Below are 230,686 nucleotides of genomic sequence, written 5' to 3'. Positions count from 1 at the left end.
TGCAGCTTGGTAAATTCGCTCCACAGCGCTGCTCGCGCCGTCAGCATCGACAATATCGCATGCCCTGCAATCAGTTCGCGGATGCGCGCCTCGAAACGGCCTCGGCTGACTTCGCCGACCTTTAATCCATAGCCGCGCAGGATACCCCGGATGCTGAGCTCGACGTCGAGCAGCTTGGATTGCAGAAGCTTACGGCCAACCAGGAGAGCCCGAGTGTCCTGGGCCGGCGACGATTTGGCGTGGACCGGACGATACCACCCCATGCGGAGCAGTTGCGCGATCCCCGTGCATCCTTGCGGTCGGTCTTCACCGTCATCGCCGAAAGCGCCGCCTTCATATGCCGCGTTTCCAGCAAAACCACCTCATGACCCGCAGCAACGAGAGCCGCGTGTAGCCATTGGGACAACTGCCCCGCTTCAAGGCCGATGCGCTCTACCGGAAAGTCCAGTTGATCAAAATACCCGACCAGGCATTCAGGCTCGCTGCCTACCTTGACCTCGCGGACCAACTTGCCCGTCGCGTCGACCACGCACACGCTGCTCTCTTTCAGCGAGACGTCGATTCCTGCATAATACTCCACGGCTGTTCCTCTCATGATGCTTGAGGCCGAACGCTCGGACCTCGTTTCCAAACATCATCATTCTGAGGGACAGCCACCCAACTGGCTACTCATGAGACGCCGGCCCATTACGGCATCTAGGCAGATCCGCCTGCGGCAGGCGCCACGGCGCGTCCTTCTGCCGATAGCCCGATGAAGACCCGCAAATAACGGCGATGCCCGCAAAAGGAGCCCGCCGCCATTGACGGCCCTGATCAAGCAAAAAACTAGGCGGCCGGCCGATCTTGCTGGCCAACCGGCTGGAGATCGTGGAGATAGGCCACCGCACGCTGTGCATGCGCCGCAGCCTGGAAGATGGCCCGCTTGTCGCCGGCGAGGACCGATAGCCAGGACTGAAGGTAAGAGGCGTGATCCGGCCGAGGCTCCAGTTCGGGCGCGATCCCGAGATCGGCGCAGAGGAAGCAGCTTCCAAGCTCGGCGATCAATTCCTCGCGGGCTCTATCTGACCGCTCCTTGTGGTAACGGCTGAGGTCGCGATTCAGCCGATGCGATGCGCCAACCCAATGGGTGGCCTCATGACTTAATGTGGCATAGTAGCTTTCCGCATCCCTGAAGCTCTCAAAATGCGGCATCTGGATAAGATCGGCGGCGGGAGCAAAGAAGGCTTGGTTGCCGCCATGTCGGATCACCGCGCCGGTGTTGCGGAAGAAGCGATCGGCGTGCTCGATGCGCTCGACCGGATCAAGGAACGGGGCAGGGCGATGATCGAATTGTTCCGGAAGGCCACCGATCTGCTCGATATTGAAGACGGTATAAGCCTTCAGGAAGGGAATTTCGCGCTCGACCTCGTCGCCATTTCCGTCGGTTTCGGATTTGGTAAAGCGGCTCGCAAAGACCACCGTCGCGCCAGTCTCGCCCTTGCGGACGGCGGCTCCGAGTTCGAGAGCCTGCTTGAATGTCATCCACATCGGCGAGCCGTAACCGCGCGCGGTTCCCTCCGACCAGAGGAGGAGCACGTTCATCCCGGAATAGGGCTTCCCATTGTGACGCAGAGGTCGGGTGATGCGGCCATTCGCGTTCGCCGCATTCCACGGCTTCATCCACGGCCGAACACCATTGCTCAGGTCCTCGATGATCTTGTCGGTGATCCGTGTGTAGAGATCGGCACGTTGGCCGTCGTCTTTCCTGCTCATTCTCCAACCTCCATTTTTCAAGAGGCCGCGCCATCGCGACCCCGTCACGGCGGTCCAAAGGGCGGAGCGGCAAGGGGTGAGGGCACCGTGAGGCCGGAACGAAGGTGGAGGACGGCGAAGCCGTTGACCGAACCCCTCGCTTCGGCAGGACCAAAGGCCGGACGGGGTCGCGACCGGCCGGTCTGAGCCTCTCGGCATCGGAAACTTCAAGGAACGGTTTGATATCCGTGGACCGAAACTCGCCGGTCGTGGCGAGGTTCGGCAAGCCATGGAATTAGATGCAGGCATAAAGCAGGCAATCGCTGAGGTTTAAACGATGGCGGCCTTTTCTAAGCCGCTCCAACTTTGCGTCTCGATAGACTTCAAGGCGGGACCGAAGCCCGCCGAGGGTATGGCTCAGTCGAAAGCCGACATCTGCGTCTCGGCCGCCTTGCGGTCGAGCGAGTGGCCCGGGTTGTCGACCGGCCGGTCGAAGGGCTTCCAGACCTCGCCAATGATTTGCTTATAGGCTGCGATGGTGCCTTCGGCTGCCATTCGAAGAGCGTGTGCCTGTACCCCCATGTCGGCTGCGAACTCGCGCTTGCGCTGGGCGGCGCTGTCGTAGCCGACCGGACCGTCAAGGTCCTCATCGCGCGTGTCATTGGCGGCCTTGGCGGTGGCATCCCGTGCCTCGGTGACGGCGCGGGAGTAGAACTGGCCGGCTCCATGCGCGGAGCCGACGAAGGCGCCGACGATGCGTTGGAGATGGATCTGCATCGCCCGTTCTCCGAGCGCCTCGGAGAGGCTATCGGCGGTCTCGATGATCAGGCGCTCATGCAGTTCGCGGATGCCGTCGCTGTCGATGACCGCGATGCCGAAATTCTCGGCGAGTTTCAGCGCCTGGGCGGTGTCCGGGCAAGTGAGCCGGACCATTTCGAGGGTGGCGCCCTTTCGAAGTTGCGCGACGCGGGCGGATTGGCGGGATTGGGTTGCGGCCTTGGCCATGGGCTCTTCCTTTCATGGTTTTGCTCCCGAAGTGGTTCCGGCACTTGCCGGCTTGCCCTTCGGTGCGGTCAACGAGAACCGGTGGAAGACGGGCGTTTCAGGGTCCGGGCCCGGCAAGACGAGCAAAGCCGGGATGCGCGCAAGCAGGTCAAACTGACCTAGCGAGGCGCGCGGACCTGCTTTGCCGAGGACGCCGCAGTCCGGCCGCACCGCGGCGCGAAGCGGCCTTGAAACGAACGGACGCCGGTTCAGACCGCATCACAACCGAAGGGCAGCCGGCACGGGTCTGTTCCGAAGGATGCCATTGAATATGGCGCCCTTTAGTAGAGCCGCGGCCCCTCTCAGCTCGCCGCAAGCGAGTAACTGCTCGAGGGACTCTTACTGGGCCGACCCGGTTCACGCATAACCGTCATGAAGGCAATAGGGCAGTAACGAACGAGGGGCTGGCTCTGGACACGGGAGCGCCGTCCACCAGATCAGGCTTCTGATGCGTCGGTCCGGTGCTCGAGTCCGATTGTTCGCTGGGCCGCTTCGGCAAGCGATGGGACTGGAGCCAGGATGGACCATGGGAATTGCGAAGGCAACGCAACAGGCCACCATCATCATATGGCAGGCCGTCTCATCCAGACGCGGTTCAGGGTGCTCTTCCACCGCCGGCCGTGCTTTGCCGCATATGCCTGGAGCGCTGTCCTCCTCCGCAGTCAATGGCGGCAGTGTTTCGCGTTTGGACCGCGTCGCGTCGCTGTCAGAAAGATCGCAGTGGCCGTGGAAACGACGGATCCGGCCGTCGAGCCGGAGCGCAAAGAATACGCTCTTCACCGAGCCGGTCAGGAACTCGCGCATCGCAAACATCGAACCGCGGATCGAGAGTGGCGGCAGGATATCGAACATGGAGTCGTGTTCGGCTTCACCAATCTGAACCACTTGCCGACGTAGAACAAACGGCGCGTCATCCTCCAGCGGTTCGGGCGCTGGGCGTGATGGTCAAACATGCGGAACATCTGCTGGCGCACCGGGCGACGGCGTTGCGTCGGATCGGACCGACGGCAGCGCGCGCACGCCGCCGCCTCCCGCGCGTTTAGGCCGGCCGCTGGCCTTCCCCCGCAGCGTCGCTGCGGTAGCGGCTGGTCGAGGTCCGGTAGTACTGCGCGCGGATGGCCGCCATGGCGTCGACCAACGGTCCCCACGGCGCGGGAAAGCGTTCTTCCGCCATCACCCGGTGCAGCATGCGCGTATGGCCGGCCAGCTCGTCGTTGAGGAACTCCTCCACAGGCATAGCCGGATAGCGCTGCAGCAGCAGGATCGCCGCGTTGTCGGCTTCGCCGGCCGACCTGTCCTTGTCGCGTCCATGCAGATCGTTCTGAAGGCGCCCTATCGCGGAGATGAGCCGCAGGACCTGGCGAAACGCCGGACTCGCGCGCAAGGTCGCCATGTCCAGGCCCCACAGCAACGACAGGCAACAGAACACGTTCGCGTAGGCGATCGAATCGATGCCGTTGTGCAGGTACTCGGCGTAGGACCAGCGTTCCGCCCCTGCCGCCTGCGCGTGTCCGGCGCGCAGCGCCGCGCAGTAGCACCGGGTATCGTCGAGAAGCTGAGCATAGTCGCGACGATCGTAGGCGAGCGCAGCCAGCGAAGCGCGCAGCACAGCGCAGCCCTCGAATCCGGGGAGCGCGCACGGCACGCCCTGCCCGAGCGCCTGCTCCACCGCAGCGAGCTGCTCCGGCGCGATCAGGCCAAGGTCGTTGCAATCGTCGAGCCAGAACAGCAGCGCAAGTTCGCGATAGAACGCCACGATCAGCGTTTCGTCCTGCGGATCGCGGCCGGTGCGGGCGCTGGTGTCGCGCAGGCTCGGGTGGATGCGCTGCAGGATGTACTGGCCGCCCCTGACCGCTTCCACGGCATGCTCGTCGGCGAACCCGGTCAGGGAACGCCCCCACTCGAGCACCTGCTGCAGCGCGTGTTCGGTCTGGATCACGGCGCCGCTCCTGCTCCCTCGGCCAGGACGCGCCGCTCCCAACGAAGCGCCAGCCACAACCCGGCGAGTTCGGCCACGCGCACGACCCGGGTGGGGCAATACAGTTCCTTGCCGATCCACAGCGGCGTCTGCGGCAATGCATGCGCCGGATGGCGGGCGAGCATCCACTCCAGCGCACGCGCCACCGCCTGCGCGATGCGCGCGCGCCCTGTCGGCTCTTCGCTCCCGTCCATCACGTGCAACGCGAACAGCGCATAGGCGGTTTCCTCAAATGTGGACGCACGACCGGCGCCCCAGCCGCCGTCGTCGCGTTGCGCCTGCAGCAGCGCCGCCAGCGCGCGCTCGTCGCGCCACTGGGGCTTGCCTTGCGCCAGCGCAACGACCGCATGCGCGGTGGGATACAGCCACGAAACGTGCCATTTTTCGTTGTCCCATAGACCGTGCGGGTTGCGATTGGCCTCGACGTAGGCGCTGGTGCCGGCGGCGGGCTTTCCCAACAGTCGCAACGCATGCAGGGCATGGATGTTGGTCGACACCGAGGCATTGCGCTCGCCGGGGAAGGTGACGAACAGCCCGCCGATTTCGAACTGGCGCAACGCATCGACTGCCGGGTCGCGGCCTGCAAGGCGCAGGACGCACAACGCAACGGCGGTGTCGTCCGCATCGGCCGCGAAATGCAAGGCCGGGCCCAGACCGTGCACGCCCAGGCGGGCGTCGAGCTGCGCGACGATCACGCGCACCGCCTCGGCCAGCGCGGGATGCGCGAACAGCCCGGCCAGATGCAGGGTGTACAGTGACCAGCATGGCTCGAACACATTGATCGGCCACACGTTGGGAACGACACCTTCGATGCCGCTGCGCGTCGCCCGCGATGCCGCCTGCAGATACGCGTCGGCGCGCCCGACCTGCGGCGTGCTCCCCTGTGTCACGGCGTGTGCACGCCACGCGGCGGTGGCCGCCGGGCTGATGCCGATGCTGCCGTCGTCATCCGGGCATGCGGTGGTCGGCGACGTCCCCCAGGCTTCCCAGGAGTGCAGCAACGGATGGCCGCTCGGCAACGTCGCCACCGCCCCCAGCTTGACCAGGCGCGCTTGCCGCAATGGCAACAGCGCCGGGTGGCGCGGAAACGCCACGCCGCCCAGCAAGGATGCGGCCTCGCCGCAAAACTGCGGCAGGATCAGCTCCGCGCCGATCGGCGCGTTTTCCGGCACCGCATGCGCGTAGGGATCGGGCTGGCGCTGGAGGAACCGGGTTGCAGCCTGGACTGCGTCGGCAGCGCCGGGAAGAGGATCGGCACGCTGCAATGCCAGCAACGCCGCCCACGTGGGGGCATGGCGGAACAGCGGGAAGTCCGCGCTTCCCCATCCGCCATCGGCCTGTTGCTGCGCGATGAGCCACGCGTATGCGTCCTGCCGACCGGTGACGTTGCCGTGGAACTGCAGAGCTCGCGCAGTGTCGTAGACGGACGGACCGACGCTGCCGCCATCGCTCATCTCGCTCAGCAGGTGGCGCAATTCGGAAAGGGTCTGTTCGGACAGCGCGTTCACGCGGGATGTTCCTTCTGCAGACGGTTGACGAGAACCAGGATCGGTCGCCGCAGACTCGGACACAGTGCAGCATGCACCGCTGCCGCCGGCCGATCGCAGCGGCACAAGGGCTACTCCATGCGGACGGGCGCGCTCATGCGCATGGCGCGTGCTTGAATAGATACGCGTTTGCCCGCTGCAGGATCTGCGCCAACCGTTCGGCACGCGGGCCCAACGGGACGATGGCCTCCCCGGCGTCGCGCAACAGATCCCGCACGAACTGGCACGCTGCCTGCAGCCCCATGATCGACGCGCAGGTCGGCTTCTGCGCCGCCGCGTCCTTGCCGGGGGTCTTACCCAGCGTCGCGTTATCCGCTGTCGCGTCGAGAATGTCGTCGACCACCTGCAACGCCAGGCCGAAACAGGCGCTGTAGCGATCGAGCGCACAGTACAGCGCAGCGTGCGCGGCATCCTCCGCAATGGCGCATAGCGCGCCCATGCGAACGGACGCGCGCACTAGCGCTCCGGTCTTCATCCGGTGCATCGCCACGATCCTGTCCAGCTCGACGTGCTTTCCAACCAGCGACAGATCCATGGCCTGCCCGCCTGCGGCACCCTCGGCGGACACCGCCTGCGCCAGTTCGCGCACGAGCGCGATACGGGTGTCGCCCCGGGCATCCAGGCTCGCCAGGGTCAGGAAGGCGTGGGCCTGCAACGCATCGCCGACCAGGATTGCAGTGGCTTCGCCGAACTTGACGTGCACGGTCGGAAGGCCGCGGCGAAGCACGTCGTTGTCCATCGCGGGCAGGTCGTCGTGGACCAGGGTACAGGCGTGCATCATCTCGATGGCGGCCCCGACGTCGTGAAGCATGTGCGCCGGCGTATCGGCAAGTGCGCCGGCAGCCATACAGACCAAGGCACGCGTGCGCTTCCCGCCATGCAAGGTGGCGTAGCGCATAGCCGCCATCAGCTCGGTTTCACCGTCGTCTCCGGCGCAAAGAAGACGCGCCAGCGCCTGTTCTACCCGCTTTGCGCCATCCTGCATCCAGATATCCGGCAGCAGCTTCCCGGATGCGCCGCCCGCCTGCGCGCCCGATCCGCCAAGCGGGGAAGCGCCAGTTTGGTCGTCGTGTAGCGTGGAAACAGTCTGCATGTTGTTCATGTCCTTGTACGTGACAGGAGACGGCCGCGGCGAGCGGCGAGTATGTGATGCCAGCTCATGAGAATCCGATGCGGACTTTCATGGAGGGCTGTGCTGTCGGGTAATAGCGCCGGCCTTTTTCGGCGTCGCTCAGCAACCGCGGCCGCACCCCGGCCTTGTGCATGGTCAACGCCAAGGCGATGCTGAACTGCACCAATTCCAGCCATACTAGGTGGTAGCCGATGCAGACGTGTGGGCCGCTGCCGAACTGCAGCATGTCCACCGGCCCGATCGGCCCCGTGCGTTGCAGCCACCGCGCCAGGCGGAACTGATCAGGCGCTTCGTGCAGCAGCGCCGAGGTCGAGAAATGCAGCAGCGGGATGCCCAGACTGGTGCCCGCGGGAATGCGCCGCTGGCCGAGTTGTAATTCCTGCGTCGCGCGACGCGGTACGAGCGAGGACGCCGGATGCATGCGCAGCGTCTCGCGGAACAGCGCCTCGGCGACCGGACACTGCGCCAGGTCCGCGTGCCGGGTCGGCACCGCGCCCACGCGTTGCGCCTCCTCGACAAGGGCGTCCCACAGCTCAGGCTGCCGGGCCAGTTCGATCACGATCCAGGCCATAGTCGAGGCGGTGGTCTCATGACCGGCAAGCAGCAGCAAGCGGACGTTGGCCACCAGGACGTCATCGGAGAGCGCGTCTTCGCTGCGATCGAAGGCGCTCACCATGTCGTTGATCAACCCGGTGCGCGCGGAATGCGCGCGCGCGTCGCGGATGAACTGTCGCGACTGAGCGTCGATCCAGTCGCGGGCGGCGCGGCCGCGCCGCAAGGGCGTTCCGGGTAGGTCGACCGGGGGCGCGACGATCAACTGCAGCAGTTGCCGGTACTTGCGATGCCACTCCGGCAGGTCTTGGGCGGGGATGCCCATGAGATAAAAGGTGAGCTTGAGCATCAGGTCGCCGGTTTCGCGCAGGATAGTTATTTCACCGCGGTCGCGCCACGCCTGCACCCGAGCCCGGATGACGGGCGCGAACAGCTCGCCAATGCCGGCCTCGGTCAACCCCCTCGGCAGGAACGCCGCCTTTATCCCATCACGCGCCTGCCGGTGCGCGCTACCGTTCAAAGTGACCAACGTTCCGCCAAGGATTTCGGGCGCGATCTCTGCGATCAGTGTCGAGGACACGTCCTTGTGCCGGAGCAACGCGAGCGCATCCGGATCCAGGCATGTCATCAGTTGTCCGGCAGGGCCGAAGTCCAGCCAGAAGTGGCTGCCCAGCGTCCGTTCCGCGCGCCGCAGCAGGCGCGGCATGTCAGTAACGATGGCGGGAAGATGCCCGACCATGGGGAAGGCGCCGGGCATGACCGGGATGTCGTGCCGCAGCCGGTGCCGACGGTTCAGCGGGTTGAGCAGCATGTCCATTACCTCCCTGGCGCCGAGGCCGCGTCGGCGGTGTCACTGGCCGGCCGCGCGGCGCGGCTGTTGCCACCATCGGCGTATGTCGGCACATGCGTCAGCATGCCGCCGTCGATGCACACGACTTGGCCGGTGATGAACGCAGCATCGTCGGAGAGCAGGAAAGCCACCAGCGCGGCCACGTCCTCGGGGCGGCCGACGTGCGCCAGGAGCTGGTGCCGGCGCAGATGCCGTTGCATGCACTCGTCCAGCTTGGCGAGGAGACGTTCGGTCATGATAAGACCCGGCGCAACCGCGTTGCAGCGGATCTGCGCGTGACCGTACTGGGTGGCGAGCGAGGCCGACAGCATGTTCATCGCCGCCTTCGACGCGGCGTAGGAGGTCAGAGCGGTGTCACCGCTGAGCCCCTGGCACGACGACATGTTGACGATCGCGCCACCGCCACGGGCGATCATTCGCGGGATAGCCTGCCGGCAACAGAGCAGCGTGCCGCGCAGATTAGTCGCCATCGTCTCATCCCAAACCGCCAGGTCCAGGTCGAGGATTGCGCGGTCGCGCGGGGTTAGATGCATGGCGCTCGCGTTGTTCACCAGCAGGTCGACCCCGCCGAAGTGCCGCTCCGCCGTCTCGAACAGCGCTGCCACCGCCTGCGCATCGGCGATGTCCATGGCCAGGGTCAGCGCGTGGCCAGCTTCGGCCGCGATCTGCGCCGTGCAGGCGGTGGCCGCTGAGGCGTCGATGTCGGCCACCGCCACTCTGCCGCCCTCGCGCGCGATGGCGAGGGCGCATGCCTTGCCGATGCCGGCGCCAGCGCCGGTCACCACGGCCACCTTTCCCTCAAACCGTCCCATCGTGTCCTCCCGGATTATGGTGGTCTTTCGCGGCATGCCGCCCGACCTCTGCCGGAGAGGGCGCTGGGTCGACAATGGCTGGCTCGCCATAGCCAGCGTCGCTTTCGATGACCCGAATGGCGGCAACCGGGCACTGACTGGCCGCGAGCCGCACGGCGGCGTGCAGCGCCTCGGGGACCGTCGCCAGGCATACTTCGGCCACGCCGTCCGGTTCGCGCTGGCGAAAGGTGCCGGGCAGGGTCAGCACGCACTGCCAGGTGGTTCCGCATAAATCCTGGTCTATCACGACGCGCATCTCAGGCCTCTCCAAGCGCATTGAGCCGCACGGGCAGGGCGCGGAACGTCCTAAGGAACGCGGATGGCTCCCGGGTCGGCTTCTCGGCCAGTACGAGCGTGGGGAAGCGCGCCTCGATCCGCGGCAGGCTCTCAGCCAGCTGCACCCGGGCCAGTTGCGCGCCGAGACAGAAGTGGATGCCGTGGCCGAAGCTCAGCATGATCTTCCCGTCGGTCGACATGCCAGGACTGGTGCCGTAGAACCGTGCGGGATCGAAGCGGTCGGGATCGGCGAAGGCGTCCGGGTCGCGATTGCCGGCCGCGATCAGCACGCGCACGTCCGCATCCTTCGGGATCACCACGCCGCACAGTTCGATGTCGCGCTGCGCGATCCGCGGAATGGAGCTGAACATGGCGGGCGCGTCGCAGCGCAGGACTTCTTCGACGAATGCCTCGATTCCCATGGCGTCCCCCTGCAGCCAGTGCCGCTGTTCGGGATACGCCAGCATCGCCAGGACGGCATGGTCGATGGTCGCAGCAGTGGTAGTGAAGCCGCCCAGCAGCATGCCCCATAGCATGCTGATCAACTCCGCATCCGACAGCATGTCGGCGTCGTCGCCGTGTGCGCCGACGAGCATCGACACGATGTCCTGGCGGGGATCGGTGCGCTTGCGCTGTATGAGGTCGCCGAAGTAGGCCTTAACTTTGGCGCTGGCTGCGTCAGCCGCGGCGAGCTGGGAATCGCTGGCGTGAGGGCTCAGGCCTTCCAGGATGGCGCCGATGATGGCGGCGAGCCCGAACATGTCCTCCTGGGGCATGCCGAACAGTTCGGCAAAGACCAGCATTGGCAAGGCAAGCGCGAATTCGCGATGCAGGTCCACCGCCTCCCCGCGCTCCAGCGCGGGCGCGATGCCGTCCAGGCGCGCTGCGACGATGCGCGCGATGCTCGGCCGCAGGTTGTCGATCTCGCGCATGGTGAAATCACGGGAGATCAGCCGGCGCAGACGCGTATGCGTTGGAGGTTCCTTCATCGCTAAAGTGGATGCCAGCAAACTGAGCGACAAGCTGGTCGCCGCACGCGGGAAATAGCGCGCCAATTCGCCCGGCGCTGGTCCCCGAAACGCATCGCCCGTGGCCGTGAACGCCCAGTAGATGTCGGCGTGGCGGCTCAACAGAAAGAGGCCCGACGTCGCGCGATGCACCGGATCGTGCTCGCGCAACCACCGCATGAACGGATACGGGTCGTGGATGCACGCTGGCGACGCCAGTTCGGCGAAGGCGTCCCGGCATACTGCCGTTGTTTCTTTCACGTCCATCTTGGTTACCTGTTTGGTTGGCTGATCTGACCGGCGCGAGCGAGGCCGCCGGCCAAATTGCGGACAAGATCCCGACCCCCCCGGGCGTCCACGCATCACCAGAGCACCGGCATCTCTTCGAAGCCGCCAGTGATGATCTCCTTGCGCAACTTCAGTTCTTCGGGCGCCACTGCGAGGCGCAGCCCGGGAAAGCGCTGGAAGATCGAACCGAACACCGCCTTGAGTTCCAGCCTAGCCAGCGCCACGCCGATGCAGTTGTGCGGCCCGTAGGAGAACGCCAGGTGCGGCTTTCCGTCGCGTCCGATGTCGAAGATTTCCGGGTCGTCGAAATGGCGCGGATCGAACGACGTCGCCGGCAGGCCGACAAGCACCTTGCTCTCCGCGGGAATATGCACGCCCGCGATGGTCACGTCGGTCCTCGGATAGCGCATGATGCCGTCCCAGCCCGCGCCCGGCGGGTACATGCGCAGGATTTCCTCCACCGCCTTGTCCACCAGGGATGGATCGCCGACCAGGCGTTCGCGCTGTTGCGGATGGCGGAACATGGCCAGCAGGCCGAATTCGATCTGCGCGACGGTGCTCTCGTGCCCCGCCACCAGCATGCCCGCCGCGAGGCCGATCGCCTCTTCCTCGGTCGCTTCGCCCTGGTCGACCGCCGCGAGCAGATCCGTCAGCAGGTTGGCGCCCGGATCCTGGCGCTTGTCCCGCATCTTGCCGCGGATGTAGGCGCGCAGTTCTTCCCAGGCCAGGCGCGACGCACTGCGCGGGCCGCTTTCATGCTGGTGCGTCATCACCTCGTCGGACAGCCCGGCGAAAAAGGCGTGATCCTCGTAGAGCACGCCCATCAGCGCGCTGATGACCATGGCCGGAAGCGGAAAGGAGAGGTGGCGCCGCAGGTCGGCGGGCTGAGGCTGGGCCGCCAGCGTCTCGAACAACTGCGCGGCGATCGCCTCGACCTGCTGCGCGAGCAGTTCCACCCTGCGGTTGCTGAAGGCCGGCGCCACGATCGTGCGTAACCGGGCATGCTCCTCCCCCTCGTGCGAGACCAGCCACCCCGGCGAACCGAGAATCACCGAATCCGGGGTGAATGCCGCCGGCGGCATTCCCGCGGGCCGGAACGCCGCGTCGGACAGCACCGCCTTGGCCTCGTCGTAGCCTGTCACCCACCAGCCTTCGTGCCCGGACGGGAAGCGCACGCGGTGGATCGGACCGTTGGCGAGTAGCGCCAACATCTCGGGGGAGGGCTCGATGTGATCGACGCGCCACATCGGCAGGGTCGGCAAGGGTTGTTCGGACATGGTGACACTTCACTCTCTAAGCGATGGAAGGGCGGAAGGTGACCGGCAGGCGCTGTGGGCAGCGAATGACGTAAGACGGCATGTAGACGACGTCCTCCGCTGCGATGGTCAGGGCCAGATCCTCCAGCCGCACGAACGGCGCCGGGAATGCGGATCGCAATTCGAGGCGCGCCAGCGCCCAGACAGAAATGCGGCCCCTGGCCGAACGACAGGTGCGGGTTGTGCAGCGGGGTGACATCGAACCTGTCGGCATCGCCATAGATCGACTGACCGTAGGGATCGGTGAAGGAGATTCGACCGTACCCGCCACTGACGTGTCCGCCAATATAGCCTCCGGACCAGTCCCACACCGCCGGTGGCAGTTTCACTCCTGGCTCAAGGTCTGCCGCTTTGGTTGCACCGCTCGCGACAAGCGCAATAATTGTGGCTCCCAAAAGAAGAACTCTAGATCGCATCCAACACTTCCTTGCATTTTCTCGGTCCACAACCGAGCGCCAAGTCATTTCCACAGCAAACGGTCGGAACGGACCAGACGCGAACAGCGACGCGCGCCGTGTCCGTCCGGAAGACCATCGCACTGCGATTGGTGACGATGCCGTGAACAGAGCAAATCGCGTGCCGAAGTGAATTCGCAGGCTCAGCAGACACTTCGCAGCGGCGCGTAGTGTCAGGTTTCTGGCATTGAGTCTCAATGCCGACAAACGGCGCAGCAAGTGCCCGACAAAGGCCTGCTCTCGCGCTGAATGTGCGGGGCAGCAGATGATCGGCGGGTGTTGAATGCATCCTCTGGCGGTTCTGGACGGGCTCACCCTGGGCGGAAATCCCGGAGCGCTACGGTCCGCCGACCACCTGCTACAACGCTTCGTCCACTGGCGGAAGGCCGGTGTCTGGGACCGACTTCTTGAAGCGGTTTCCGAGGCTTACGATGGCGATATCGTCATGATCGACTCGACCTGTGTCCGCGTTCACCAGCACGCGGCCACGGGAAAATGAGGGGATGGAGACGATGGCGGCATGGGACGTCCCCCGGCGGGCTTACGAGCAAAATCCACGCGCTCGGCGACGCCGAAGGTCGCCCCGTCAGCCTCCGTCTGAGCGGCGGGCAAGTCGCCGACTGCACCGAGGCCGGCGCGTTGATGGACGAGCTCGGCGAAGGAGACATCCTGCTGGCCGACTAGGGCTACGACAGCAACGCGATCCGGGCCAAGGCGGCCGAGCGCAAGGCTTGGGCCAACATCCCGCCGAAGAGCAACAGGAAGGGGTCGTTCATCTTCTCGCGCTGGGTCTATCGGCAGCGTAACCTCGTGGAACGGTTCTTCAACAGGATCAAGCAGTTCCGGGGTGTCGCACCCCGAAACGACAAGCGCCCTGAAAACTATCTCGCAGCCGTAAAGCTCGTCGCCACGAAAATCTGGTGTCACAGCTTATGAGTCGACGGCGTAGCTAGCATTGTCCGAGATACGACAACGTTGGACATGCAAGACAGCGGGTTCGATCGGTTACGCTGTATCAAAAGAGTTTTGCCTTTGGCACGCATATTGCGTGGAGCCATTTGCAGATGCGCAATAGAGGGACGATAATTCTGCGGAGAATGTCGAAATGTCGGAAAAGTGCTTTCCGCTGGGGCCTGCATCCGATCCTTCTACTGTAGGACGTTTCAGATGCGGAAGAGTTAAGAGGCCGTACAGGAATAGTCGGGCCGAGCTGCACAGGAGCTCTTTACCGCGGTTAGCCGTGGAGGACGTCCGGTCGGCCGCGAGACGACTTCGGACCGCCGCTCAAGGAAAGGAAAGAATGACGGCCCGCAGGGAAGTGGGCGGGCCGACTTCTCCATCGGCTTGGGCGGCTGGTGGGGCCCGAGGACTTGAGCACATCCTTGTGATTGAAGATCTCGATGTGCGCGGTATTCGGCCCGTCAAACTCCTGTTCACAACGATGGCTGCCGCCTTGATGGCAACCACCGCTTTTGCTGCGGATCCGTTCCCCGCAGACCTCAGAGAAACGGCACTGGCTACCTTCAAGGCTTTGCCATCCACCACGCGGGCACTCGCCAACAACCCGATCACATCGGAGAAGATCGTCCTCGGCAAGGCACTGTTCTTCGATCCACGCGTCTCGGCGTCAGGCGTTTTTTCGTGCAACTCATGCCACAACCTGGCCACCGGGGGCGACGACAATCTTGAAACCTCGATCGGCCATGGTTGGCAGAAGGGACCGCGCAACGCGCCGACGGTACTGAACGCTGTCTTCAACATCGCGCAGTTCTGGGACGGTCGCGCCGAAGACCTGAAGGCTCAGGCCAAGGGACCGGTCCAAGCCGGTGTCGAAATGGCCAATACACCGGGTCAAGTCATTGCCACGCTCAGATCGATGCCGCAATATGTCGAATGGTTCAGTGCGGCTTTCGCGGGTGAAGCCGATCCGGTCACCTTCGACAACTTCGCCAAGGCAATCGAAGCCTTTGAGGCGACATTGGTCACGCCAGCCCCCTTCGATGCGTTCCTCAACGGTGATGACGCCGCCATGACTTCCGAACAGAAACAGGGCCTGACGCTTTTCATGGACAAAGGCTGCTCGTCCTGTCATTCCGGCATCAACGTTGGCGGGGAGGGCTATTACCCCTTCGGTCTTGTTAAAAGGCCCAGCACCGACGTTCTGCCGGAAAAAGACAAGGGCCGCTTTGCGGTCACCAATACATTCGACGATTTCTTTGTTTTCCGCGCGGCGCCGCTGCGCAACGTAGCACTCACCGCGCCATATTTTCATTCGGGCAAGGTTTGGGATCTGAAAAAGGCCATCGCCATCATGGGGACCGTCCAGCTCGGCGAAGAATTGAAGGAAGAAGAAGTCGAGCTGATCGTTGCCTTCCTTAACTCGCTGACTGGAAAGGTACCGGATGTCGCCTATCCCGTCTTGCCTGCCGAAACGACGGCAACACCTCGACCTGTGTCGCAGATATTAGGGAAATAAATGCTCGAGCTGGCTACGGAAGGTATCGGCGGATCATAACAAATGGACCTCGACTGCCCAGCGCTGACCCCAACTGGGATTGAAGTCCACCACAAACGTTTGACGGCGCGGAGCTTGTCAAACACCTCGTCCGCTGAAATTAACGGCGTCCCAAAATCCAACGCACTCGCTGCCAACAGACGGTCGAACGGGTCGCGATGCCCCCACGCAAGAGTCGGCCCTTTCAAACAAATCTCCGGCGCCCAGTGCGGCTACTCTGCCGCCTTGTTCTACCAGCAAGCTCGGCAAATGGTTGACGAATGGCTCCATCTCCGCCACTTGCCGATACGAACCTTCTGCCCGATCTCGAAGAAGCTGATCGGACTGACGAAAACGCTGTCGGCGTCCGTAATAGGCGGTTGCTTTGGCAGATAAACGCGAATCGCCGGTCAGCGTCCATGTCGAGCAATACAGCCGTCACGCTGCGCCTTCCCAAAGCGCCAATTCATCCTCACTCATAGGCTCGAAGAAATCTGGTCCATCTCCTGTGACCTTGCCTTTCAGTAGCCCGATGGTGAACCTGTTTTGCGCGATGGCAACGATCCGGGCAACAGGAGCCTTACCGTTGACGATGACAACTTCTTCGCCAGCCTTCGCCGCCTCAATAAGTGTGGACAGGTTCGTCTTGGCGTTATGAATTGTAACCTGCATGGAAACCTCGATTAGCTAAGTTAGCTATACTTACTGCTTCCATCTAAAATCCAGCCTCACTGGTGTAGCCGGGCAGAAGTGTACGCATGGCTCATCGCTGTCGTATTACAGTTTGCATTATTCGGGCTCTCTCCAGGTCACCTGGGACCGGTCCTAGCTTATGAAGACACGAACCGTTGGCAATAACGATTTGGCAATCTGGGTTACCGCGGGGGCCAGTACGCAGCAGCTTACGATAGGAATCTAAGCCTGCCGATCTCATACCACCGGCCAGTAGTTGAGACCAGGTCCTGAGAGCCTTCGATTTCCATGAGGCGGAGGTGATCGTTATGGTTGGCGGCGCGGTAAGGGAAGGCCGTGCGGGAGCTGAATCTCACGTTGGGCTGGTCCCCGGAGGTTCAGCTTTTCCAAGAGCGCTAAAACATCGGCTTGGATATTGAGGCATAAGCCAACATATCCGAGTATCAGTTCTCCCTCCGGAGCCGTTCCCAATTGGCGATTTCGTTCGCCGCAATAGCCCACGACAGTACCCTCCGCGCCGCGCTCTCGCAGGGTGCTCGCAAATGCTGTCCGACCGCACTCGCAACCCGCCTATGTGAGTTCTTCAGCGTTATGCTTGATCGCGATCCTGTTCGGGAACGACGCCGCAATTTGATCGATGGCCGTGACCACATCGATGAGCGGAATCCGGCAAAATTGGATCGCAGTCCGGCCTTCGGTGAGCATACGGTTCCTCGTAGGGCGGGGCGGTCAGTAGGTCACTGTTGGTAGGTCCTGCCGGGTCTCGATCGAGAAAGCTTCAAGAGTCATGGCAGCTACGCGAAGAGGCGCTCGTGGAAGATCTATCGGTGCGTTATCAACGGTGTAAATGAGAGTGAAGTACGAACCAGGTCGAACGGCATCGTGTCGCGGACCCGACAAATCGACAGTGGTCGCGGCGACGAGCGTCTTCTTAGAAAAGCGGGCAGGTGCAGGCGCTTGAACGGCATTTGGCAGCCAAGAAGCCCTCGCTGGTGGATAAACAAAAAAAGAGCGCGATCTGGGAAACCAGACCGCGCCAATCCGCACTGGTGTGCGGCAGTTGCCCTGGGAGGCATTATTCGGCTGGCTGGGCGAACGTCGCTTTGGTCTCAATCGGCGCTTCGCCTGCAAGCGCGGCGCAAAGTTGCGCCTGGTGGAGCTCGCCTTCCCACTTCGCCACGACCAGCGTCGCGACCGCATTACCGACAATATTGGTAATTGCGCGGCATTCGGACATGAAGCGGTCGATGCCGAGGATCAGCGCCATGCCGGCGACCGGCACGGACGGAACGACGGAGAGCGTCGCAGCGAGCGTGATGAAGCCTGCGCCGGTGATGCCGGCAGCACCCTTTGAACTCAGCATGGCGACGAGCAAGAGCAGGATCTGATTCCCGTAGGAAAGCGGCGTGTCGGTCGCCTGGGCGATGAAGAGCGCCGCCAGCGTCATATAGATGTTGGTGCCGTCGAGGTTGAAGGAATAGCCGGTCGGAATGACGAGGCCGACGACCGAACGCTTGCAGCCAGCCTTCTCCATCTTGTTCATGAGGCCCGGCAGTGCGGCTTCCGAGGACGAAGTGCCGAGAACGAGGAGCAGCTCCTCCTTGATGTAGCGGATGAGCGCCACGATCGAGAAGCCGTTGTAGCGCGCCACGGCGCCGAGTACGACGAAGATGAACAGGAACGAGGTGAGATAGAAGGTGCCGATCAGCATGGCGAGGTTGGCGATCGAGGCGACGCCGTATTTGCCGATGGTGAAGGCCATGGCGCCGAAGGCACCGATCGGAGCAGCCTTCATCAGGATCGCCACCAGCCGGAAGATCGGCAGCGTCAGCGCCTGCAGGAAATCGACAACCGGCTCGGCCTTCTTGCCGACGATGGCGAGCGAGATGCCGAAGAGCACCGAGATGAACAGCACCTGCAGGATGTCGCCCTCGGCAAAGGCGCCGATCAGCGTCGTCGGAATGACGTTCATCAGGAAGCCAGCGATCGACTGCTCATGCGCCTTTTCCGCATAGGTGCTGATTGTCTTGGCATCGAGTGAGGCCGGGTCGATATGCATCCCCGCACCCGGCTGGACGACATTGGCGACGATGAGGCCGATGACGAGCGCGAGGCTGGAGAAGGTCAGGAAGTAGATCATCGCCTTGCCGGCGACGCGGCCGACCTTGGCGAGATCGGTCATGCCGGCAATGCCGGTCGCGACCGTCAGGAAGATGACCGGCGCGATGATCATCTTGACGAGCTTGATGAAGGCGTCGCCGAGCGGCTTCAGCTGAGTGCCGAGCTCAGGATAGAAATGTCCGAGCAGGATACCCGCGGCGATCGCCGCCAGGACCTGGACATAGAGATGGCGGTAAAAGGGTGTCTTGCCGCAGACCTCCGCAGAATGTTCGATGATCATGATATCCTCCACGTGGGGCGCCCAGTCTGGCAACGCGCCGGGCCTCCCAGGCCGCCGTCCGAAGATCGACAGCCGCTGCTGCCTTGTAGAGATATCAAGCAATCAATGTGCCAACTGACCACGGTTCGCACAGCGGGTTGTAATAGCTGCGCTTTTCCTTCGAACGCTGGTGGCGTGCAACGCAAATCTGTCCGGATCCGCACAGATCGACTGTCGCTATACTGTCATGTTCAAACAACCTCCGGCCATGGACGGCCTTCTGAAGCAGCTCGCCAAAGGCCTCACGGCGCAACCGCAACTGATAAGACGTGCGCCGCTGCTTGCGCGATAGCCATAGGCCGGCGTCCGACATCCACTTGTAAAGCGTCTCGCGCGAAACCGTTCCAGCCGCCGGCGTTGGCGTGGGGGTGATGGCCCCAGATCGCATCCGTTCAAGGTCGGAGGAGATCGAAACTCATAGTAGATGAGGATCGCTTCGGCTTCGGACGGGCGGTCGACGACCAAGCGCCCCTTCAAATCGGTTACCTATGAGGCTATCTGCCATTACTGGTTGAAGGAAATCAACGCATCGAAGACGTCAGCCGGAAGCGACCAGTGGGATTTTGGCTGACTGGGCCGTTGCGCCGGTCGCATTCCAAGTCATCATCATCGCAAATCGAAGGCGATTTCTGTGTCAGGATTCATGCCGCTGAACAAATCGATCCTGCTCGGAGAATTTTCTTCCGAATGTACAAGGGCCATCGGTATAGCGGCTGAGGACAGCGCACTAAGCGATGCAATCGCTCGGATAGTTGAATGGCTTCAAAACGATGAGCTCGAAATTTCCGGAGTTTATGACCAACGGCTGAACGAGATGCCTTGCGATATCGGACCTACCTGAAACTGAAAGAATTGAAGGAAGAAGAAGGCGACCTGATCGTTGCCTTCCTTAACTCGCTGACCGGAAAGGTACCGGAGGTCGCCTATCCCGTCTTGCCTGCCGAAACGGCGGCAACACCTCAAAATAAACCGCCCGAGGTGGCTACGGAAGCTCGCAATCAACATTGATTGCGATCTTCACTGGAGACGAGATATCGCGAGCTCACCCAAAACGTTTTGCTGATCGGCGCGGGCGTTACCTACCGTTCTAGTCCGATGGAGTTTTCTGGAGCCTGGTCGAGGAGGTGCAATCCCCAAGTAAGAACTGCTTATTTCGAAGCTGCGGCCGCGGCTCGGTTTACCCCCTAGCAGATGAGAGGGCGCGCAGTCGCTATCGCGACGATACGTAGGCCTGGCGCGCGTCAGCGCTTGGGCAACACTCGGGTGGGTGACCTGAGCAATCGACAAGAAGCGCTCAACTTGATGAAGTCGAGGAAGCCGCTGTTCTTCATCTCTGTCATTCGGCGGCCTCACGACTTTGAGCGCGTGGTGAAAAAAGCATCCCGCCAACCCATTTGTAACCGGGGCTCTTTAGCCTCCGGAAGTACATGGCTGGATCTCGGTTGTATTTCTCGACGTCCTTTGCGTTTCCGAGAAGACGAATAAATGGCCTCACGATCGGAACGTTCTGGCGCTGCAGCGGCGAAAGACGCGCCGGCAACTGCGCCGGCATCTTGGATTGTTGAAGGATTATTGGACCGGCATCCGCCTTTTGACGGGCGCGCTCCAGTGCGTCCTTGCCGCCAAAGGAAGAGGGCTGTCAAGCGAGGCTGCGGCGGGCGGAGATCCGAAAAACACGTGCTCGTCCGTTAGCATTCTGATGTTCTGATACTTGATCCGTGCGGCAGCCAAGAAACGTCGGTCGCCGAGGTCTCGTTCGACATAATCGGTCTGGCCAAACGAGTAAAACTTCGTCGTGAGGTAGTGAACGAACCTGTAGACTGTCTCTTGGTCGTATGGCAGGCCAGCTTTGATCTTTGCTGCAGCCTCATCAATGGATTGAGCGGTGGATGCCAGTCCGTCGGACGCGTAGAACGCCTCACCGCATGCGACAACGGGTTTCCCGAAAGCGAGCGAGAGGAGGCCAACCCCAGAGTTCAGCAGCATGACTGAATGAGACAGATCAATTAGGTCGTGCACGTGGGCGTCATCGGGCGCGAACACCACGCCCGGAATCTTCGGGCGGTTCAGCTCCGCAGGGTGTTTCTTTACGACAACCGCCCATTGGGAAGGGTCGAGTTTTGCGGCCACCTCTGCCACCCATTTATAAAAATTCTCATATGGCCCGACTTCAGCCCCAAAGTATCTCGTCACCGTGTCGGTTGGGCGCTGCAGCGGCACGAACAGGACCCTTCGGTCCCGATGCCAAACGCATGCCGCCAATGCTCGGCAGACTTGGGGGCGCCGTTCTTCTCCAGGGTCTCGGCATTCGTTTTCAGCGACCGGATGTAGGAAATGACCTCTTCCCGCTCATCACTTGGCAGCGGAGAATCCCAGTTCTGAGGTAGCTGGAACTGTCGGCATTAAACCCGTTTGGATCGAAGAACCAAGAATGAGGCAGCGCGCCTCTGTCATGGACCCAATAGTGTATGTTGGCGCTACGCACTGCGTTGTAGAGGCTGAGCCTGTGTTCGTTTCCGTACGGATTTAGGAAGAAGACGTGGTTAAATTCCTCTGCCTCGATCGCATCCAGCAACGCATGTTCATCCGCGAAAACCGTCTCGTCGATGACTGAATATTGGCCGAGAAGGGGGAGGGCTTGTCGCAGCGTTTCCAGCGCCGTGGACGCGGGTCGGCATAGGACCAGGGTTTTTCGGAAGACAGCACGATCCGGAAGGGCATTCAACTGCTTTCCGGATTTGTCAAAATCCTTCATCATCTCGCCAAGGAGGGTGAAGTTCCGTTCCGTCTGCTTATAGCTAACGTTGCTGGCGGCTTGGTTGACGCTATTCACTGCGCGGCGAGGATGCCAGAGGTGAACCATGTAGATGCCACGGAATGCCACCTCATACGAGTAGAGCGAGAGATAGGCACGAAACCCGATGTAGTCGTGCATCTGGGAAAGACGGGGCTCGTCCCGCCGATTGATAGGTAGTGCAGCCGGTTCACGACGATGGTGGACCCTGAATGGGCCATAAACCAGATGAATTGCTTTTTCGCCGCGAATGATGTGGTAGTGGAAAAGGGAATCTGCGTCGTACGGTTCATTTGCCGCATGTATTCGGTGGTATTCTTCCACGCCCTCGACCGTTAGGAAGGCTATCGGGATAGCGAAAAAATCGTACGCGTTGACGTCGATCCTCCTGGCGCGAGCTTCTTTATGTATCTTCTCGTACATGTTCGGGCTGGCAAGGTCAAAGGCAATCAACATCGTTGAACATGATCACCGGAGATGTAGCATTTTGGGCGCCGACGTTTCGAGCAATACCAGCGCTGAACGGCTCGGCTTCTGAGTCAATGCGCACGTGTTTCGCGTGCTCGAATTGGTCTGTGAGGAACGACAATTCGGCGGCCCGCCTAGTGGGCTGCCGTAGTCAACGACGACGACCTCAAAGCGGTCGGATGGGGCGTTCCGGACGAGCTGTTCCAGCCTTGGCAGCCCTTCAAATAGCGTTTCATTCAAGCGCACTGGCACGATGATTGAAATTTTCATGTCCGCAAACCCGTTCCGTAAAATATGACAACCCGGCCGAGTCTCGAAAGTGCGTTGACTGCCCTACCTCGCATGATGCAGGAATTCCCCAACCGTTCGGGGAGTATTCTTATTGCATTTGCTTCATCCGTTCGCTGCGGCATGACGAGGTGTTAAGCGGAAAAACTGCATTTAGTCCTGCTTAGACGCAGGAAAACGAGCATGGTGGCGCCCGAAGGCATCGACGCAGCTTGACGCGGTTTTTTTTGGAGAATCTCCGCTAAGTGCATCATGCCGGTTATGCAGGGTAGGGGATCACATTCTCGCAAATGAGCTATGAACACTTCGGCCGGCGTTTTGTAGCCCGAGCACCTTCCTGGCAGCGAATTCGGCTGATGGGCGAGGTCGACAAGCTGTCGCTGGGTGATAGTGGAGGTCCGTATCGCCAGGCAGGAAGCGACGGATACGCTGGTTAGTGTCCTCGACCGCACCTTTTTGCCAGGGTGAGTTTGGGTCGCAGAACCAGCTCTTAAGCACCGATGCCATCTTCCAGAGGCCTGAACCCGGCGCACTCGGTCCCGCGGCCGAAGGTAAGCTTCGGCGGGCAAAAGACGGCAGAGATGATATGCATTGATGATCTGTCCATGATCGGGCAGGCGGAGACCTTCGTATCGCAGTCCTGACCGGCCATCTTGAGGGCCGTCATACGGTACTTCTCGACGGCTGCGTCCAGAAAGCTGGGCTGCCCCTGATTTGCGGCCCATTCGGCGACAATCCGATCTTCGCGGCTCTTCGGACGCTCAGGTCGTTGGAGGGATCGAGAGAATGAGAAAGCAAGTTGGCGCATCAGCCGGTGAGGTGAAGTCAGCATTAACTGTGTATTACAGTTGACAACCTATGCAATCTGCGTACTGTACTACACATGATTGAAGTCCGCCTGACAGTCACTTTTTCCCGATGGCTGGAAGATCTGAAAGACCGGCGCGCGCGTGACAGAGTTCTCGCCAGATTGCGTCGTTTCGAATTAGAAAACTTCGGAGATGTAAAGCCCGTGGGGAGCGGGGTAAGCGAGGCACGAATAGATTATGGGCCGGGTTATCGGCTGTATTTTGTGAGACAGGCTGATGTTATCGTGGTGATGCTGTGCGGTGGCGACAAAGCAAGACAGAAACGTGACATTGCGACGGCGAAGGCCATGGCGAAGGAGCTATAAGATGGCATTGGAAACAACGCGCTTCGATATTCAGAACTACATCAAAACCCACGAGGATCAGACTGGCTATCTCGACGCTGTTCTAGAGGATGGAGACCCTGCTCTTATTGCAGCGGCCATCGGCGATATTGCCCGCGCACGCGGCGCATCACAATTCGCGAAAGACAGCGGGCTCAGTCGTGAAACCATCTACAAGGTTTTTCGCCCAGGGGGAAATCCGACGCTCGATACGATCGCCAAAGCGGTGAAAGTGCTTGGCCTGCGGCTGTCGCTGGCACCGGCATCTAACTCCACCAAAGGCCCGATCTGACAAGTTGGATGTTTGGCGGCCGATGTGCGTCATCCTTGTGGACCGTTTCCAATCTCGTAGATCGCCCGCATATCCTGCATCGCGCAAACACCTTTGTAGGATGCGAATGGCGCAGCGTGCTGTCATGCGCCGTAAAGACTCCGACCGCTCATGGCTCGTCCCACATTGGGTCGTATGATGGTGTGACCTCCTCTTGGCGCCGAGCCCGTCTTCCAAAGCCCGAAAGCCGGCAAACTCGGTGCCTCGATCAAAGGTAAAACTGCGGCGTGCAGAGGACAGCAAGGGTGAGAAGGCCGTAATGATCTTGTCCATGATCGGACGCGAGTGCCGACTGCGGTTCTTGATCATTACGGTGTAGCGGCTCACGCGTTCAACAAGCGACGTCACATTGTAATGGCCGAGTTTGCGATCGAAGATCAGCAGATCGCCTTCCCAATGCCAGAGCTGCGACCGATCATCAATAAAATCAGATAGTTGAGAGATCCGGTGTTCAAACGGGATCAAGCCGTCACGGGGCTTGCGGGATCCGCGCGGCCGGCGTCTGCGTCGCCGTTCGGGCAGGTGTTCGTAGAGGCCGAGCGGATAGTCTTCCTTGCCATAGATGAAGCGATAGATCGTTTCGGGGCAAACGCGGATGACGCTGACACCGAGACAGACGGCCGGCGATCTGTTCCGGCGACCAATGCGCCTTCAACTGATCGATGACAAGCTGGCGCAGCGCTGGATGGCGTGTGAGCTTGCGCAGCCGTCGACGCCGCTCCTTGCTGATGTCGTCGGCAATGGTCCCGAAGTAACCGCTGTATTCGGGAAACTCGCGGTCGTGGAACGTGTTGCGCTTCAGTTCGCGGTAGATCGTCGAGCGGTGGCGCCCAAGCTGGCGAGCGATCTCACCAACCGGGCGTTCCTTCATCTGATAAAGACGCCGACGATCGGACAGGGTGAGCTGCAAATAGCAATGCGACATGCCAAAATCTCCAAAGTGAAGCCATTGAAATCATTGGCATGTCGCTGAAAAACCGGCCCTAGAACGGGCCAACTCGCCTGTAACTCATTGATCTGCCGTGCTGCGTTCCGATTCTGGAACAATGTTGGCCCATCGCTGAAGGCAAAATGAGCTACCAGTCATACACAAAAGAAAAGTCGGGCGGAGCCCAGCTGAAGGATTCGACTAAAGAATTCTGCGTCACATCGATGAAAGTTCGGCACGCCTATAAATAGAGGTCTTCCCGATCACGAGCGCCGGTCCGACCCCGATGGCATTCAAGCGGTTCCTTATTCTTGATATTCGCAACCTCCGTTCGCTGACCAGTCCCTCCATCGAGACGTACTTGCCGACGAAATCGCCACTGGGCGATCGAGTTGATGACCGGGACGATGTTCTCGGAGGCGCAGATGTCTTCGTTCCCCGGCTGCAGGCCGTTGAGGACGAAGATTTGTGCGTCCTGCGGCAGGGCCGGGCGGAGCTTCTTCGCCTCCACGAACTGGGCGATGAAGAAATGGCGGCAGCCGCCCGCATACACGGTCCTCGCCACCTGATCCGCTCCAAGCCCGTAGGCGTCTGCTTTGACTACCGCAGCCACGTGGCTAGGAGAAACCGTCCGGGACAGCTTCTCGTAGTTCCGCCCGAGCGCGGAGAGGTCGATCGTCAGGTAGCCCGACGCGCCTTCCACGCCAGCTTCGTCGACGTGCAGTTCTTCCAGCCGTACCGCTTCTCGACCCGGAACGTGCTGGCGACGAAGCCGAAGCGGAAGTAGGGGTACATCGCCTTGTCACCTTGCGCGACTATGCTTTCCGCGCCCGGTTCAAGCCCATCCTCCGTGGCCGGCCGATCAAAGCCCGCTATGCAGGTCTGACCCCCGTTCCGGGATTTCGCTTGAATGGCCCCTTCGACGGTGGCGTCGACGTGCGCGTCGTCGAAGACGAAGGTGCATATTTCCCGTGGGAAATCTCATTTAAGTTGCAGATAGCCGTTTACCTATCATGGTGACCGAATTTGCGATCTGCTAACACTATCTCAAATGGGGAGTTGGATTGCTTTGCAATGAGTGGCGACGCACATTTTTCGGTGAATACGCGGTTAACCCGGCTCTTGGGCGAGACTTACCGCTCCAGTGAGGCCGCACTTAAGGAACTGGTCGACAACGCCTGGGATGCTGACGCAAGAAACGTCTGGATCATATTGCCGTTGCCGATGACCAGCGAAGCGATCGTTGTCAGGGACGACGGCTCAGGCATGACTTCTCTCGAAATGCAGAACGAGTACTTGAACATCGCGAGTGACAAGCGCGCTCGCACTGGGGAGCGGACGCCTTCGATGAAGCGGAGGGTCAAGGGCCGCAAGGGCATTGGAAAGTTTGCGGGCCTGTCGCTTGCCAATCGGATGGATGTTACCGCCGTGGCGCGTGGACGCAGGTGCAGCCTGACCATTGACAAGATCGCTCTGACCGAAAACGAGAACGATCTCGAGTCCGTGCCGCTTCCTTTCATCGAAGAGGAAGCTGCCAGCGGTGAAATTGGGACAACGATCGTATTGTCGGATCTCGACAACCGCCTGAACTTTCCGACAGCCGATCGTTTCCGGGAAGTGCTGGTTCACGAGTACGGACGCGAAGAGAGTTTCAAAGTGTTCGTCAACGATGTTCAGTTGTCAGTCGAGGATGTCCCGGGTGTTTCCAAGCAGGTTGAAGAGGTGCTTGGCGAGAGCGGGGCTGTCCGACTGCATTTTACGATCGCAGACGGGAAAAAAGCTCCGGAATCCCCTGGTATTGTCCTAAAGGTCGCCGGAAAGGTGGTCGGAAGGCCCATGCTCTTCGGGTTGGACGATGACGAGGAAATTCCACTCAAGCTGTCGAAGCGCGTCTACGGCGAAGTCGAACTCGAGGGCAATGATCACTTCGTCACTGCGGATTGGGGCGGAGTGATCGAAAACAGCAAGGCATTTCAGGAAATCCAAGCCTACGTTCGGTCGATAGTGAAGCAGGAACTGCAGGAGACTCACGCCCGCGATATGAGCTTACAACTAGCTCGATTGAAGCGGCAGATCGATTTGCGGCTTCAGCAGCTTCCGGAGCACCGTCGGCGGTATGCGGAGGAGGCGTTGAGCCGCATACTCCGACGCTTCTACGGCGAAAGCGAGGATCGGATTTCGACGATCGCCGAAGTCGCATTGGATGCGATCGAGCACGATGCCTATTGGGCTGTGCTCGAGCGGATCAATACAACCAGCCGAGGTGACGTCGGCTCGTTCGCTGAAGCGCTCGAACAGTTTGGGCTTGTCGAACTTTCTGCAATGGCGGCCCAGGCGAAGAGAAGGTTGGAGTTTCTCGACTTCCTGGATGAACTCATCCAGAACGATGCGACGCTCGAACAAAACGTCCATAAAGCTCTCGAAACGAATCTTTGGGTGTTCGGCCGGCAGTTCGCCACCATGGCATCGAACGCAACGCTCAAGAGCATCATCGCCAGCTATGGCATACGAAATTCACAGGCGATCGTGCGTCGAAGCGCCCAGATCTCCTGCTGTAGCAGGATATTGGCGACAGCTACCTGATCATCGAATTCAAACGTCCCAACCATCCTATCACGCGCGATGATATTGCGCAGGCGGAGAAGTATCGGGATGACCTTTCGACTACGTTGACTTCAAAGAGTCCGCTCAGAATCATGATGGTGGGTCGGGGGAGATCGGATTCCATTGACGCACGTTACGTGCCCGACACGATCGCCATCAACTCGTACATCAGCCTTATCTCGGCAGCCCGGACAGAACTTAGCTGGTTGATGGCGTCGCTCTCGCGTTGATGCGGAGTTTGTGCAGCAGCCCTCGAATTGGCTTTCGACAGCATCTATGACCGTGTTAAGGTCGTACGGTGTTGCCTAGCAAATCGACCGATGCCCCGTCAGATGATGCCAATCGTTTCCGTCGCGTTGGCGAATCAATCTTTCTTGCAAAAGTTCAGGACGATGAACGGGGGCATCGCTGAGAACGGTTTTTTCCGTCGTTCCTTCGGAGGTCGATCCTACTTCATTTCCCGGGCGCAAATGAGACAGAGCGTCTGACGAATTGGGGGTATTACGTGTGCGACGCGATGCTCAATCGGTTCTATCTGTCGCCGCTTGCTCCATCGTTGGGGGGCCGCCTTTGATCGCTGGGACCGTGAAGCCGTCCTGGGCGGCAAGGGCCAGCAAGCGTCTGTTCGACTTCCTGTCTTTTTAAAGAGAAGTCGGTGGTGACGGCTAGTGTATCGCGTACGTTTAAGCTGATGGGGGTCACTCCTGGCAATATCAAAGAATACCGACTTATCTGCTGGACGAGCTACTTTCCGCCAATTCTCGAACTGACCTCATCGATCGGCCCGAAGCTATGGGATCGAGGCGGTCGACCTCGGCGAGGGGCCCATCTCGACCATTTCGCGATATCGTCCACATCGACGTCCGTGCCGAGCGTGACGTACTCGCACATCGTAGGTGATCCTGGACGAAATAGAGAGAATGTGATGTCAGATGCCATCAGACCTGCATTATCTGAGAGAACACCGCCTAGTCGAAACAGATCAACCCTGGCGGCCTACATACACACACATCACGTTAACGGCTATTGCTATTAAACACCGATTTGTCCATTCATTTCGGACGCCTGCTCCTCAGCCCGGAGTGCGCGAAACGGCCGGCGAATAGAGTTCGGTATTGACTTTGAAGGAATAGTATCATTTGATACTGACAGAAGGGGCTTTTGCCTTGGAGGGGGATTCGGATGTTGGACAGAACATACGTCGTATGCTTGCTGAGCGATGCGGGTCCAGAAGGACGAGAGTCGTCAATTTTTCGCCTGCACAACCTATCGACTGGCAAGCCGCGTCTCTCCGAGATCCTCGCGACCCTACGCAGTATTTCACTCAGGATTCAGCTTGGGAATTTATAGCGGAGTGTATACGCAGCGGCTGCGAGATTACAACGATCATCCTTGATAAACCGCCTGGAAAAAAGGGGTATGTCCTCAAGGTTGCAGGGCACCCTCCGGTGTCCCATATCTACATTAAGCTCCAACTAGATGAGTACAACGTGCGAGGCCGTAGTTTCCATGAAAGCTACATGTAACCGCCCCATCTGTTGTTTTTGGAAAGAGATCAAATGATACATCACTGCGACCTGTGTGGGTCTGACCAGGTCAGAGAGAAGCTCTTGGAAGAAAAGTTTCTCTATGGCTCAGGCGATGAACGGGTAACCCTGTCCGCAATGGTTCCCGTGTTTGAATGCGAAACGTGTGGCGACGCCTACACCGGTGAGGCGGCCGAGATTTCGCGTCATGCAGCCGTTTGCAATTACCTGGGACGCTTAACGCCTGCCGAGGTCAAGATGCTGCGGGAAGGGTATGGCCTGACGCAGGACAAGTTTGCCGATGTAAGTGGATTCGGCATCGCTTCCATCAAGCGATGGGAACTCGGCAATCAGATACAGAGCGAATCCGCAGATAATCTCCTGCGACTGTTGCGGATGCCGCGGAACTTCCTGCTTGTTCAGGAAATGAACAATGCGAAGCCCTTCGAACCTAAATTCAAGACGACAATATCGGAGCGTACGTTTCAGCAAGCGAAGGAGTTCCAACTGAGGCGTCCGGCCGAATCGAACAAAGCCGCCTAATGTTCACGATCACATTCTATTCGTATAAAGGTGGCGTTGGTCGCACCATGGGCCTCGTCAACGTCGCAGCCGAGCTCGCTCAACGCGGCCGGAAGGTGCTGATTGTCGATTTCGACCTGGAAGCTCCCGGTATCCCAAGCTTCAAACAGTTTTCGGCGAGCGACGGCCGGGTGGGAGTCGTGGACTACGTCACAAAGTACATTGACACGTCGGTTGCGCCCGATGTGTCGGACTTCATTGTGGAAACAAATCTCGAGACACCATCGGGGTCTGCGCCAGTATGGGTTATCCCGGCGGGAAAGCGCGATGAAAGCTACGGGCAGAAGCTTTCATCGATCGATTGGCAAGATCTTTACGAAAATCGGAGCGGTTACCTGCTCTTCGAGGACTTGAAGCAGCAGATCCAAGCCGACATTAGATGGTTCGATTATGTCTTGATCGACAGCAGGACCGGTCACACCGATGTCGGAGGTATATGCACGCGCCAGCTCGCGGACGCGATAACCTTCATGTTTTTTCCGAACAGTCAGAATATTTCCGGACTCAAAACTATCGTGAGTGAAATTCGATCCGATCGCCACGTTGGCTCGAAGCAGACAAAACTCCTGTTCTGCCCTTCGAATGTTCCGGATTTGGACGACGAAGACGGAATTCTCAAAGCGATGCTGGACGATGCCAGTCGAGAGCTGGGATACGAGAAGCCAAGCGCGACGATACGGCATTACAACAGCATGTCTCTCATCGATCAGAAGATATTCGTTATTGATCGGCCGAGGACGAAGTTGGCTGCGGAGTACCGCAGTTTGACGGAAGCGCTCGTTCAGTGGAATCTTGAAGATCGCGATGGAGCCGTTCTTGCGCTGCGGCGCATGACAAGGGAATTGCGTGCGCGATCACAAGGAGGATCAAGGGGCGCGGACGCTAGGCCTATACCGTTGAACGAGATTATCGGCCAACTTGAAAGTATCAGCTCGATCCACGGAAGCGACGGCGAGATCTGCTGGCTGATGGCTTCTCTTTATCATGAACTTGGCGACTTCGCTAACGAGATGGAAGCCCTCAGTGGCGCGATCAACGCGGGCGTCAACGTGCAAAAGGCGCACCTAAACCGCGCGTTCATTCTCCTCAGCCAGTCACGTCGCCAAGATGCTCAGGTCGACCTTCATGCGGTCATAGGCTCGCCGGTGACGGCACCGATCGAGTTGAGATCCGCGATCGAGGCTTTGAAAATAGTAGACCCGCATTGGATTGACGTCATAGAACGTTCTCCAATACTGGAAAAGCTTCTCCCAGAGGACGTGAGCATAATTTCGAACGCTCTTTTGACTGATGCAACGGCCGTCCCTGTTGCCCTGCGTATACTGGTGAAAGGGCATCGTGAAGCTGATGGCAATGAGGGAGTTAGAGCGGATCTTTGCTCCGATCTTGTTCTTGCCCTCATCTCGAGTGGGGAGTTTACGGAAGCCATGAAAACAATTGGCGACAGCAGGGCAAATGTCTTGAGGAGCGGGTCGATCCAAGACGTCTTCAACTATGCGATGGCTGAGTGGGGGCAAACCGGGTCCCCCTCGGATGAGCTATTCGACCATGTCTTGGGGTTAGGAATTGCGGACCCCGACCCGGAGGGAGCGAATTTCTACCAATGCCTGGCGTTGGCAAGCGCAATTACGAGAAGAGGCGAGGACGCGTTCGAGTATCTTGGCAAAGCGAAGGAGCTGGCCGTTCGCGGGCCGATTTTCAGTTGCTGGCGCTATCTCTACGGTGGCCGTCCCGAGATGCTCGTTGATTTAGACGCGATGGAAGAAGCATTCAAATCTGGAAATATTAAACCTCCAGTTTTCCAACGCAACGTCCATTGAGCGTATGAGATCAATTAGGCGAAAATTCAAAGGTTGCGCGTGTGAGTTCATGCCGAACTGCGACTTGCGCGTGTGATGCTAACCAACAAGCCGCATCTGCGCGAGCAGTTTCTTGCGGAATACTTCCGCAGGCGTTCGATAGCCGAGGCACTTTCGTGGTGTCGAGGTGAGCCGGTCGCAGATGTCCTTCAGGTCGCCATCGGTGATCGAAAGCCGATTTACCTCTCTCGAAAGCCATTTGCGAGCACGGCCATTGGTGTTCTCGACCGTGCCTTTCTGCCACGGCGACTGCGGGTCGCAGAACCATGTCTGCGTTCCTATGCCGGCCCGGAGATACGGCCATTCGCTGAATTCGGTGCCGCGGTCAAAGGTAATCGACCGGCCGGCGAGATGGGGAAGGGACTGCAGCGCCTGGATCAGCCCGTCCATGATCGGACGCGATTGGCGGTCGTTGTTGCGCAGGAAGACGGCAAACCGGCAGAGAGCTCCTTCGCCCGTACCATGTGGCCCGCTCGCAAAAGCTTGGCTCAAGAGGACGGTAGGTAATAAGCCTGTCGAATGCAGCGTCGTTGCCTATGGTCATGACGGAATCCCGCAGGCTCGTTGCACAGTGGATGGGCGCGATATTGCGGTCGAGATGCTTCGGGTCGGTTGGGCACGTGTCGCGTCCCCGCATTCCTACAACAGCCAATATCTGGCCTATCAGCAGCACGCGATGTCGGCCCTACGGCATGTGGGCTACTTACGTCCTGGACATGAACGAGTGGAGCCGAAAGGCGGTGGACAAGACGTTAGGCCGCCAGCCGATCGCTGACTTCAATCTCCTCGTAGAGCGCGAAAGGTCTCCGCGGTCTGCGCAGCGATGATCGCGTCGCGCTCGTCCTCGACTGTCCTGATCTGTTCGAGCAGAAGTTCCAGCCGATCCAGTTCCCGACCAATCTGCGCTCTCATATGCGTCGGCAAGGCACGCCCGTCGCCAGTCTGCAAGTCTTCCAACTGTTGCCGCCGATCCGTATTCATTGGCTCATAGTTGGTGATGCCTTGCGAGAACAGCAGCCCCTTTATGCGATTGACATGGGCGACCCGCTCGGCTGTTAGCGCCTTGCGCTCCCGGCCAATCCGTCGCCGGTCTTCCTCGTCAGGCGATGGTGCCCGTGCCATCGAGCACACGCGGGGCTCTCCTCTCTTATACGCCATCAGGACCCGAAGCAGCGCCTCGCCATCGATACGATCCGTCTTCACCCGCCGGTGGCGGCGTGATGTCGCGATCGACGCTGCATCCACAACATGACTTTCGATCCCCGCCTTCTCAAGCACGCGCTGGATCCAGAAGCCGTCGAGCCCGGCTTCCTGAATGGTGACGATAGGATAGTCATTCCTGGTTTTTGCCCGGCATCTCTCCCGCAACTTCGAAAGCAGACCAAACAATCCGGCGACGTCTCCTGCCCTCAAAGAGTGTTTCGACATCCTCTCACCGTTCCCCGGCGACAGCGACGTGATCAGCCAGGTCGAACGACTCAGCTCCAGTGAAACGAAGATTGCACCAAGGTTAGTGTGAATGGCGATCGCGGCTTTTTCGGTCTTAAACATCGGGGCCTCACAATAAGTGCGTTAAGTTACGGCCACTCATTCTGCAAAAACGTCGGCCGTCATGCACCCATGGGATCTCCTCCACTGTTGGTGACGTAACGCATCACCATCTTGGAACACTACGGTGCTGGCGGGAGGGGCATACAACCCATCAGTGCAAATCAACACGTCGATCCTCTGCCTCATCTCATGCGCACCTCAGGGACGTGAGACACGCGTTATCGGTTGACTGCGTGTGTGACCCAGGGTGGTGGCTCGCTCAATTGCGAGCACGGTCTGAGGGGCGTCTTTCCCATCATGAAGTGCGGCAATACGCCCGCCGAGGTCGTGGTCGGTTGCCGAAAGACGATGGTTCAGTCGAAGATAGTCCGTCCAGGTCGGCGTCCGAAACGTTTCGGTCCATAGAGTCGGGGTCAGCAGGTTGCGCTGAAGCGTCCAGTTCCTCGCACCCGCTTGGCTCTGGATGCGTCGCCGCTTGCGCATGCATTCGAGAAAGGCCTCGAGATTCTGCTCGGCTATGGCGTACTCAACCTTAACGACAATGGGACCGCTTCTCGGCTTCAAGTCAAGTGCAAGCGATGGCGGTTCAAAATCCGATTCCTCTTGCTCGGCTTCGTCCCACAACTCGATCGGCAACACGAATGCAGCAGCGGCCACCAGGAGCAGGACCACGGCAGCCCCCTCGAATGCCATGGTCAAGGAGTAGTTCTGCGCGACAGCGCCCCAGATCCAGCTGCCGGCAGCCATGCCGCCTGAGGCGAGGGTGTAGTAGATCGAGAGCGTCCGGCCGACGACCCATCGCGGGCTCGACAGCTGTATCGAGACGTCAATTCCGGTCCAGGTGAGGAGCCAGCCCGCGCCACCGATTGCCAATGCAAGGGCCGCAACGGGGATCGAAGCGGTGAGAGGAAGCAGAAAGCAGCATGCGGCACAGGCAACCGATGCAAGTGCGATGAGCCGGTCCTGAGAGGCGATCCGTCTCAGGTGGCTGGTGCTGAGACCAGCGGTAAAGGCACCCACACCGAAAGCAGCCAGGAGGGCGCCGTAAACGATCGGCCCGCCCGCCACATGATCCCGGACGATCAGGGGGAGCAGCGCGAGGATGGAAATGCTCGCCAATCCGAACAACGTCCCGCGCACGATTGCCGCCCTGATTTCCGAGGACATCGCCGCAAAGCGCAGCCCATCATAAATGGCGGTAGTTACGCGCTCGCGTGGCAGCGAGGACGAGCGCACGTGCCATATCGAGCGCGAGATAGCGGCAAGCGGTACCAGATCGCTCAGCGCCGCCAGGACGAAAGCGGCAAGGGGTCCGAAGAAAGCCAGGATGGCGCCGCCAATGGCAGGGCCTGTGCTTCGAACGATGTTATATCCGACCGACATTAGCGTGACCGCCGCCGGAATGTCACGCTTTTCCAGAATGTCACCGACCGAGGCGTGCCAGGCCGGGTCATTCAAGGCAAAGCCGCATCCGGCCAGGAAACCCAACCCCAGTATCAGCCATGGACCGACCAAGCCGAGGGCAACGGAGATCGCCAGTGTCAAGGAGGCCAAAGCGATCAGGAAGTGTCCGGCGAGCATCACGCCCCGTCGGCTAAAGCAGTCGGCAATGGCTCCGGCGAGGATAGATAGGAAGAAGGCGGGCAGCGTGGACGAGGCCTGCACGAGCGCCACCATCAGATCGGAGGCCGAGATTGTGGCCATCAGCCAACTAATCGCCGTTGTCTGGATGAGCCATCCGAGGCTGGAGATCTGCGTGGCCGTCCAAATCGCGCGGAACGCCCGGTTTCGGAGAGGAGTCAGGGTGGCCGAAACGGCCGAATGCGAATCTTCGCGCTGCATTTCTTGTGTCTCTCAAGCCCCCATCGCATTGCCTTAGAGGCAGCACCGCGGAAGTGCTCAGGCTACCGCCGGCGTAAATATTTGTCGAGTTGCCGTTGTAGAGCGGCCCGATCACCACAGAACTTTCATCCAGCGGCGATTAGAGCCTCGGCGGTTTTCGATACGCCACTTGGCGCGGTGGGAGCAACCGGCGGAAACGCGTAGCCTTCATCTTGCGCAGCGTTGGAGCCGGTTGCGGCGATGGTTCCGGCATAGCTTGCCGGGGTCCGATATCCGAGCGATGAGTGCGGCCGGGAATGGTTATAATCGTCCGCCCATTCGGCGATGGCGCTGCGGGCATGATCGAGACCGAAGAACAGCCTTTCGTTCAGCAGCTCGTCGCGCATCCGTCCGTTGAAGGACTCGATATAACCGTTCTGCATCGGCTTTCCCGGCGCGATGTAGTGCCACTCGACCTTATGCTCCTTCGACCAGGCAAGGATAGCGTTCGATGTGAACTCCGTGCCGTGGTCGGAGACGATCATGCTTGGTTTGCCGCGCCGCTCGAGAAGTGCCGTCAGTTCGCGAGCAACACGACGACCGGAGATCGAGGTGTCCGGCATCGCCGCTAGGCATTCGCGCGTGACGTCATCGGCGATGTTGAGCACGCGAAACCTTCTTCCGCAGGCGAACTGATCATGGACGAAATCCAATGACCAACGGGCATTGGCCTTCGCTTCGACCAGTATCGGCACACGCGTGCCGACGGCACGCCGTGTGGCCTTCTGCTTGCGCACCGACAGGCCTTCCTCGCGGTACAGCCGGTAGATGCGGTTGACGCCGGACGGCTCTCCCTCCCGCTTGAGCAGGACGAACAGCCGCCGATAGCCGAAACGCCGTCGCTCGTTGGCGAGGTCGCGCAGTCTTGCCCGCAGTTCGACCTCCGGCGGTCGGCAGGACCGATAGCGCACCATCTTCCGATCAGCGGATATGATCTGGCAGGCCCGCCGCTCCGAGAGGCCCATGACGGCCTTCAGATGCGCGATGGCTTCTCGCTTGGCGGCGGGCCCTACCATTAATGGGATGGTCCGCCTCGTCCTCCTGCCGCATCATGAGGCGGTCAAACCGAAGGAGGTTGCAATGCCAAAACGCAATGCGCCGCGCCCAGCGGCTGTCTACGGAATTGATATCGGCAAGAATATTTTCCACGTTGTCGGTCTCGGAAGCGATGGCTTGCCGGTCCAGAAGGTTCGTTTTCGACGCGACACGCTGCTGCAGTTCTTCGAGCGCGCCGCACCGACTATCGTTGGCATGGAGTCCTGCGCTGGCTCTCAATGGATCGCCCGGAAGATTCAGGCGCTCGGACATAAGGTGCGCTTGACCCCCGCGCAATTCGTGAAGCCCTACGTCAAGTCGAACAAGACCGACATCATCGATGCGGAGGCGATTGCTGAGGCAGCAACGTGGCCAACGATGCGGTTTGCTGCACTCAAGAGCGAGGAACAAGCCGATCTTCAGGCTTTGCACCGGGTGCGAGACCAGATGATCGGCACGCGAACGCGCCTGATCAATCAGATGCGGGCTTTTTGCCTCGAATACGGGATCGCGCTACGCCAAGGCGCGGGCTTGTTCAAGCTCGACCTGCCGCAGGCTCTCGAGGACCAATCAAACGACCTTTCGTCAGCGATCCGTAAGCTGCTCGCAGATCTGTTCACCGATCTACGCCAATTGGAACAATGCATTGGTGACGTCACACGCGAGATCGAAGTTATCGCTAGTCGAGAGGATGTGGCTCGACGGCTCATGACAATTCCCGGCATTGGAGCCTTGGGTGCAACCGCACTTCTGGCGGCGGTCGGCAGTGGACGGCAGTTCCAGAAAGCCCGCGACCTAGCTGCTTGGCTGGGCCTGGTGCCTCGCGAGTACTCGACCGGAGGCAAGCAGAAGCTTCTCGGCATCAGCAAGCGAGGAAATCGCTACGTTCGCAAACTGCTCGTACATGGCGCACGATCCTGCTTTCGTCATCTTGACCGACAAGAGATCGACTGGGGAGCTGGCTGGATGGCCTTCAGGCTCGGATGCACCCGAATAAAGCGGTCGTCGCACTTGCCGCTAAAATGGCCCGGATTGTCTGGGTCGTCCTGACCAGGCCCGGGGCACTCTACGAACGCAGAGACCCTGCATTCGCCTGATGCCCCTGGTTCGATTGCAAGGCTCGGGAATAGTGATGACGAAACAGTGGATCAACATGCCGTAAGCCCTGTGCAAAAAAGCGGGCTTCGTGCCCGAACCATTTATTGGGAACGGCGTGTGCGGATCTCATCATGGCCTGGCTGCAACCGCAGCCCACTCGCGAGAGGCCGGATACATTTATGCAACTGGAATCGTCATTTGCGATGTCGCGTACCCTTGCACGGACGCGGCGGACCATACATTTTTTGCAAGAAAGCTCGCGGAGTGCGGCGGCATCCAGCATCTGCTCGGCGAGCAGCTTCTTCAGCTTGGCGTTCTCCTCTTCGAGCGCCTTCAGGCGCTTCGCCTCGGAAACCTCCATGCCGCCGTATTAGGCTTTCCAGTTGTAAAATGTCGCTTCCGAAATCCCGTGCTTGCGGGAGAGGTCGGCCACCTTCGCGCCAGCCTCTTGCTCCTTCAGCACCGCAATAATCTGCTCTTCCGTAAATCTCTGCTTCTTCATGCGTCCGTCCTTTAATAGGCCGTCTCTCTTATGTTCGTTTGCAAGATCGTTAGCCGCGTTTTTTCCTTTCGACTTTGACGACGAAGCCCATGCGTGAAGCTGATGCACAAAGCAGGAGACAGGGCATTTAGACGACGGCTGGCATACTCTTATACGCGGGCTGGATACCGCATTTCCGTTTGTTCGTCTGGGGCTGCCTCTGTCTAATCTCGGGCTTGGAATTATCCGCCACATAGAGTCCGCGAGGGTTCCCCACCGGAGCCCTGCCTCCAACTTTGCACATCAGACAGATGATTTCTCGATAGCGCGGGTCCAATTTCCGCCGACGATCGCCTCTCTTTAAACCTTTGTCGCAGGAGCAATCTCCTGCCCAATCGCCCACAGGAACGCGGCCATTTCTCTGGCAATGGCGGTGACAGCGATGACTTTCGGCTTGCCTGCCGCCACCAACCTTCGATACCGCCCGCAAAGCCTTAGTTGCCCCTTCCAGGCAATCTCTCGGACGTTTCTCGGCAGGTCGTCCAGCCGCGCCTGGATCGTTGGGCTTACACGTGCAGGGAAGCGATATGTCCAGGCCCCTTCGATGAGTACCCTTCGAGCCCTTGCGTTGCCCGCCTTGGTGATCCCACCACGTTTGACCCTTTCGCCCGTTGAGTGTTCCGACGGCACGAGGCCCAGATACGCCATCAACTGACGAGGATTATCAAAGCGCCTGACATCACCGACTTCGACCACAAAGGTGACCGCTGTCATGAACGCGACGCCGCGCATCGCTTGATAGGCGGCCACAACCGGCGCCATCGACCAGGATGCCGCAGTTTCGACGACCAGTGTGGTCAGCCTGTCCAGACGCACGCCGGCATCCTCGATGGCTTGGCAATATTCCGCCAACAGGATTTGGTGGGCGGGATGATCGAAGGCCTGGCACGCAAGCCATCTTGTATGGGCGCGCGTCCATGGCTTGCGGCCGGTATAGATCCTGCCATGACGCAACAAGAAAGATTGAAGTTGCTGTCGCGCCTGCTTCAGCGCGTCGGTGGCAGCTTCGCGAGCCCGCACCAGATCGCGCATGGCCTCATGACCTTTGTCCGGAACCCAGACTGAGGTCAGCTCGCCCGCCCTGTGCAGACGTGCCAGACTTACGGCATCCCGGCGGTTTGTCTTCACCCGGTCGCCCACACGCTTGGGCACCAGGGATGGCGCGACCACCATACATTCATGCCCCAGTTCGATAATCTGACGGTAAAGACCGTAACCTGTGGGACCGGCCTCATAGCAGAAGTGAAGTTTGGTTCCGCGCTTGGAAAGCTTATTGACCATAGATGCGACCGATGCCGCCTCTGAAGAGATGTCGCCAAAAAACCGCACCTCGCCGTTGCGCTCTCCATTCGCAACCGCCACTGAAATCTTCAGCTTCGACGTATCCAAGCCGACGAAAACCACGCTATCTTCTTTCATGGTTCGCCCTCGCTAAGCTTGGGGCTCGGCTCCGGCCAATCCAGAGCAACCCCCGAATTCAGCTTACCGCGGGGGCGGGCCACGCTCACCCCGCGAACATACGGTCTAATCCAATCTGGGGGAAATTACCCGTGGCAGGTCACCTGTCGCTTAGCATCAGGCAATCTTGTAGAGACAAAATGGAACCAAGGTCGTTGCTATCGCGAAGTGCTCCGATATCCTCGTATAAGGTGGCGAGCGAGTCAGAATTCCAGATGTCCAGGAGAAAGCAATTCAAAGGGATTTGTCACGACATCCTCGGAACATTTGTCAGCCGGTACAATGATCTCGATGGGTATTGGGCTTTGGGCCAGTACGTCGCGTACCTCGAACGTCTCGGCGAACGTCAACTTCAGCTCAAGCTTGGGGATGCGACTGGCGTTCCTGACAATCGCGGCATCGCCGTCTCAGCAGAGTATTATCGGGGCGCAGTTCTTCGAATGATGAAGGCAAATGCGATGCCGCAGGCGTGGTTCGCGGATGCAACCATCAAGGTTTCCATTGTCGCCCCATCCAAGGCGGCTTGCGAAATTGAGATAGTTTTCTGACCTCGGCAGGGCGCAGGCAAAACCAGCTTGCCCTGCCGCGCCATCGTGCGCCATGACGACAGGTGGTTCGGCTTCAGCCCATAACGCTCCGCCACCTCGTTCACCGTTACACCAGGTCGCAAACTCTCCGACACGATCCGCGCATTGACCTCCTCCGGCCATTGCCGATGCCGCTCACCCACAGCCTTGGCGGTTGTGAGAACCTCCAACGTAGTCTCGATGGAGAAACTCGCTTGGTCGAGGCCTATGTCGCTCAGGTCCTGGTCAGACATTGAAGCCCGGCGACGTAGTGATCCTCGACAGTCCTCCAGCCACAAACGCCCAGCAGCAAGAGCGTTGGTCGAAGCGGCGGGCGCAACGATGGTCTTCCTGCCGCCCTCTAGCCCGACTTCAACCCCATCGAAAAGGCCTTCTCCAAGCTCAAGGCACATCTGAGGCGGCCGAGCGGACCGTGTCTGGTCTGTGCGACGTGATTGGCAAGCTTGTCGATCTCTTCGAGCCAACGAATGCAGAAAACTACTTCAATTTATGCGGATACGATCCAACATGAAAGGGAAACGCTTTAAAATTGAGCGCTGGGTTTACAACTCGCGCAAAATCCTGTGCGAATGACCCGCCGTGCTAGACGGGCCGTACTCAGGCGGTCAGGCGCCCATCAGCATGCCGAAGAGGTCGCGCGGTTCGTCGGGATCTGCAAGAAGATCAAGTTCCTCGTAAAATCCAGTCTCCGCAAGCTTGGAGCGCACGTAGCGCAGCGACGAGAAATCCTCAACGGCAAAGCCGACCGAATCGAAGAGGGTGATTTCCTGTTTGCTCGTGCGGCCGGCGCGCTTGCCTGCCATCACGGAGTACAGGTCGGTCACCGGGTGGTCGGCATCAAGCTGCTGAATTTCCCCTTCGATGCGAGTCTGCGGGGGAAACTCGACGAAGATCGAGGAACGCAGCAGGATGTTCTTGTGCAGTTCGGTCTTGCCCGGGCTATCACCGCCGACCGCGTTGATATGGACGCCTGGGCCGATCATATTGTCGGTCAGAATCGTGGCATACTGCTTGTCCGCCGTCACCGTCGTGATGATCTGTGAACCGAGGACGGCCTCTTCGGCGGAGTTGCAGATCGTCGCCTCGATGCCGGTGCCGCGAAGATTGCGCGCGCATTTCATGCTTGCCGAACACTGGATGTCGAAGAGGCGGACCTTCGTCACGCCTACGATCTCCTTGAAAGCCAGCGCCTGGAACTCGGATTGCGCGCCGTTGCCGATGACTGCCATGGTGTCCGCGCCCTTTGGCGCCAGATATTTGGCAGTTAGCGCCGACATGGCGGCCGTCCTGAGGGCAGTTAGGATCGTCATTTCCGAGAGCATAAGCGGATAACCCGTGCGCATGTCGGAAAGCAGCCCGAAGGCAGTGACCGTCTGGCAGCCGGATCGAGTGTTCTTTGGATGACCGCTGACATATTTGAAGCCGTAGACCTCCCCATCAGTCGTTGGCATCAGTTCGATTACACCTTCTTCACTATGGGCGGAAATGCGGGCAACCTTGTCGAATTGTTCCCAACGCAGGAAGTCTTTCTCGATTTCGGCGGCAAGTTCGTTCAGGAATGGGTTGACGCCTATTCGATGCACCAGCTTCTTCATGCTCTCGACGCTGACAAAGGGTACGACGTTCAGTTTTTCTTCCATGCTGCACCTTCGGAGTTTGGTTCAGAAGTTTCAGTGAGTTATTAGATGGCTCCTTCTTGCGAACGGTCTAGAATTTGCGAGCACATACACCAATAAGTCGATATCGTCATACCACGGGGACGAAGCATAGCTTGGGAGATGCTGTCCTCAGCGACGGATTGGAACAAAGTTGCACACCAGAAATCAAATCGCGGACGTGTTCCTGACCTAAGAGCCTGACTCCGAAAGACCTCAGCGATATCCGTATCTTGCGAGCCGCCGTGTGAGCATGCGGATATGGGCGATAGTGATCCATGCCTCAGCGGATGCGATCGTTTTCTCCCAATCCTTGGCCAGTCTGCCGCCTCGACGGTTGGGCAGGCCGCGCAGGACGGATTTGCGCGATGTCGTGAACGCGCTACTTTACATCGCGTCGATGGGTTGCCATGGCGGAAGGATTTTCCGCCGTTCACGACGCAGGCAGGTAATGCTCCATCAAGCCCCATTCCCGATCCGTCAGGTCGCTTGCATAGCGGCTCGCGCGTCGGGCATAGTCCCTGCGCGAGTGGCCCCGCAAACTCCAAGGTTCTATTTGGAGTATTCAGTACATGGTTTCAACTTCTGCTAAAAGCTACCAAACCTTGTCGCTTGACACCGGCAGAAACGGTGCCGGCCGAAGAGCCCTTCAGGCTAAATTGGCCGAGTGTGCTAATTCCGCAGGCAGCGCGAAGACGGCTCTGGCGGAGATGGGACGCCGGAGCTTTCAAAATTACCGGCAATCGAGCTTCGACCCTGCCGTTGTCGGGCAAATACTAACCGGTTTTCTTGCGCGTCGATCGCTTCCAATGCCGAGAGTTCGCCATGCTCCAGGCGACGAACAACATGATCGAGAGCCTCGAGGGCACGGGGCATCTTCAGCCCGACGAGATCATGGCGCCGTCCATCTGCTGTGCAACCTGCCGGATTTGCCTCAGAACGAACGACGGAACTTCGCTCTCGATACGAAGCTGATCTATCGTCGAAGACATCGCCCCATTCGAGAAAGCCGCGATTTTAGTTGAGGATCATTGCGCCACGTTCGTAGCGGGCGTTGACGAGTTGGAAGAGGGTGAAGATCCGATCCTTGTCGAGCGATGGCTGGAACTAGAAGTCGAAGCCAGCCAGCGTCTTAATCGTCGCAAGCCGCCCCATCCGCAGCGCGGTCTTAATGCGACTTCTCGCGCAGGGTCAGCTCCTCGGGAGAGCAGGATGCGAACCCGCGCTGTCAGGGCCGGATAGGTCTGCACGCGTTCGCGAAGATAGGCCGCAAACGGATCGATCACCGTCGCTCGCGGTCCATACACCGGAGCCTCCAGCCCGCGCTCTATGTACTTGCGCACCGTCTTGCGATCGATACCAGCCTGCCTGGCGACCGCTGACACCGACAGCCCTTGGCGATGTAGATCCAAGATCATCATCACGCCGGAAAAGTATTCGACCGTAAAATTTGACTTCCTTGATGCCAGTACCGGTTGCACCGGCAGGACCTACATCACCCGTCGGGCCCGATCGCGACGGCTCCGTTTGTCAGTAACAATTCAATCTGCATTCATTCCGGCGTTCCACGTTTCAAATACAGATGCATTTCGCTGCAAATCTCCCTGCCGCACGCTGTAAATGAATGACCTCCCGAGATCAAAGACGGCATCGCAGGGCCCGCCCGATATGAACTTTGCCGCCGATACGAACACAGCTCGCACTCTGAACTGGAAAAGGGTTCAACACACGGTGCAATGGAAAATGCGTAAATATGTCAACGTGGACGGTCAAAAATGAAGCAGGTTAACGACGATCTTACTGAAGGTCTAGCACGCGATATCGGCTACGTGCCGATGAAGGACGGAATACGAATTGCTTACACATCGTGGCGCCCGAAATCTGGCCGTTATCCAACCGTCTTTCTATACGATCCGTACGCGGCAAGTGCGTCACCTTTCAGTCTCGCTAAACCATTCCTCGAAGCTGGTTATGCTTTCGTCGGTGCAAACTTTCCCGCAACGGGTTGCTCGGAAGGTGTTGTCGATTGTTGGGTAGATGGGTTTGATCACAAAGTCGGACGTTATGGCGCCGAAGTGGTCGAATGGATAGCCGAGCAGTCCTGGAGTGACGGAAACGTCGGCATGATCGGCAATTCATCGTCCGGAACGCTTCAGTTCTGGGTCGCGGCAGAGCGGCCTCCGCACTTGAAGGCTATAGTCGCGAGCGGCGTCGAAGATGGGTACGAAGATTGCTTCTGCGTAGGTGGTATGCTGCAACTCCAGACAGCAGCCGGATGGGCGCTTGGCGCCGAATTCGTCACTCAAGCTAACGGAGCGGAGGACCGGATCAGAGCGGGTGATACTCAATGCGCGGCAATTCGTGGGAGCGACAGGCAGATTGTCAAGCATTCATTTTTCGACGAGGTGCGAAAGCACCCCTTGAAAGATGATTGGTGGGATTCCGCTTATTTGGCGCGCGATAAGGTCGCCGGTAAGGTCGCTATCCCCACCATGCTTATCGCAGCGTGGCAAGACACTTACGGCGGTGCGGCCAGAGAAAGTGCTCGAGTATTTACTCAGCTGTTGCCGAACGTAGACCATAAGAAACTTGTGCTGATGAACGGTGATCACTTGATCGGGCAGCCTGGGGCAGAAGAAGCCTACTGTCTCGTCGTTGACGAGAGGTTGAAATTTCTGGATCGTTGGGTAAAGGGGGTTCAGAACGGAATAGAACAGGAACCGCCAGTGACAGTTTATTGGGAGGTCTCTGAGCCGGATGGAGATCCAAAGAATTCGGTTGCTGGTTGGGTTACGAGACATAAGACTTGGCCGGAGCCAGCGGTTGAGCGTCGTACCTACTATCTCACACCAGATGCCATGGTTTCGCCTCAACCACCCAGGGATTACCCGAACGAGGGCTCGCGCGCGTATCTCTATCCGACGGGAACAGAACTCCACGGAAACAATCAGCAGTTCGCGATCCAGCCGTACAAGGAAGGTGTGTTGAACTACCGCACCGCCACAGCCATTTCGGATATGACGCTGTTGGGGAATCCGGAAATAACGCTGTATCTGAGTATAGACAATGGAGATGATGCCGACCTGCAAGTGACGTTGAAAGATGTCGACGTGAACGGCAACGTTCTTTTCCTGCAAACGGGCCTGTTGCGTGCTTCGCTCCGGTCGGTAGATGAGATGAGGACATATGCCGACGAAGTGGTTCACTCATGCCGCAAATTCGAAAAGCTCGTTTCGGGTAACATTTATGAGATACGAATGTCGTTGCTTGCGCCAATTGCTCATGTTGTCCGGCAAGGGCACAGCCTCGAGCTGACGGTTGGGGCACCCAATCCGATGCCGCTTCGCAATCTCGGCAGCATTCCTGTGGGCGCGCCGTCTATCAACAGGGTCTATCACTCGGAGAAATACCCCTCGAGGATTCTTCTTCCCGTTCTTCCGGGGGCGGTAGCCCGCGCGCCTACTCCCGACTTCGGTACATTGCGCGCTCAGCCTTGGCGGACAAGCACGGGATTCGTTCCCGGGGGGCTGCCGATCAGATAGTACCCGTCTCTCCCTTGCAATGCGGCTCCCATTCGGTTCAAGCAAGTCTGGAGTGGTGGACGCCTCCACATCATTACTCCATAGGAGTATGGTTTCGTTTCCGAACCACTGTGCGGTATCATTGGAATACTCAGTCGACCCAGGCCAAATTGGGAGTTGCCATTCCCTTGGCTATTGGAAAGTTGGGAGTGGCCAGCACGATCGAGGCGAAAAGTTTGCGTCAATTGGAGAGGAATTTTGGTGCCGCTGTTTCATGGGCCCCGCGATTTTGGTGGGTAACTGCTGGCTGATAAATCCACCCTTCAATAGGCAAGCAGACTGGCCAAAAGCCAGCAATGAGGGAGGAGGAAGGATGAATAAGTGGTCACTTAGTCGCCGCTCGATGGTCAAAACCATGCTCGTGGCATCGGGGTCGGCGTGGGCGATAAATTCCAGGGCTTTTGCTTCGCCCTGCGGGGACCATGTTGTGCGTATCGCTGGAATTGTCAGCCCTGATACGATGAACCCATTTGCCACATGGAGTTCGTATTGGCCAACGATCTTCACCTATGATTTTCTGGTGGGTGTAGATGCTCAGCGCCATTCCGACCGGAAAGGATTTGCCAAAGAGTGGTCCGTTGCCAAGGACAATGTTACGTGGACCTTCAAAATTTGGCCGGGCATGAAGTGGTCGGACGGGCAGCCTGCCACCGCTCAAGACGCTGCTTTCACCTATGATTATCTGCGCGGGTCTATCGGCAAACCCGACGAACTGAATGTCGGGTGGAACAACACTGAGGGCCTAGAACTTGTTGAGTCAATCACGGCTCTAGACGACGAGACCCTGCAAATCGTGACGAAGGTGCCGACCCGCTGGCCAATTGACAATTGGACAATGATCGTTCCCGAGCACATTTGGAAGGATATCAGTTACGCCGATGCGCGCAGCACCTTCCGAAACAGTGCACCTTTGGTGGGCACGGGACCTATGATTATCGCGGAGTTTCAACAGGGCCAGTTCGCGCGCATGACCCCCAATGAATACTACCGCACGGGACGGCCAGGCACGGAAGGCTTGATTTTCCGGTTCTTCAATACTGCCGATCCTATCGCACAGGGCCTTAAGAGTGGTGACCTCGACTATGGCTTCATGCTGACGGCCGCCCAGTGGGCGGACCTTGCGAAGAATCCGGAGATTGTAGTCGGTAAACAGCGCATTGAGCAGCGGAACTATTTGGCTTTCAATACCCTCTCTGGCAAAGGAGCGGGAAGCACGAAGGCCTTGCAGGATCCGGCGTTCCGCGACGCAATTGGTTACGCTATCGATCAAAAAACCATCGTTGATCGAGGAATGCGGGGAAATGCCGACCTTGGCGTGGGGCTGACAATGCCGATTGCCGCCAACTACTATTCGGATCTGGCGGATATCAGGCGCCATTTTGACCTGGCCGAGGCGAGCCGCCGGCTCGATGCGGCAGGATATCGAGACACAAACGGCGACGGCATTCGAGAGGATAAGGAGGGAAAAAGCTTCCAGCTCGAGCTAATTACTGGGCCCAGCTCGGGAACGGTTGAGATGCCAATTGCGGTCGTGCAATTTATCGCTGACTGGCTGGGGCAAGTGGGCATTCCTGTGTCTGTAACTCAACTCGACGACGGTGCCCTTGGCGCCCGCTACGCCGATCCGGCGAAGGGTGGTGGAGGATGGGATCTACTCGTTACGCAAAGCTGGCTGTCCCCTTCCCCTCACGATTTTCTGAGCTTGGGCAGCAGTAAGCTTATCGGTAGCCAAAATAGATCATACTGGACAAGCGAGAAATTTGACAAACTCTTGTCAGAGATTGATGTTACGGTTGCTCTCAAGAAGAGTCAGGCTCTCGTAGATGAAGCGGCCAGGCTTATTTATGCCGAAGCTCCCTATATTATACTGTGTTATCCATTCGCGCTTGACGCGCGCCGCAAGGATTGCTTCAGGGGCTGGGGGAAGCAAGACATCATGTCGATGTGGAGCTACTTCCCGTTTGATCGCTTGAGCACGATCTAAAATGACGGCTGCTAGACATGGAAGCCGAGCAAGCCACCGCGTTGGACATATCATCCTCAGAGCTGTTGTGACTCTTTTGATGGTGGCGAGTCTGAACTTTATCTTGTTCAGAGTCATCCCCGGAGATCCGGCCGGGCTTTTGCTCGGCGGGGCTCGCAGTGGCACGACCACAGAACAGATTGAGGCTCAGCGCCAGCGCTGGGGCCTTGACCGCCCGCTTATCCCTGATCAATTGTTGAATTATATATCGGCAACGGTCCAGGGCGACCTGGGCTATAGCTTCAAATTCAGGGGAAGGCGCGTGGGCGACCTCCTCTTGGAGCGGCTGCCTGCTACCATTGCTTTGGTGGGTGTGGCTCAGATAATTGCGATCATTTGCGGTGTCATGCTTGGCATCTACGCAGGCTGGCGCCGGGGAGGTGCTGTCGACAACGTCGCCACTGCCGCATCCCTGGCACTGTACTCGACACCTGCCTTTTGGCTCGGCATGCTCTTGGTGGTGATCTTCAGCACGGCATTAGGTTGGCTCCCGGGCTACGGTGTATATTCGCCTGGTGTAACCATCGGGTCCCTCGAGTGGTTATTCGATTACGCTCGGCATCTCATCCTACCAGTCTCCACAGTTGCCCTAGGACTTTTAGGTCAATACGTCCTCGTGGCGCGCGCTGCTATGAGTGACGTGGTAGCCGAGGACTACATGGTGACAGCCCGCGCAAAGGGACTCACCAGCGGCCAGATGCTGATGCGTCATGCTTTCCGCAATGCGATGCTGCCCGTTGCAACCTTGGTGACGCTCAATCTTGGCTATGTGGTGGCGGGCGCAATCACCGTTGAAACCGTATTCGCTTGGCCGGGAGTTGGTAGCCTCACAGTCGAGGCCCTGAACGCACGGGATTATCCGGTCCTTCAGGGGGTTTTTCTGTTACTCGGTGCGTCGATTGTTCTTGCTAACCTTGTCGCGGACTTAACCTACGGCATTCTCGACCCCAGGGTGAAACAATGACCCAAACTGTCACAACAAACGCTCGGAATGTGCGGTTGCGCGCGATTAAGGAGTTTATAGGCAGGCTCTTCGAGCGAGGCGGCGCTTGGGTCGGCGTAGCGACACTGACCTTCTTCCTCGTTTTGGCTGCGTCGCCCGGACCGCTTGTTGGTCCACTGGAGACGGCTGCCACAGCGACGGGCGACTTTCTCGCATCGCCCGACAGGCAGCATATTTTGGGAACCGACGAAATAGGACGAGATGTTCTTAATCTCGTAGTCCATGGCGCACGGATTTCTCTTACAATAGCTATGATAGCGACTGCAATTTGCCTCATCGTCGGCACTACGGTCGGTATTGCGTCGGGCTATTATGGCGGGAAGGTCGACGCTTGGCTGATGCGCCTGACGGACTTCTTTTTCGTCGTTCCGTCCTTCGTTCTGGCTCTGGTCATTGCACCCGTATTTGTGGAGGTCGTGGGCCGCGGTCGCGAAATCCTCGGCTTTCGTACCTCTCTATTCGTGGTCATTGCGGTGATCGGTTTAACCAGTTGGTCCTTTATCGCTCGTATCATCCGCAGCCAGACGCTGGCCCTTCGGGGACGTCCCTTCGTCGATCGGGCACGAGTGGTGGGTAGCAGTGATTTCAGCATTATGGTGCGGCACATCCTGCCCAACCTCTTGCCGCAGATCGCTGCTAACGGCGCACTCGTTGTTGCCAATGCGATCTCTATCGAGACCTCTCTTTCATTTATCGGGCTCGGCGATCCGCTACAGCCTTCCTGGGGCACTCTGCTTTCCTTGGCGCAACGCGCCGGCGCTGCCAGTGCTGGAGCCTGGTGGTATCTCGGCGCACCGGGTGTGTGCGTGCTCATTGTTTCACTTGGATTCGTCCTCTTGGGCAATGCGCTCGATGATACAATTAATCCCCGCCGGAGGACCATTCCATGAGTAAAAGTTCTCAGAATCCTACTGCCTCGCTGCTTTCAATTGACAATCTCTCCGTAGACTATGAGATGAAGGCCATCTCGCTGCGTGCCATCCATGACATAAGCTTTGATCTGCTGGCCGGACAAGCTGTAGCCCTCGTTGGGGAATCGGGTAGTGGCAAGACCACGACTGCGATGAGCATTGCAGGTCTGCTTTCGCCCAACGCGCGGGTCAACGGCGGCGAGGTACGCTACCGCGGTACGCGCTTGCCGATCAACGATGATGCAGCGATGCGCCCATACCGCTGGAGCGAAATCTCCGTTGTATTTCAAGGAGCGATGAACGCACTTAATCCCGTTCACCGAATTATTAAGCAGATCGCCGAGCCGTGCATGCTGAATGGCATGTCACGTGACGATGCGAGGGCAAGAGCAAGGGAACTCCTTGAACTAGTCGGTATCCCTGCGGATCGTGGTGCTTCCTATCCACACGAACTGTCTGGCGGCATGCGGCAAAGAGTGATGATCGCTATGGCGTTGGCCTGTAGCCCGTCAATAGTCATCGGTGACGAGCCGACTACGGCCCTTGATGTAATTAACCAAGCGCAGGTTCTCAAACTGCTAGTCGAATTGAGATCGAAGTTTAATCTCGCTCTCCTCTTGATCACACATGATCTGTCCGTGGTTGCGGAGACCTGTGATCGTGTCATGATCATGTATGCCGGACGGATCGTCGAGGACGGCACCGTCGCAGAGATATTTGCCGAACCTAAGCACCCCTACACTCGGCTCCTGATCGAATCGATTCCAAGCCCGGCAAAGGACAAAAGAATAATTCGGCCGATCCCGGGCGACCCTCCGACTTTGGTGAAGCGCCCTTCAGGCTGCCCATTTCATCCACGCTGTCCGTCTGCCATGTCAATTTGTATGATCGAAGATCCTCAACTTGAGAGGTGCGGCCAAGGACGGGTCGCCTGCCATCTTCACAGATCGTTGAGACAAGCAGACAAGGTTCCAGTTCATGCCTAACATCGCCGACATTCTGCGTTTAGAGAACCTGCAAGTCCGCTTTCCCCTACAGGGTGGATTGTTTGATGGTATCTTAGGACGACCAAGGGGCGGCGTACGTGCGATAGACGGAGTCGACCTGACCGTCGCTCGCGGTGAAATCGTTGCCCTCGTGGGTGAATCAGGTAGTGGCAAAACCACCATAGGCCGCGTCATCACCAAGCTCGTGCAGCCAACTGGCGGCAAGTTGCTTTTCGATGGTGATGATATGACAAGCGTGCGCGGCTTTTCGGCGCTACGTCCTTATCGGCATCGAGTGCAGATGATTTTCCAGGATGCCTATCAAGCGCTCAATCCACGACACACCGTGTTCGACGCGGTGGCAGAACCGTTGCGGTCGCTGCGGCTCGTCGAGAACAATGAGAAGCTCACCAAACGGGTGAGCGACGCTCTTTCGGCCGCTGGTTTGAACCCTCCCGAGGATTTCTTCGCACGATTTCCACACGAGCTGTCAGGCGGTCAGCGTCAGCGAGTCGTCGTAGCGGGGGCCCTTGTCGTCAAACCGGAACTCATTGTCGCGGACGAGCCCGTATCGATGCTGGATGTTTCGATCCGCGCACAAATCCTGCAGACTCTGATCGACCTGCGGGACCGACAAAATCTAGCGCTGCTGTTTATCACTCACGACCTGCCGCTCGCCTGGCTAATCGCCGATCGCATCGCCGTTATGTACCTCGGACGTGTGGTCGAGATCGGCAGTGCTGACGATATCACCTTGAACCCCCAGCATCCGTATACAGTAGCGCTCCGGAACGCCACGCCACAGGTTCGCGATACCGCAGATCGAGGTGCTATCCAAGCCCTGCGGGGGGAGATTCCCAGTGCGGCTCGGGTCCCGAAGGGCTGTCGGTTCCATCCGCGCTGCTCCCTCGCGTTCAACCGCTGCCGACAGCAGGAGCCGCCAGCAATCGAAATAGGACCGCAACACCGATCAGCCTGTTGGCTGGCGACATAATCGTGGTTTGAGGGCTTTTATGTCCGGCGGACGTGGGGCGCGCGCCGGAATAGATCTGATATGAGCGCGACGAACGCCCACGGTCCCCAGATGTTGGCAGTCGGGCTTTTCAGGGGGCTCGTTTAGAACTTCTGCTTTGCCCGCGCTTTGACACTTTGACATGAAGCAGCCGCGGAAAATGCCTCTTCGTAATGGTAAGCGGCGGTTTGATCCGGTCGAGGAAGAGCGCTTGATCGATGCATGCTTTGAGCCGGGGGTGTCGGTTGCAGGGTAAGCGGCAAGGGGACCCCGTCTGGCGTAGGGGGTTAGCGGTCGGATATCGATAGCGCACGTTGTGAGCCGAAGTGAGCTTCTATGTCTGCGCCTAGTTCTGGAACTAGAACCTTCCATATCGAGGTTGTCCTTGGCGACATTGTCGTGCGCGCCGGCGCAGATGTCGACGAGGCGCACTTGCAGCGGGTGATCCGGGCGGTCCGTTCGGCATGATCCCCTCCGGCGTGAAGGTGTTCCTCGCCAGTCATCCGGTGGACTTCCGCAAAGGCCCGGACAGCTTGCTGTCGCTGGTGCGGGATGCCGGCAATGATCCGTTCAACGGTGCGCTTTACGTCTTCCGGGCCAAACGGGCCCAACGACCGACATTCTGCATACGTTTCTCGCTTTTCGACGATTGCCTATCCTTGGCACCCGCTGTTCGGGAAGAAGGTGCAGGTCTCGCCGTTTAGACGCGGCAAGAGTTTGACCTGCATCTACACGAATGAGCGTCCGGATCTGTGCCGCGAATTGCCGAATTGGATGTTCGATCAAAGCTACTGCTCCACCATGGCGCTAGGGCTGCCTGAGATCAGCATCGCTGGCCTCAACGAACTGGCGGCCGCGCTGGCGTCGTTCGGCGCGACTCGCAAAGGAGGCGCAAGATCCCGTCCTTCAAAGAAGAAGGAGAAGGGTGATGCGAAGCAGGCGACATCAAAATCGCGATCAGCTCGTCCTGGAGCTGGAGCGCCAAAATCATCAGGTGCCGGTCAAGAACGTCAAGGGGTTGGTGGAGGCGTTGGCAGATCTTCTGCTGGAGGCATTGGAGGTAAACACAACGACGAAGACGGGAGGCGTAAATGAACACGAAGATCACGCCTGACCATCTGGGACGTGCGGCTGTGGTCTACGTCCGGCAGTCGATTATGACGCAGGTCACCAGTAATCTCGAAAGCCAGCGTCGGCAGTATGACCTTGCTGGAGCTGCCACAACGACCGGCTTTGCATCGGTGACCGTAATCGATGACGATCTTGGCCGTTCCGGTTCGGGCAGCATGGAGCGCCCTGGGTTCGAACGGCTTGTGGCACAGGTCTGCTCCGGCGATGTGGGTGCGGTCTATTGCATCGAGGCATCACGCTTGGCGCGCAATGGTAGGGACTGGCATCATCTGATCGACCTTTGCGCGCTTGCTGGTACGCTGGTCATCGATCCGGACGGCGCCTATGATCCGCGGCTTGTCAACGATCGTTTGCTGCTTGGATTGAAAGGCACGATGTCGGAGTACGAGCTTAGCTTGATGCGACAACGCGGCATCGCCGCCCGCGATTCCAAGGCCGGACGTGGGGAACTAAGGTTCATGCTGCCTCCGGGCTTGTGCTGGAGCGAGGTGGGCAAGATAGAGATTGATCCGGACGAACACGTAGCTGAGACGATCAGGCTTGTCTTTACCAAATTCCGGGAACTGGGAAGCGGACGACAGGTCTTTTTGGCGGTCGGCCGATATCAAGATGCCTGTCGTCCTGCGCAATGTCGACGTCTGCAAACTAGTCTGGAAAGCGCCAGCCTACCACAGCGTCATGCAGATCCTCCACAACCCACTCTATGCGGGCGCCTACGCCTTCGGAAGACGCGCGCAGCGAACGCGGATCGTCGATGGTCGCGCTCGCAAGGCCACTGGGGTGCGTAAACCCCGGGGCGAATGGAGCGTGCTGCTGCGCGATAATCATCAAGGTTACATCAGTTGGCGGGAGTATGAGGAGAACTACAAGCTCCTGACTGAGAACGCGCACATGAAGAAGAATTGCGATCGCAAATCAGCGCGTGGCGGCCGTGCTCTTTTGACGGGACTGATGCGATGCGGCCGCTGTGGCCGAATGATGCGCGTCTTTTACGGCAGTGCAAAAGGCAACGCCCATCGATATCAGTGCCGCGGCGATGATGCTCATGTGGGTGTCGGCCTTTGTATCGGCATTGGCGGCGTCAGGGTCGACCGCGCTGTCGCCCTCCAGATTCTGGAAGCGGTGTCGGATCGTGCCGTCGAAGCGGCAATATTCGCCTCCGATCAAGTCGAGCGGTCCCAAAGAGACATCATTGCGGCAATCGAGCGGGACCTCGAAGGCGCACGCTACGACGCCCTGCTGGCCAGTCGCAGGTATGAGCTTGTGGACCCAGCCAAGCGGCATGTCGCTCGTGAGTTGGAAGCGCGATGGAATGATGCGCTGGAGCGTGTGAAGGTGCTTGAGCAGAAGATCAAGGAATTGTCCGCCTTGTCAGCCGCACGCCCTGCCATCGATCGTGGCCGGCTCCTGCAACTCGCTCATGATCTGCCGACCGCATGGAATGCGACAGCTACAGATACTCGAACGAAACAGCGGCTTATCCATATCCTGGTTCAGGAGATCGTCTGCAATCTCGACAATGCGACCAACGAGGCCGTGCTATTAATCCATTGGACCGGTGGTCGTCATACTGAGGTCCGCGTCGCGCGCGTCAAGACCGGCAGATATCCGAGTGAGATGGCGCCGTCGGCAGTCGAGGCCCTGCGCAAACTGGGTGGACATGGCCAGATCGGGAACTTGCGGTGTCGCTCAATAGAATGCACTGCAAGACCGGTGATGGCGAGAGTTGGACGACCGTACGTGTCCGCGACATGCGCGAGCGCCTAGCAATTCCCGAATACGATGCCACCAAAGTGGACGTACCGATGATCAGCTTGATGAAAGCGGCGGAGAAACTCGGCATTTGTGTCGGATCGGCTAAGAGCCTGGTGCAGAGAGGAATTTTACCCGCAACGCAAATCCTTCCAGGCTCGCCGTGGATGGTTCCCGTCGAAGCATTATCCTCGGAAGCCGTCCGGATAGGGGTGCAGGGTGTCGTCGATCGACGCCCGAAGTTTTACGAGGATTATCAATATGATAAAGTTGTCCGATTGCCCGGACTCTAACAGAGGGATGCATTATGAAGCGCACTGTGCGGACAGAGTCAAGATCGTCTGGTGGGACGGCTCTGGCGTCTGCCTTTACGCCAAGCGGTTGGAAAAATCGCAGTTCTGCTGGCCGCGGATCGGCCATAATCGGATCCAGCTTAACCATGCTCAGCTTCTGACGCTCATCGATGGCATGGATTGGAAGCGGGTTCGGGCCGTGCCGGTCAAGCCGCCGGAGATTGTTGGGTAAAAGCCCTGCGGCGAAGTGAATCAGCAGCCTGAAAGGGCAGGAAAACCGGAGCAAAATGTGCTCTGTCGAAACGATGACGCCGCCCGATCTCAACCTCCCAGACGATGTTGACGCGCTGAAAGCCATGGTGCTTGCCATGGCCGAGAAGGCGGCGCGGGCCGATGCCCTGGAGAGCGAAATCGCTGATCTCAAGGCGCGCAATGCCGATGCCGATGAGCGCATCGAGCGGCTGACGCAGATCCTGAAGGCCTTCGATCGTGCCCGCTTCGGCCGCCGATCGGAAAAGCTCGGCTCCCCCACCACTGACGACGAGCAGCAGGCCTTTGTCTTCGAGGAGATCGAGACCGGCATCGCCGCGATCAAGGCACAGGTCAACAAAGGCCGCGAGCGCTCAGAAGGCAAACGTCCGCCGCGGCCGCGCAAGGGCTTCGCACCGCATCTGGAGCGGGTCGAAGTGGTCCTCGAGCCTGAAGATCTGCCGGAACATGTCGGCAAGCAGAAGGTGCTGATCGGCGAGGACGTGTCGGAGCGGCTGGATGTGGTGCCGGCGAAGTTCCGCGTCATCGCCGGCCGAAGTATGCCTCAAAAATGAGGACGGCGTCATCCAGGCATCGGCGTCGGCACACATCATCGAGGGCGGCATTCCGACGGAAGCGCTTCTGGCCCAGATCGCTGTCTCCAAATATGCCGATGGCCTGCCACTCTATCGGCAGGAGGCGATCTACGCCTGCGACAAGGTCGAGCTCGACCGCAAGCTGATGGCGCAATGGATGGGCAAGCTCGGGTTCGAGCTCGAGATCCTCTCCGACTACCTCTTTGATGAGATCAAGAAGGGGGAGCGGATCTTCGCCGACGAGCCACTTTGCCGACCCTCGCTCCTGGATCCGGATCGACAAAGACGGCCTGGCTTTGGGCCTATGCCAGGGATGACCGGACCTTCGGAGGCAGTGGTCCGCCGATGGTGGCCTATCGCTTCGAGGATAGTAGAGCCGGCGAGTGTGTCGCCCGGCATCTGAACCGCTACCGCGGCATTCTCCAAGTCGACGGCTATGCCGCTTACAACAAGCTGGTCCGCGCCGATCGCGGCCATGACGGCGTTTTGCTAGCAGGCTGCTGGGCACACAGTCGGCGGAAGTTCTACGAGCTTCATGCCAGCGAAAGCTCAAAGGTTGCAACGGCGACGGTGGAGAAGATGGCCACGCTCTGGCAGATCGAAGAGACCGTGCGCGGCCAAGGTCCCGATGCCCGTGCCGCGGCGCGCCAAGAGGCTTCTGCAGCAGTCGTCGCGGACCTCTTCGCCCTCTGGCAGCAAACCCTGCCGCGCATCTCCGGCAAATCGAAACTGGCCGAGGCGCTCCGCTATGCCATCTCGCGTCGCGCCATCTTCGAACGCTTCCTCACCGACGGCCGCATCGAACTCGACTCCAACATCGTCGAGCGAGCAAACGCAAGAACTCGCTCTTCGCCGGCAGCGACGGCGGCGGCAGGAGCTGGGCAACCATCGCCACGCTGGTGCAGACGGCAAAGATGAACAACGTCATCCGCTTGCCTGGCTCACCCAGACCCTCGAGCGCATCGCCAATGGCTGGCCGAGCAGCGAAATCGACGCACTCATGCCGTGGAACTACGCCGCCTGAACGGCCTCGCCTTGCCGCTTACGTTGCAGGGCTTGCGCTCGAGTACGGGGTGAACGCCAATCAGTTGCGCAACTGGATCAGGCTGCGTCCGCGCCGGCAGGCGGAGAACGCGTTGACCACTAATGCCTTGCGCGCCGTCGGCCTTTGTTCCGGTTGTTGAGGCCGCGCCGATTGCGCGACCGCCGGCTCCGTCGGCTCGGCCGACATCGCCACGGGTGCGGCTGAAGGCGTCGCTGCCGAACGGTGTACGGCTGAGCTTGAAGATGCGGATGCTCAGGTTCTGTGTAAGCGCGAATTTCCCGGCACCTTTTGCTGTTGAGTGCTCTGATGCATTAGATGTCCACCAAAATAGGTGGACACCTTGTGATGGAAGACGATGATCAGAAACTACGGGTAAGGCTTGTTGGTCGGGACGGGCGACGCCGTTACGACCCGGCATCGAAGGACCGTCCTGTCACGGCCTGCCTTGAGCCTGGAGTGTCGGTATCGAAGCTTGCGCTCGAACATGGGGTCAATGCGAACCTTCTTCGGAAGTGGATGAAGAAACGCACGGAGACCCAGTCCCTTCCGCCGTCCTCATCACCGGCGTTTATCCCGGTTCAGATTGAAAGCACTTCCGATCGGGCCTTGCTGCGACAGAGCAGCATGGCTGCGGTGGATGTGCCGGGGACTTGCGATGGAGTGCGTGGGTCAAAAGGGCTGCGCCTTTTTCCTCTCCAGCCAAGGTGAGCGCGTCACTGCCGAACGGCGTGAAGTTGACGCTAGAATGCTGTGATGTGGATGCATTGAGGGCGATCATGGGAGCACTGGGTCATGTTCAGACTGGGCGCTGACCTTCAGGTCTACCTGCATCGCGAACCGATCGACTTTCGGGCTGGTATCAACAGCCTTGCGGTTCTGGTCCAGGAGACGATGGCACTCGATCCGTTTGCTCCAGCGGTTTTTGCCTTCTGCAATCGCCATCGCGATCGGATGAAGCTCTTGTTCTTCGACCGATCGGGCTTTGTGCTGGTCCTGAAGCGGTTGACCGAGGACAAGTTCCGCTGGCCCCGGCGTCAGGAAACGGTGATGCGGCTGACGACGGAGCAATTGCACTGGATTCTCGACGGCATCGATATCGATGCGATGGTTCGCCATCCGGTGCGGCAATATCAGGTTGCTGGCTGACGGCGGCGAATTCTGCGGTTGACGCGGCGGTACGGTTCAGATTCAAAACTACGATGAATCGAACCGGCGAACCGACTGTTGAAGAGTTGATGGCGCGTATTGCTGCGCTGCAGGCGGAGAACCGTCAGCTCACAGAGCGCGTCGTCAAACTCGAGGAAGAGCTGGCGCTTGCACGACTGCATCGTTTTGCGCCGAAGAGTGAAAAGCAAATTGACCGCCTCTCCAATGAAGCTGAACAGGCCGCTGATGAGGACGCCGCCGACAACGAAGATGGCGATGTCGTTGCCCTGCCAGACACGGGCTTGCCGGCGACAGAAGGGGCGACGGGAAAGAAGCGCGGCCGCAAGGCCTTGCCGCAAAATCTGCCGCGCGAGCGCGTCGAGTATGACCTTCCCGACGATCAGAAGGCTTGTCCTTGCTGCCGCGGCCAAATGCACCGCATGGGCGAGACCGTTACCGAGCAACTTCATATCGAGGTGAAGGCTAAGGTCCTACAAAATGTGCGGTTCAAATATGCTTGCCGTCATTGCGACCGCACCGGGATCAACACGCCTGTTGTGACCGCGCCGATGCCGACGCAGCCCTTGCCGGGCAGCATCGCTACGGCCTCGACGCTGGCCTTTGCTCTTGTTCACAAATACGTCGACGGCACACCGCTCTACCGTCTGGCGCAGGCCTTCGAACGCGCCGGTGTTCCTGTCAGCCGAGGCGCTCTGGGTCACTGGGTGATCGGCTCGAGCGAGAAGCATCTGCATCGCATCTATGACGCACTGAAACTGCGGCTCAGATCACAGCCCCTCATTCATGGCGACGAGACGACGGTTCAGGTCCTGAAGGAAAGGATAGGGAGGCCACCAGCACATCGTATATGTGGGCATATCGGAGTGGCGAGGACAGTGACGAGCCGATCGTGCTTCTCGATTATCAGCCGGGCCGCGGCCAGATAGACCCGCAGGCCTTTCTCGCCGATTACCGCGGTATAGTGATAAGCGACGGCTATTCCGCCTGGCGCACACTGGAGGGCGCAACCCATATTGGATGCATGGCCATTCGAGGCGGCGCTTTGTCGATGCCCTCAAGGCGAGGAAGAAGGGCGGCGGTCCGCCGGAGCAGGCGCTCCGGTTCTTCGAACAGCTCTACCGGGTTGAAAGGCAGGCGCGGGACGAAAAACCGGACAGAGGCGAAACGCCAGATCAATGCATTCGCCGCTTCCGCCAGCAACATAGCATCCCCGTCCTGAACGCCCTCAAGGAATGGCTCGATAAAATCGCCCCGAAGGCCGGACAGCAAGCTTGGCTATGCCGTATCCTACACTCGGAACCAATGGGAATATCTGACGCGCTACGCCGAAGACGGCAGGATGCCGATCGACAACAACCTTCTCGAACGCGATATCAAAATCTTTGCCACTGGCAGAAAGAGTTGGCTGTTCAGCGACACCGTGGATGGAGCCAAGGCCAGTGCCGTAGTCTACAGCCTGATGCTGACCTGCCGCGCCTCGCGCGTCGAGCCGTTAGCCTGGTTGCGCCACGTCCTCACCGAATTGCCTCAGCGCGCCGACGACGCCGATACCACCGACCTGCTGCCCTTCAACTTCCCCAAAACTGCCACTGCCGCCTGATCCAGCGCTACGCTTTCCTAAATCAAACGCCGAAAGGCGGCGTCAACGTGCGGGGAAAATCGCGCTTACGGTTCTGTCGGCGATGATCGAAGCGTTGGGGCGTTGCGATGTTCCGGCTGGCTGATGATCTGCGCGTCTATCTCCACCGGGAGCCGATCGACTTTCGCGCCGGGATCAGTAGTCTTGCGATCCTGGTCGAGCAGTCTATTGGCCTCAATCCGTTTGAGCGCGCGGTGTTTGCCTTCTGCAATCGCCGCCGCACCTGGTTGCTGTTCTTCGATAGGTCGGGCTTTGTGCTGGTGTTGAAGGCGCTGACGGAAGACAAGTTCCGCTGGTGCGGCGGCAGGAGACGGTGGTGCCGCTCGATGCCGAGCAACTGCACTGGTTGCTCGACGGCATTGATCTCGACGCGATGGTGCGCCATCCGGTGCGGCAATATGAATTTGTCGGCTGAACTTTGCCGTTGACCTAAGGGAACGGCTCAGATTCAAGACTATAATGACTCGAGCCGGCACCCCTGATGCGGAATTGATGGCGCTTTTGGCTTTTGGCGGCTAATGCTGCCGAAATCGCCGCGCTGAAGGTCGAGAGGGAAGCCCTTGCGCAGCGCGTCTTCAAGCTTGAAGAAGAACTGGCTCTCGCGCAGTTGCATCGTTTTGCGCCGCGCAGCGAAAAGCATATGGATCGCCTCTTCAACGAAGCCGAGCAGAGCGCCCTTGAGGGGGATGAGGACAGCGACGACATCGATGAGGCCGATGCCGTTGATCATCCGCACACAGGACTGCCGGACACCGAAAAAAGCCGGAAGGCAAGAAACCCGGCCGCAGACCGCTGCCGGAGAACCTGCCGCGCCAGGGCGTCGAATATGACCTTGCCGACGACCAGAAGGTCTGTCCGTGCTGCAGCCACCCGCTGCATCGGATGGGCGAGCTCGTTACCAAGCAGCTTCACATCGAGGTGAAGGCCACGGTTCTGCAGAATGCCCGGGCCAAATATTCGTGCCGAAACTCGACCGCACCGGCATCAACACGCCTGTTGTCATCGCGCCGATGCCGAAGCAGCTGCCTTCCAGGCAGCATCGCCACCGCTTCGACGCTGGCCTTCGCGCTCGTTCATAAATATGTCGACGGCACGCCGCTCTATCGTTTGTCGCAGGTCTTTGAGCGCGCCGGGGTTCCGGTCAGTCGCGGCGCTTTGGACCAATGGGTGATCGGTTCGAGCGAGAAACACCTGTATCGTATCTATAATGTGCTGAAATCGCGACTCCAGTCCCAGACCGTCATCCATGGCGACGAGACCACGGTTCAGGTGCTGAAGGAAGCGGGCAAAGAAGCTACCAGCACGTCGTATATGTGTTGGGGTGGACGGCCCCCGAACGGCATCGAAACGTGCCAGAGTGAGTCGTTAAGATCTCAAACAAAGGGAGCCGTCCGTGGACAAGATTACTCGTATCGGCATCGATACGTCAAAGCATGTCTTTCAACTGCATGGCGTGAACGCCGCCGAGAAGCCGGTCTTGCGCAAGAAAATGCGCCGCAAGGAATCGATAGATTTCTTGACGACCTGCCCGCCAACCGTGATCGCCATCGAAGCTTGTGGCGGTTCCCATCACTGGGCTCGGCTGCTGACCTCGCTCGGGCATGAGGTGAAAATGATCGCGCCGCAGCTCGTGAAGCCTTACGTCAAGCGGAGTAAGAACGACGCCGCTGACGCTGAGGCGCTGTGCGAGGCGATGAGCCGTCCGACGATGCGGTTTGTGCCGGTCAAGACGGTCGATGAGCAAGCGGCCCTCATGGTGGTCGGCGTCCGGGGTCGTTTGATCCGCAACCGTACCCAACTCGCCAATGCTATCCGCGGCTATGCCGCTGAATTCGGCATTTCCGCCGCCAAGGGCCTGGCCCATATTCCTTTGCTTCTTGAACGGATACAGGCCGACGCGACGGTGCCGGAATTGGCACGGGAATTGTTCGCGAGTCAGGCAGAGGAATACGCGCAACTGGAAGAGAAGATTGCCGACGTGGATGCGAAGCTCAAGGCATGGCAGCGTACCGATGAACGCAGCAAACGCCTCAACAGAATTCCCGGCATTGGCCCGATCGGCGCGGCGCTTCTGATCATGAAGACACCGGCGCCGGAACTATTCCGATCCGGCCGTCAGTTTGCCGCCTGGATTGGGTTGACGCCGAAGGACCACTCGACCGGCGGTAAGCTGCGCCTCGGCCGCATCACGCGAGCAGGCGATGAGGCATTGCGAGCGGTGCTGGTGGTCGGAGCAACCACTGTCATTCAGCATGCACGGCGATCTGGCAAGGCTTCTCCATGGTTGACCGAACTGCTGAAACGCAAGCCGCCGAAGCTTGCAGCCGTCGCCCTCGCCAACAAGATGGCGCGTATCGCCTGGAAGATCATGGTGTCTGGAGAGACATACAACGTAAAGTTAGCGCCAGCGCTGATGGTCAACGCCGCATGAAGATCGGCAACGTATAGAAAGTCTAGTCCTTCAATCCGCGTGCTGATGCCAGAACTTGCAAGATAGGAGCAGATGGTGTGATCAATCGATCCACGACGTGAGACACTCCGTATAGGCCCATGGCCTTCTACAAGGTCGTGTATGTGTTTGGGGCTCACGTTGCGGAAACCATCTTGGCCAGCGTTCATGTGCGAGCGCAACAACAGGCCGGACGTATGGACGCAAGCGATGCGGTCAAAATCATCTCAAAAATATCTTGCGAGCAGGGGGGCCGTCCACGTATGCCTATCGCAGCGGCGAGGGCAGCGAACAGCCAATTGTGCTGTTCGATTATCAGCCCGGGCGCGGGCAGGAACACCCGCAAGCCTTCCTCGACAACTATCGCGGCATCCTGATGAGCGACGGCTACTCGGCTTGGCGGACGTTGAAAGGGGCCACGCATATCGGCTGCATGGCCCACGCTAGGCGGCGCTTTGTCGACGCCCTCAAGGCGAGGAAGAAACCCGGCGGGCCGCCGGCGCAGGCCCTTAAGTTCTTCGACCAGCTCTACCGGATTGAAAGGCAGGTGCGGGACGAAGAGCCCGATGACGGCGAACCACAGGCCGACTACATGCGCCGCTGCGCCTCGGCGTTCTCAAGCTCTACCAGGCGATCGACACGGCGCAGGCGGAAGCTGTCTCAGCCCGGGCTCGAGATCGGCGACCTGGACTGGAAAAGCATCACCGCCCTCATCAAAACCCACAAGGCGTCCGGGCACACCGCCGAAGCTGCCGCCGTCGGTGAGCACGCCAATCTTCGTGGCGCCGGCTACTTTCATTAAGAAGACTCGACATCTGCGCGAACTCTGTCTTTCCGGCATGGCAAGCGCTTTCCAGGAACTGGACACGCGTCCGGAGGCAAGAGCTCTCGAGCACGGCGAATGGCTTGCCCTCCTTCTCGAACGGAGGCGACAACGCGCCGTCAGAAGCGCTTCGAGTCCAGAGCGCGAGCCGCCAGGCAGCGCACAGCCTGCTCGCCAACGGATCGGACTTCCTGAAGTTGTCCCGGTCCTCAATAGCTGTGGTGAAGGAGGTTGCGGTGATCGCTCCGACACCCGGAATCGACATGAGGATACGGCGGGCCTGGCTCTGGCGCGCCTCTGGACGAGCTGCCGGCCAAGTTCGGCGGCGCGGATGGCGCGGATGCAGATACTGTGCCAGGCTTCCAGCGTCGGCAGCACGACCGATGCAAGCCCATCCTGATCGAAAAGAAGGCGTTGGACGTTGTCCTCGAAGGTGCTTCCCTTTCGGCCGAACGACGAGACCGACGTCTTCATGATGCCGCGGATCTGGTTGGAAAGCTCGGTGGTGATCCGAACCAGCCGAATTCGCGTCGCGACCAGCGTGCGGGTCAACATGCTGTCGAACCCTTTCACCCGCACCTCCCGAAAAGGCCCGATCTCCGCGACATGCGCCAAACCATTGGAGCCATATCGAGCGCAAGCTGCCCAAGTGAAATACCTGCCTCGAGGTCAGCTGCATGGACGCGCCGGCGATTGTTGCTATTCGCTAAGCGGCGGGAATGGTGTGATCGACCAGCCGATTAAGTCAACGGCACGCTGAAGTATCGCCCCGGTCTCAGCGACGCCAGGCGAAGCGGCGATGACATGTCCGATCCAATCTCGGGTATCGCCCTTCCGGATGATCGGCGTTTCTGGTTCAACATACAATTTGACCTCGGCAATCCCGGTTACAGCAGCCGCCCGACTGTCGCCACCGATCCAGTCGAGAGTGCCGTCCCGGTCAGGAACTAGGATCCGCGCGGCCGCAGTGTGCGAATGCCTTCTGCGCAAATTACATTCATCGCCGATGACGAGCTTCACGTGCTCGGTGATGAGGTCGACACCGTAAGCCAAGTGAACCAGTTGAGGATCGGGGGTGCCAGAAAGCCGCGGATTGACTTCAATGACTAGTGGGCCACGCTTCGTCCACCGAAGTTCAACGTTCGTTGGCCCCCAGCCAAGACCTAGAGCTGGCAAGCAGCTCAGGGAAACATCGGCGGCACGCTCATGCTCTTCATCTGTTAGCCCGGCCGGAAGGGTAAACTCGTGATAGACGAAATGCGGTGGGGGGCCAAAGTCAGCGGCGGCAATTCCAACGACCTCATTCCCCATGATGTTAGCGCTATAATGCGGGCCCTCTGCGAATTCTTCGACCAGTATCCTCGGCGGAGTCTTCCATTTGTGCTTGCCGTCCAATAGATAGGTCGTGTGGTCACGCAAATCATAGACGGTGCGGCACAACCGGACACCGCGGCTGCCGCAGCCGACGGCCGGCTTGAGAATCACCGGCAGACCAATTTCCGCGGCAGCGCTTTCCACGTCCGTCGCTTTCGCTGCTAAGCGATAAGCAGGTATTGGGACGCCGGCCTCCTTCAGGAGCTGACGTTGGGTGAACTTGTCGCAGCATCGTTCGATTGAAGCCGGGTTCGGGCCCGGTAGATCAAAATGCCGACAGAGCTTGGCAACTGTCGCATAGACGTCCTCCTCACTGCTCGTAATGCCAGCAATGTCATAGATGGCACGTAGCCGGGAGCATTCGCGGATCAGCGCATTGAGGTCGCCTGTGTCGATGCGGATTGTCTCGATGTTTTCCGCTGCAAGATAGTCATACATAGTTGGATCAGCCGCGAAGTTGATCGGATGAAGACCAAGCCGCTTGGCGGCTTGGACGTAAAGTAGACCAACACCCCTTGTATGGCCTTCAAGCAGGATGAGCGCACTACTTGCCATTATCCGCCTCCATTGGTGTGTTCCGTCTGCACCATCAGCTAGACGTGAGTAAAAATAACCTCGCCGTTTAACTCGAAACCAGCTACCTTCCTTGATAGTGGCACACACGATCCGCGGCAGGCTGCGAGAGGGCGAAGAGATCGCCGACGCGAACGGTCAGTTCGACGTAGGCGATGGGGTTGACGCCCCCACTCGAAGGCATCGATGTGCCAGAATGGTTGCGATGGAACCATGAAAGAGGGCCTCCGATGGGGGCGAGATCATTTCGGAATCAGGGGCGGATTGCCTCGGAATTTGCACGTTCCGACTGCTTGGACGGCATTGCGATGCATTCGAGGCCTGGCTGACCTGCCACAGGTACGTTCATCCAACGGCAAATCAGAGTGTCGGTTCTCGATCCGCCTGCTGGCGCGTTTGCGGCGGCCGTGCATAGCGCTCCGGGTGCGGTACCCGAGCGACGAGTGCGACCGGCATAGTTGCACAACGTGGCAACACAACACCCCACGGGACCCAGGTTCCATCCGTGGCATTCGTGGCCTGGGCGACTGTTCGTATCCATGACGTGCTCGTGAAGGGAGAGGCTGTTTTCCGTTGCGGCCTCTCCAGCGCCGGTCCACCAGGTTCTGCACAATCGCGAAAGCAGCGCCTCGGTACTCGTGGTCTCGCATTGAGACGGTGGACGACGATCTTGGTCGCGTCGCAAGTTATTCATCCCTGTCAACGTCGCAATGCTTTGCGACAAGCGGTAGTGATATCTCATTTGGCTCGCGGCGGGTCAATCGATGCCTTGTTCGACATTGAGCGGGAGATCCTGTCGTCGATGGACGCGGACCGATCGAGAAAGCTGTCGCACAGTTCTCCGATCCCCAGGTCAACCGCCTCCACGCTGAACCGTAGGGACAAATTCGCGGGCTTTCGAAGTAACGGCCGATTTTGCACGCAACCGACACCTACTGTCGGGTTCAGGCGAGTCCGAGAGAAGGTCGTGTTCGATCTGCTCAGCCGCCACCCTGTTCTAACTTTTTGACAAATATGAAGTAAGAACATTTGAGGCTTGTTTGGCGAAAGCTGGCACGACTTTTGTAACGCTGTCGTCGCTACCCAGGCGCCGCAGACCTGAGTCATATCAGGGTTGCCTCAGATCTGTATTGATAGTGCGGTCAGCAATGCGGGCTCACCGACAAGGGTGACTGACATAGCGGGAAGCTTTGTGCACCAGTGAAAACATGCAGCGCAGCTAAGGAGAGCCTATGGAACGCCCGCGGAAGACTGACGTCCCTCAAGCTCGAAGGCCGACCACCAGAGTGTCCGATCGATTTGCCTTGCTCCCGTCTATGCGTTTCCGCGAGGCAGCCACAGCGGCGTTCGCGCTCGCGTTGGGCCGATTTCTCGACCAGGCCGAAGGTGTCAACGAATGCGAAGAGTTGTTCGACCTCTTGTCTGCTTTTGCTTTGAACTTTGATTGCCCGTGGATCGCCTATGGTTCTCTTACACCTAACCAGAGGGTTTTGAAGCCAGTTCAATCTGGTCCGGGGGTCATGCTGAATTATCCTGAGGAATGGCAAAAGCGCTATTTCGAAATGGGTTATGCCTTTATAGACCCCATAATCAAGAAGAGTCGAAAGCGGACCGGCGCCTTTCCTTGGAGCGAGGTGTACAACGACGAAAGCACGACTGAAATCGAACGACGATTTTTCGACGAGGCTGCGACGTTCGGCTTAAGATCGGGCTTGAGTGTTCCACTGCACGGCCCCGATGGCAGCTTTGCGGTCATGAGCTTTGCCCAATCATGGGACCGCCAATTCCAAAAACAGACAACACCCTACTTGGAACTTGCCGCGTTACATTTCCATCAAAGGGTTGACAACTGGTTGAAATCGAGTCGCATCGAGAGTGCTCCTAGCCTTTCTATAAGAGAGAAGGAGTGTATGCTATGGGTGGCAAGGGGAAAATCATCGTGGGATATAGGAACCATTCTGGGCATATCCAAAAATACCGTCAATTTCCACATGAAAAACGTGATGCGAAAATTGGATGCTGCTAGCAGAACGGTTGCTGCTCTAAAAGCAGTAGAATTCGGGATTATCGAATTGTAATAAGCGGAGTCCAACAGTCCAACAAACTTATGTGTAGGAGCGTGATGCTGTCTGTGAACTGGACCAGTGGCCTTTTTTCTACTCGGTTACTATTGCCTGGCCGGCTGTTCGCCTGCCCCGGGAGTTGGGCACGGCCAACCTAAGTGGATCGAGGCCGAGTCACCTGCCAGATTCTCCTTTGCGCTGCCTTCTCAAGATCCGTCCTGGCAAGGCGTTTCCTATTGCGTTCCGCCGATGAAGAAGCTCATCAGCGCAATGGCAAAGCCGGGATTTGATTGGCCGGTTTCCCACGAGGCGAAGGCCGGTAGCCAGGCAGGCAAGAGTTTGAAGACTGCCCTGCAGGATCCCGTCCGACCTCGAGCAAGGATGGTGACGACAACAGCTTGCGCCGTAACGAAGAGGATCAATGCGCCCGCATCGTTGACAGATGCGAGAATCGCGATGAGTACAACCGCCTTTATGGTGATGAGGAAGCCAACCAGCGCAATCATACCACGGTTACGGTTATCCGCAGCGGCAGCAACAATGACCACTTCTGGAATCGTGACAACAATTACAACGGCTGCAAGGTCCAAGTAACGTCTCCCCGGCCGCGGCGAGCGAATCCTTGGTTCTTCGACATTCCCAATGACAAGGGCGTCAAAGAACGCTTCTGGTTCAATCTCCGCACCTAGCATCAAAGGAAGATGCCATGCACCAGAACGTCATTATCGCGATCGCAGCGACCCTCGGAATAGCCGCCGGCGCCGGAGGCACTTATCTTGCTACGTCAGAACCAAAGTTTGAGGCTCAGGCCATCTCGAAAGCCAAATTGGTCGCAGCCATTTCCGCTGATCCATCCCTCTGCCCGATCCCGACCGTTGAAGCGCCGTCGGAAGCCGAAGCACAAGCTGCCTATCGCAAAGCGCACGCGGCGTCTCCCTTGGGTTGGGACCGAAATAATCTGCCGAAGATCTCCCTCGCGCTCGGGCAATGTGACAAAGCCGGGGCAGGGCCGGGCGTCGCCTGCATGACCTCAGTCAAGATGGCACCTGACGCTTAGCCGATCGATCGGATTATCGGGTTCGCCAAATCAGCATCGCCGAAACGGCACCTTTTCCGTCGCCCCGAGCGGCGGGGTGAAACAAGATTCGATCGCCTCCTTGATCTCGGAGGCTGCCGAAGCGCCCTGTTGTTAGGCCCTCGCCTCCGGTCTTGGGCTCAAGGGAGAGGTCACCTTCAATTTCGATCCTTCCGGCTTGCCGCCGCCCACGACTCCGGGCGTTCCCCCGATGCACGAGTTCGCAACGACGCCCAATGGAAGTCAGTTATATTTCGTCCCGCCGGAAGGTCTTTGCAAAATCGGGCCATCGCGGGAAGGTTCGAGAAAAAGCTTTGGGAGTCCAATCCTTTCGGACAGTGGGGCGCCGGCCTGTTTTCTTTGTGGATCGACTGCAATGCATTGAACACAGCCAGGAAGGGTGACTTCTCGGCGCCGCCACAGCGCTTCCTTTCTATGGTCGAATTGGATCCCCACCCGAATATTCCGGACGATCTCGGCAAATTCATCGACTTCCTCGCCAATCGTGACAAGGATCGCTACATCCCGCCAAAGCGCTCGACGATCCGAAGATGGATGGTTCAGGCGGTTTATTACGGGCTTCGCAAGGTTGACGCTGAGGGCACGGTGCAGGGGGCTGGCCTCAGCTCCTAATAGAGAAAGAGCCGCGCGTATTCTCATGAAGTATGCATCTAGTAAATTGCCTGATGGGTTGGGAGAAGTTGCTTCTGCTTATGGCAATATCTTCGACAATACGGATGTGGTTGGGCACAATGTGCGCCGCATGTTCGAGATCGTGGAGGACCCCGAGACCTATCGGTCGCCATTCAGCCCCTGGCCCCCCTTGCATTGATAGACCGAAATTCAGTGGCAGTAAGGGGGAAGCGCCGCGCCAAACCCGCCGCGATTTCAGCCTCGACCATTCGCATGAACATCGCATCGCCGCCGAGCCGACGCACGATTAGATGGGATATTCGGCTTTGCGTCTCAGCGTTGACCATTGTGGATTGCGGTGCTGCGCTTCTGGCTGATGGTAAAACGAGGTCATGTCTTTCAACAGCCTCAACATCAAAGGGAGAAGCGCAGCATGAAACACTATTGTGCATTGGATTTGTCGGTGAAAGAGACCGCGGTCTGCATTGTTGATGAGACAGGCAAGATTTGCCGGGAGACGAAAGTTGCCACTCACCCTGAGGATTTGATCTCGGTGATCAAGGACCCGAAGTGGCAGATTGAGCGGATCGGTCTTGAAGCCGGACCACTGTCGCAATGGCTCTATGAAGGACTTGCCAAGGCAGGATTGCCGGTGATCTGCATCGAGACCAGACATGCCAAGGCATTTTTGAAAGCCCAACCGAATAAGACGGACCGCAACGATGCGCGTGGAATAGCCCAGATGATGCGCGTCAATCTCTACCGGCCTGTGCATGTGAAGACACTGACGAGCCAGAAGCACCGGGCATTGCTGACAGCGCGCAAACTCTTGCAGGAAAAAGCCATCGCCATCGCGAATGACATTCGCGGATTGTTGCGCAACTTCGGTCTGAAAGTCGGATTGGTCGGCAAGGTCAAATTCGAGGAGCGGATCAATGAGCTGGTCGAAGACAGGCCTGATCTACACGAAATCATGCAGCCATTGTTGGCTGCGCGCAAACTGCTGCGCGACGAGTTCACCAAGCTGCACAAGAAGGTTTTGGATTGGTCCGCGAGGATGAAGTTTGTCGCCGGTTGACGACGATCCCTGGTGTCGGCCCCGTTGTCGCTCTCACCTATACGGCAACCATCGATATTCCTGGCCGGTTTGCACATTCAAAGGCGGTCGGTTCTGTGCTCGGGCTGACGCCGAAACTGAACGAGTCTGGTGAAAGCAAACGGGTCGGGCGAGTATCCTGTTGCGGTGACGCGATGATGCGATCCCTGCTGTACGAAGCAGCGCAAGTCCTGCTTGTAAACGTTAAGAAATGGTCGTGGCTAAAAGCCTGGGCGATGAATATCGCCAGACGCCGCGGCAGGCAAAAGGCGGTTGTAGCGTTGGCCCGACGGCTTGCTGTGATCATGCATCGAATGTGGAGTGACGGAACCGAATTCTGCTGGACACGGGAGAGCTTGCCTGTTGCTGGGTAATTAGCAACCAAGGTGACGAGAACCAAAGGAGACAAGAAGATTCCGCCGCCGGTGGAAAGATGTCCTTCGCAGGACGATGGATGGGGTGAGTTCGCGTGGTTGTCTGGTACGGTCGTTTATTGCGATCAGGTCGCCGATTAGATTGTTCCGCCCCATTCTTCTGGTCCCATAATGGGAGGGCCACATAGGCCGAGCCCGGAGAGAAGCGCGATACTGCGAAGACATCAATCGCCATAGCTGCGGACAGTCAGAAGGTGCTTGACCTCACCACGCCGAATAGAGAAGCAACCTCCACTCGAGCGAGAGTACAATGAACGCCGTTGTCGAGCTTTATGGTATTGATGCTTGATGAGACGAATGGAAAGACGCAAGAAGCATTGCGCCAATGCAATATAACGTTATATAATGACACGTGTCAAAGCTGATTAGAGGCGCGACGCTGTCAGCCAGTTAGAAACGCGACACTGGCACCGATAATCAGCCCCCGATCCGACCGGCTGGGCCGGGTTGCAAGGGAAGGGCGGGGGCGGGTGATAATGCTCCTCTTCGGCTTTAGCTTTCTCAGTAGCAATTGTTCCGTCGCCGGCTGATACTCGTTTGCACCTGCATGGGGCAGGTAGGGGTCAAAGCCACACGATGCTTCCGGAAATCAAGTTGCAGGGTGACGTCGATGTCGCCGCGCTGTCACCACTTGTTCGCGGCATGCTTCTTGCGGTTGCCTATGCTGACGGTGAGGGTGGCATAGGATTGACCGCGACCGGCGCCATGAACCGCAAGTTCGTGCATTGGGCCGCTGTGAACTTCCTCTGGCCCGACTTCACAGCCGAAGACCTCTACAGCATGAACAAGGTGCTCAATGAAAGCGACATGCCGCCGCTCTGGGTCGTGCGCGACATGACCCGTCATCTGAAGCTGCTTCGCCGGAAAAAGGATGTGCTGCTGCCAACCAGACGCGGCCGGGAGTTCCTGGTGAACCCGCAAGGCTTCTTCGATCTCGTCGCCACGGATTATCTCTATTCCTATGTCCACGCCACCGAGCGCAAAGAGGAGGTCCAAGCGCGGTTACGCTGGTGGCGCATGTTCCTCAACCTTCTCAATATCAAGGCCAGAGAAGGGTGCACGCCATTGGAGCTTGTGAAGATCCTCTACCCAGACTTCGAGCCCCTATCTGAGACCGAAATGACACTGGAAGCCTGGGAGCTGAAATCCGATATCCAATATGGCGTCCTACGGCGCCTGTGCTGGCTTGGTTTGCTCTATGAAGCACGAGAGGGGATCACGCTTTTCCAGGATGGATCCTTCCACAAGACGCCGCTCTGGCCAGCCTGCCTGCAACTGGAATCGGATACACAGAGCGACACCGGCGTGCACTGACGATTTTTATTCCGCTGCTGGCTGCCTCAATAACGCTTTCTCTCGCCGTGCAATCACCGCCGGATCGGTCATGTAATCTGTCCTCGGCTTGCGTCCTCGCTTCTGATAGCCGTTGGCTGTGCTGCCGTCGCGAATGCCGAACATATGATCCGTCTGCCCGGTGCGTCGGGGACCGCTCTTGCTGCGCTGCTGCTTGCGTCCAGCCTGCAGCTCAGCGACAATCGACAGCACATCGTCCAAACGCTTGTTCTCGACGACTTCAGACCGATGCACCGACCGCAACTTATCGAAGGTTCTGTAGGGCAGGGCAAAGCTCTCGTGCATGATCTCGAGCCGTCCGTCAGGATAATCGCAGACGATCACCTTCTGGCCGGCCAACGGCCTGGAAACCTCGGTCGGGTCGAGGATGAACAACACCTTGTCATAGCGTAGCGTCAATGACTGCGACAGCGTGCGGACTTCCTTGCGGCACATGGCGCCATCGAGGTTCTCATGGTCTGCCAACGGCCGGTGCATGTCCTTCGGGTTACGCGGTGGCTTGCCGAAACGCGCGTTGAAATCCGCCATGAACTCAGGCGCATAGGCATTGGCAGCTTCTATCGTATCGATACCGCGAAGCCGCATCTCCTTGACCAGCCGATCCTGTAATGTCTGATTGGCACGCTCCACCCGGCCCTTGGCCTGCGGAGTATTGGCGCAGATAATGTCGATGTTCAGCTCATAGAGCGCCCGACCGAACTGGGTCAGACCACTCGTCCGGTCTTTCTCCGATGCATGGGTGGAGCGAAAGACGCCGTGCTTGTCGCTGTAGAAGGCCAGCGGCTTGCCCCATTGCTGCAGATAGGCCTTCGTCGCCTGCAGATAGTCGAACGTGTTCTCGGATGGCGCAAAGCGCAAATGAAGCAGCTTGCCGGTGGCGTCATCGATATAGACGAGCAGGGCGCATTTGGGGCCGCGGTTCTCGAACCACCAGTGATGCGACCCGTCGATCTGCACCAGTTCACCAAAGCAGTCGCGCCGGCCGCGCGGCTGGAAAACTCGCTTCTTGCGCTCACGACGCGAAATCCAAATGCCGGCCTCGGTCATCCATTGCCGCAGCGTCTCCTTGGCGAGAGAGATCCTGTGCAACTCAATCAGCTTCTCGCGCGCCAGCGTCGGACCGAAGTCCAGATAGCGTTCGCGGATCAGGTCCAGCGCCGCATTACGAAATTCCTCGCTGTGGCGCCGATTGCTCGGCCGTGATCGCTTCTTTGAAACAAGGCCGGCCGGCCCATCCCGGTCATAGGCCTGCAGCAGCCGATGAACCTGACTTCGACTGAGGTCGAGCCGTTCTGCCGCCTGGACAACAGTCAGGCGTTCGTCACGGATCTTCTGGATGAGTTCGAGGCGATGCAATTCTTTCTGCGACATGGTGATTATACAGGACATGACGACTCCGACCGCTCATGGTCTCGACCAGGCTGAAGATCGTCATCCTTGCTCCCAACGTTGGCTTTGACCAGTGCGTCGAGAGGCGAGACTGTCGCATCTCTAACTGGCCCAACTGTCGCATTACTAAATAGCCGTGTGAGTTCATGGCGAACCGCGACCTGCGGGCTTTGAGAAGCTAACCGGTGCGCCGGATTTGCGCGAGGAGTTTCTGGCGGAAGACTTCGGCGGGCGTTCGATAGCCGAGGCATTTGCGCGGCGTTGCGTTGAGCTGGTCGCAAATGTCCTTCAGGTCGCGGTCGGTGATCGACAGTGGATCCACCTCTCTCGAAAGCCATTTCCTGACCCGGCCATTGGTATTCTCGACGGTGCCTTTTTGCCAAGGCGATTGCGGATCGCAGAACCATATCTGCGTTCCGATGCCAGCCTGCAGATAGGGCCATTCGCTGAACTCAGTTCCCCGGTCGAAGGTGATGGAGCGTCGAGCAGCATGGGGCAGGGTTTGGAGCACATCAATCAGCCCGTCCATGATCGGCTTCGATTGCCGGTCGTTGTTGCGCAGGAAGACGGCAAAGCGGCTGACACGCTCGACCAGTGAGGTCATGTTGGCCTTACCGAACTTCTTGCGAAACTGAATGAGATCGCACTCCCAATGGCCGAACTGCTTGCGCTCGGCAACGGCATCAGGACGTGAAGGATGTTGAGTTCCGGGCTGAAGCGGCGACCGTGACGCCGCCGGGCATACCGCGGTCTGCGTCTCGCACGACGCTCCGGCAGGTGCCGCCACAGCTTGATGGCTTGGCCGTCTGCGGAATAGGCGAACTTGTAGATCGTCTCGTAACTGACAGAGATCGGATGGCGCTCCAGCCGCAATCGGCCAGCGATCTGCTGTGGCGACCAGCCATGCATGATCCGCTCGATGACCGATTGGCGCAGATGCGAGAACCGGGCGAGCTTGCGCAGCTTGGCTCTGCGCTCACGTGCCATCTCGTTGGCGGTGACGCAATAGTAGCCGTTGAGGTCCGGCATCTCACGATCCTCGAACGTATTGCGGCGCAGCTCGCGGAAAATCGTCGAACGATGCCGGCCGAGCTTCTCGGCGATGACGGTGGCGCTCAGGCCGGCCGCTCGCCAGCGAGCGATCCTGCGACGTTCATCCATATCGATCTGGGAGTAGGTGCGTCTCATGAGCGTTCCTTGCGCGTGATAACCCATTGGTATCTATCGCAAGTCGCACTTCATCCTTGAACCCACCCCGCTACAACACGTGTCACAGCTAATTAAAGATGAGACAAAGTACGCAATTTAGAAACGCGACATCATACTATCCATTATTGCTGGCGTTTCAATATTCTATATTGATGAATACACAGAGGTAAGCCGCCGTCCGGGTGGAGCTTGTCGGTATTGCGTAGCCCGGTCGGCGCGCAGGGCTCAAGTGCAACAATATACTTTAGCTTTTTCAATCCGGATCGCTTACATCACTCGGTGTTAAGCTGGCTCGCCAATACCTGCTGCCGTCGGGCGATAACGACTGGATCCTTCGTAAAATCCGTCTTCCGTCCTGGCTTGGTGCCGCGCTGCTGATAGCCATTGCTCTGGCTGCCATCGCGAATGCCGAACATATGGTCCGTCTGGCCGGTGCGGCGAGGCCCACTTTTGCTGCGTTGCTGTTGGCGCCCGGCCTGCAGCTCGGCCACGATCGAAAGCATGTCGTCTAGGCGTTTGTTCTCGATCACGTCCGCCCGGTGCACCGACCGTAACATGTCGAACGTTCTGTAGGGCAGGGAGGCTTCCCCGTCTGTGATCTCCAGGCGCCCGTCCGGATAGTCGCATACGACAACCTTCTTGCCCGCCAGCCCCGTTGCGCGCTCTGTCGGATCGAGAATGAACATCACCTTGTCATAGCGCAGCGTCAAGGAATGCGACAGCTTGCGAACCTCCTTGCGGCACATGGCACCATCGAGGTTCTCGTGATTCGCCAGCGGCCGATGCATGTCTTTCGGATTGCGTGGTGGCTTGCCAAAACGAAAGTTGAAATCCGCCATGAACTCTGATGCATAGGCGTTGGCCGCTTCGATCGTGTCGATGCCGCGCAGCCGCAATTCCTTCACCAGCCGATCCTGCAGTGTCTGATTGGCCCGCTCCACACGGCCTTTCGCCTGCGGAGTGTTGGCGCAGATGATGTCGATGTTCAGCTCATAAAGCGCCCGGCCGAACTGCGTCAGACCGCTCGTGCGGTCTTTCATCGAGGCGTGCGTGCTGCGAAAAACACCGTGCTTGTCACTGTAAAACGCAATCGGCTTGCCCCATTGCTGCAAATAGGCCTTCGTCGCGTGCAGATAGTCAAAGGTGTTCTCAGAGGCGGCAAAGCGCAAATGCAAGAGCTTGCCCGTCGCATCGTCGATGTAGACGAGCAGGGCGCATTTGCGGCCGCGGTTCTCGAACATGGAGTAATCGCGGCGCGACCGTCTCTGGCTTTTGGGCTGGTGAGGGTGGTTGCCCCCGATAGGATGGAAAAACGGGCTCTCGATTGGAACCGGGCCCAAACATCGGATGGAGGCAACCTTGAACCAATATATTGGCCTTGATGTTTCATTGAAAGACACCGCAATTTCGATCCGGGAAGACGGGAAACGGATCTGGCGGGGGAAGTGTCCTTCGGATCCCAATCTTCTCGCGCAGATGATCCGCAAAAAAGCTCCACGCGCGCAGCGCGTCGTATTCGAAACGGGACCGCTGTCGACGTGGTTCTATCACGCGCTGACGAGCGAGGGGTTGCCGGCGATCTGCATTGAAGCGCGGCACGCGCAAAAGGTATTGAACGAAACGCTCAACAAGACCGATGCCAACGATGCGGATGGTTTAGCTCAACTCGCTGAAGCAGGCTTTTACAAAGCGGTTCGCGTCAAGTCGTTTGACGCTATGTTAGCCCGCACATTGGTGGCTGCCCGCGAACAGCTCCTGAACATGTCAACGCAACTTGGCAATCAAATCCGCGGCCTGATGAAGACCTTCGGTCTGATCATCCCGAAAGCGAAGGGTCGAGTGTTTGATGGCGATGTGCGGAAGCTTTTGGATGGAAACACCGAGCTTGCGAAGATTATCTTGCCTCTTTTGGAGGCGTGGCACGATATCCGCAAGCGCGCAGCCGATCTTGGCCAACAGTTGCTTATAGTGGCACGTGGGAGCCAAGCCACGAAGTTATTGATGACAATTCCGGGGATCGGCGCGGTCACAGCGGTGTCCTACGTTACGGCAATTGAAAATCCAGAAAACTTTCGAACGTCGCGCTCGGTTGGCGCCTGGCTCGGGCTAACAACGCGGCGTTATCAGTCAGGCGAGGTCGACTATGACGGCCATATCTCGCGAAGGGGTGACAATCGTTTACGTGGGCTGCTTTACGAAGCGGCGACAGTGCTTTTGACGAGAACCAGTGCCAGGACCGAGAGCAGTCTCAAGAGTTGGGGCCTTAAGCTGCGCGAGCGACTTGGCTTCAAGCGGGCCGCTGTGGCCGTCGCCCGGAAACTCGCGGTCATCATGCACAGCATGCTCAAGACGGGAGAAGTGTTCAACGCATCGGCTGGCGCGACCATATAGGCGACGCTCAGCCTTCGTCCCTCAGCGCGCCATCTAACTTTGGTGCTGAGCGTCCCTGCTGCGGACGTGGGCAGGATCATTCCGCTTCTGGTGGCTGCAGCTCGTTGAGACTGCGCCTCGAACATTAGGAAGATCCCACCTGCGAAAACCCTTGTGCGGCGACATTTGTCGACCGCGGAGACAACCCTGCTCCCAGCACTGGATAGCTCTGAAGGACCCGGCCGGTGAGGGCAGATCCATCCAATCGATTAAGCCGGTTGCCTGTCCCGCAAGCCGGCAAGGTCGCTGAATGCTCAAGCCCGCTTGACGGATGGAATGCGATTAGATGGGATATTCGGCTTTGCGTCTCAGCGTTGACCATTGTGGATTGCGGTGCTGCGCTTCTGGCTGATGGTAAAACGAGGTCATGTCTTTCAACAGCCTCAACATCAAAGGGAGAAGCGCAGCATGAAACACTATTGTGCATTGGATTTGTCGGTGAAAGAGACCGCGGTCTGCATTGTTGATGAGACAGGCAAGATTTGCCGGGAGACGAAAGTTGCCACTCACCCTGAGGATTTGATCTCGGTGATCAAGGACCCGAAGTGGCAGATTGAGCGGACCGGTCTTGAAGCCGGACCACTGTCGCAATGGCTCTATGAAGGACTTGCCAAGGCAGGATTGCCGGTGATCTGCATCGAGACCAGACATGCCAAGGCATTTTGAAAGCCCAACCGAATAAGACGGACCGCAACGATGCGCGTGGAATAGCCCAGATGATGCGCGTCAATCTCTACCGGCCTGTGCATGTGAAGACACTGACGAGCCAGAAGCACCGGGCATTGCTGACAGCGCGCAAACTCTTGCAGGAAAAAGCCATCGCCATCGCGAATGACATTCGCGGATTGTTGCGCAACTTCGGTCTGAAAGTCGGATTGGTCGGCAAGGTCAAATTCGAGGAGCGGATCAATGAGCTGGTCGAAGACAGGCCTGATCTACACGAAATCATGCAGCCATTGTTGGCTGCGCGCAAACTGCTGCGCGACGAGTTCACCAAGCTGCACAAGAAGGTTTTGGATTTGGTCCGCGAGGATGAAGTTTGTCGCCGGTTGACGACGATCCCTGGTGTCGGCCCCGTTGTCGCTCTCACCTATACGGCAACCATCGATATTCCTGGCCGGTTTGCACATTCAAAGGCGGTCGGTTCTGTGCTCGGGCTGACGCCGAAACTGAACGAGTCTGGTGAAAGCAAACGGGTCGGGCGAGTATCCTGTTGCGGTGACGCGATGATGCGATCCCTGCTGTACGAAGCAGCGCAAGTCCTGCTTGTAAACGTTAAGAAATGGTCGTGGCTAAAAGCCTGGGCGATGAATATCGCCAGACGCCGCGGCAGGCAAAAGGCGGTTGTAGCGTTGGCCCGACGGCTTGCTGTGATCATGCATCGAATGTGGAGTGACGGAACCGAATTCTGCTGGACACGGGAGAGCTTGCCTGTTGCTGGGTAATTAGCAACCAAGGTGACGAGAACCAAAGGAGACAAGAAGATTCCGCCGCCGGTGGAAAGATGTCCTTCGCAGGACGATGGATGGGGTGAGTTCGCGTGGTTGTCTGGTACGGTCGTTTATTGCGATCAGGTCGCCGATTAGATTGTTCCGCCCCATTCTTCTGGTCCCATAATGGGAGGGCCACATAGGCCGAGCCCGGAGAGAAGCGCGATACTGCGAAGACATCAATCGCCATAGCTGCGGACAGTCAGAAGGTGCTTGACCTCACCACGCCGAATAGAGAAGACAACCACCAGTGATGCGACCCATCGATCTGCACGAGTTCACCGAAACAATCACGCCGGCCGCGCGGCTGAAAGACCCGCTTCTTGCGCTCGCGGCGTGACACCCAGATGCCGGCTGCCATCATCCATTGGCGCAGCGTCTCCTTGCTGACCGAAATCTGATGACGCTCAACCAGCTTCTCGGCCGCCAAGGTCGGGCCGAAATCGACATAATGCTCACGCACCAGGTCCAGAGCCAGATTGCGGAAATCCTCACCGTACCGCCGGTTGCTCGGTCGGCCGCGCTTCTTCGAAACGAGACCGTCGATCCCGTTCAGGTCATAGGCCTGCAACAGCCTATGGACTTGGCTGCGACTGAGCCCAAGCAGCTCAGCCGCCCGTGTGACCCTCAGACTGCCTTGGCGAACCTGCCGAATATGTTCAAGACGATGCATTTCCTTCTGCGACATGACAATCAAACAAGACATGACGACTCCCAACACAAATGGCCTCGGCCACGATGCAAGTCGCTGATCTTGCTCCCCAATGCTGACGTTTGACCAGCATCGCAAGAGGCGACGACTGTCGCATCTCTAACTGGCCTATGTGTCGCATCTCTAAAATGCCGCTACAACACGTCGTCGCATAACACATATTATGGAACACCCGAGCGGTTTTGTCCGTGTTGCTTTTTGTCGTTGGGCATTCGGTCTCGCCCAAATCCATATGTATTCGCCCACTCGGACGTTTCGTTTCGCCCTGGACAATTTTGAGGCAGAAAACCGGCCCAGAGAGCTGAAGCCAAGAATAGGAAGTGCTATGTGAGACTTACGGGACGCTGACTGAATGCGACAGTGATCGTCGCCTTGTCGGATTTCAGCCTGTCTATGAAGTACGTTGTCGGCTGGCTCCACTGCAGGGAGCGCCCGTGCTGGTCGTGGCACTCGATGTACATGTTGCCAGTCACCTTCGTCACATCAGGGTGCGCGGCAAGAACACAGATGGGCAACGTTCCAAAAGACGCAACTCCTCCAGGAGGTACGTTGGCCGGAATAGCCGACATCATGTTCCATGTCTTGATGTAAGGCAAACTCTCACGCTCGTTCCTCGTTAACGAACGTTCCTGTCCCTTAACCGTGAGGCGCTCGGCCTGAAACCAAATCTCAACTGACAGCCCAGGGCCAGCGCCGTGATTGTAGAGTTGACCATAATGCTGTTCCAAAAAAGGAGCGAGATATCCGTCCGGAAGAGCTGCCAGAAACTCCTCAACGTCCTGTTCGCCTGTCGCAACACCCGGGATGCGCTTTAAGGGTTGAAGAGTTGCAGCTAGTTCTTGCCCGCCGACGTTGAACAGCAAATTCGGGCTGATCTTAATCAATCGATCTGTTCGGTTGTTGTTCAAACTAGCGATGCCAAGGCTCACAGAGGTGATAATGCCTATGCCCGCAATTATGGTAGACGCGATTTGAAACCATGGGACCAGTTCGGCTACGGCCATGTTACGAGCCTTTTTCAGGTTCATCCCAAGGCGCGGGCGGCGTTAACCATCCCATTCCACCGCATCTTTCACATTTTCTCAAACTTGGGGGTTGGTAGAGTTCGCCCCTCGGATTGCAAACCGGACATGGCTTTTTTCCATAAGGGGCTTGGGTTCCCTGCTCGGCCACTGGCCACCTCCAATGCCCTCCACATCGCCGCATCAAATGTAACTTGCAACTTGGAGCGGCTCAATCAGATTCCGTCAGAGTCAGATCGCTCTTGTCGGTCAAATCATCAGTAGAGAGAATGCGTCTGTCAGTAGTTTTTGGATTTCTTGCGCTGATCGATTATCTTGATCTTGAGCTTCTTGCGATCGTTTCGTGGACCTATAACGATCCTTTCCGGGTTCGGCTCGAAGTCCGTACCCAACACCGCTCCGAGCGGAGCTTTACTATCACTCTGAACCTTCTGAGGTGGAGTGGCTTTGGGCAATTCGATCTCTCTATGGCCGGCAGAACATATCAGAGGTAACGCTGCCCTGTCGAGAAAACTGGCGAAGTTCGCGAGTCGACCGTTCCAGCAAACGCCGGGACCCTAGAATTCGAACACGACACGGCTGCCGCCATCCTAGACTTCCACGGTGAAGGCTGGATCAAATCTGGTCCCCTCGCCCGGGTATCCGCGCGGGTTCGAGATCACCCTGCTGTCGCCGATCATGTAAGCGTTCACGCGATGAACATGACCATGCACCCATAACGCCGGCCGTGCTTCGACAATCAGGCTTTCCAGATCAGAAGCATAACATGGAGACAACCGGTCGTCTCGGAGATCAGGGGCGATCGAGAGGACGGAAGGTGCGTGATGGGTTACGATCACCGTCTTTCGTCCTTCACCGCCTCGAAGTTCGGAGGCGAGAAAGTTCCGTGCTTCCTGGTGCTTCCGATAGGCATGGATCGGGCGGAATTTCCGGTAGGGAAGCTTCTGGAATTTGATGCGCCTGTAATCGTTTATTCCGACCTCGGCTGCCGCCATCGCAAGTTCAGGATCGCCTCCACGGAGGCGGAAGTCGGTCCATAGCGTACCGCCCAAAAATCTGACGTCCCCGATGTCCACAGCGTCGTTCTCAAGATAGTGGATATTGGGATATTTGTCGGCGAAAGCACGGGAATCTTGGATGCTCTCTGTAATTGACGCGCCGTCGAATTCGTGGCTGCCGGCAACAACGACGACAGGCATCGTTTCGGCAAAATGGGTTGCCAACCAAAGCAATTCCAGCAAACGGCGGCCGCATCCGAAGGTCTCGGAATGGCTCAGAACACAGTCCCGGGTTGCCATTCCATTCGCTGTCATTCTGGAAGTCGAGACGGGAATAGCTGAGAAGCATCTCGCCGATCCCGAAAAGGCTGAGGCGCTCTGGGAATGGATGGACCAACTTCTCGACACGGAGTTCGAGTATCCCGCCCCCACCGGCCACTGACGCAACTTTGGCTCGCCAATCCAAAGGCCGACAACAAAAAGCCAGGGCAAGACCTCTTCATTGCTGCAACGTCGATCGTATACGATATGCCGATCGCCACGCTCAACGCCAGGGACTTCGAACTGATCGACGGCTTCTTTCCGTTGCCAGGCGTCTACAATCCCGCATTTGAGGTCTGGGCGGTGACGAGATGCAAAGCTGCAGCGCGGGCGGACGGGACGTTGGCGGTCAAGGTTGCGTGACGTATCGAAGGCATAGCCATGAGTGACGCCAAGCAAGTGCCGATGGTATCGGGCTGCTCTTATGATGTGCGGGGAATATCCCTTCAATACACTTGAACATGGGTGACATTCAGGCTATGTAGGTTGTGGCTAGTGAGTCCACAGTCTCAACCGGACGCCTGAGAACACTTCTCGGGTATCCTAAGCGCGGTGTAAACGCGCGGCAACTTGGCATAGCCAACAATTTCCATGGCCCTCGCTTCGCGGGGGCCATTTTTCGTTGGTGGGTATTCATTGTCAAACGCGCTTGTTCTTCTCGACGAAAGTGGCGACTTAGGATGGCAACTTAACCTCCCCTATCGCCAAGGGGGTTCCAGTCGGTATTTCACCGTCGGTGCAATAGTTGGGATAAACGATAACCACCGAGTCCCGGGCAAAGTCGTGAAAGCTCTCAAGAAGGAGTTCGACTGGACCTCCAACAACGAGAAGAAATGGATCGGCATCGGCTCAGGCGTCCGGCGGTCGTTCGCCCATCGAGCCGTTAAAATGGTCAAGGAGAATCCCCGTGTTCATTTGCTCGTCGCGGTGATCGACAAGCAAAAGGTGCCGAAGCATATCCAGGGACACTTCCATCTTTTCTATTCTTGGATGGCATCCTCCTTGATTGGCCCGACGGTTCGTCACCTGCGCCAAGTGTCGATATGTCCTGACGAGCTTAATGCAGGTCTAGGATACGACGTTCTTATCGAGAGCATCCTTCGCAAAGATTTGTGGTTTCACATGCGGTCGCAGACCGAGGTCAGCAGGATCATCAGATCGAAGCCTCTCGAGGATGGCCTGGCATTCTGTGACTACCTAGCCGGAACGTTTCAGAGCCATTTCGAGGATGGTGATTCCGAGGCGTACAATATCCTAAAGGACCATGTCTATCTGCATATGCCGTGGTCATAAGTCAGCGATCGATCAAACGGACGCGCGGTCAGCGAGTGTTGAAGCGGGACTTTCCTTGGCGGCTTTCCTGAGTTCGCCTTCAAACGTCACGTCTTCGGCTGTGAGTCGGTCGTTGCCACGCGAAACGGGGAAAAGCTGGCAGAGAAAGTCGTTCCATTCTTGGAAGCCCATAACGCGTCGTCGGGACTTCCGCCTTCGCGCTATTCAGAATCGGGGCCACCACGTGCGAGGAGCTTGCCTGCTGGCTCCTTTCCCGAAAGCGCTGAAGGACCCGGGCCAGTTTGTGAAGAAGTTCGCGGAAAAGAAATTCAAGGAAAAGGTCAAAAAAGTCGAGGACAAGATCAAGGACCCTATCGGCTCTACTGTCGAGGACATCCTCAATCCGGGAGGAATTATTGAGTAAGCTAAGGACTGAGGCCAGACATATGAGGCGCAGAGTCCAATATTTTTGGAGATAGTCCAGACGTATCTGGCGCTGCATATCAAGCGACGGTGTTCGTTCGTATATTTACCGTCACATTTTGAAAAGATGTTGGTAATTCTATGCGTATCTTGTGCAACCACTGCTTTCGGATAGCGTGTGCTGGTAACGATTCTGCCGGGGTGCAATGTCGCTAGACGAATATCCGAAACTCAAGACGTCAGTACCCGGTCAATACCTCGGATATGGCCTTCAGCCCGTTCGACTCTGCTACTATCTGATGAGTGTCGCCAAGGGCTGCCGGATCTCGCTTGAGCAACTTGACGATATCGCGATCCATGACCCATCCGGCGGATTGATCTTCGAGCAGTCGAAAAGCGCGATGTCGGGCAATCCCGCCTCGGACAGGTCTGCGGAACTGTGGAAGACGCTCGCGAACTGGGCTTCACTTCCTGGCTCGCTTCTCGATCCAGCAACCGCGTTCCGGTTTTACGTCACCCCACTGAAGGTCGGCGACCTCGTTCACGCATTGCATGACGCCAGAGATGCTGCAAAGGCTGACGCGCTGCTGAAGAAATTCAAGACGAAGACCTTCAAAGGCAAAAAGGGTGTCGGCGTGGAGCCGTTGATAAGCAAATTTCTCGAAGCCGGCGATGAAGTCTGTCTGAAGGTCATACGGCTCTTTGAATTGCAAACTGAGGAAGACCCGATCGACGCGATCACGCAAAAGCTGGTTGTGACACTTCCGGAGGAAAGCCTGGACCAGTATTGCGCTGCGGCGATCGGCATCGCAAAGGATGACGTCGATAGTCTCATCCGTAAAAAAAAGGCACCGATCCTCGACGCTGTCGTGTTTCGGCGTAAACTGAGAGCGTTCATCAGAAAGCACGATTTTTCAAAGCTTCTGGTCTCGACCACGGGTGCGCCCGCCCAGGATCAGATTGCCGATCTTCTCAGCAGTCAGCCGACTTTTGTGCGCCAACTGCTGGCCGTCGAGGCTTCGGATACGCTCATGACAAACGCAGTCAGCGACTTCCTAAGAGCCATGGCCGACAAGGTCACCTGGGCGGACACGGGCAGTATCGTCAACAGCAGTCTTGACGAGCTTGACGAGTCTCTCATTCGCCATCATGCAATGACTTCTGATGAGCTTTCGGATACCCACGGGCATCTGGACGCTCCGCAACTGGGAAGGCAGCTTTATCGCCGGTGCGTCAATCTGACTATGCCCTTGGAAGGCCAGAGTCTTCCCACCTACTTCGTCGCTGGAGAGTACAACTGCCTTGCCGACGACCGTAGGGTCGGTTGGCACCCCGATCATAAGACCTTGTTTCCCAAGGGGGCATCATGACGACCACCCCTCTCTCTACGGTGGCGCTGGTCCAGAATCCCGCGCTGGGAGCTATGCTACTTTGGCGGTTCGGAAAGTCCTATCAGCAAGAACGATTGGTCGAGGCCGCCCAGTTACACTCGTTCTTCGTGGTGCTCCCGCTCCTGTACCACGCCCCCACGCTTGACCGCATCCGTTCCACCTACGAATCGTCCGGTCTTTCGCAGTTCACCAAAAAGCTGGGCGAGGAGCGCGAGCTTCTAATCGCGGTGCAAGAGCGTGCCCTGAAGATGCGGGAGCTAACGCTGTCCTCCGTAGGTGCGGCAATCTCCAGCGGATTGATGAACCTTTCCTACGACACGGGAAGGCTTCGGAGTAACGAAGCACGTCCCCCAAAACCGCCCGAACGGCTGAAGTACCACGTCGCCGGAGCAGACAAGCTCGGTCGCTGGTTCGGCAGGCTATCGCTCGATCAGGCCTTCGCACTTTTGTGGGTGGAACCCTAACCATGCATTTCCAGATTCTTAGCTTGATCCTCTGGCCCAAGGCTGATCATCCGCCGCGTGTCCTGCATTTCGAACCCGGGATGGTGAACGTCATCACCGGCGCGTCAAAGACCGGGAAATCAGCGGTAATCCCAATTATCGACTACTGCCTGGCGTCTGGCAAATGCAGCATTCCGGTTGGGACGATACGCAATACCTGCGAATGGTTCGGTATCGTAGTGGATACCCTCGAAGGCAAAAAGCTTCTGGCTCGGCGGGAACCTGGCGAGGCAAAGCAGACCGGCGACATGTTCCTCCTAGAAGGCGACGAGATCGATATCCCCGATCGGATCACCGAGAAGAACACGAACGCGGACATCGTCAAACGCAAGCTCGGCGAGCTGTCCGGCCTGTCGCGGCTCCGGATCAATCCGGATGCGGACGCGGCCTATCAAAGCCGGGTAAGCTTTCGCGACCTCATCGCATTCAACTTCCAGCCTCAATACATCGTTGCGAACCCGCTTGCCCTGTTTTTCGGAGCGGACACGACCGAACATCGAGAGAAGCTAAAGGCTATTTTCCCCTACGTCCTCGGTGCTTTGACTCCGGAAATGGTTGCGGCGCGATGGGAGATTGACCGCCTGCAGCGCATTCTTCGCCAAGCAGAATCCGCTTTGTCTACGGTCAAGAAAGCGGTCCGTGCCTGGCAGGCGGAAACCACCGGGTGGCTCAGACAGGCGCTCGAGCTCGGGCTCCTCCCACAGGGAACGGCAATTCCCGAAGATGAGCCCAACCAGACGATAGACCTCCTCCGTGCGGCGACGCGCGCCGACACTCGAACATCATTCGCGACCGTCGACTCGATCGAGCCCTCGCTCCGTCAGCTCGAAGTCTTGCAAAACCGGGAATCAGAAACCGCTGCGAGGCTCTCCATTCTCCGGCAACACCTCGGAGAGGTGGAACGTCTTGTAGACAGCAGCCGAAAGTACGGCGGCGCTATTCGCATCCAGAAGGACCGGCTGGACATCGCGGAGTGGCTCAAGTCTAGGACGGAAGCCGCCAGCGACCCGATAGCGGTGCTTGCGGATGGTCGCGAGAAAATTGACGCGCTCGTGCAGGCGCTGGCGGGAATTGAAATCCAGTTGCGCACGCAACCGAGCCTATCCGACTCTTTCGATAAGGAACGTCTACGGATCAGGTCGGACCTTGAAGAGGCAACGAAAGCCTTGGCCGCAGTTCGCCAGGAGATCACGATCCTCGAACGCCGATCGGACGAGGTCAGGGAAGCAACTTACCGAAGAGACAGAGTTGAGCGTTTCCTCGGTCGTCTGGAACAGGCGCTCGAGACATTCGAGCGCGCCGAGGATGGTGGCACGCAGGCGGAAGAGATTGGTCGACTGCAGGACCTGATCGAAGAACAGAAGGCGATTTACTCCGAGCAGCAGGTTCGCAGGCGTACCGAGAACGCGCTGCTATATGTCTCGAAAATTGCGGCCTCCATCCTGCCCAAGCTTGATGGCGAGTGGCCTGATGCGCCGATTGAGGTATTGATCGACGACCTGACTGTCCGCGTCGTGCATCCCGACCGCAAGGACTACCTATGGGAAATCGGCAGTGGCGCAAACTGGCTCGCCTACCACGTCGCGGTAACCCTGTCGCTCCAGCGCTTCTTCAGGGAGCTTCCGGATCATTGTGTCCCGGGATTCCTTGTGTACGACCAACCAAGCCAGGTCTACTTCCCGTCGGGGTTTGACAAACCAGGTCGGGACGCGCCAGGTCGAACGCGCAATCAGGACGTTGCCGCCGTCCGGGGAGTGTTCTCAGCCATCGCGGACGAGATCGTTCTTGCGAAGGGCCAGTTGCAGGCAATTGTGCTCGACCATGCCGGCGCTGACGTTTGGGGAGAACTCATTGGCGTCGTGCCTATCGCCGAATGGCGGGATGGTGACGCACTCGTTCCGGATTCATGGATCGCTCCTCCGAACTCGGCCTGAGGGATAGCGATCGTGCATACCTTCCAACGTGAGCAACGATTGCAATCGGCCCATTGCGGACAACGATCAGAACGCTGATCCGACGGTGGCACGAGTTCACGAGGCGATGGGATGGATACCCGGAGGACGCCACTTCAGTGCTCCAAGGTTATGTACGATGTTTCTGAAAGTTCTCGAAGTGAGAATCTAGGCTCTTTGGGGAAACATCATCCGCAATGGCTTTGGCGCGAAGGCTCAAATAGTCCGATGATCCAATGCGGTCAGAAACTTCAACTTCCTTAGTCTTGGGATTGATGGAGATAAGGTGCGCGTCAAATAGTTTGTGAATATCACTTCTAAGCAGAAGGCCATTCTCCAGCTTGTCGCGGTCGGCAAACCTCTCTGAATATGGAATGATGTGTGCAGCCTCGAAGACCGATAATTCGCTCGTGCCGGTTATCGCGCAGCAGTTGGAGCGCTTATTCAAGAGCGCTTGCCGGAACGCGGTCTGGTATCGCCGCAAGACCACCGGGCGTAGGGCCGTGGTGTCTTCGATCTTCTCTCGGTTTAGGGCTTCACGCGGGTCGGGGCTCAGGTTCTCGTATTCCGCGATCTTGTGGACTTTTTGCCTGATTGCGGACAGAAGCGCGTCCACGTCGCTATCTTAAATTGGCCAAATCCGGCTATGGCGGCTCGTGTCTATTCTGGAAATGAAACTCCCCTCGTCCTTGTGGGCTTCCACGAGTTCTTTCCCCACAAGGCGATCAAAAAACATCGCATCAGAAATCAGTGCAATTCATCCCAACTGCAAGGGGCCAAACTCGACCACGGCAGTTAAACCTCGCCCGCGCTCGCCGTCCTTTTCCTGCTCGTGCAACCATACGAGACCCAGAAAGCGCTTTGCTAGGATTTCTCAGCATAGCTGTTCTCTCTGTGAAGCTCGGGAAGGTGAGCTTTGCGGCCAACCCAACTTTCGGCTGATGGCCGAACGCCGTTTTCTCCGAATAGCTCGATTGCGCTGGACTTGATGAAGAACTGAATGTCCTGCTGTAGGAATTGATTCACCTTGCTTGCACCGAGTTTTAGCCGTTCCTGCGCTGCAGCGATCACATCATCGGAAAACCGCTCGGGGTATTTCAGCACTAGGGCTTCGTAGCTCTGATTTGGGTCGACTTCTTCAAAACCGACAGAAACCTTCAGGACCCGGCTCGCAATTACCGAAACCGCCCCCAATGCGTTGATGTCTCGGGGTTCATACCCGAGGCCCGCCTGCTGGCCTCGATTTCGCTTGACCTCTTGCCAATGATCGTACACGCGGGCGAGATCATTTTCCAACGGATCGGCGCTGCTTTTGAGGGCTCTCATGACTTCGGACATGCAGCTTTCCTGCGTTCTTCTCCCCGGGGCGAGACCTGCAGGATTTCGGAAAGTGTCCCGAAATTCAAACGCAAATTCATCTTTCCAGGCTTGAACCCATCCGACGAAGCTAATCACCGGTTAGTTGACAGTGCGAAGGGCGCGATACGGGACTATCCTGCAGATAGCGGTAACCGCCCGATTGGCACCGCCTGTCAGAGGCCCTCGCAATCGCTTATGACACGTGTTTAACGACGTCGTTAGCGACGTGTCTTGGGCGGATTTGTTTATGCGGATCGATATTCTTGGACAGGAACGGCGTCGACGTTGGAGCGATGAGAAGAAGCTCGACATTGTCATGTCGGTTGGGGTCGATGGTGCGACGGTGACCGAAGTCGCGCACCGGCACGATGTGACGCGGCAGCAGATTTACAAATGGCGCCGTGAGCTGAAGATGAAGGGACTATTGGCGCCGTCGCCGAATGCCCTGTTCCTTCCGGTTGACATACCTGTTGTGCAGAACCCGCCCCATAGGCGCGAAGATGCCGGCGGTTTGCCGCCGATGATCGAATTGCAACTATGCTGCGGACGAAGCCTCCGCTTTGACAGCGGCGTGGATACCGTCGTTCTGACAAGCTCATCCGGGCGGTGGAAGCAGCATGATTGGACCAGGGACCGGCGTTCGGGTCTACCTTGCCTGCGGTGCTACGGACATGAGGAAGGGTGTCAATCGGCGTTCAAAATTGGCTCTGACGCAGATTTGGTGCAATTCTCTCATGTTGCGCCAATCAGGCGGGCTTGAAGAAGATCAAGCTTTCCGCGTCCGTACATCTCGCGCTTTACCAGCTTGAGCTTGGTGATCAGCCCTTCGGTTTGCCCATTGGACCATGGTGTGACGATCGCCGCCCGAACCGCCTGAATGTCTTTCGCTACGCCGTTGCCAAAGGAGGCGACCAGACTGTCTCGGGCGCGGTCGATCCACGGCACGAGCTGGTTTTCCAATTTGCGCCGAACCATCAGATGGAAGTCGGTAATGATATCGCGAGCCGCAATGAGCAACGGGACGCCGCTTTCGATCGCGGCGATGGTGACGGTTTCGGATTTCGTCAGGTTGTCTCTGTTGGTTGTTAAGAGGCGAGCAATCGTCCTGCCGGAGGGAATGCGGGTCAATGATTCCGCATCGGCCTTGTCGGCCCGCTTCCGCCGTGTGGCCCATTCACTCACGACCCGGCGCGAACCACGAAAGCCCTGAGTTCTCAAACGCCGCCACAGCTCAGTGCCGTTCCGCTTGCCGGCAGCCCATTGCGCGTCGAGCCATTCGAGATATGGCTCCAACGAGCTTTCCCGTGACCGAAAGACATCGTTTCGTTGCCCTCTGAGCACCTGGCGGACCAAGCCGCGGCTATGACCGGTACGGCGCACGATTTCCTTGATCGTGACACCGTCCTTTGCCAGCGCAATGATGGCCGCGTTGGTCTGTTCGCGCCGGAGATAGCCTTCGTATTGAAGGCGTTCGGCCGCGGTCAGCAGCCTGGGATTGACCCGCGTTGCTCCGAGCGTCTTGCGGATTTGTCGCATCGATTTGCGGACCGCATCCAGGAACGCACGGCTGGCATTCTCCATCAAATGCCATCGATCGGCGACCTGCACTGCATCGGGCAATGCCCTTGCGGCCGCCAACCCGTAAGCGCCGCCACGATCGCGGGCAATGATTTGGATTTGGGCATTCTGCCGCAGCCAAGCTTCCGCCGTCGCCGGCTCGCGGTCCGGCAGCAGACGGACCGGCCGCCGACGCTCCAGGTCACACACGATCGTGCCGTAGCGATGATTGCGCCGCCAGGCCCAGTCGTCGATGCCAATCACCGAGGGCGGGGTCGACGGCGGTAGTCCTTGCCTGCGGATGACGCGGAGCAAGGTGTCGTTGCTGAGGGGAAGCATCAGCCGCTGGGCAAAACGCGCCGCCGGGCGTCCTCCAAGCGCAAGCGCCAAATGGTGGACGACATGCTCGAGGCGTCCGGTTCGTCTGGCATAGGGCGGCAGCACATCGCCAAACCGCTCAGCGAATATCTGTCTGCCGCAGAGCACGGCATCACAAGCGAACCTTCGTGTCTGCACGAGCAGCCTGACGCGTTTCCCAGAGAGGGGAAGGTCCGCGACTTGGCGGCGATAGCGACTTCGAACCGTTCGCGACATTCGTCCGCATGCCGGACACGCCGCCGCAGCACCGGCTCGGGAAAGCAAAATGCAGGTCTCATCGTCAATGTGGGTGATGCGTTCGGCGATGAAGCCAGTTGGTACCAAATCAGAGGGGCGAAACTTGGTGCTCATGCTGATTCCTTTATGGAAACCAGCAAGCAGCATCGTCACAACTGCATCAAAACTGAGTCAGAGCCAAAATTGGACGCCGGAACACAACGAACGCAGAGACCCTGCCTTCACCTGACGATCCAAGCTCGATTGCAAGGCTCGGGAATAGTGATGACGAAACAGTGGATCAACATGCCGTAAGTCCTGCGCAAAAAAGCGGGCTTCGTGCCCGAATCATTTATTGGGGGAACGGCCTACATCAATCGAAATTACGGCTCACTGAAAATCAGAGAAAAGGAAGTCAAGATAGGCCTCCGGGGGAGCAACCGTAGAACGTATTACCAACGCGAAATGCAAGCCATGCGCTTGCTTGAACGCTATACTTTTCATAAATGTGGTCGTTGAGCGGCCCCTAGCGGCGATTATCAAAGATCAATGCCGCTACCCGCGGGGAAATCCTTTCCGCCGTGGGGAACGTCGGAGCCGACACCTATTGTGGCTTTGTCGACTCCGAGACACGGTGCGTTTCGGTGTCTCCTTGCTGAACTCTCATTTAAGCCATTGAACAACAGGCTAAAGCTGGTTTCTGATGGTCTTTCTGCGCGGTTGGCACCGATTTTGTATCTTCAACATCGCGAGCCGGAAGGAACTGCCTACCATTTTGATGTCGTCGTTAAGATAGATGTGTATTCACTCTTCACAGAGCCTTGGAACGGTCGTCGATCCGGAGATCTTCATGCAGGCGATGCTAAGAACTTTGTGCCACCGCGAAAACACTGCAGTCGCCCATTTGCAGTTTAAGGCCCAACACCGCAGCTGGCTGACGCCTCCCTCGGACTATGCGGCTCCAGAGCGATCGGAGGCTCCATATATGGATAAGAACATCTCTTCCGCTGCGGATCCCATCCACAGTGAAGATCGCGCGCTTCTGACGAATGCATCGCGCAACGCAATTAACCGGCTGGTTCGCTGCCTGTTCGCTGAGCGTCTGCTCGATCCAGATGCGTTGCTGTGGGCGAAGGATGACCGGGAGGCTTGGTTCCCCCTCTGGGCTTCGCAGCGTGTGCTACATTTCACTGACCTGCGCCTTGCGCCCGCCGGAATAGTGCAAAATCGCGGGCAGGTCGAAGTGCTTTATGGAACCGGCGGTCAGCAAAGGATCGAGGATCCCGCCGCCTTGATAAGCGAAGTCGTTCCGTCTCTCGCGATTACGCCGGCCCCCAACGGACTGGAGCATCTGCTGCGCGACGTCGACAGCAGCGTGTGTAACGACATTCTCGCGCGGCGCCATCGCGAACAGTGGAGCTCCGAGCTAAGGGGGCAAATCGCCCAAGCGGGTGCGTCTGGATTCCTCGCCTATCTCGAAGAAAACTTGCCGCCGCACCTCGCGGCGATGACCCTCGACCAATGGGGCGCGCTGGAAGGCCATCCATTCTATCCGACCTGGAAGGCCAAGCCCGGCCTCGCCCCCGAGGACGTTGTTGCATTGTCGCCTGAGTTCGGCGCGCGGGTGCGCCTGCGCATCGTGGCGCTCCGCAGCGATTGGGCCTATGTGGAGAAGATGCCGCATGTGGGCGGCTATTCGGAATGGTTCGCCCGGAACTTTCCCGAACTCTGGCGCGACTGGGCGGACGGTATGACGGCACGCGGCAAAGCGACGGAGGACTGGGTGCCTCTGCCCGTTCACGCCTGGCACCTCGAGAATTTCGTGCGACGCGAATTCGCGCCCGAAATCGAGGCCGGTGTTCTCGATCCGGACGGTCCGGAACTTGTGACGCTACCCTCCATGTCGTTCCGCACAATGCTGCCGGAATCGGAGGAGCCGAGACCCTTTGTCAAAGTGCCGGTCGCCATCCGGATGACGAGCGCACAGCGCACCCTTCAGGGAAGGTGGATCCGCATGGGCCCGCGCCTCAGCACGCGGATTTCCGACATCCTGTCAAAGGAGGATGATCTTCGCGATGAGGTGGAAATCTTCACCGAAGAGTTGGGCGCTATTTTGCGTCATCCGGACACGGGCGACGAGCATCGTGGCCGTTTCCTGTCGGTCGTGTATCGCAACGTCGATGCCCTGGCACGCTGCGATGGTCTGCTACCCGTCACCGTTGCAGCGCTGCTGACGGCAAGCCCGCTGGACGACCGGCCGCTGATCTGTGAGCTCATCGCCAGAAACGGCACCGAGAGCGAGGCAACGGTCGCAGCCTTCTTCCGTGGCTATGCCCGCACCGTTGTTCGCCCGGCACTCACCATGTATCTTCTCTACGGGATTGCCTTCGAGGCGCATCAGCAGAACAGCATCATCCTGTTCGACAGTCACGGCCAGCCGCGGAAGCTGCTGATCCGCGACTTCGGCGACGGCCGCAGCTTCGCGCCGCTCTCTAAAGAGAGGGGCTATGTCAAGGGTGTTCTGTCGACGACCTTCGACGACGACATCAGGCCCGTGCGCTCTTACCTCATCTATGCGTGCTTTTTCTGCCATCTCCACGAAATCGCACTCTGCCTAACTGATCAATATTCAGTCCTCGGCGACAGCCTGTGGCGTGTCCTGCGGGAAGAGACCGAAAAAGTCTTCGAGGCGTTGCGGCCGCGCATGCTGTCGAATGAATTTTGGACTGAAGAGCGGCAGGCCTTTCTCGAACAGCCTTGGCCGGCCCATTCGGTCATGCGGACGCTCATGGAGCGCAATCGCGACTCCAGGGCCGAACACCAAATGCCTAATCCGTTGGCAGACGAGCTGCGATCAGCGCAGTCGCCGCGCTACGCGCCTTAAGCGCTTGTCGAGAAAGAAGGACAGTCCTATATCAGATTGTCTATGGCCATTGGAGCGCCGGCGCATAGGCATTAGCCGTCTCATCGTTTCGATGCAATGATCTGGCCGGCGTCGATGGACTTGTCTCGAAGAAGCCGCGGCCGGCCGAGCGTGCCTTTTTGCCACGGCGAGTTGGGCCGCAGAACCAACCAACTCTTGGCGCCGAGCCCGTCTTCCAAAGCCCCGAAAGTCGGCAAACTCGGTACCGCGATCAAACGTAAAGCTGCGGCGTGCAGAGGACGGCAAGGGCGAGAAGGCAGCAATGATCTTGTCCATGATCGGACGCGAGTGCCGACTGCGGTTCTTGATCATGACGGTGTAGCGGCTCACGCGTTCGACAAGCGACGTCACATTGTAATGGCCGAGTTTGCGATCGAAGATCAGCAGATCGCCTTCCCAATGCCCGAGCTGCGACCGATCATCAATAAAATCAGACCGTTGAGAGATCCGGTGTCGTCACGGGGCTTGCGGGATCCGCGAGGCCGGCGTCTACGTCGCCGTTCGGGCAGGTGTTCGTAGAGGCCGAGCGGATAATCCTCCTTGCAATAGATGAAGCGATAAATCGTTTCCGGGCAGATGCTGACTGGGCTGATCCCGTCGGCAAGCAAACAGCCGGCGATCTGTTCCGGCGACCAATGCGCCTTCAGTCGCTCGATCACCAGCTCGCGTAGCTCTGGATGGCGTGTGAGCTTGCGCAGCCGTCGACGCCGCTCCTTGCTGATGTCGTCGGCAATGGTCCCGAAGTAGCCGCTGTACTCGGGAAACTCGCGGTCGTGGAACGTGTTGCGCTTGAGTTCTCGGTAGATCGTCGAGCGGTGATCTCACCAACCGGGAGTTTGCGTTCCTAATCTGATAAAAGACGTCGACGATCGGACAGGGTGAGCTGCAAATAGCAATGCGACATGCCAAAATCTCCAAAGTGAAGCCATTAAAATCATTGGCATGTCGCACTTGGAAATAGAATGTACCAACTGGAAGTTTAGCGCCAAAGCGGCCGCACCCGACGTCCCCAAGATTGTCGATTGGTATATGGAAGGCAAGATCAACATCCACGATCTGATTACCCATCAAGATGCCGATCGAAGAGATCAGCACTGCCTTCGATCTCATGCACCAGAGCAGGTCTATCCGCTCCGTCATCGTTACCGATTGCTGATGGACCATTTCGCGACGGCCAACATCTTGATTTTATTGCCGATCGCTCGCAGTTCGGCCATTGGCAGGGTGATCTCCTGATTTTCCGGCGCGACCTCGGTGAGGCCAATGTCACCTCGCTGGTCGAGCGCAAGAGCCACTACACGGTGATGATCAAAATGGCAGCCGTCACTTTCGGCCGCTCATCGACAAGATCGTCGATGCCTTCTCACCGCTACCCGCCGTTGCCCGGCAGAGCTTCACCTTCAACCGTGGTACCGAGTTTCGAGGTTTCGGGCTTTGGAAGATGGGATCGGCGCCAGGAGCTGGTTCTGCGATCCAAATTCACCGTGGCAGAAAGGCGCGGTCGAGAACACCAATAAGCGCATCCGCCGCTTTGTGCCGAGCGATACCGACCTATCCGCCGTCAGCCAGCAGCAGCTGGTCGCCCTTTGCCCATCATCTAAATTCCCTGCCCAGAAAGTGCCTTGGCTATCGCACACCAGCCAAGGTGTTCATGGCGCATTTGCGAGATTGCGCGTAAACCCCTACCCTCCACTCGTCATTGTTGCACTTGGATTAGATTCTCCAAAAACGTTTTCGCGGAAAAAGCCAGTCCGCCATTTCCTGAGATGCCGCCGGGCACGTACCTGCTGTCGGTTTTGTCGCTTCGGAGGCACAGTGGTGTTCGGCTTGCTTTCTGCTGCGCTCCCATTAAGCCATTGAATGATACGCAGGAATTCGCTCTGAGGCTCTTTCTTCGCAGTTGGCACGACTTTTGAAGCTCCTTTGTCGCGAGGCGATAGGAGCTCGCGGCCGCTATTCATGTCATGGGTGACATCAATATCGCTGGAGCGAATGGAAAGAAGCAACGTGTCAGGTCTGCGTCAGATACTCACATTTCGAGCGATTTTTTCGCCCTCGCGCCAAGTTTTTATTTCAGGTTTCTTGCGACCGGGCGTCTTGGTGCGCTCATATAGGAACATGGATCGAATCCGTATGGATCTGCGCGGCGGCGCTTTTCGCAACGTCCTCGCTTTCACTGTTCGCCACTGGAGCAGGCAGCCGGCCCGGCTCGCGATCATCATGACCGCGGTGCTCGCCTCCACGCTGGGTGACGTGCTGACACCGCTCTATTCAGGCCGGCTGGTAGACGCCGTCGCGAAGGGAGCCGCAACAAAGGCCATAGCGTGGGATGCAGCGCTCGCGGCCTTCTCTATGCTGATTGCGCTCGCGCTCGGCGCCATAGTCATGCGTCACGTTGCTTTCATTCGCATTATCGATCTAACGCTGAAGATGATGACCGACATCTCGATCGATGCATTCCATCGCGTTCAGCGCTTGTCGACGGAGTGGCATGCCAATGGCTTCGCTGGCTCGACGGTGCGCAAGATCACGCGAGGCGCGCGGGCGCTCGAGCTCTTGAACGACACGCTTCTCATCGCGTTGTTTTCCTCTCTCAGCATGCTAATCGGCTCGGCCGTGCTGCTGGGCTGGTACTGGCCGATAACGGGCCTGATTATTGCCTGCGGCTCCTTTGTATACGTCGCCCTGACGATCACGCTATCGCTCGGCTATGTCGCGCCCTTGGCGAGCCTTGCTAATAGCTGGGATACCCGGCTTGGCGGCGCGCTCGCGGACGCGATCAGCTGCAACGCGGTTGTCAAAGGCTTCGGAGCCGAACAACGGGAAGACGAGCGCCTGGCGAAGGTCATCGCCAAGTGGCGGCGCAGGATGCGCCGGACCTGGATACGGGGTACGATCAACGGCACAACCCAAGGTATAACTCTACTCGCGCTCAGGGCGGCAGTCATCGGCTATGCGCTACTTCTATGGTCACGCGGTCAGGCGTCCCCGGGCGATGTCGCCTTCGTGCTCACCTCGTTCTCCCTGCTGCGAGGCTATCTGCGCGACGTCGGCATGCACGTTCGCAACCTGCAGCGCTCGGTCAATGATATGGAGGAGCTGGTCGATCTCCAGAGCCAGCCGCTCGGCATCGCTGATCGCCCGGAAGCTAAGCCGATCCATATCACGAAGGGCCGCATCGATTTCGAGAACGTCCATTTCCACTATGGTACTGGGGTGCCACTCTACAATGACTTTTCGGTGTCGATTAAGGCCGGCGAACAGGTCGGTCTGGTCGGTCCGTCCGGCTCCGGCAAGACCACCTTTGTAAAGCTCATCCAGCGGCTCTACGACCTGAACGGCGGCCGAATCCTGATCGATGGCCAGGACGTTTCGAAGGTGACGCAGGCTTCGCTGCGCTCGCAGATCGCGATCGTGCAGCAGGAATGCCTGTTGTTGAATCGATCGCTCGCCGAGAACATCGCCTATGGCCATCCTAGCGCCGGCCAGGCCGAAATCGAACAAGCGGCCCGGCTCGCCAGCGCGCACGAGTTCATCGCGCGCCTGCCGAAGGGCTACCTCACTCTGGTAGGCGAACGCGGCGTGAAGCTTTCCGGCGGCGAGCGCCAGCGGGTGGCGATCGCGCGCGCCTTCCTGACAAATGCACCGATCCTAATCCTCGACGAGGCGACATCGAGCCTAGACTCGGAATCGGAGGCGCTGATCCAAAAGGCGATGGAGCGGCTGATGGTCGGGCGCACCACGCTGATCATCGCGCACCGACTCTCGACGGTGCGCGCGCTCGACCGGCTACTCGTCTTCGAACGCGGCTGCATCATCGAGCAGGGCGATCATGCCGCGCTGATCCGCCTCGACGGCGGCATCTACCGCCGCCTATTTGAGCGACAGGCACTGGAATTAACCGAAGAGCTCACTCAGTTCTCGTCACGTTAAGGACGTACTCGTTAATAAGAAGGCCGCGTGGAGCGAGTTCCGCCAGCTTCATCGTGTATAAAATTCTACAATTTCGTTGACCATCTAACTAAGGGCTTATGAGCCATTTGCCTGAGGCCGCTGCGCCGCGCAAAACATGATCCAAACTGAACCCCATGAGGTCGGCAAGATGCGCGTCGTTGAACGGCGATATTTTAAGCAAATTCGGAAATGAGGTGCCATAGTCTTCCACGCCCCCAACGATATCCATCTCACGCGTTCTTTTGTGGCATTCTCTTGATCAATTTGTGGCAAAATGAAGGTTCGATACGCCGGAACACTGCATATAGTGCTGCGCAGACACTGGAGTCGAACATGGTAGAACTTATACCACCGCTCAATGATTAGAACTCATTGGCCCATTTTCTCCGACCAATGGACATGATGCGCCACGGCTGTCGTTGCAGCTTGCGCCATGCATCACAGCAGAGGTCGACGATGTCCTCGTAGGATTTGAAGACCCGGTTTGACAGCCAGTTATCGCGCATGAACTGCCATAGGTTTTCGACCGGGTTGAGTTCAGGCGACTTTGGCGGCAGCGGCAGGATCGTGATGTTTTCGGGCACGATGAGATTGTTGGACATGTGCCAGCCAGCTTGATCCATGATGAGAACAGCATGCGCATCCTCGGCGACATGGCGTGCAATTTCGGTCAGATGCTGGTTCATGGCAGAGGTGTCGCACCATGGCATGACGAGTGCGGCGGCCTTGCCGAGCTTCGGGCAAATCGCTCCGAAGATATAGGCCGACCTCGTGCGCTGGTCATGCGGCGCTGAGGGCCGTGTTCCACGTCTGGCCCACCGCCTTGTAATCTTGTTTTTCTGGCCGATCCGGGCCTCGTCCTGGAACCAGACTTCTATTCGCTTGCCTTTGCCGGTTCCGGCGGCGATTTCCGCCACTGCGGCGGGGAAGTTTTTTTAAAGTCCTCAATCGCTTGCGGGTCCTGTGCATGGTGCTGGGGACGTGCGGTGAGCTTGCGATAGCCCATGGCATTCAACTCGCGCCCAAGCGTCTGGCGGCTGATGGAGATGCGATGCTCCTGCCAAAGCCATTGCACCAGGTCGACGAGCCTCCAGCGCACCACATCATCGAGGTAAGGAGCCGGCCCTTTCTCAACGGCCTCGACAAGCGCCTTGCGCTGCTTGTCGTTCAGCAAGGGCTCCCGGCCTTTCGCCTTTCCGGTCTTAAGACCATCAGGACCGTGCTGATTGAAACGTTCGACCCAGTCGCGGACGATCTGCAGACCGACACCCCCAATAGACCCGCCTGGCTGCGAGAGCCACCTTCATAAATGACCGACAGAGCCAACAGCCGACGCGACAAATCTGCATCTCGACTTTGCCTCGCCAACCGGCGCAGGTCATCCGCCGTATAATCCGTCCGAATTGCCAACGCTGTTCCCATGGCGAAATCTCCTTTCGCCATGTTGAATCATGATTTGCCTGAAAACGGAATCCCGTGAGTCAAATTCAGCAAGCGTCGGTATTAGTCGCATCGGCGCAGCTCTCACTCCGGTGTGTCCGAAAGATACGTGCACTCCGGCCGTGGTAGTGAAGCATGCCACCGAAGGCGTCATCACTGCCGCTTGCGACGTATTGTAGTCAGACTGATAGCAACCCATGACGAAGGCAGACATTGCAACACGTCCAACACAGCTCGGCAGCAACGTCCTCAGCGCTGGGCCGTAACAGACAAAAGCGGAGATCGCGCCCGGCCCTGTTCGAACTTTGCACCGTCAACACCGTGTGGGATGTCGTGCTCGATGACATAGTTGCCACGATTGCGGCGGACCTTTCAAGTCTCACCGCTGGATGGCATTCGCTGACGGCCTCCGGCAAGCCGTAGCGAGTATTGCTCTATGCCGCGTTAGGCGGAGCCCGGCTTAAGTCGGACCAACCCAACCCCGGCTTCTATCTCAATTTTGGTCCCAAAGGGCTCCGATAGTTTCTGCAACCGTTCGAGAATTACCCTTGCTTGCGCTTGAACAGCAAGCCTCGGCACACCCCGGTTGGCGAACCTCTTCGATCGACCGAGTTCGATCGGATACAGCCTCAATTCCGCAAGCTGATTGACTTCATAACGGCTGATGGTTACAACGCTCTCATAGAAAGCCGGACCGGATTGAGAGCCAACTAATCCTTCTGCTGTTGGATACCCCATTGCGACCTCATCGATCGTCACCTCGGCATCCGTGTGAACTCTTGGATCCTTGTCATACACGTCGAACATGTCGGCGCCGACCGGTGTACGAAGGTCTTGGCAGAAGAAATTTCCCAGACTGTAAAAGATCGGTCGTCCTTTGTAGATTTCGATGCCACGCAATATATGCGGTCCGTGTACAATATATGCATCCGCTCCGGCATCTATCACGCGGCGCGCAAATGATTGTTCGTAATCGGGCGGTTCCAGGCTCCATTCGCCGGGCTCGTGCCCGTGATTGGTGACGATACAAAAGTCGGAGAATTGCTTTCCGCGGCGAACATTCCGCAAAATGCCAGAAATATCGCGAGAGTTCGGTTTGTAGCTGTAACCCGCCTTCTCCCCGCCTTCGTATATCATCCCGCCAAGCACGACCCGATCCTTATCATGCGGCGGCGGACCATAACCTTGCAAACTTGCGCGAATTTGCCTGAGATGTTCAAGCTGTTCGCGCGGTACAACTATAGATTTTTGCAATCGAAGCGCATTAAGCCCCGGCCTGCCAGGCGCCTCGCCGACCGAATCGCACGCGCGAGCCATGGGCCCGAACGTGGTGGCGAGTGATACCAAAGCGACGCGCCCACTTATTGTCTCCAAAAAACGAGCGGCGCCTGCTTGAGCTAGATTTTCCCCCGCACCTGCATGGACGAGGCCGTTCTCGTCGAGTGCCCTGCTTGTCTCGCGCATGCCCTCAACACCCCAGTCGACTGTGTGGTTGTTCGCCCGACTGAGCATATTAAATCCCATCGCTTTTAGGTCGGGCCCCAGCTCGGGTGCGCTGATGCAATACGCACCGCCATACTCGGCCTGTGGGCATCCCTTCGACCGAACATCCAAGATATTTGTCTCTAAATTTCCGAACGTGACATCGGCATCCTTAAGAATCTTTACAACTTCATCAAACCCGGGATGTCGGCCCTTGGTCACTGGTCGCGCAAACAGCAGGTCACCAACTGCTGCCATTGTGAAGCCGTCTGCAACGTTCGTCTCGATTGATCCGACGGTATCAAAGTCATCAACGCGGCCATTTTCGTGCAAATGTTTTTCCATATGATCTCCTACCTTTCACGGGCGAATATTTTGACTTCCATACGTGGGGTATGGGAACCGATCATCGGGCTGAGCGCAGGCGAATAGCCGCCCACCATATCGGGTTGAGCATTGGCTGACGCGGGAGCGCGCACGTGACAAGCGACGGCGCGGCCGTCGGCCATCGACGTCAGCGGCGGCACGTCGATGCGGCAACGGTCGACGGCGAGCGGACAGCGCGGATGGAAGGCGCAGCCCGTCGGCGGATTGATCGGGCTCGGCACCTCGCCTTCTACCGGCGCCTCCAGCCGCGCCCGCGTCGGATCCGGCACCGGAGCTGCTGCTATCAGCGCCTCGGTATAGGGGTGGACCGGCTTGGCGAAGAGTGCCTCGCATGTGGCCAGTTCGACGATGCGACCCAGATACATGACGGCGACGCGATGCCCAATGTGCTCCACGACGCCGAGATCATGCGAGATGAAGACGAAGGCGATGCCCATCTGCTGCTGGAGATCCATCAGCAGATTGAGGATCTGTGCCTGCACGGAAACGTCCAGGGCCGAGACCGCCTCGTCAGCGATGATGAGCGAGGGCTTGAGCGACAGGGCGCGCGCAATGCCGAGCCGCTGGCGCTGGCCCCCCGACAGTTCGGACGGAAGCCTGTGCATGATTTCGGGCCCCAATCCGACCTTCTGCAGAAGGTCTGCGGCGAGCGCCTGGCGCTGACTGCGGCCGAGGCGCTCGAAGTTCTCGACGGGTTCGGTGATGATCTGGGCGGCGGTAAGGCGTGGGTTCAGCGAAGAGTAAGGATCCTGAAAGACCATCTGCATCCGCCGGCGAAACGCCCGAAGCTCGTGCTTCTTGAGCCCCGCAATATCGGTTCCTTCGATAAGCACGCGCCCGTCCGTCGGTTCCATGAGCCGCATCAGAAGCCGTGCGACGGTGGATTTACCGCAGCCGGATTCGCCAACGATGCAAAGTGTCTCGCCTGCTTCGACGGAAAAGGATACAGCCTCCACGGCCCGCACGACCGGGCCATTCTTCTTCAAGATACCCGCACTGAGCGGGAAATGCTTGGTCAGGCTTTCGACTTTCAACAAAGGATCACTCATACGCCCATCACCTCTTCGGCGCGCCAGCAAGCAGCGGCGTGCGCCGGTCCGACATACTTAAGAACGGGTGTCTTTTCCCGGCAAATGTCGATTGCGAACGGACAACGCGGCGCAAAGCTGCACCCGACGATTGGATTGCGCAGGCTCGGCACGATACCGGGTATTTCCGGAAGGCGGCTTTGCTGACCGCGCCGCCGGTCAGGCACAGAGCGCATAAGGGCCTGAGTATAAGGATGCGCAGGCCGCGCGAACAGATCCGTCACAGTCGCTTGCTCGACGATCCGGCCGGCATACATCACGATCACACGTTGGCATGTCTCGGCCACAACGCCCAGATCGTGCGTGATGAACATCACCGCGGTCCCCGTGCGCTCCTTCAGATCAACGATCAGCCGCAGGATCTGCGCCTGGATGGTGACATCGAGTGCAGTCGTTGGCTCGTCAGCGATCAACAGCTCCGGTGAGCAGGCAAGAGCCATGGCGATCATGGCGCGCTGGCGCATACCACCCGACATCTCATGGGGATAGTTGTTGGCGCGACGCTCCGGGTCCGCAATGCGGACGAGGCGAAGCATCTCTTCAGCCTTAGCCATTGCGGCCGCCCGGGAGGCTCCCGTGTGGATCTGCACCGCTTCAGCGATTTGGTGACCGACAGTGTAGACCGGGTTGAGGCTCGTCATCGGATCCTGGAAGATCATGGCGATCTGATCGCCGCGAATCTTTCGCATCTCCCGCTCAGAGAGATCGAGCAGGTCGCGGCCGTGAAAGCGGACCTCGCCGCCGATGGTCCTGGCGGTCAGCTTCGGTAGTAGGCGGAGGATCGACAACGCGGTGACGCTCTTGCCGCATCCGGATTCGCCGACGACGCCGAGCGTCTCGCCTTTCATCACCTGGAAGCTGATGCCGCCAAGCGCGCGGGTAACGCTATCTTCGCCAAAAAAATGCGTCTCCAGGTCTCTGACGTCGAGAAGCACTTCATTGCCCACGTTCTGATGTATCTGCATGTTACTGCCTCCGCTTTGCGCGGGGATCGAACAGATCGCGCAGACCGTCGCCGAGTAGGTTGACGGCTAGAACCGTGATGGCAAGGCAGATGCCGGGGGCGAAGATCGTCAATGGGGAGATGGAGATAAAGAGCCGAGAGCTTGAGATCATGTTGCCCCAGCTGGCAATCTCGGGCGGCACGCCCACGCCGAGGAAGCTCAGCCCGGCCTCTGTCAGAATCGCATCTGCGCAGACGATGGCGCTTTGCACCATAAGAGGCGGAATGGTGCTGGGCAGGATATGCCGCCACAGCACTTTGGGTAGACGCGCACCGCCACAAAGGGAGGCCTCCACATAGGGCCGCTCCCGAACACTCAAAACCACCGAACGGACCAGCCGCGTGACGCTTGGCAGCTGTGGGATCGTGATCGCGACGATGAGAATGCCCAATCCCGGTCCTGTCAGAGAAATAAGGGCGATGGCCAGCAGAATCGTCGGGATCGACATCAAGCCATCCATTATGCGCATGACGATGTTGTCGAACCGGCGATTGTAGCCAGCGATAACACCAATCAGAACCCCGCCCACAGCCGCGCAGGTCGCCGAGAGCAATCCGACCATAAGGGAGATTCGCGCGCCGAAGATTGTTCGGGCAAACACGTCACGGCCCAGATTGTCGGTTCCGAACCACATCTCGACCGAAGGCGGCTGGAGGCGCTTGAACGGGTCCATGTTCACCGGGTCGCCGGCGTAAATGGGCGCGGCGAGCGCCAGAATGATCAGCAGCACGAGGAGTCCACCGCCTATCAGGACCAGCGGGTGCCGTCTTGCCAGACGAGCAAGACCCGATAGTCGGGGATGGGCCCTCGGCAGGGCTTCAATTGATGGAGAGATTAAGGTCATAATCAGTACCGGATGCGAGGATCGATCAAGGTGTAAGAAAGATCGACCGTGAGATTGATAAGGACGTATAAACCCGAAACCAGGATAAGCACGCCTTGTATGATGGGGTAATCGCGGCCGTTGATCGCATCGACCACCAAACGACCGATACCCGGTATATTGAACACGGTTTCCGTGATGACGACGCCAGAGATCAGGCCTGCGAAACTTAAGCCGATCACGGTGAGGATCGGGACGCCGGCATTCTTCAAGGCATGGTGGAAAAGCATGGCATAGGACGAAGCGCCTTTTGCAACAGCCGTTCGCATGTAATCTTCCGACAGAACCTCCAGCATGCTCGCCCGCGCGATCCGGGCGATGAACGCAATGTAGGGAATGCTCAAAGTCACGATCGGCAGGATCAGGTGCACAAACCAGGGCCCGAAGCCTTGATCAATAGGCTTGTATCCTTGGACCGGTAGCCAATGCGTTGTGATAGCGAAGAAGTAGATGAGGAAATAGCCAACGACAAACACCGGGAGAGAAAAGCCAAGCGTCGCGAATGCCGTCAAGATGCGATCAACAAGACCGCCAGCGCGCCACGCGGCCAGGATACCGAAGGAAACCCCAATCGTCACCGAAACGATCATCGTCAGGACCGTCAAGGAAAGGGTAGGCTCGAGCCGCTGCGAGATGAGCTCCAGAACCGGCCGGCCGGCAAAGATCGAGGTGCCGAAATCGCCGCCAAGCATATCCCGCACCCAACGTATGAACTGAACCGGCATGGGCTCGTTCAGTCCGAGCTGCTCGCGGATGCCAGCAATCATCTCAGCCGTAGCCGACTTGCCGGCGATGATGGCTGCCGGGTCGCCAGGCGCCAGCCTGAGAAGCAGGAAAACAAACATCCCGACCATCGCCATCACGGCGACGGTCGAAACCAATCTCCGAAGAATGTAAGCAGCCATTAGACCGCGGCCTTCTGCATGTTCCACAGCGGGACGAGCGGCGACAACCCGATGAGCCCGGTGAGTGTCTGACGGCGCGCAATTGCCGTGACGTATTGACCCAGCCGCACGTCGCCGACGAAGTCCCACCAAATCCGCTGCATGTTTCGGGCCAGCGCCTTGCGATCTTCCAGCGTTTCGACACTAGCCCATTTGGCCCGAAGCGCCTCATATTCGTCGTTCTGCGGCCAGCCGAACCAGCCCTCTTCGCCATTCGCGGCTAGAAAGACCGCGGATACCGGATCGCCTTGGACGAAATCGGGATCGTCGGTTATGAAGATACTCCAACCGCCGCTCTCTACGGCCCCCTTGTTCGCGCGGCGCGCGACAACGCCGCTCCAGTCGCTCGGCGCAAGCTCGGCATTGACCCCAATCTTTCGCAGCATGTCCGCCAAGAGCAGCGCGGCGTTGTTGGCTGCCGCCCAGGTTGTTGGCTGAAGAATGACGATCTTTTCGCCGGCATATCCGGCTTCCTTGAAGAGTTGCTTGGCCTTTTCCGGGTCGCCGCCCCTCTTGAACCAGCCGGTATTCTCGTCATTTGAATAAGGCGTAGTGTTGCCAAATATCGACGTGACGGTGTGGCCGTATTTGGGGTCAGAAGCCGTGACGCGCAAAAACGCCTCCTGGTCGATCAGGTGAAGCATCGCCTGGCGCGCTTTCACGTTATCGAACGGCTTTTGCAGGTGGTTCATACGCAGGCATAGATCGTTGCCGGACTTGTCCAGAACCTGGAGTGCAAGATCGGGGTCGCTCTCAATCATTGGGTAAAGATCGGCGGGGGGCAGTCGAACGAAATCAATCTCGCCCGCGTGCAAGGCCGCCAAAGCCGTCTGGCTATCGACAATGATGTCCCACACGACCCGATCGACCTTGACTACCTTTCCGCCGGCAAATCCGTCGGGAGCTTCGCTGCGCGGCACGTATTTCTCGTTGCGATCATAGGTGAAGCTCGCGCCCGGCTTGGCAAGAGAATGATTGAACTTGAACGGTCCCGATCCGATATTCGTCGTGACCTGCTCGGTTGCGGGCCTATCAGCATCCTTTTCACGCATGATATACAACGAGCTTCCTGCTATCGTTGCCAACATATCGATCAGCAGCCCCAACGGCTCCTTAAGCGCGATGGTGAAGGTCTTCTCGTCCTTCTTCGATATATCGCTAGCCCGCGCCATGATCATTTGTCCGCCGGAGGCCACTTCGCCCCATCGGCGGATCGAAGCCACGCAGTCTCCCGCAGTAACCGGGGTCCCATCGTGCCAAGCCAGACCATCCCGGAGTTGGAACGTATAGGTCTTCTTGTCGTCCGAAGCGCTCCACTTCTCCACCATTTGCGGCCTCGGCAAGAGCCTGGAGTCCGGAGAAAACAGCGTGTCGTAAATCGCCAGGCCATGGATCTGGGTGGGGTCAGTAGTCGTAAAGATCGGATCGAAGACCTGGAGCTCACCAAGCCCCATACGGACCGTCCGTCCGTCGGGCGGTGCCGTCTGTGCCCGCAGCAGCGACGGGATCGACACAGCCGTCCCGGCGATAAGGCTGGTCTTTATAAGGTCGCGTCGAGAGATTATCATTTGAAGTTCCCCTTAATGGCGCGTTTTCCGCGTTTTTCTGTTGTCGCCCACGGGTGATAAATTGGCCCATCAAGTCCAACAGATGCGCCGGCGGGATGACATTTGATAGCACCCGAGCAGCAGGCGTTTGCGTCAAAATTCCCTGGGTAGTGAAACGTGGACGGCACAAAGCGTCTTGTTTGAAACGCCACCGGCATTTCCGCAACGCGCCAGTCTATCTCTATCCGCCAATGAGGACTACAAAATATAGAGGAGCCCACGTTCTTGGAGTCCGCAGAGACGGGTGCGGATTTCGGATTAACGGGGACACCGATTCCGGTAAATCGCGGACATCCCTGGAGTGCACCCCCAGACTGAGACTAGGAAAATCGCGCATGCTGCGGATAATACTGCCCGCCCTTTTCTCCTCGGGCGTGGCGCGTCAAAACTGGAGAGCCGATCACGACGGCGTCCAACTTGCAAAAGAGTTATAGAGCGTAAGAGCTTGCTTTGGAACACCGTGTTACGCATCGGCTGGCTGCACATGTCGGCATTTCGCACATGCAGTCTTCTCCGGACGCCGCGCTTGCGCGTCCGCCTCAATTCAATCGGAAAACCCAAATGGCGCGTCAGTGCGGCGGTAGTGGTCGGGAAGAATCTGTCGGCCGATCGGCGGTTCCGACCGGTATCTGCAATTATCGCGCTGGCAGAGGCGACAGGTGATCCCAATCGGCGTTAGCGTGAACGGTTGTCGATAATAGACCAGGCGTTCGGCATACCTGGCTTCGCAAACCAGTGCCACGGCCCGGTCGACCCGCGGAACTCCAAAAGTCCCTCCCCTCGAGCTTACGGTTCGGGCGATCGAGAAGAACTGTTGGCCATCCGGCAATTCCAGCCATTGCGTTACGACAGTTCGAGGTGTGGAAAAGACTTGATGCAAGGTCCACAGCGGACAACCACCGCCATGCCTGGCAAAAGGAAAGTTGGCGCTGTCGAGGCGCTTGGATACATTACCAGCAGCATCCACCCGAATGAAGAAGAACGGGATTCGCTCCTGCCCAGGCTTCTGAAGCGTTGTAAGCCGATGAGCGGCCTGTTCGAAACTGGTTCCAAATTGACGTGCAATCGCCTCAACGTCGTAGTGACGCGCCTCGACCGCTTTGGCGAAGGGCTTGTAGGGCATGACCACTGCGGCGGCAAAGTAGCCAGCAAGTGCCCGGTGGGCCAGCCGTCGCGCGCTCTCTGTCGAGAAACTGCCCTCCTGAACGACTTTGCCAATCTCGTCGTCGAACTCGACGTAGGCAAGTTGCTGTGCGACCTGGAAATTCTGACTTGCTGTATCCAGACAGTCGTCGAGCAGAACCTCGCGTCGATGTCGATCGAGCCGGCGCACCGAGCCTGACATGATCTCCGCTGGGATCCGTCGGACACGAAGGGCATGACGCTGCATGAAATATGCTTGAAGACCGCCGGCGTCATTCACTGCGGTTGCCAGCTTTTCAGCGGCCGCATCGAGGCCCGGAAAACAGTTTCGTCTCGCGGCCAGGAACCGTCGCACGTCTGCAACAGGATCCGCTCCTTCGTCACCCCCACGGTCAACGGCCACCTGTCGTTGGTCGGCAAGGGCGAACTGCTCTTCCTTGTAGGCTGTGTAAAGGCGCAGCATGGCTTGAGCAAAGCCGGGAAAGCTGCTCAGCACATCGGCTGCTTCGAGCGGTGAAATCTCTATGTCGGTAAAGATCGGATCCTTGATGGTTGCCTGCAGCCGTCCAAGAAGTTCGGGCGTGCTGTCGTCGGCCAGAGCCGACATGTCGATCTTATAGGTCCTCGCGAGACGGAGCAGCAACTCGGCGGTCATCGGGCGCTGATTACCCTCCATCAGGGCGACATATGACGGGGACACGTCGAGGTCCGACGCCATCATAGCCTGAGTGAGACCAAGATCCCTTCGCAGCCGCCGAAGACGAGGTCCTAAGTAAACGCCATGCTTTTCCATGACGAACATTACAACATTACAGCGATTCATTGTAAAGTTTGACAACGTGACACTGGGACGGCTCCAGCATTTTCATCGGACGCGTTATTGCACGGCACACTTGAAATCGACAGTCCTGGAGGAATCGATGTTGTATGCAGCCTATCTCGAAGACGCCAACCGCCTGATCGCGGGCAAAGCCGAATGGACCGGACTGACAGGTGAGGCTGTCGCCCGGATGCGTCTGCAGAACCGATTCAAGACGGGTCTCGATATCGCGCGCTACACGGCCGCGATCATGCGCCGCGACATGGCCGGCTATGACAAGGACCCGAGCAAATACACGCAGTCCCTCGGCTGCTGGCATGGCTTTATCGCTCAGCAGAAAGTAATCTCGCTGAAGAAGCATTTCGGGTCGACCGAGCGACGCTACCTCTATCTCTCCGGATGGATGGTTGCAGCGCTCAGGTCCGAATTCGGTCCCCTGCCCGACCAATCCATGCACGAAAAAACCAGCGTGCCGGCCCTCGTCGAGGAACTCTACACTTTCCTGCGCCAGGCAGATGCACGCGAACTCGGTATGTTGTTCAGAGAAATCGACAAAGCCCGGGCGGAGGGCGATCAAGCGCGAGAACAGCAACTGGTTCAAGCGGTCGACAATCACCAGACGCATGTCATCCCCATTATTGCCGATATCGACGCAGGATTCGGAAATGCCGAAGCAACCTATCTGCTCGCGAAAAAAATGATCGAAGCCGGCGCCTGTGCGCTGCAGATCGAAAACCAGGTTTCCGACGAAAAGCAGTGCGGCCATCAGGACGGCAAGGTGACCATTCCCCACGAAGAATTCGTCGCCAAGATCCGCGCGTGCCGCTACGCATTCCTCGAGCTCGGCATCGATGACGGAATCATCGTCGCCCGCACCGACTCTCTTGGCGCAGGCCTAACGAAGCAAATCGCGTTCAGCGTTAGCGAAGGCGATATCGGCGATCAGTACAACGCCTTCCTGGATTGCGACGATATCACCGGCCAGTCGCCCTCTAACGGTGATGTCTTGATCACGCGCGGCTCAAAGGTATTGCGGCCGAAGCGGCTGCGCTCCAACCTCTTTCAGTTCCGCGAAGGCACCGGCGCCGACCGCTGCGTCCTTGATTGCATCAATGCTCTCAACAATGGTGCCGACCTGCTGTGGATCGAGACCGAAAGGCCCCATGTCGAGCAGATCGCCAGCATGATGGATCGCATCCGCGAGGAGATCCCGAATGCCAAGCTGGTCTACAACAACTCGCCGTCGTTCAACTGGACGCTGAACTTCCGGCAGCAGGTATTCGATGTCTGGGAAAAGGAAGGAAAGGACGTCTCCGGGTTCGATCGAACGAAGCTGATGAGCGAGCAGTATGACGACAGCGATCTGGCACGCGAAGCCGACGAAAAGATCAGAACGTTCCAGCACGACGCTTCCAAACGCGCCGGGATCTTCCATCACCTGATCACGCTGCCAACCTATCACACTGCAGCGCTTTCGACCGACAACCTCGCCAAGGAATATTTCGGCGAGCAGGGCATGCTCGGCTATGTCGCCAACGTCCAGCGAAAAGAAATCCGCCAAGGCATTGCCTGCGTGAAGCACCAGAACATGGCAGGCTCCGACATGGGCGACGATCACAAGGACTATTTCGCCGGCGAAGCGGCCCTGAAGGCCGGCGGGGCCTACAATACCATGAACCAGTTCGCCGCTTGATCAACGACTTACGGGGTAGCGACAAACGCTCCCCCGCCTCACGGAGGAAAGACATGTCGAAAGAAGCCGAGGAAGAAAAAACCGTCCAACCCGAGCGGTCGCGTGCCGTCTTCTCGCAGCAGGATTTTGAACTTATTCGGGTCGCTATCGCTCACTACCTGCAAGAGCTGAAGGACAAGCCGGAAGCAGTTAAGTATTCAAACCTGTACCACCGGCTTGGGCGGATATCATAAAGCGCCCACCGCAAAGTCACATTGACGTCGCCAGAGACGACCGGCGGAAGGAAGGGTCTATTCGATGACCTCTCGTCTATCAGCATCGAACGAGTCTCTCGGCAACGTTCGCTTTGGTTTCCGGATTCATAGGGGAATAAACATGCTTGCCAAGAGCGCCCTTGTCGCGGTCGACGGTCTAAGCGCCGAGTTGCAGCTTCGATCGGGAACGATTGGACCACAGGTCGTTGACATCGGTTCGCTCTACAAGCAAACGCAGATGTTCACCTACGACCCGGGCTTCACATCCACGGCTTCATGCGAATCCAGCATCACTTATATCGACGGTGACGCTGGCGTACTGCTGCATCGCGGCTACCCGATCGAACAGCTTGCCGAACACGGTGACTTCCTTGAAGTCTGCTATCTGCTGCTCTACGGCGAACTGCCCACAAAGGCGCGGAAGGCGGACTTCGATTATCGAGTTGCGCGCCACACCATGGTGCATGAGCAGATGCCGCGCTTCTTTAGCGGCTTCCGCCGCGACGCGCATCCCATGGCTGTCATGTGCGGTTGCGTCGGCGCGCTCTCGGCCTTCTATCACCACTCGACCGACATCACAGATCCCCATCAGCGCATGGTCGCGAGCCTTCGCATGATTGCCAAGATGCCGACGCTCGCTGCCATGGCCTACAAGTACCATGTCGGCCAGCCCTTCGTGTATCCGCAGAACGACCTCGATTATGCGTCAAACTTCCTGCGCATGTGCTTTGCCGTTCCGTGCGAGGACTATGTCGTCAATCCGGTGCTCTCGCGCGCCATGGACCGCATCTTCATCCTACATGCCGACCACGAGCAGAATGCTTCGACCTCGACGGTTCGCCTTGCCGGTTCGTCGGGCGCCAACCCATTCGCCTGTATCGCTGCCGGCATCGCCTGCCTCTGGGGTCCCGCGCATGGCGGCGCCAACGAAGCAGCGCTCAACATGTTGACCGAGATCGGCACGGTCGACCGCATTCCAGAATTCATTGCGCGCGCCAAGGACAAGAACGATCCGTTCCGCCTGATGGGCTTCGGTCACCGCGTTTACAAGAATTACGATCCGCGAGCACGCATCATGCAGAAGACTATGTATGAGGTGCTCGAAGCGACAGGACAGCGCGACGAACCGCTGATGCGGATTGCAATCGTGCTTGAAAAAATTGCGCTGAACGACCCCTACTTCATTGAGAAGAAGCTCTACCCCAACGTCGACTTCTATTCGGGCATTACGCTGCGTGCTCTGGGTTTCCCCACGACGATGTTCACCGTCCTCTTTGCGCTCGCGCGCACCGTCGGCTGGGTGGCGCAGTGGAACGAGATGATCGAGGATCCACAACAACGTATTGGCCGTCCGCGCCAGCTATATATAGGGGAGCCTCTTCGCGACTACTTGCCAATCTCAAAGCGCTGAGCGATAGCGCGCCGGAGCGAGGGGATGGCTTCGCGGCTTCCAATATTACTTCGGCCGGAAGCTTTTTCGGTCGATTTCACACATTGGGCGGTTCGTTCATATGTCCGGCCTTCATGCGCGGCACATGGCTGCTGTCCTTGAAGGGATCCGCGAAACGAGGAGCTAAATCAAGTTTACGCGCTTTAGCGCATTGGGGCAGTAGGTTCATTTGTGTCGGGATTTTGTCCCACGGGTTCATCGCCTGTTATTGCACCTTGCCCTTTGCGCCGGGCAGATCGTTTTGGCGGTCACTGCATCCATCAGACGGCGACCGCTGCAAGCGTTGAGAGGCCTTCTCTCGAGAAGCCGTCAGCTAGGGCCACGTCCGAGCGTCGTTCCGGGCAACCCGGAAGACGGCGGTTGCCCCACGACGAGGAGAGCGCCGAGTTCCGGATTTCGGATCTTCGATATTCGTCCCCGCTACTCCTTACCTCCGCTTGAATGAGACCGCGGTGTCAACGCGAGCCAGGCGGCAAAGTGGCGAGCCACCTTAATGGTGGCCGCCGTAATCGCGCCCCCGCCAGGATCGTTTTCAACCGAAGGTTGTCTCGTCGCGCGTGGCCTCCACGACAATTGCGCGGTCGAACTGACCGGCAAAGCTTCGATCACATTGACAACAGCCATCACAGAGCGAAGCCCGCTGCGGCACGATCGAAACCAGCGCCTCAATCTTTGCCAGGCCGGCGGTGGCGATGATGCCCAGTTCGCCGGATGCGCGCAAAGCGTTAACCGCCGTGCGTTCGCTGCCGCACCAGAAGAGCGCGGTCTCCAGCAACGCCGCGGCTGCCTGCTGCTTCGGCCGATCGGGACGAAGCGCATCATCTTTCGGATTACCGCTTCGCTGATCGCCTCCGCGTAGCGCTCCCTCTCCGCCCCTATAAGAAAGCATGTCGTAGTGAACTTGTCGTCACCGTGCCGATTCGGCTCTTGAAAGCCGGTGACAAGATCGAGAAGGAGCCCGACCGGCGCATCCAGGAAGCGATTGCATTCTTCCGCAAGTTGCCGATCAGAGTGATGGTGCCCAAATTTGAATTGGGTTGGCCAGAAAAAGACGCTACCGTCGAAGACCTGTTCAACGGCAGCCAGCTTTGGAGGCGAATTTAAATGCCTGAGCTATCGATCGTGGTGATTGGGCGTGTAGCGGATCAGATCCCTATCGCTTCATAGGCATCGGCGATCTGTCGGATCGACGCGACATAAGCGGCGGTTCGGTAATCGCCGAGTTCCGGTTGCTGTTCCATCAGGTCGGCGATGCGTCCCCAGGTGCTGCGCATGACGTCTTCCAGTCCGGAACGAACCAGATCGATTTCTGCGCCGCCTTCGAGGAACTCGTCACGGATATCGGCGGGGAACTCCTTGCCGGTCATGCGTTCGAGCGCTGAGGCAATCGTTTGGTTGCGCCGCTCGCGGCGACGCCGCTCCATCAGGCCGAAGGGAATATGCGTCAGGTTCTTCACCCACTCGAAGTAACTGACGACCACGCCGCCGGCATTGACGTAAAGATCGGGAAGGATGGCGACCCCACGGGTGCGGAGAACCTTGTCTGCCTCGAAGGTCACCGGGCCGTTGGCAGCTTCGACGACGAGGTTTGCCTTGATGCGGTCCGCATTTCCCGCATGGACAGCATTTTCCATCGCCGCTGGGATGAGGACGTCGCATGGCTGCTCGATGCCGGTCATATCCCCGGGAAACGAGGCGGCGCCCTCAAAGCCGAGGATGCTGCCCGTTTTGATCTGATGCTGCTTCAGTGCCTCGATCGCCAGACCATCGGCATTGGCGACATAGCCGTCGCGTTCAGCAACGATGGTCACCCGGGCGCCGTCTTCTTCAGAGAGGAACTTTGCCGCATGGTAACCGACATTGCCGAACCCCTGAACGATCACGGCGGCACTCTTCAGATCACGCTTGCCACCCAAGCCCGATGTTCGGAGATCGCGAAGATAGCTCTGGATGGCGAACTGGACGCCCCTGCCGGTTGCTTCGGTCCGGCCGGCAATGCCGCCCTTCGACAGCGGCTTTCCGGTGACGCAGGCGCGCGCATTGATCACATCGGTCGGATTGGCGCGCCGGAACTCGTCCATCATCCATGCCATTTCCCGCTCGCCCGTGCCAATGTCGGGAGCCGGGACGTTGACGCCGGGGCCGATCAGGCCACGTTTGTTGAGCTCCTGGGTGAAGCGGCGGGTGATGCGCTCGAGCTCCTGCGGCGTCCATTCGCGCGGGTCGATCTTGAGCGCGCCTTTCGAGCCGCCGAACGGAACGTCGACCAGCGAGCATTTGAGCGTCATCAGCGCCGCCAGCGCTTCGACCTCTTCCGCATCGGCATTCGAGGCATAGCGAATGCCGCCCTTCACCGGCTCGCAGTGCTCGCTATGGACCGATCGCCAGCCGATGAAGCTGTACATGCGGCCGCGCAGGCGAACGCCGAAGCGAACAGTGTAAGTCGAGTTACACTGCATGATCCGTTCCGACAGTCCCTCCGGCAGGTCGAGGAACGTCATCGCATGGCGGAAGTTCTGGTCAACGCTATCCAGAAAGCCGGCGGAGCTCGTTTCGCCGAGTTGTACGTGGTGTTGCGGTATAACATTCACTTGGGATTCCTCCTTGGTCGGGCAGCCCGTGCGCCGCAACTGACTCAGCTCAGTAGAACGCGATGATCGGCGTTGCGCACAAGCAGGGCATAGATCAGCGTGAACAGACGGCGGGCGGTGTCGTTGTCGATATTCACTTTCGCTGACAACCGGGCTCTCAGCAGTTCGGCAGCCTCGTTATGGACGCCACGCCGGCCCATATCGATTGCCTCAAGCCGCTCAGGTCCAGGGTGCCGGACGGCGTCGTAATAATTCTCGCAAATGCGGGTGTAATCCTTGAGCAATCGGCGGAAGGGCGTGAGCGACAGGTAATGACTGACAACATGGTCGCCATGATCATCAGCGACATGCAGTGCCAGGCGCCCGTCAACCGCTTCGATCCTGAGGCGATAAGGTCCGCCGTCGTGACCGACTGGAATGAATGTATTGGATTCCAAGAGGTCGATGACCGCGAGCGCTTGCTCCCGCTCAATTCTCGCCTCCCGGCCACCGAACGATCGGTCGAGCGATACGTCACAGAGACGGTACTCGGCGGAGGCCATGACACTGCCCTCCCGTCACATCGCTTCCACGCACATGGCGACACCCATGCCGCCGCCGATGCAGAGCGTCGCCAATCCCTTTTTGGCGCCGCGGCGTTTCAGTTCGAAGAGCAGCGTGTTGAGCACGCGGGCGCCGGATGCGCCGATCGGGTGACCGATGGCAATGGCGCCACCGTTGACGTTGACGATATCGGGATTCCAGCCGAGGTCCTTGTTGACAGCGCAAGCCTGAGCGGCGAAGGCCTCGTTGGCTTCGACCAGTTCGACATCGCCGATCGCCCAGCCGGCTTTCGCCAGCGCCTTGCGCGAAGCCGGGATCGGGCCGGTGCCCATGACCTGCGGATCGACGCCGGCGGTTGCCCAGGAGATGATGCGGGCGAGCGGCTGGATGCCACGCTTGGAAGCCTGCGCCTCGGTCATCAACAGGGTGGCGGCGGCACCATCATTGAGGCCGGATGCGTTGCCGGCGGTCACGGTTCCTTGCTTGTCGAAGGCCGGACGCAGCTTGGTCATCTGGTCGAGCGTGGCGCCATGGCGGATATATTCATCCTGGTCGACGCTGACGTCACCCTTGCGGGTCTTGACGATGAACGGAACGATCTCATCGGCGAAGCGTCCCGCCTTCTGTGCCGCTTCCGCCTTGTTCTGCGAGGCGAGTGCGAAGGTGTCCTGCTCCTCGCGGCTGAGCTGCCACTGGCGCGCGACGTTCTCGGCGGTAATGCCCATGTGGTAGCCGTAGAAGGCGTCGGTCAGGCCGTCCTTGATCATCGTGTCGATCATCTTGAAGTCGCCCATCTTCACGCCGCCACGCAGGTGTGCGCAATGCGGCGCCATCGACATCGACTCCATGCCGCCGGCAATAATGATGTCTGCATCGCCGGATGCGATCTGCTGCATGCCGAGCGCCACGGCGCGAAGACCCGAGCCGCAAAGCTGGTTCATGCCCCAGGCGGTCGCTTCCTGCGGGAGGCCGGCCTTGATCGCCGCCTGGCGCGCCGGGTTCTGGCCCTCGCCGGCCTGCAGCACCTGGCCGAGGATCACCTCATCGACCTCACCCGCCTCGACGCCGGCGCGCTCGAGCACGCCCTTGATGACAGCGGCGCCGAGCTCATGTGCCGGCGTGTTGCTGAACGCGCCGTTGAAGGACCCGACCGCGGTGCGGGCGGCGCGGGCGATGACGATCGATGGGGTGCTCATGGTGGTCTCCTCTATGATCCGTGCGAAGCCGGCAGAGGCCGGCTCCAGCGTCTCGGCAATAAGCCGCAGGCCTAGTTGACGATGGTCGCCTCGGTGGCGCTGCGGATCTCGCTGTCGGTCACGCCCTCAGCAAGCTCGACCAGCTTCAGTCCGCCATCGACGACGTCGAGCACACCCAGATTGGTGATGATCCGATCGACGACGCTCTGTCCGGTCAGCGGCAGGGTGCATGCCTTCAGCACCTTGGATTCGCCGGCCTTGTTGGTGTGGTCCATGACGACGACCACCCGCTTGACGCCGGCAACGAGATCCATGGCGCCGCCCATGCCCTTGACGAGTTTGCCGGGGATCATCCAGTTGGCGAGGTCGCCGTTCTCGGACACTTCCATGGCGCCAAGGATTGCCATGGCGATCTTGCCGCCGCGGATCATTGCAAAGCTCTGCGCCGAGTCGAAGAAGGCCGAATGCGCCAGCGCCGTCACCGTCTGCTTGCCGGCATTGATCAGGTCGGCATCGATCTGGTCGTCCGTCGGAAAGGGACCGATGCCGAGCAGGCCGTTCTCCGACTGCAGCGTCACATGGACGCCTTCGGGAATATAATTGGCGACCAGCGTCGGAATGCCGATGCCGAGATTGACGTAAGTGCCGTCTTCGAGTTCACGGGCAGCCCGCGCCGCCATCTGGTTCCTGTCCCAGGCCATGTCTCTCTCCCCTTCCTTCAAGCCGCCGCGCGCGTGGTGCGCTGTTCGATGCGTTTCTCGTGCTGGCCCTGGAGCAGGCGATGCACATAGATCCCCGGCACGTGGATATGGTCGGGATCGAGGCTGCCGACTGGCACGATTTCCTCGACTTCGGCGACGCAAATCCTGCCGCAGGTGGCGGCCGGCGGATTGAAGTTGCGGGCCGTCTTGCGGAAGACGAGGTTGCCGGATGTATCCGCCTTCCAGGCCTTGACGATCGACAGGTCCGCGACAATCCCGGTCTCGAGAACATAGGTCTCGCCGTTGAAGGTCTTCTGTTCCTTGCCCTCGGCAACCACAGTGCCGACGCCTGTCTTCGTATAGAACCCGGCAATGCCGGCGCCGCCGGCACGCATACGCTCGGCCAGCGTCCCCTGCGGGTTGAACTCCAGTTCCAGTTCGCCGCTCAGGTACTGCCGCATGAACTCGGCGTTCTCGCCGACATAAGACGAGATCATCTTCCTGATCTGCTTGGTCTTCAGCAGCACGCCGAGACCGAAGTCGTCGACACCGCAATTGTTCGAGGCGATCGTCAAGTCCTTGGTGCCAGCCTCACGGATCGCGTCGATCAACAGCTCCGGAATGCCGCAAAGGCCAAAACCACCTGCCGCGATAAACATCCCGTCGAATAGAAGCCCTTCAAGTGCTGAATGCGGGTTGTCAAAGATTATGTTCATAAGCTCCCCATGGGTTCCCTTTTGCGGCTTACGATTTATTTTGCAGGTTTCAGACCGATGTGCAACAACTGTTTTAAAAAAAATCTTTTGATGCGTTTGTTCTCATTCGTCGTGCCCGAATGAGCGACTATTCGACGTTAAAGCTTAATGAGACAAACACTAAAAGAAAGGGGTCCTTGCATGCTCAACCATTGGGCGACGACCAAGGACATTGTTTAAGCAGTCACAGCAAGCGGCGCGACAGATCTTGGAGCATCCGCAGGGGTAGTGCTCGTTTAAATACCAGAGCTCGCCCCCAATGCCGGCGTGCATCCATTTAAATTCAAGCGGATCCGTCTCTCAGCGAACGAGGCCACCATCAAAGGTCGTTTCGCCGTGCTGCATAGAGTAGGCACGTCTATCTCGATCGGTGGATCCGAATTATCTGTCCAAATGGACGGTATTTCAAAAGCACGTGGTTTTGATCCCCACGTTTCAATTCCGAAAAGAGATTGTCGGTGACGATGCAAAACTCTCTAGTAAAAATGGGATGTTCAAAAGACTAGACGGGAGAGATCGGCGCCAGCCGACGCCGACGGAGCAACCCCCCAAGGAAACTCTCAGGCAAAGAAGACCGTCCTGTCGAACGATCTGGAGAGAGATGCCCAGAGCATCCACCGAAGGGGAACGCCGACCTTGCGACGTCGGCCAAGCTCTCAGGTAAACTGACAGATTTGGGGATCAGCCGCAGGCTTTACTCCCTGCACCCTTTGTCTTTTGGAGGCCTGAAAATGCCCAAGATTATTGTGATTGGCGCCGGCATCACCGGCGTATCGACAGCCTACGCCCTTCTTCAAGCGGGCCACGACGTTACTGTCGTGGAGAAGCAGCGATATGCCGCAATGGAGACGTCTTTTGCGAACGGTGGACAACTCTCTGCGAGCAACGCGGAAGTCTGGAACCACTGGTCGACCATATTCAAGGGCATCAAGTGGATGACACATCGCGACGCTCCCCTCCTAATGAATCCTACCCCGACATGGCACAAGTACAGCTGGCTGGCGGAATTCGTTTCGAACATCTCGCGTTATCGCGAAAACACCGTTTCCACAACGCGGCTTGCCATCGCCGCGCGGAAGCACATGTTCGAGATCGCAGAGCGCGAGGGAATAGATTTCGATCACGTACGTCGCGGGATCCTTCATGTATATTACGACAAGTCAGGCTATGATCATGCCGCCAAGGTCAACGAGATGTTGGTAGAGGGCGGTCTGGACAGAAGGCCAGTGACCACGGAGGAAATCCAGTCGATTGAACCTGCCCTCACCGGCGCCTTTTATGGGGGCTTCTACACCCCGTCCGATTCTACCGGGGACATCCACAAGTACACGACAGGGCTGGCCCGGATCTGTGAGCGAAAAGGGGCGACTTTCCTGTACGATGCGAGCGTAACCCGGGTGGAAAGGCGTGATCGGTTCCACGTTGCTTACGCCGCAGGGATGGCTTCAGGGAGCGCTCCTTCGGAGATCATCGAGGCGGACGGCATTGTCGTTTGCGCGGGCACGAGCAGCCGGAATTTTGCCTCGATGCTTGGAGATCGGCTTAACATCTATCCCGTCAAGGGATACTCGATAACCGCTCATCTGGAGGACGAGCTGTCGCAGAACTCTGCGCCGTGGGTGAGTATTCTCGATGACCGCGCCAAGATCGTCACCAGTAGGCTAGGAATGTCACGGTTTCGTGTGGCGGGAACCGCCGAGTTCAACGGGCTCAACCGCGACATCAGGGAAGACCGCGTCCGGCCGCTCGTTGACTGGACGCGCACGCTCTTTCCGGGAATTACAACAAACAAGGTCGTGCCTTGGGCAGGCCTCCGGCCCATGACGCCCAATATGATGCCCCGGGTCGGAAAAGGACGGCTGAATGGGGTGTTCTACAACACCGGCCACGGACATCTCGGATGGACGCTGTCGGCGGCGACAGCTGCCATGATCGCTGAGGCTGTAACCAAAGAATTTCCCGTCGACATGCGGCTGACCGCATAGTGCAGGAGGAACTATGGAAATCTCTGTTCACTCGGCGGAGCGTATCGAGATCGCGGGATTGCAGGTCGTTCGGGAGCTCCACGACTTCATGCGGGACGAGGCGTTGCCCGGCACGGGGATTGGCAACTCCGCCTTCTGGACGTCGTTTTCGTCGATCGTGCACGCTCTCAGCCCCCGCAACCGCGAACTCCTGAGGGTCCGTGAAGATATTCAAGAGAAGATCGACCATTGGTACCGCCGCAATGGCGCGCCGAAAGACCTTGCCAAGTACAAGGCTTTTCTCACTGAGATCGGCGATATCGCTTCCATCCCGGTCGAGCACCGCAGGATTGGTCATCAGGTGGCCGACGTTGCGCACCAGGAGCAGAGAGCGGGCACACAGCATGAACCGATTGCCGTCCGCGCTGGTGTATTCGACATCAGTTGCGAGCTTGCGCTTATAGACGAAATACCGGAAGGTATTATGGACGCGATGGTGACGGCAGCGATTGCGCGGCACGACATCGGCGGGAGGGGCGGGTGCCACGCCAACTCGCCCGCCGGATCCATGTATGCGGTAAAGCCGAAGATGCACGGGCCAGAGGAAGTCGCCTTCGCGGTGGAGCTTTTCAGCCGGGTCGAGCAGGCACTGGGCATGGCGCCCGATACCATCAAGATGGGCCTCATGGACGAAGCGTCGCACAACGGTGAACCTCAAGGAATGCATCCGCGCGGCGAGGAAGCGCATCGTCTTCATTAACACGGGTTTCCTCGACCGGACCGGCGACGAGATTCACACCTCGATGGAAGCCGGCCCGATGATCCGAAAAGCGGACATGAAAGACTCGCCGTGGATCTGCGCCTACGAAAATTGGAACGTCGACATCGGGTTCGCCTGCGGGCTTGACGGCCGAGCGCAGATCGGGAAGGGCATGTGGCCCATGCCGGACCTAATGGCCGCCATGCTCGAGCAGAAGATCGCTCATCCGATGGCCGGAGCGAACACCGCGTGGGTGCCCTCACCGATTGCCGCGACACTGCACGCCACGCATTACCACAAGGTCGACGTCCGCACTGTCCGGCGCACGCTGAAGAAGCGTGAGCGTGCGGGGCTTGACGACATCCTTACCGTGCCGATCGCTGCCAAGCTGGATTGCACACTGAAGGCCGTCAGAAGGAGCTCGACAACAACTGTCAGTCCATCCTCGGTTACGTGGTGCGCTGGATCGACCAGGGTATCGGCGGCTCCAAGATCCCCGACATCAACAATGTTGGATTGATCGAGGACCGTGCGACCTGCCGCATTTCCTCGCAACATATCGCTAACTGGATCCATCACCACGTCTGCACGCACGAGCAGGTATTGGAGACTTTGAAACGGATGGCGACCGTCGTGGACCGTCAGAATGCTGGAGATCCGCTGTACATGTCCATGACGCCTGACGTTGAAAACTCCAGCGCCTTCAAGGCCGCACGGGACCTGATCTTCAATGGCCGGAATCAGCCTAGCGGTTATACAGAACCAGTGCTGCATGCACGCAGGCTGGAGCTTAAGGCACGTCGGAACACCAACTCTTAAGGAAATGCAGAAATGACAACATTGAACCTGGAACGCGCGGCCGAGATCATTAGAGACCTTCTCCAGGGCTGGCGCGAAAGAGCTAAAACCTTTGAGCGTCGCGGTTCTTGATGCGGACGGTCATCTCATAGCTTTTCAGAAGCAGGATGGCGCTTCGATGCTCCGATTCGACATCGCCTTTGGAAAGGCCTACGGCGCGCTCGCCGTCGGATTCGGTTCCCGCTGGCTTGACAAGGCGTCAGCCGAGCGCCCTCATTTTGTTGCTGGCCTCAACGCCGTGTCTGGCGGCAGAATAGTGCCTGTGCCAGGCGGCGTACTCGTGCGTGATGCAAATGGAGCGTTGCTGGGCGCGGTAGGCATTACTGGAGACACTTCTGACAACGACGAGGCAGTGGCCATCGCGGCCGTCGAGGCAGTCGGCTTGGTGGTCCAGCCAAGCTGAGGGGTACGCTTGAGAACGGTTCACAACTGGGCACTGTGCGCAAATCATACCTCGCGTGCGCCGAAGCAGCTCTCCCGAATCCAATATCTGCAAGAAAGGGCGGGAAACCATCGCGCAGGTTGTTTCTCTTCGGCGGATTACCGAATGACTCCAAGTTCCTTACCAACTTCGGTGAACGCCTCTACCGCCCTGTCGATATCTTCGCTTGAATGCCCTGCAGACATTTGCGTGCGGATGCGCGCCTGGCCCTTGGGTACGACTGGGAAGGAGAAACCTATAACGTAGATGCCGCGCGTCAGCATCCTCGACGCCATTTGCTGCGCGATGGAAGCGTCGCCGAGCATCACGGGGATGATGGGATGGTCGGCGCCAGCGAGAGTGAAACCGGCCTTTGTCATCTTTGAACGGAAGCGCTCAGCATTGGCGTAGAGCTTTTCGCGCAAGGTATTGCCGCCTTCGATAATGTCGAAAGCCTTAAGCGAAGCCCCTGCTATCGCCGGCATCAGGGTGTTCGAGAACAGGTATGGCCGTGAGCGTTGGCGCAGCCACTCGACGAGCTCGCACTTACCTGACGTATAGCCGCCAGAAGCTCCCCCCAATGCCTTGCCGAGTGTGCCGGTGATGATGTCCACCCTCCCCTCGACACCGCAGTGTTCCGCCGAGCCGCGCCCGTGTTTGCCTACGAACCCCACCGCGTGGCTGTCGTCCACCATGACCATGGCACCATATTTGTCCGCGATATCGCACACGCCGCCGAGATTGGCGATAATCCCGTCCATCGAGAACACGCCATCCGTGGCGATCAGCTTGAACCGGCTGCCTTCCGCCTTCTTGAGCTCCTCTTCCAACGCCGCCATGTCATTGTTGGCATAACGGTAGCGCCTCGCCTTCGAAAGCCGCACGCCGTCGATGATCGATGCATGATTAAGCGCATCGGAAATGATCACGTCCTCTTCACCGAGCAATGTTTCAAACAGGCCGCCATTCGCGTCGTAGCAGGACGAGTAGAGAACCGTATCCTCCAGACCGAGGAAGGCTGAGATCCGAGCCTCAAGCTGCTTGTGCTTTTCCTGCGTGCCGCAGATAAAACGCACCGACGCCATGCCGTAACCGTAGCGGTCCAACGCAGTCTTGGCGGCTTCGCGCAAATACTCGTTGTCGGCGAGACCGAGATAGTTGTTGGCACAGAGGTTCAACACCCGGCTGCCGCCCGCCACCTCGATCTCGGAAGACTGCATCGATGTAACGATGCGTTCGGATTTGTAGAGTCCGGAGGATTTCAGTCGTTCTAACTCGCTCGATAAGTAGGAAATGAAGGCGCTTGTCATAAGTTTCTGCCGGTGAGATTGCAACACACAGGCGCCCCCCGCTTTTCCGGGTGGAGCCGCCTGTTCGACGATCATGGTTTTGGTTCACGGATACGCGACGGCGGTCGACCAAGCAGGGTCAGAATGCTTCTGCCAGTACAGATCCATCAGTTGGCGCGTCAGGTCACCAACCCTCCCATCTCCGATAGCCAATCCGTCGACTTGGGTAACCGGCATGATGCCTCCGGCAGTCGACGTAATAAACACCTCGTCGGCCTGCTTCAGCTCGTCGCGCGTTAGGTCCGCGGCGGTAACGCCGAGCTCAGTTTGCCTGCATAGGTCGAACACAGTCTGTCGCGTGATGCCAGGAAGAACTCCGAAGGCCGGCGTCTTAAGCTTGCCGTCTTTAACCGTGAAGACGTTGAACCCCGGTCCTTCGGCGATGTTACCGTTGGTATCCATTATAAGCGCGGTCTCGGCGCCTAAGTCGTAGGCGTCGAAGAGTCCTTTCACGAGATCGAGCCAATGGTAGTTCTTGATCGATGGATCGACCGAGTTTGGAGGAATCCTCACGGTGTCGCTCACAGCGACATGCAGTCCGCGCTCGAGCTGTTCCTTGTTCGCGACGGAGCCGAACGGCACGGCGAAGGCGATGAACCGATTCTCCGCCTCACGCGGGTCGCGGCTAAATGTTGCTGAGCCGCCGCGCGTGCAGATCATTTCGACGTAAGACGACTTATGGCCCGAAAGAGCGACGCAGTTCGCGAGAATCTTCTCTATTTCCTCGCGGCTGTACGGAAGCTTCATGCGAAGTCGCTCCATCCCCCTGAAGAAGCGATCAAGATGGAGGTCGAGCCGGAAGAAGCGGCCTTCCCAGACATGGACGGTGTCGTAAGTTGCGTCGGAATGAAGAAAGCCCCAGTCCAGGACCGAGACCTTTGCCTCCGACATCGGGAGGTACTGCCCGTCCATGAACGCGACACCGTTAGGATATCGGCGGTTATCCTCATGATGGGGTTCGACCTTGGGCAGATCTGTTGTCGTCCTAATCGTTGCGATTGTCATCTATTGATTCCTCCGAACATTGCTGGGACAGGCCAGCTCGGTTTCTTTCATCACGCTGCCACGGCTGGCCTGCAAGCCAGGCGACCGCTTTCGCAAGTATTCCTTGAAGCTTCATTAACTGTCTCTCCTCAGCCGTGACTTCATGACTGTTTTGAATGGGAGCTAGTCCAAGGCGCAAATGAAGCTGATTGCATTGCTTTAATCGCAGAAATCGTTGCATGAATAACGATCAAACTGGGGCTCCAGGCGCAACGCCCGCGTCAAAAAGCTAACGCTGACGACCGGAATCGCACCGATACGCGAGAACCAGGTTGGATCGAGCTGCAGCATTGGCCAGCAGTCAAAATCAATGATCAAAGTCCCCCACGGGTGAAAATCGCATCCGAGGGGATGGAGAGCCGTTCCTTCGTCTGACTCTGAGTGGCTGAACGGCGTCCGAGGTTTTTTTGGGAACTCGCGGCTTTCGAGCAGGGACCTCGCTGCACCGGCGAACAGGCGGTGTGCTCTACCTACAAGGCTGTCGGTGGGTTGTGGGTAAAGGCTAACTCAAGAATATGCCAGATCAGTCGGATCTTGGTGGGTGGGGCCGGGCAACTCCCATGGATGGCGACATGGCGATTTGATACTGATCGATCAGCTTGCGCATCGGAATGAAATGAGCGCTTCATAGTATGGGCGCAAACGACTTGTTTAGCTGCATATTGTGACGTAAAAGTTAATCTTCGAGGGACAGTCATGCTGGCGAAGTTGCAGCACTTCCAGAGTGCACTCGGAGTGTAAGCGCATCTTGTTCCGGTTACTCTGGACGTAGGACCTTCAATGGACGATCTAGACCGACGAATACTTGCCGCGATGCAGCAGAATAATCGGCATTCCTTCGCCGAGCTAGCTGACCTTGTGGGTTCATCGGCGGCGTCCTGCATGCGGCGGGTGAATAAGCTCCGAGCCGACGGCGTGATTATTGCTGACATTTCTCTGATAGAGCCGAAGGCGGTCGGAAAGTCGCTGACCGTGATCGTCAACGTGGAATTGGACCGGGAGCGCCTCGACCTAGTCGATGAATTCAAACGCGCGATGAGGGCCGCGAAGGAGGTCACACAATGTTATATGGTGACAGGCGACGCTGATTTCGTTCTCATCGTTGCGGTGGAGGATGTCGAAGCGTTTGATGTTTTCGTCAAGACCAAGCTCTATACCAATCCCAATGTGCGAAAATTCCGAAGTATGATTGCTCTAGACAGAGTAAAATTCGAGCCTCGCATGCTTGTGTAGGGCAGACGTACCGCACCCCATAGATGAACTTATATAGCAGTGCCGACTGTAGTCAGCTGATTATCAATGTTAGAGCGGTGTATCCTGACCGAGCGTTACCCCATGAGGAACCGGAGTGCGCAGACGAACTGCTGGTACGAGATGAAATTGGAAGGCTGGACATCGTCCAGGCTCAGCCGATCGGGCGATCGGCAAAAATAAAGGCAAAACTTGCGACCGCACAAAGATGGTACTTTTGCGTCATGTCCCTCGATGTACCGGGATTCGGCCGTCCCGGATCTCGTGGCTGAAGGGTGGTTTGCGACCCCAATCCTCTCGGTAGGAGACATTTCTCAAAGCAACCACCAATTGCCGCGACTGGGGGCTTAGTTCAATCCGCAATATCTTTCCGGCTCCGGCGCGCGAGACCCGCGTGCCTGAGACCCGGCTTACTGTCGCCGGCGACACGCCCGTCTGCCTGCGCGTCGAGCCCGGCTGGGCAGCGGCAATCTCGTCCGCAACCTTTGGCGGGATCCGCGCCGGGTTCGTCTTCGTGGGGACGAACGATCCGCGTGCCAGCGGATCCTTTACATCGGGAGCACTCAATCCAGCCCAGTGACCTTCGACGTCATGCCATAAATCCGCGCCGCATGGTCTCTGGAAAGACGGCTTAATAACGCACGCGCCATCTCCTGTCGACGCAAAGCCTAAAGGGAAATCCCTTGGTTGTTCAGTTGTTCATTTGGCCCTCCGAGAATCACTGGAGCTAGACAACCTCAGCTTTCCCGGTAGGGCCAAATGAAATAGCGCCCTGAAAGCTCACAATTAGAGAGCGCTGCCTGAGCTCGACGGGTCGGCTCCGCTCTTATACGATTCGTTATCTAGCCGCTCAACGGCATTCACCATTCCTATGTGGGTGTGGGGATCGTACCCACTAGGGCTGATCTTAAACCCTCTCGCCTCGAGGTGCGCTCGCGCATCGGGCCAAAAATCCAGGTGCATTCGGAGCTTGCCGTCCTTTGGAAAGACGCGGGGCTTCGCAAGTAGATCCGCCATATCTTCGCGAAATCCAAGGCCAATCCTTAAAAACAGCAGATAGGTGAGAGACCCAAGGATCCGCTCGCTCCCAGCGGAACCGATGGCGAGCATAGGTCTACCGGCCATCTCAACGATGAGCGGCGACATTTCGGTGACATCGTGCGTTTGACCTTCAAAGAGCAGATTTGATTTCATTGCATAGCTGTAGCCCAGCGCAGCACCGAACCAAGATGCCTTCGAACCAAACCAAGGGCCGATCGAAGTCGTGAACGACAGGAAGTCGTCGCCGGTAGCGATCGCAAAGTGATTAGTGTTGGTGTCATCAGTCCAACTATCTGGTCCGGGGAAGTACGTAGCGCCTAACTGTTCCCACAATGACTCGACGGGCGCATCAAGTAGACGGATGACGCGGTCTGCGATAGCGATGGCTTCCGACGAAATATCGATGTCGACGGACGGACGCCGGATTTTGGGTTCAAGGGTGCCAACGGCAAAAGGTATCCGATCAAGAAGGAGGATGGTGGATAAGACATAGGCCTCCATCGCACGCGAAAAGTCGCGCAGCGCTTCACGTCGACGGAGTTCCACAGTCACCGCGGCGCCGAGCAGGATCCACGTCCCCCACGTCTCAACTGCACCAGTTGTGAGAAGACGCTGGCGTCGCCCATCGAGATCGAGGTCGAGCATGCGGGGAGTTGGCTGTCGAACGCGGTTTTCGAGAGTTTCCTCAGGGTGCCAAGGTCCGGGATCCCTCGCCCGCAGGGTTTGCCAGAAATCATCCTCACTTTCAGATTCGCCGAGAATCCGAAGGAGGTTTGCTAGTTGCGGGTTTTGGATATGTTTACGAATCTCACCCCTGTTCTCCAGATAAATCGCATTAAGCGATCTGTCCAAAACACCTTCCTGGCTTTCGAGAGCAATCTTCAGCCCCTCTGAGGGAGCAAAGCCTTGTTGGGCGAGCGCGGTAGCCGGTGCGACCAGAGCACTTGCTGGGAGGCGCAAACGGCCGCTGCGTTTTAAGGAATACCAAGCAGCTATGTTACCCGGGACTGGTACAGTCGATTCTGCTGCAAAACGGACTGCGGTGGGGGCATTTAGACTACCTGTCTCACCGGAAACGGAAAAGACGCCCTGCATGCGGCCAAAAGGGCTGCAATTGGCCGGATCCGTCACCCAAGCGCACGCGAGAGCGGCAAGATACATGTCGAAGATGCCGCCGCCATGTTGCCTGATAATGTTTGCTGCGGCCGTGGCTGAGGGTACGGGAGTAGCGATACCGAAGCCTTTGCTGCTGTGGATATGAAAGGGTGTGTCGGAGCTCATGCGGTGTTCCTAACTTTGGCAGTCGTTTTCACATATTGATCTAGTGTGGGAATTCCGAGCATTTCGCTCTCTGGCGTCAACAAGAGTAGGAGTTTGAAGTCTGAGCGATAGTTCGATCGAGCATGACAATTGTATGCTAGCCCGCGATCACCATATCGGGTTGAGCATTGGCTGACGCGGGAGCGCGCACGTGACAAGCGACGGCGCGGCCGTCGGCCATCGACGTCAGCGGCGGCACGTCGATGCGGCAACGGTCGACGGCGAGCGGACAGCGCGGATGGAAGGCGCAGCCCGTCGGCGGATTGATCGGGCTCGGCACCTCGCCTTCTACCGGCGCCTCCAGCCGCGCCCGCGTCGGATCCGGCACCGGAGCTGCTGCTATCAGCGCCTCGGTATAGGGGTGGACCGGCTTGGCGAAGAGTGCCTCGCATGTGGCCAGTTCGACGATGCGACCCAGATACATGACGGCGACGCGATGCCCAATGTGCTCCACGACGCCGAGATCATGCGAGATGAAGACGAAGGCGATGCCCATCTGCTGCTGGAGATCCATCAGCAGATTGAGGATCTGTGCCTGCACGGAAACGTCCAGGGCCGAGACCGCCTCGTCAGCGATGATGAGCGAGGGCTTGAGCGACAGGGCGCGCGCAATGCCGAGCCGCTGGCGCTGGCCCCCCGACAGTTCGGACGGAAGCCTGTGCATGATTTCGGGCCCCAATCCGACCTTCTGCAGAAGGTCTGCGGCGAGCGCCTGGCGCTGACTGCGGCCGAGGCGCTCGAAGTTCTCGACGGGTTCGGTGATGATCTGGGCGGCGGTAAGGCGTGGGTTCAGCGAAGAGTAAGGATCCTGAAAGACCATCTGCATCCGCCGGCGAAACGCCCGAAGCTCGTGCTTCTTGAGCCCCGCAATATCGGTTCCTTCGATAAGCACGCGCCCGTCCGTCGGTTCCATGAGCCGCATCAGAAGCCGTGCGACGGTGGATTTACCGCAGCCGGATTCGCCAACGATGCAAAGTGTCTCGCCTGCTTCGACGGAAAAGGATACAGCCTCCACGGCCCGCACGACCGGGCCATTCTTCTTCAAGATACCCGCACTGAGCGGGAAATGCTTGGTCAGGCTTTCGACTTTCAACAAAGGATCACTCATACGCCCATCACCTCTTCGGCGCGCCAGCAAGCAGCGGCGTGCGCCGGTCCGACATACTTAAGAACGGGTGTCTTTTCCCGGCAAATGTCGATTGCGAACGGACAACGCGGCGCAAAGCTGCACCCGACGATTGGATTGCGCAGGCTCGGCACGATACCGGGTATTTCCGGAAGGCGGCTTTGCTGACCGCGCCGCCGGTCAGGCACAGAGCGCATAAGGGCCTGAGTATAAGGATGCGCAGGCCGCGCGAACAGATCCGTCACAGTCGCTTGCTCGACGATCCGGCCGGCATACATCACGATCACACGTTGGCATGTCTCGGCCACAACGCCCAGATCGTGCGTGATGAACATCACCGCGGTCCCCGTGCGCTCCTTCAGATCAACGATCAGCCGCAGGATCTGCGCCTGGATGGTGACATCGAGTGCAGTCGTTGGCTCGTCAGCGATCAACAGCTCCGGTGAGCAGGCAAGAGCCATGGCGATCATGGCGCGCTGGCGCATACCACCCGACATCTCATGGGGATAGTTGTTGGCGCGACGCTCCGGGTCCGCAATGCGGACGAGGCGAAGCATCTCTTCAGCCTTAGCCATTGCGGCCGCCCGGGAGGCTCCCGTGTGGATCTGCACCGCTTCAGCGATTTGGTGACCGACAGTGTAGACCGGGTTGAGGCTCGTCATCGGATCCTGGAAGATCATGGCGATCTGATCGCCGCGAATCTTTCGCATCTCCCGCTCAGAGAGATCGAGCAGGTCGCGGCCGTGAAAGCGGACCTCGCCGCCGATGGTCCTGGCGGTCAGCTTCGGTAGTAGGCGGAGGATCGACAACGCGGTGACGCTCTTGCCGCATCCGGATTCGCCGACGACGCCGAGCGTCTCGCCTTTCATCACCTGGAAGCTGATGCCGCCAAGCGCGCGGGTAACGCTATCTTCGCCAAAAAAATGCGTCTCCAGGTCTCTGACGTCGAGAAGCACTTCATTGCCCACGTTCTGATGTATCTGCATGTTACTGCCTCCGCTTTGCGCGGGGATCGAACAGATCGCGCAGACCGTCGCCGAGTAGGTTGACGGCTAGAACCGTGATGGCAAGGCAGATGCCGGGGGCGAAGATCGTCAATGGGGAGATGGAGATAAAGAGCCGAGAGCTTGAGATCATGTTGCCCCAGCTGGCAATCTCGGGCGGCACGCCCACGCCGAGGAAGCTCAGCCCGGCCTCTGTCAGAATCGCATCTGCGCAGACGATGGCGCTTTGCACCATAAGAGGCGGAATGGTGCTGGGCAGGATATGCCGCCACAGCACTTTGGGTAGACGCGCACCGCCACAAAGGGAGGCCTCCACATAGGGCCGCTCCCGAACACTCAAAACCACCGAACGGACCAGCCGCGTGACGCTTGGCAGCTGTGGGATCGTGATCGCGACGATGAGAATGCCCAATCCCGGTCCTGTCAGAGAAATAAGGGCGATGGCCAGCAGAATCGTCGGGATCGACATCAAGCCATCCATTATGCGCATGACGATGTTGTCGAACCGGCGATTGTAGCCAGCGATAACACCAATCAGAACCCCGCCCACAGCCGCGCAGGTCGCCGAGAGCAATCCGACCATAAGGGAGATTCGCGCGCCGAAGATTGTTCGGGCAAACACGTCACGGCCCAGATTGTCGGTTCCGAACCACATCTCGACCGAAGGCGGCTGGAGGCGCTTGAACGGGTCCATGTTCACCGGGTCGCCGGCGTAAATGGGCGCGGCGAGCGCCAGAATGATCAGCAGCACGAGGAGTCCACCGCCTATCAGGACCAGCGGGTGCCGTCTTGCCAGACGAGCAAGACCCGATAGTCGGGGATGGGCCCTCGGCAGGGCTTCAATTGATGGAGAGATTAAGGTCATAATCAGTACCGGATGCGAGGATCGATCAAGGTGTAAGAAAGATCGACCGTGAGATTGATAAGGACGTATAAACCCGAAACCAGGATAAGCACGCCTTGTATGATGGGGTAATCGCGGCCGTTGATCGCATCGACCACCAAACGACCGATACCCGGTATATTGAACACGGTTTCCGTGATGACGACGCCAGAGATCAGGCCTGCGAAACTTAAGCCGATCACGGTGAGGATCGGGACGCCGGCATTCTTCAAGGCATGGTGGAAAAGCATGGCATAGGACGAAGCGCCTTTTGCAACAGCCGTTCGCATGTAATCTTCCGACAGAACCTCCAGCATGCTCGCCCGCGCGATCCGGGCGATGAACGCAATGTAGGGAATGCTCAAAGTCACGATCGGCAGGATCAGGTGCACAAACCAGGGCCCGAAGCCTTGATCAATAGGCTTGTATCCTTGGACCGGTAGCCAATGCGTTGTGATAGCGAAGAAGTAGATGAGGAAATAGCCAACGACAAACACCGGGAGAGAAAAGCCAAGCGTCGCGAATGCCGTCAAGATGCGATCAACAAGACCGCCAGCGCGCCACGCGGCCAGGATACCGAAGGAAACCCCAATCGTCACCGAAACGATCATCGTCAGGACCGTCAAGGAAAGGGTAGGCTCGAGCCGCTGCGAGATGAGCTCCAGGACCGGCCGGCCGGCAAAGATCGAGGTGCCGAAATCGCCGCCAAGCATATCCCGCACCCAACGTATGAACTGAACCGGCATGGGCTCGTTCAGTCCGAGCTGCTCGCGGATGCCAGCAATCATCTCAGCCGTAGCCGACTTGCCGGCGATGATGGCTGCCGGGTCGCCAGGCGCCAGCCTGAGAAGCAGGAAAACAAACATCCCGACCATCGCCATCACGGCGACGGTCGAAACCAATCTCCGAAGAATGTAAGCAGCCATTAGACCGCGGCCTTCTGCATGTTCCACAGCGCCGACGGCATCTTTAAGGCCGTTCTAACGGCAAGACTTGTTTTCATGAGGTCGCGTCGAGAGAGTGTCATCTGCAGTTCCCTCTTTTGTTTGTGTTGCAGCCATTCCGCCTTCGACATGTAGTCGATGGCGGCCAAGCGCTGTGGTTTGAATATTCAATATCCGACTTTTGACGAGAATGCAACATATGTATTATAACCTAAAAGATAATTCAAATGGTTCGCCGCGACGTTTGCTTTGCAAGACTGTGGGTCCGCAAGCACCAATGCCGTTCTCGCCATTTATGGACCGATAGCCGAGACGCTAGGCTCTGCAAGTCCGAGGACGATGCAGACAGGAGGAGAGACAAGTGAACTTCATCGTCACAGCTGGCAACAAATGAAAGCGCCCCGCCCACGGTGTCGCCACCGGCTCCGCGAGGTAGCGCTAACCGCGCGGCGCATATACCCACGGCAATCCTCTTGGCGATTGCGGAGCGCTGTAGATGAACTATCGCGCCGCATTGGCGAAATGACAATGCGGCGTCTCTCGCGCTTCGTTCTCAGATATTCGGTCATCGAGCCGTCGTCCACCAGACGGTTACCGCCAGTCGTGAAACGTAGTAGAGGGTCCCGTAAAGTATTGCGTTTGTCTTGGGGTGTTCACGGCTCTGAAACGGAGATGTGATCATGAATCGCTACCAGTTTTGTGCACGAACTTTCGCCTCATGGAACCTCTCTGCCGACCAACACGTGCGGCGAGCAACGAATCGAACACCGACATGCCCGGTGCGGGCGGCCCGCACGTGCAAGTGCTGATCGATCCGTCGCCGTGAAGGCGCATCGCTCGGCTTCGGATGGTAAACGCGGGACAAAAAGGGTCGCCGACCGCACGGCGGGAGGCGAGCTTCTGCAACGTCTGCCGGACGCCCGCACTCTGCATTTGCCGAGAAGGGCTACGATTCAGATGCGATCCGAAGCCACGTCAGTGCCAGTGGTACCATACTAATCCGACATTAACTGGCGCGGCACGTCTGTCCACCCTCTCTCAGACACCGTAGTCTTGCCGAGGGGCATCGCGTCCTTGATCAGTTAATTGCCAGGGAAAATTTGGTGCTGAACAGGTCGGCATACCCTTTGTGATGGTCAAGCGTTTAATCGTGCCTGCAATCGCCCAATTCGCGCCGCTCATCAAAGCGGTTTCGGCCTTTTTCGCAGCATCCATTGCGCTCTGCGGCAAAGTAAGCAAAAGGCGTTTACGTGGGGTTCCAGTGCCTCGCTACGGGCCAGCGTGCATCCGTTTAGTCAATCGGCGATGCGAAGATGAAGGGCCCGACCATCACCATAACGGCGATGGTCGAGATCATCCTGCGAAGGGTGTAAATGCCAACGGTGTCCTCAGGCCTTCTGCAGATTCCACATCACGACACGCTGCGGTATCTCGATGAGGTCGGTGAGTGTGTTGCGGCGTGCACTTGGGCGCACCCTTTGTCCCAGCCTAATGTCGCCGACGAAATCCCACCATATACCTTGCATCTTTCGAGCCAGTGCCTTACGCTCCTCGAGCGTTTCAACGTCCGGCCATTTGGCCCGGAGTGCCTCATATTCGTCGTTCTTCGGCCAGCCGAACCAGGCTTTCTCGCCCCTCGCGTCTAGGAAGACTGCGGTGATCGGGTCGCTTTGGACGATATCGGAGTCCTCCGTGATGAAGATGCTCCAGCCGCCGCTCTCAACGGGGCCCTTGTTCGCCCGGCGCGCGACAATCCCGCCCCAGTCGCTCGGCGCAAGCTCGGCATTGACACCAATCTTCTGTAGAGCAGCCGCTACAAGCTGCGCGGCATTGCTGGCCTCCGCCCAGCTCGTGGGTTGGAGAATGACGACCTTTTCGCCCGCATATCCCGCCTCCGCGAACAGTTGCCTCGCCTTTTTCGGATCGCCCCCCTTCTTGTACCACCCCGTGTTTTCATCGTTGGAATAGAGCGTATCATTTCCGAATATTGACGTAACGGTGTGGCCGTATCTTGGATCGGGGGCCGTGACGCGCAGGATCGCCTCCTGGTCGATGAGGTGCAGCATCGCTTGGCGCGCCTTCACATTGTTGAATGGCTTCTGCAGGTGGTTCATGCGCAGGCACATGTCATCGCCACTCTTGTCCAGAACCTGGAGTGCAAGGTTAGGATCGTTCTCGATCGCCGCATAAAAATCGGGAGGTGATGTTTGAAGGAAATCAATCTCTCCCGCCTGCAAGGCCGCCAAGGCAGTCTGGTCATCGGCGATAATGTCCCAGATGATGCGATCGACGTTGACGACTTTCCCGCCTGTAAATCCGTCGGGAGCCTCGCTGCGCGGCACGTATTTCTCGTTGCGATCATAGGTGAAGCTCGCGCCTGGTTTGGCAAGAGCATGGTTAAACTTGAACGGTCCCGATCCGATGTTCGCCGTCACCTGTTCGGTTGCGGGGCGATCCGCATCCCTCTCGCGCATGATGAACAGCGAGCTCCCTGCTACTGTCGCCAAGAGATCGATCAGCAGCCCCAACGGTTCCTTGAGCGCGATCGTGAAGGTCTTGTCGTCCTTCTTCGAGATATCCCTGGCCCGTTCCATTAGCAGTTGTCCGCCGGAAGTCTGGCCCCATCGGCGGATCGAGGCGACACAGTCGGCCGCGGTGAGGGCAGTGCCGTCGTGCCAAGCCAGACCATCCCGGAGTTCGAACGTATAGGTCTTCTTGTCGTCCGAAACACCCCACTTCCCCACCATTTGCGACTGCGGCAAAAGGTTGGAGTCGAGCGCGAACAGCATGTCGTAGATAGCCAAGCCATGGTTCTGGGTCGTGCCAGACGTCGTAAAGATCGGGTCGAAGGCGGTTAGGGCATCGCTCATCACCATGCGGACCGTCCGCGCGGCGGTTGGCGCCGTCTGTGCCCGCAGGACCGACGGAATCGATAAAGCCGCACCAGCGGCCAGGCCGGCCTTAATGACGTTGCGTCGAGAAATCGACATGTTCCAGTTCCCCTTTTTTGAGTTAGTGACGCAGTCGATCCCCACCCTTTTTAGTGCTGTTGCTGCACCACGAGTGAGGCATCCGATTTTAAAAAGCGCGGGCTCTCCATCCTCCAGTCGAATGCCTCGTAGGACGACTGCATCCTGAACTGTAATGCCTGACGGAGGGATGTATGCGCCAAAATGCATCGGTTGCTGAAATATCGACTGCAGAAACTGGCTTGGTTTGAAATGACACAGCCTCTGCTCGACACGTTCGCGTTCGCGAACGCGGGAGGTGGGACATATGGCACCTCTGGGTTATGTATGACCAACGCGAGGGCGCTCGCGCCAAGTCGTTCGGTAGCATTCTTCCATGAGGCAATAGGGGGTCAATTCTTCGCTTCGCTTGACACCTGGCGTAATAACGTATTGCGTTGCGTTTAAAACAATAGCTCGACCGGACCTCTGTGATACGAGGCGCATGTCTCTTGCTGCTTCCGAGCCGCTCGCCGAACTGGACGAGCTGCGTGCCCTAACTGCCCATCGCAGGCGGAGCTTTATGCCAAAAACCTCTATATCGGGAAGCTGAAAGCCCAGCTTGCGACTTTGAAGCGTGCCCGTCCACTCCTCCGAGAAACTCGATCGTCTGGCCTGATGTGGTGGACGGCCTCCGCTCCCGGCATCGCCCGGCATCGCAATGTGCCAAAGTGTGGCTGTCGAAAGTCACATGAGGGAGAGCCGTCCACCACATCAGGTCAGCGTCATTTGCCAACGGCGCGTTATCCGCGACAGAGCAGCGGTCCAGCTTGCTATCACCTCAAGACGGAAGGCCAGATCACCAAGCTCAAACTCATCAATGACAAATGGACGGTCGTGGGAAGCTCGATCTGCTTGAAGCTAGAGTCATTGGAGTAAGCTGATCTCATCGAGATTGCGTCAGAGCCCCGTTACGATGCCGATTGCCGGGCCGTTGGGATTTGCAGCCTCTGGCGCCGCACCGCTGGCGCCGGTTCAAACTATCGTATGACAGGGCCTTTGCCGAAAATCTGCACGATGTCGTCGGGCTCTACGTCTCCCCTCCAGCCCATGACATCGTCCTTTCCGCCGACGAAAAGAACCAGATCCAGGCGCTCGACCGGACACACCCGGGGCTTCCATTAAAGAAGGGCCAGGCGGCAGCACGATGGCCCACGAGTACAAGCGCCATGGCACACCATCTGGTTTGCTGCCCTCTATGTTCTCAAGGGCTCCACAATCGGCCTCAACATCCAGCGTCACCGGCATCAGGAGTTCATCCGTTTCCTCAAAGAGGCGGAACTGCCGAAGGATAAGGCCGTCCACGCCATTCTCGACAACTACGCGATCCACAAGCAGCCGAAGATCCGCGCATGGCTGGCAAGGCATCCGCGATGGACCTTCCACTTCGTTCCGACATCATGTTCATGGCTGAACGCCGTCGAGAACTTCTTCGCTAAACTGACACGCCGACAGTTGAAGCACGGCGTCTTTCACTCCGTCCTCGACCCTGCAAACGGCCATCAACCGGTTCATCAAAGAGCACAACCAAGAACCGCGACCCCTTCGTCTGGAAGGCAGATTCCGACGAAATCATTGCCGCCGTCAAAGGGGGGCACCAAGTGTTGGAACCATGCACTAGACGACGCGCATCGTTCCGCTGAGCACGTCGCGCTCGTCCGGCGCGGCGTGCACGCGCCATTCGACGCGGTCAGGGAAAAGTGCGAAGACGCTGGTGGCGAGGGTCTGGGCGTAGTTGTTGTGCCGGTCTGTGTCGCAATAGATCGGGCTGGTCTCGTCGAAGAGCACCGCCTCCGCCCCCCCCGCGAGCGCACCTTCCGCGATCATCCGGTCCGCCCCCTCCTGCCGGGTGCGGGAAGAGAGGGTGATCGTCTGCTCCAGTCCTTCGAACTCTCCGAAGAGCAGGTGGTTAGCATGGGCTCGGGCGGAGGCCACTTCCCGAACCGCGCAGCCCGAAGCCGGCGCTTCGACAGAGGCGAGCCGGCGCGACTTCGCCTCACCGAGATTGTGATGAAAACCGCTGGCGCGGTCTTTGCGTTTCAGGATCTCGAGTGCTTCGTCCAGCCCTCTCGCGCTGAGGATCGCGCGGCAGATGATCGCCCGTGACACGCCTGGCTGAAGATCGTGGGGTGTGATGTTGTTGATCGTCTGGACGAGCCCGGCCTCGTTCAAGCCGAATGTATTCCCCGGTAACATGCCGGGAGTTGTGAAGCTGCTCCAAGCCGGGCCCTCGTCGGGCTCGACCTCGACCCAGAGACAGGCGCCGAGAAACGCCGCACGGTCATCCTCGTTATGGGCGATGACCGCGGGGCCGTCGGCTTTCGCCGGAATCAGGAGTGAAGTGCAGCCCGTGGCGGCGATGGCTTTCGTTGCTGGGGAGACGTTTTCGGGAAGCCGTAGGTCGGCCCGGCAGTTCCAAAGGAAGAGTGTTTCGAAATCCTCTCCAGAGCCCGCAGCGATCCCCTCGATCTCGCGCACGAAGCGGGGATAGGCCGCGCGGGCGGCGGATTCCAGGGTCTTCAGATACTCCGATCCGCGCCAGCGGGCGTCAAGCGCACGATAGTGCTCGGTGCTTAGGGCGCGCTCGCGGAAGCTGGAGGCACTGGCCTGCCCAATTGCGAAGCCGATGGAGAAGGCGTCGCCCTTGGCGCGGAGGCGGGAGATGGGATTTCTGGACATATGACTACTTTCTGCGAGTCGGGGTTAAGCATTGGACAACCGGCCCGAGGCGCGCCTTGAGCTCCCCCGGCAGGAGATCGGTTTCATGCTGTGGCTCGTCGGGTCCTACTGCTCAGCTGCAGGAGGATATAATGCGCATACGAGAATGCGACCAAAGCGCGATCATCAAGATCGACAGCGAAATGGTCGGCATCAGCCGATGCTACATAAGTTGGAGAACGGAGCGCCCCGTGAAAATTGAGGCCCGGAGGACGCTGCCGAGGAGGCTGGGCTCCCAATGTGTGAACTGGCTCAGCAGGGGCTCGTCGAGTCTCGGCTGGCCGCAGATCAAATGTGAGATGGCCGCTTCGCCGGCGACGACGGCAGCCGAGTCGCCGGACGCCAGGCTGAGACGCACGAAGATACCAACCATTGCCGTCGCTGCAATAGTTGAGACCATCCTGCAGGGCATGTAGACTTCCATCGCGCCCGCAGACCTTCTGCAAGTTACACGCGGTGCTGAAGCTCACCATTGAATAACCTTATGGAGCACATATTTTCGAAATCGTAACTCCTTGCGGAGAGGCCTGTGCGCCAAAATGCATCGGCTGCTGAAATACGGATTGCAGAAACTGGCGGACTCTGAAATGTTCCATCCTCTGCATCGGTCCGACCCGGGGATTATCTGAATACGCTATTTTATCCGCCGCCCGCTTCTGTTCGCACATCGAGCGCGTAGCGAGGGTATCGCCGAACACCTGGGTGGCGAGCTGTAGTAGCGAGACTGCACGCCAGTTATCTCGCCCGGCCACGCGAGGGTGTTAAGGCAAAACGTATTGTCTACAACCCGGATCGCGGTGTTGCCCGCGTCGATCCGGAACTCGCGGAACTACTGAAGGCAGCGGGCAAAGCATTCTGATGGCTCTGGTGTGGTGTGCTTGCTCAGCAAACGACTCTTTTCGAGTGTCTTTATGCTTCAGCTGCGGCTGCTGTTCCGCCGAGCAAGCCCAAGTGTAAAATTTGTTATTTAGAGATAGTTTGAGCTGGCTCGGTTTGCGGGTTAAAAGATAAACGGAGGACAAGGAACTCCCACATATTCGCTCCGGCCTGCCGTGCAGTTCTGACATACGCATTCGGAAAGACTCACGGTCTTAAATCGGCCGCGTTGCGAATTCCCTCTCAACGGCTTCATCGATGGGAGTGTCATAGGTCATCAAGATGAAGCCCAATATGGTATAGAAGCCAACCGTCGCGATAAGGTCGAATGTGGCTTGCCTTCCCATGGCGTCAGAAACCTCATTCTCGACATCCAGAGGCAAACGCGATGCATCGAAAAGTGCGTCGACAGCGCGGGCAATGAGCCCATCCTCTCCCTCTGGCGAGCCTCGCATCGCGGAAATGCGTGTGTCCGAAATCCCGAGTGCACGGGCACGGCTGACATGGTGAGCCCACTCATAGGGCGAGCCCATCCGATGGGCAGCCCGTAGGATCACAAGCTCAGACCGAACAGCACCAAGAGCATTGTCTATGACAATGTGTTGCCGCAGCGGAGCCCATGCCTTCAGCAAGGCGGGGTGATGAGCCATTGTCCGGTAGACGTTCAATCCACCGGCAAAGCCCGCCTTCATATCCGTGATCTCGGTGGGCCAGTCTTCTTCGCTCATGGGCGGACACGGAGATTTCGTGATGGTAGATTCTTTCATGACAGGGACAGTCTCCTAGCCCGCGACAGCAGCATTGATCGCCGCAGCGAGCCGTTCTACGATCAGGTCGATCTGCTCCGGCTGAATAATGTATGGGGGCGCCAGCAGCACATGGTCCCCGTTTATCCCATCGATGGTGCCGCCCATCGGGTAGCACATCAGGCCCCGCTGCATCGACTCCCTCTTGATTCGGGAATGAAGTTTGCGCGATGGATCGAAAGGCTGCTTGGTCTCCTTATCCACCACTAACTCCACACCGCGGAAAAGACCGCGGCCACGGATGTCGCCAACGTAGGGCGATTGGCCGAGGGCGGCATCAAGTCCGGCCTGGAGACGTTCGCCCATTTTGGCAACGTTCGACATAGTCTCCGGGCGCTGCAGGATTTCAACCACTTTGCTGGCCGCCGCCGCCGCGATCGGATGACCAATATAGGTGTGTCCGTGCTGGAAGAGACCCGAGCCGTCCGCAAAAGCTCGATAGATCTTCTCAGAAAGCAACACCGCACCGATCGGCTGGAAGCCGCCGCCCAAGCCCTTCGCAATGGTCACAAGCTCCGGAACTATCCCTTCCTGCTGCAGAGCAAAGATCGTACCGGTTCGGCCCATTCCACACATTACTTCATCGAGAATAAGCAAGATACCGTACTTGTCGCAGACCTGCCGAACCCGTTTGAAGTAGTCAGCAACGGGCCCGACCGCGCCGAGCGTTGCACCCACCACCGGTTCGGCTACGAAGGCCATGACCTTGTCTACGCCCAACTCGACAATCTTGGCTTCCAGTTCTACGGCGAGTCGCTCGGCATAGGCCTCCGGTGTTTCGCCTACCTGCATGTCGCGATAGGCATAGCAGGGCGAGACATGATGGGTTTCGGGCAGGATTGGCTTGAACTGCGCGCGGCGCCAGGCATTGCCGCCTGTTGCCAATGCGCCAATCGTATTTCCGTGGTAACTCTGCCGACGCGCTATGATATGGCGCCGCTGGGGCTGCCCAATTTCGACGAAATACTGACGCGCCATCTTGAGGGCAGCCTCGACAGCTTCAGAACCGCCCGAAACCAAGTAGACGTAATCGAGCCCTTTCGGGGCGAGTTCAACGAGTTGCTCGGCCAACCGCTCAGCCACGTCGGTTGTAAAAAACGAGGTGTGGGCGTAGCTGATCCGGCCCATCTGTGCCTTCATCGCTTCCAGGACTTCCCGGTGATTATGGCCTAGGCAACTGACCGCGGCGCCACCTGATCCATCTATGTAGCTTCGACCTTCGCGGTCCGTGATGTAGATTCCTTCTCCCGCTACGGCTGTTGGGAGCCCTATACCAATCGTTCGATGAAGGATTCTGCTCATTGTAATCTCGGAGTTTCTACTAGGCCCATGCGCTGGTGCGCTCGATCTTCTGATTTGCAGGTTTCTAGCAAAAATGCAACATATGTTTTACTAAAACGGATTGTGCTGCATTTGTTTTCTTTCCAGTCACGTTGAAAATGGGCAAGCGCGCAAGTTCCTTGGTGTTTGACTTTTTCCTTCCTGCGAGACATGGTTCACTTGCATTAAAGCAGCTAACGCGAGGCAAATGTTGCAAAAGGGACCTCTGCACACACGTATCATAGAACGATTTGACGACATGTCTGAACAGTTGCAGCGTGCGGCTCGGCACATCTTGGAGCATCCGCAGGAAGTGGCGCTCGTTTCGATGCGCGAGTTAGCTCGCAATGCAGACGTGCAGCCCTCTACAATGACGCGGTTGGCGAAATTTCTTGGCTACTCCGGATATGAAGATTTTCGTGGTGAGCATGCTGACGTTATTCGAGTAAGCACTGACGGATTTGTCGCACGCGCGTTGCAGAGAGACGAAGGTGCAATCGACGGTGAGGGTTTGGCATATCGAATGCTCCAGAGTCTCTCCGTGCAAATCGCTCGTCTCTGCGAAACCGGTACACTCTCTAGCCTAAGCACAATAGCCGACAGACTGGGAAAAGCTCGGAGGATCTATGTTCTTGGGCTACGCTCTTGCCATTCAGTAGCATGGCATTTCCACTACGTTATGACCTTGCTTGGCGAGAAGTCCGTATATCTCGATGGTCCGGCCGGCACGAGCGGCGATGCACTCATTCGTGCCAGCGCCGACGATGTCCTGTTGGCCATTTCTATTAGCCCTTACTCACTGCAGACGCTCGAGCTTGCCGAGGCCGCCCGTGAAAAAGGCATGGGTATTGTTGCGATTACCGATAGCGAGGTTTCCCCGCTCGTGACGATTGCGGAGCACATCGTCCTCTTTCCCGCCGAGAGCCAAACCTTCTTTCATACGTTGACGCCGGCTCTCGCCGTCTCGGAGGTCTTATGCGGGCTAGTGGCCGCCCAGGACCGAGCTGCAGCGCTTGAAGGCCTGAAGCAGGCCGATCGCCACCTTTCTTCGATGAACACGTACGCGACAACCATTCCGCGGCGAAAGATCTGAACCGATTTTCACCCAACAGGCCATAGGCCGTTCGGTGCGCGCCTGTAGCCAGAGGGTAACGCAACGGCATACATTTGCGCTGGCCCTGCACCAACACATTCTGATAATGAACAAATTCGACGCCGCGAAGGACAACATCTTGGACATCCATCGTTCTGTCACGGTACCGCGGCGGAATCCGCGACTGTCGGATGGCGACGATCACTTAAATTATCAGCTTCAGCATGACGTATGTGTTTGGCATCGCGGTGACTTCGGCGAAAGCAAACTGAGTTTTCCGAGTGAAACACGGTCGACGAATTCCATCGTCCGCCTGTCAAAGCCACGCCCACGTCCGGCCGAGTGTCGTGGTTGCTCCCACTCCGTCCCAGCGGCTACGCAAAGTATGGCTGTGAAACTGCACATCGCCAATGTTAGCTCGCTGCGCTTATTGACCTGGGGTGCCGAGGCGCCGGCTGACGTCGTCCACAAGAAGGCAGAGAAAGGTCGTTACAGGACGCATTGCTCCATTGCTCCTAGCAGGCTGTTGAAGAAATCAGTCGCGTTCGCAGACGAAGCCTGAATCGTCTCCGTTGTGGATGTAGAAGTGCCCGACAAGGCGTCCGGCGGAGCCGAGAGCAGCCCATCCGCGACCACAGGCCGGGTCGCCCTCGTCTTGTCCCTCCCACGAGAACTCCGCACAGGCTGATCCATCGCGCGCGCCATAGCGGACATCGAGGAAGCCTTTGAGCGCGACGAAGGCGATTTCTCCGTCTGCTGCGCGCTGGAATGTCAGATGCGCCTCTTCGACGAGATCGAGAACGTCGTTGTCCCAGTTGTCCATCTCGACGATGAGCCAGCGACCGGCGAAGGCCTTCGCGAAGGGAGACACTCTGGCCATCAGCCTGTCTCCGTCATGAGCTTCGGCAACCGCACCAGATTGTAGGCTGCGGCCGCGAAGGTGAAGGCCCATCCGACGCGGTCGCGGCCACGGAACTTCGTCTTGTCCTGCCCGGCGACGGTCTTGATCCAGCCAAATGCCTCCTCGATGCGCTTGCGAATGCGCAAGCTGACCCCATAGCCGCAATGGCGCGTGGTGCGACCATCAATGGCCGAGCGGCGACCATTGACGTTCTGCGTCACATGGGCGTCACCTTCATTGACCGCAAATCTTGGACGAAGTCCTTTGTGTCATAGGCCTTGTCGGCACCCAGCGTGATCGCTTGTGTCCGCTCAGTGAAGGGCTCGATCATGTGCAGCGCGGCTATCCGTTCAGCATATCCGCTGGCCTCGGTCAGGCAGGCATCGACCAGCAGGCCATGGCGGTTTTCCATCAGCCCGTGCCCCATGAAGCACAGCTTGGCCTCCTTGCCTTTGTCGAAGCGGGCTTATTTCAGTCAAGACCGAGTATCGAATTCGCGAGTGCAAACTGGATGCATTCCTTGATCTCATGGCAGAGCGGCCGCGGGCCCTAAGCCGCGGCGGAACTCGCTATTGGAGTCTTCAACGATATCTCCAAACGCCTTCTCATAGGGCCGAGTCATACCGTAAGCGACCTGGACGGACTATCTTCTACTTAACTACCGCCTCTCACCTGCGGACAAAGCACCAGGGTGCACCATCCGCCAGCGCTCACCATTCTCATCGAGCGTGCCTGGGCCGTAGGCCGAATAGTCACCCATGAGGCGAAAGCTTGCCGAAAGACGCCAAGGTTGAGTTGGGGGCCGTCATCGCCGTCGGCTGGTCGGCTAGCACCAGCTTTCTGCACACAACGAATCGCCGGAGCGATCAAAAGTATCGTTCCGGCGCTGCCGTTTGCGGACGACGCGTTTATCGTCTTCGACGCTGCCGTCGACGGCGCAATCCAGACGAAGGTTCGAAAACGCCTGCCAGCCTCCGTTCGGCCAACCGGCTCTATATCATTCGACTGTACACGCCGGCAAGTTCACCCAGCGCGTACGGGCAAACTCAATCAAAGTACGCCGCTTTTTGACGCAGACATTGCACATGAGCTGCGATTTTGCTCATCTGTTTAACTGCGCAATCTGATGAAATCAACCTATTGCTGGCTATGATCAGCGACATCGGAACTGAGGCAGAAGTGCGCACTAGGCCACAAGCTGCTGCCAAGTGGGTGGATATCTTGTGGTTTCTTCAAGCGATCTGGACTTTAGCACGGGTAGCAATCAAGATTTCGGTCAAATGTACCGCGACCAGCGGTAAGCCTCCGCTTAACAAACGAAGAATATTTAGAGGCGACTCTGCAGCATGACAGACATCAAAACGTTCCGGGAACTACAGAGCGAGGCGACGGAATGGCGCCGCTATCTCCATGAAAATCCGGAGTTGGACTATCGCCTGGAAAATACAGCAAGGTACGTGGCTGAAAAGCTAGCCTCTTTCGGAATCAATCATATTGAGACCAGGATTGCCGAAACCGGCCTAGTCGCCCTAATTCAGGGCAAAGGCGGAGTGGGGCCAACAATCGGACTCAGGGCAGACATGGACGCTCTTCCGATCGTTGAAGCTTCTAACAAACCATGGTCGTCGAAAGTCCCTGGCAATATGCATGCCTGCGGCCACGATGGACACACGGCCATGTTATTAGGTGCAGCGAAACATCTGGCGACAACTCGGAATTTCAAGGGGACTGTAGCGTTGATCTTTCAACCGGCGGAAGAGGTAGAACTTCCGTCTGGGGCTCTGAAGATGGTTCAGGAGGGGATCATGGACCGCTTCGGTATATCCAAGGTTTTCGGGATGCACATTACGCCTGGCGTCGATATCGGCAAGTTCAGCATCTGCCCTGGCCCGATCATGGGCTCGCAGGACGACTTTGATATTATCGTGAAGGGTAAAGGCGGCCATGCAGCACACCCCCATCGCACGGTTGATCCCGTCGTTATCGGTGCTCAGATCGTTTTGGGTCTACAGGCCCTTGTTTCCCGCAGAACAGACCCTTTGAAATCTCTGGTTGTATCAATCACCAAGCTGAATGCTGCCCAAGCATACAATGTTATTCCTGATCGAGTCGAGATTTCCGGGACGGTTAGAACTCTTGAGCCAACGCTTCGAGATTTCGCTGAGCTAGAGATTCCTGCTGTTGCTCGTGGGATTGCTCAGGGATTTGGCGCAGATATTGAATTCAAGTACATGCGTTCGGTGCCTGCTACAGTCAACCACCCTGAGGAGACAAAGACGGCGATGAGCGCGGCACGAAAGCTTGTCGGGGATTCCTGTGTGAACGACTCACCCAGAGTATCTATGGGCGGCGAAGACTTCTCTTATATGCTAGAAGCGCGACCTGGGGCCTATATCCTAGTTGGTAACGGACCGACTGCTGCATGTCATAATCCGGCGTTCGATTTTGATGATGACGCGCTACCTTACGGCATTGGTTATTGGGTCAAGCTGGTTGAGGAGATTTTGGGACGTGAAGCCGACGTTTGCTTGGCGGAGCGATAAGTGCGCGGTATCTCCCTTTGCGATCGCTGAACTGTTTCCTGCGTGGTTGCACTCATTTCCACGTGCGTGCGCAAACAGTCCCCCCTAGTCTAATGCCCGTGCCAGCGGCGCTCTTTTTCCGGGGGGCTCTTGATATTGTCAGCATGCGCCGGTCCTTTTTGTCCGTGCGCCGGCCGATGATCGCCTTGAGATCCACGTCGCGCAGGTTCTTGGTGTGCAGGGACAGCGCGTTGCCCACGCGTAGCTCCCCCCTTTATTAGCAGATGCCAGATGACGACGAGCTTGCGCTCGGTCGCGAACCTTGAACGCCATGGATGAGGCCTTGCTCTTGACGCTGACAAAAGCGCATCGTCGGTCGAGAGACCGCTTCGGCGATCGCTTCTGCGTGGGCGGCATCGTTCTTCTGGGGTTTGACGAAAGGCTTCACGCAGGCAGGAATGATCAATCTGACATTATGATCGAACTTGCTGATCTCCCGTCCCCAGTAATACGCGCTGGCGCATGCTTCCATCGCGACGATACAGATGGGCAGCTTGGCGAAAAACTCGAGCAATCTGCCGCGGCTTAGTTTTTTGCGCAGGGCAACCCTCCCGTCCGGACCTGCGCCGTGGATCTGAAACACGTTCTTTGCCAAATCCAAGCCAATGATGGTAATGTCGTTCATGGACGCCCTCCTTGCTGGATCTAAACACACCCGCACTTTGGCACATTTGATGCCGTCGGGGGGCGTCCACTCCACCGGCTCCCACGCCTCGTTCACAACGAGGACAACCTGGTGGGTCTCCACCATTTAGCCGCACTCCTTTGGCCTTCCGTTTAGACTGGTAGGAACCAGGCGCCGGCGCTAACTCTCAGCACTGCAATAGATTTGCAATGAATCCTTTGAATAAATTTGCAAAAACTTTGCGAACAGAGACCCCTGACCATTGTACCTTCATCCCAACGTCTGAGATCAGACAGGGCAGAAAGATAGTGAAGCATGCAACGTTGGAGGAACGACCTATGGCAAGAAAGGCGCTTATCCTGGTTGAAGGCAGTGTAAGGGGTACTGGTCCGCAATTCGTCCGAGCGGCCCAGCGTCTTGGCCTTCACCCAATTACCCTAGCGGCTGATCCAGCTCAGTACGACTATATTGCGACAGAAGGGCTTGAAGCAATCCGCGTTGATACGGAGAATCTCGATGCGCTGATCTGTGAATGCTCCCGGCTACGTGCGCGCTATGACATCGCTGGCATTACGAGCGTCCGAGAGGATGTCTATATCACTGTTGGCAAGCTCTGTGGCCATTTCGGATTGCCGGGACCGAATCCCGTGTCCATTGAACGATGCTGCGACAAATTCACTCAACGCCAGCTCCTCGCACAATCGGGCGTTCCCATACCCGCTTATCGCTTAGCAACGAATGCGAGGGAGATAGAAACCTCTGCTGCGGAGATCGGCCTGCCGGTAATTCTTAAGCCAGCCGTGGGTATCGGCAGCATTGGTGTGCGATTGTGCCGCAACATTGATGAGTTGGCGGAACATACGAACTATCTGCTTGGCGAAAAGCGCATCCGCTGGTCTTCGCCGAGGATACTCGTCGAAGAATTCGCACAAGGCCCATACTACGGGGCCAATATGATGGGAGACGACGTCATTGCGATTGGTGCTGCAGAGTTCGGCCCACCACCCCATTTCGTCTTTCGTGAGTACACCCATCCGGCCCCACTGACCGATGAGGAGTATAAGCGCATCGCCGATGTCTCGGTGGGCTGTTTGCGAGCTCTTGGCCTTGGCTGGGGGCCAACCAACGTTGAATTCCGGTGGACAAAGCGTGGCCCAGTCGTCATCGAAGTCAATCCACGTCTTTCGGGCGGGGATCCTCAGTTGGTCCAGCCTGCGCACGGCATTGATCTCGTCACCGAGCACATCAAGCTTGTCACCGGCGACGAATGCGACTTGCGCAGAAGACACTCGCAGACTGCGACCATGCGGTCCCTAATTCCTGATCGCGATGGCATTCTCGATTGGATCGATGGCGACATTCGCGCGGCTGCCCAACCAGGTGTCGTCGATGTCAAATTGTACGTTCAGCCCAATACGCCGATCGTCAGGAAAGGCGATTACCTAGACTCGATAGGATATGTCATCGCCGCGTCAACCAGCCCAGCTCAGACGAAGGCGATACTTCAGAGCGCCGTCGAATTAATCGATTGGTCGATCACACCATTTCCGACACCGGGCAAACAGGAGCAATCATCGACCCCGCACGACCAACAACCAGCGGACGTTGCGTCAGATAGGAGGTGATCCCTGCCGAAAAAATGGTGCAAGTGGGAACGAGAGAGATGAAATCTCTGTGTCCCCGGTGCGTTGAGGAAGCCGCTGTTAATGAGCATCGCGCGTTCTCTTGCGGCGCAACCGCGTATCGGTGGTGCGGCGCTCCTCATCCATGATGCCCATCTTGATGGTATCTCTGTATATGCCGATCAGGGCCTCGACGCGATCAGAGATGTCGACGGCGAGGGTTCTCCTCGGGGCTACGCGGCGGCGGCGTTCGCACCGATGTCGTGCAGCACGATCAGGCTGAACGGGCGTTTCAAGGGAATCTGTTTATGCACTACTGCGGCCTAAATGCTTCTAAGGGAGACCACAACGTGCATCGTCAATGCCGAACGCAGGAGGGTAGAGAGGAAGTCGCGTCAGTCCGGAGACGATCGCGAAGTTGATCGCGAGCGCGACGAACAGCCCACCGCTTTCGGCATTGACGGAATGGCGATAGCGCGTTTTTAAAATTTCTGCTTTGCCCACTTTGGCATGAAGTAGCTTCGGATCTTGACGAGTGCTTCAGCGACCGCTGCGGCAATCCGATTGGGCGGCCGGCCCAGTAGCTTCACTGAGCTTGCGGATCGGCGCTATGATATCGCCAGTCACGGCGTGGCCGCGGATGACCGACCGCCACTGCTTCTGCGAGAAGCCTGTCCCCATCAGGAAGCTGATGTGCCAATCCATGGTATCGAAGGTTCGGTCGTCGATCCTGCGGAATCTCGGTCGGTGATCCTCAGGGGTTTCGGCAAGGCTCGCCGAGATCCGGTTATATTCCGCAACGATGGTCTGCACGGCCTGGTGCGCTGTTGTTTCCATCGGCATATTATCCAAGACCTCTGAACCGGTGAGCTCCGGGATCCACTGGCGTGGGTCAATGAACTTCAGGCTTCGCAGTTCTTGCGACAACTTGCTCGAGATAACTGGGACCTCTGTGTCTTGAACATCACCAGCTTGCCATGACCGCCCGTCTTTCGGAATTTGCAGTCGCCGCTCACCATGAGCTTCCGCAAGACCTGCTGCATTTATCGGAGCGGTGCAAATCCATCAACTTTTCCTCGGACGGCTTTCGTTTCGGCAAGCAAGTCGCGATATTCAACGCCATGCATGACAAAAAGCTCGCGGGCCAGTTCCGGCAGAGATTGATCAGCCGCTATTCGCTCCAACAACGGTTCGAGCCGACACATGCCAGTGGCCGCGACGATGCCGAATTCCATGGCAAATCCGCGAATGGCATTGGCGAGTTGCGTCCGATTACGGATTAATCTCTCTCGTACACCCACCAGCATCAAGGCAGCCTATTGGTCTGCGGTTTTCACCGGAACAAATCGCATGGTGGGTCGTAAGCGCTCGTTTCCACGCACGTTGACGCGATCGCTTTCAGATGGACGCATCGGATCGGTATCAGGCTACCGTGGCCTTGGGGAAGTTGAAGGGGAGAAGATCGTCGATATCGGCGTCTTCGGTCCGCTGAGGCAACTCAGTGAGGACGTAGCGTAACCATGCTAACGGCTCGATGCCACCGGCACGACATGTCAGCATGAGGCTGTAGACGATGGCGCTGGCCTTGGCTCCGTCGACGGTGTCGCTGAACAACCAACTCTTTCTGCCAGTTGCAAAAATTCTGATATCGCGTTCCAAAAGATTGTTGTCGATCGGCATACCGCCATTTTCGGTGTAGCGCGTCAGGTATTCCCATTGATTCAGGGTATAGGAGATGGCGTCTCCGAGCTTGCTGTCCGGCAAGACCTTCGGGGCGATTTGGTCGAGCCATTGCTTGAGAGCATTGAGGATGGGGACGCTATGTTGCTGGCGGAAGCGGCGAATGCAGTCGGCCTGCGTCTCGCCCTTGTCCGGTTTTTCGTTCCGCGCCTGCCCTTCAACCCGGTAGAGTTGTTCAAAGAACCGGAGCGCCTGCTCCGGCGGTCCGCCACCCGTCTTTCTGGCCTTGAAGGCCTCGACGAAGCGCCGCCTCGAATGGGCCATGCATCCAATATGAGTTGCGCCCTCCAGCGTTCGCCAGGCGGTGTAGCCATCGCTGATCAATATCCCGCGGTAATCGCCGAGGAAGGCCTGCGGGTGTATTTGGCCGCGGCCCGGCTGATAATCGAGCAGCACGATCGGCTGGTCACTGTCCTCGCCGCTCCGGTAGGCCCACATATACGATGTGTCGGCGGCTGCCCTGTTCTCTTCCTTCAGGACCTGAACCGTCGTCTCGTCGCCATGGATGAGCGGCTGTGATCTGAGCCGCAGTTTCAGCACGTCATAGATGCGATGCAGGTGCTTCTCGCTTGAGCCGATCACCCAGTGGCCCAAAGTGCCTCGGCTGATAGGAACGCCGGCGCGTTCGAAGGTCTGCGCCAGGCGGTAGAGCGGTGTGCCGTCGACGTATTTGTGAACCAGCGCAAAGGCCGTGGCGATGCTGCCTGGCAAGGGCTGCGTCGGCATCGGCGCGGTCACGACAGGCGTATTGATCCCGGTGCGGTCGCAATGGCGGCAAGCATATTTGAACCGCACATTCTGTAAGACCTTCGCCTTCACTTCGATATGAAGCTGTTCGGTAACGGTCTCGCCCATGCGATGCATCTGGCCACGACAGCAAGGACAGGCCTTCTGATCGTCGGCAAGATCATACTCGACGCGCTCGCGCGGCAGGTTTTCCGGCAGCGGTCTGCGGCCGCGTTTCTTTCCCGTCGTGCCTTCGACGGATGGCAGTCCTGTGTCCGGAAGGTCGACGACCTGGTTCTCTTCGCTGTCGGCGTCATCCTCATCCGCAGCCTGCTCGGCTTCATTGAAGATGCGATCAATGTGCTTTTCGCTGCGGGGCGCAAAACGATGCAGCCGTGCCAGCGCCAGCTCTTCCTCGAGTTTGACGACGCGCTGCGAGAGCGCTTCCTTCTCGGCTTTCAGCGCGGCGATTTCGGCAGCATTGGCCGCCAATTGCGCCATCAGCTCTGCAACGCTCGGTTCGCCGGAATCTGAACCGTCCCGCCGCGTCAACCGCAGAATTCGCTGCCGTCAGCCAGCAAATTGATATTGCCGTACCGGGTGGCGAACCATCGCATCGATATCGATGCCGTCGAGGATCCAGTGCAATTGTTCGGTCGTAAGCGTGACCACCGGCACCTCACGGCGCGGCCATCGGAACTTGTCCTCGGTCAACCGCTTCAGCACCAGCACAAAGCCCGATCGATCGAAGAACAGGAGCTTCATCCGGTCGCGACGGCGATTGCAGAAAGCAAAAACCGCAGGCGCAAACGGATCGAGTGCCATCGTCTCCTGAACCAGAACCGCAAGGCTATTGATGCCAGCCCGAAAGTCGATCGGTTCGCGATGCAGGTAGACCTTGATATCAGCGCTCAGTCTGAACATGACCCAACGCCCCGATTACCGCCGCCACCGCTCGCACATCACTGCATTCCAGCGTCAGCTGCACTCCGTTCGGCAGCGACGCGTTCACCTTGGCCGGAGATGAAAGCTGGTTTGACCCATCCGGCGCCGGCAGCCTCACGCTGGGAGTACTGCGCCGCAAGTCCACTGGACGACCACCGTCCTGCCGAGACACGACCCCCGCCGCAGCCGCTTCCAAGTGAACCGGAATAAACGCCGGCGTGGAAGCCGGTGGCAACCCGTCCGTCTTCGCTAGACGGTGCTGGCGTATCCACTTCCAAAGAAGGTTCGCATTGACCCCATGAGCTAATGCGAGCTGAGCAACCGACGCACCGGGCTGCAAACAGCTTTCGATGAGACGGGCCTTCGATACGCCATCAAACGCCCGTCGCCCACTCGGATGCACAACCGTCACCCGCAGCTTCTGCCCATCACTTTCCTCACCTGGTGTCCACCTCTTTTCTGGTGGACACCTCATGCCTCAGCACACTCAACAACAAAAGGTGCGGGGAAATTCGCGCTTACGGTGGGTCGGCTCATCGCCTCACACAAAGCTTCCGCGTCCACCGCGTCGTTCTTGCCGCGTTTTACATAAGGCTTCGCAAGCTGAGGCGTGATCAATTTCACCTCATGACCGAACGACCTTAACAGCCTCGCCCAACGATGAGAGCCACCACAGGCTTTGAGTGCGATAGTAGTCGGCGGCGTTTTCTCAGGCTCTATGATCTCCGGGGCAAACGCCCAATATTACGGGCTGGCGATCGCCGTGCTGGTGTTGCCGTGTCTGCCGCTGGCGCAACATCATCATTGGCAGCAGTGGGAATATCGCTGAGATCACCCAGATCAAACGCCGCCTGCGTCGGGTCGAGCACCGTCATCTTCTCGGATTTCGGGCCAAAAAGCTGCCCTTCCAGGAAGGCGACACGCTTGAGGCCGGCATTCTCCTCGACGAGCGAGAGAATAATCCGGGTCAATTGCCCAGCATCCTGAGGCAAGGGATAGAAAGCGGCAAGAGCTGGCTCGGAATGTTCTCTGATTTGTCGGATCCGCGACACCCCAGTTTTCGGCCGGCTTTCCGCTAACTCTTATGTACCCAGTTGAATAATAAACAATATTTTCTGCGGCCCATTTCTTCCCGGTTGGCACGACTTTTGAGTCTCTCGCGTTGCGTATATGCGTTGGTGGCTCCAAGCGTCTCAGAAGGGAGCCGCCACGTGTTGGACCTTATGATCGGCTGTGCGATCCCAACCGATTCAGCTCCCGCAGCAACGCAATGCCCCGATGTGCAAACCAGCTGGTGCCCCGAGACATATTTAGTAGTCGCATTTGTCTAGGAAGGAGACCGATATTCATTAGCATCGCTTTTCCGATATCTCACTTTGGGAGGGAGATGGATCAACCGCAGCCAAGGCAAAGACAAGACACGGCTTGTTTGATGAACCGGTAGAAAGTTTGTGGCCATCAGAGTCGCCGCGGAAGACGTTCAATTTCCATCTGCCCTACACGGAGAACTACATGGACACCGTTGATCAACAAAACGCGCTTCGACAGGCTGCGCAAAAGCGGATCAAGGCTTCACATGCGCTCGACGGTGACGCCGATCGCTTGGCGCAGTACTATCGTGAATGGGCCGATTCCTACGAGCTGGATGTCGCCGGCGAACGCTACTGCGGCCCCTCGATCGTGGCGGAACTGGCGGGCGTAGCGCAGGCGGCCTATATCGGCAGCGACCGAGCAGCCACGGCAATCTTGGATGCTGGCTGCGGTACAGGCCTAGTTGGCATTCAACTGGAGCATCTTGGCTTTCGGTTGATTGACGGCTTCGATCTCTCCGGCGCGATGGCCGAAATGGCGCGCCAAACCGGCGTTTACCGCAACGTTGAAGACGGCATTGACCTAAACAGGCCCCTCTCGGACTACTCGAGCGCGAGTTATGATGTGACCGTCTGCTGTGGCGTCTTCACGCTCGGCCATGTCCACCCGGATGGGCTGCGCGAACTGGCGCGCGTCACGCGTCCGAACGGGTTCGTGATCGCAAGCACCTGCAAGAGCTCTGCTGGTGCAATGTCGTTTGAAGTCCAAGTGCTATCTCTGCAGGAGGCGGGCGTCCTTACGCCGGCACAGTGTCTGAACGGCGGCAGATTCCTCGGGGAGGAGGACGCGCATTACTGGGTCTTGCGAGTGCTCGATAAGCCGGCGGAGCTGCGACTGTGACCTCGGAGCTGCCGGACCCACGCCAGTGCTCACGTACCGGCAGCGAGCAAAGGCTCGGTCATGTTGGCATGAAAGCAGTGGCCAACGGTTGTCGCTCAAGCTTTGCCCTGAAGGATATGGGTTGCCGAGAGACGGAGGAGCACAGCTTTAGGCCTGAGGCAACCGCGACACAAATGTGGATTCGGCCGACGAGTTCGCACATGCCCATACCGGCCAGTTTCACGACAACTTCATCAAGTTCATGCCCAAGAACTACACGATAGACGTCGCGCTCGGTCGTCTCCGAGCTGCGGCGTAACAAGTCCTTTTCTTTTATCTCACAACACATTGAATGTACGATCCGGTTATGTATCGGAAGTCCATATCTCGCTCCAGGAACTCAATAATTTTTGGGTTCGGAGTCCGTCGCACAGCGTTGAAGATCGCAATCGCCAACTATCGCTCGATCGGCCAAGGCACTCACGTTAGGATCATCGGTCGCGATCAGGGATACCATGGCGTCGGCTTCGACGGCATCTCGGGTGGGCGGCCTTGTGAATAACCGTCCGGTTTTCCGGCAGCTTCCGACCGACCACATGCGTCACAAAGGCGCGCTGGTGATCTGTGGAGGAAGCGGATTGGATGCTGCGGCGGCTCGACGGCTCGCCGCGGACGCTTTTACATCGGCATCGGGTAAACGATGTCCAGCGGTTCAGCATATAGTCGAAGGACTTGGCCACGATTGACCCGCACCGACCGGCCCCGGCCAACATGGATTTCGGTCGCAGAAGACGCTGTCGCAGCGGGCATTCCTATTGCCGGGTCCGGCGCCTGTTGTACCTTCACCGGAACGAAGGCGCGCGGCTCTTCCGCTTTCTCTGCAACACCAAGCTCACGACGCCACCGATAAACCAGTGATCGATCAAGGTCGTGACGTCGCGCAACCTCCGTCAACGTCATCTCGCCCGCCAGCGTCTCCGAAACGATCGCTTCCTTGGTAGGTCGCGTGAAGTTCCGTCGCCGCACACTGCCAGCCAAAATTTCAAGCTGATGAATAGACACGTCGTAAGCATGCGGTGAAGGCCGCAGATCAGGCAGCTTCGTGGGCTTGTGCGGTGGGCGAGCTCCAATTCCATGGAAGCAATTCTTCAAGCCTCGTGACCGGCATATCCGCAATGTGAGACAAGACATCAGCCAGCCAGGCCTGAGGATCGATGTCGTTGAGCTTTGCCGTCATGATCAGCGTCGCCATGAAGGCAGCACGATCTGCACCGCGATCGGAACCAGCAAAGAGCCACGATTTTCTGCCGAGAGCGAAGCCGCGCAGGGCTCGTTCAGCCGCATTATTGGTCAGGCAAATCCTGCCGTCGCTGAGGAAGGATGTGAAGCCGTCCCAGCGCTTGAGCATGTAATCGATCGGCTCGGTGACAGGTGAGCTGCGCGATAGTTTTGCCCGCTCGACTCGCAGCCAAGCCTCAAGCTCGTCGATGAGGGGGCGGCTGTCCTTGTGACGTCGCTGCGAGCGTTCGTTGACGGAAAGTCCGTTGATGTCGCGCTCGATATCAAACAGTGCATCGATCCGCCTCACAGCCTCAAGCGCCACTGGCGAGATCGGCGTCGCATTTTTTCCGCGCTTGGCGTTCGTGGCAATGTCAGCCAGCACGAAGAACTTGCGGCGCGAGTGAGCCCAGCAAAGCGCCTGCGTCAATGGACCGGAAGCACGCTCCGACTTGAAGAGCGGGTTGTAGCCGCCATAGGCATCCGCTTGCAGAATGCCGGTGAAGGTCTTGAGATGACGCTCGGGATGTTCCTGCCGGCGATCTCGCGAGGCATAGTAGAGGGCGGCCGGCGGCGACGTTCCGCCGAATGGCCGGTCATCTCTGACGTAGGTCCATATGCGTCCGGTATCAGTCTTGCCTTTTGCCAGGATCGGCACCGTGGTGTCGTCACCATGCAGCCGCTCGGCGGAAAGTACGTGCGCTTCGATCAATCGGTGCAAGGGCTTCAAGATCGCGGCGCAGGCACCGACCTGGTCGGCGAGTGTCGAAAGGCTGAGGTCGATGCCTTCTCGGGCATAACGTTCGCTCTGCCGGTTTAGCGGCTGATGCTGTCCGAACTTCTCAAACAGTATCATCGCCAAGAGGTTTGGTCCGGCAAAGCCGCGCGGCGTCACGTGGAAAGGAGCCGGCGGCTGAGCAATCTTCTCGCATTCGCGGCAAGAGAATTTCTCCCGCACGGTTTGGATGACCTTCCACTGGCGTGGGATCACTTCCAGTGTCTCGGTGATGTCCTCACCCAGCTTTGACAATTTGGCCGAGCCGCAGCAGGGGCAGCTTTGAGGAGCGGCAATCACAACGCGCTCGCGCGGCAGATGCTCAGGAAACGGTTTGCGCGATGGACGCTTGCGCTCGAAGGTTTTGACTGTCGATGATCGTGCCGCAATCTCCGCGGCCAGTTCGTCCTGGCTAGCGTCGGCTTCCAGTTCCTCGAGCTGCAATTCCATCTGTTCGAGAAGGCGGGCCTTTCGCTCCGAGCGGCTGCCATGGATGTCGCGCTTGAGCTTCTCAATCTCCAGCCTCAATCTGGCAATGAGCGCATCGGAATGAGAGTTCACTGCCTGGGCTCGGGCAGCAACGGCCTCGGCTTCACGACGGGCGGCACGCTCGGCGAGGATCATCGCATGAGCGCTGGCAAGGTCGTCGGGAAGCTGATCGGCCGCATCGGTCATGACGAGAGGGAATCATATTCGTGCCCGCCTTTCCAGCCATTTCCGCTACCCAGCCGAGCTTGGACGCCAGGTTTTTTGCGGCATTCGCCAATCGATCCCTTCGAGTAGATAGCCAAGTTGCGCAGGCGTGATCACCACAGTGCCGTCGGCCGCTGACGGCCATATGAAGCGGCCGCGCTCCAGCTTCTTCGTGAACAGGCAGGCACCTTGGCCGTCGTGCCAGATCACCTTGATGAGCCCGCCCCGACGCCCGCGGAAGCAGAACAGGTGGCCGCTATGCGGATCCCCCTTTAGCGTCTCCTGCACCATCAACGACAAACCAGGGAAGCCTTTTCGCATATCTGTGTGTCCGGTCGCCAGCCAGACCTTCACGCCGCTTGGAACCGGGATCATCGCCGGTCTACGATATCGACGATCCGAGCGAGCGCTTCAGTATCAACATCGCTCTCCACACGAATGCGCCGCCCCCGACTAAGCTCAATTGTCACAACGCTTATCTTCTTGCGCGGTCGAGGTGGCAGTGTTGTCTCCACCGGATCAGGCGCAGGCAAGGCCGCGACTTCTACGGGAATAAACTGCCGCGCTGGCGGCGGTGAGGCCTGGCAGAGTTCTTTGCGCCACCGGAACAACTGACCCGCATGGATGCCTGCCGACCGGGCAATCTCGGATACGCTGGCATTCGGCTCGAGGCAGGCCGCAACCAGCCGCTCCTTTTCTGCGCGAGACCAGCGACGACGGGTAAGCGGTGAATCTATCCCATCTGGCGAAGGCACTTTGGTGGATTTATTGATACTGCTGAATGAATGAACTCGGGCGTGAACTTCTATGTCTGCTCCTATGTCTGAACATAGAACTTTCCATATGATTGAAGCTGTCGCCAGTCCTCTGGAAGGTGCGCCGAGGCAAGTCCGGCGGCAATGGTCGGACGAGTTTAAGGCGCAGGCGGTCGCTGAGACGATGCAGCCGGGCGCGAGCGTTTCGGCGATAGCCCGGCGCATCGGCGTTGATCCGTCACAATTATTTACATGGCGGCGCAATGCCCGGCTGCGAGCCGCGGCTTTGCCGGCGGATGAAACCGCCGGTCTCTTACCGACACCATCATCCAGCAATTATTCCGGGGTCGACATCATCATCGGTGATGCGGTAATCCGCACAGCTGCCGAGACCGATGAGGCTCATCTTGTTCGGGTGATCCGTGCGGTGCGCTCCGCATGATCCCGGCCGGTGCGAAGGTGTTTCTTGCAAGCCACCCGGTGGACTTCCGCAAAGGTCCCGATAGCCTTCTGTCGCTGGTGCGCGATGCTGGCAACGATCCATTCAGCGGAGCGCTCTATGTCTTTCGCGCCAAGAGAGCAGACAGAATTAAGATCGCTTGGTGGGATGGTTCCGGTGTGTGCCTCTATTCGAAGCGTCTGGAAAAAAATCGGTTCGTTTGGCCAAAGATCGGGCCTGCCCGTGTGCAGCTCAATCACGCGCAGCTCCTTGCCCTCGTTGACGGGATGGACTGGAAACGTGTCCGTACCGTTGCAGTGAAACGGCCGGAATTTGCTGGGTAAAAGCCCTGCGGCAGAGTGAATCAGGCTTCTGAAACTGCGGGAAATTGTCAGCAAAATATGCTCTATTCGCAGGCATGACGCCAGCTGATCTCGACCTTCCCGATGACGTTGATGCGCTGAAAGCCATGATCCTGGCGATCGCCGAAAAGGCTGCGCGCGCCGACGCTCTGGAGAGTGAAGTCGCTGATCTGAAAGCCCGCAATGCCGATGCTGACGAACAGATCGCCAAGCTGAAGCAGGTTCTCAAAGCCTTCGACCGTTACCGCTATGGAAGACGCTCGGAAAAGCAGAGCAAGAACATCGACGCGGATCTCGACGAGCAAGGTGCGTTTGTCTTCGAAGAGATCGAGACCGGCATTGCCGCCATCCAGGCGTTGGTCGAAAAAGGAAGAGGTCCAGGCGCTGCAAAACGTGCACCCCGTCCGCGCAAGGGCTTCCCACCGCATCTGGAACGTATCCATGTGGTGATCGAGCCGGACGAGCTTCCTGAGCATGCTGGCAAACAGAAGATCCTGATCGGTGAAGATACCTCCGAGCGGCTTGATGTCATTCCACCGAAGTTCCGGGTGATCGTCACGCACCGCCCGAAGTATGCCTTCAAGAACGAGGACGGTGTCATCCAGGCGTTGGCACCGGCGCATATCGTAGAAAGCGGCATTCCAACGGAAGCGTTGCTCGCCTATATCGCGGTCTCCAAATATGGTGATGGCTTGCCGCTTTATCGGCAGGAAGCGATCTTCCTGCGCGACCATGTCGACGTCGACCGCGGAATCATGGCGCGGTGGATGGGCAAGCTCGGGTTCGAACTTGAGATCCTTGCAGACTACACCTTCGGCCAGATTAAACGAGGCGAACGAATCTTTGCCGACGAGACGACATTGCCCACACTTGTTCCTGGATCGGGGTCGGCAAAGACAGCGTATCTATGGGCGTACGCACGGGACGACCGACCGTTCGGTGGCAGTGGACCGCCGATGGTTGCCTATCGCTTTGAAGACAGTCGATCCGGTGATTGTGTCGCGCGGCATCTCGACGGCTATCGCGGCATCCTGCAGATCGATGGCTACACTGCTTACAACCGCGTCGCCCGACCTGACCGGGGAAACGACGGCGCGCTATTGGCTGGGTGTTGGGCGCACAGTCGCCGCCGGTTTTACGAACTTCATGCGAGCGACAGTTCCAAGGTGGCAACGGCGACGATCGAAAAGATGGGCGCGCTGTGGGCCATCGAGGAAAAGGTGCGCGGACAAAGCCCCGATGTCCGCGTGGCCGCCCGCCAGGAGGCCTCCGCTGCAGTCGTTGCCGATCTCTACAAGCTTTGGCAGGACACGCTGCCCCGTATCTCTGGAAAGTCAAAGCTCGCCGAGGCCATTCGCTATTCCCTTCATCGACAGGAAGCCTTCGAGCAATTCCTTCACGACGGCCGGATCGAAATCGACTCCAATATCGTCGAGCGTGCAATCAGGCCCCAGGCAATCGTTCGCAAGAATAGTCTGTTCGCGGGTAATGCCGGCGGCGGCCGGACTTGGGCGACGATCTCAACTCTCATTCAAACGGCCAAAATGAACGGTGTTGATCCGCTCGCTTGGCTAACGCAGACCCTCGAACGCATCGCCGCGGGTTGGCCATCGAGCGAGATCGACGCCCTTATGCCTTGGAACTTCCAGAAGTAACGGTCTCAGTTCACCGCTTACGACGACGGCGCTCCACAGACGTGATCACTTCGATTTGCTGCATTGTCATAGGACTATCCCTAGTGCTTGCACTAGGACATCCAACGTTCCGCCTCACATCACAAGACGGCCCTCACCGTGGGGATACGACACGTCGTTATCCTCGTCATTAGCAACGTGGCGATGCCGCTCACAAAAACAACGATGTCAGCTCAACAAAGCAAGGCGCCCTTCGGTGCGGGGATACCGCGCTAGCGGTGCCCTCCCATTTTAACCGGCGCCGGTGGCGCGGTAACGCTGCGACCTTCACCACTGATGAGATCGCAACGCCAACTTCTCGGTTGCACCAAAGTTCGGCGACGATTGCCCTGTATGGCACTCTCGGGTGCCGGGACGTTGTCGGCAGCTATATTACCGTTCGCGAAGGGTCGGAAATGGTGTGATTGACCAATCGAGCAAGTCGACCGCACACTGAAGTATCCCCTCGGTCTCAGCAAGGCTGGGTGAAGCGGCGATGACGTATCCGATACAGTCTCCGTAATCGCCTTTCCTGACGATCGGCGTCTTTGGTTCAACGTACAATTTGGTTTCGACAACACCAGGTATAGCAGCCGCCCGGTTCTCGCCACCGATCCAATCAAAGGTGCCATCGCGATCAGGAACTAGGAATCGGGTCGCCGCAGTTTGCGAATGCTTTCTGCGCAAATCCCATTCCTCGCCGATGACAAGCTTGATGTGCTCAGTGATGAGGTCGATCCCGTAAGCTAACTGAATCAGCCGAGGAGTGGTCCACCCCGGAAGACGTGGATTGACTTCAATGACAACTGGGCCACGCTTCGTCCATCGGAGCTCTATGTTCGTTGGTCCCCAGCCAAGGCCTAGAGCTTCCAAGCAGCTCAACGAAACATCAACGATACGCTCGTGCTCGTCATCACTCAGCGGGGCGGGAAAGATGCTCTCACGAACGACGAAATGGGGTGGAGAACCGAACTCAGCGGCACCGATAGCAATGACCTCATTTCCCATTGTGTCAGCGCTATAGTATGGGCCTTGTGCGAATTCTTCGACCAGTATCCTCGACGAAGATCGCCACATGTGCTTTTCGCCCAATAGATAGGCCACATGTTGCGCCAACTCATTGAGGTTGCGGCACAATCGGACACCGCTGCTACCGCTGCCTTCGGCCGGCTTAACAACCACGGGCAGGCCAATCTCCGCGGCAGCTCTTTCTACGTCCGTCGCATTCGTCGCCAAACAATAAGCAGGTACTGGAACTCCGGCCTCCGCCAGGAGCTGACGTTGAGAGAACTTGTCGCAGCATCGTTCAATCGACGCGGGATTAGGTCCCGGCAAATCGAAATGCCGGCAGAGCTTACCAACCGTCACATAGATCAACTCGTCCAGGACCACGCTAATGCCGGCAATGTCGTAAGTCGCACGTAGCCGGGAACATTCGCGGATCAGCGCATCTAAATTCTCTGTATCAACGCGGATTGCCTCAAGCCCTTCCGCCTCGAGATAATCGTAACGGGATGGATCAGCCGCGAGGGTAATTGGAAGAAGACCAAGGCGTTGGGCTGCTTGGACGTAGAGAGGACCAATATTCCTGTGCCCTTCAAGCAGAATTAGCGCTCTTTTTGCCATCGGCTGTTGACCCTTTGCTGTGTAGCGGTCCGATCCGCATTAGCCCTGCATTTCATGGCCCCGATAGGACTTCGCGATTGTGAATTTCCTATCAGCAACTTGCCCATGTCATCTCCATCTCAATGTCGCAAAATACGCAAATCGAGCGACATCGAGGAACCCTCCAAAGAGAAACAGTGTATTCTGGGTGATCAATTGCATAAAAAACCGACCACCCCACAACGACACTGCGTCCATGCTAAGTCACAGCGATCGTACCATTGGACGTTATCCGTACTGCATCCATTCAGGCAGTCGGGTGCCTATCAATGAGTTCTTTCACCCTCTGTTTGCGGTGCATCTCGGCGTGTGCCCAACGCTCCCGTATGTCCTTGCATTTGAGCTGCATCTCCCGAAACAGAGTTTTTGCTACAGAGATCTGGCTATCGATTGAGCTTTTTCCGGGTCCTCCTCCGAACTGCAGAGCATCCCTGCACTCTTCAAGACCCGCTGGCAACACGTCAGCGAGATGGCTTGCCAACTCGCTTCGACGCTCCGCGACGCTGCAATCCTGAGACAGGCGCCTGACGATCTCGCTAACTTGTGTGTGGGCATCCCTAAAGGGAACGCCTTGCGACGACATTCGTTCGGCGGCGACGGTTGTCATCGCCAAGCCGTCCTCCAGATTTTTCCGCATTGATGCCGCGTTGAAAGACATGAACTGCACCACGAGCGATGTGAGTGTGATGGCCCGTTTGAGGGCATCTTCCGCAAGGCCCAGCGGGGAGCAGCCATAATTACTTGCTTCGATCGAGTTGCTGAAAGGCGCTTTGCAGATTGCCGTTGCCGCAGAAACGTAGGCGCCGATCACGGTGCTTGCCGATCCCTTGATGTGCTCAAGCAGAAACGGGTTTTTCTTTTGAGGCAGCATAGAAGAGCCGCCGGCAAGATTGCGAGGAACGTCTATGAGGGCGAACTCACGCGTCGTCCAAACCTGCAAGTCCTGAGCCAGACGACTGAGCAAGATTGAAACGCCAGCGAAGAGTGAAAGCCCATGGAGATGCAAATCTCGGCTCGCAACCGCATCAAGAGAGTTGAACGACGGCTGTTCGAATCCCAGAAGAATTGCTGTTTTCAAGGGATTTATTGACATACTAGTGCCACCGCCGGCTCCGGCCCCCATAGGGCACTCCCTAACCTCCTTAAGCAGGTTCTGAAGCCGTTGGCGCTCGCGCCCTAGAGCAAAGAAAGCCCCTAGCAGGTAGTGCCCCGGTGATGCTGGAAGTGCAATCTGGTACTGACTGTACAGTGGAGCAACAAGTCTCGCCCCCTCTTCCGCTCGCTGAAGCAGGGCATCTTGTGCAATTCCCATTTGTTGCGAGATGGAACACGCAACTTCCCGAAGGAGCAGGAGAGAAATAGTGGCGTTCAAGTCGTTTCGGGACCTGGCAAGGTGAAGCCAGCCGGCTTTTTCGGGGCCCGCTCTGGCGGCAAGTTCGGCCTCATAAGCCAGATAGATACCACGCCGAGCATCGCGGCCCTCCAAAGATTGAAAGCCCTCGTCCTGGAGGTCCAAGATGTGCTTGAGGAGATCGGCAGCTGCGGCTTGGCTGACCAAGCCCTGGTCCGCGAGCATCACCAGATGTGCTTCGTCTATGGCCGCTTGGAACTGCAGTTGGCGACCGTCCCGCGAGATCTCGATTGGCGGAGCGAGCAGCTTCATCGCTTCAGGATGCAACGTCCACGTTCCCTCTTTTGATTCAGCATCTTTGTTGTCGCTTTCGCCAGCAGTCGTTTCGATGTCAATCATAATGGACTCTATCATTTGTTCAGCTGCCGTGGCAGCGGCATGAAGTTCGTCAGCGACGCCTACCGCGTAGGCTACTCGGTCTCTAAAGTCGCCATTGATTTGCAATTCGTCTCCCTCAGATTTCAGAAGACTCGCTTCGGGCACAGTGGGCTCCGGAGTTCGCGAAAAGCCCAAGCGTTTTAGCATCCCCGATTTGTGGGCAACTCGGAAACGGATGGCTCCCGCCCTTTTGCTCGCTTGTGGAAGTGTGAACGCGTCACCCCCGTAAAGCTCGATAACCATGTCCGGGATGGACGTGCCCAAGGCGTGCGAGAGCATAACTGGAATCATTCCTCCAGCCAGCCTGGGATTGACCTCAATGACCACCGGGCCAGAGTCCGTTATCACGAACTCTACATGAGCCGGTCCGAAGTCCAAGCCTAGAGCCGATACCGCGCCTCCGGCAAAAGAAGCCAGTTCATGTAGCAAAGACTGCGGAAGCGGGGCCGGAAAGTCGTGCCCCACCTCGACAAAACAGGGAGGCGGCCCCTTGTGCTTGGCGATAATTCCAAGGCAATGCAGCGTCCCATCGTATGCGATCATCTCTGCCGAGTATTCCTTACCCTCTACATATTGCTGGATGAGGATCTCGGGGCTGCGCAAATCCACTTGATCAAGCAGCGCGTCCTTTGCACTTTCAAACGCCTTGACGGCGTCCGCGGCACTGTCGCAAAGCCTTACACCGCTACTGCCGCTTCCGGAGACCGGCTTCACGACGACCGGGAAAATAGCTTGCGCGAGAATGTTCTCGACGTCTCTGAGCGAAGTGACAAGCCGAGTTTCAGGAGCTGAAATCGATTGTCGCTGCAACTCGGTTATCTGCTTCCACTTGTTCCGGCACGTAGCTATAGCGTCCGGACTCGCTGCGGGTAGCCCGATCGCCTTCGCGACTCTTGACGCTGATTCCACGAAGTAGTCTGACGACGAATATACCCCCGCCAAGCTTGTTAGGTTGGCGGCGACACCGGCGATTTCATCCGGATCACGCGTCTCAGCTTCAATTACTCGTGCGACGACCCCTTTAAGAAAGGGATAGCGGGAAGGATTGCGCGTAACCAGATAAGGTTCAAAGCCCAGGACTCCGGCGCGCTTCATCAAAAGCTCGCCCGTCCCTGTCGTGTTGCTTTCCACGAAGAGGAAGCTACCCCGGTTCATCAAAACTCCTCCAGCGCATTTAGAACAGCTTCCCGAGTTCTCCGGTTCCAACAATATCGATTCCATGGCGGGAGAGCAGTCGAGGGATGCTCTTCGCTGGCTGGAGCGTCTAGAAGTACACCTTGATCTAAACACTCGTTCTGCTTGAGCCACTCGTGGTCGTAGACAGATTCGACATAGCGATGGCCTTCATCAGGACATATGACTACTACGGTTTCCGTTGGGAATTGGCGAGCGCGCCAGTGGCCAACGATGTAGCTCGCCCCGGAGGTCGGACCGGCAAAAATGGCGTGCCGCTCGTGGAGGGAACGCGTTGCCGCAAATGCCAGCGATGCCGATGTGAAATGCACCTCGTCGTATAGTTCATGCTTGACGTTCTTGGGGACAAGACTGTTGCCCAGCCCTCGCAGTTTCCTTTCGCCGTCCGGCTGGCAAAAAATGACGCTATTGAAGGTGTCCACTCCGATTAGGCGGGCGTCCGGCGCTGTTTGGCGGAGGCTCTCTATCGTTCCGCAAGTAGAGCCGCCTGATCCCACAGAACCGACCAAGGTAACGGCGGCGCCCAACGTCCCCGATATTTGATCGGCGAAGAGCTTATAGGCTGCCGGATTGTCCGGTGTTTCGTATTGACGAGCCCAGAAACACGAGTTGCCCATCTTTCTCATTCTAGCGTGCAATGCGTCGAGACGGCTTCTTTGGTATCCACCCTCTCTCGCCTTTTCCCTCACTATGAAAACCTCCGCACCCAAGGATCTCAGCCTGTTTTCCAGTCCCTTATCCATTACTGGGTCAGTGAAAATCTCAAGCTGCAATCCGAATTCCCGGCAGACTACAGCCAACCCTAGGGCGAAAGTCCCACTCGAGGTCTCCAAAACTTTCGCGTCACGCCCTAACGTCCCTCGCTTCAACGCTTGCTCGATGATATACTTCGCAGGGAGAAGTTTCATGAATGCGAATTGCGCAAGATAAAGATTTTTCCCACACTTAATAATGCGGGGGAGCGCATAGGCAGCAGAATAGCCGGAGAATGGCAGGTGTTTGCGAACTGTGTTCATGAGACTACTCATCGGTATTAATTCATGGTCAGATATATTTTTGGCGAGTTATCGTACGGCGTTAGATGGTCCACCACAGACTGAAGCTTCCGTGGGAAGTCAGGCGCCAATCTATCAAGCAGAATTCCAATCATCGTACCGCTGTGTGCGACTATGACTCCGAGCGCGCCGGTGTCTGCGCATGCTTTCAACATCGAATTTAGATGCTCCTTCGGTGCCCGTTCCTGATGCAGGAGCGCGCTAGCTGTAGCTATGCTGCCTACTGCAGCCGTGTCGGCTTGCGAAATTGCTGTTTGCGCGCGCTCGAGCAATTCGTGATACTGTGTTCTCTGACTAGCGGAGATTTCGCCTCGCCGTTGATCATAATCAACTGTCTCGACCGTGCCTCCTTCATCGAAACCGACGATAGCAAACGGCGGCATCTGCCCGAGAAAGGAGAGAAGGCTACATGATCGCTGTTGATATGCCACCGCGCCGGGGTACATCACCCCATCGGATGGCTCGATCTCCGCCATCAGCTTCTCGATCAACGATGTCCGGACTTTACGTTTGAAGCAGGAGGCGATTGACCGTGCAGTCGCAACAAGATCTGCGGACGAACTCGCCAGGCCTTTACCTTCAGGGAGCTCAGATTGCAAAAGGAGGGTTCCTCCCGAGACACCGAGTGCAAGCACAAGATTCTCCGCCAGCCGTTTTGCTTTGAGTTTATGTGACGGATAAACGCTTACAGATTGTGTACCTTCGATTGGCATAAAGTGGGCGCGCGCAAAAAGCGCGATGGGCATTGTGACTAAGAAATTGGGGTCCCCGGGAAATGAGCCGATCGGCAACTGGCCTTGCAGCAGCTCGCCAAATGTGCCGCAACAAAGACCGTCGCCATGACGAAGATAATTCCCTGGCTGTGCGCGCTCTCCGAGCATTCCAGCAAGATCTTCGCCATAAAGCGTCGGGTAATACAAGTACGGCTTCCAAACCTCATTGGCGGCCGCCTTTATAAGTTCTGGAGTCGTCATGCTTTCAATGCCTCCGTGGGCCCGACTGAATGGTTAGAATGCTGGATCAACATGTCACCTCCCCGCTAGTGCATTGACGTGCGATTGGCTTTTTGGAGACGAGACCCGGATCATCAGCATAAGGGGGTCGCGTTCAAACGAATACTTCAGCGCGTGCGTGCTAGGTTCAGGCGGGATATCGCGGCCAGAGTGTTGTTGGCCACATCGCTGATCTCCGCATCATGGATCAAACGCTATGCATTACATTCTGCCAGGGCACCATCCGTTGGACTTCGTTAGAATTAAGCCTCACGATCCGTTCGAACTAGCTACCATTATTGGTAGTGGCATAGACTACACGAATTGCTCTAAACAGGCGCACCCCTTTGGAAACCGTTCGCTATCGGCAGCAGCAGGTGTCGCATGATATTGTTGCGCAGAGAAAGCGCCTAAACAATAAGCGGTGAAGCTACCCCATCTGGCGGGCGCATTGTGGCGAGTTTATTCGTAGCTGAGAATGAATGAGCTCGGGCGTGTCTGTTCGGACTGATAGCGGTCGCCGGACTGCGCCATTCAGAAGCGCTCGATCTGCTCCGGGACGACGTCGATCTCGATCAGGGCATCCGCAAAGTTCGCGAGACGAAGTTCGGCAAGTCGCGACTGGTGCCGCTGCATGCCAAAGGCGAGCCGTCAGCGCGAAGCTTCCTCGCCGGACGCTTACGTTGGACATGTGCCAGCCAGCCTGAAGACGGGCACGGCATGGGCATCATCAGCCGCTTTGGCGGTTATCTCGATCAGATGCTGGTTCACGGCATGAGTATCGCACCATGGCATGCAGCCTTGCCCAACTTCGGGCAGATCGCTCCAAAGATACGGGCGGACCTCGCCCGCTGATCATGGGGAGCAGAAGGCCGCGTTCCTCGTTTGGCTCATCGCTTTGTAATCTTGTTCTTCTGGCCGATCCAAGCCTCGTCCTGGAACCAGATTTCTAATCGCTTGTCTTTGGCGGCTCCGGCGGCGATTTCCGCCACTGCGGCGGGGAAGTTTTTTAAAGTCCTCAATCGCATCCTGGTTCTGCGCATGATGCTTCGGTCGAGCCGTGAGTTTGCGGTAGCCCATGGCATTCAACTCACGCCCAAGCGCCTGCCGATGACGCAGATGCGATGCTCCTGCGAAAGCCATTGCACCGGATCAACCAGCCCGCAGTGCACGACACACAGCGAGATAGGGACCGGACCCTTCTCAACGGCCTCGCAGGCGCCTTGCGCTGCTTGTCGCTCAGCAAGTGCTCCCGGCCCTTCGCCTTTCCGGTCTTCAGGCCATCGGGACTTTGCGGATTGAAACGCTCGACCCAGTCGCGGACAATCTGCAACCGACCCCCGCCAATAGATGCCGCTTGGCTGCGCGCGAACCACCCTCATAATGACCGACAGAGCCAACAGCCGACGTGACCAATCCGCATCTCGGCTTTGCTTCGCCAGCCGACGCAGGTCATCAGCCGTGTAGTCTACCCGAATTGCCAGTGCCGTTCCTATGGCGAAATCTCCCTTCGCCCGTTGAATCATGATTTGGCCCAATTGCCAATCCCGTGATTCAAATTCATCAAGCGCCGGTTAACACCCGCATTCGTCGCGGTCGAATGTCTCCTGAAACTAGTCGGCGTCAGACGCGGCGATTGCGCGCTTCAAGCTTTTGGAGGCCAACGAACGGCATCTTGCAGAGTTGCTTATGTCGTGTAGATACCGAGCATTCACGAACTCCGATTGACCGAGGCAGAGCCGCAAATGCCAAATGCTCATTTGTGCTGGACATGAGGATGGCAGATTTCAAAGTTCGAGCTTCATCGCCCATAACTCTCCTCCTGCTGAACTAAGCGGATAGAAACGTCACGGTCGAGGACGCGCTTGCCCGGTATGGCGAGCCCGACATATTCAATACGGACCAGGGATCGCAGTTCACCTCCATCGGCTTCACGGCGGTGCTGAAGAAGGCCGAGATTGAAATCTCGATGGACGGCAAGGGCGCATGGCGCGACAACGTGTTCGTCGAGCGGCTCTGGCGCTCGATCAGATATGAGGAGGTCTATCTCCACGCCTACAAAACCGTGCCCGAGGCCCGCACCCATCCCTTGACCGGCAAACACCGGATCAGGCTTACTTCAACGCGCTGACGCGAATGTTTAACGAAAACGCCGCAAACCGTTCAGACAAACCCAGCCACTCTGTTTGACCTCCGCATCCAGCGTTAGCCGTGTAGACTTGAGGACGTTTCTGTTCGGAACGTGAGGCACGGGAGACGGAAAGTGTTCGTCGCCCGCGTCGTAAGCGGATAGTTTTCCATGTCTTTCCCGCCATCCTCGTCGTGGCACGCCGATTGCAACGGGCGGAGGAGCCGTTACGATCATTACGCCTCACACCTCTAGCAAAGGGAGGTTGCATGAAGACCGCTCGAACGATCCCAGGCAATGTGATAGATGCTTCGCTGATGAGTGCGCCTCCGTCCGGCAGCTCGGGTCGACGCCCCGCGTCCGAGGTCATAAATTTCATCGAGGGGGCGCGCGTGCTTACCGCCGGTGAGTTGGAAGCTCATAGCATCACGCGCTATCGGGTCACCAGATCCTATCGTGAACAGATCATCAACAGTGGTTACCACGAGCAGCTGAAATTCATCGTCGAGCCCTCATTCGAAGAGTTTGAGAGTCCCGGCAATCTAGATACGAGCGGCGAGCACGACAACACGGTCGTGCCCGGGTTTCAGCACAAGTACGCCCAGACCGGATTGTTGCTGGCAACGGACCGCTGCGCTTCATACTGCCGTTATTGCTTTCGCAAGCGCATTGTCGGCAAGGATTCAGATGAAATCGCAGCTGACTTAGGGCAGATTGCGCGCTACATTGGAGGTCATCCTGAGATGACGAACGTGCTGGTGTCGGGAGGCGACCCGTTCGTGCTCAGCACCGGCAGGCTTCATGCGATTCTCGATCATCTGTTGCCGTTCCCACATTTGGATTCCATTCGTTTTGGCACAAAAATGCTCGCCTATGCGCCTGAAAGGTTCGAGGATCCCACTCTAGTGGCGTTCTTCCAACGGATCAGTGAGGCGCGTAAGGCGGCAGTAATCGTCACACATTTTGATCATATTGGCGAAATCTCGGTCGATGCGGAGCGTAACATTCTCTCGTTACGCGCGCGTGGTGTGCAGTTTCTCAATCAATCCGTGCTTCTCGCGAAAGTCAACGATGATCCCGAGATCTTGGCTGCGACCTTCGCCAAATGTCACCAAATGGGCATCCGCCCTTATTACCTCTTTCAAGGCAGGCCGGTGAAAGGGGCATCGCATTTTCAGGTTCCACTGCGCCGCGGACTAGAGATAACGCACGGCATCAACCAACGCCTGAGCGGAATCCAAAAGACATTCAAATACATCATGTCGCATTACACAGGAAAAATCGAGATCCTCGACATTGGAGCTGATGACCGCGTCTATATGCGATATCATCAAAACAAAGCTCCGGAAAAGATCGGAAATATTTTTTCTCGGCCGTACATCGAGGGCGCATGCTGGCTAGATGAATTGCCCGAAGGATCAGATCGGAAAAGCGCTCAGCGCTAATTTCCGATTTGAGTCGCAAACAGCCGCCCCTCTCAACGTGGCGGCGTCCTTGAGGCGGTGGCAGGCACTCTCCCTGCGGAACCTGTATGCCGCGTGACAGATAGGACCTGGGGAGCTCAGACGCCCATCGAGCTGTTTCTCTATCAAGAGCTGCTCTTCCGCGGCCTTCGACCGCAGCTTCATCAACTCGTCTTTCCAGACGGGCGACCTACCCTTCTCTTCACGATTCCTACTCAGAGTGAGACGAGTCACGAGCTGCAGCTTCTTACCGAGATCGACATCTTCTTTCCAAAGGAGACGTTGGCCAATTCTGCGACGGCAGCCACCACGAAAAGGGAAAGCAGCTAGAGCCCGTCCGTTTGAATCGGGGTCATATCCTGCTGCGGCGAAGTAGTTTGCACATTCCTGCGGCTCGAAGAGTTTGACGATTTCGCCGACCGGGTTCCACAACGCATCGACGGGTCGTTCGGCCTTTGCCCCCAGCTGCTGCGAGCCCGCAAAAGGCGGCTTGGAATAGACGACCCACTCGACGCCCCGGCTTTCGGCAAGCATGCGTTTGAAGTTTGCGGGCTTTGAAAGCTGCGCGAATCGCCGAAAAAGCGCACCGACCTCGGATGCGATCTTCAACTCCTCGAGCAACAAACGTCGAAAAAGACGGGACAGAACCCCGTACCGGCAGAAAGAAGTTGGTCCGGCAGGACACCCAACGGGAGCCATCGAATAAAGGCCCTCCGCCTGGGAACGATGCAGTGGATGTGCGGATGGTATTGCAGGTTCTGGCCCCAACTGTGCGATGAATCCAATCTCGGCCCCCAGATGTTTGGGATCGGCGGCGATCCGGCGGAGCGTCTCGGCCACTGCCATGAAGAAAATCGCATAGACGCCGCCTTGTTCTCGAAGGCAATTCCGGCAACTGTCTGTGGCAGGGTGAAGACAATGTGGAAATAGCCGACCGGCAGCTCACGCGCTTGTGGATTCCGGCGGCAAACCGTGCCCCAACGGCAAGCCGTATGCAGAACCTGAACATGGATCGGTCCGTTTCCGTCGCGTCGCGGAAACAGCCACACCGGTGGCCGCGCCAGCCGCCAGTGGAGAGAATTTCGCAACCGCATGAAGATAGGACCGTTGCGTCGCCGGCGATAGATTCCGGATCATCATGTCCTCGATCATACGCTGGCGCAGAGGGCTGATCTCTGTCATCGTCGTTCTTCTGTTCAAAGGTGGGCTTCACAGGCCAATCCGATGCCTGCCTGACGGAGGCCAGCGGGTAAGCCGAACACCGCCATCAGTTTCTGCAACCGCACCAGATCATAAGCGGCGGCCGCGAAGGTGAAGGCCCATCCGACGCGGTCGCGGCCGCGGAGCTTCGTCTTGTCCTGCCCGCGACTGTCTTGATCCAGCCGAATGCCTCCTCGATGCGCTTGCGGATGCACAAACTGACCCTATAGCCAGAATGGCGCGTCGTGCGCCCGTCAATGGCCGAGCGGCGACCATTGACGTTCTGCCACATGGGGCGTTACCTTTCATCGACCGCAAGTCTTTGACGAAGCCCCTTGTGTCATAGGCCTTGTCGGCACCAAGCATGATTGCCTGTGGCCAGCCGCAGTAAGGTTCGACCATGTGCAGCGATGCGTTTCGTCGTCGTGAGCGCGGCTTCAAACTGCGCCTGATTGGCCGCTGGCGGATCGTCGAGGCCAATCTATGGGATCGGGATTATCTCGAACCTGGTTGAGCATGCCGCAATCACCATCGGGCTCGACGGCATGGCGAAATCGCCTTAGGCGTGATGCAAGCGACGCTCGATTTCGGATACAGCCCGTCCATGATCTTCTTCAGATGGGCCGGATGCGACGAAATGGACGAAGTCATTGGCGACGGTCATGCCGAATTGCTCTACGATGACCCGATGGAGATCACTTTCGCGTACCACAATGGCGACGAGACCGTCCTGAAGGCCAAACCAGAGACTAACATTGGCATTGATAATCCAACTTGGGATCATTCGGTGTTTTAAGAACCGCGACCGGTTGCTGGAAGGCGACATCGCCGCGAAGTTCTTGGGTGCAATCCTTTCGCAGACCAAGGTAAAGCGGCTGCTGTCAACGGACCACTTCTCTGTCGATGGCACGCTGATTGAAGCCTGGGCGTCGATGAAGAGCTGAAGGACGGCTCGGGCGAACCCCCATCGGAAGGCGACGGGGCGAAAGGCGTTCCAACGAGACGCATGCTTCAACGACCGACCCAGATGCAAGACTCTATAGGAAGGGCAAAGGCAGGGAGGCCAAGGTGTGCTTCATGGGGCATGGGCTGATGGAAGACCGCCATGGCCTGCTGGTCAGCAGGCTGTTGAAAAAAGGACCTGGCGTGAAGATTTTGGTCGTGATTCATGGATTTGTTAGTGCCGGTCATCCAATACCCAACAGCGAATCATAGAACGCTGAGGCGGCAACATTTCAAACCACGCCCGGTTCTGCAGTCTGTAGTTCAGTATCCGACGCAATTTGGCGCAAACTAGCCCTCACTAGGCATTAGCCTAGGTCATTCGACTGGAGAATTGAGAGATGCGCCGCTTCTCAAAAACACACTGATGCCGTCGGGAGAGGTTAAGGCCCTTGATCCATACGGCGCTTATTTTGCGAGGCCATTATGAGCAAGATCTTACACCGCTCGACTCGTGCAGATCTGCCTACGGCGGCAGGCGGCTGCGGGATCGAGTTATTCGATGCTGACGGTAAAGCATATATCGACGCCTCGGGAGGCGCCGCAGTGTCATGCATCGGCCATGGGCACCCGGAAATGCTTGCGGCATTGCATGCTCAACTTGACAAGCTCGCGTATGCTCACACGGGCTTCTTCACTACGGAAGTAGCCGAGCGTCTGGCAGACCGCCTAGTTGCCGACTCGCCTCGCGGTATCGACTACGTCTATCTCGTCAGCGGAGGTTCGGAAGCTATGGAGGCGGCGCTGAAAATGGCCCGCCAGTACTTTGTCGAGAAGGGCGAAAATCGCCGCAAACATATTATCGCGCGGCGTCAAAGTTACCATGGCAATACATTGGGAGCGCTCGCCGCAGGTGGCAATGAATGGCGGCGCGCCCAGTTCAGACCGCTGCTGATCGAAACCCATCACATCGCCCCGTGCTACGCATATCGTGACCGCTTGCCTGCCGAAAGCCAGCATCAGTATGGAGAGCGCGTTGCCAACCAACTTGAGACCAAGATACTTGAACTCGGACCAGACGACGTGATCGGATTCGTTGCGGAAACTGTTGTTGGAGCGACGGCCGGTGCGGTGCCGCCGGTAGATGGATACTTCAAAAAGATTCGCGAAATCTGTGACCGCTACGGTATTCTCCTAATACTCGATGAGGTCATGTGCGGCATGGGGCGCACCGGAACTCTACACGCTTTCGAGCAGGAAGGCATCGTGCCGGACATAATGGCGATCGCAAAGGGGCTGGGCGGAGGCTACCAGCCTATAGGCGCGGTCCTGCTTGGACGTCACATCTACGACGCGTTCGCTTCTGGAACAGGATTCTTCCAGCACGGTCACACCTATATGGGGCACCCTATGGCAGCGGCGGCTGGCCTTGCCGTACAGGACATTATTCGCCGGCATTGCCTCCTTGATAACGTTGTGCGGATGGGGGAATTGCTCGATCAGCGACTTCGTGAGCGTTTCGGCAGTCACAATCATGTGGGCGACATTCGCGGCCGCGGCCTTTTTCGTGCGATCGAAATCGTAGAAGAGCGCTCAAGTAAATCGCCATTCGCCCCTGCGTCGAAGTTGAATGTGGCCGTGAAGCGAGAAGCCATGGCGCGAGGGTTGATGGTTTACCCGATGGGCGGCACAATTGATGGTGTACGAGGTGATCACGTTTTGCTGGCGCCCCCATTCATTATAGATGCCGGCCAACTGGACACGATCGTCGAACGCCTAGGCGACGCCTTAGACGCCGCGATCGCCGCTTAGCGTTGGCTGACCGAGTTAGCAAGAAGTCACGCCAGCGGCTCGGAACGTCGTTGCCCAAGCATCTGGAATACGTATGCGAACGTGAAGAGTTCAGCTTCGGTCCGCAAACTGACTGTCGAAGTAATATGAGCAAAATGGGTAGCAAAGTGTATCATGACGCTGAGTCGGCGACGGGACGTTCATTGCCGCGGGTGGGTTCGGCCTTTGTGGTATTCCTACGCGAGCTGCAGCTCGAATTCAATCCGCAGGGGATGCTGGCAGAGCGCATGCGGGTGGGCGGCGCCGGCATTGCCGGCTTCTATGCCAAGACCGGCGTCGGGCACCGTGGTCGCAAATGGAAAAAGACTCAAGATCTTCGACGGCGAAGTCTATATGTTTGCGACTGGTATCGTCGCGGATCTCTCGATCGTCAATGAGGCCGCGCCGCGTGAAGCACAATCGGATCAGCGCCGGCTTGCTTTGACGCCATAACGCAACGAGGGTGAACGTTCACAGTCGCAACGGTGGTCAAGAGGGCAACGGCTGCCCTCAGTTGTGACCGTGGTGTGGGCGGCGGCCCGCCTTAGGCTTTGCAGGTTAAAGCAACCGAGGGTGCTCGGGTGTGAATTGCCCCGTTTGACGGACAGTCGGCATCGCCTCATTTCTGTGCTCGAGCCTTTCTGTGCCGACGATCCCGACTAAGCGGTTAGGGCGTTACCGCGAAGGGGAACCCTCGCGAACATCGAACGTCACCGTTCCATCATCCCTTACCCGAGCATCGTAGAACAAGCGGTCGCGGACAGAATTGTCCCGATCGAACGTCAGCACCCGCGGCTTGATCTCTGTGATCTGATTTTCCTCAATATATGTGGAAGAGCATATGATCATCTCGTCTCCGACCTGACATGTACGAGCAGCAGCTCCGTTCAGCACGCAGCAACGTGAACCCCTCTCACCGTAAATGACGTACGTGCTGATTCGCACGCCTGAAGCCCTATTCCAGATCTCAACGAATTCCAGCGGAAGAATCCCTGCCTCATCGCAGTGATCTGGGTCCAGAGTTATTGATCCGTGGTAGTTCAATTCCGAACCTGTTACGGTGATGCCATGAAGCTTGGCTGCAACGACCTTTTTCATCTGTAAATTTCCTCTTCTTCCATGGATCGCCAGTTCTACGAACGACGGCAGTGATGCTATTCGCAAGGACAGGAATTGATCGACGTGCCGCTACAGGTCGAGGAGCAGACTAGCAGAGGGCATCGGCGCGGCTCTTTGGTGAGCGTCATCATGGGGACAGCTTCTCCTGATTCCGTGACGTATATACAGATGACCTTGCATCTATCGTGCCAGACGAGAAAAGCATTTAAAAAACATAGTTCTGAATCTGCCATGTCGCGGTCGCACATCGTCGGAGATCGGACAACGCCGAAGGTGATTCAATGGCACACGTGAATCTCGTCGCGCGCGGGAATTCTGTCTGCCTGTTACCCGGCCTTGAACTTCACTATATTCTGCGCCTTCTAAACCGCGCACAGCCGAGGAGGCCGGGGCGCAACTCTCAGCGAGAGCGAAAGGCGCGGCGGGCCGGATGCATAGAAGGGAGTGGCGTCCACCCCGCGCCATCGGCAAAGGCCAAAACAGCAACTGCTTACTGATCCGGCCGAGGCGGCTTTCGCCGCCTGATGAGAGTTCTGCCGTGGAACCACGTTGCCGTCGGACTTGAAGAGCGTCGCGCCTGTCACGGTTGCATTGACCGCGCAACTCGCCGCGATAGCATCAAGCCTCAGCCAAAAATCAGCCGAGTACGGCTCCCTAGGGGTGGCCAAATTTATCCTGATCAATCTGCTCTCTTCGTGCTCTCCTTGTACCAACGTTCGGCGATCACCTCTTATTGGGCGCCACCGGTACTGGTGCGGGAAGCGGGCCATAGATTGCTCTATTGACCAGGGGTCGGAACTGGTGTGATCGACCAATCGATTAAGCCGACCGCGCGCTGAAGGATCTCCTTGCTCTGAGCTGGGCTGGGTGAAACGGCGATTACGTGCCCGATGCGGTCTCGGACATCACCTTTTCTGACGATCGGCGTCTTGGGGGCAATATACAGTTTAACCTCGGCGACACCTGGAATGGCAGCCGCCAGACTGTCGCCATCGATCCAATCGAGTGTACCGTCGCGATCAGGAACGAGAATCCGCGCCGCCGCAGTGTGCGAATGTCTTCTGCGCAAATCCCATTCGTCGCCGATGACAAGCTTGATGTGCTCGGTCACGAGATCGAGACCGCAAGCCAGCCAGACCACTCGCGGAGTAATACCAGTCGCAAGACGCGGATTGACTTCAATGACGACTGGGCCATGTCTCGTCCACCGGAACTCAATGTTCGTTGGTCCCCAGCCAAGGCCGAGAGCTCGCAGACAGATCAGCGAAACATCGGCGATGCGTTTGTGCTCGTCCTCACTCAGCGGGGCCGGAAAGACGCTGTCCCGAAAGACGAAATGTGGTGGACGGTCGAAGTCAGCGGAAGTAATCCCAATGACTGCATTTCCCATTATCTCGGCTTCATAGTATGGGCCTTGTGCGAATTCTTCGACCAGTATTCTTGGCGAAGTCCGCCATATGTGCTTCCCGCCCAGCAGATAGATCGTATGCTCGGTCAACTCATCGACGGTGCGGCACAATCGGACACCGCGGGCACCGTTGCCGACGGCTGGCTTAAGAACCACCGGCAAGCCGATTTCGGCCGCAGAGCTTTCAACCTCCGTTGCATCCGCTGCCAAGCGGTAAGCAGGCATAGGAACGCCAGCCTTCGCGAGGAACTGACGTTGAACGAACTTGTCGAGGCAACGTTCAATCGATGCAGGGTTCGGCCCAGGGAGATCGAAATGGCGGCAGAGCCTACCAACTGTCGCATAGAGCGACTCATCCGCAAAGCCAGTAATGCCGGCAATGTCATAGGTCGCACGCAGCCGGCAACATTCCTGTAGCAGGGCATCGATGTTGCCTGTATCGACCAGGAATGCCTCAAGTCTTTCCGTCGCAAGATAGTCGTACTGAGCTGGATCAGCTGACAGTGTAATTGGATGAAGCCCAAGACGCTGGGCCGCTTTCATGTATAGCAGGCCAATACTCCTGTGCCCTTCAAGCAAGATGAGTGCTCTTCTTTTCATTCCCATTGACCCTCGGTTTTATGCTATGCCTCGGTCCGGGTATCAATTGGCCTCAACTTTTTTCAGCCGAGCCTGACCTTAGACCAGTGCGGTGAAGGTATCATTGTCAGAGCTTCGTGTTGGCAAAGATTCTGTAAATTTACATGAAAGTATTGTTGCGCCGGCTGAAATCAAAACTGAACCGGTACGCACAATCCAAAACACCGCTTCTACGAACATGCGGTTGTCGCGGCCCGGACGAACCGCGCGTGCGCTCATCACCAATGATGTGGTGCGATATCCGCTCCCACTGCTCGTCCCGACGGATCAGACGATCCAAAGCACCCATGACTGCCTCCAAAAGACAGTCTTGATGATGTGGCCCCCGCACCGGCCGATCGCTGCTAGGATGCGAGCGGATCACCGAAGCGATAGAAGGAGCATTCGCGATGAAGATCGCCACCATTGGATTAGACCTGGCAAAAGCGTGTTCCAGGCACCACGTTAGGGAAGTGGCTTCACCGAAAGCAGATGATACCCTTTTTTTCAAAACTCCCGCCCTGCCTGATCGGAGTGGAGGCCTGCGGAACCGGGCACTATTGGGCCCGCACGCTGGTCGCCATGGGCCACGAGGTTCGGCTCATCCCCCGTCCTACGTGAAGGCATATGTTAAGCGCGGCAAAAGCGACGCGTTGGATGCCGAAGCAATCTGCGAAGCGGTGCAGCGCCCGACAATGCGTTTTTGTGCCTGTCAAAACGGTGGAACAGCAGAGTATTCTCATGATCCATCGTGCTCGGTCGTTGTTTGTTCGCCAACGGACCATGGTGGCAAACGCATTGCGGGCCTATCTGGCAGAATTCGACACTGGCACATCAGGCCCTGTCTGAAGCCAAGCGTGGCGGGATCACCAAGGCAGGCATCACAAGGGCGCATTGGGTCCTCATAGAACACATCGCTTCCCCCGCGTGTAAGCCGACGATCCAGGCGCGGCTGGAGGGATTACCAAGTTCGAGACATTGCCTGGAAGGCCAGGTGAGGCTTTGCGCTCGATATCGACTGTCACAAGATGGATGTCGCGGAGGTTCGTAAGGGCCGCGCTTGACAGTCACCTTTGACTTGGCACCGTTGCCAGCGTGGGGACGTGAGGGGCTGTAGATGGTTCCTGTTCGCCGAGGGCCGGAAATGGTGTAATCGACCAACGGATTACCTCGACGGCATGCTGAAGTATCGTCTTGGTCCGAGTACCGGTAGGTGAAGTGGCGATGACATGTCCGATCATGTCTCGGTAATCGCCTTTTCTGATGATAGGCTTCTTGGGCTTAACATAAATTCTGACCTCGTCCACACCTGGCATAGCATCCGCCCGAGTTTCACCATCGATCCAATCGAGGATGCCATCGCGATCAGGAACTAGGTACCGCGCCGCCGCAGTTTGCGAATGCCTTCTTCGTAAATCCCATTCCTCGCCGACAACAAGCTTGATGTGTTCGGCGATGAGATCCACACCGTAGGCCAGCTGAATCAGTCTAGGCGTGGTCCAACCCGGAAGACGCGGATTAACTTCGATGACGACTGGCCCGCGCTTCGTCCATCGGAACTCAATGTTCGCTGGGCCCCAGCCAAGGCCGAGAGCTTGCAAACAACTCAGCGAAACATCGACGATACGTTTATGCTCGTCATCTGTTAGCGGGGCCGGAAAGATGCTCTCGCGAACGACGAAATGCGGTAGGCGGTCGAACTCGGCGGCACCAATTGCAATGACTGCATTTCCCATTGTGTCAGTGCTATAGTATGGGCCTTGTGCGAATTCTTCGACCAGTATCCTGGGCGAACACCGCCATATGTGCCTCCCGCCCAACAGATAGGCCGTATGTTCGTCTAACTCCTCGACATCGCGGCACAATCGGACACCGCTGCTACCGCTGCCTTCGGCCGGCTTAACGACCACTGGTAGGCCAATCTCCGCAGCAGAGTTTTTTACTTCGGTCGTATCAGACGCTAGGCGATAGGCAGGTATTGGAACGCCGGCCTCTGCGAGGAACTGACGTTGAGCGAATTTGTCGCAACATCGTTCAATGGATGTGGGGTTCGGTCCCGGTAGGTTAAAGTACCGGCAGAGCTTGGCGACGATCACATAGGGCGACTCCTCGATCCCCGTAAAACCCGTAATGCCAACAATGCCATAGGTCGCACCCAGCTGGGTGCATTCGTGGATCAGCAAATCGAGATTGCTAGTATCGACCTGGATTGCCTCAATCCCCTCCGCCGCAAGGTAGTCGTACTGAGCTGGATCAGCCGATAGGGTAATTGGGTGAAGACCAAGACGCTGGGCCGCGCGGACGTAAAGCGGACCATTACTTTTGTGACCTTCGACCAACACGAGCGCTCTTCTTGGCATTGCGATTGACCCTCCGTTGCATGCTGTGCGGCGATCCGACCGTGAGTGGGCGTCAATTTAGCCGTCGCTGGCGACAGGCTTCGCGGAGAACATACCATTGTCAGCGACTTGCATTTGTAAAGGTTCTGTAAATTTGGATGAATGACGTAACGGGATACAAATCGGGAGCTCTCTGTCGGTAATCGCAACGATGCCGATCCATTTCTCTCGAGCGAGCATCGGCGAGCTCAAGTGTGTGAGGCGCGTAAAGGTTCATTGAAATGGCGGAGCGGCCACTGAGGTGCGGTTGCATGGGGCAGAAACCCGATCGAAACCGAAGCTGTCGTGCCAGCGATTCTGAGCGATACGTTTAAATTACCTTTCAACTTGCAACGTATTCTAAACAGCGAGCCGGGTCGGCTTTAACATGGCTCTGGGATCGGCACCGCTCAGCGAGCTGATCGCAAGGCCTCTCAAATCCTATGCGTCAGAGAACATTCCTTGCTGATATCCAGCCGATTGACGCCCTTCAACACCCGCTGTCAGCTTGTCGGATGCGCGACAAAGGCAAATTGGGCCGATCTCTTATGTTGCATCTGGGTAAACGTTTGAAGCCCAACGATAAAATTTTCTGTTAACGCGATCAGCCAATTTGGCACGAGTTTTGAAACCCTTCAGTACGTCGCGCCCGTACGCAGACGATTAGAACTGCGCCGCGCCTCGGTTCCGCAGGGTGCTGGCCGGGGAGGCGCCGCTGGGAATGGAGCAGGGGTAGCGCTGATGAAGCCACGAGTTCTGATCTGTTCGCAAGACGTTGACTTCTATCTAGTCTTCAGTCACATCCTGGCGGTCGACGGCTTCACGATTGAGCTGGCCGGCGGCGTGGAGGAGGCGCTCGCGTTAGCCGGCGAACGGGAGCTACAGACCGTGGTGCTGGATTGCCAGCCGGCAAGCGCAGCTGGGCCTACAATTTGCGCCCGACTTAAAGAGGAGCCCCGGACCGGCCTTCTGCTTGTGGTTGCGCCGATCTCGCCCGGTGCGGAAAGCGACCACCTTGATCTCTGGAGGGCCGGCGTCGACGAGAGCTTTGTGCGTCCTATCGCGCCAGCGAAGCTGGTCGACTACCTGCGAGTAAAGCTAACGCCGGGGCAGCCATCAATTAACGAAGTTGAAAGCGGCAGCTCGCTCGGCTGTGGAGACGTTGAGATGAGGCTCGATACCCACCGGGTTCACCACAAGGACCATGAGATCCATCTCGGACCGATCGAGTTCAACCTTCTGCGGCATCTTCTAAAGAACCCCGGCAAGGTCTTTAGCCGAGACGAGCTGATCGGTGCGGCCTGGCCGCAGAATATCCATGTCGGCGAACGCACCGTCGACGTCCATATTAGCCGACTTAGAAAGACGCTAAAAACGGCCACTCTCACAATCCGCACCATCCGGTCGGTCGGCTACTCGCTTGAGAAGTCGGACGACTGAAGAGGCGACGAGCGCGACCATTTCCCATGTCTTGGGGAGTGCGTTCGGGATAGACCACGCATGAAAGGGCGGCTGAGTAATTCCCACTGGCCCGGAAGCTTGTCGCGCGAAATGAAAAACTGCCCCTATTGCCTCATGGAAGAATGCTACCAAACGATTTGGCGAGTGAAAGAGCCGGCGTGATCGTCATCCAGTTACCAATGCGATCTCAAGGGCCGACTCCTGACGCCAGGCTTTCACCGCCATCTGCACCGTCCGCAGGCTTTTGTTCGTGAACCGTGTCTGATCGACCTTGGCGTAAATCGCCGTTGTCTGCACATGACGATGTCCCATAACTTTGCCGATTTCCCCCAACGACGCGACGCACGCAGCATCTCTGAGGCAAGCCTATGGCGGAATTGGTGGGTTCCCTTTGTTGGAGAGTCGATGCCGGCCCTCTTGAGTGAGCGTCGGATAATGGACCCAAGGCCGCTCGGGCCCACGAAGCCTCGGATCGGAGCCTTGTCCCGTAGAAAGACACGGGCTGCTGGCATTGCGCGGACGTGCCTTCCGAAGGTAATCGGCGATCGCCTCGCTAACGTCCGCCGATTGTGTCCACGGAGGTTCTCTAATCGCGGTTGTCAAGCTGGGCTCAGTTGGTATCGCGGGTCAGGCTGATGGTTCTCTTCGAGGTCGGTATTTCGACCGCCTCATCATGGCGTTGGATAGGCTCAGTCGACCAATGTGGTGTTCGCGGTTATCTGAACGGAACCAGCACTCGCATTCCTGGGATCGGTCTTGACTGCGCCACCGTCCTGACCGGACGATTTCGCTGATCTCAGCAAGGCATAGACTTCGTTGCGATCATGCAAGCTCGTTTGAATCTTGCGACGACCAGCGGAACGGCTCGCCGGATATCCACATGGCATGAAGGATCACGGCGAGTTTTCGAGCCACGGCAACTTTAGCTTTGCGATAGCCGCCGCGCCGCGCAATGCGCAGCCCCCAACTCTTCAAGGCAGAGAACCGCGGAATACGTTGTCAGTAGCGCGTTGGCCGCCTCATATAGGCTGCGTCGAAGAAAGTCGTCACCCCGCTTCGAGACGCGGCCGGATTTCATTGTCTCGCCGGAGGCATAGATGCGGGATGTCAGGCCAAGGTATGCTCCGGCACTGGACGATCGTTTAAATCGTGCCGGATCATCAATGGTTGCAGCGAAGCCGAGTGCGGTTATCACCCCCACACCAGGCACTGACATCAGGCGTCACACCACAGTGTTTTGCCGCGCTATCGAGCGAACTTTCCCATCGAGAAGACGGATCTGCTCGGCGCGTGCCCTATCAGCGCTTTCCACCACAGCTCGGATTGTTGGAGACGCATGCAATCGCCGTCGACGATCTCCTCGGCACGCTTGGCAAACCCGCCGACGCATTTGCCGAACAGGATGCCAAAGGTGCGTAGAACACCTCTGGTCTGGTTCTCAAGGTCGCAACGGATTTGTACGAATTGGCTGCGGGTGGCAAGGAGCGCCCGCGCCTCGTGGCTCGCTGTCGATTTTACATGAACGCTCTTGCACCAGCCGTACGAATGATCTGCGCCAGGCCGATGGCATCGTTGCGGTCCGTCTTGGCAGGCATCATCTTCAAAGCTGCATTAGCGTGGCGAGCGCCCATGCAGATGATGGGAACGCCACGCTCTCTCAACCCATTTCAAAGCCAGACCGACAACGGACCGGTCTCAAGTCCTGCACGGGTTACGGCAAACGGCTTCAGCGCCTCCCCAATCGCGTCCGGACAGGATGCCACCTTCCGTTCGGCAATAATGCTGCCCTCGTCATCAACAATGCAGATCGAGGTCGTTTGCTGGCTGACATCCAGCCCGGCATAATACTTCATGGCGGTTCTCCTCATAGCTTCGACACACTGGCCGCGGTTAACAAGGGACAGTGTGGAGAGCCGCTGCCCGGAAGGCTAGGCCCTGAGCGATTACGCTATGTGGTGTAGCTCGCGACTGATGGCCGTGGTTTGACATGGGTCGGAGGGAATATCAGCGAGCCACACCGCGCAGACTGATTTGCGGATCATCGCTCATTGTGGCGATGGTCCAAGGGTAAATATATAACGCGAGCGCTGGACCGCACATTTCATCATTCTGCTCCAAGAGTCTAGGCTGTTCTACGTACGAATGAAAGCATGTCAATCTGCGTTAGAATGCGCCGCAGCTCCCCGTCGATGTTTTCGGATCTGAACCTTGAGTCTTACAATTCGATAATGCCGAGGCTTATTGCTTTCATAGCAGCGACGGTTCTGCTGGCCGCATCCAACTTCCGCATCACGTTTTTTATATGAAAATTAACAGTATTTGCAGAAATACTCATGATAGTTCCGATGTCCCACGACGATTTTCCTCTTGCCACCCACAAAATACACTCTTTCTCTCTTTTAGAGAGGTGAGGAACTGTTTTGATGACATTCGAATTAGCGACCTTCACAACTCTTAGATGGAAATGTATCGCGGCAAGTTGTAAGTAGTTGATGGTTTTATTTTGAAATTCACGGCCGCAATGCTGAGCAAAGCTGATGATGGCGAAGCTGCCATCCGGGGCCTGCAATGGAACAGTAACACCCGACCTTAAGCCATACGTTGCGGCCTCGTCAAAGATGCGCCGGTCGTATTCAGTCGTGCTTGCGTCACTGTACACCTCGCTCCATCGAATGGGACCTGCCCTCATTCGACTCTCCTTGATGACGGGGGCTATCCTGTCATAACCCATTTCGAGGCATCGCTCCTGCCATTCATCAGGATAATTCAGGATCTCCTCCGAGTCGCACCGGACCGGCTTCAAAACCTTGCGGTCAGTTGTAAGACGACCATAAGCTATCCGTGTGCAGCCAAAATTCAGCGCAAAAGCCGACAAAAGGTCGAACAACTGCTTGGCTTGAGCGACACCGTCTGTCTCGTCGATAAATCGGCCGAACTCGACCGCAACCCGTCCTTTGTCTGCACATCGGAAATGTGTCGACGGTGGCAAAGAAACCTCATCGGAAACTCCGATCGCCGGTCTGCACACTTCAGGGACGCCGCAGTCATCCGCAAGCGTTTGATAGTCTCTTTTGGACAACCAATTGCACCGCATGTTATCACCGGTGCACCGAGCCGCTGGCCATGAAATTCTGCGGCTCTGCGCACCTGCGGCCGCCGGTATCGCTAGGGCTCTCAATCCGGCTCGACGCAGAGCAGACATTTTGATTTCCTTCCTTCGTCCCGTTCGGTGATGCACGTCGCCGTCAACTCCTGCCACGTGAACAATGACTCAAAAGGCGTGCCAACTTTGCAAAAAGGAACCTCAACGGGATCTTCTTATTGTTTGTCAGTTACTTAAAATCTGGATCAACAGCAAATCAGCCAAAGTGCCGTTTATGTCGTGGCTCGACTAACCCGACAATAATGTCGGTTGCGGGGATTCCCACCTCGTTGGGCTATGCCACTACACAGCGGACAAGCCCTAGCCGTCGCAGAGGCCTAGAACCGGGCGAGACCCTTGTGTGAAAGAAGATAATCTCAGGGAGGTTTGGAGCGCGGGTTGCCGTTCCAGGCGCCCGATCTATGAGGCTGTCGACGATTTGGCGCGAAAGGGATGGACGGGGACCCTTGGATTTGATTCATTCGGTGAACATTGGTTCGAGAAGGAGCCTTGGCGGACAGGCCGCGAGCTGCTGGAACGGCTTCAAGCACTTCATCCCAACGAATACCCCGACGGCCTCCTGCGAACAGTGCAAAGGCTCGTCAAGGAGTGGCGTCGAAACAAGGCACATGCAATGATCTTTGGAATGAATTCCGAAATCGCTCAGCATTCCGCTGACTACGCCGGTGGCGAAAGGAGCAGTCTCGTGAGGCAATAATCGGATCGGTCGGGAGCATTCCCCAATGAGGCAATACGCGTCTCACCGTGATTGCCGCGCTGCAGTCGTCTTCGTGGTCGACACACGGTCGCCGCATGATGGGGCTTCGCAGGTCGAGTGCTCCAATGTGGACGACGCAATTCGCCATTTATGCGCTTGCACCCCAACAGGCGGAATCACCGTGCCTATGTCCCGGCAGGGACGTTCTGACACCGGTCCATCAGGACACTGGCGGAAGGTATTCGGATCAAACTAGGAAGCGTTCAGAACAGCTAGCCGTTGAGCTGACCAGTCTTGAGCATCGCGTGCATAATTACAGACAGTCTGCGCGCAACGGCGACTGCGGCCGTCTTTCCCTCAGCTTCACCCCCCAAGAGCGCAGGCCGCTATCAGCACTGCTTCGCGTGAGGATAACAGTTGCGGCGTCGAACAGGAGACCGCGAAAATGGGCGTCGCCACGGCGCGAGATATGACCGTCATAGTCGACCTCGCCTGATTGATAGCGGCGTGGCGTTAGTTCCAGCCAGGCTCCCACGGACCGTGATTTCTTGAAGTTCTCAGGATCTTCAATGGCGGTCACGAACGAAGTTGCAGTGACAACACCAACACCGGGAACCGACATGAGTAGCCCTGGCTCGTCCGGGCGATCCCTATCAACTGCCTACCGAGTTCGGCCGGCGGCTCGCGCATACTATACCAGGCCTTCAAGAGCGGGAGAATGATCTGCGAAAGAGACTGGTGGCCGTCTAGGAGCATACGGACGTTGTTTCCGAAGGTGATACCATTGCCACTCGGAATGACAAGCCAACCGTCTTCATCAAGCCTCGGATCTGATTTGACAGCTCGGTGCAGATCGTCACCAACCGCGTTCGTGCCGCCACAAGCGTCCGGGTCAACATGCTATCGTACCCTTTGACCCCGACTTCGCGGTAGAAGCCGACCTCAGCAAGATGCGCAAGGCCATCGGCGTCGTTCGCATCTGTTTTGTTCGCAGCCCTGTCGAGCGCCGCCTTGGCATGCCGCGCGTCGATGCAAATCACCGGACCCCCTGCATCGGTCTGCGCATGATAAAACCATATCGAAAGGGGACCGGTCTCAAAGACGACCCGTCTGGCGTCGGGCGCATGCTTAAGGAGCAGGTTATGATGCCATCCGGGTCGGATTTGCATTTACCTCGCCAGATCCTTTTGCCACCGCGACGAATGGAAATGGTTGTCTCTTTCAACGACACATCAAGCCCGATATACTCTTCCATGGTTGTTCTCCGTTAGATGCCTGGGCCTGACTGCGAGTCTTGAGCCCGCACTTTCATCTGATCGGGGAACAGCCCCCAGCTTCCACTGTCGGGACTGCATCAGGGCGGCTCGCTCCCGCGATTACCCCATGTGGACGGCTCCCAACGGAATCGCAATGTGCCAGAATGAGTTCGTTGAAAGCTCAATCGAGGGAGACCATCCGTGGAACAGATTATCCGAATTGGTATAGACACGTCAAAGAACGCTTTCCAATTGCATGGGGTGAACGCAGCCGAGCAACCAGTCCTTCGCAAGAAGCTTTCGCGTAGGAAGATGGTGAAATTTTTCGAGAACGCGCCGCCTACTACCATTGCACTCGAAGCCTGCGGTGCCCCTCATCATTGGGCGAGGTTGTTGAGCGTCTTCGGGCATGAAGTGAAATTGATCGCGCCGCAACTGGCAAAGCCGTATGTCAACCGCGGTGAGAACGATGCTGCGGTGTGAGGCGATGAGCCGCCCGACCATGCGCTTTGTGCCAGTGAAAACCGCCGATCAGATCCCTTGACCGGCAGACGCCAACGCGCTGCCGCCAATGCAGGTCGCAGCATAATCGAGGCCAAAATCCACTTAGCAAAACGCCCGGAACTGTTCAGACAAACCGACCCACCTCTTTTCACCTTAGGGCGCAAATGTTTCAGAACGAAGTGGCAGTCTCATCAGATTCTGCGCGAGCCGTTGGACTCATTGCGTATTTTCCGACGCATCATTTGTACCGATGAGCAACGAACTATGAGCGGAACACTGCTTAGCCGCTCTCGGCGCAACTGGTTCGCCGTCCGTTCCGGGTACATCCGTTCATGGATCTCACGCGCCCAGGGAAATCGCCAGCTTATGTTCACCGGCCGTGAGTCGCTCCGCTAAATCGAGCGACTCGACCGAAGTCTTCAGGATGCCGAAAACTAGAGCCTCCGAATTTCAGAACCGTTGCGTTCATTGTCCACCAATCACGTTGTTGGAAATTGCAGGCTTTGCGATGAGAAGTGCGTTAAGCGCCGCGCCAACCTGAAGATTATCTGCGACGATCCAGAGCCAGAGCCCGCACGGATTCTCGGGGTTTACCCTCACGCGCCCGACGTGAACAACCGTAGGGTCTTTGAGAAGGCGCGGCGTCGGATATCCTTCGTGGGTTCCGTCTGCATAGAGCCGAACATCAGGCTCTATCGTCAGCAACTCATGAACCCGCTCCAGGGGAACGGGCTCTTGTAGCTCGAGATAAACCGCCTCCGAATGGCCATTTACTACGGGAACCCGAACACAGGTGGAGGTTAATCGCAGATGAGGCAGACCAAAGATTTTTCGAGACTCTTGAACGAGCTTGCGCTCTTCTAAAGTCACCCCCTCCGAGGCGATCTCACCAACTTGCGGTATTACATTGAACGCAAGGGGAAAAGGGAAATGCTCCGCGGTTGGCGGCGCTTGTCCAACCAGTGCGGCTCTGGCCCCTTCCAATAGCTCGTCGATCCCTTTCAGGCCGCCCCCCGAGGCGGCCTGAAAGGTGGTCAAAATGATCTGATGGACATCAAATCCAGTTACCAATGGTCTGAGAGCGCGGACCAGCTGAATCGTTGAACAGTTTGGATTTGCCACTATCCCCGAACGCGGGCGAACCGCGAGCGCATCAGGATTAACTTGTGGTACGAGGAGTGGTACGTCCGGGTTCATTCGAAAGGCGTTCGAGTTGTCGATCACGAGGGCGCCCTGGGCTGCGAACAGAGGTCCATATTTGGCGCTTACGGCGCCCCCTGCGGAAAAGAATGCAATATCGGCTTGGGTATCGTCGATCTCGTCGAGTGGCTCCACGATGCAGATTTCATCTCGAAACCTTGATTGGCGACCGGGCCGAGGTGCGGGACGCTAGCAACCGCAAACGAGAGACCGGAAGCTGGCTCGACTCCAGCAACTTGATCAGTTCAGCTGCGACAGCCCCCGTGGCTCCGATGATAGAAATATCTAAGGTTCTCATGATACTCGACCTCCAGAGGGCAGTTCCGGGCAGCTCGCTACCCGCGTGGCTATGTTCACTGCTCCTATAGAGGCTGTGTCGGGCTCCTGACTGGGGTATGGTGGACGATCACCGCCCACACTCTATGTGATGATGGAATCATCAAAAACTACTAGGTTCGGTAGGGGCAGTATTGAATGCACCTGCTATGCATCACATGAAAAAACATTCAGCATACCGTATTTTTTGTTGGAGGTGCCCTGTCGCTCAGGCCCGACGTTGGCTCAAACTGGAGATTTCCGAGACTCGCAAGGGCACCTTCGTGGAGCAGCACGACCGCATAGCGCGTGCGTTCGCCGCAACATCGCCTGGCTTCAGCCGTTGCGAAAGGTATAGCTGTAACCGTTGATCGCCGGCGCGCCACCCAGATGCGCATAGAGGACCTTCGATCCCTCTGGAAAAAAGCCCTTCTGCACGAGGTCGATCATCCCTTGCATTGATTTGCCCTCGTAGACGGGATCGATGATCATGCCCTCCAGCCGCGCGCACAAGCGGATGGCCTCCTTCGTTTCCTCGGACGGAATGCCGTAACTAGGATACGCATATCCCTCGAGCAAAAGCACGTCGTCGTCGTCGATTTCCTCGCCGAGCTCAACGAGCGTTGCAGTATGCCGGGCAATTTTTAGCACTTGCGCCTTGGCTTTGGTGGGGGTTGCGGAGGCATCGATCCCGATCACGTTGCGCTGTCGCCCGTCTCTGGCGAACCCGACCACCATGCCGGCTTGCGTCGAACCCGTCACCGTGCAAACCACGATATAGTCGAAGGCAAATCCAAGCTGCTTCTCCTGTGCACGGACTTCCTCCGCGAAGCCGACGTAGCCGAGACCACCCAATGTGTGAACGGATGCCCCGGCTGGTATTGCATAGGGTCTACCTCCTCTTGACTTGACCTCGTCGAGTGCCGCTTCCCAACTGCCGCGGATGCCGATGTCAAAGCCCTCATCGACCAGCCACACCTCTGCTCCCATGATACGGCTCAAGAGAATGTTACCGACTCGGTCGTAAACGGCATCTTCATGTGGTACCCAGCTCTCTTGGACAAGCACGCATTTCATGCCGATCTTGGCGGCGACCGCCGCGACCATTCGCGTGTGGTTGGACTGCACGCCGCCGATGGAGACAAGCGTATCGGCTTTCGACGCGATCGCAGCAGGGATGATGTATTCGAGCTTGCGAAGCTTATTTCCGCCGAACGCGAGACCGGAGTTGCAGTCCTCGCGTTTGGCGTAAATTTCCATCTTTCCCCCTAGATGCTTGCCGAGGCGGTCGAGCTTCTCAATGGGCGTAGGTCCAAAGGTGAGCGGGTATCGTTCGAACTTTTTCAGCAATGTTCTCTCCAGTGACGTACCTTGATCAGACTTCGACTACTCGCCGGCTACCCAGGGCTCTGATCTGACCGGTGGGAACAGTTTCCGCCGACGTTCCAGCTCTCGGATGAAGCCTCAGCCGCCGCATCGCACCCGACGGCAAGTGGAACCAATCGTCCTCCGCCCGATAGGCTTCAAGATCGACCTGTACCGATTGTGCCAGCCGGTCGCTGTGTAGTTCAAGGAACCAGTGATCGTCCTGCTGCGCGACGGAAGCCGTGATTTCGGCCTCATGAAAGGCTTTCGTCCTGCCCAAGGGGAAATAGAAAGCTTCGGCGATCAGCGCCTCGGTCTCGGGCGCTGTGAGACGCGCCACCGTGACGTCATGCGACGGCGGGCCGAAGCGGAAGGCATAGGTGGTGTCGAAGAAGGCGCCGAAGAGATCGGTGCAGGCGATCTTGCGCTTGGCGCGGGCTTCGATCGGGAGGCCAAGCTTGCCGCTCACCACTTTTTGCCAGCCATCGCGCAGGCAGTGGACCTCGAGATCGAGGTCGAGCGTCACATTGCTCTCGTTGATCACATGGACATCGAGGCCGTTGGTGCCTTCGTCGGTGAAAAGCACCTGCACGGGCCGAAAGGCGCGGCGCAGCGCATACCATGTTGGCTTCGGTTCCCCGGTCGAATCGATCACGCCCCAGCCGGGGCCAGGCAATAAATCCTGCAGCGTCCAGACCAGCGCGCCGTTGCAGCCCGAACCCTGCCGCCGCCACTCGGCATAACACTCTTCCGCGACTTCGCCGGTGACCGCCTGCGACAGAGCAAGATAGAGATCGGGATCCTCCCGCCGCAGCCGGTCCGACTCGAAACCATAGAGCTCGCGGAGATAATGATCGCGCACATCCTCGAAATCCCAGGAGGCGCCACGATCGCGCGGCACACGCTCCTTCCATAGCGGGCTTTGGACTGGAGGAACCGACAGATGCCGCGACAGCGTCCGGGCCTGTGGTACATGCGCGAAACCCAAGCTTTCCGCAGCAAAGCGGACATCAGCGCGGCGTGAGTCATCGAGAGGACGCATATAGGCTCCGACGCCGTAATAATGCGTCACCCCTTGATTCGGAGAAAACGGCATGGCGCCGCCGAAGGGCGAATTGACGACATAGGGGACATCCGGCCGAACCGATCGGGCAACCGCCGGTATGATCTCCTCCACGATCGGGCTCGCCCACAATCGCTCCGGCAGGCCGAGCATCGCAGCCTGCTGATGGATTTCGCTGCCGCCGCAAGCGACGGCGAGTGATGGCGACAGCCGCGTGGTGGAAAGAAACTGCGCCACTTCCGCCTCGACATGGGCGTTCCAAGCCTTATCGCCTTTCGGATAGTCGAAATTGGCGAACATGAAATCCTGCCAGACCAGCAGGCCGAACTCGTCGCAGAGGCGAAAGAAATCCGGCGTCTCATAGGCCATGGTGCCGCCGATGCGAACCATGTTCATGTCGGCCTCCGCCGCCAGTCGCAGCCACGGCTCATAATCGTCGCGGCCGCCGGGCAGCCGCACGATATCGGCCGTGGTCCAGACCGCGCCACGGCAGAAGATGCGTTCGCCGTTGACCAGGAGGCCGAAATCCCGGCCATCGGCGCCGCGATCGATTGCCAGCCGGCGAAAGCCGGTGCGTCCGAGCGGATGCTCGACGTCATCGATGATCAGCGTGACCTCATGGAGATGCGGTATTCCATGCGTGTGCGGCCACCATGGCGTCACGCCAGGGATCTTAAGAATCGCCGTGCAGCGGCCGTGGCTGTCCCGCTCGAAGGCCTGCTCGATATCGCCGCAGCGAAGGGTAACCTCGCTGACATACCCTTCGATCGAAAGCGAGGCATAAAGCCGTCCCTCTCCATCCTCCAGCAGATCAGGCCGCAACGAAAGGTCGCGAACGATGGGCTCATGCGGATGCAGCAGCGACACCGGCCGCCAGGGTCCGACCGCCTGTATTTCCGGGCACCAGCCAGGCATATGGCCAAGCAGCGTTGTGCGCGCCAGCCGCAATCCCTGCGGCGTGATCATCTGTGGCCGCCAGCGGGCGCGCGGGCCGGGTTTTCCAAGGCGCGGCTCCAGCGCCCGGAAGCACAATGCCAGTTCGTCGCCGCCATGCAGGTGAACGGCAAGATCATGCGTTTCGAACATGCTCTCGGATTTGAGAATTTTCCGGCCGTTCAGGAAGACTTCGCAGAGCGTTGCCAGACCTTCCAGCCGCAAGACGGCATTGCCGGCATTGGCATCGACCAACCGGCAGAGATACCAGGCATCGCGGTCGTTCAACGGATGCGGATGTTCCCGGTCGAAGAGCCCGGCCTTTTCCAGCGCTTCCGCCACAGTGCCCGGCACCGGCGCCGGGATGACGGCCGAAAGCGACAGGTCCGAAGGCGAGGCGCAGGCGCCTGCATCCGTCAGAACCAGATTCCACCCTTCGACCTGCAGCGTGTTGCCGCTGATATCAGCCAAACGCTTTTGCATTGGATCTCCGGTTCAAAACATGATCCCAAAAGTGCAAGCGACTTTTTGAACGAGATCATTTTCACTAAAGCGATTATTCAAGCAGCGCCATCATGGCATCCCATGCATCCGCGGCCGGCTCAAGCGCCGTCTGCAACGGCTCGAATTTCTTGCGCGTCACGGCTCGGGCAAGCTGAAACTGCACCGATTTCGCCACTTCCGAAATCCGGCGCGCCTCAAAAGCCGCCTCGGCGAAATCCGCCGACAGCCAATCGAGATGACTGCCCGCCAGCTCGAAATTGGCCCCGAGCTGGCGCAGCGTGTTGAAGGCATATTTATGGAAGAAGCCGAACGGCCGCTCGGCCATGACTTCAACCTGCGCCGGAAAAACCGCCGCGAAGGCGCGGATGGGATTGGCGACCGGACGGCGGCGAAAATGGAAGGCCAGAAGCTGGCGGGATGTCTGCCGGATGGCAGCCTCACCTGGTGCGCTGTCCGGAAACTTCGCGAACTCGGTATAAGGCAGGAAGGGCAGATCCTCGTCCGTAAGGTGCAGCTCGAACAGCCCGTTGAAGTCATCGCCTGAGAGCCGGAAAAAGCCACCATTGTGGAAGTAGTCGAGTTCGCGGCCCGCCATATCGAGCCGGTTGATGGCAACGGTCGTCTTGCCGTGCTCCCGGCGATAGCCGACGCCCTGCGTGTCCGGCATGTAGAAGGAATCCATTTCGACCAGGCAGAGCCGGCCGCGGCCAATCTGCTCAAGGACATGGCGCTCGACCTTGTCGTAGATCGCCAGTTCCGTGCACCGAATGCCATAGAGCGCTTCGAGATCATCGAGCGGCACCTTGAAGAAGGTAAACTGATCGCCTTCGAAATCCTGCGTCAGCGTAAAGGCGAGCATCGCTTCAGCCGGCAGCCTGAGCGTGTTCAGCACTTCGATCCAGAGGTCGAGATAGCAGTTGGTTTCCGGCCACATGCGCTCGCTGGCGTGCAGCGCGTGTGGCATATGGGTGGCGGGATCGAGGTCCCTGAAGACGGAAGCCACGATCAGCCCCACAGCGCCTTGCGCACGCTCTGGGGCCATTCCGCGGTATTGAGCCCATGATGATGGAACAGCGCCAGCGCGATGCGCTCGAGACCGAAGGCGACGCAGGCCGTATGCGCGACGCTGCCATCAGCGAAATTCAGGCCCCATTTCGCGCCGAACGCATCCTGATGATAGTTGAAGCTCATGCAGGCGGTCGGATTGGCGGATGAGGTGATCGGGATCAGCAGCTCGAATTTCAGGTTCTGGTCGCGCTGGTTATTGGCGAGCATCTTGCCGGCGCGGCCGAAGAACGGATCGTTGGCGACATCGATGACGACGTCGAGGCCGACGGCCTTCATCATCTCGAGGCCGCGGTCCATCCAGCTCTGGCGGAAATCCGTGACGTGGCCTTTGGTGCCCATGCAGACATATTCGCGCATGCGGAACAGCTGCTGGCGGGCCGGGTCCTTCGAAGGCTCATGGCGGAAGCAATAGGATTGCAGGTCGAACAGCGCGCCGCTCTCCGGCAAGGGACCGCGCTTCGCGACGGTCGGGTAGAGCGGATAGCAGGCCGCCGGCGTCAGCACGATATCGGTCGCCTCCTGGTCTTTCGTCCAGTCTTCGCCGACTTCCATGCATTTCAGCAGGCTCGTGTGGTCGAACTCGCTGCCGCAGAAGCTGTGCACGGTGCCGGCGAGCTGCGGAAAGCTCTTCATGTAGCCGCTCGCCTCAAAGAGGGCGCGATTCATGCCCGGCGGGAAGCGGATTGCTTCGGCGCCATCCGCACCGCCGAATCCGTAGATCAGGCGCTCAAAGGCAGAGATCACATCTTCGAACTGACCGCTGCGGCCATAGAGGCCGTCAATGCCGGTGTCGATCAGAAGACCGGATTCGAAAAGGCGGTCGAGAAACGATGTTTGTATATCCATGACAATTACCCCAACAGGCTGGTACCTTGCTTATGGACGAGCAGCATCGGCGACGTATTGCCGAGAATGCGGTCGTTCGAGATCATCAATTGAGCGGAATGCGCGTCGCGCAGATGGCGGCCGAGGCTATAGGGCGTGCCGTTCTTGTAGCCCATGATGCCGCAGATCAACATGGCGTGGTTGATGATCGGCAGGATCATCTCCGACGACGCGATCTTGACGTTGTTCATGGCGACGGCAAAGGCCATCGAGGACAGCCGGTCGGCATCGGCCTTCGCCTCTTCGTAGATTTTCAGCCCGGCGAGGACATTGGATTTCACCATCTGCAGCAGGCAGGAAACCTCCGCCAGACGCAGCGCGCCGGGCGGCGGCGTGCCGGGCGATTTGCGGGCGGCAGCGCGCACGAAAGCCTGGGCACGGGCGACGGCATCGGCGGCTATGCCGTACCAGACGCCGCTCCAAAGAAGATGAGAGGTTGCCAGCATCGACTCCGCGGCGATCTCGGCAAATGGCTTCGGCAGGATCTGTGCGGCCGGCCCCTCGCCCTTGAAGAGGAAACCGTCGGAGCAGGTGCCGCGCATGCCGAGCGTGTTCCACTCGACCGTGCGCTCAAGCCTGTATTGGCCCTTGAGGAAAACCGTCAGCACCTGGTCGGACGAGGCGGCCTCGGTATGGCTGCGCGAGGTGATGAGAACCGCATCGGCATGGGCGCCATAGGATATCACGGTCGCATCCTTCTCCAGAAAGCAGGTGCCGTCCACGACCTTGATGGCGCAGATGCTGTTTCGCAGATTGCCGCCGATCCCGCCTTCCGTCGTCGCCGAGGCCAACAGAAGCTGTTCTTTAGCGACATGGCGCATGTAATCGCGGTGCCAGTCGCTGCCGGCGCCGTGTTCGACCAGGCTCGACAGCTTGATCTGGTGCATGGCGAAAACCATGGCGCTGGCCGCACAGGTCTGCCCGAGGATCGAGCAAAGGTCGGCGATCTCGGTGATCGACGCACCCTCCCCGCCCAGATCGGCGGGAATCTGGATCGACAGCAGCCTTTCGGCGCGCATCGCATCCACAGCCTCGCGCGGGAAGCGGCCTTCGGCATCGACTTCATCAGCATATTTGCCGGCGATCGCCGCGACGCGCGCGGCGCGCACCGCCGCCGCGTCTTCGGCCCTGGCTTCAATTGAAGCGCCCGCGACATTCATCAGATGACCTTTCGGCTATCCAGGATCATGCCGACCGTCTTTTCGATGGCGACGATGCTGGCGAAGGATTTGCGGTTCAGCAGATTGTCGGGAAACTCGATATCGAAAGCCTCTTCGATGCGGAGCATGAGTTGCACCGACGCAAAGGAAGACAAGCCCGCCGCATAGAGATCGGCGTCGTCGGCAATCTGATCCATCGTGACGGGGAGCGCACCACACTTGGCCAGCAAATCGCGAATAGTCTCATTCATCCTGGAGTCCCTCTAGGGTAATCGCAAACACGATGACAGTGACGCCGTCTTATCCTGAGCCGAGAAGTAATAGGGAAAGCGCACCTAAGGGAGCGCCGATACGCGGAGGGTTTGACCCAGTTGGAGCGCGTCTGAGCATTCATTTATCGCCCTCATGATACGCTTGCGACTGATAGCGTCCTTCCTGGCAATGATCGAAACGCTTAGCCCTTTGGCGACCGCTCTGAGCGCGGCTAGATCGCCAGATGAGAAAGAGCACGCTTGCGAAATAAGCCACTTGTAGAAGGAGCCAAGCACCCATCGTTGTGACCATTACGCTGCGGATGGAATGCGAGACTAAGTAGCTCGTTAGGGCGCTGGCGCCGACGACGAGCAGCAGGAGGCAGAAAAAGATTCTGAAGGGCAACACTGTTCTCCTGATTTGTTCGCAAGATCACGCGGCAACCTTGTCTGCGGCAACATGAGTCTGGCAGTTCTTCGGGCAGACGCGGGCACAGGCTCCGCAGCCAATGCAACGGCCGGCATGGTCGATGACCATGATCATGCGATTGAGCTCGCCATCGAAGTCGTCGTCCTCGTCGTCGCAGATGCCGAGGATTTCACCCGCGTCATCGATGCCGTAAAGGTGCATGACCTCGCGCGAGCAAACCTTAAAGCACCGGCCACAACCGATGCAGGTCGTGCCATCGATAGCGGTCAGATACTCCGGCACCCAGCTGGAGCCATCGCGCGTGACGAAACGGCCGGTCATCGTGAATTCTCCAACGTGGAAAGCTCTTCCTTCGCGCTTTCCAACTCGGCAAAGGCGTCGAACGTTTTCCGTGCGACAGTCTTGATCCTAGTCCAGTTGATCGGAAGATCCTCGGCAAGATCGTGCAACTCCATTTTCGCAGTTGCCGCACGTGACTGCAGTTTGCGGACTTTCTTAAGCTGCTCCTCAAGATTTGACATGATCTCTTCCTCGAAAACCAGGCCCATCCGCAAGCGCCACGTTGGGATAGTTTTCGATGGCTGCGACCGCATCGTCGACCAGTTTCGTGCCGGCGTCGGCGAGTTTGCGAAACGTCTCAAAGCCGAACCGGTGGACATCGCGCAGGGTCTTCGACAGAACGACCAACCGCCCGGTCGTGAGAACCACGCGGCCAAAGCCCTCGTGGCTCATCGTCATGATCGGCGATGCCACCAGGCCGGAGCGCTCTTCGATCACCAGTCCCACGCAACTGTAAAAAACCTGGAGCCTCCACAGCACGTCCGGATCGGGATCGCCGATGATCGGGATGTCACGGCGCTGCTCCTTGGTGAGGATGAAGTCGGCCAGCAGGTCGGCGTCCGATTTGTCTTCCCACGCCCCATGGGTATCCTGAGCGCGAATTAGCCGTATGAGGCATCTGAGGAAAGGAGTGGCAAGATCCCACTCCTCGTTGACAGCAGGGCCATTCGCAATACCAGTCAATGTTCCCATGATTTAGTCCTCATCGTCGAAGGGTTTCTTGTCAGTGGCGCCTGCTTCCGTTAGCACCTTGCGCAGCCAGGGCGGAGGAGCCGTCCGGAGCATCGTCCGGGTTCGCGACAGCACCTCTTCGATGGACTGAGGTTGCGGCACTTTGATCGGATGGATTTTTGCCGAAACAACCTTGGCTGCCGAAGGCCCGCCAATCGCCAGACAGAACAAGAGGTGACAGCCCTTCAATGCCTCCACCTTCGGGGTAATGCGGTCATCGCCCTCGGTCCGATGCTCCCCGCTCTCGTCGGAAACGTCTTCGAAGTCCAGGACTTCCACGAGTTTCCAGTCGTCGCGGCTCACGTCATAGACGGCGAAACGCTTGGCCGACCCGAAATGGGCGTCGAGAGTTTTCATATCTTGGGTGGCGATTGCTACGCGCAACGCGCCGGCCTTCCGTTTCGGGACCGGCGAGTGAACCCCGTCAGGGACGAGGGAGAGGCGACGGGCGGCGGTCATCTGGGCATTTCTCGTTTACGAAACGGATCAAGTGATTCAGGCCGCGGCGCGCGCTGGTTGGCCTGGAAGATGTTGGCAACATCGAAAATCAGGTCGCGCGTTCCCTGATAAAGTATGGAGAGCTTGTGCTGGCTCCCGAGCCGGTCGAAAATCGGGAAGCCGACGCGCATAAGCGGAATGCCAAGGCGCTCCGCCGCCTGGCGTCCATGCGAATGGGTGACGAGAAGATCAGCGCCGGCGGCAAGACCCTCGACATCGCCAAGATCGCCGACCTGGAGCGATTCGGCCGGCATTTCCTCGAGAATTTTTGAGGTGCCGGTCGTGGTGACGGCCGCCGCGATCTCGGCGCCCATGCCGGTGAAGAAGGTGGCGAGTTGGTAGAGCTGGTCCGGCTCGGCGGCGATTGCAATCTTCTTGCCACCGAAATGGAAATGCCCGTCGAGCAATGCGTCCTGCAGCTGTGCGCGGTGACGGCGGATATTTGCTGGCACCGGCGCACGGGAGATCGCGGAAAGCAGTGAGACGAACCGGTCGGCTCCCTTCAATCCCGTCAGCGAGTGGAACAGTGCGTAAGGCACTCCGGTCTGCGTCTGCAGCAGCTCTGCCGGGCGGCGCATATGCTCGCCGATCGCGATACACTGCACCGCCGTGCCAAGCTCTTGGATGTCGTCAAAGCGGGTGCCGCCATAGGTGGTAGGCACCCAACGATCGTCGGGCACTGTGCCGTCGAGCGAGCCGGAGATGTCCGGTAGGATAACCGGCTTAAGCCCGAAGCTTTCGACAATCTCGCGCAAATGCTCGATATCAGCGACCGTGAGATTCCAGCCGGGCAGGATCACTATCTTCTTCGATTGCCGCGCCTGCTCGCCGCGCAGCGTAATCCTTTGGATCATTGCGGTGACGGCCGTGGCCCAGCCTTCCTCGATCGCGCCGTCGAAATCAGGCGTGTTGGCCAGTACGATCTCCGTACCTTTAAGTTCTTTCGCGCGCAACAGCTTGATCTTCGCGAGATCCCTAGCGAAGTCTTCGCCACGAGTTTCCACCAGCGCCGTGGTGCAGACCCCGATCAGCTTCGGGTTCGTTCGGGTCTTTAGGTTGAGGATTGCCTCTTCCAAATGATCCATACCGCCGAGGATCGCCGCAACCTCATCTATCGCCGTTGTCTGCAACGGGATGGCCTCCTTGAAGTGCCGCACGAAAAGTACCAGCGCGAAGCTGGTGCAACCCTGGCTGCCGTGGAACAGCGGTATCGCACGATCGACCCCAAGAAAGGCGAGTGCGGCACCGAGCGGCTGTGACGATTTCAGCGGATTGACCGCAGCTGATTTGGTCTGGGGAAGGATATGGACCATCGACTTTCCTCAACACTTGCCGAAGCCGTCGGCCGTCGTGCCGACAAATTTCTGAAAGGCGTACACAGTCTCGGTCTCGCCCTGCATACTTGGCAGTTCTTCCTCTACATCAGGCTGACGCTCCCACGGTGCCGGCTCCCGCACCTCACTCCAGATCGGATTGTGAATGGCAAGGTCGATCTGGCGTACGAGTTCCACCATGCCGTCATAGCCGGCATAGGCGTGGTGCCGCTCCTGGTTGATATCGAGCCAGGGTGTCTTGGCCTTCAGCGCGATGAATTGCGTGCGCCCGCCCGACAGCATGATGTCGGCTTTATGGTCTGCGAGCATGTTGTAAAGCTCGCGCGGCGCCATCGACTCGAACATGTGGTTCTCGTCCTTGAGAATCTGCTTGATGCGTTCCTTGTCTTCGACCGTCGATTTCTTGACGGAGGTGCCGACCATCTCAACGCCGATCTCCATCAGCGCATGGAGAACGGACCAGGACTTCACACCGCCGGTGTTGAGCAGCACGCGCTTGCCTTGGAGCCTCGGCCGGTATGCTGCGAGCTTCTGCCACGCAATCGCCTCTTCCTGCGCGATCAGTGCCTCGGTGCGCTTAAGGATTTCCGGATGGGCGCCCTTTGTCACGAGCAGTTTGGCGATCTGCCTGAGTGCTTCCGAGGTGTCGGTGATGCCATAGAAGGAGCCCTCGAAGAATGGAATGTCCCAGCGCTCCTCCATCTGGCGGGCGAGATTTATAAGTGCCGTCGAGCATACCAACATAGACGCCCGGGCGCGGTGCGCGGAGGCAACATCGCGGTAGCGCGCGTCGCCCGGAATGCAGGCGCGCACCCGGATGCCGAGGCGATCAAGGAGCGGTTTCACCAGCCAGAACTCGCCGGAGAGGTTGAATTCGCCAAGGACATTGATGTCGTAAGCACCGACATCATCAGGTTCCACGGTGCCGATGACGTGGTCGAGCAACGCTTCGCCGGCGAGCTTGTTGCCAAGATTCTTGGAGCCGACGAAGCCCGGCGCATTGACCGGCACCACCGGCAAGCCGAACTTTTCCGCAGCGCGCTTGCAGACCGCCTCAATGTCGTCGCCGATCAACGCGGTCACGCAGGTCGAATAGACGAAGATCGCCGGCGGCGCATACGCTTCCTTGATTTCGCGGATTGCTTTGAAAAGCTTCCGCTCCCCCTGCGCCATTACCACGTCGAGTTCGGTGAGGTCGGTTGTGAAGCTCGTGCGCCAAAGCATTGGCCCGGACGAAGCCGTGCCGCGGTTGTCCCAGGAGTTGCCCTCGCAGGCGAGTGGGGCATGGATCAGATGCGCGACGTCGGTGATCGGCTGCAGCACGATCTTGGCGCCGTCGAAAGCGCAGCCGCCGGCTGCCGCCCCGGGTGTCAGCGGCTTCGAACAGCCGCTTTTGCGCGCCTTGGAATCCTTGCTGCGATTCTTCTCGCAGGCGGGCTCGTTGAAGACATCCTGGATTTTAGCAGTGAGCGAGGGCATTGCGCCGGGTCTCCAAGTCCAAATGAAGTCGGCCGGCCTTAACAGGGCCGACCGCCGCTCCTAGCGAGTCAGGTCATAAGAATAGTCCGTCACACCCGGCTCGCTCGTCTCGCGATCGAGCTTGTCGAAGATCTTGTCGAGGATCGTCGTTAAGACGCGCAGTCCGCCCTGGTAGCCCATGAGCGGGAAACGGTGGTGATGGTGCCGGTCGAAAATAGGAAAGGTCAGTCGGATCAACGGGGTGCCGGTGTCGCGCTCGAGATACTTGCCATAAGAATTGCCGATCAGCAGGTCCACCGGTTCGGTGAAGAGCAGCGAGCGCAGCGCCCAGAGGTCCTTACCCGCCCAGACCTGGGCATCCTTGCCGAAGGGCGAGGATGCAAGCAACTCCTTCATCTCGGCTTCCCAGGCCGACGTTCCGTTGGTGGCGAGGCAGTGGGTCGGCTCACCGCCGGTTTCCATGACGAACCGGGCAACGGCGTAGACGAAGTCGGGATCACCGTAGATCGCGTATTTCTTGCCGTGCAGCCAGGCCTGACTGTCCGCCATAGCGTCGACAAGTCTGCCGCGCTCCATTCCGATTATCCCGGGGATTTCCTTGCCGGAAATTTCCGAGACCTTCATCAGGAATTCGTCGGTCGCCTTGACACCCAGCGGATAGTGGAACGAGGCCGTCGCCTGACCGACCTCGTTGCAGTATTCGAGCGTTTTGCGGGTGTTATAGTGCTGCAGCGACAGTGTCGCTTCGGCGTTTAAAGCCGACTTCACGTCCTCGATCTTCGTGCCGCCGTCATACATGCGGTACATACCGTCCGAGGGCGTGTCGAACTGGTCGGAGGCATCCTGGATGAAGATGTAGAATACGCCCATTATGTCGAGCAAGCGCTTCAGTTCGCGGTTGTTGCCGACGCAGAAGCCGTCGAAGCCGGGAATGATGTTGATGGCTTTAGCCACTTCCTTGCGCGCGCTGCCGTTCCAGAAGTTCTCCAGAATGCCCTTGATCATGCCATCATAGCCATCGACGTGGCTGCCGACGAAAGCGGGGGTGTGAGCGAAAGGAACATCGAAGTCGGGCGGGACCGAGCCCTCGCTCTTGGCGTTTTCGATGAAGCTATGCAGGTCGTCACCGATGACCTCCGCCATACAGGTGGTCGAGACAGCAATCATCTTCGGGTCGTAGAGCGCATAGGTGTTGGCGAGCCCGTCGACCATGTTCTTCAGGCCGCCGAACACCGCCGCGTCCTCGGTCATCGAGGACGAAACCGCCGATGAAGGCTCCTTGAAGTGCCGCGACAGATGCGAACGGTAATAGGCAACGCAGCCCTGGCTGCCATGGACGAAGGACATGGTCCGCTCGAAGCCTGCGGCCGCAAACACGGCGCCGAGCGGCTGGCAGGCCTTGGCCGGGTTCACGACGAGGGCTTCGCGGGCGAGGTTTTTTTCGCGGTATTCCCAGGTCTTGGTGTATTCGCGTTGATCGGTAACGATCTGGTCCGGGTGGGGGCATTCAAAATTCAGCTTCTTCTCGGCGAGCATCTGCCTGTATTCCGGCTCGCGGAACAGGGGAGCATGGTCGAGAACTTTTTCGGCCGACTGCGGCATGGTGGTCACCTTTTCCTTCTGGCGCGCCAGGCGGCGGCACAGGACCTCGAGACGTTTCTGGTTTCCCGCAGATCAAGGGTCGCGGGCGTTCATTGGCCCCCTGCTCCTGGGAGGCCAGCTTTTTATTCGGCCGCTATCGCCATCGGCGGCACGGCTTTTTTCTTCCAGGGAGCGTCGTAGAGGTCCCAGACAGGGTTGTTGATGGCCAGATCCATGTCGCGGGCGAAAATGGCGAAGCCGTCATAGCCGTGATACGGTCCGGAATAATCCCAGGAGTGCATCTGACGGAACGGGATGCCCATCTTCTGCACCGGGTACTTCTCCTTGATGCCGGAGCCAACGAGATCAGGGCGGATCCCCTCGATGAATTTTTCCAGCTCGTAACCGGTGACGTCGTCATAGATCAGCGTACCCTTATTCACGTAATGGCCGGTGCGCTGATAGTCATCGTTGTGGGCAAACTCGTAGCCGGTGCCGACGATCCGCATGCCGAGGTCCTCGTAGGCCGTGATGACATGGCGAGGGCGCAGGCCGCCCACATAAAGCATCACCGTCTTGCCTTCGAGGCGCGGCCGGTACTTGTCGATGACCGCATCGACCAAGGGCCGGTACCTGGCGATGACAGCCTCGGTCTTGTCGACGATTTCCGGCCCGAAATGCTTGGCTATCTCGCGCAGAGAGGCTTCGATCTGGGAGGGACCGAAAAAATTGTATTCCATCCAGGGGATGCCGTACTTTTCCTCCATGTGCCGGCAGATGTAGTTCATTGACCGGTAGCAGTGAATGAGGTTCAGCTTGGCCTTTGGTGCACGCTCTACCTCAGCGAGCGTCGCGTCCCCCGACCAGTTGCCGACCACGCGCAGCCCCACCTCCTCCAAGAGAATGCGCGTAGCCCAGGCGTCGCCGCCGATATTGTAGTCGCCGACGACGTTAACATCGTAAGGGCCGGCCTCGAACTCGACTTCCGTCTTGTCGAAAACCCAGTCGCGAATCGAGTCGTTGGCGATGTGGTGGCCGAGCGACTGCGATACGCCGCGGAAGCCTTCGCAGCGCACCGGCACGATCGTCTTTTCGTGCTCCTTGGCTTTCTTGCGCGACACCGCCTCAATGTCATCGCCAATCAGGCCGATCGGGCATTCGGACTGCACCGAGATGCCCTTGTTCAAGGGAAACAGTTCTTCGATCTCGTCGATGATTTTCTCAAGCTTCTTGTCGCCGCCGAAAACGATGTCCTTTTCCTGGAAGTCTGAGGTGAACTGCAGCGTCACGAACGTGTCGATGCCCGTCAGGCCGACGTAGTAATTGCGGCGTTGCGACCAGGAATATTGACCGCAACCGACCGGCCCGTGTGAGATGTGGACCATATCCTTGACCGGGCCCCATACCACGCCTTTGGAGCCGGCATAGGCGCAGCCTCGGATCGTCATCACGCCCGGAATGGACTTGATGTTCGATTTGACGTCGCATTCGGAAAGGGCCTTTGCCTCCTCGCCGGGCTCGTCGCCGCTCCTTGCGACGCTGAGGTGCTTCTTGCGGCGCTTAGCCGCCTTGTCTGGATATTGTGACAGCACTTCCCCTATAAGCTTCTCATGGAGAGCGCTGTCATTCTCGTAATCAAGGCTCATGGGCCTTTGCCCCCTTTCAAGGTTCGGATAATGCCCCGCCGACGAGGCATCGTTCGTGGAAGGGCGCGCCGGGTGGTCAAAGGGCCGGCGCGCCCTGTCGACGGCGGCGTTATTGGGCGGCCGCCACCGTCGCTTCCTTGGCCTGAAGTTCGGCAAGCATTTGCTCGTCGGTCTTCATGATGCCGAAATCAAGCAGCATGTCCTCGAGCTCCTCCATGGTGATCGGGGTCGGAACGGTGCCTTGGCCCGAATTGGCATGGATCTTCTCGGCTAGCGCGCGATATTCCCCGGCCTGCTTGGAGTCCGGCGCGTACTGGATCACCGTCATCTTCCTGAGCTCGGCGTGCTGGACGATGTTGTCACGCGGCACAAAGTGGATGAGCTTGGAATTGAGCCTGGCAGCCAGCGCCTCGGAGAGGTCGAGCTCGCGATCCGTCTGGCGCTCGTTACAGATCAGGCCGCCGAGCCGCACGCCGCCTGAGTGGGCATATTTCAGGATGCCCTTGGCGATGTTGTTGGCGGCATAGAGCGCCATCATCTCGCCGGACATGACGATGTAGATCTCTTGGGCCTTGTTCTCACGGATCGGCATCGCGAAGCCGCCGCACACCACATCGCCGAGCACATCATAGGAGACGTAGTCGACATCGTCATAAGCGCCGTTCTCCTCGAGGAAATTGATCGAGGTGATGACGCCACGGCCGGCGCAGCCGACGCCCGGCTCCGGACCGCCGGACTCCACACACTTGATGCCTCTGTAACCGGCCTTGAGCACGTCCTCGAGTTCGAGGTCTTCCACCGAACCTTCCTGTGCTGCGAGATGCAGAACCGTGTCCTGCGCTTTCGCGTTCAGGATCAGGCGGGTGGAGTCGGCTTTGGGATCGCATCCGACGATGAGGATTTTCTGCCCGAGGTCGACAAGGGCCGCGAGCGTATTTTGGGAGGTGGTGGACTTGCCGATGCCCCCTTTGCCGTAGAATGCGATTTGACGCAAATCTGACATATTGCCTTCCTTCCTTCGTTCCATCCATCGCGGAATGCCGGTCGGCAGTTCTCGCCTCGCAAGGAACAGTTTCAAGACGCGTGCCAATTTGGCTGATCGAGTCGAAGGAAAGGCCTTTTTTATTGTTTTTCAGCGATTTAGTCCAAGCCATAACAAGAGATTGGTTAGACAAGCCTGTGTCGCTGACCCGACAAAGCCGACAGACGGTGTCGAGTTGACGTTACTTGAGACCGCTATAGGTTGACCTCGCGGGAGAGAGGACGACGACCGTCAGCAGGATCAACGAGCTTCGAAATGGAGACAATCGCACATCCAAGCTCCCAATGAGAAAAGGGCGGAGCTTTCGATCACGCAAAACGCCGAGGGAGATCAAATCGCGAACATGATTGGATAGGCACATCCTGCGCTGAACTTCTTATCTGGGTGGGAGACGTCATACGACTTGCTCATTGGGCAGGTTGCGCCCTGTTCGGGCGCGGCCCACAACCGCCGAATGAAAAGGAACCAGTCAGCGCCCGACAAACTTGCCGCGATACCGCTTGGTCCCGAACTCGCTGAGGAAAGGCGCGATGATAATGGCCTCGGCTCCGCAGCCGGCGTTCGCGAAAGCCCTCCAGATAAGAAAGTCGCTCGAGCCCATTGCGCCCCGCAGCAGCGGCAGCCACTTCCCAGCGAAGGCAAACAACAAGCCCAAGCCCTGGTCGCCCTGGGCTACAGAGGCTCAGCGACGACGGCAATCAGCTTACCAGCCGCCCGAGACGCTGCTGACGCAGCTGGGCTCTGAATGCATGATTTATATCGAGGCAAATCCACTTCCCGAGCGGGAGCAGACGAATCTTGCGTCCGCCGTGAAGCAATCCGCGATGCGCTCTCACGCTGGGTCAGATTCACCCTCTTCATCGACGACGGTCGCATCGAGAACGAATATCACTTCATCGATCGCTCGATGCGCCCGATCGCCTCAACAGGAAACCCTCTTCGCCGGTTCCAACGCCGCGGCCGAACAATGGGCAATCATCCCTTCGTTGATTGACCCCAGTCTCCGACCAAGTGCCTCAGCGCTCTTCAATGAGCCCGCAGCCAGCGAGGGCTGAGACAAAATCGTGCACGTCACCATTGGTGACGTCATACTGTTCTGCCTTAAGCTCGTTCAGTATCCTTGGCATTGTATGCTCGCCGTCGAGTTTTGAAATCAAAACGGCAACCCAAGGCGGAGGAGACTGGATGATCTTTTTTGATTTTCCGGGGATCTTCCCGACGCAGATACTCCCGTCCTCTGCTACCAACACCTGATGAGAACGCTTTAATAAAGGTTTAAAGTAGTGCACGAGGTGCCTCACTCAAAAAAGAGGTCGACTTCGCCCCCGACTTACAGCCCGGACAAGCACAAAGTCGCCTTTGTCGCTGTCTTGCGTCTTCTTCGCTAATGGCAGAAATGCGCTTTTCAAGGTCCGAAAATACAATGTCGTTCATGCTCCTTTCCTTTCTAATTCAAGCCCCGCACATTCAGCGCAACCCATAGCTGGTGACTTTTCGAGCCTGTCAAAAAAGCATCTTTTTTGGCGCGGCTTCGCGAGGCGCAGACGGTTGTGATGGAGCTGTTACGGATTACGCTCGACCGTTTTCGGCCGAGCACTGCTGACACCAAGCTCCTATCCCTCGCGACAAGGGAGATTCAAAAATCGTGCCAGCTGCGCACAGAGACTAGAAAAGTTTTTCCATATTTATTCAATGGCTTAGTGAGGCTGCATCAGCAAGCTGGCCGAACAATATTGTGTCGCGGATTCGACAAACTCGGCAGCGCCGCATCCTCCTGCGTGCCGATCAACCGAAGACCAGAAGCCTTCGAGCGGCTTGGGCGCTGGTTGGAATGGTACTTGCGCGTGACCTCGAGGCAGGCGCAAGCGGCAGGGCCTCGGGGCGGGCTGTTCGCCGCGGGAATCAACATCCAGAAAGCTGAAAAAAGCCGACATGAGGAGCAGCCACGCATGACGCGCATTGTCGGTGTAATCAATTACGGGTCAGTTCACGTCGGGAGCGATAGCGCTGGGCCTCCGGGAGAATGACGCCGTCGGTGAGGAGCATCGCGACGAGATCGAATTCGCGATGCCGAGCGCGTCGCCGCCACCACGCGACAGGTGCAGGACGCTCTTTCGCGTCTCTCCGGTTCGATTGAGGCGCTGTCCCAGATCCAGTCCTCTCCTTCGCTTGCCGCGACGGCATTAAGTCGAGAACGATCTCCCACTTCGGCTCTGGCTCATGTAGGCGGCGGGCGTTGTTCTGCGCCACATGCCTCTCGGGTTTGCGGCATCTCGCCGGAAACTGTAGAGGTATCGACCGCGGCGGGTAATCAGGGGGACCTTGACCTGTCGACAGTCGCGGCGGGTGTGTCGCGGTTGCCCTCGAACCGCGGCCCACCAGAGCGTGCCAGAGTTCTCGCCGATTGATCGGCGACCCAGACAAGGACCTTCTCGCCATCGATGTCTTCGAGCCAGAGACAAGGATCGTCATCGGGGGCATTCAGCGTCGGGGGAGGATCTATTTCGGTCATGTCCGAACTACTTCTGATCGAAATCACTTCGTTGTCCGAGAAAGCGGCAATTCTGTCACTTCAGGCCCATGACCCAGTGACTTATTGACCTCCGGGATGATCTTGTCTCCCCAAAGCTCAATTTGCCGCAGCATCGTCTTCTGGTCGAAATCTCCCAATTGGGTCTGAATTGCGATCTGGTCCGGTTTCAGGATGTCTATCTCTTCCAATAGCCGATCGATCACACGATTCACGCTACCGATCGGCAGGTTCTCGCGCATAGTCTCGAAGGACAGGTCCTGCTGCGTCGGCGTTTCCTGCAGCAGATAGCCATCGAGGCTTTGCTGGCGGCGTAGAAGCAATGCTTCGGACAGCCGGCGTTGGAAACGGGCGTTATCGAGATAGCTGTTGATCTCAACCTCGTCGTCGCTGGCATAGCAGCAGCGCAGCAGCGATATCTTGGCGTCCGTAACATTCTTACCTTTTGAAACTGCTGCTTTCTCGATGTTTTCGCGCAGCGTGCTCAAAGTGTCCAAGCCGTCGTGGAATGCGGTGACGAACAGATTGTGTCCCTCACGATAAGCCCGGCCCATGCTGTATCCGGACGTTGTAGCGATCCAGATTGGCAGTGTTGGCTTCTGGACTGTGCGCACCGAAATCGCTGTCGGAGGTATCTTCTTATACTGCCCGTCGTGCTCGAAGATCCTCTGATTGAGACCCTTGAGAAGGATGTCCAGATATTCCGAAAAAACAGCCGGCGCCTCATCAACATTGACGCCGAAGCGCTCGAACTCGAACTGCTGGTATCCCGAGCCGACGCCGAGCTCGAGCCGGCCGTTCGAAACAATATCGGCCAATCCGATCTCGGAGAGCAGGCGAAGCGGTTGATAGAGCGGCAGCACACAGACGGCGGTGCCGAGGCGAATGGTGCTCGTCAGGGCGGCGCAGTGCGCCACCATCATCAAGGGCGACGGAACCAGGCTGTAATTGTTGAAGTGGTGCTCGGCGAACCATGCGGTGTTGAAGCCAGCCTGCTCCGAAAGGACTGCCTGTTCGATGGAGTTGCGGATGACGTCGTTGGACGATTGATGATAGCCGCGCCGAGCGGCCAAGAGGAATGTCGCGAATTCCATGGTGTTTCCTTGTTACGGCAGATTAGCGGTCAGGGATGCTCCGGCCTTGGTAGCGGCGTAGTCGATTATCCTCCGGTAAGCCGCTTGCCATTCGGCGATCACAGGCGCGCACCGAAGACCTCGAACGACTGCGTCTCCAATGAGGGCGTTTCGCTCATCGATGGAGAGGACACCCTCGATCGGGAACCGCGCTTCGGGCGCATCGCGCAGCGGGAGCTGGTCGCGTTTGAAATTTTCGGCTTCGATGAGCCGCAGCCAGCCGCGTGGCGCACAGTCGACAATCATTCCGCGGCCTCCGCTAAATGTTCTGATAGAGTTGGCTGGCGAATGCCGCATCCCCGGACGAGGTCCAGCCGCCGTCCACGTACAGGGTAGAGCCGTTGACGTATGATGCGTCAGACGATGCCAAAAAGAGCGCCGCGTCCGCGATGTCTTCCGGCTGTCCCATCCTTCCCATCGGGATGCGCGTCTGATTGCTGTCGAGTTGATGTGGCCGCGCTTTGCCAACTGAGCGATGCCAGGCGTATGAATATAGCCAGGAGCGACGGTGGCTGTGCGAATGCCAACCGGCCCGAGTTCGGCCGCCATGCACCGAGTCAGGATCTCCATCCCCGCTTTGGACGCACCGTAGGCATGGCGCGGTGCGAAGGGCGGGAAAGTGTTGATCGATCCGAGATTGAGGATCACGCTTCCTGGATGCATCGCCTTGATCGCCTCGCGGCCGCAGGTGAAGGCGCCGGCGAGATTCACATCCAGGACGTGCTCAATCTGTGTCGGCATTTGTTCAACCCCTGGCACAAAAGTGTCGGCCACAGCAGCACTATTGACGAGGACGTCTAGCCTGCCGAAGCGCCTCCGCAGCTCCTCGAACAGCGCCACCACGTTGCTCTCGACGGCAACGTCCACGGATTTCGCCATGTGCTTGCCGCCGAGGGATCCGGCGAGCCCTGCCGCTGCAGCGCCATATCTGTCGGCAATTACAACGGTATCGCCGTTTGCGGCAAAGCGGCGGACGACGGCCGCGCCTATGTCGTTCGCCCCGCCCGTGACGAGCACGATCCGCGCACTGGAGTGCTCGGCCGGACGGGAGAGTTCGGCTCGTGGCGTCCCAGGCACTGGCGGATGCGCATCGCCCGGCTGGTTGAAGACATCCAGCCACCATCAACCGTCAGCACGGAACCGGTGATGTAACTCGCTTGCGGGCTGGCGAGAAAGCGCACCGCTCGGGCGATTTCGTCGGGACGCGCCACGCGTCCCATCGGCACCCGGCGGCGCACCGCGACGAGGTCTATCTTGCCCGCGCGCTCAAGTTCCGAGACCATCGGCGTGCGTACATAGCCCGGTGCTACCGCCGTCACGCGAATGCCACACGACGCCAACTCGCATGCCAGCGATTTCGTGAACGCGATGAGGCCCGCCTTCGAGGCGGCGTAGGCGTTGCGTTTGGGATTGCCGAGCACGCCCGCCAGCGACGCGACGTTGACGATGACAGCGCCCCGCTGCATCCGCCGTGCTGCTTCGCGCGCCATGGCGAAGGGCCCGATCAGGTTTACTGCCAAGACGCGTCGGAAGGCGTCGATAGTCGTGTCAACGGTCGCAGCCATAGTCGGCCCCATGGCGGCGTTGTTGATGAGGACGCCAATCTGGGCGAACTGTGCTTCGATCCGTTCATAAAGCGCAAGGATATCCTCCTCTCGCGAGACATCGAATTCAAGCCCAAGATGCGGGGGCCCGAGACTGCGGGCCAGTTCAAGCACGCCGCTGCCAGGGAGATCCACGGCGACCACAATGTCCCCATCTGCGGCAAGAGCATCGACAAGGGCACGGCCGACCCCGCCTGCAGCGCCTGTGATGATGACGATACGTCCTGCCTGATTCATGAGATAAGTTCTCCCGACCAGCGTTGGCAATCCTAGGCCATGGATCATGATGATCCGTCGCGGTACTGCAGCACGTCATGATGGCGAGGAGTTTCCGTCCCAGTAGACGTTGTGCGTTCCGGCGATCAAGCCTCACTTTCATGTTCTTGATGGAATGCAGCGTTTCCCCAAGGCGTAGACCGGGTCATCTGGATGCGATCCTCCGATCGGCTGTCGGGGGCCGAACCGCTCTGTCTCGGATGCCGCGGACAGGCTCTGTTCCTCGACCAAATCATAGACCACCGTCCGTTCGGCAATTCGCCAATCCCCTCCCCTCTTCTGAAACAGATCGCAATAGCGACCGCAGATGAGGACCTGACGTAGCGTCCCGGCACCATCCGGTGCGCGTTGCAGTGCGGCGAAGTAACTCTCGACGGCGGCCTCTGCCGGGCTGATGAACTCAATCAGAATGTTCGTGATCTGATGGATGTTGCGCGGTCCGGTCTTGAAGACGCCCAGCGCGAACTCAACGAAGCCCTCTGCCGAGCCGGAATAGGCACCGTGATTGTCATGCGCATCGGGCCAGTAGGAACTGCGCAGCGCCGCCTCATCCGCGCGGTCTATCCCGCGGCAGTACCGATAGAGACAGTCGCGGATCGCCTCGCGGTCGAGCAATTCGTCAATTTTTTTGTGTTTCATCGCTTTGTCGCAAATCTGAGATTGACAGAGGCGTTTTCGCGCATTCAGTTACGCAGCCAAGGTTTCGACTGTTCGGCGGTTAAGGCAGTCGCACTGTAGGCAAACCCTGCCTGCCGCTTGCACATCGATATGAAACAGCTGCCGTAGAAGTTGACACCACTGGGACTGCTGAACGAGTACGGTGTCTGGACAGAGGCCAGCGCCGTCATGTACCGGTGACGCTCTATTTTAACCCCCACAATGTTGATTGAACAAAAGACGATCAAGCAACGCATCGGAGGTGCGATCGATTTCCAGCGCACGTTCGGGGCAGGATCGAGCGCCTCGTGAGGCGAGCAGTTCGTCTTTCTCCTCAACATCGATATCACCGGGCAGTATGTAGCCCTCGTCATTAAGGTCGAAGATGTCGGGCGCTTGCGCCCAGCATCGAGCATGACCTTGGCATTTGGCATTGTGGACGATGATGCGCATGCGGTACCTCCATGTCTGTGCCCCCGCGCCGATGGTCAGGACCAGTCCAGGATCAGATTCTCAATTCCGAACACATGGCCGCCATAGGTGATGGGCGCCGTACCTTTCTTGATACGGAAGTCAGGGATGCGGGACAGCCACTCCTCCAGGGCGATGACGATCTCCCGCCGGGCAAGGTGCGAGCCAAGACAACGATGGGGACCATAGGCAAAAGCGGTGTGGCGATTGTCTTCTCGTGCCAAATCGATCGTGTTGGGACATTCGAATTCCGCCGGGTCACGATTCGCAATCATCGTGGGGCAGGAAATATAGTCTCCCTTACGGATCGGCGCGCCTTCGAAATCGATATCTTTCGTTGCCACGCGGATCATCTGCACGGTCGAATAGGCGCGTAGCAATTCTTCGGCTGCGAGCACGATTCGATCGGGTTCGCTCCGTAGCAATTCCTGGTCTCTAGGATTGCGCGCGAGATAGGCCAGGTCAAAGCCTATCGCCGTTGCGACTGTGTCGAGTCCCGCGACGAACAGAAGCACGCCAATGCCGCGGATTTCCTCGTCTCTCAGCGGGCGGCCATCGACCTTTGCCTGCACGACGAAGGTCATGAAATCGTCGGCCGGTTCCTTGCGGCGCATGGCTGCAAGATCGTCGATAAACGCCACAATCGTCCGGGCAGCTGCCGTTCGTTTGATGCCGTCGCCGTGGAGCAGATCCTTCGCCCAGCCGACAAATGTGTCGAGTCGCTCATCGGACAAGCCCAGAAAACGAAGGAAGATACTGACCGCAAAAGGAAAGGCGAAATCCTTCATGACGTCGCAACTTGTGCTCGACGCGGAGATCATGTCGATCAGCGCGATCGCTCGCTCACGGACAGCCGGTTCCAGCGCCATCACCCGCTTGGGCGAAAGCAGCGGATTGAGTAGTGAGCGAAACACGCCGTGGGCCGGCGGGTCGAGTTCTAGCGGAATCATCGGCCAGTTTTCTCCGAGTGCGGAGGCAAAAATGCTCCGATGGCTGGAAAAGGTTGCGGTATCCTGCAGCAACTTGCGCTGGTCGTTGGCGCGAGTGATGACCCAGGTACCTCGGCCATCGCGCGTGTTGTAGGGAGAAAAAAAGATTGGCGGCCCGGCATGGGCGCAAGCGACAGCTGCGTGCGGATCCCCGTTTTTTGTGCGTTGCATGGCAGCAGACGTGAACAGGCTGAAGTCCCTTACCATTTCGGGCGGGACATGATCTGGAACCCGGTTACTCGGCACTGCTTTCTCCTGCCGTCAAAGCCCTTCGCCGAAAACGCCTCCCCGGCGAAGAGGGGACGAGCCAAATCGTCGAGCGCGACACTTCCAACCTCATGCAGCGCGACGCCGCCCGATGATATGCTTTCCGGCGATCAGATCGTCGTCCGGCTCGAAGTTCATCGCTGCTTATCGGCTGAGGTTGAAATTATTAGCGGCGTCGCCGCCTTGCCGGTCGGCATTGGCGTTTCACGGGATTGCTCTCTTCCGATAGAATGCGATCTGAGCAAAACTGACATGTTGCTATCCTTCGTTCCATGGCGGTTACCAAAGAAATGAATACCGGTCGACAGCTGTCGCCGCCCGCAACCAGATCTTCCAATATTCGTGCCAGTTTGACTGATCTAGCCGACGAAAGAATTTTGCGATTGCTTTTCAGCTATTTAGCCTGAGGCAAAACAAGAACTGGCTAAACAAGCCCGTGTCGCGGATCTAACAAACCCGACATCAGGTGTCGGATGGCATTACTTGCGGTGCTAATACGTTGTCATCGGAGAGCCACAACAGCCGATAACCAGAGGTCATGAAGCGGAGCGCATAAGGATGCGCTCATGCACAACGAGGCTTTCCGGTTGCACACTTGAGGCTGTGATGGCGTTGCGCGTTGCATCGAACTATGCGGCGGGAGTCCGAAAAACCGGCCGTCTACCGTTAAGGTGGGCGCTTCCACCATCGGCGACGGCACCCGTAAAAAAAGCCCTGAAGAATGGAGCGCAGCCGGCACCCACCGCGCCGGCCTGGACGCCAAGATGTGATGCGAAAACCGGAGCGATTGGCAGACCTCGGGATGGTCCTTCGATCGTCTCGGAGAGGATCGTTTCGACGAGCCGCACGTTAAGATCGCTAGGCAAGCGCCCGCCGATGACGATGCGTGCCGGATCGAAAAAGGCCGTTGCTGTGCGTACAGCTTGCCGAAGCTGCGCGCCGGCGCGCGTGATCCATTCGCTCACGACGGTATCAGCCGCCGCCGGCATTGCGCTCATGTCCTCGAAATCTCGAAGAGGGAAACCGGCCGCCTTCAGCGTCGCGAGAAGGTCCTGCCCTGAGGGCCGCGGCTGATCATAGGGGTAGAGTACGCCGGGCAAGCAGGCATTGCCATTTGCGCCGCGATACGGTCTGCCGTCGATCACGGCGCCGCCACCAACGCCATGCCCGATGTGAATGAAGAACAGAGGATCATCGGCGGCGTTGTCACTTGCAAACACGTATTCGCCGAGTGCCGCGGCAGTGCCGTCGTTTTCGACATGGCACGCAGTGTCGAAGGCGTCACGAAACGCTTCCATTGCCCGGCCGTCTTCAAAAGCGGGAAAGAAGGGGTGCGCTTTCAATAGGTTTGAGGCGGTGCCGAAGTTTCCAGGGACGGAAACGCCAATGCCGATAAGATCGCCTTTCTGGACGGACAACGCAGCGAGCATTTCATCGACGGCAGCCTGAGCCGCTTCCGCCACTTCCTCCGGCCTGCCGGTCCTCACCTCCACGGTCCTCGTTGCCAGGATCGAGCCGCCAAGGTCGATGATGACGACCTCCATGCGCGCTACCGAGAAGGTGACCCCGGCTGCGAAAAAGCGACTGGCCTGCAGCTGCAATAACCGACGTGGTTGACCTTGTGCGCCGCTTCGATTTGGCTCCTCCGAAACCAGGCCGAGATCCAGCAACCCCCCGATCAGGCGCGTCACCGAGGCACCTGTCATGCCGGACAGCTGCGCCAGGTCGACACGCGCCACTCCCCTGTTCTTGAATATCAGTTCGACGAGCCGTCGTTCGTTGAGGGAAAGTTCCGGCAGTGCAGGCATGGCGCAGTCCTGGCATTCGATTCATGGGTCCGGAAAAGCTATTGCAAAGAATATTAAATTGCGCAATGTAATTAAAGTGACACAGAGCCCACGTAAGAGGGAGCGTGTCCTCAAAACCTGGGAGAACATCATGAAACTGTCACTCGCTCTTGCATCTGCGGCTATCGCGCTCGCCACGGCTTTTCCGGCACTGGCCGACGCACTGACCATCTACAGCCCTCAAGGCGGCGAACGCGCGGACTGGATTGCCGAACAGGCCAAGGCCGCGGGCCATGACATAAAGCTGCTGAATGCGGGTGGCGGCGAGCTCTTCGATCGCCTGCTGGCGGAGAAGAACAACCCCCAAGCCGACGTCGTCCTCGGTATGGTGGACACCTCGATGGCCTTGCTGAAGAATGAAGGCCTCTTCCAACCCTATGCTCCAGCCTGGGCGAAGGACCTTCCGGCGCGATATAAAGACGCAGAAGGCATGGTCCACAAGTTCTGGCAGACACCGATTGTGCTCGCCTATTACCCGGACCGGCTGCCGGATGCAGAGGCGCCGAAGAGCTGGCTGGATCTTACCAAGGACGAATACCAAGGCAAATACGTCATCGGCGCCACTGCGGGGCAAACGACGCGCATGTATCTTGCCGGCATCCTCGTCCGGTTCCTCGACGCCAACGGCGAGGTGTCCGACGAAGGCTGGGATTTCCTGAGCAAGCTTTACGCCAACGCCATCGTCGCCAACGACGCGGATTCGCAGACCGAGGCGTTCAAATCCGGTCGCGCCTCGATCGATCTGAATTGGCTCGGCGGCACCTTCAAGCTGGCCAAAGACCTGGGCGCCAAGGTCAAGGTGATCGACACCGACGGCGGCACGCCTGTCATTTCCGAAGGCGTGGCGATCCTGGCCGGGACCGACCAGCTCGTTGAGGCCAAGGCCTTCGTTGATTGGTGGGGGTCGCCCGACGTGATGGCCGTCTACGCCGCCAAGTTCGGGCAGGTGCCCGTCTTGCCGGAAGCGTTGGCCAAGTCGCCGCCCGTCGTGCAGGAGAACGCCAAACTCGTGAAGGCGCAGCCGATCGACTGGGATGCAATCGCTCCCAAGCTCGACGGATGGCTGCAGAAGATCGAGCTTGAAATCCGCTAGTCAGCGGCAAGACCTGAAATGAATTGGAGGTCTAACCATGGCTGACAGCGTTCTGTCTCTGCAAAATCTCGACGTCGGCTTCCCTGGCATGACCGTTGTCCATGATCTGAACCTCGACGTTGCCGATGGTGCGTTTGTCTCGCTCCTCGGCCCGTCAGGCAGCGGCAAATCCACCGTGCTGCGCACCATTGCCGGGTTGCTCCCGGCCTTAGGCGGGAGGGTCGCCCTTGAGGGGCGCGATATCACCACCTTTCCCCCCGAGCGCCGCAACGTCGGTATCGTCTTCCAGAACTACGCACTGTTTCCAACGATGACGGCGTTCGAGAACATCGCATTTGCTCTGCGCGTCGCAAAGAAGCCGAAGGCGGAGATCGAAAAGCGCGTGCATGAGGTCGCCGCGATGGCCCGGATCACCGACCAGTTGGACAAGAAGCCGGCAAGCATGTCGGGCGGACAGCAACAGCGCGTGGCAATTGCCCGCGCGCTCGTGACCGGATCGCGCGTGCTGCTCTTCGACGAACCCTTGTCGAATCTCGACGCCAAGGTCCGCGCCTCGATGCGCCAAGAGATCAAGCGCCTGCAGACGGAACTGGGCTTTACCGCCATCTTCGTCACCCACGACCAGGAGGACGCCCTGACCATGTCGGACGTCATCGTGGTGCTCAATCACGGCAAGATCGAGCAGATCGGCGACGGCCGTACCCTCTACCGCAAGCCGGCAACGCCATTCATTTGCGAGTTCATCGGCGTCTCCAATGAGCTTGCTCCCCAATTGGCGGCTCGCCTCCTGGGCAGCGAAATCAAAGGCCGCAGCTTCGTGCGCCTAGAAGATGTGATGCTTTCGGCCACCGCCGGCATTCCGGCGCGGGTGAAGCACGTCGAATTCCTTGGGGCGTACAGCCGCATCGATCTCGATGTTGAGGGCCATGCCCTTTCGGCGATGCTGATCGGCGACCCGCTTCCGGATCCCGGAAGCACCGTCCCGCTCGCTGTCCGCCCTGGTGCGGCGCATATATTTGCGGAGGCGATCCCATGACCCGCACCGCTGGCTTCGACCGCCTTTTCTACTGTTTCGGCTTAATCGTCATCGCCTGGGCCGTACTGACCTTCCTGCTCGTTCCAATGGTTGCAGCCTTGCACGCCGCGCTGTTCAGGCATGGCGGGCTGGCAATCCTCGATGCTATTGCGGAGCTTGCTCGCTCACGCCGCGTCCGCGCCGCACTCTGGAACACCGCCTGGATGACGGGGATCACGATCGTCACCGGCACGATCGTCGGGATGTTTCAGGTGGCGGTGCTCGAATATTTCCGTGTCCGCGGACGTGGATTTCTAAAAGTTGCCTTCTCTACGCCATTGGTGTTTGGCGGTGTCGTTGCGGCCGCCGGCTACAACTTCACCTATGGCCCTGGCGGCGCCATCACCGCCGGCCTGACGGCACTCTTCCCGTCGATACCGCGTGATTGGTTCATCGGCTGGATCGGCGTTCTCTTTGCCCACACTTTCCTTATGACCAGCTTCCACTTCCTGTTTCTACGCGCCGCCATGCGCCGTATCGACTATTCGACAATCGAGGCGGCCCGCAGCATGGGCGCGTCGGAGCTGACGATCCTTCTGCGTGTCGTGCTGCCGGTCATCATGCCGACCTTGCTTGCCGTCACGCTGCTTACGCTCAGTACGGCCGCAGGCTCCTTTGCGGCTCCCCAGGTGCTGGGCGGCCGGGACTTCCACATGCTAAGTCAGATGGTCTTGACACTGAACAGCCTGCGCAGGCCCGACATGGCGGCGTTGCTGGCGCTGTTGATGGGCATCGTGCTCATGGGGCTCATACTGCTCTCACAGTATGTCGAGGCCAAAGGCGCCTATACCGCCGGCACGAAAACCACGGCCCGCATCCAGCTGCGTCAAATCCGCAATCCGCTCATGCGGATTGTGATGCACGCGCTGGCCTATTTGCTGGCAGCGGTCTACCTGGTGCCGGTCGCGCTCATCGTGCTGTTCTCCTTCGCTCCCGCTTCGAGCATCGGCATCGAGATATTGCCTTCCACATTCACCTTGGCCAACTACGCCCGGGTGCTCGGCGGCGGCACGGCTTTCGTTCCGTTCTTCAATTCGATGCTCATGGGCTCGGTCGCGGTCGCTGTGGCTCTCGCCATCACTCTCTTTGCCGTGCCGGTCATGGTGCGCCAGCGCAGCTGGTTGACGCGAGCCTTGGACATCAGCTTCTTTCTGCCCTGGATCATCCCCACCATCCTGCTTGCAGTTGGATTGATCGCCGCTTTCGACGCGCCCAATCCGCTCGTCGGCAATGTGGTGCTACTCGGCAGCTATTGGCTTCTGCCGATCGGCTACGTGATCTTCAGCCTGCCGCTCATGGTCCGTTTCATGCGCTCGGCGTTCATCGGGATCGATCCGGCCTTTGAAGAAGCGGCCCGCGCAATGGGTGCCTCCGGCTCCTATCGTTTCCGCCGGGTTGTTCTGCCGCTCGTGGCGCCGACCGCCATCCTTGTCGCCGGCATGAAGTTCAACAATCTGATGGCCGAGTATCCGCTCTCGGCCTTCCTTTACAACGTCAACAACAGGCCGCTGCCGATCGCCATCGTCGACGGCGCGGTTTCGGCCGATCCCGACCAGGCCGCCATCAGCCTCGCCTACGTGACGCTGATCATGGCCTTCTCGCTGGCCGTCATCCTCATCGCCGAGCGCCTCAGCCTCGGCCGCACCCCGGAATCAAGCAACCTCTGAATGGACACGCAAATGGATACTTGCATCACCGTCTGGCACTGGCCCAAGCATGAACGCTGGTACGACGAGGGCGTCCGCCAGTCGCTCGAGCTGATCCGGGAAGCCGGCTTCACGCATATCAACTGGAACCCTGATTCCGGCAGCTCCTACTTGCTTGCGGACGCCGAAATTGAGTTCACCCGGTGCATCATCGCCGAGGCCGGCCTGAAAACTCATTCCGTTCACGCCAGCAACGGCGTCAACCCCATAAGCGAGCTAGCTCATGCTGGGCCGGCGCCGTTTGCCATTGAGACGCGCAAGAACATCCTCTCCCCGCACGAATGGCAGCGTCAGAGCGGCGTCGAGCTCTTGAAGAACCGCGTTGACCTGGCCGCCGCCTTGGGCGCCCCGAACGTCGTGCTCCACGTCGACATCACCGACGACACGTTCCGCAACACCGGAGCCGAGCAGTCGTTCTTTGAGCCGCTGTACCGCTCGCTCGACGACGTCGAAGCCTATTGCCTCGAACGCAAAGTGCAGATCGCCGTCGAAACGCTGGTCAAGGCAAGTGCTCAGAACTATCTCAAACTCTATGCCCGGCTGTTTGACCGCTACAAATCCAACTTCATGGGTCTCTGCTACGACAGCGGTCATTGGGAACTGATCGAACCAGGCAAGGTGTCCGTGCTGGAGCTTTATGGCGACCGGCTGCTGGCGACGCACATTCACGACAATTTCGGCGCGATGGACGACCATCTGCTGCCTTTTGACGGCCGGCTGGACTGGAACGCTATCACGAAAGCCATCGCGGCGACCAATTACGCTACGCCGCTCAACTTCGAGACCCCAATGGATCGTTACGTCCTGGCGGAGGCTTCCTACTATCAACAGGCACACACGATCGCTGTGCGGCTTGAAGAGATGATCGCAGCAGCGAGAGGTAAGGCAGCAAATTGAACTACGATCTCGAAACGCGGCTGGGCTTGCTTCGGGACGTCACTGCCAAGGTTGGGGCTTTCGCGCTACTGCGCTTTCGCAGTCTTGCGCAAATCGCCATCGAGACCAAGGGCGAGGCAGACTACGTCAGCGCCGTCGACCGCGAGGCCGAAAGCCTCGCCCGCCGGCTCATTCATGCACAGTTCCCCACCGACGCCATTGTCGGCGAGGAGCAACCTGGCGATGCCCAAGGGGACCATTGGTTGATCGATCCCGTCGATGGCACCGCGAATTTCCTGTCCGGCATACCGTTCTGGGCGGTTTCGATCGCCTATGTCCGCGACAGTGAGCCGGTCCTTGGCGCTATTGCGCTACCTGCACTCGACGCCCTGTTCTGGGCCTCAGTGGACGGCCCTTTGCACGGGTCAGGGTCCGTTTCGCCCGTCGGGACACAGCCCATCGCCTTTGGCATAGGCCGCAACCGGACATGGCCAGTCGTCCACCGGCTCGCAGTCGAGGCGGCGCTTGAAGCGCAAGGTTTTCATATCGTCTGCTTGGGGAGCTGTGCCGCGGCACTTGCGATGGTCGCGGCCGGCCGGCTCGCCGGCTATGTCGAGCACGGCACCAATCTTTGGGATTGCGCCGCCGGTCACGTCTTGTGCCGGGCGGCAAATGCGCCTTCGTCCATTCTCCCCGAGGCAAATGGGAAAGTGGCCGTCATTGCCGCTCCCCAGCATCTGACAGATCGCGTGCAGCTGGGATCGTTGGGCCCAATACCGTCTTTTTTCAGGTGATGGATGGTCCGGTCATGGACTTCTCCACCGATTATACCTGACCTGTCATCCGCCCAAATTATCTGCAACCGTCGTTCGCTCGCAATATTACGCCCTAGCGATTGATATTGGTGCTGATCCCATCCTGAGCGAGGGAGCTTATGTTCGGCGGCGGATTGCCAGGACCAGCCGTACCACAGGGAGTTCTTATCTCGCCGGAAATATATTGGCCGCTGTTGCAGGGCAGGTTGTTCACGTCGAGAAAATAACTTCCTCTCAGAGAGTTCTGGTAAGCTACAACCTCTTTAACCGACAGCGGCGCCGAGAATATCGTCACTCCCTCAAATCCGGGCAATGCCTCTGTCGGCTCGATCATCGGCCGGGTTTGCCCGGGCACACCGGCAGCGCCAATAAGCCACGGCCCGACCGATCCGAATATGACGGCCTTCGGCCGGCCGGTCGGCGTACCAGTGTCGAAAGGGAAATGCGGGAAGCCACCGTCAAGCACGGCCTCATCCCACTGGTAAGCGGTAAACGCCAGAAAATAGGTATACGGCGCGAAACGGTCGATGCGAACCTTGCCGTCTGGTGTGAAGGTATAGTAAATCCACTCGGTTCCCGAGAACTCGCCTATTGGTCCCAGGAGATTCATATCCCAGGGCTTCTGCCAATAAGCGGTTTGCGCCATCTTCCCTTGAAGCAAGCTTTTGGCAAAAGACCACTTTTGCCCACTTAAACTGGGCTTGGCCCCCAAAGCGAATGATAAGTATGCGTCGTTGGAATTGGAACTCAATAGGGATAGCGCGCTACCGCCATTGTCAACGGTATTATCACGGGTCTTTTCGACCAAAAGGACTGTGAAACCCGTGGCCGGGCTAATCGACGCGATCTCCCTTGTCTCGATCGACCAGCTTGGCGGAAAGTTAAAAGACGTCTTATTGGTATAGAAGTCAAATGCCTGCTTTGTATTATCAGGCACCGGATAATCTGCCTCTGCCGCAGAGTCGTGTATATACAGCTTCGGATACTCGCCAAAAACAGGCACGACCTTGGGGGTGAGTGTCTGAGACACCTTTACCGACGCGCTTTTAAGGCAGTCAGCCTGATCGGCGCATGAACCAGCGTGGCTTGCACCAGCAGCGAGACACGCCATGATGAATAGCGGTAGAGAGATTGTCTTTCCAGTTTTCATTGGAAGTTCCTCTTTGAAGCGTAGGTCTTACATTCAGCGACTCAGTTCGCTGGTGTTGCGGCGCCCTAACGCGCGCAGCATGTCGCCAACCACGTCGGGCCAGTCAGTGGTGATCAGATTGGTACGATTGACGATCGCCATTTCCGGATCGCCGCGATAGTCTGGCACGATGCCTCCTGGAGCGGTCGATGTGGGATCGGAGTTGTGCCCGAAGCAGCATTTTCCAGCGCTGTTAGCAACGCCCTCCGGATAGTAGTTACTTTCATGATAGGTGGCGAAGCCCTGCTTTTGATCGACATAGTCGAAATACGCCTGAAGACCGTCACCTTTGTAGAATTGGTTCATTTCAAATTGCACGGGGAACGGCGCCACATTCCACTGATCGTAGATTGTGTCCTGGTGAGGATCATTATTGGAATCCTTCACGTTCTTGTCGTCCGGGTTTTCTACTATGATCAAACCGCCAATGACATTGGGATCGTAGGTGGTCCGATTCAGAAACGTGCCAATATCCACCGCATCTTTGGCTTTCAGCTTGAATACCACAGCCTTGCTGAGCTGCGGATTTTTCTTGGCCGCGAGGATGTCAAGGCAACGTTGAGTGAGTTCGATGGGATCAGTGGGATCCTGATCGTCCACCGCCCCTTTCACATCGACGATCATCACATACCCATGCCCATCATCGGCGACGTATTGGGCGAGCAGATCAAGCGCTGCGGAGAACGTCAGGAACTTCGCCGTGCGCCCCTGCGAGTCCTTAAACACGCGTCCATGACGGTCGCGCAGATCGGCTTGCTGTATTTGCGAATAGTTCTGATTGTACAGCAGGCCGCTTCCGGTAGATTCCCGCTCGATCCTGTAGTCGTGAGAAAGAATGACTTCCTTGTCCGCGGTAATGCGGGCATCGACCTCCACGGTCTCGATCTGTGAATTCCAGGCATCTTGCAAGGCGTAGGCTGAATTCTCGGGATAGACCTCCCAAGATCCGCGATGCGCAGATAGCAGAACCAAGTCCTGGTCGGGTTTTGGCAATCTGAACATGTTTCTTGTGATGGCGCTGACGAGATATGGTGAAGGCTTCACCGGAAGCAACGCCTCTGCCCCGGCATGGGATGAGAAACACAAGGCAAAAATTGACGTGGAAATAAGTGATGCATGCATGATCAATCCCCAGAAAAATAACGTTCGCAATCGCGCTGTTTTTACCTCATTGCTTTCAGCCGTCGTCCAAAACGACGTCAAGATAGTTTCCTTCTCGGCCACAACCTTGCAAGGGTCGTCGTGGCTGTATGCGACATCACGGCGAGGCCCACCCTTGTTTGAGCAGGTCTGGTCTTATCGCTCGGGACAAGCGGCCCGGAGTTGCACGCTCTCCTGCGCATCAGAATACCCTTCCCTGCGGTCTCACCTCCACTGCTCTATCCGGCGGGGACACGGCCGTCATGGCTGCCGTACGAAGCGCCCTCACCACGCACCGCTCTGCGAGCCGATTGGAGATCTGCCATCGCCGTCCGCCGTGACAAAATCACCAAAGCAAGTTGTATGCCGGATTGGCGCACCGTTTGCGCTGCACCACTTGTCGGTGCCGGCGGCCCGAATCTGGCGACCCCTTTGGTCGGGCTTCCAACATTCTTGTCCAGCTTCGGACAAAAGTAGGTTTGCGGGTAGACACACGCACGGGCAGAACCTCAAAGCATGCAAACACCGCGACCCGAGCCGGATTCAATTCTCACCGCGACCGGACCGGTGGGCGCTTACTGAAGTGCTGGAAGGTGGCGCAAACCCTGATCGAGATATGGTCGGGAATAGCAACAGCGCGCGATCGTCGGTGCTGCGAGAGGGGTGTCTCCGCAGATCACAAATCACCATGCCTGCACACGCACGAGCACGGCGGCGGCAAAGACTTATGCAGGCTGCAGTCCTGCCGGTGGGTGCGGCAGAGCATCGGCTCGGTCTGTCCCGAACGGTTTCGTCTTTCCCGAACATCCAACGTTTCTCAGTTCACGAGCCACAGGCCACCGTCGCAGGGGCTGGCTTCGACGTGATCCGGGCCGATAAGTTTAGCGCGATGAGATCGACATCTTAGCCGGCAGGCTTCCTTCGTGGCGATGGCAGTCCGTGCAAGTCGCGCGATCGCCTCCTTCAAGTCAAATGGCATGGCGCTTGCTTGCCCGGCATATGGGCCGAGCTCGGTGTCGCGCTAGCTGCAACCGAGAAGCCGCGTGCCAATTTTCCTAGAGGAGCAACATTGATGACCATGGACAGGAGAGTTCCCTCAGTCACCTTTCGCACGCGGGTTCGCGACGAGTCTATCGAGGGGCCAAACCCCTACCGCTGGGAAGACAAGACATCCGACGACTATTTCAGCAGCAAGCGCGTAATCCTTTTTTCGCTACCAGGCGCCTTCACCCCGACCTGCTCCACCTATCAACTGCCTGATTTCGAGAACCTTTATGGCGAGTTTCAGAAGAAGGGCATTGACGAAATTTACTGTCTCTCCGTCAACGATGCATTCGTCATGAATGCCTGGGGCAAGGCCACGGGGCTTCAGAAGGTCAAGCTTATCCCCGACGGCTCGGGAGAATTCACCCGCAAGATGGGCATGCTGGTCGCCAAGGACAATCTCGGATTCGGTCTGCGCTCCTGGCGCTACGCTGCCGTGATCAAAAATGGCGTTGTGGAGCAGTGGTTCGAGGAGGACGGTTTCTCCGACAACTGCGAAACCGATCCTTATGGCGTGTCTTCGCCGCAAAACATTTTGGAAACGCTCAAGGCCTCAGCCTCCGCATGACCAGAGGAGCCACTCCCAGCTCCCATTATGCGCGCACAAGTGCGGCGCTCGATAGGAGTTTGCTCGAACCATGAAGTCTTTTACAAGCCTTCTTCAGCGTCAGCAGCAATCGCTGGTTATAACACCCCAACTCATCGAGTCGATTCGCTTGCTGCAGCTGGCGCATACCGAACTGCATCAGTTCGTGGAACAGGAAATAGAGAAGAACCCATTTCTCGACCTAGCGTCAAATGATGGCGGGGCTTCTGGCGATGTATCGTCGACTGTGGTGGATGATCCGAATATCGGTGCGCGGGAAAACCACGTTGATGGGCCGACCAGGACCGACATGCCTGAGCTGCCCAGTCAGTGGAAATCAATCCGCGACACAGCCAATATCCGGGCGGGGGAACGCCCTGCCCTTGACGAGTTTGTCGCCTCCACCGAAACATTACACGACCATGTCGCTCGTCAGATCGCCCTCACTGCATTCACACCGCGAGAGCGGCTGATTGCTGGCGCGCTTGCCGATCATCTGGAAGACACCGGGTATCTGCAAGTGAACCTTTTGGAGCTGGCCGGGAGGCTAAATATCCGGGAGGCTGATGTGGAACGTGTTCTCGGAGCCTTGCAGCTCTTTGATCCACCGGGAATTTTTGCGCGAACTCTCAGCGAATGCCTCGAGATACAGCTGCGCCAGCTAGATCGGTTCGACCCGGCGATGGCAGCTTTGGTCGCAAATCTTGAGCTGCTTGCGCGACGCGATTTTCGGGCATTGAAGCGACATTGCGGAGTCGATGAAGACGACCTTCTCGATATGTTGCATGAAATCCGTACGCTCGATCCCAAGCCTGGAAACCGTTTCCAATCCGGAGGGCCGGAATCCATCATACCCGACGTCTCCGTCCTGCCCTCGCCTGGAGGTGGATGGCAAATCGAACTTAATCCGGACACCCTGCCCAAGGTGCTGATCAACCAGACCTATTTTGCGGAAGTCTCTCGCCTGACCGCCCAAAGTTCAAAAGATCAGTCGTTTCTCAACGAATGCTTCCAAAACGCGAGCTGGTTAATTCGCAGTCTCGATCAGCGCGCCACGACGATCCTTAAGGTCGCGACCGAAATCGTCCGCCACCAGGATGTCTTTCTGGAAGATGGCATCGCCCATCTTCGTCCTCTCAATCTTAAGACCATCGCTGATGCGATCGACATGCACGAGTCGACTGTAAGCCGGGTGACGTCGAACAAGTACATGCTCACACCCCGCGGCGTCTTCGAACTGAAGTATTTTTTCACAGTCGCGATCCCCTCCTCCCAAGGCGGCGACGCGCACTCCGCCGAAGCTGTCCGCCATCACATAAAGGCAATGATTGCCGCAGAAACGCTCGATGATGTGCATTCCGACGAGGCCATCGTTGCCCGGCTCAAGGAAACCGGCATCGACATTGCTCGCCGCACCGTCGCAAAATATCGCGAGGCGATGAACATCCCCTCGTCCATGCGACGCCGCCGGGAGAAGCGTGCCGGTTTGTATTGATGACGGTAGATGCATGACGGTCTCGTATCCCTCACGAATACGGCCCTTAATCCCAATCCTCCTTGGTCCGCGCGAGGCGGCTTTTGCCTTCCTCTGGACCGAAGCAGTCTTTGAAATCATTGCACTCTCGGCAACTGGTCGCGGTACACAGCGAAAAACCTTCAGCCTCGCAGAGCTTGCGGTAGAGGTACTTCTTCCATCTCATATTTTGGGTATTGCCGGACGCCAGCTTCGGGAAATGCGTGGCAAGCAAGCGGCTCAGTTCGGCCTGGTCGGAAAGGCCGAGGTCCTGCCAGAGATGGGCATTGCGCAAGGCGCGCCGGGCGATGATCTTGGCAAAGCGGGCGCTCGCGATGTCGCCCGCCCGGGCATGCGCCAGCAGCATGCCGCGCAGAAGTTCTTCCTCCATACCAAGCGCGGGATCGCTCACTTCTTCCAAGGAGAAGGCCGGGATGAGCCCAGAGGGGAAACTGCGGGTTAGGATATCGCGCAACTCGGCACTCGAAAGGCCGGTTGCCTCGGTCGCCGTCGCCTCGCCGGCATCGATTTCCTCGAGCGCACGCGAAAAGACACAGGCAAGCACATATCCGTCGAATTCCACCTCTACGTCCATCCGCGGCCGTCGCCCGGTGCGGGGCGATTGTGAGTGTCGTCGCCGATTGGGCTCGTAGGACATTCGTACTCCGTGGATGATGCCCTTTTCCCAAAAACCGCGGATCTGAGGCATATCTGACATTGCGCTTTCGTTCCTTCGTTCCATTGTCGATCTCATATCGGTCGGCTCCAGCCGCCTCGTGACGAGGGAGTTTCAAAAGCTGTGCCAGCTGCGCAAGCAAAGTTTTAGGAAAAAATTATTTACTGAACCCAATGGCTTAAGTGAGAATAAAGCAGGAAGCCGGGGCCGAATACGAGATGTCGCGTAATCGACAATCCGACAGTGCTTGTTGATTCCCCAGCATTTTTCGCGGTGAACTGCTACGAACTCTCCTCCGGCGGTGATGAGAGCCTCGGCCGGAATGGCGCACAGAGATACCTGGCGGAAGTGTCGGAATTCACGCGTTTTCGGGATGTCCGATATTCGACGACGTGGGACATGCAACATCGTGTCGTAGAGACATCCTACTGTTCCCGAACGTCTTCTTTCTTTGGCACGCTACATGCACCGTCATCCGCGAACGCGCCATCGACCAAGGAGAAATCATCCCGTGATCACGCTCACCGAGAATGCCGTCGCCGTCATGAACGCTGCGCTTTCCCGAGCCGCCGAACCGGTGCAAGGCTTTCGCATCATGGTCGAGGCGGGCGGTTGCGCCGGCTTCAAATACCTGGTTGGGCTGGAGAGCTTCCCGCGCGAGGGCGACGCGGTCATCGAAACAGATGGGGTCAAGGTGTTCGTGGACGTAGGCTCCCAACCACACGTCGCCGGCATGACCATCGACTTCGTCACGGATCTCGAATCCTCCGGCTTTGTCTTCGACAATCCCAACGCGGGGGAGAAGTGTGCTTGCGGCAAGTCCTTCGGCTGATCACCCGGGATTAGTGAGAAGGGGCATGTGGGACTATAGCGAAAAGATCAAGGGACGTTTTTTCAATCAGAAGAACACCGGCGTTCGGGAAACCGCCAGTACTTATAGTGAGGTCGGCGCCATCGCCTGTGGCAGTGCACTTGAATTGATGATCACAGTTGATCCGGTGGCGGAAGCGATCATTGCAGAGAAATTCCAGACGCTCCGCTGCCTCTACGCGATCGTCCGCTCGTCGGAGCTTGCCGAACTCATCATCGGCAAAATCGTCAACGAAGCACTCCGGATCACCAATCAGTACTTAGCAGGATTTCTCGATTTTCTGCCGCCGGAGACGATGCATTGTTCAGCGATGGGTTATGCTGCGACCGCCAGTTTACGCGGTCGGGAATACGTCGAGAATCGGAAGGCAGGCGCCTTCGTCTGCAAAGGCCTCGGTGTTGATGAAGGCGTGATCAGAGGGATGCCCGTATCAGCAGGCCCGCCACGATTGAGCGGGTCACTTACGACGCGAAGTCTCGCAGCCAGGTCACATGCTCCAAAGCCATCGAAGCAGTGGTTGTCGGGCTCCGCGCAGCGTTGGTCAACGAAGGCCTCATTAAGGAAGAGGAGGGCTGTACGGCCGGCACAACGGAGGTCCGCGCGCTCAAGAACACGGCACGGTCGGAGCCGCTGTGGGACCGGCGATCGTTTCGGGGATCCGGAGAACGGCGCCGCCCGACATAGTTCAGGTCTCAGCGTGGCGGCCCGGCAAATGACGACGCTGCATCGAATTCGACCGAACGGAGCCGCTGTCAAGGGCATGCATTCTCACCTGCGGGCTGACGGCGGAGACTGCAAACTTGTCGATGTCTACCGCGATCAGGCTACGTCAAACTGTCGGGCGCCTGCACCCGCGGTCTGCTCGCCTAGGTCACCATTAATCGAATCCTCAACGAGACGACCGAGCTCTCCCATCGGCCGAGATTGCACCCATGAGATCTATCTATCTCGATAACAATGCAACGACGCGAGTCGATCCTGAAGTGGTTGACGCGATGCTGCCGTTCTTTACGGATCAATTCGGAAATCCTTCGTCGACGCACGCTTTTGGCTCCTCCGTCGGCGTGGCGGTGAGGAAGGCGCGCCGGCAGTTGCAAGCGCTGATCGGCGCGGAGTTCGATCATGAGATCGCATTCACGTCGGGCGGGACGGAAAGCGACAATGCGGCGATCCTTTCGGCGCTCGAGGTAATGCCTGACCGCACAGAGATCGTGACTTCCGCAGTCGAGCATTCAGCCGTACTGACGCTGTGCGCCCATCTTGAGAAGACGCGCGGTGTCAAGGTGCACAGGATCCCCGTGGATCGTCATGGCCGACTCGATCTTGACGCTTACGGGACCGCCCTCACTCATCACGTGGCAATCGTTTCGATGATGTGGGCGAACAACGAGACGGGTACGATTTTCCCTGTGGCCATGCTTGCCGAGATGGCCAAGAAAATCGGCGCACTTTTCCACACGGACGCGGTCCAGGCGGTCGGTAGGGTTCCAATTGACCTGCAATCGAGTGCAATTGACATGCTGTCGTTATCCGGACACAAGCTACATGGGCCAAAAGGTGTCGGCGCACTCTATCTAAAACGGGGCGTGCCCTTCTCCTCGCTAATCAAGGGAGGCCATCAGGAGCGCGACCGACGCGCGGGTACAGAGAACACGCCCGGGATTGTAGGTCTAGGCAAGGCTGCCGAACTCGCCTTGAAATTCATGGACGACGCGAACACGCGGTTAAAGTCGCTTCGAGACCGCCTGGAGAAAGGCGTTCTCCAGCGTGTTCCAGACACTTTCGTTACCGGCGATCGGCTGGAGCGGTTGCCGAACACGGCGAACATCGCCTTCCAACATGTCGAAGGCGAAGGTATGCTTCTTCTTCTCAATCGCTGTGGCATTGCCTGCTCCTCCGGCTCTGCCTGTACCTCCGGTTCGCTGGAGCCGAGCCATGTCTTGAGGGCGATGGACATTCCTCATGCTGTTGCACACGGGACAATCCGCTTCTCATTCTCACGCGATAACTGTGACGAAGATGTCGACCGGGTGCTCGAAGTTATACCTAGCATCGTGGAGAAGCTGCGGGACGTTTCCCGTACTGGGCCACGTCACGAGGCCCTACAATCCCATCTGCGCTGAGGAGAAGAAGTCGGCCCCTGCCTATGACACGTCCAATCTTTCTCAACGATACGACCCTGCGCGACGGTGCGAGGATGCTTCGAGGGCCGATCGGAATCATCTCGCCCGTGTAATCGAGATGGCCGCGCGCGCCGGCGCAAGCCGCGTCAGGCTGGCCGACACGATCGGCGTGCTCGATCCCTTTTGACCTTCGAACTTGTCTCCCAATTGACGGCGCAGTCCCCGATCGACCTCGAATTCCCACAACGACTTCGGTCTTGCAGCTGCCAACACGCTGGCTGCGACCCGCGCCAGCGTGCGCCATGCCTCCGTCACCGTCGGGGGGCTGGGCGAGCGCGCTGACAATGCTGCGCTGGAAGAGGTGGCCGCCGTGCTGGCTGTGCTCGATGGCGCGAATACCGGCATCGACCTCACAGCGTTCCGGAGCTCGCCGCCCATGTGGCGCGCGCCGCCGGCCGGCCGATAGCAGCCATCATGTATGGGTGGACAGTTTAGCATCGAGCTTCTACATGGACCTGATCACGTCAATCAGCGGATCATGCGGAAGGGCGGTCGATTCTATTGTGCGCGAAAGGGTCTTTCCGTGATGAGAGAGGCTCGCTCGCATTTCGCGATCTGTAATAGCCAGCTCTAAGACCGACGCCAACTCGGCCACATTATTGGGGTCTCCGACGCGCAGGACATTTGTCCGATCCGCCAATTCGGCGGCGAAAAACACCTTCGAACAAATCTCACCGCTCAATATCAGCGATGTGCCACACGCAAGCACCTCACGCGGAACCTGAGGCCCATGAAACGTGATTGGAAAATTGTTTTCCAGGAATGTGATCACTGAGCAAGACCTTATAAAAGCCGGAACTCTCCACGGTGGAAGCGGTGGCAGAACAATCGTTCGACCTCGCAGCCGTTTCTTTGACGCAAGATGGTTGAATGCGTGAGCAAAGCGATCAGGCGCGGCACTCCACAGCGCGCGATAGGCGACCGGGACGTTTCGATCCGAGAGAAGGTCCAGCGCATCAATTTGTCCGTAAGTACCTTTGACTGCCCCGATTTTCCCGTAACTGCCGACAATCGGATCTGAGCACCTCAACCCTTCCCTATCCCAATCGGTCAGCATCTTCAGGAAGTCGCGTTGGAAACCGTAGTTGCTGAAGAAAGCCTCCGCCTCTTCGACAAGTACCTCAAAGTCAAGTCCGGTAGGCTCGCAGAAGGAATCGTCGAGCCTCTGCCGCGAGCTTGGACAAGGCTTTCTCGTCTGACGCCCGCATCCAAGAGAATCTGCATCGCCTCCTGGTTATTGCTCGCCACCACACGGCTTGCGGTCGCTAAGCAGTGGTCATAGAGTGGCGCTAAATCGGCAACTTTCTTCAATCGGCCCAGATCGCTTCCCGCATGCCGCAATATCACCTGCGTGTCGGCCAATCGACCAAAGATCGAAGCCGCAACGCCATAGGGTTCAAGATACCATCCAATCACCAAGTCGGGCGTACGCGACTTTGCGGCTGCAAGCGCGTTTCCCAAAAGTTGGCTTAGATACGGCGGTGCCCATGGAATGTAAGAGAGCCCTGGCACCGCCTCAACCTGCCGAATCTCAAGCTTTCCCGCGAAGCGAGCAATCGTCGCCTCTATGCCGGATGCCGACGCCATTTGCCGGAATCCGTAACCCATGCTGTTAGAGATGAAGGTTACCGTATGGCCCGCGGTCACAAGATCGATTGCCGCTACCCAAGTTGCCTTGGAAACACCCCCCTGGATAGGAGGCATCTTTCCGAACATCAAAATATGCATCGCCCGTCCTGCTCGTTCTCAACTGAGTAGCCCCCGGCGAATGGCTCGGCTGATCTGGGGCCGAGCAATTCGACGCGCTCCGTCTAAAAAGTGTTGCTTCAGCTGACGCATCCTGCAGCGCAGCCGTTGCAGCCTTTGCAGGACGCATCTGTGTTGTGGGGCGAGCGCTTCGGGTTCGGCCAATACGCTGGGGGCGGCTCTTCCCGGTAGACCGTTCGGTAGTCCTTCAGGAAAGCGAGGTACCGGTCGATAGTGCCCTGCGTAGCGACGCCATCGGGTTCCGGAATGTGGTGCACGAACCTGCCCCCGCCACCTCTTCGCAAAATCAAGCGTACTCTCTAGTGAAGATGATGAACATGTGCCATAGCCCATCGATTGCGCCCATCATCCCGTATGAGCGGCCATACTGTCGGGCGGTCGCGCAGAGCGCCAAAAAACGGACAAGTTCGCGTCGATGGTCCTTTGCGACGGCTTGTGAGAAGCCGTACTCTCTCCGGTACCTCGCGAGCACAAGAGAAAGATCGAATCGTTCCGCGACTGCGGTCCGACGCAAAGCGTCTTGAACGAACGCGTCGCCTTGGGCGTACCTGTGCGGAGCGCCTGTGGTTTTGTCGTCAACCGATGGGGATTGCTGGACAGCCGCGATGCTTGACGCGTCACCGCTGCCTCCAATGAGTGTTGCTTCAGTCATGAAAATCTCCAATGAAAGAACACAAGGGGCAAAACGCCTTCAACTGTCGGCTTTTCCTTGGTTCCGTTGTGTTTTGGGCGTTTTTGCCGATCGGCTGAATCTTCTCTGCTCGCAGGACAGGTTGTTCCGCCCTTCGGCTTTCGAACCAATCTCCAATCCGTGACCCTGCTGCCTTAGCTTCGGTCACAGAGTGAGATCCGGTTCCCGGTTTCCCATTCTCCTTCAAGAGCGCAGCCCAGACCTGCCGGGCTCGCTAGACATTCATCAGGACAGCCGGGATATCGTTGACGTCCCTTCCACAGTGCTTTCACCGCGCCGCTCGTACGCGCGCTGGTCAGGCGGGATCTGGAAGGCGATCGTCAAAAGCTCGCGCGCGATCTCAACACGCGCCGTGTTCACTCCCCTGATCTTCAAATGCTCGTATTGGGCTCGAAGCTGCGATGGCCAGCGCGACCGCTTCGACAAAGGCCCAGCGCAGCCACTTGTTGCCTTGCTTGATGATCTTGCTGCGAAAGCTCTTGCCGCCGCTCGAATAGGTCGACGGCAGCAGTCCGGCATCGTTGGCAAGCTTCTTCGGCGTGCGCAACCGCGATATGTCGTTGATCTCCGCATCGTTCAGCCGGGCGAAGAACCCGCCAATGCCAGGGATCGTCTTCAACAGCTTCACATTGGCATGTGATCATCTATCGGCAGTCTTGCCGCCTCGCCAAAATGGAGCTTCAAAAGTCGTGCCAATTGCGCCGAAGCAAGCTCAGAAAAAATCTTCTGCACGCTCGTCAATGGTTTACGTGAGATCCAGCAGTCACTCATGTCGAACACCCTGTGTGGCGGACTCGACAAATCCGACGGCACGTGTCAGTTGCCCGACATCTTCCCAGCAATGGCGCACAAGATTCATGGCAGTGCCAGAGAGATTGCGCAGTGTTGAAACGGTTTTTTCCTTTGGCACGGTCCATGCAACGTGATCCGAAAACACGTCACGGACTGAGGAGAAATCGAGCCATGAATACGCTCACGGACAATGCTGTTGCCGCCGTCAAGAGTGCTTTTTCCCGCGCCAGCGAGCTGGCGGAAGGCTTTTGCATCCTGGTCCAGGCCGGATGGGCCGGCTTCAAATACTTAATGGGCTTGGAGAGCGTCTCGCGCGAGAGGCGATGCGATCACCGCGACAGATAGGTCAAGGTGCACGTGGACGCAGCCTCCCAACCCCATGTCGCCGTCATGACCGCGGTGGGCATATCGGTTCCACCGCTCGATTGATCTCGACCATCAGCCAATACGCGCCCGATTGCCGACGCGATTGCTCGCTGGTCGACCGCCTCGAAGCGCGCACTTTGCGGCTGAAGCCTCAGCTTTGCGGGAATGCACTCGAGACCACCGTTTCCGACCGGAGAGAATCCAATGTGCCGTTGCTCCGCTGACAGCAGTCCCATCAATGTCAACGACATCCTCGAGCGGCTGAAGGGCCTGTCGGCTGCGGAGGAGTTCTTCGCAGTCCTTGGGGTCTCCTATGACCGGAAGGTTCTCGATGTCTCACGACTCCATATCATGAAACGTATTGGGCAGTACCTCGCTGCAGAGGACTTCTCCGATCTCCCCGACCAGGTGATCGCTGCTCGGGCGCGCGCCATGCTGGAACGCGCCTACGATGATTTCGCGACGTCCTCGCCGCTCACGCACCGGATCTTCAAGGTGCTCAGGGACCACGATCCGGACAAACCCGCCACACCGGGCCGCACCTTCGTCCCGTTGGACTCCTTCCTGAAGCCGTTCGAGAAGGACTGAGCGCGTCACGGTTGCGACACGACAATGTCGAGAAGTCGACAAATTCTGCCATACGCCAACACGGCTAGAACAAAAACAGCTACATTTCAAATGGATAGCGGAATGCAACACGGTTGGCACAAATGATGCATGCAAGGATATGAACTGCCAAGCCCGCCATCCATTTAGGGAGGAAGTAAGAAACCGCCATGCACATCGTAATCTGTATCAAGCAGGTGCCGGATTCCGCACAGATACGTGTCCATCCGGTGACGAACACAATCATGCGTCAGGGTGTGCCAACCATCATCAACCCCTATGACCTCTTCGCCTTGGAGGAAGCCCTTGGATTGCGCGACTCTCATGGCGGCGAGGTCACCGTGCTCACCATGGGGCCGCCCATGGCAGAG

171 protein-coding genes, 66 pseudogenes and 1 riboswitch (2 of these 238 cut by a window edge) are annotated in these 230,686 nt (G+C 58.2%); of the genes and pseudogenes, 102 read left to right on the top strand and 135 right to left on the bottom strand.

Annotation, left to right across the window (positions count from 1 at the left end; translation table 11 throughout):
- From RGR602_RS23120 to RGR602_RS23060, 13 genes and pseudogenes are all read right to left on the bottom strand, one after another.
- A pseudogene (locus RGR602_RS23120) lies at positions 1 to 580 on the bottom strand (IS110 family transposase) (its annotated part extends 67 nt beyond the left edge of the window); the annotation flags it as partial.
- Between the two features lie 245 nt (positions 581 to 825).
- Entirely contained in the window at positions 826 to 1,752 is a 927-nt protein-coding gene (locus RGR602_RS23115) for an ArdC family protein (RefSeq protein WP_040114384.1), read from the bottom strand.
- Between the two features lie 396 nt (positions 1,753 to 2,148).
- Entirely contained in the window at positions 2,149 to 2,736 is a 588-nt protein-coding gene (locus RGR602_RS23110; protein ID WP_040114383.1) for a hypothetical protein, read from the bottom strand.
- Positions 2,737 to 3,132: 396 nt separating this feature from the next.
- Entirely contained in the window at positions 3,133 to 3,696 is a 564-nt protein-coding gene (locus tag RGR602_RS39875) for a DUF1419 domain-containing protein (protein WP_407692056.1), read from the bottom strand.
- A gap of 118 nt (positions 3,697 to 3,814) precedes the next feature.
- Positions 3,815 to 4,714 carry a terpene synthase family protein gene (locus RGR602_RS23100; RefSeq protein WP_040114381.1) on the bottom strand — a complete coding sequence of 300 codons (900 nt, stop codon included), beginning with the start codon at positions 4,712 to 4,714 and terminating at the stop codon, positions 3,815 to 3,817.
- Positions 4,711 to 6,261 (bottom strand): hypothetical protein, encoded by a 1,551-nt coding sequence (locus RGR602_RS23095; protein WP_040114380.1) that lies wholly within the window; start codon positions 6,259 to 6,261, stop codon positions 4,711 to 4,713. The genes RGR602_RS23100 and RGR602_RS23095 overlap by 4 nt, the downstream gene beginning before the upstream one ends.
- 133 nt (positions 6,262 to 6,394) lie before the next feature.
- Positions 6,395 to 7,402 carry a polyprenyl synthetase family protein gene (locus tag RGR602_RS23090; protein ID WP_203226216.1) on the bottom strand — a complete coding sequence of 336 codons (1,008 nt, stop codon included), beginning with the start codon at positions 7,400 to 7,402 and terminating at the stop codon, positions 6,395 to 6,397.
- A gap of 55 nt (positions 7,403 to 7,457) precedes the next feature.
- Positions 7,458 to 8,801 (bottom strand): cytochrome P450, encoded by a 1,344-nt coding sequence (locus RGR602_RS23085; RefSeq protein ID WP_040114379.1) that lies wholly within the window; start codon positions 8,799 to 8,801, stop codon positions 7,458 to 7,460.
- Complete coding sequence (locus tag RGR602_RS23080) at positions 8,801 to 9,646, bottom strand: SDR family oxidoreductase (protein ID WP_040114378.1); 846 nt, start codon at positions 9,644 to 9,646, stop codon at positions 8,801 to 8,803. The genes RGR602_RS23085 and RGR602_RS23080 overlap by 1 nt, the downstream gene beginning before the upstream one ends.
- Entirely contained in the window at positions 9,633 to 9,941 is a 309-nt protein-coding gene (locus RGR602_RS23075; protein WP_040114377.1) for a ferredoxin, read from the bottom strand. The genes RGR602_RS23080 and RGR602_RS23075 overlap by 14 nt, the downstream gene beginning before the upstream one ends.
- 1 nt (position 9,942) lies before the next feature.
- Positions 9,943 to 11,235, bottom strand: coding sequence for a cytochrome P450 (locus tag RGR602_RS23070; protein ID WP_040114376.1), 1,293 nt, complete (start codon positions 11,233 to 11,235; stop codon positions 9,943 to 9,945).
- 95 nt (positions 11,236 to 11,330) lie between these two features.
- On the bottom strand, positions 11,331 to 12,533 hold the full coding sequence (locus RGR602_RS23065; protein ID WP_040114375.1) for a cytochrome P450: 1,203 nt from the start codon (positions 12,531 to 12,533) through the stop codon (positions 11,331 to 11,333).
- 16 nt (positions 12,534 to 12,549) lie between these two features.
- Positions 12,550 to 12,784: pseudogene (locus RGR602_RS23060) on the bottom strand (cytochrome P450); the annotation flags it as partial.
- Between the two features lie 507 nt (positions 12,785 to 13,291).
- On the opposite strand from RGR602_RS23060, the pseudogene RGR602_RS23050 reads away from it, so the two are divergent.
- Both RGR602_RS23050 and RGR602_RS23045 read left to right on the top strand, forming a co-directional pair.
- Positions 13,292 to 13,963 (top strand): annotated as a pseudogene (locus RGR602_RS23050) (IS5 family transposase); the annotation flags it as partial.
- A gap of 505 nt (positions 13,964 to 14,468) precedes the next feature.
- Positions 14,469 to 15,503: a cytochrome-c peroxidase gene (locus RGR602_RS23045; RefSeq protein ID WP_040114483.1), complete on the top strand. Its 1,035-nt coding sequence runs from the start codon at positions 14,469 to 14,471 to the stop codon at positions 15,501 to 15,503.
- Between the two features lie 89 nt (positions 15,504 to 15,592).
- Here RGR602_RS23045 and RGR602_RS39485 read toward each other — a convergent pair.
- The 5 genes and pseudogenes from RGR602_RS39485 to RGR602_RS37555 all read right to left on the bottom strand — a co-directional run.
- Positions 15,593 to 15,956, bottom strand: a pseudogene (locus tag RGR602_RS39485) (type II toxin-antitoxin system VapC family toxin); the annotation flags it as partial.
- Positions 15,957 to 15,959: 3 nt separating this feature from the next.
- Positions 15,960 to 16,193, bottom strand: coding sequence for a type II toxin-antitoxin system Phd/YefM family antitoxin (locus RGR602_RS23040; protein ID WP_040114374.1), 234 nt, complete (start codon positions 16,191 to 16,193; stop codon positions 15,960 to 15,962).
- 591 nt (positions 16,194 to 16,784) lie between these two features.
- Complete coding sequence (locus RGR602_RS39295; protein ID WP_267285106.1) at positions 16,785 to 16,919, bottom strand: hypothetical protein; 135 nt, start codon at positions 16,917 to 16,919, stop codon at positions 16,785 to 16,787.
- 370 nt (positions 16,920 to 17,289) lie between these two features.
- Complete coding sequence (locus RGR602_RS23035) at positions 17,290 to 18,615, bottom strand: dicarboxylate/amino acid:cation symporter (protein ID WP_040114373.1); 1,326 nt, start codon at positions 18,613 to 18,615, stop codon at positions 17,290 to 17,292.
- Between the two features lie 229 nt (positions 18,616 to 18,844).
- Positions 18,845 to 18,994, bottom strand: a pseudogene (locus RGR602_RS37555) (ISNCY family transposase); the annotation flags it as partial.
- A gap of 512 nt (positions 18,995 to 19,506) precedes the next feature.
- Between RGR602_RS37555 and RGR602_RS37550 the strand changes: the two are divergent.
- Positions 19,507 to 19,662: a hypothetical protein gene (locus RGR602_RS37550; protein WP_166677530.1), complete on the top strand. Its 156-nt coding sequence runs from the start codon at positions 19,507 to 19,509 to the stop codon at positions 19,660 to 19,662.
- A gap of 561 nt (positions 19,663 to 20,223) precedes the next feature.
- Here RGR602_RS37550 and RGR602_RS23020 read toward each other — a convergent pair.
- The 3 genes and pseudogenes from RGR602_RS23020 to RGR602_RS39870 form a co-directional block, all read right to left on the bottom strand.
- Complete coding sequence (locus RGR602_RS23020) at positions 20,224 to 20,916, bottom strand: capsular polysaccharide export protein, LipB/KpsS family (protein ID WP_040114370.1); 693 nt, start codon at positions 20,914 to 20,916, stop codon at positions 20,224 to 20,226.
- Between the two features lie 52 nt (positions 20,917 to 20,968).
- Positions 20,969 to 21,904, bottom strand: coding sequence for a hypothetical protein (locus RGR602_RS23015; protein WP_040114369.1), 936 nt, complete (start codon positions 21,902 to 21,904; stop codon positions 20,969 to 20,971).
- A 434-nt stretch (positions 21,905 to 22,338) separates the two neighbouring features.
- Positions 22,339 to 22,798: pseudogene (locus RGR602_RS39870) on the bottom strand (transposase); the annotation flags it as partial.
- Between the two features lie 289 nt (positions 22,799 to 23,087).
- On the opposite strand from RGR602_RS39870, the gene RGR602_RS23005 reads away from it, so the two are divergent.
- Entirely contained in the window at positions 23,088 to 23,378 is a 291-nt protein-coding gene (locus tag RGR602_RS23005; RefSeq protein WP_040114367.1) for a type II toxin-antitoxin system RelE/ParE family toxin, read from the top strand.
- A gap of 1 nt (position 23,379) precedes the next feature.
- The gene (locus RGR602_RS23000; RefSeq protein WP_040114366.1) at positions 23,380 to 23,688 is read left to right on the top strand and encodes an addiction module antidote protein; all 309 of its coding nucleotides are present in this window, start codon (positions 23,380 to 23,382) and stop codon (positions 23,686 to 23,688) included.
- Positions 23,689 to 23,883: 195 nt separating this feature from the next.
- Here the strand turns inward: RGR602_RS23000 and RGR602_RS36295 are convergent.
- A pseudogene (locus tag RGR602_RS36295) lies at positions 23,884 to 24,652 on the bottom strand (IS30 family transposase); the annotation flags it as partial.
- Between the two features lie 244 nt (positions 24,653 to 24,896).
- The gene (locus tag RGR602_RS22990; protein ID WP_082046656.1) at positions 24,897 to 25,388 is read right to left on the bottom strand and encodes an alanine racemase; all 492 of its coding nucleotides are present in this window, start codon (positions 25,386 to 25,388) and stop codon (positions 24,897 to 24,899) included.
- 341 nt (positions 25,389 to 25,729) lie between these two features.
- On the opposite strand from RGR602_RS22990, the gene RGR602_RS22980 reads away from it, so the two are divergent.
- From RGR602_RS22980 to RGR602_RS35025, 3 genes are all read left to right on the top strand, one after another.
- Positions 25,730 to 27,238, top strand: a complete 1,509-nt coding sequence (locus RGR602_RS22980) for an ATP-binding protein (RefSeq protein ID WP_052451715.1) — start codon at positions 25,730 to 25,732, stop codon at positions 27,236 to 27,238.
- Positions 27,239 to 28,818: 1,580 nt separating this feature from the next.
- Positions 28,819 to 29,328, top strand: a complete 510-nt coding sequence (locus RGR602_RS22970; protein ID WP_082046655.1) for a type II TA system antitoxin MqsA family protein — start codon at positions 28,819 to 28,821, stop codon at positions 29,326 to 29,328.
- A complete protein-coding gene (locus RGR602_RS35025; protein WP_052451714.1) occupies positions 29,328 to 31,187 on the top strand; it encodes a KGGVGR-motif variant AAA ATPase in 1,860 nt (619 codons plus the stop codon). Before RGR602_RS22970 ends, RGR602_RS35025 begins: the two co-directional genes overlap by 1 nt.
- Before the next feature lie 78 nt (positions 31,188 to 31,265).
- Here the strand turns inward: RGR602_RS35025 and RGR602_RS22960 are convergent.
- Positions 31,266 to 31,664, bottom strand: a pseudogene (locus RGR602_RS22960) (IS30 family transposase); the annotation flags it as partial.
- Between RGR602_RS22960 and RGR602_RS38715 the strand changes: the two are divergent.
- Positions 31,663 to 32,053: pseudogene (locus RGR602_RS38715) on the top strand (thermonuclease family protein); the annotation flags it as partial. The pseudogenes RGR602_RS22960 and RGR602_RS38715 overlap by 2 nt on opposite strands.
- Here RGR602_RS38715 and RGR602_RS22955 read toward each other — a convergent pair.
- The 3 genes and pseudogenes from RGR602_RS22955 to RGR602_RS22945 form a co-directional block, all read right to left on the bottom strand.
- Positions 32,046 to 32,777: pseudogene (locus tag RGR602_RS22955) on the bottom strand (IS110 family transposase); the annotation flags it as partial. The pseudogenes RGR602_RS38715 and RGR602_RS22955 overlap by 8 nt on opposite strands.
- Before the next feature lie 198 nt (positions 32,778 to 32,975).
- Complete coding sequence (locus RGR602_RS22950; protein WP_040114360.1) at positions 32,976 to 34,619, bottom strand: MFS transporter; 1,644 nt, start codon at positions 34,617 to 34,619, stop codon at positions 32,976 to 32,978.
- 125 nt (positions 34,620 to 34,744) lie between these two features.
- Positions 34,745 to 35,674: pseudogene (locus tag RGR602_RS22945) on the bottom strand (IS3 family transposase); the annotation flags it as partial.
- A gap of 64 nt (positions 35,675 to 35,738) precedes the next feature.
- On the opposite strand from RGR602_RS22945, the pseudogene RGR602_RS22940 reads away from it, so the two are divergent.
- A pseudogene (locus tag RGR602_RS22940) lies at positions 35,739 to 36,790 on the top strand (IS110 family RNA-guided transposase).
- A gap of 242 nt (positions 36,791 to 37,032) precedes the next feature.
- Here the strand turns inward: RGR602_RS22940 and RGR602_RS22935 are convergent.
- The 3 genes and pseudogenes from RGR602_RS22935 to RGR602_RS36275 form a co-directional block, all read right to left on the bottom strand.
- Positions 37,033 to 37,293, bottom strand: a pseudogene (locus tag RGR602_RS22935) (transposase); the annotation flags it as partial.
- A 339-nt stretch (positions 37,294 to 37,632) separates the two neighbouring features.
- Positions 37,633 to 38,751 (bottom strand): IS110 family RNA-guided transposase, encoded by a 1,119-nt coding sequence (locus RGR602_RS22930; RefSeq protein ID WP_040114358.1) that lies wholly within the window; start codon positions 38,749 to 38,751, stop codon positions 37,633 to 37,635.
- Positions 38,752 to 39,208: 457 nt separating this feature from the next.
- On the bottom strand, positions 39,209 to 39,520 hold the full coding sequence (locus tag RGR602_RS36275; RefSeq protein WP_223844073.1) for a transposase: 312 nt from the start codon (positions 39,518 to 39,520) through the stop codon (positions 39,209 to 39,211).
- Between the two features lie 57 nt (positions 39,521 to 39,577).
- On the opposite strand from RGR602_RS36275, the pseudogene RGR602_RS38710 reads away from it, so the two are divergent.
- Positions 39,578 to 39,888 (top strand): annotated as a pseudogene (locus RGR602_RS38710) (transposase); the annotation flags it as partial.
- 94 nt (positions 39,889 to 39,982) lie between these two features.
- Here RGR602_RS38710 and RGR602_RS22920 read toward each other — a convergent pair.
- Positions 39,983 to 41,017, bottom strand: coding sequence for an ornithine cyclodeaminase (locus RGR602_RS22920; protein ID WP_040114357.1), 1,035 nt, complete (start codon positions 41,015 to 41,017; stop codon positions 39,983 to 39,985).
- A 231-nt stretch (positions 41,018 to 41,248) separates the two neighbouring features.
- Positions 41,249 to 41,356: pseudogene (locus RGR602_RS37545) on the bottom strand (IS5/IS1182 family transposase); the annotation flags it as partial.
- A gap of 1 nt (position 41,357) precedes the next feature.
- Here RGR602_RS37545 and RGR602_RS37540 point away from each other — a divergent pair.
- Positions 41,358 to 41,473 (top strand): annotated as a pseudogene (locus RGR602_RS37540) (transposase); the annotation flags it as partial.
- A 579-nt stretch (positions 41,474 to 42,052) separates the two neighbouring features.
- Here RGR602_RS37540 and RGR602_RS36265 read toward each other — a convergent pair.
- Positions 42,053 to 42,233: pseudogene (locus RGR602_RS36265) on the bottom strand (ATP-binding protein); the annotation flags it as partial.
- Positions 42,234 to 42,255: 22 nt separating this feature from the next.
- Positions 42,256 to 42,453: pseudogene (locus RGR602_RS36260) on the bottom strand (helix-turn-helix domain-containing protein); the annotation flags it as partial.
- Between the two features lie 354 nt (positions 42,454 to 42,807).
- On the opposite strand from RGR602_RS36260, the gene RGR602_RS22910 reads away from it, so the two are divergent.
- The 22 genes and pseudogenes from RGR602_RS22910 to RGR602_RS38680 form a co-directional block, all read left to right on the top strand.
- Positions 42,808 to 44,574 (top strand): CocE/NonD family hydrolase, encoded by a 1,767-nt coding sequence (locus tag RGR602_RS22910; RefSeq protein ID WP_040114355.1) that lies wholly within the window; start codon positions 42,808 to 42,810, stop codon positions 44,572 to 44,574.
- Positions 44,575 to 44,926: 352 nt separating this feature from the next.
- A complete protein-coding gene (locus RGR602_RS22905) occupies positions 44,927 to 46,597 on the top strand; it encodes an ABC transporter substrate-binding protein (RefSeq protein ID WP_040114354.1) in 1,671 nt (556 codons plus the stop codon).
- Position 46,598: 1 nt separating this feature from the next.
- Positions 46,599 to 47,600, top strand: a complete 1,002-nt coding sequence (locus RGR602_RS22900) for an ABC transporter permease (protein WP_040114353.1) — start codon at positions 46,599 to 46,601, stop codon at positions 47,598 to 47,600.
- Entirely contained in the window at positions 47,597 to 48,529 is a 933-nt protein-coding gene (locus RGR602_RS22895; RefSeq protein ID WP_040114352.1) for an ABC transporter permease, read from the top strand. Before RGR602_RS22900 ends, RGR602_RS22895 begins: the two co-directional genes overlap by 4 nt.
- A complete protein-coding gene (locus tag RGR602_RS22890) occupies positions 48,526 to 49,536 on the top strand; it encodes an ABC transporter ATP-binding protein (RefSeq protein WP_040114351.1) in 1,011 nt (336 codons plus the stop codon). Before RGR602_RS22895 ends, RGR602_RS22890 begins: the two co-directional genes overlap by 4 nt.
- The gene (locus tag RGR602_RS22885; RefSeq protein WP_040114350.1) at positions 49,529 to 50,530 is read left to right on the top strand and encodes an ABC transporter ATP-binding protein; all 1,002 of its coding nucleotides are present in this window, start codon (positions 49,529 to 49,531) and stop codon (positions 50,528 to 50,530) included. Before RGR602_RS22890 ends, RGR602_RS22885 begins: the two co-directional genes overlap by 8 nt.
- A 354-nt stretch (positions 50,531 to 50,884) precedes the next feature.
- Positions 50,885 to 51,016, top strand: coding sequence for a hypothetical protein (locus tag RGR602_RS39290; protein WP_267285105.1), 132 nt, complete (start codon positions 50,885 to 50,887; stop codon positions 51,014 to 51,016).
- Positions 51,013 to 51,102 (top strand): annotated as a pseudogene (locus RGR602_RS39865) (hypothetical protein); the annotation flags it as partial. The gene RGR602_RS39290 and the pseudogene RGR602_RS39865, both read left to right, overlap by 4 nt.
- A gap of 7 nt (positions 51,103 to 51,109) precedes the next feature.
- Complete coding sequence (locus tag RGR602_RS36245; RefSeq protein ID WP_223844052.1) at positions 51,110 to 51,643, top strand: hypothetical protein; 534 nt, start codon at positions 51,110 to 51,112, stop codon at positions 51,641 to 51,643.
- Positions 51,640 to 52,467, top strand: a complete 828-nt coding sequence (locus RGR602_RS38700) for a recombinase family protein (RefSeq protein ID WP_040114348.1) — start codon at positions 51,640 to 51,642, stop codon at positions 52,465 to 52,467. Before RGR602_RS36245 ends, RGR602_RS38700 begins: the two co-directional genes overlap by 4 nt.
- Positions 52,358 to 53,446, top strand: coding sequence for a recombinase zinc beta ribbon domain-containing protein (locus tag RGR602_RS38695; protein WP_223844051.1), 1,089 nt, complete (start codon positions 52,358 to 52,360; stop codon positions 53,444 to 53,446). The genes RGR602_RS38700 and RGR602_RS38695 overlap by 110 nt, the downstream gene beginning before the upstream one ends.
- On the top strand, positions 53,431 to 53,724 hold the full coding sequence (locus tag RGR602_RS38690) for a helix-turn-helix domain-containing protein (RefSeq protein WP_223844078.1): 294 nt from the start codon (positions 53,431 to 53,433) through the stop codon (positions 53,722 to 53,724). The genes RGR602_RS38695 and RGR602_RS38690 overlap by 16 nt, the downstream gene beginning before the upstream one ends.
- Entirely contained in the window at positions 53,693 to 53,956 is a 264-nt protein-coding gene (tnpB, locus tag RGR602_RS22860; RefSeq protein WP_082046651.1) for an IS66 family insertion sequence element accessory protein TnpB, read from the top strand. The genes RGR602_RS38690 and tnpB (RGR602_RS22860) overlap by 32 nt, the downstream gene beginning before the upstream one ends.
- A gap of 73 nt (positions 53,957 to 54,029) precedes the next feature.
- Positions 54,030 to 55,593, top strand: a pseudogene (tnpC, locus tag RGR602_RS22855) (IS66 family transposase).
- Positions 55,594 to 55,959: 366 nt separating this feature from the next.
- Positions 55,960 to 56,426 (top strand): annotated as a pseudogene (gene tnpA, locus RGR602_RS36235) (IS66-like element accessory protein TnpA).
- The gene (gene tnpB, locus RGR602_RS22850; RefSeq protein WP_040114347.1) at positions 56,407 to 56,760 is read left to right on the top strand and encodes an IS66 family insertion sequence element accessory protein TnpB; all 354 of its coding nucleotides are present in this window, start codon (positions 56,407 to 56,409) and stop codon (positions 56,758 to 56,760) included. Before tnpA (RGR602_RS36235) ends, tnpB (RGR602_RS22850) begins: the two are co-directional and overlap by 20 nt.
- A 53-nt stretch (positions 56,761 to 56,813) precedes the next feature.
- Positions 56,814 to 58,381, top strand: a pseudogene (gene tnpC, locus RGR602_RS22845) (IS66 family transposase).
- Positions 58,382 to 58,488: 107 nt separating this feature from the next.
- A pseudogene (tnpB, locus tag RGR602_RS39860) lies at positions 58,489 to 58,710 on the top strand (IS66 family insertion sequence element accessory protein TnpB); the annotation flags it as partial.
- Between the two features lie 169 nt (positions 58,711 to 58,879).
- Positions 58,880 to 59,749: pseudogene (locus RGR602_RS36230) on the top strand (transposase); the annotation flags it as partial.
- A 64-nt stretch (positions 59,750 to 59,813) separates the two neighbouring features.
- The gene (locus RGR602_RS22830) at positions 59,814 to 60,851 is read left to right on the top strand and encodes an IS110 family RNA-guided transposase (RefSeq protein ID WP_040114346.1); all 1,038 of its coding nucleotides are present in this window, start codon (positions 59,814 to 59,816) and stop codon (positions 60,849 to 60,851) included.
- A 280-nt stretch (positions 60,852 to 61,131) separates the two neighbouring features.
- A pseudogene (locus RGR602_RS39480) lies at positions 61,132 to 61,470 on the top strand (IS66 family transposase); the annotation flags it as partial.
- A 238-nt stretch (positions 61,471 to 61,708) separates the two neighbouring features.
- Positions 61,709 to 61,854 (top strand): annotated as a pseudogene (locus RGR602_RS38680) (AAA family ATPase); the annotation flags it as partial.
- Here RGR602_RS38680 and RGR602_RS36220 read toward each other — a convergent pair.
- A pseudogene (locus RGR602_RS36220) lies at positions 61,808 to 62,316 on the bottom strand (transposase); the annotation flags it as partial. The pseudogenes RGR602_RS38680 and RGR602_RS36220 overlap by 47 nt on opposite strands.
- A 75-nt stretch (positions 62,317 to 62,391) precedes the next feature.
- On the bottom strand, positions 62,392 to 63,621 hold the full coding sequence (locus RGR602_RS22820; RefSeq protein WP_040114344.1) for an ATP-grasp domain-containing protein: 1,230 nt from the start codon (positions 63,619 to 63,621) through the stop codon (positions 62,392 to 62,394).
- Between the two features lie 1,250 nt (positions 63,622 to 64,871).
- Here RGR602_RS22820 and RGR602_RS22815 point away from each other — a divergent pair.
- The 6 genes and pseudogenes from RGR602_RS22815 (at position 64,872) to RGR602_RS22795 (ending at position 70,254) form a co-directional block, all read left to right on the top strand.
- On the top strand, positions 64,872 to 65,717 hold the full coding sequence (locus RGR602_RS22815; RefSeq protein ID WP_082046648.1) for a LuxR family transcriptional regulator: 846 nt from the start codon (positions 64,872 to 64,874) through the stop codon (positions 65,715 to 65,717).
- Positions 65,718 to 65,860: 143 nt separating this feature from the next.
- Positions 65,861 to 66,391, top strand: a pseudogene (locus RGR602_RS39855) (hypothetical protein).
- Between the two features lie 17 nt (positions 66,392 to 66,408).
- Positions 66,409 to 66,756 (top strand): annotated as a pseudogene (locus tag RGR602_RS39475) (hypothetical protein); the annotation flags it as partial.
- A gap of 402 nt (positions 66,757 to 67,158) precedes the next feature.
- Positions 67,159 to 67,410, top strand: a complete 252-nt coding sequence (locus RGR602_RS35010) for a hypothetical protein (RefSeq protein WP_133941929.1) — start codon at positions 67,159 to 67,161, stop codon at positions 67,408 to 67,410.
- 433 nt (positions 67,411 to 67,843) lie between these two features.
- Positions 67,844 to 68,880, top strand: a pseudogene (locus RGR602_RS22800) (IS110 family RNA-guided transposase).
- 636 nt (positions 68,881 to 69,516) lie between these two features.
- Positions 69,517 to 70,254, top strand: coding sequence for a hypothetical protein (locus RGR602_RS22795; RefSeq protein ID WP_040114342.1), 738 nt, complete (start codon positions 69,517 to 69,519; stop codon positions 70,252 to 70,254).
- A 6-nt stretch (positions 70,255 to 70,260) separates the two neighbouring features.
- Here the strand turns inward: RGR602_RS22795 and RGR602_RS22790 are convergent, their stop codons facing one another.
- The 3 genes and pseudogenes from RGR602_RS22790 to RGR602_RS22780 all read right to left on the bottom strand — a co-directional run.
- The gene (locus RGR602_RS22790; RefSeq protein ID WP_040114341.1) at positions 70,261 to 71,682 is read right to left on the bottom strand and encodes an ISNCY family transposase; all 1,422 of its coding nucleotides are present in this window, start codon (positions 71,680 to 71,682) and stop codon (positions 70,261 to 70,263) included.
- A gap of 178 nt (positions 71,683 to 71,860) precedes the next feature.
- Positions 71,861 to 72,870, bottom strand: a pseudogene (locus tag RGR602_RS22785) (IS30 family transposase).
- Positions 72,871 to 73,163: 293 nt separating this feature from the next.
- A pseudogene (locus RGR602_RS22780) lies at positions 73,164 to 74,129 on the bottom strand (ISNCY family transposase); the annotation flags it as partial.
- A gap of 121 nt (positions 74,130 to 74,250) precedes the next feature.
- Between RGR602_RS22780 and RGR602_RS22775 the strand changes: the two are divergent.
- Both RGR602_RS22775 and RGR602_RS22770 read left to right on the top strand, forming a co-directional pair.
- Positions 74,251 to 75,282: an IS110 family RNA-guided transposase gene (locus RGR602_RS22775; protein WP_040114473.1), complete on the top strand. Its 1,032-nt coding sequence runs from the start codon at positions 74,251 to 74,253 to the stop codon at positions 75,280 to 75,282.
- 447 nt (positions 75,283 to 75,729) lie between these two features.
- Positions 75,730 to 76,766, top strand: a pseudogene (locus RGR602_RS22770) (IS110 family RNA-guided transposase).
- 280 nt (positions 76,767 to 77,046) lie between these two features.
- On the opposite strand, the pseudogene RGR602_RS22765 reads toward RGR602_RS22770, so the two are convergent.
- The 3 genes and pseudogenes from RGR602_RS22765 to RGR602_RS22755 all read right to left on the bottom strand — a co-directional run.
- Positions 77,047 to 77,517 (bottom strand): annotated as a pseudogene (locus tag RGR602_RS22765) (helix-turn-helix domain-containing protein); the annotation flags it as partial.
- A 329-nt stretch (positions 77,518 to 77,846) separates the two neighbouring features.
- On the bottom strand, positions 77,847 to 78,527 hold the full coding sequence (locus RGR602_RS22760; RefSeq protein ID WP_133941604.1) for a hypothetical protein: 681 nt from the start codon (positions 78,525 to 78,527) through the stop codon (positions 77,847 to 77,849).
- A gap of 608 nt (positions 78,528 to 79,135) precedes the next feature.
- Entirely contained in the window at positions 79,136 to 79,744 is a 609-nt protein-coding gene (locus RGR602_RS22755; protein WP_223844072.1) for a metallophosphoesterase, read from the bottom strand.
- Here RGR602_RS22755 and RGR602_RS38675 point away from each other — a divergent pair.
- The 7 genes from RGR602_RS38675 (at position 79,683) to RGR602_RS22725 (ending at position 85,387) form a co-directional block, all read left to right on the top strand.
- A complete protein-coding gene (locus RGR602_RS38675; RefSeq protein ID WP_223844076.1) occupies positions 79,683 to 79,985 on the top strand; it encodes a PIN domain-containing protein in 303 nt (100 codons plus the stop codon). The genes RGR602_RS22755 and RGR602_RS38675 overlap by 62 nt on opposite strands.
- A complete protein-coding gene (locus RGR602_RS38670) occupies positions 79,928 to 80,227 on the top strand; it encodes a PIN domain-containing protein (protein ID WP_223844050.1) in 300 nt (99 codons plus the stop codon). Before RGR602_RS38675 ends, RGR602_RS38670 begins: the two co-directional genes overlap by 58 nt.
- Positions 80,228 to 80,500: 273 nt before the next feature.
- A complete protein-coding gene (locus RGR602_RS22745) occupies positions 80,501 to 81,157 on the top strand; it encodes a DUF3800 domain-containing protein (protein WP_011651773.1) in 657 nt (218 codons plus the stop codon).
- Positions 81,158 to 81,269: 112 nt separating this feature from the next.
- Complete coding sequence (locus RGR602_RS37525) at positions 81,270 to 81,560, top strand: hypothetical protein (protein WP_133941610.1); 291 nt, start codon at positions 81,270 to 81,272, stop codon at positions 81,558 to 81,560.
- Positions 81,561 to 81,765: 205 nt separating this feature from the next.
- Complete coding sequence (locus tag RGR602_RS22735; protein WP_040114337.1) at positions 81,766 to 82,929, top strand: ABC-three component system protein; 1,164 nt, start codon at positions 81,766 to 81,768, stop codon at positions 82,927 to 82,929.
- Positions 82,926 to 83,414: a three component ABC system middle component gene (locus RGR602_RS22730; protein WP_052451709.1), complete on the top strand. Its 489-nt coding sequence runs from the start codon at positions 82,926 to 82,928 to the stop codon at positions 83,412 to 83,414. The genes RGR602_RS22735 and RGR602_RS22730 overlap by 4 nt, the downstream gene beginning before the upstream one ends.
- Before the next feature lie 2 nt (positions 83,415 to 83,416).
- Positions 83,417 to 85,387: a DUF3732 domain-containing protein gene (locus RGR602_RS22725; RefSeq protein ID WP_040114336.1), complete on the top strand. Its 1,971-nt coding sequence runs from the start codon at positions 83,417 to 83,419 to the stop codon at positions 85,385 to 85,387.
- Between the two features lie 148 nt (positions 85,388 to 85,535).
- Here the strand turns inward: RGR602_RS22725 and RGR602_RS22720 are convergent, their stop codons facing one another.
- Positions 85,536 to 86,021, bottom strand: coding sequence for an HNH endonuclease (locus RGR602_RS22720; protein WP_052451708.1), 486 nt, complete (start codon positions 86,019 to 86,021; stop codon positions 85,536 to 85,538).
- A 248-nt stretch (positions 86,022 to 86,269) separates the two neighbouring features.
- Positions 86,270 to 86,743: a hypothetical protein gene (locus RGR602_RS22715; protein ID WP_040114335.1), complete on the bottom strand. Its 474-nt coding sequence runs from the start codon at positions 86,741 to 86,743 to the stop codon at positions 86,270 to 86,272.
- 268 nt (positions 86,744 to 87,011) lie between these two features.
- Here RGR602_RS22715 and tnpA (RGR602_RS22710) point away from each other — a divergent pair, with 268 nt between their 5' ends.
- Positions 87,012 to 87,524: an IS66-like element accessory protein TnpA gene (gene tnpA, locus RGR602_RS22710; RefSeq protein WP_082046645.1), complete on the top strand. Its 513-nt coding sequence runs from the start codon at positions 87,012 to 87,014 to the stop codon at positions 87,522 to 87,524.
- On the opposite strand, the gene RGR602_RS22705 is transcribed toward tnpA (RGR602_RS22710), so the two are convergent.
- Complete coding sequence (locus RGR602_RS22705) at positions 87,497 to 89,050, bottom strand: ISL3 family transposase (RefSeq protein WP_040114468.1); 1,554 nt, start codon at positions 89,048 to 89,050, stop codon at positions 87,497 to 87,499. The two genes, tnpA (RGR602_RS22710) and RGR602_RS22705, sit on opposite strands and share 28 nt — an antisense overlap.
- Positions 89,051 to 89,900: 850 nt before the next feature.
- On the opposite strand from RGR602_RS22705, the gene RGR602_RS22700 reads away from it, so the two are divergent.
- Positions 89,901 to 91,799 (top strand): IucA/IucC family protein, encoded by a 1,899-nt coding sequence (locus tag RGR602_RS22700; protein ID WP_040114334.1) that lies wholly within the window; start codon positions 89,901 to 89,903, stop codon positions 91,797 to 91,799.
- A 146-nt stretch (positions 91,800 to 91,945) separates the two neighbouring features.
- On the opposite strand, the pseudogene RGR602_RS22695 reads toward RGR602_RS22700, so the two are convergent.
- A pseudogene (locus RGR602_RS22695) lies at positions 91,946 to 92,742 on the bottom strand (IS30 family transposase); the annotation flags it as partial.
- A gap of 95 nt (positions 92,743 to 92,837) precedes the next feature.
- On the opposite strand from RGR602_RS22695, the pseudogene RGR602_RS36210 reads away from it, so the two are divergent.
- The 3 genes and pseudogenes from RGR602_RS36210 to RGR602_RS22690 all read left to right on the top strand — a co-directional run.
- A pseudogene (locus RGR602_RS36210) lies at positions 92,838 to 92,994 on the top strand (S-(hydroxymethyl)glutathione dehydrogenase); the annotation flags it as partial.
- A 19-nt stretch (positions 92,995 to 93,013) separates the two neighbouring features.
- Positions 93,014 to 93,516, top strand: a pseudogene (locus RGR602_RS36205) (IS30 family transposase); the annotation flags it as partial.
- A 440-nt stretch (positions 93,517 to 93,956) separates the two neighbouring features.
- Positions 93,957 to 95,771, top strand: coding sequence for an ABC transporter ATP-binding protein (locus tag RGR602_RS22690; RefSeq protein WP_040114333.1), 1,815 nt, complete (start codon positions 93,957 to 93,959; stop codon positions 95,769 to 95,771).
- Positions 95,772 to 96,154: 383 nt separating this feature from the next.
- Here the strand turns inward: RGR602_RS22690 and RGR602_RS36200 are convergent.
- The 8 genes and pseudogenes from RGR602_RS36200 to RGR602_RS22645 all read right to left on the bottom strand — a co-directional run bounded on the left by RGR602_RS36200 (position 96,155) and on the right by RGR602_RS22645 (position 106,563).
- Positions 96,155 to 97,214, bottom strand: a pseudogene (locus tag RGR602_RS36200) (IS630 family transposase).
- 462 nt (positions 97,215 to 97,676) lie between these two features.
- A complete protein-coding gene (locus tag RGR602_RS22675; protein WP_040114331.1) occupies positions 97,677 to 99,059 on the bottom strand; it encodes a CapA family protein in 1,383 nt (460 codons plus the stop codon).
- Positions 99,060 to 99,067: 8 nt separating this feature from the next.
- Positions 99,068 to 100,150: an ABC transporter ATP-binding protein gene (locus RGR602_RS22670; protein WP_052451707.1), complete on the bottom strand. Its 1,083-nt coding sequence runs from the start codon at positions 100,148 to 100,150 to the stop codon at positions 99,068 to 99,070.
- Complete coding sequence (locus RGR602_RS22665) at positions 100,147 to 101,154, bottom strand: ABC transporter ATP-binding protein (RefSeq protein ID WP_040114313.1); 1,008 nt, start codon at positions 101,152 to 101,154, stop codon at positions 100,147 to 100,149. The genes RGR602_RS22670 and RGR602_RS22665 overlap by 4 nt, the downstream gene beginning before the upstream one ends.
- A 1-nt stretch (position 101,155) precedes the next feature.
- Positions 101,156 to 102,037, bottom strand: a complete 882-nt coding sequence (locus tag RGR602_RS22660; RefSeq protein ID WP_040114312.1) for an ABC transporter permease — start codon at positions 102,035 to 102,037, stop codon at positions 101,156 to 101,158.
- 2 nt (positions 102,038 to 102,039) lie between these two features.
- Positions 102,040 to 102,981, bottom strand: coding sequence for an ABC transporter permease (locus RGR602_RS22655; RefSeq protein WP_040114311.1), 942 nt, complete (start codon positions 102,979 to 102,981; stop codon positions 102,040 to 102,042).
- Positions 102,981 to 104,588, bottom strand: a complete 1,608-nt coding sequence (locus RGR602_RS22650; protein ID WP_040114330.1) for an ABC transporter substrate-binding protein — start codon at positions 104,586 to 104,588, stop codon at positions 102,981 to 102,983. The genes RGR602_RS22655 and RGR602_RS22650 overlap by 1 nt, the downstream gene beginning before the upstream one ends.
- Before the next feature lie 583 nt (positions 104,589 to 105,171).
- Positions 105,172 to 106,563 (bottom strand): helix-turn-helix domain-containing protein, encoded by a 1,392-nt coding sequence (locus tag RGR602_RS22645; protein ID WP_040114466.1) that lies wholly within the window; start codon positions 106,561 to 106,563, stop codon positions 105,172 to 105,174.
- 127 nt (positions 106,564 to 106,690) lie between these two features.
- Here RGR602_RS22645 and RGR602_RS22640 point away from each other — a divergent pair, with 127 nt between their 5' ends.
- From RGR602_RS22640 to gltA, 3 genes are all read left to right on the top strand, one after another.
- Positions 106,691 to 108,283: an isocitrate lyase gene (locus tag RGR602_RS22640; protein WP_040114329.1), complete on the top strand. Its 1,593-nt coding sequence runs from the start codon at positions 106,691 to 106,693 to the stop codon at positions 108,281 to 108,283.
- A 53-nt stretch (positions 108,284 to 108,336) separates the two neighbouring features.
- On the top strand, positions 108,337 to 108,516 hold the full coding sequence (locus RGR602_RS22635) for a hypothetical protein (RefSeq protein WP_040114328.1): 180 nt from the start codon (positions 108,337 to 108,339) through the stop codon (positions 108,514 to 108,516).
- A 142-nt stretch (positions 108,517 to 108,658) separates the two neighbouring features.
- Entirely contained in the window at positions 108,659 to 109,948 is a 1,290-nt protein-coding gene (gene gltA / locus RGR602_RS22630) for a citrate synthase (protein WP_040114327.1), read from the top strand.
- 571 nt (positions 109,949 to 110,519) lie between these two features.
- Here the strand turns inward: gltA and RGR602_RS37520 are convergent.
- Entirely contained in the window at positions 110,520 to 110,876 is a 357-nt protein-coding gene (locus RGR602_RS37520) for a hypothetical protein (protein ID WP_166677514.1), read from the bottom strand.
- A gap of 38 nt (positions 110,877 to 110,914) precedes the next feature.
- Here RGR602_RS37520 and RGR602_RS39850 point away from each other — a divergent pair, with 38 nt between their 5' ends.
- Positions 110,915 to 111,091 (top strand): hypothetical protein, encoded by a 177-nt coding sequence (locus tag RGR602_RS39850; RefSeq protein ID WP_166677515.1) that lies wholly within the window; start codon positions 110,915 to 110,917, stop codon positions 111,089 to 111,091.
- Positions 111,092 to 111,132: 41 nt separating this feature from the next.
- Here the strand turns inward: RGR602_RS39850 and RGR602_RS22615 are convergent, their stop codons facing one another.
- The 5 genes from RGR602_RS22615 to RGR602_RS22595 all read right to left on the bottom strand — a co-directional run bounded on the left by RGR602_RS22615 (position 111,133) and on the right by RGR602_RS22595 (position 115,734).
- On the bottom strand, positions 111,133 to 112,488 hold the full coding sequence (locus RGR602_RS22615; protein WP_166677517.1) for a Glu/Leu/Phe/Val family dehydrogenase: 1,356 nt from the start codon (positions 112,486 to 112,488) through the stop codon (positions 111,133 to 111,135).
- Between the two features lie 134 nt (positions 112,489 to 112,622).
- Complete coding sequence (locus tag RGR602_RS22610; RefSeq protein WP_040114323.1) at positions 112,623 to 113,120, bottom strand: UPF0262 family protein; 498 nt, start codon at positions 113,118 to 113,120, stop codon at positions 112,623 to 112,625.
- 15 nt (positions 113,121 to 113,135) lie between these two features.
- The gene (locus tag RGR602_RS22605) at positions 113,136 to 114,317 is read right to left on the bottom strand and encodes an acetyl-CoA C-acetyltransferase (protein WP_040114322.1); all 1,182 of its coding nucleotides are present in this window, start codon (positions 114,315 to 114,317) and stop codon (positions 113,136 to 113,138) included.
- Between the two features lie 71 nt (positions 114,318 to 114,388).
- Complete coding sequence (locus RGR602_RS22600) at positions 114,389 to 115,018, bottom strand: 3-oxoacid CoA-transferase subunit B (RefSeq protein ID WP_040114321.1); 630 nt, start codon at positions 115,016 to 115,018, stop codon at positions 114,389 to 114,391.
- Positions 115,019 to 115,035: 17 nt separating this feature from the next.
- Positions 115,036 to 115,734, bottom strand: a complete 699-nt coding sequence (locus RGR602_RS22595; protein ID WP_040114320.1) for a CoA transferase subunit A — start codon at positions 115,732 to 115,734, stop codon at positions 115,036 to 115,038.
- Positions 115,735 to 116,270: 536 nt separating this feature from the next.
- Positions 116,271 to 116,360, top strand: a riboswitch (glycine riboswitch).
- A 144-nt stretch (positions 116,361 to 116,504) separates the two neighbouring features.
- Here RGR602_RS22595 and RGR602_RS22590 point away from each other — a divergent pair.
- The 4 genes and pseudogenes from RGR602_RS22590 to RGR602_RS22580 all read left to right on the top strand — a co-directional run bounded on the left by RGR602_RS22590 (position 116,505) and on the right by RGR602_RS22580 (position 119,758).
- The gene (locus RGR602_RS22590) at positions 116,505 to 117,758 is read left to right on the top strand and encodes a D-amino acid dehydrogenase (protein ID WP_040114319.1); all 1,254 of its coding nucleotides are present in this window, start codon (positions 116,505 to 116,507) and stop codon (positions 117,756 to 117,758) included.
- Between the two features lie 13 nt (positions 117,759 to 117,771).
- Positions 117,772 to 117,996: pseudogene (locus tag RGR602_RS39470) on the top strand (hypothetical protein); the annotation flags it as partial.
- Between the two features lie 204 nt (positions 117,997 to 118,200).
- A pseudogene (locus RGR602_RS22585) lies at positions 118,201 to 119,316 on the top strand (malate synthase G); the annotation flags it as partial.
- A gap of 12 nt (positions 119,317 to 119,328) precedes the next feature.
- A pseudogene (locus RGR602_RS22580) lies at positions 119,329 to 119,758 on the top strand (GlcG/HbpS family heme-binding protein).
- Positions 119,759 to 119,895: 137 nt separating this feature from the next.
- Here the strand turns inward: RGR602_RS22580 and RGR602_RS22575 are convergent.
- Positions 119,896 to 121,086 carry a glycine C-acetyltransferase gene (locus tag RGR602_RS22575; RefSeq protein WP_040114318.1) on the bottom strand — a complete coding sequence of 397 codons (1,191 nt, stop codon included), beginning with the start codon at positions 121,084 to 121,086 and terminating at the stop codon, positions 119,896 to 119,898.
- Positions 121,087 to 121,170: 84 nt separating this feature from the next.
- The gene (locus RGR602_RS22570; protein ID WP_040114317.1) at positions 121,171 to 122,130 is read right to left on the bottom strand and encodes an aminotransferase class IV; all 960 of its coding nucleotides are present in this window, start codon (positions 122,128 to 122,130) and stop codon (positions 121,171 to 121,173) included.
- A gap of 819 nt (positions 122,131 to 122,949) precedes the next feature.
- Here RGR602_RS22570 and RGR602_RS22565 point away from each other — a divergent pair.
- Together RGR602_RS22565 and RGR602_RS37510 are read left to right on the top strand one after the other, a co-directional pair.
- A complete protein-coding gene (locus tag RGR602_RS22565; protein ID WP_040114316.1) occupies positions 122,950 to 123,402 on the top strand; it encodes an Lrp/AsnC family transcriptional regulator in 453 nt (150 codons plus the stop codon).
- Positions 123,403 to 123,814: 412 nt separating this feature from the next.
- Positions 123,815 to 124,000: a hypothetical protein gene (locus RGR602_RS37510; protein WP_133941614.1), complete on the top strand. Its 186-nt coding sequence runs from the start codon at positions 123,815 to 123,817 to the stop codon at positions 123,998 to 124,000.
- A 206-nt stretch (positions 124,001 to 124,206) separates the two neighbouring features.
- On the opposite strand, the gene RGR602_RS22560 is transcribed toward RGR602_RS37510, so the two are convergent.
- The 5 genes from RGR602_RS22560 to RGR602_RS22540 all read right to left on the bottom strand — a co-directional run bounded on the left by RGR602_RS22560 (position 124,207) and on the right by RGR602_RS22540 (position 129,720).
- Positions 124,207 to 125,742 (bottom strand): gamma-glutamyltransferase, encoded by a 1,536-nt coding sequence (locus RGR602_RS22560; protein WP_040114315.1) that lies wholly within the window; start codon positions 125,740 to 125,742, stop codon positions 124,207 to 124,209.
- Positions 125,743 to 125,878: 136 nt separating this feature from the next.
- Entirely contained in the window at positions 125,879 to 126,889 is a 1,011-nt protein-coding gene (locus RGR602_RS22555; protein ID WP_040114314.1) for an ABC transporter ATP-binding protein, read from the bottom strand.
- A complete protein-coding gene (locus tag RGR602_RS22550; RefSeq protein WP_040114313.1) occupies positions 126,886 to 127,893 on the bottom strand; it encodes an ABC transporter ATP-binding protein in 1,008 nt (335 codons plus the stop codon). The genes RGR602_RS22555 and RGR602_RS22550 overlap by 4 nt, the downstream gene beginning before the upstream one ends.
- 1 nt (position 127,894) lies before the next feature.
- Positions 127,895 to 128,776, bottom strand: a complete 882-nt coding sequence (locus RGR602_RS22545; protein WP_040114312.1) for an ABC transporter permease — start codon at positions 128,774 to 128,776, stop codon at positions 127,895 to 127,897.
- Between the two features lie 2 nt (positions 128,777 to 128,778).
- Positions 128,779 to 129,720 (bottom strand): ABC transporter permease, encoded by a 942-nt coding sequence (locus RGR602_RS22540; RefSeq protein ID WP_040114311.1) that lies wholly within the window; start codon positions 129,718 to 129,720, stop codon positions 128,779 to 128,781.
- A 799-nt stretch (positions 129,721 to 130,519) separates the two neighbouring features.
- Between RGR602_RS22540 and RGR602_RS39845 the strand changes: the two are divergent.
- Positions 130,520 to 130,727, top strand: a pseudogene (locus RGR602_RS39845) (IS5/IS1182 family transposase); the annotation flags it as partial.
- A gap of 49 nt (positions 130,728 to 130,776) precedes the next feature.
- On the opposite strand, the gene RGR602_RS37505 reads toward RGR602_RS39845, so the two are convergent.
- Both RGR602_RS37505 and RGR602_RS22535 read right to left on the bottom strand, forming a co-directional pair.
- Entirely contained in the window at positions 130,777 to 130,953 is a 177-nt protein-coding gene (locus RGR602_RS37505; RefSeq protein WP_166677516.1) for a hypothetical protein, read from the bottom strand.
- 173 nt (positions 130,954 to 131,126) lie between these two features.
- Positions 131,127 to 132,728: an ABC transporter substrate-binding protein gene (locus RGR602_RS22535; RefSeq protein WP_040114310.1), complete on the bottom strand. Its 1,602-nt coding sequence runs from the start codon at positions 132,726 to 132,728 to the stop codon at positions 131,127 to 131,129.
- Between the two features lie 953 nt (positions 132,729 to 133,681).
- On the opposite strand from RGR602_RS22535, the pseudogene RGR602_RS36195 reads away from it, so the two are divergent.
- A pseudogene (locus RGR602_RS36195) lies at positions 133,682 to 134,389 on the top strand (IS630 family transposase); the annotation flags it as partial.
- On the opposite strand, the gene RGR602_RS22530 reads toward RGR602_RS36195, so the two are convergent.
- The 3 genes from RGR602_RS22530 to RGR602_RS22515 form a co-directional block, all read right to left on the bottom strand.
- Positions 134,364 to 135,425: a C45 family autoproteolytic acyltransferase/hydolase gene (locus tag RGR602_RS22530; protein WP_040114309.1), complete on the bottom strand. Its 1,062-nt coding sequence runs from the start codon at positions 135,423 to 135,425 to the stop codon at positions 134,364 to 134,366. The pseudogene RGR602_RS36195 and the gene RGR602_RS22530 sit on opposite strands and share 26 nt — an antisense overlap.
- Positions 135,426 to 136,555: 1,130 nt before the next feature.
- Positions 136,556 to 137,107 (bottom strand): carboxymuconolactone decarboxylase family protein, encoded by a 552-nt coding sequence (locus tag RGR602_RS22520; protein ID WP_170250832.1) that lies wholly within the window; start codon positions 137,105 to 137,107, stop codon positions 136,556 to 136,558.
- 15 nt (positions 137,108 to 137,122) lie between these two features.
- Positions 137,123 to 138,448: an aspartate aminotransferase family protein gene (locus RGR602_RS22515; RefSeq protein WP_040114307.1), complete on the bottom strand. Its 1,326-nt coding sequence runs from the start codon at positions 138,446 to 138,448 to the stop codon at positions 137,123 to 137,125.
- 226 nt (positions 138,449 to 138,674) lie between these two features.
- Here RGR602_RS22515 and RGR602_RS22510 point away from each other — a divergent pair, with 226 nt between their 5' ends.
- Entirely contained in the window at positions 138,675 to 139,559 is an 885-nt protein-coding gene (locus tag RGR602_RS22510; protein WP_040114306.1) for a MurR/RpiR family transcriptional regulator, read from the top strand.
- A 535-nt stretch (positions 139,560 to 140,094) separates the two neighbouring features.
- On the opposite strand, the gene RGR602_RS22505 is transcribed toward RGR602_RS22510, so the two are convergent.
- Both RGR602_RS22505 and RGR602_RS22500 read right to left on the bottom strand, forming a co-directional pair.
- Complete coding sequence (locus tag RGR602_RS22505) at positions 140,095 to 140,439, bottom strand: hypothetical protein (RefSeq protein ID WP_040114305.1); 345 nt, start codon at positions 140,437 to 140,439, stop codon at positions 140,095 to 140,097.
- Positions 140,439 to 140,914: pseudogene (locus RGR602_RS22500) on the bottom strand (transposase); the annotation flags it as partial. The gene RGR602_RS22505 and the pseudogene RGR602_RS22500, both read right to left, overlap by 1 nt.
- Positions 140,915 to 140,928: 14 nt before the next feature.
- On the opposite strand from RGR602_RS22500, the gene RGR602_RS37500 reads away from it, so the two are divergent.
- Together RGR602_RS37500 and RGR602_RS22495 are read left to right on the top strand one after the other, a co-directional pair.
- Positions 140,929 to 141,222, top strand: a complete 294-nt coding sequence (locus RGR602_RS37500; protein WP_223844071.1) for an MFS transporter — start codon at positions 140,929 to 140,931, stop codon at positions 141,220 to 141,222.
- Positions 141,223 to 141,806: 584 nt separating this feature from the next.
- Entirely contained in the window at positions 141,807 to 143,003 is a 1,197-nt protein-coding gene (locus RGR602_RS22495) for a M20 aminoacylase family protein (protein WP_040114304.1), read from the top strand.
- Between the two features lie 334 nt (positions 143,004 to 143,337).
- Here the strand turns inward: RGR602_RS22495 and RGR602_RS22490 are convergent.
- Positions 143,338 to 143,667 (bottom strand): annotated as a pseudogene (locus RGR602_RS22490) (IS110 family transposase); the annotation flags it as partial.
- A gap of 338 nt (positions 143,668 to 144,005) precedes the next feature.
- Here RGR602_RS22490 and RGR602_RS22485 point away from each other — a divergent pair.
- Complete coding sequence (locus RGR602_RS22485; protein ID WP_040114303.1) at positions 144,006 to 145,292, top strand: ATP-grasp domain-containing protein; 1,287 nt, start codon at positions 144,006 to 144,008, stop codon at positions 145,290 to 145,292.
- A gap of 81 nt (positions 145,293 to 145,373) precedes the next feature.
- A complete protein-coding gene (locus RGR602_RS37970) occupies positions 145,374 to 145,616 on the top strand; it encodes a hypothetical protein (protein ID WP_040114302.1) in 243 nt (80 codons plus the stop codon).
- Positions 145,617 to 145,771: 155 nt separating this feature from the next.
- Here RGR602_RS37970 and RGR602_RS22475 read toward each other — a convergent pair.
- From RGR602_RS22475 to RGR602_RS22455, 7 genes and pseudogenes are all read right to left on the bottom strand, one after another.
- Positions 145,772 to 146,192, bottom strand: a pseudogene (locus RGR602_RS22475) (UPF0149 family protein); the annotation flags it as partial.
- Between the two features lie 130 nt (positions 146,193 to 146,322).
- A pseudogene (locus tag RGR602_RS36190) lies at positions 146,323 to 146,650 on the bottom strand (IS110 family transposase); the annotation flags it as partial.
- A 61-nt stretch (positions 146,651 to 146,711) separates the two neighbouring features.
- The gene (tnpC, locus tag RGR602_RS22465; protein ID WP_052451704.1) at positions 146,712 to 148,256 is read right to left on the bottom strand and encodes an IS66 family transposase; all 1,545 of its coding nucleotides are present in this window, start codon (positions 148,254 to 148,256) and stop codon (positions 146,712 to 146,714) included.
- A gap of 69 nt (positions 148,257 to 148,325) precedes the next feature.
- On the bottom strand, positions 148,326 to 148,679 hold the full coding sequence (gene tnpB, locus RGR602_RS22460; RefSeq protein WP_040114300.1) for an IS66 family insertion sequence element accessory protein TnpB: 354 nt from the start codon (positions 148,677 to 148,679) through the stop codon (positions 148,326 to 148,328).
- Complete coding sequence (gene tnpA, locus RGR602_RS36185; protein WP_133941618.1) at positions 148,660 to 149,175, bottom strand: IS66-like element accessory protein TnpA; 516 nt, start codon at positions 149,173 to 149,175, stop codon at positions 148,660 to 148,662. The genes tnpB (RGR602_RS22460) and tnpA (RGR602_RS36185) overlap by 20 nt, the downstream gene beginning before the upstream one ends.
- Before the next feature lie 44 nt (positions 149,176 to 149,219).
- Positions 149,220 to 149,411: pseudogene (locus tag RGR602_RS36180) on the bottom strand (IS110 family transposase); the annotation flags it as partial.
- A gap of 14 nt (positions 149,412 to 149,425) precedes the next feature.
- A pseudogene (locus tag RGR602_RS22455) lies at positions 149,426 to 149,734 on the bottom strand (IS66 family transposase); the annotation flags it as partial.
- A gap of 391 nt (positions 149,735 to 150,125) precedes the next feature.
- Here RGR602_RS22455 and RGR602_RS22450 point away from each other — a divergent pair.
- The 3 genes and pseudogenes from RGR602_RS22450 to RGR602_RS36175 all read left to right on the top strand — a co-directional run.
- Entirely contained in the window at positions 150,126 to 150,911 is a 786-nt protein-coding gene (locus tag RGR602_RS22450; RefSeq protein WP_223844049.1) for a class I SAM-dependent DNA methyltransferase, read from the top strand.
- Between the two features lie 175 nt (positions 150,912 to 151,086).
- Positions 151,087 to 151,209: a hypothetical protein gene (locus tag RGR602_RS22445; RefSeq protein WP_040114298.1), complete on the top strand. Its 123-nt coding sequence runs from the start codon at positions 151,087 to 151,089 to the stop codon at positions 151,207 to 151,209.
- A 111-nt stretch (positions 151,210 to 151,320) separates the two neighbouring features.
- A pseudogene (locus RGR602_RS36175) lies at positions 151,321 to 151,495 on the top strand (aspartate aminotransferase family protein); the annotation flags it as partial.
- 73 nt (positions 151,496 to 151,568) lie between these two features.
- Here RGR602_RS36175 and tnpA (RGR602_RS22440) read toward each other — a convergent pair.
- From tnpA (RGR602_RS22440) to tnpA (RGR602_RS39840), 4 genes are read right to left on the bottom strand one after another with little or no spacing between them, the layout of a single operon-like run.
- Entirely contained in the window at positions 151,569 to 152,081 is a 513-nt protein-coding gene (gene tnpA / locus RGR602_RS22440; RefSeq protein ID WP_210263647.1) for an IS66-like element accessory protein TnpA, read from the bottom strand.
- The gene (gene tnpC, locus RGR602_RS22435) at positions 151,981 to 153,618 is read right to left on the bottom strand and encodes an IS66 family transposase (RefSeq protein WP_040114297.1); all 1,638 of its coding nucleotides are present in this window, start codon (positions 153,616 to 153,618) and stop codon (positions 151,981 to 151,983) included. The genes tnpA (RGR602_RS22440) and tnpC (RGR602_RS22435) overlap by 101 nt, the downstream gene beginning before the upstream one ends.
- Before the next feature lie 45 nt (positions 153,619 to 153,663).
- Positions 153,664 to 154,011: an IS66 family insertion sequence element accessory protein TnpB gene (gene tnpB / locus RGR602_RS22430; RefSeq protein ID WP_040114296.1), complete on the bottom strand. Its 348-nt coding sequence runs from the start codon at positions 154,009 to 154,011 to the stop codon at positions 153,664 to 153,666.
- Positions 154,008 to 154,391, bottom strand: coding sequence for an IS66-like element accessory protein TnpA (tnpA, locus tag RGR602_RS39840; protein ID WP_082046644.1), 384 nt, complete (start codon positions 154,389 to 154,391; stop codon positions 154,008 to 154,010). Before tnpA (RGR602_RS39840) ends, tnpB (RGR602_RS22430) begins: the two co-directional genes overlap by 4 nt.
- An 88-nt stretch (positions 154,392 to 154,479) precedes the next feature.
- On the opposite strand from tnpA (RGR602_RS39840), the gene RGR602_RS22425 reads away from it, so the two are divergent.
- From RGR602_RS22425 to tnpC (RGR602_RS22415), 3 genes are all read left to right on the top strand, one after another.
- Positions 154,480 to 154,833, top strand: a complete 354-nt coding sequence (locus tag RGR602_RS22425; protein ID WP_039845937.1) for a transposase — start codon at positions 154,480 to 154,482, stop codon at positions 154,831 to 154,833.
- Complete coding sequence (gene tnpB / locus RGR602_RS22420) at positions 154,830 to 155,174, top strand: IS66 family insertion sequence element accessory protein TnpB (RefSeq protein ID WP_039845936.1); 345 nt, start codon at positions 154,830 to 154,832, stop codon at positions 155,172 to 155,174. The genes RGR602_RS22425 and tnpB (RGR602_RS22420) overlap by 4 nt, the downstream gene beginning before the upstream one ends.
- A gap of 74 nt (positions 155,175 to 155,248) precedes the next feature.
- Entirely contained in the window at positions 155,249 to 156,847 is a 1,599-nt protein-coding gene (tnpC, locus tag RGR602_RS22415) for an IS66 family transposase (protein ID WP_039845935.1), read from the top strand.
- A 411-nt stretch (positions 156,848 to 157,258) separates the two neighbouring features.
- Here the strand turns inward: tnpC (RGR602_RS22415) and RGR602_RS22410 are convergent, their stop codons facing one another.
- The 4 genes from RGR602_RS22410 to RGR602_RS22395 all read right to left on the bottom strand — a co-directional run bounded on the left by RGR602_RS22410 (position 157,259) and on the right by RGR602_RS22395 (position 163,542).
- The gene (locus RGR602_RS22410; protein WP_040114295.1) at positions 157,259 to 158,491 is read right to left on the bottom strand and encodes an ATP-grasp domain-containing protein; all 1,233 of its coding nucleotides are present in this window, start codon (positions 158,489 to 158,491) and stop codon (positions 157,259 to 157,261) included.
- Between the two features lie 286 nt (positions 158,492 to 158,777).
- A complete protein-coding gene (locus RGR602_RS22405) occupies positions 158,778 to 161,474 on the bottom strand; it encodes a lyase family protein (RefSeq protein WP_040114294.1) in 2,697 nt (898 codons plus the stop codon).
- Positions 161,474 to 162,529 (bottom strand): cysteine synthase family protein, encoded by a 1,056-nt coding sequence (locus RGR602_RS22400; RefSeq protein WP_040114293.1) that lies wholly within the window; start codon positions 162,527 to 162,529, stop codon positions 161,474 to 161,476. Before RGR602_RS22400 ends, RGR602_RS22405 begins: the two co-directional genes overlap by 1 nt.
- 17 nt (positions 162,530 to 162,546) lie before the next feature.
- Complete coding sequence (locus RGR602_RS22395; protein ID WP_040114292.1) at positions 162,547 to 163,542, bottom strand: GHMP family kinase ATP-binding protein; 996 nt, start codon at positions 163,540 to 163,542, stop codon at positions 162,547 to 162,549.
- 516 nt (positions 163,543 to 164,058) lie between these two features.
- Between RGR602_RS22395 and RGR602_RS36165 the strand changes: the two are divergent.
- Positions 164,059 to 164,163 (top strand): annotated as a pseudogene (locus RGR602_RS36165) (tyrosine-type recombinase/integrase); the annotation flags it as partial.
- Between the two features lie 117 nt (positions 164,164 to 164,280).
- On the top strand, positions 164,281 to 164,415 hold the full coding sequence (locus tag RGR602_RS39280) for a hypothetical protein (protein WP_267285104.1): 135 nt from the start codon (positions 164,281 to 164,283) through the stop codon (positions 164,413 to 164,415).
- On the opposite strand, the gene RGR602_RS39835 is transcribed toward RGR602_RS39280, so the two are convergent.
- Entirely contained in the window at positions 164,416 to 164,703 is a 288-nt protein-coding gene (locus tag RGR602_RS39835; protein WP_082046643.1) for a winged helix-turn-helix domain-containing protein, read from the bottom strand.
- Between the two features lie 709 nt (positions 164,704 to 165,412).
- On the opposite strand from RGR602_RS39835, the pseudogene RGR602_RS36155 reads away from it, so the two are divergent.
- Both RGR602_RS36155 and RGR602_RS22380 read left to right on the top strand, forming a co-directional pair.
- Positions 165,413 to 165,750: pseudogene (locus tag RGR602_RS36155) on the top strand (hypothetical protein); the annotation flags it as partial.
- A 255-nt stretch (positions 165,751 to 166,005) separates the two neighbouring features.
- Positions 166,006 to 167,133: a KamA family radical SAM protein gene (locus RGR602_RS22380; protein WP_210263655.1), complete on the top strand. Its 1,128-nt coding sequence runs from the start codon at positions 166,006 to 166,008 to the stop codon at positions 167,131 to 167,133.
- On the opposite strand, the pseudogene RGR602_RS40045 reads toward RGR602_RS22380, so the two are convergent.
- The 3 pseudogenes from RGR602_RS40045 to RGR602_RS36145 form a co-directional block, all read right to left on the bottom strand.
- A pseudogene (locus RGR602_RS40045) lies at positions 167,107 to 168,104 on the bottom strand (IS91 family transposase); the annotation flags it as partial. The gene RGR602_RS22380 and the pseudogene RGR602_RS40045 overlap by 27 nt on opposite strands.
- A 121-nt stretch (positions 168,105 to 168,225) precedes the next feature.
- A pseudogene (locus tag RGR602_RS38650) lies at positions 168,226 to 168,333 on the bottom strand (tyrosine-type recombinase/integrase); the annotation flags it as partial.
- A gap of 14 nt (positions 168,334 to 168,347) precedes the next feature.
- A pseudogene (locus tag RGR602_RS36145) lies at positions 168,348 to 168,771 on the bottom strand (transposase); the annotation flags it as partial.
- A gap of 334 nt (positions 168,772 to 169,105) precedes the next feature.
- On the opposite strand from RGR602_RS36145, the pseudogene RGR602_RS38645 reads away from it, so the two are divergent.
- The 3 genes and pseudogenes from RGR602_RS38645 to RGR602_RS36140 form a co-directional block, all read left to right on the top strand.
- Positions 169,106 to 169,497: pseudogene (locus RGR602_RS38645) on the top strand (transposase); the annotation flags it as partial.
- Positions 169,498 to 169,779: 282 nt separating this feature from the next.
- Positions 169,780 to 171,105 carry an aspartate aminotransferase family protein gene (locus tag RGR602_RS22355; protein ID WP_040114289.1) on the top strand — a complete coding sequence of 442 codons (1,326 nt, stop codon included), beginning with the start codon at positions 169,780 to 169,782 and terminating at the stop codon, positions 171,103 to 171,105.
- Positions 171,106 to 171,326: 221 nt separating this feature from the next.
- A pseudogene (locus RGR602_RS36140) lies at positions 171,327 to 171,516 on the top strand (CoA-transferase); the annotation flags it as partial.
- Between the two features lie 282 nt (positions 171,517 to 171,798).
- Here the strand turns inward: RGR602_RS36140 and panD are convergent.
- The 3 genes and pseudogenes from panD to RGR602_RS36135 form a co-directional block, all read right to left on the bottom strand.
- The gene (gene panD, locus RGR602_RS22350; RefSeq protein ID WP_040114288.1) at positions 171,799 to 172,221 is read right to left on the bottom strand and encodes an aspartate 1-decarboxylase; all 423 of its coding nucleotides are present in this window, start codon (positions 172,219 to 172,221) and stop codon (positions 171,799 to 171,801) included.
- 799 nt (positions 172,222 to 173,020) lie between these two features.
- The gene (locus tag RGR602_RS22345) at positions 173,021 to 174,250 is read right to left on the bottom strand and encodes an ATP-grasp domain-containing protein (RefSeq protein WP_040114287.1); all 1,230 of its coding nucleotides are present in this window, start codon (positions 174,248 to 174,250) and stop codon (positions 173,021 to 173,023) included.
- A gap of 177 nt (positions 174,251 to 174,427) precedes the next feature.
- A pseudogene (locus RGR602_RS36135) lies at positions 174,428 to 174,578 on the bottom strand (IS5/IS1182 family transposase); the annotation flags it as partial.
- 100 nt (positions 174,579 to 174,678) lie between these two features.
- Between RGR602_RS36135 and RGR602_RS36130 the strand changes: the two are divergent.
- Positions 174,679 to 175,090, top strand: a pseudogene (locus RGR602_RS36130) (IS110 family transposase); the annotation flags it as partial.
- A gap of 245 nt (positions 175,091 to 175,335) precedes the next feature.
- On the opposite strand, the gene RGR602_RS22340 reads toward RGR602_RS36130, so the two are convergent.
- A complete protein-coding gene (locus RGR602_RS22340; protein WP_040114286.1) occupies positions 175,336 to 176,628 on the bottom strand; it encodes an ATP-grasp domain-containing protein in 1,293 nt (430 codons plus the stop codon).
- A gap of 759 nt (positions 176,629 to 177,387) precedes the next feature.
- Between RGR602_RS22340 and RGR602_RS22335 the strand changes: the two genes are divergently transcribed.
- Positions 177,388 to 178,086 carry a winged helix-turn-helix transcriptional regulator gene (locus tag RGR602_RS22335; protein ID WP_040114285.1) on the top strand — a complete coding sequence of 233 codons (699 nt, stop codon included), beginning with the start codon at positions 177,388 to 177,390 and terminating at the stop codon, positions 178,084 to 178,086.
- Between the two features lie 943 nt (positions 178,087 to 179,029).
- Here the strand turns inward: RGR602_RS22335 and RGR602_RS39830 are convergent.
- Entirely contained in the window at positions 179,030 to 179,323 is a 294-nt protein-coding gene (locus RGR602_RS39830) for an IS110 family transposase (protein WP_246703829.1), read from the bottom strand.
- Between the two features lie 74 nt (positions 179,324 to 179,397).
- On the opposite strand from RGR602_RS39830, the gene RGR602_RS39825 reads away from it, so the two are divergent.
- Positions 179,398 to 179,526: a hypothetical protein gene (locus tag RGR602_RS39825; RefSeq protein WP_281408665.1), complete on the top strand. Its 129-nt coding sequence runs from the start codon at positions 179,398 to 179,400 to the stop codon at positions 179,524 to 179,526.
- Positions 179,527 to 179,774: 248 nt separating this feature from the next.
- Here the strand turns inward: RGR602_RS39825 and RGR602_RS38640 are convergent, their stop codons facing one another.
- From RGR602_RS38640 to RGR602_RS22315, 3 genes and pseudogenes are all read right to left on the bottom strand, one after another.
- On the bottom strand, positions 179,775 to 179,960 hold the full coding sequence (locus RGR602_RS38640) for a hypothetical protein (RefSeq protein ID WP_133938073.1): 186 nt from the start codon (positions 179,958 to 179,960) through the stop codon (positions 179,775 to 179,777).
- 362 nt (positions 179,961 to 180,322) lie between these two features.
- Entirely contained in the window at positions 180,323 to 181,309 is a 987-nt protein-coding gene (locus RGR602_RS22325) for a helix-turn-helix transcriptional regulator (protein ID WP_040114284.1), read from the bottom strand.
- A gap of 930 nt (positions 181,310 to 182,239) precedes the next feature.
- A pseudogene (locus RGR602_RS22315) lies at positions 182,240 to 183,222 on the bottom strand (IS110 family RNA-guided transposase).
- Positions 183,223 to 183,424: 202 nt separating this feature from the next.
- Between RGR602_RS22315 and RGR602_RS22310 the strand changes: the two are divergent.
- Positions 183,425 to 183,758 (top strand): annotated as a pseudogene (locus tag RGR602_RS22310) (IS110 family transposase); the annotation flags it as partial.
- Positions 183,759 to 184,192: 434 nt separating this feature from the next.
- On the opposite strand, the pseudogene RGR602_RS22305 reads toward RGR602_RS22310, so the two are convergent.
- The 26 genes and pseudogenes from RGR602_RS22305 to RGR602_RS22170 form a co-directional block, all read right to left on the bottom strand.
- Positions 184,193 to 185,225: pseudogene (locus tag RGR602_RS22305) on the bottom strand (aspartate-semialdehyde dehydrogenase).
- 353 nt (positions 185,226 to 185,578) lie between these two features.
- Positions 185,579 to 186,592 carry a 1-aminocyclopropane-1-carboxylate deaminase gene (locus RGR602_RS22300; RefSeq protein WP_040114282.1) on the bottom strand — a complete coding sequence of 338 codons (1,014 nt, stop codon included), beginning with the start codon at positions 186,590 to 186,592 and terminating at the stop codon, positions 185,579 to 185,581.
- A 25-nt stretch (positions 186,593 to 186,617) separates the two neighbouring features.
- Positions 186,618 to 189,086 carry a glycoside hydrolase family 2 protein gene (locus RGR602_RS22295; RefSeq protein ID WP_040114281.1) on the bottom strand — a complete coding sequence of 823 codons (2,469 nt, stop codon included), beginning with the start codon at positions 189,084 to 189,086 and terminating at the stop codon, positions 186,618 to 186,620.
- 73 nt (positions 189,087 to 189,159) lie between these two features.
- A complete protein-coding gene (locus RGR602_RS22290) occupies positions 189,160 to 190,110 on the bottom strand; it encodes a DUF1839 family protein (protein ID WP_082046667.1) in 951 nt (316 codons plus the stop codon).
- Between the two features lie 2 nt (positions 190,111 to 190,112).
- Positions 190,113 to 191,021 carry an amino acid--[acyl-carrier-protein] ligase gene (locus RGR602_RS22285; protein WP_040114279.1) on the bottom strand — a complete coding sequence of 303 codons (909 nt, stop codon included), beginning with the start codon at positions 191,019 to 191,021 and terminating at the stop codon, positions 190,113 to 190,115.
- Between the two features lie 5 nt (positions 191,022 to 191,026).
- A complete protein-coding gene (locus tag RGR602_RS22280) occupies positions 191,027 to 192,220 on the bottom strand; it encodes an acyl-CoA dehydrogenase family protein (RefSeq protein WP_040114278.1) in 1,194 nt (397 codons plus the stop codon).
- Complete coding sequence (locus RGR602_RS22275; protein ID WP_040114277.1) at positions 192,220 to 192,471, bottom strand: acyl carrier protein; 252 nt, start codon at positions 192,469 to 192,471, stop codon at positions 192,220 to 192,222. The genes RGR602_RS22280 and RGR602_RS22275 overlap by 1 nt, the downstream gene beginning before the upstream one ends.
- Positions 192,472 to 192,610: 139 nt before the next feature.
- Positions 192,611 to 192,784: an exopolysaccharide production repressor protein gene (locus RGR602_RS39275; protein ID WP_342636407.1), complete on the bottom strand. Its 174-nt coding sequence runs from the start codon at positions 192,782 to 192,784 to the stop codon at positions 192,611 to 192,613.
- Positions 192,785 to 192,904: 120 nt separating this feature from the next.
- Positions 192,905 to 193,222, bottom strand: a complete 318-nt coding sequence (gene fdxB / locus RGR602_RS22265) for a ferredoxin III, nif-specific (RefSeq protein ID WP_040114275.1) — start codon at positions 193,220 to 193,222, stop codon at positions 192,905 to 192,907.
- Positions 193,219 to 193,422, bottom strand: coding sequence for a CCE_0567 family metalloprotein (locus RGR602_RS22260; RefSeq protein WP_040114274.1), 204 nt, complete (start codon positions 193,420 to 193,422; stop codon positions 193,219 to 193,221). Before RGR602_RS22260 ends, fdxB begins: the two co-directional genes overlap by 4 nt.
- Entirely contained in the window at positions 193,409 to 193,933 is a 525-nt protein-coding gene (locus RGR602_RS22255; protein WP_052451700.1) for a NifX-associated nitrogen fixation protein, read from the bottom strand. The genes RGR602_RS22260 and RGR602_RS22255 overlap by 14 nt, the downstream gene beginning before the upstream one ends.
- A 3-nt stretch (positions 193,934 to 193,936) precedes the next feature.
- A complete protein-coding gene (gene nifX, locus RGR602_RS22250) occupies positions 193,937 to 194,431 on the bottom strand; it encodes a nitrogen fixation protein NifX (protein ID WP_040114273.1) in 495 nt (164 codons plus the stop codon).
- The gene (gene nifN, locus RGR602_RS22245) at positions 194,428 to 195,783 is read right to left on the bottom strand and encodes a nitrogenase iron-molybdenum cofactor biosynthesis protein NifN (protein WP_040114272.1); all 1,356 of its coding nucleotides are present in this window, start codon (positions 195,781 to 195,783) and stop codon (positions 194,428 to 194,430) included. The genes nifX and nifN overlap by 4 nt, the downstream gene beginning before the upstream one ends.
- A 9-nt stretch (positions 195,784 to 195,792) precedes the next feature.
- Positions 195,793 to 197,283: a nitrogenase iron-molybdenum cofactor biosynthesis protein NifE gene (nifE, locus tag RGR602_RS22240; RefSeq protein ID WP_040114271.1), complete on the bottom strand. Its 1,491-nt coding sequence runs from the start codon at positions 197,281 to 197,283 to the stop codon at positions 195,793 to 195,795.
- 60 nt (positions 197,284 to 197,343) lie between these two features.
- Entirely contained in the window at positions 197,344 to 198,885 is a 1,542-nt protein-coding gene (nifK, locus tag RGR602_RS22235; RefSeq protein ID WP_040114270.1) for a nitrogenase molybdenum-iron protein subunit beta, read from the bottom strand.
- Positions 198,886 to 199,007: 122 nt separating this feature from the next.
- Entirely contained in the window at positions 199,008 to 200,510 is a 1,503-nt protein-coding gene (nifD, locus tag RGR602_RS22230; RefSeq protein ID WP_040114269.1) for a nitrogenase molybdenum-iron protein alpha chain, read from the bottom strand.
- 109 nt (positions 200,511 to 200,619) lie between these two features.
- Entirely contained in the window at positions 200,620 to 201,513 is an 894-nt protein-coding gene (gene nifH / locus RGR602_RS22225; protein WP_040114461.1) for a nitrogenase iron protein, read from the bottom strand.
- Between the two features lie 1,055 nt (positions 201,514 to 202,568).
- Positions 202,569 to 202,841 carry a hypothetical protein gene (locus RGR602_RS22210; protein ID WP_040114460.1) on the bottom strand — a complete coding sequence of 91 codons (273 nt, stop codon included), beginning with the start codon at positions 202,839 to 202,841 and terminating at the stop codon, positions 202,569 to 202,571.
- A gap of 1,022 nt (positions 202,842 to 203,863) precedes the next feature.
- Positions 203,864 to 204,064 (bottom strand): hypothetical protein, encoded by a 201-nt coding sequence (locus RGR602_RS37485; protein WP_133938071.1) that lies wholly within the window; start codon positions 204,062 to 204,064, stop codon positions 203,864 to 203,866.
- 23 nt (positions 204,065 to 204,087) lie between these two features.
- Positions 204,088 to 205,176 carry an LLM class flavin-dependent oxidoreductase gene (locus RGR602_RS22200; RefSeq protein WP_040114265.1) on the bottom strand — a complete coding sequence of 363 codons (1,089 nt, stop codon included), beginning with the start codon at positions 205,174 to 205,176 and terminating at the stop codon, positions 204,088 to 204,090.
- A 12-nt stretch (positions 205,177 to 205,188) separates the two neighbouring features.
- A complete protein-coding gene (locus RGR602_RS22195) occupies positions 205,189 to 205,461 on the bottom strand; it encodes a hypothetical protein (protein ID WP_040114264.1) in 273 nt (90 codons plus the stop codon).
- 13 nt (positions 205,462 to 205,474) lie between these two features.
- Positions 205,475 to 207,056: pseudogene (locus RGR602_RS22190) on the bottom strand (SDR family oxidoreductase).
- 138 nt (positions 207,057 to 207,194) lie between these two features.
- Positions 207,195 to 207,734 (bottom strand): nuclear transport factor 2 family protein, encoded by a 540-nt coding sequence (locus RGR602_RS22185; RefSeq protein ID WP_040114263.1) that lies wholly within the window; start codon positions 207,732 to 207,734, stop codon positions 207,195 to 207,197.
- A 228-nt stretch (positions 207,735 to 207,962) separates the two neighbouring features.
- Entirely contained in the window at positions 207,963 to 208,205 is a 243-nt protein-coding gene (locus tag RGR602_RS22180) for a ferredoxin (protein WP_040114262.1), read from the bottom strand.
- A gap of 35 nt (positions 208,206 to 208,240) precedes the next feature.
- On the bottom strand, positions 208,241 to 209,419 hold the full coding sequence (locus tag RGR602_RS22175) for a cytochrome P450 (RefSeq protein WP_052451699.1): 1,179 nt from the start codon (positions 209,417 to 209,419) through the stop codon (positions 208,241 to 208,243).
- 689 nt (positions 209,420 to 210,108) lie between these two features.
- Positions 210,109 to 211,287 carry an ROK family protein gene (locus RGR602_RS22170; protein WP_040114260.1) on the bottom strand — a complete coding sequence of 393 codons (1,179 nt, stop codon included), beginning with the start codon at positions 211,285 to 211,287 and terminating at the stop codon, positions 210,109 to 210,111.
- A 130-nt stretch (positions 211,288 to 211,417) separates the two neighbouring features.
- Between RGR602_RS22170 and RGR602_RS22165 the strand changes: the two genes are divergently transcribed.
- The 5 genes from RGR602_RS22165 to RGR602_RS22145 are packed head-to-tail and all read left to right on the top strand — an operon-like array spanning position 211,418 to position 216,870.
- On the top strand, positions 211,418 to 212,419 hold the full coding sequence (locus RGR602_RS22165; protein ID WP_166677349.1) for an extracellular solute-binding protein: 1,002 nt from the start codon (positions 211,418 to 211,420) through the stop codon (positions 212,417 to 212,419).
- Positions 212,420 to 212,456: 37 nt separating this feature from the next.
- Positions 212,457 to 213,455, top strand: coding sequence for an ABC transporter ATP-binding protein (locus RGR602_RS22160; protein WP_040114259.1), 999 nt, complete (start codon positions 212,457 to 212,459; stop codon positions 213,453 to 213,455).
- Entirely contained in the window at positions 213,452 to 215,161 is a 1,710-nt protein-coding gene (locus RGR602_RS22155; RefSeq protein ID WP_040114258.1) for an ABC transporter permease, read from the top strand. The genes RGR602_RS22160 and RGR602_RS22155 overlap by 4 nt, the downstream gene beginning before the upstream one ends.
- The gene (locus RGR602_RS22150; protein WP_133938067.1) at positions 215,162 to 216,097 is read left to right on the top strand and encodes a sugar phosphate isomerase/epimerase family protein; all 936 of its coding nucleotides are present in this window, start codon (positions 215,162 to 215,164) and stop codon (positions 216,095 to 216,097) included. It abuts the gene before it with no gap.
- The gene (locus RGR602_RS22145; protein WP_052451698.1) at positions 216,094 to 216,870 is read left to right on the top strand and encodes an inositol monophosphatase family protein; all 777 of its coding nucleotides are present in this window, start codon (positions 216,094 to 216,096) and stop codon (positions 216,868 to 216,870) included. The genes RGR602_RS22150 and RGR602_RS22145 overlap by 4 nt, the downstream gene beginning before the upstream one ends.
- A gap of 94 nt (positions 216,871 to 216,964) precedes the next feature.
- On the opposite strand, the gene RGR602_RS22140 is transcribed toward RGR602_RS22145, so the two are convergent.
- Together RGR602_RS22140 and RGR602_RS22135 are read right to left on the bottom strand one after the other, a co-directional pair.
- Positions 216,965 to 218,041 (bottom strand): hypothetical protein, encoded by a 1,077-nt coding sequence (locus RGR602_RS22140; RefSeq protein WP_052451697.1) that lies wholly within the window; start codon positions 218,039 to 218,041, stop codon positions 216,965 to 216,967.
- Between the two features lie 33 nt (positions 218,042 to 218,074).
- On the bottom strand, positions 218,075 to 219,283 hold the full coding sequence (locus tag RGR602_RS22135) for a glycerophosphodiester phosphodiesterase family protein (protein WP_223844067.1): 1,209 nt from the start codon (positions 219,281 to 219,283) through the stop codon (positions 218,075 to 218,077).
- A 1,009-nt stretch (positions 219,284 to 220,292) separates the two neighbouring features.
- Between RGR602_RS22135 and RGR602_RS22125 the strand changes: the two genes are divergently transcribed.
- Both RGR602_RS22125 and rpoN read left to right on the top strand, forming a co-directional pair.
- Positions 220,293 to 220,832, top strand: coding sequence for a peroxiredoxin (locus RGR602_RS22125; RefSeq protein ID WP_040114256.1), 540 nt, complete (start codon positions 220,293 to 220,295; stop codon positions 220,830 to 220,832).
- Positions 220,833 to 220,902: 70 nt separating this feature from the next.
- Complete coding sequence (gene rpoN / locus RGR602_RS22120) at positions 220,903 to 222,345, top strand: RNA polymerase factor sigma-54 (protein ID WP_040114255.1); 1,443 nt, start codon at positions 220,903 to 220,905, stop codon at positions 222,343 to 222,345.
- A 46-nt stretch (positions 222,346 to 222,391) separates the two neighbouring features.
- On the opposite strand, the gene RGR602_RS22115 is transcribed toward rpoN, so the two are convergent.
- Positions 222,392 to 223,081: a nitrogen fixation protein NifQ gene (locus RGR602_RS22115; protein ID WP_082046666.1), complete on the bottom strand. Its 690-nt coding sequence runs from the start codon at positions 223,079 to 223,081 to the stop codon at positions 222,392 to 222,394.
- Positions 223,082 to 223,550: 469 nt separating this feature from the next.
- Here RGR602_RS22115 and RGR602_RS22110 point away from each other — a divergent pair, with 469 nt between their 5' ends.
- From RGR602_RS22110 to RGR602_RS39465, 4 genes and pseudogenes are all read left to right on the top strand, one after another.
- Positions 223,551 to 223,871, top strand: coding sequence for an iron-sulfur cluster assembly accessory protein (locus RGR602_RS22110; protein ID WP_040114254.1), 321 nt, complete (start codon positions 223,551 to 223,553; stop codon positions 223,869 to 223,871).
- A gap of 25 nt (positions 223,872 to 223,896) precedes the next feature.
- Positions 223,897 to 224,865 carry an iron-sulfur cluster assembly scaffold protein gene (locus RGR602_RS36115; RefSeq protein ID WP_082046642.1) on the top strand — a complete coding sequence of 323 codons (969 nt, stop codon included), beginning with the start codon at positions 223,897 to 223,899 and terminating at the stop codon, positions 224,863 to 224,865.
- Positions 224,843 to 226,033 (top strand): cysteine desulfurase NifS, encoded by a 1,191-nt coding sequence (gene nifS, locus RGR602_RS22105; protein ID WP_040114253.1) that lies wholly within the window; start codon positions 224,843 to 224,845, stop codon positions 226,031 to 226,033. The genes RGR602_RS36115 and nifS overlap by 23 nt, the downstream gene beginning before the upstream one ends.
- Positions 225,930 to 226,499 (top strand): annotated as a pseudogene (locus RGR602_RS39465) (hypothetical protein). The gene nifS and the pseudogene RGR602_RS39465 overlap by 104 nt, the downstream one beginning before the upstream one ends.
- Positions 226,500 to 226,538: 39 nt before the next feature.
- Here RGR602_RS39465 and RGR602_RS37480 read toward each other — a convergent pair.
- The 4 genes and pseudogenes from RGR602_RS37480 to RGR602_RS22085 all read right to left on the bottom strand — a co-directional run.
- A complete protein-coding gene (locus RGR602_RS37480; protein ID WP_133938065.1) occupies positions 226,539 to 227,150 on the bottom strand; it encodes a glycosyltransferase family protein in 612 nt (203 codons plus the stop codon).
- A 2-nt stretch (positions 227,151 to 227,152) separates the two neighbouring features.
- The gene (locus tag RGR602_RS22095) at positions 227,153 to 227,821 is read right to left on the bottom strand and encodes a glycosyltransferase family protein (RefSeq protein ID WP_040114251.1); all 669 of its coding nucleotides are present in this window, start codon (positions 227,819 to 227,821) and stop codon (positions 227,153 to 227,155) included.
- A 325-nt stretch (positions 227,822 to 228,146) separates the two neighbouring features.
- Positions 228,147 to 228,512: a glycine-rich domain-containing protein gene (locus RGR602_RS22090; protein ID WP_040114250.1), complete on the bottom strand. Its 366-nt coding sequence runs from the start codon at positions 228,510 to 228,512 to the stop codon at positions 228,147 to 228,149.
- A gap of 264 nt (positions 228,513 to 228,776) precedes the next feature.
- Positions 228,777 to 229,191, bottom strand: a pseudogene (locus RGR602_RS22085) (transposase); the annotation flags it as partial.
- A 323-nt stretch (positions 229,192 to 229,514) separates the two neighbouring features.
- Here RGR602_RS22085 and RGR602_RS37475 point away from each other — a divergent pair.
- From RGR602_RS37475 to RGR602_RS22075, 3 genes and pseudogenes are all read left to right on the top strand, one after another.
- Positions 229,515 to 229,739 (top strand): annotated as a pseudogene (locus RGR602_RS37475) (iron-sulfur cluster assembly accessory protein); the annotation flags it as partial.
- A gap of 174 nt (positions 229,740 to 229,913) precedes the next feature.
- Positions 229,914 to 230,297: a nitrogenase stabilizing/protective protein NifW gene (gene nifW, locus RGR602_RS22080; RefSeq protein WP_040114249.1), complete on the top strand. Its 384-nt coding sequence runs from the start codon at positions 229,914 to 229,916 to the stop codon at positions 230,295 to 230,297.
- 188 nt (positions 230,298 to 230,485) lie between these two features.
- A protein-coding gene (locus tag RGR602_RS22075) for an electron transfer flavoprotein subunit beta/FixA family protein (protein ID WP_040114248.1) crosses the window boundary here: on the top strand, positions 230,486 to 230,686 show its 5' portion. The gene runs 651 nt beyond the window's last position; only the first 201 of its 852 coding nucleotides appear in the window; the start codon lies at positions 230,486 to 230,488; its stop codon lies beyond the right edge, outside the window.

Source organism: Rhizobium gallicum bv. gallicum R602sp (assembly GCF_000816845.1).
In the GTDB taxonomy this organism is placed as follows: Bacteria; Pseudomonadota; Alphaproteobacteria; order Rhizobiales; family Rhizobiaceae; genus Rhizobium; species Rhizobium gallicum.
The sequence above is the reverse complement of the archived record's forward strand: the minus strand, read 5'-3'. Positions and strand labels throughout refer to the sequence as shown.

Coding starts and splice junctions, on each gene's coding strand:
- RGR602_RS38640 (WP_133938073.1), bottom strand. CDS start 179,960: ATGAAGTATTATGCCGGGCTGGATGTCAGCCAGCAAACGACCTCGATC.
- RGR602_RS22515 (WP_040114307.1), bottom strand. CDS start 138,448: ATGAGCAGAATCCTTCATCGAACGATTGGTATAGGGCTCCCAACAGCC.
- RGR602_RS23000 (WP_040114366.1), top strand. CDS start 23,380: ATGGCATTGGAAACAACGCGCTTCGATATTCAGAACTACATCAAAACC.
- RGR602_RS39295 (WP_267285106.1), bottom strand. CDS start 16,919: ATGCTCACCGAAGGCCGGACTGCGATCCAATTTTGCCGGATTCCGCTC.
- RGR602_RS38675 (WP_223844076.1), top strand. CDS start 79,683: ATGCTCTCTGTAATTGACGCGCCGTCGAATTCGTGGCTGCCGGCAACA.
- nifH (WP_040114461.1), bottom strand. CDS start 201,513: ATGTCAGATTTGCGTCAAATCGCATTCTACGGCAAAGGGGGCATCGGC.
- RGR602_RS23045 (WP_040114483.1), top strand. CDS start 14,469: ATGGCTGCCGCCTTGATGGCAACCACCGCTTTTGCTGCGGATCCGTTC.
- RGR602_RS23040 (WP_040114374.1), bottom strand. CDS start 16,193: ATGCAGGTTACAATTCATAACGCCAAGACGAACCTGTCCACACTTATT.
- nifW (WP_040114249.1), top strand. CDS start 229,914: ATGTGCCGTTGCTCCGCTGACAGCAGTCCCATCAATGTCAACGACATC.
- RGR602_RS22520 (WP_170250832.1), bottom strand. CDS start 137,107: ATGAAAGAATCTACCATCACGAAATCTCCGTGTCCGCCCATGAGCGAA.
- nifX (WP_040114273.1), bottom strand. CDS start 194,431: ATGACCGCCGCCCGTCGCCTCTCCCTCGTCCCTGACGGGGTTCACTCG.
- RGR602_RS22125 (WP_040114256.1), top strand. CDS start 220,293: ATGACCATGGACAGGAGAGTTCCCTCAGTCACCTTTCGCACGCGGGTT.
- RGR602_RS22600 (WP_040114321.1), bottom strand. CDS start 115,018: ATGGCCTGGGACAGGAACCAGATGGCGGCGCGGGCTGCCCGTGAACTC.
- RGR602_RS22550 (WP_040114313.1), bottom strand. CDS start 127,893: ATGCAGATACATCAGAACGTGGGCAATGAAGTGCTTCTCGACGTCAGA.
- RGR602_RS37970 (WP_040114302.1), top strand. CDS start 145,374: ATGAGCATCGCGCGTTCTCTTGCGGCGCAACCGCGTATCGGTGGTGCG.
- RGR602_RS22715 (WP_040114335.1), bottom strand. CDS start 86,743: ATGTCCGAAGTCATGAGAGCCCTCAAAAGCAGCGCCGATCCGTTGGAA.
- nifS (WP_040114253.1), top strand. CDS start 224,843: ATGAGATCTATCTATCTCGATAACAATGCAACGACGCGAGTCGATCCT.
- RGR602_RS22570 (WP_040114317.1), bottom strand. CDS start 122,130: ATGACAATCGCAACGATTAGGACGACAACAGATCTGCCCAAGGTCGAA.
- RGR602_RS39835 (WP_082046643.1), bottom strand. CDS start 164,703: ATGGCTTTCGCAGGAGCATCGCATCTGCGTCATCGGCAGGCGCTTGGG.
- RGR602_RS22150 (WP_133938067.1), top strand. CDS start 215,162: ATGGACACGCAAATGGATACTTGCATCACCGTCTGGCACTGGCCCAAG.
- RGR602_RS38700 (WP_040114348.1), top strand. CDS start 51,640: ATGAACACGAAGATCACGCCTGACCATCTGGGACGTGCGGCTGTGGTC.
- RGR602_RS22760 (WP_133941604.1), bottom strand. CDS start 78,527: ATGGCCGTAGCCGAACTGGTCCCATGGTTTCAAATCGCGTCTACCATA.
- RGR602_RS23080 (WP_040114378.1), bottom strand. CDS start 9,646: ATGGGACGGTTTGAGGGAAAGGTGGCCGTGGTGACCGGCGCTGGCGCC.
- RGR602_RS22140 (WP_052451697.1), bottom strand. CDS start 218,041: ATGAAAACTGGAAAGACAATCTCTCTACCGCTATTCATCATGGCGTGT.
- RGR602_RS23090 (WP_203226216.1), bottom strand. CDS start 7,402: ATGAACAACATGCAGACTGTTTCCACGCTACACGACGACCAAACTGGC.
- RGR602_RS22165 (WP_166677349.1), top strand. CDS start 211,418: ATGAAACTGTCACTCGCTCTTGCATCTGCGGCTATCGCGCTCGCCACG.
- RGR602_RS22540 (WP_040114311.1), bottom strand. CDS start 129,720: ATGGCTGCTTACATTCTTCGGAGATTGGTTTCGACCGTCGCCGTGATG.
- RGR602_RS23070 (WP_040114376.1), bottom strand. CDS start 11,235: ATGGACGTGAAAGAAACAACGGCAGTATGCCGGGACGCCTTCGCCGAA.
- RGR602_RS22655 (WP_040114311.1), bottom strand. CDS start 102,981: ATGGCTGCTTACATTCTTCGGAGATTGGTTTCGACCGTCGCCGTGATG.
- RGR602_RS22410 (WP_040114295.1), bottom strand. CDS start 158,491: ATGGCAAAAAGAGCGCTAATTCTGCTTGAAGGGCACAGGAATATTGGT.
- RGR602_RS23085 (WP_040114379.1), bottom strand. CDS start 8,801: ATGGACATGCTGCTCAACCCGCTGAACCGTCGGCACCGGCTGCGGCAC.
- tnpB (WP_039845936.1), top strand. CDS start 154,830: ATGATCCCGGCCGGTGCGAAGGTGTTTCTTGCAAGCCACCCGGTGGAC.
- RGR602_RS22485 (WP_040114303.1), top strand. CDS start 144,006: ATGGCAAGAAAGGCGCTTATCCTGGTTGAAGGCAGTGTAAGGGGTACT.
- RGR602_RS22900 (WP_040114353.1), top strand. CDS start 46,599: ATGACGGCTGCTAGACATGGAAGCCGAGCAAGCCACCGCGTTGGACAT.
- RGR602_RS22575 (WP_040114318.1), bottom strand. CDS start 121,086: ATGACAAGCGCCTTCATTTCCTACTTATCGAGCGAGTTAGAACGACTG.
- tnpC (WP_052451704.1), bottom strand. CDS start 148,256: ATGGCGCAATTGGCGGCCAATGCTGCCGAAATCGCCGCGCTGAAAGCC.
- nifD (WP_040114269.1), bottom strand. CDS start 200,510: ATGAGCCTTGATTACGAGAATGACAGCGCTCTCCATGAGAAGCTTATA.
- RGR602_RS39275 (WP_342636407.1), bottom strand. CDS start 192,784: ATGGTCACAACGATGGGTGCTTGGCTCCTTCTACAAGTGGCTTATTTC.
- RGR602_RS22425 (WP_039845937.1), top strand. CDS start 154,480: ATGATTGAAGCTGTCGCCAGTCCTCTGGAAGGTGCGCCGAGGCAAGTC.
- RGR602_RS39290 (WP_267285105.1), top strand. CDS start 50,885: ATGTCTGCGCCTAGTTCTGGAACTAGAACCTTCCATATCGAGGTTGTC.
- tnpC (WP_040114297.1), bottom strand. CDS start 153,618: ATGACCGATGCGGCCGATCAGCTTCCCGACGACCTTGCCAGCGCTCAT.
- RGR602_RS22535 (WP_040114310.1), bottom strand. CDS start 132,728: ATGTCGATTTCTCGACGCAACGTCATTAAGGCCGGCCTGGCCGCTGGT.
- RGR602_RS22155 (WP_040114258.1), top strand. CDS start 213,452: ATGACCCGCACCGCTGGCTTCGACCGCCTTTTCTACTGTTTCGGCTTA.
- RGR602_RS22170 (WP_040114260.1), bottom strand. CDS start 211,287: ATGCCTGCACTGCCGGAACTTTCCCTCAACGAACGACGGCTCGTCGAA.
- tnpA (WP_133941618.1), bottom strand. CDS start 149,175: ATGAGGTGTCCACCAGAAAAGAGGTGGACACCAGGTGAGGAAAGTGAT.
- RGR602_RS22670 (WP_052451707.1), bottom strand. CDS start 100,150: ATGAGTGATCCTTTGTTGAAAGTCGAAAGCCTGACCAAGCATTTCCCG.
- RGR602_RS22395 (WP_040114292.1), bottom strand. CDS start 163,542: ATGACGACTCCAGAACTTATAAAGGCGGCCGCCAATGAGGTTTGGAAG.
- RGR602_RS22280 (WP_040114278.1), bottom strand. CDS start 192,220: ATGAATGTCGCGGGCGCTTCAATTGAAGCCAGGGCCGAAGACGCGGCG.
- RGR602_RS22505 (WP_040114305.1), bottom strand. CDS start 140,439: ATGGCCAGAGTGTCTCCCTTCGCGAAGGCCTTCGCCGGTCGCTGGCTC.
- tnpB (WP_082046651.1), top strand. CDS start 53,693: ATGATAAAGTTGTCCGATTGCCCGGACTCTAACAGAGGGATGCATTAT.
- RGR602_RS37485 (WP_133938071.1), bottom strand. CDS start 204,064: ATGACCGAAATAGATCCTCCCCCGACGCTGAATGCCCCCGATGACGAT.
- nifE (WP_040114271.1), bottom strand. CDS start 197,283: ATGCCCTCGCTCACTGCTAAAATCCAGGATGTCTTCAACGAGCCCGCC.
- RGR602_RS22380 (WP_210263655.1), top strand. CDS start 166,006: ATGAGTGCGCCTCCGTCCGGCAGCTCGGGTCGACGCCCCGCGTCCGAG.
- tnpB (WP_040114296.1), bottom strand. CDS start 154,011: ATGATCCCGGTTCCAAGCGGCGTGAAGGTCTGGCTGGCGACCGGACAC.
- RGR602_RS22285 (WP_040114279.1), bottom strand. CDS start 191,021: ATGGATATACAAACATCGTTTCTCGACCGCCTTTTCGAATCCGGTCTT.
- RGR602_RS22405 (WP_040114294.1), bottom strand. CDS start 161,474: ATGAACCGGGGTAGCTTCCTCTTCGTGGAAAGCAACACGACAGGGACG.
- RGR602_RS23015 (WP_040114369.1), bottom strand. CDS start 21,904: ATGTTGATTGCCTTTGACCTTGCCAGCCCGAACATGTACGAGAAGATA.
- RGR602_RS22705 (WP_040114468.1), bottom strand. CDS start 89,050: ATGAGCACCAAGTTTCGCCCCTCTGATTTGGTACCAACTGGCTTCATC.
- RGR602_RS22895 (WP_040114352.1), top strand. CDS start 47,597: ATGACCCAAACTGTCACAACAAACGCTCGGAATGTGCGGTTGCGCGCG.
- RGR602_RS23035 (WP_040114373.1), bottom strand. CDS start 18,615: ATGATCATCGAACATTCTGCGGAGGTCTGCGGCAAGACACCCTTTTAC.
- RGR602_RS22400 (WP_040114293.1), bottom strand. CDS start 162,529: ATGAACACAGTTCGCAAACACCTGCCATTCTCCGGCTATTCTGCTGCC.
- RGR602_RS23110 (WP_040114383.1), bottom strand. CDS start 2,736: ATGGCCAAGGCCGCAACCCAATCCCGCCAATCCGCCCGCGTCGCGCAA.
- RGR602_RS22640 (WP_040114329.1), top strand. CDS start 106,691: ATGTTGTATGCAGCCTATCTCGAAGACGCCAACCGCCTGATCGCGGGC.
- RGR602_RS22555 (WP_040114314.1), bottom strand. CDS start 126,889: ATGAGTGATCCTTTGTTGAAAGTCGAAAGCCTGACCAAGCATTTCCCG.
- tnpA (WP_210263647.1), bottom strand. CDS start 152,081: ATGTCTTGTCTCACATTGCGGATATGCCGGTCACGAGGCTTGAAGAAT.
- tnpA (WP_082046645.1), top strand. CDS start 87,012: ATGCGGATCGATATTCTTGGACAGGAACGGCGTCGACGTTGGAGCGAT.
- RGR602_RS22905 (WP_040114354.1), top strand. CDS start 44,927: ATGAATAAGTGGTCACTTAGTCGCCGCTCGATGGTCAAAACCATGCTC.
- RGR602_RS22950 (WP_040114360.1), bottom strand. CDS start 34,619: ATGCAGCGCGAAGATTCGCATTCGGCCGTTTCGGCCACCCTGACTCCT.
- RGR602_RS22650 (WP_040114330.1), bottom strand. CDS start 104,588: ATGATAATCTCTCGACGCGACCTTATAAAGACCAGCCTTATCGCCGGG.
- RGR602_RS22160 (WP_040114259.1), top strand. CDS start 212,457: ATGGCTGACAGCGTTCTGTCTCTGCAAAATCTCGACGTCGGCTTCCCT.
- RGR602_RS23115 (WP_040114384.1), bottom strand. CDS start 1,752: ATGAGCAGGAAAGACGACGGCCAACGTGCCGATCTCTACACACGGATC.
- RGR602_RS22885 (WP_040114350.1), top strand. CDS start 49,529: ATGCCTAACATCGCCGACATTCTGCGTTTAGAGAACCTGCAAGTCCGC.
- RGR602_RS22090 (WP_040114250.1), bottom strand. CDS start 228,512: ATGACTGAAGCAACACTCATTGGAGGCAGCGGTGACGCGTCAAGCATC.
- RGR602_RS22675 (WP_040114331.1), bottom strand. CDS start 99,059: ATGGAAAAACATTTGCACGAAAATGGCCGCGTTGATGACTTTGATACC.
- RGR602_RS37480 (WP_133938065.1), bottom strand. CDS start 227,150: ATGCTGACCGATTGGGATAGGGAAGGGTTGAGGTGCTCAGATCCGATT.
- RGR602_RS36245 (WP_223844052.1), top strand. CDS start 51,110: ATGATCCGTTCAACGGTGCGCTTTACGTCTTCCGGGCCAAACGGGCCC.
- RGR602_RS22635 (WP_040114328.1), top strand. CDS start 108,337: ATGTCGAAAGAAGCCGAGGAAGAAAAAACCGTCCAACCCGAGCGGTCG.
- RGR602_RS22325 (WP_040114284.1), bottom strand. CDS start 181,309: ATGTCTGCTCTGCGTCGAGCCGGATTGAGAGCCCTAGCGATACCGGCG.
- RGR602_RS22660 (WP_040114312.1), bottom strand. CDS start 102,037: ATGACCTTAATCTCTCCATCAATTGAAGCCCTGCCGAGGGCCCATCCC.
- RGR602_RS22295 (WP_040114281.1), bottom strand. CDS start 189,086: ATGCAAAAGCGTTTGGCTGATATCAGCGGCAACACGCTGCAGGTCGAA.
- RGR602_RS22665 (WP_040114313.1), bottom strand. CDS start 101,154: ATGCAGATACATCAGAACGTGGGCAATGAAGTGCTTCTCGACGTCAGA.
- RGR602_RS22815 (WP_082046648.1), top strand. CDS start 64,872: ATGGAACGCCCGCGGAAGACTGACGTCCCTCAAGCTCGAAGGCCGACC.
- RGR602_RS22690 (WP_040114333.1), top strand. CDS start 93,957: ATGGATCGAATCCGTATGGATCTGCGCGGCGGCGCTTTTCGCAACGTC.
- RGR602_RS22980 (WP_052451715.1), top strand. CDS start 25,730: ATGAGTGGCGACGCACATTTTTCGGTGAATACGCGGTTAACCCGGCTC.
- RGR602_RS22700 (WP_040114334.1), top strand. CDS start 89,901: ATGGATAAGAACATCTCTTCCGCTGCGGATCCCATCCACAGTGAAGAT.
- RGR602_RS22255 (WP_052451700.1), bottom strand. CDS start 193,933: ATGGGAACATTGACTGGTATTGCGAATGGCCCTGCTGTCAACGAGGAG.
- RGR602_RS36115 (WP_082046642.1), top strand. CDS start 223,897: ATGTGGGACTATAGCGAAAAGATCAAGGGACGTTTTTTCAATCAGAAG.
- RGR602_RS22735 (WP_040114337.1), top strand. CDS start 81,766: ATGTCGCTAGACGAATATCCGAAACTCAAGACGTCAGTACCCGGTCAA.
- RGR602_RS37505 (WP_166677516.1), bottom strand. CDS start 130,953: ATGGATGCTGCGAAAAAGGCCGAAACCGCTTTGATGAGCGGCGCGAAT.
- RGR602_RS22820 (WP_040114344.1), bottom strand. CDS start 63,621: ATGGCAAGTAGTGCGCTCATCCTGCTTGAAGGCCATACAAGGGGTGTT.
- RGR602_RS22645 (WP_040114466.1), bottom strand. CDS start 106,563: ATGGAAAAGCATGGCGTTTACTTAGGACCTCGTCTTCGGCGGCTGCGA.
- panD (WP_040114288.1), bottom strand. CDS start 172,221: ATGAAAAAGGTCGTTGCAGCCAAGCTTCATGGCATCACCGTAACAGGT.
- fdxB (WP_040114275.1), bottom strand. CDS start 193,222: ATGACCGGCCGTTTCGTCACGCGCGATGGCTCCAGCTGGGTGCCGGAG.
- RGR602_RS22730 (WP_052451709.1), top strand. CDS start 82,926: ATGACGACCACCCCTCTCTCTACGGTGGCGCTGGTCCAGAATCCCGCG.
- RGR602_RS39280 (WP_267285104.1), top strand. CDS start 164,281: ATGGGCATCATCAGCCGCTTTGGCGGTTATCTCGATCAGATGCTGGTT.
- RGR602_RS22495 (WP_040114304.1), top strand. CDS start 141,807: ATGACAGACATCAAAACGTTCCGGGAACTACAGAGCGAGGCGACGGAA.
- RGR602_RS22175 (WP_052451699.1), bottom strand. CDS start 209,419: ATGGTAAGGGACTTCAGCCTGTTCACGTCTGCTGCCATGCAACGCACA.
- gltA (WP_040114327.1), top strand. CDS start 108,659: ATGCTTGCCAAGAGCGCCCTTGTCGCGGTCGACGGTCTAAGCGCCGAG.
- RGR602_RS22615 (WP_166677517.1), bottom strand. CDS start 112,488: ATGACGTTCCTCGACCTGCCGGAGGGACTGTCGGAACGGATCATGCAG.
- rpoN (WP_040114255.1), top strand. CDS start 220,903: ATGAAGTCTTTTACAAGCCTTCTTCAGCGTCAGCAGCAATCGCTGGTT.
- nifK (WP_040114270.1), bottom strand. CDS start 198,885: ATGCCGCAGTCGGCCGAAAAAGTTCTCGACCATGCTCCCCTGTTCCGC.
- RGR602_RS22115 (WP_082046666.1), bottom strand. CDS start 223,081: ATGTCAGATATGCCTCAGATCCGCGGTTTTTGGGAAAAGGGCATCATC.
- RGR602_RS22595 (WP_040114320.1), bottom strand. CDS start 115,734: ATGAACATAATCTTTGACAACCCGCATTCAGCACTTGAAGGGCTTCTA.
- RGR602_RS22185 (WP_040114263.1), bottom strand. CDS start 207,734: ATGAAACACAAAAAAATTGACGAATTGCTCGACCGCGAGGCGATCCGC.
- RGR602_RS35025 (WP_052451714.1), top strand. CDS start 29,328: ATGTTCACGATCACATTCTATTCGTATAAAGGTGGCGTTGGTCGCACC.
- RGR602_RS22970 (WP_082046655.1), top strand. CDS start 28,819: ATGATACATCACTGCGACCTGTGTGGGTCTGACCAGGTCAGAGAGAAG.
- tnpB (WP_040114300.1), bottom strand. CDS start 148,679: ATGTTCAGACTGAGCGCTGATATCAAGGTCTACCTGCATCGCGAACCG.
- RGR602_RS38695 (WP_223844051.1), top strand. CDS start 52,358: ATGCAGATCCTCCACAACCCACTCTATGCGGGCGCCTACGCCTTCGGA.
- RGR602_RS22335 (WP_040114285.1), top strand. CDS start 177,388: ATGAAGCCACGAGTTCTGATCTGTTCGCAAGACGTTGACTTCTATCTA.
- RGR602_RS22510 (WP_040114306.1), top strand. CDS start 138,675: ATGTTGCAAAAGGGACCTCTGCACACACGTATCATAGAACGATTTGAC.
- RGR602_RS23075 (WP_040114377.1), bottom strand. CDS start 9,941: ATGCGCGTCGTGATAGACCAGGATTTATGCGGAACCACCTGGCAGTGC.
- RGR602_RS22200 (WP_040114265.1), bottom strand. CDS start 205,176: ATGGAATTCGCGACATTCCTCTTGGCCGCTCGGCGCGGCTATCATCAA.
- RGR602_RS22605 (WP_040114322.1), bottom strand. CDS start 114,317: ATGAGCACCCCATCGATCGTCATCGCCCGCGCCGCCCGCACCGCGGTC.
- RGR602_RS22590 (WP_040114319.1), top strand. CDS start 116,505: ATGCCCAAGATTATTGTGATTGGCGCCGGCATCACCGGCGTATCGACA.
- RGR602_RS22095 (WP_040114251.1), bottom strand. CDS start 227,821: ATGCATATTTTGATGTTCGGAAAGATGCCTCCTATCCAGGGGGGTGTT.
- tnpB (WP_040114347.1), top strand. CDS start 56,407: ATGTTCAGACTGGGCGCTGACCTTCAGGTCTACCTGCATCGCGAACCG.
- RGR602_RS22345 (WP_040114287.1), bottom strand. CDS start 174,250: ATGAAAAGAAGAGCACTCATCTTGCTTGAAGGGCACAGGAGTATTGGC.
- RGR602_RS23065 (WP_040114375.1), bottom strand. CDS start 12,533: ATGTCCGAACAACCCTTGCCGACCCTGCCGATGTGGCGCGTCGATCAC.
- RGR602_RS22530 (WP_040114309.1), bottom strand. CDS start 135,425: ATGTCCAGAAATCCCATCTCCCGCCTCCGCGCCAAGGGCGACGCCTTC.
- RGR602_RS22920 (WP_040114357.1), bottom strand. CDS start 41,017: ATGGAAGAAAAACTGAACGTCGTACCCTTTGTCAGCGTCGAGAGCATG.
- RGR602_RS22340 (WP_040114286.1), bottom strand. CDS start 176,628: ATGCCAAGAAGAGCGCTCGTGTTGGTCGAAGGTCACAAAAGTAATGGT.
- RGR602_RS22260 (WP_040114274.1), bottom strand. CDS start 193,422: ATGTCAAATCTTGAGGAGCAGCTTAAGAAAGTCCGCAAACTGCAGTCA.
- RGR602_RS37520 (WP_166677514.1), bottom strand. CDS start 110,876: ATGCTTTCTTATAGGGGCGGAGAGGGAGCGCTACGCGGAGGCGATCAG.
- RGR602_RS22610 (WP_040114323.1), bottom strand. CDS start 113,120: ATGGCCTCCGCCGAGTACCGTCTCTGTGACGTATCGCTCGACCGATCG.
- RGR602_RS22795 (WP_040114342.1), top strand. CDS start 69,517: ATGCTTCCGGAAATCAAGTTGCAGGGTGACGTCGATGTCGCCGCGCTG.
- RGR602_RS39830 (WP_246703829.1), bottom strand. CDS start 179,323: ATGTCAGTGCCTGGTGTGGGGGTGATAACCGCACTCGGCTTCGCTGCA.
- RGR602_RS38690 (WP_223844078.1), top strand. CDS start 53,431: ATGCGCGAGCGCCTAGCAATTCCCGAATACGATGCCACCAAAGTGGAC.
- RGR602_RS22275 (WP_040114277.1), bottom strand. CDS start 192,471: ATGAATGAGACTATTCGCGATTTGCTGGCCAAGTGTGGTGCGCTCCCC.
- tnpC (WP_039845935.1), top strand. CDS start 155,249: ATGACGCCAGCTGATCTCGACCTTCCCGATGACGTTGATGCGCTGAAA.
- RGR602_RS22180 (WP_040114262.1), bottom strand. CDS start 208,205: ATGCGCATCATCGTCCACAATGCCAAATGCCAAGGTCATGCTCGATGC.
- RGR602_RS22355 (WP_040114289.1), top strand. CDS start 169,780: ATGAGCAAGATCTTACACCGCTCGACTCGTGCAGATCTGCCTACGGCG.
- RGR602_RS22560 (WP_040114315.1), bottom strand. CDS start 125,742: ATGAGCTCCGACACACCCTTTCATATCCACAGCAGCAAAGGCTTCGGT.
- nifN (WP_040114272.1), bottom strand. CDS start 195,783: ATGGTCCATATCCTTCCCCAGACCAAATCAGCTGCGGTCAATCCGCTG.
- RGR602_RS22725 (WP_040114336.1), top strand. CDS start 83,417: ATGCATTTCCAGATTCTTAGCTTGATCCTCTGGCCCAAGGCTGATCAT.
- RGR602_RS22195 (WP_040114264.1), bottom strand. CDS start 205,461: ATGATTGTCGACTGTGCGCCACGCGGCTGGCTGCGGCTCATCGAAGCC.
- RGR602_RS22755 (WP_223844072.1), bottom strand. CDS start 79,744: ATGCCTGTCGTCGTTGTTGCCGGCAGCCACGAATTCGACGGCGCGTCA.
- RGR602_RS38670 (WP_223844050.1), top strand. CDS start 79,928: ATGGATGGACCAACTTCTCGACACGGAGTTCGAGTATCCCGCCCCCAC.
- RGR602_RS23005 (WP_040114367.1), top strand. CDS start 23,088: ATGATTGAAGTCCGCCTGACAGTCACTTTTTCCCGATGGCTGGAAGAT.
- RGR602_RS22565 (WP_040114316.1), top strand. CDS start 122,950: ATGGACGATCTAGACCGACGAATACTTGCCGCGATGCAGCAGAATAAT.
- RGR602_RS22890 (WP_040114351.1), top strand. CDS start 48,526: ATGAGTAAAAGTTCTCAGAATCCTACTGCCTCGCTGCTTTCAATTGAC.
- RGR602_RS22545 (WP_040114312.1), bottom strand. CDS start 128,776: ATGACCTTAATCTCTCCATCAATTGAAGCCCTGCCGAGGGCCCATCCC.
- RGR602_RS22910 (WP_040114355.1), top strand. CDS start 42,808: ATGAAGCAGGTTAACGACGATCTTACTGAAGGTCTAGCACGCGATATC.
- RGR602_RS22790 (WP_040114341.1), bottom strand. CDS start 71,682: ATGTCCTGTATAATCACCATGTCGCAGAAAGAATTGCATCGCCTCGAA.
- RGR602_RS22930 (WP_040114358.1), bottom strand. CDS start 38,751: ATGAAAGAAGATAGCGTGGTTTTCGTCGGCTTGGATACGTCGAAGCTG.